This window comes from Ruegeria sp. HKCCA5929 (assembly GCF_013034525.1).
GTDB lineage: Bacteria > Pseudomonadota > Alphaproteobacteria > Rhodobacterales > Rhodobacteraceae > Ruegeria.
On sequence record NZ_WQGE01000007.1, the window covers coordinates 1 to 230686 of the forward strand.

Annotated in this window: 197 protein-coding genes and 2 pseudogenes (1 of these 199 cut by a window edge); 76 read left to right on the top strand and 123 right to left on the bottom strand. The window is 56.6% G+C overall.

Features of this window, described 5'->3' with window-relative positions:
- The 5 genes from GOV90_RS16155 to rfbA all read left to right on the top strand — a co-directional run.
- A partial coding sequence (locus GOV90_RS16155) for a hypothetical protein (protein WP_216602346.1) occupies positions 1–533 on the top strand: 533 nt, incomplete at its 5' end.
- Between the two features lie 320 nt (positions 534–853).
- Positions 854–1423, top strand: coding sequence for a dTDP-4-dehydrorhamnose 3,5-epimerase (gene rfbC, locus GOV90_RS16160; protein WP_171094973.1), 570 nt, complete (start codon positions 854–856; stop codon positions 1421–1423).
- Positions 1420–2460, top strand: a complete 1041-nt coding sequence (gene rfbB, locus GOV90_RS16165) for a dTDP-glucose 4,6-dehydratase (RefSeq protein ID WP_171094975.1) — start codon at positions 1420–1422, stop codon at positions 2458–2460. Before rfbC ends, rfbB begins: the two co-directional genes overlap by 4 nt.
- A complete protein-coding gene (rfbD, locus tag GOV90_RS16170; RefSeq protein ID WP_171094977.1) occupies positions 2457–3320 on the top strand; it encodes a dTDP-4-dehydrorhamnose reductase in 864 nt (287 codons plus the stop codon). The genes rfbB and rfbD overlap by 4 nt, the downstream gene beginning before the upstream one ends.
- A gap of 18 nt (positions 3321–3338) precedes the next feature.
- Entirely contained in the window at positions 3339–4205 is an 867-nt protein-coding gene (gene rfbA, locus GOV90_RS16175) for a glucose-1-phosphate thymidylyltransferase RfbA (protein WP_171094979.1), read from the top strand.
- A gap of 132 nt (positions 4206–4337) precedes the next feature.
- Here the strand turns inward: rfbA and GOV90_RS16180 are convergent, their stop codons facing one another.
- Together GOV90_RS16180 and GOV90_RS16185 are read right to left on the bottom strand one after the other, a co-directional pair.
- Positions 4338–5222 (bottom strand): glycosyltransferase family 2 protein, encoded by an 885-nt coding sequence (locus GOV90_RS16180; protein ID WP_371808854.1) that lies wholly within the window; start codon positions 5220–5222, stop codon positions 4338–4340.
- Positions 5223–5445: 223 nt separating this feature from the next.
- Positions 5446–5806: pseudogene (locus GOV90_RS16185) on the bottom strand (hypothetical protein).
- 176 nt (positions 5807–5982) lie between these two features.
- Between GOV90_RS16185 and GOV90_RS21385 the strand changes: the two are divergent.
- From GOV90_RS21385 to GOV90_RS16200, 3 genes are all read left to right on the top strand, one after another.
- Positions 5983–6351, top strand: a complete 369-nt coding sequence (locus GOV90_RS21385; protein WP_371732513.1) for a glycoside hydrolase family 99-like domain-containing protein — start codon at positions 5983–5985, stop codon at positions 6349–6351.
- Positions 6352–6522: 171 nt separating this feature from the next.
- Entirely contained in the window at positions 6523–6942 is a 420-nt protein-coding gene (locus GOV90_RS21390) for a glycoside hydrolase family 99-like domain-containing protein (protein ID WP_171094983.1), read from the top strand.
- A 164-nt stretch (positions 6943–7106) separates the two neighbouring features.
- A complete protein-coding gene (locus tag GOV90_RS16200; protein ID WP_171094985.1) occupies positions 7107–8384 on the top strand; it encodes a glycoside hydrolase family 99-like domain-containing protein in 1278 nt (425 codons plus the stop codon).
- A gap of 135 nt (positions 8385–8519) precedes the next feature.
- Here the strand turns inward: GOV90_RS16200 and GOV90_RS16205 are convergent, their stop codons facing one another.
- Positions 8520–9527, bottom strand: coding sequence for a dockerin type I domain-containing protein (locus GOV90_RS16205; protein WP_254429075.1), 1008 nt, complete (start codon positions 9525–9527; stop codon positions 8520–8522).
- Here GOV90_RS16205 and GOV90_RS16210 point away from each other — a divergent pair.
- A complete protein-coding gene (locus GOV90_RS16210; RefSeq protein ID WP_254429076.1) occupies positions 9516–9980 on the top strand; it encodes an HlyD family efflux transporter periplasmic adaptor subunit in 465 nt (154 codons plus the stop codon). The genes GOV90_RS16205 and GOV90_RS16210 overlap by 12 nt on opposite strands.
- Before the next feature lie 96 nt (positions 9981–10076).
- Here the strand turns inward: GOV90_RS16210 and GOV90_RS16215 are convergent, their stop codons facing one another.
- The 5 genes from GOV90_RS16215 to GOV90_RS16235 form a co-directional block, all read right to left on the bottom strand.
- Positions 10077–10778, bottom strand: a complete 702-nt coding sequence (locus GOV90_RS16215) for a response regulator transcription factor (protein WP_171094989.1) — start codon at positions 10776–10778, stop codon at positions 10077–10079.
- Complete coding sequence (locus GOV90_RS16220; RefSeq protein WP_171094991.1) at positions 10778–12673, bottom strand: PAS-domain containing protein; 1896 nt, start codon at positions 12671–12673, stop codon at positions 10778–10780. The genes GOV90_RS16215 and GOV90_RS16220 overlap by 1 nt, the downstream gene beginning before the upstream one ends.
- 82 nt (positions 12674–12755) lie before the next feature.
- Complete coding sequence (locus GOV90_RS16225; protein WP_171094993.1) at positions 12756–14378, bottom strand: bifunctional aspartate transaminase/aspartate 4-decarboxylase; 1623 nt, start codon at positions 14376–14378, stop codon at positions 12756–12758.
- Between the two features lie 18 nt (positions 14379–14396).
- A complete protein-coding gene (gene aspT, locus GOV90_RS16230; protein ID WP_171094995.1) occupies positions 14397–16082 on the bottom strand; it encodes an aspartate-alanine antiporter in 1686 nt (561 codons plus the stop codon).
- A gap of 221 nt (positions 16083–16303) precedes the next feature.
- Positions 16304–17836, bottom strand: coding sequence for an alkaline phosphatase family protein (locus GOV90_RS16235; RefSeq protein ID WP_171094997.1), 1533 nt, complete (start codon positions 17834–17836; stop codon positions 16304–16306).
- A gap of 230 nt (positions 17837–18066) precedes the next feature.
- Here GOV90_RS16235 and GOV90_RS16240 point away from each other — a divergent pair, with 230 nt between their 5' ends.
- From GOV90_RS16240 to GOV90_RS16255, 4 genes are read left to right on the top strand one after another with little or no spacing between them, the layout of a single operon-like run.
- Positions 18067–19191, top strand: a complete 1125-nt coding sequence (locus tag GOV90_RS16240; protein ID WP_171094999.1) for an MlaE family lipid ABC transporter permease subunit — start codon at positions 18067–18069, stop codon at positions 19189–19191.
- Between the two features lies 1 nt (position 19192).
- Positions 19193–20008 carry an ABC transporter ATP-binding protein gene (locus tag GOV90_RS16245; protein WP_171095001.1) on the top strand — a complete coding sequence of 272 codons (816 nt, stop codon included), beginning with the start codon at positions 19193–19195 and terminating at the stop codon, positions 20006–20008.
- A gap of 5 nt (positions 20009–20013) precedes the next feature.
- Positions 20014–21330, top strand: a complete 1317-nt coding sequence (locus tag GOV90_RS16250) for an MlaD family protein (protein WP_171095003.1) — start codon at positions 20014–20016, stop codon at positions 21328–21330.
- Positions 21327–21983 (top strand): ABC-type transport auxiliary lipoprotein family protein, encoded by a 657-nt coding sequence (locus tag GOV90_RS16255; protein ID WP_171095005.1) that lies wholly within the window; start codon positions 21327–21329, stop codon positions 21981–21983. The genes GOV90_RS16250 and GOV90_RS16255 overlap by 4 nt, the downstream gene beginning before the upstream one ends.
- A 119-nt stretch (positions 21984–22102) precedes the next feature.
- On the opposite strand, the gene GOV90_RS16260 is transcribed toward GOV90_RS16255, so the two are convergent.
- From GOV90_RS16260 to GOV90_RS16285, 6 genes are read right to left on the bottom strand one after another with little or no spacing between them, the layout of a single operon-like run.
- A complete protein-coding gene (locus tag GOV90_RS16260; protein WP_171095007.1) occupies positions 22103–23626 on the bottom strand; it encodes a DHA2 family efflux MFS transporter permease subunit in 1524 nt (507 codons plus the stop codon).
- Positions 23623–24606 (bottom strand): HlyD family secretion protein, encoded by a 984-nt coding sequence (locus tag GOV90_RS16265; RefSeq protein ID WP_171095009.1) that lies wholly within the window; start codon positions 24604–24606, stop codon positions 23623–23625. Before GOV90_RS16265 ends, GOV90_RS16260 begins: the two co-directional genes overlap by 4 nt.
- Positions 24607–24638: 32 nt before the next feature.
- Entirely contained in the window at positions 24639–24965 is a 327-nt protein-coding gene (locus GOV90_RS16270) for a cytochrome o ubiquinol/quinol oxidase subunit IV (protein WP_253284775.1), read from the bottom strand.
- The gene (locus tag GOV90_RS16275) at positions 24958–25590 is read right to left on the bottom strand and encodes a cytochrome c oxidase subunit 3 (protein WP_171095011.1); all 633 of its coding nucleotides are present in this window, start codon (positions 25588–25590) and stop codon (positions 24958–24960) included. Before GOV90_RS16275 ends, GOV90_RS16270 begins: the two co-directional genes overlap by 8 nt.
- Positions 25587–27677: a cbb3-type cytochrome c oxidase subunit I gene (locus tag GOV90_RS16280; protein WP_171095013.1), complete on the bottom strand. Its 2091-nt coding sequence runs from the start codon at positions 27675–27677 to the stop codon at positions 25587–25589. Before GOV90_RS16280 ends, GOV90_RS16275 begins: the two co-directional genes overlap by 4 nt.
- Complete coding sequence (locus GOV90_RS16285) at positions 27674–28633, bottom strand: cytochrome ubiquinol oxidase subunit II (RefSeq protein ID WP_171095015.1); 960 nt, start codon at positions 28631–28633, stop codon at positions 27674–27676. The genes GOV90_RS16280 and GOV90_RS16285 overlap by 4 nt, the downstream gene beginning before the upstream one ends.
- A 159-nt stretch (positions 28634–28792) precedes the next feature.
- Here GOV90_RS16285 and GOV90_RS16290 point away from each other — a divergent pair, with 159 nt between their 5' ends.
- The 5 genes from GOV90_RS16290 (at position 28793) to GOV90_RS16310 (ending at position 36234) form a co-directional block, all read left to right on the top strand.
- Complete coding sequence (locus GOV90_RS16290) at positions 28793–30040, top strand: lytic murein transglycosylase (RefSeq protein ID WP_253284776.1); 1248 nt, start codon at positions 28793–28795, stop codon at positions 30038–30040.
- 684 nt (positions 30041–30724) lie between these two features.
- On the top strand, positions 30725–31618 hold the full coding sequence (galU, locus tag GOV90_RS16295) for a UTP--glucose-1-phosphate uridylyltransferase GalU (RefSeq protein WP_171095017.1): 894 nt from the start codon (positions 30725–30727) through the stop codon (positions 31616–31618).
- A 68-nt stretch (positions 31619–31686) separates the two neighbouring features.
- Complete coding sequence (locus GOV90_RS16300; RefSeq protein WP_171095019.1) at positions 31687–33126, top strand: mannose-1-phosphate guanylyltransferase/mannose-6-phosphate isomerase; 1440 nt, start codon at positions 31687–31689, stop codon at positions 33124–33126.
- Between the two features lie 170 nt (positions 33127–33296).
- A complete protein-coding gene (locus GOV90_RS16305; RefSeq protein WP_171095021.1) occupies positions 33297–34367 on the top strand; it encodes a DUF2793 domain-containing protein in 1071 nt (356 codons plus the stop codon).
- Positions 34368–34929: 562 nt separating this feature from the next.
- Positions 34930–36234 carry a UDP-glucose/GDP-mannose dehydrogenase family protein gene (locus GOV90_RS16310; RefSeq protein ID WP_171095023.1) on the top strand — a complete coding sequence of 435 codons (1305 nt, stop codon included), beginning with the start codon at positions 34930–34932 and terminating at the stop codon, positions 36232–36234.
- 152 nt (positions 36235–36386) lie between these two features.
- Here GOV90_RS16310 and GOV90_RS16315 read toward each other — a convergent pair whose 3' ends face one another.
- Entirely contained in the window at positions 36387–37388 is a 1002-nt protein-coding gene (locus GOV90_RS16315; protein ID WP_171095025.1) for a sterol desaturase family protein, read from the bottom strand.
- Between the two features lie 107 nt (positions 37389–37495).
- Between GOV90_RS16315 and GOV90_RS16320 the strand changes: the two genes are divergently transcribed.
- A complete protein-coding gene (locus tag GOV90_RS16320; RefSeq protein ID WP_171095026.1) occupies positions 37496–38386 on the top strand; it encodes a LysR family transcriptional regulator in 891 nt (296 codons plus the stop codon).
- Here the strand turns inward: GOV90_RS16320 and GOV90_RS16325 are convergent.
- The 3 genes from GOV90_RS16325 to GOV90_RS16335 are packed head-to-tail and all read right to left on the bottom strand — an operon-like array spanning position 38359 to position 40751.
- A complete protein-coding gene (locus GOV90_RS16325; RefSeq protein ID WP_171095028.1) occupies positions 38359–39435 on the bottom strand; it encodes a helix-turn-helix domain-containing protein in 1077 nt (358 codons plus the stop codon). The genes GOV90_RS16320 and GOV90_RS16325 overlap by 28 nt on opposite strands.
- 57 nt (positions 39436–39492) lie before the next feature.
- Positions 39493–40230: a hypothetical protein gene (locus GOV90_RS16330; protein WP_171095030.1), complete on the bottom strand. Its 738-nt coding sequence runs from the start codon at positions 40228–40230 to the stop codon at positions 39493–39495.
- Positions 40227–40751 (bottom strand): RNA polymerase sigma factor, encoded by a 525-nt coding sequence (locus GOV90_RS16335; RefSeq protein ID WP_253284777.1) that lies wholly within the window; start codon positions 40749–40751, stop codon positions 40227–40229. The genes GOV90_RS16330 and GOV90_RS16335 overlap by 4 nt, the downstream gene beginning before the upstream one ends.
- Positions 40752–40847: 96 nt before the next feature.
- On the opposite strand from GOV90_RS16335, the gene GOV90_RS16340 reads away from it, so the two are divergent.
- Together GOV90_RS16340 and GOV90_RS16345 are read left to right on the top strand one after the other, a co-directional pair.
- A complete protein-coding gene (locus tag GOV90_RS16340; protein WP_171095032.1) occupies positions 40848–41786 on the top strand; it encodes a cytochrome c family protein in 939 nt (312 codons plus the stop codon).
- A 290-nt stretch (positions 41787–42076) separates the two neighbouring features.
- Positions 42077–43861, top strand: coding sequence for an ABC transporter ATP-binding protein (locus GOV90_RS16345; RefSeq protein WP_171095033.1), 1785 nt, complete (start codon positions 42077–42079; stop codon positions 43859–43861).
- A 54-nt stretch (positions 43862–43915) separates the two neighbouring features.
- On the opposite strand, the gene GOV90_RS16350 is transcribed toward GOV90_RS16345, so the two are convergent.
- The 13 genes from GOV90_RS16350 to GOV90_RS16410 all read right to left on the bottom strand — a co-directional run bounded on the left by GOV90_RS16350 (position 43916) and on the right by GOV90_RS16410 (position 58068).
- Positions 43916–45856 (bottom strand): vWA domain-containing protein, encoded by a 1941-nt coding sequence (locus GOV90_RS16350; protein WP_171095035.1) that lies wholly within the window; start codon positions 45854–45856, stop codon positions 43916–43918.
- 13 nt (positions 45857–45869) lie between these two features.
- Positions 45870–47201, bottom strand: a complete 1332-nt coding sequence (locus tag GOV90_RS16355; protein ID WP_171095037.1) for a serine/threonine-protein kinase — start codon at positions 47199–47201, stop codon at positions 45870–45872.
- Between the two features lie 8 nt (positions 47202–47209).
- A complete protein-coding gene (locus GOV90_RS16360) occupies positions 47210–47470 on the bottom strand; it encodes a hypothetical protein (RefSeq protein WP_171095038.1) in 261 nt (86 codons plus the stop codon).
- A gap of 17 nt (positions 47471–47487) precedes the next feature.
- Entirely contained in the window at positions 47488–49119 is a 1632-nt protein-coding gene (locus GOV90_RS16365; RefSeq protein WP_171095040.1) for an SUMF1/EgtB/PvdO family nonheme iron enzyme, read from the bottom strand.
- Positions 49112–50302: an ABC transporter permease gene (locus GOV90_RS16370; RefSeq protein ID WP_253284778.1), complete on the bottom strand. Its 1191-nt coding sequence runs from the start codon at positions 50300–50302 to the stop codon at positions 49112–49114. Before GOV90_RS16370 ends, GOV90_RS16365 begins: the two co-directional genes overlap by 8 nt.
- A complete protein-coding gene (locus tag GOV90_RS16375) occupies positions 50302–51033 on the bottom strand; it encodes an ATP-binding cassette domain-containing protein (protein WP_171095043.1) in 732 nt (243 codons plus the stop codon). The genes GOV90_RS16370 and GOV90_RS16375 overlap by 1 nt, the downstream gene beginning before the upstream one ends.
- On the bottom strand, positions 51014–52270 hold the full coding sequence (locus GOV90_RS16380; RefSeq protein ID WP_171095045.1) for a trypsin-like peptidase domain-containing protein: 1257 nt from the start codon (positions 52268–52270) through the stop codon (positions 51014–51016). The genes GOV90_RS16375 and GOV90_RS16380 overlap by 20 nt, the downstream gene beginning before the upstream one ends.
- 5 nt (positions 52271–52275) lie before the next feature.
- Positions 52276–53370 carry a serine/threonine-protein kinase gene (locus tag GOV90_RS16385; protein ID WP_171095047.1) on the bottom strand — a complete coding sequence of 365 codons (1095 nt, stop codon included), beginning with the start codon at positions 53368–53370 and terminating at the stop codon, positions 52276–52278.
- An 8-nt stretch (positions 53371–53378) separates the two neighbouring features.
- Positions 53379–54587 (bottom strand): protein phosphatase 2C domain-containing protein, encoded by a 1209-nt coding sequence (locus GOV90_RS16390; protein ID WP_171095060.1) that lies wholly within the window; start codon positions 54585–54587, stop codon positions 53379–53381.
- Between the two features lie 5 nt (positions 54588–54592).
- On the bottom strand, positions 54593–55207 hold the full coding sequence (locus GOV90_RS16395) for an FHA domain-containing protein (RefSeq protein ID WP_171095062.1): 615 nt from the start codon (positions 55205–55207) through the stop codon (positions 54593–54595).
- 35 nt (positions 55208–55242) lie between these two features.
- On the bottom strand, positions 55243–56760 hold the full coding sequence (locus GOV90_RS16400) for an FHA domain-containing protein (RefSeq protein ID WP_171095064.1): 1518 nt from the start codon (positions 56758–56760) through the stop codon (positions 55243–55245).
- Positions 56761–56836: 76 nt separating this feature from the next.
- The gene (locus GOV90_RS16405; RefSeq protein WP_171095067.1) at positions 56837–57304 is read right to left on the bottom strand and encodes a hypothetical protein; all 468 of its coding nucleotides are present in this window, start codon (positions 57302–57304) and stop codon (positions 56837–56839) included.
- Between the two features lie 59 nt (positions 57305–57363).
- Positions 57364–58068, bottom strand: coding sequence for a hypothetical protein (locus GOV90_RS16410; RefSeq protein ID WP_171095069.1), 705 nt, complete (start codon positions 58066–58068; stop codon positions 57364–57366).
- A 161-nt stretch (positions 58069–58229) separates the two neighbouring features.
- Here GOV90_RS16410 and GOV90_RS16415 point away from each other — a divergent pair, with 161 nt between their 5' ends.
- Both GOV90_RS16415 and GOV90_RS16420 read left to right on the top strand, forming a co-directional pair.
- Positions 58230–58781 carry a hypothetical protein gene (locus GOV90_RS16415; RefSeq protein ID WP_171095070.1) on the top strand — a complete coding sequence of 184 codons (552 nt, stop codon included), beginning with the start codon at positions 58230–58232 and terminating at the stop codon, positions 58779–58781.
- Positions 58778–59521, top strand: coding sequence for an FHA domain-containing protein (locus GOV90_RS16420; RefSeq protein ID WP_171095071.1), 744 nt, complete (start codon positions 58778–58780; stop codon positions 59519–59521). The genes GOV90_RS16415 and GOV90_RS16420 overlap by 4 nt, the downstream gene beginning before the upstream one ends.
- Positions 59522–59654: 133 nt before the next feature.
- Here the strand turns inward: GOV90_RS16420 and katG are convergent, their stop codons facing one another.
- A complete protein-coding gene (katG, locus tag GOV90_RS16425; protein WP_171095072.1) occupies positions 59655–61835 on the bottom strand; it encodes a catalase/peroxidase HPI in 2181 nt (726 codons plus the stop codon).
- Positions 61836–61942: 107 nt separating this feature from the next.
- Between katG and GOV90_RS16430 the strand changes: the two genes are divergently transcribed.
- The gene (locus GOV90_RS16430) at positions 61943–62875 is read left to right on the top strand and encodes a hydrogen peroxide-inducible genes activator (RefSeq protein WP_171095073.1); all 933 of its coding nucleotides are present in this window, start codon (positions 61943–61945) and stop codon (positions 62873–62875) included.
- 52 nt (positions 62876–62927) lie between these two features.
- Here GOV90_RS16430 and GOV90_RS16435 read toward each other — a convergent pair whose 3' ends face one another.
- The 3 genes from GOV90_RS16435 to GOV90_RS16445 are packed head-to-tail and all read right to left on the bottom strand — an operon-like array spanning position 62928 to position 64782.
- Positions 62928–63263, bottom strand: coding sequence for a carboxymuconolactone decarboxylase family protein (locus tag GOV90_RS16435; protein ID WP_171095074.1), 336 nt, complete (start codon positions 63261–63263; stop codon positions 62928–62930).
- A gap of 11 nt (positions 63264–63274) precedes the next feature.
- Positions 63275–64033 (bottom strand): amino acid ABC transporter permease, encoded by a 759-nt coding sequence (locus tag GOV90_RS16440; RefSeq protein ID WP_171095075.1) that lies wholly within the window; start codon positions 64031–64033, stop codon positions 63275–63277.
- A gap of 8 nt (positions 64034–64041) precedes the next feature.
- Positions 64042–64782 carry an amino acid ABC transporter ATP-binding protein gene (locus GOV90_RS16445; protein ID WP_171095076.1) on the bottom strand — a complete coding sequence of 247 codons (741 nt, stop codon included), beginning with the start codon at positions 64780–64782 and terminating at the stop codon, positions 64042–64044.
- Positions 64783–64903: 121 nt separating this feature from the next.
- Between GOV90_RS16445 and GOV90_RS16450 the strand changes: the two genes are divergently transcribed.
- Positions 64904–65674: a transporter substrate-binding domain-containing protein gene (locus GOV90_RS16450; RefSeq protein ID WP_171095077.1), complete on the top strand. Its 771-nt coding sequence runs from the start codon at positions 64904–64906 to the stop codon at positions 65672–65674.
- Between the two features lie 103 nt (positions 65675–65777).
- Here GOV90_RS16450 and GOV90_RS16455 read toward each other — a convergent pair whose 3' ends face one another.
- The gene (locus tag GOV90_RS16455; protein ID WP_171095078.1) at positions 65778–66488 is read right to left on the bottom strand and encodes an aspartate/glutamate racemase family protein; all 711 of its coding nucleotides are present in this window, start codon (positions 66486–66488) and stop codon (positions 65778–65780) included.
- Complete coding sequence (locus GOV90_RS16460; RefSeq protein WP_171095079.1) at positions 66485–67189, bottom strand: GntR family transcriptional regulator; 705 nt, start codon at positions 67187–67189, stop codon at positions 66485–66487. Before GOV90_RS16460 ends, GOV90_RS16455 begins: the two co-directional genes overlap by 4 nt.
- Before the next feature lie 111 nt (positions 67190–67300).
- Between GOV90_RS16460 and GOV90_RS16465 the strand changes: the two genes are divergently transcribed.
- Positions 67301–68995, top strand: a complete 1695-nt coding sequence (locus GOV90_RS16465; protein ID WP_171095080.1) for a thiamine pyrophosphate-binding protein — start codon at positions 67301–67303, stop codon at positions 68993–68995.
- On the opposite strand, the gene GOV90_RS16470 is transcribed toward GOV90_RS16465, so the two are convergent.
- Positions 68956–69876, bottom strand: a complete 921-nt coding sequence (locus tag GOV90_RS16470) for a LysR family transcriptional regulator (RefSeq protein ID WP_171095081.1) — start codon at positions 69874–69876, stop codon at positions 68956–68958. The two genes, GOV90_RS16465 and GOV90_RS16470, sit on opposite strands and share 40 nt — an antisense overlap.
- Positions 69877–69973: 97 nt before the next feature.
- Here GOV90_RS16470 and GOV90_RS16475 point away from each other — a divergent pair, with 97 nt between their 5' ends.
- From GOV90_RS16475 to GOV90_RS16500, 6 genes are all read left to right on the top strand, one after another.
- On the top strand, positions 69974–71107 hold the full coding sequence (locus tag GOV90_RS16475) for an enolase C-terminal domain-like protein (RefSeq protein ID WP_171095083.1): 1134 nt from the start codon (positions 69974–69976) through the stop codon (positions 71105–71107).
- Complete coding sequence (locus GOV90_RS16480; RefSeq protein ID WP_171095085.1) at positions 71104–72396, top strand: FAD-binding oxidoreductase; 1293 nt, start codon at positions 71104–71106, stop codon at positions 72394–72396. The genes GOV90_RS16475 and GOV90_RS16480 overlap by 4 nt, the downstream gene beginning before the upstream one ends.
- 10 nt (positions 72397–72406) lie before the next feature.
- Positions 72407–73384 (top strand): TRAP transporter substrate-binding protein, encoded by a 978-nt coding sequence (locus GOV90_RS16485; RefSeq protein ID WP_171095086.1) that lies wholly within the window; start codon positions 72407–72409, stop codon positions 73382–73384.
- 69 nt (positions 73385–73453) lie between these two features.
- Positions 73454–73987, top strand: a complete 534-nt coding sequence (locus GOV90_RS16490; RefSeq protein ID WP_171095088.1) for a TRAP transporter small permease — start codon at positions 73454–73456, stop codon at positions 73985–73987.
- Positions 73988–73990: 3 nt separating this feature from the next.
- On the top strand, positions 73991–75304 hold the full coding sequence (locus tag GOV90_RS16495) for a TRAP transporter large permease (RefSeq protein WP_171095090.1): 1314 nt from the start codon (positions 73991–73993) through the stop codon (positions 75302–75304).
- Between the two features lie 7 nt (positions 75305–75311).
- Complete coding sequence (locus GOV90_RS16500; RefSeq protein WP_171095092.1) at positions 75312–76253, top strand: hypothetical protein; 942 nt, start codon at positions 75312–75314, stop codon at positions 76251–76253.
- A gap of 184 nt (positions 76254–76437) precedes the next feature.
- Here the strand turns inward: GOV90_RS16500 and GOV90_RS16505 are convergent, their stop codons facing one another.
- The 6 genes from GOV90_RS16505 to GOV90_RS16530 are packed head-to-tail and all read right to left on the bottom strand — an operon-like array spanning position 76438 to position 87119.
- On the bottom strand, positions 76438–78108 hold the full coding sequence (locus tag GOV90_RS16505) for a thiamine pyrophosphate-binding protein (RefSeq protein WP_171095094.1): 1671 nt from the start codon (positions 78106–78108) through the stop codon (positions 76438–76440).
- A gap of 2 nt (positions 78109–78110) precedes the next feature.
- Positions 78111–79478, bottom strand: a complete 1368-nt coding sequence (locus GOV90_RS16510) for an amidase (protein ID WP_171095095.1) — start codon at positions 79476–79478, stop codon at positions 78111–78113.
- Positions 79479–79481: 3 nt separating this feature from the next.
- Positions 79482–81893 carry an FAD-dependent oxidoreductase gene (locus GOV90_RS16515; protein WP_171095097.1) on the bottom strand — a complete coding sequence of 804 codons (2412 nt, stop codon included), beginning with the start codon at positions 81891–81893 and terminating at the stop codon, positions 79482–79484.
- Positions 81890–84289 carry an FAD-dependent oxidoreductase gene (locus GOV90_RS16520; RefSeq protein ID WP_171095099.1) on the bottom strand — a complete coding sequence of 800 codons (2400 nt, stop codon included), beginning with the start codon at positions 84287–84289 and terminating at the stop codon, positions 81890–81892. Before GOV90_RS16520 ends, GOV90_RS16515 begins: the two co-directional genes overlap by 4 nt.
- Positions 84286–85578 carry an aspartate aminotransferase family protein gene (locus tag GOV90_RS16525; protein WP_171095101.1) on the bottom strand — a complete coding sequence of 431 codons (1293 nt, stop codon included), beginning with the start codon at positions 85576–85578 and terminating at the stop codon, positions 84286–84288. Before GOV90_RS16525 ends, GOV90_RS16520 begins: the two co-directional genes overlap by 4 nt.
- Positions 85575–87119, bottom strand: coding sequence for a trimethylamine methyltransferase family protein (locus tag GOV90_RS16530; protein ID WP_171095103.1), 1545 nt, complete (start codon positions 87117–87119; stop codon positions 85575–85577). Before GOV90_RS16530 ends, GOV90_RS16525 begins: the two co-directional genes overlap by 4 nt.
- A 107-nt stretch (positions 87120–87226) precedes the next feature.
- Between GOV90_RS16530 and GOV90_RS16535 the strand changes: the two genes are divergently transcribed.
- Positions 87227–88105: a LysR family transcriptional regulator gene (locus GOV90_RS16535; RefSeq protein ID WP_171095105.1), complete on the top strand. Its 879-nt coding sequence runs from the start codon at positions 87227–87229 to the stop codon at positions 88103–88105.
- Positions 88106–88217: 112 nt separating this feature from the next.
- On the opposite strand, the gene GOV90_RS16540 is transcribed toward GOV90_RS16535, so the two are convergent.
- The 3 genes from GOV90_RS16540 to GOV90_RS16550 form a co-directional block, all read right to left on the bottom strand.
- Positions 88218–90635, bottom strand: a complete 2418-nt coding sequence (locus GOV90_RS16540; RefSeq protein WP_171095107.1) for an FAD-dependent oxidoreductase — start codon at positions 90633–90635, stop codon at positions 88218–88220.
- Positions 90636–90663: 28 nt separating this feature from the next.
- Complete coding sequence (locus tag GOV90_RS16545; protein WP_171095109.1) at positions 90664–91914, bottom strand: aminotransferase class V-fold PLP-dependent enzyme; 1251 nt, start codon at positions 91912–91914, stop codon at positions 90664–90666.
- Between the two features lie 180 nt (positions 91915–92094).
- Complete coding sequence (locus tag GOV90_RS16550; protein WP_171095111.1) at positions 92095–92991, bottom strand: LysR substrate-binding domain-containing protein; 897 nt, start codon at positions 92989–92991, stop codon at positions 92095–92097.
- A gap of 223 nt (positions 92992–93214) precedes the next feature.
- Between GOV90_RS16550 and GOV90_RS16555 the strand changes: the two genes are divergently transcribed.
- The 7 genes from GOV90_RS16555 to GOV90_RS16585 are packed head-to-tail and all read left to right on the top strand — an operon-like array spanning position 93215 to position 101970.
- Positions 93215–94567, top strand: coding sequence for an MmgE/PrpD family protein (locus GOV90_RS16555; RefSeq protein WP_256367936.1), 1353 nt, complete (start codon positions 93215–93217; stop codon positions 94565–94567).
- A gap of 15 nt (positions 94568–94582) precedes the next feature.
- A complete protein-coding gene (locus GOV90_RS16560) occupies positions 94583–95824 on the top strand; it encodes an FAD-dependent oxidoreductase (protein ID WP_171095116.1) in 1242 nt (413 codons plus the stop codon).
- Position 95825: 1 nt separating this feature from the next.
- Positions 95826–96086, top strand: a complete 261-nt coding sequence (locus GOV90_RS16565; protein ID WP_171095118.1) for a sarcosine oxidase subunit delta — start codon at positions 95826–95828, stop codon at positions 96084–96086.
- On the top strand, positions 96083–98905 hold the full coding sequence (locus GOV90_RS21345; RefSeq protein WP_171095119.1) for a 2Fe-2S iron-sulfur cluster-binding protein: 2823 nt from the start codon (positions 96083–96085) through the stop codon (positions 98903–98905). The genes GOV90_RS16565 and GOV90_RS21345 overlap by 4 nt, the downstream gene beginning before the upstream one ends.
- Before the next feature lie 2 nt (positions 98906–98907).
- Positions 98908–99459, top strand: coding sequence for a hypothetical protein (locus GOV90_RS16575; RefSeq protein WP_171095121.1), 552 nt, complete (start codon positions 98908–98910; stop codon positions 99457–99459).
- Complete coding sequence (locus GOV90_RS21395) at positions 99456–100421, top strand: D-2-hydroxyacid dehydrogenase (RefSeq protein WP_171095123.1); 966 nt, start codon at positions 99456–99458, stop codon at positions 100419–100421. Before GOV90_RS16575 ends, GOV90_RS21395 begins: the two co-directional genes overlap by 4 nt.
- A 1-nt stretch (position 100422) precedes the next feature.
- A complete protein-coding gene (locus GOV90_RS16585; RefSeq protein WP_171095125.1) occupies positions 100423–101970 on the top strand; it encodes a trimethylamine methyltransferase family protein in 1548 nt (515 codons plus the stop codon).
- A 32-nt stretch (positions 101971–102002) separates the two neighbouring features.
- On the opposite strand, the gene GOV90_RS16590 is transcribed toward GOV90_RS16585, so the two are convergent.
- The 22 genes from GOV90_RS16590 to GOV90_RS16695 all read right to left on the bottom strand — a co-directional run bounded on the left by GOV90_RS16590 (position 102003) and on the right by GOV90_RS16695 (position 128214).
- Positions 102003–102743: an Asp/Glu racemase gene (locus GOV90_RS16590; RefSeq protein WP_171095128.1), complete on the bottom strand. Its 741-nt coding sequence runs from the start codon at positions 102741–102743 to the stop codon at positions 102003–102005.
- Positions 102740–103807, bottom strand: coding sequence for a histidinol-phosphate transaminase (locus tag GOV90_RS16595; RefSeq protein ID WP_171095130.1), 1068 nt, complete (start codon positions 103805–103807; stop codon positions 102740–102742). Before GOV90_RS16595 ends, GOV90_RS16590 begins: the two co-directional genes overlap by 4 nt.
- Positions 103804–105456 (bottom strand): hydantoinase B/oxoprolinase family protein, encoded by a 1653-nt coding sequence (locus GOV90_RS16600; protein WP_171095131.1) that lies wholly within the window; start codon positions 105454–105456, stop codon positions 103804–103806. Before GOV90_RS16600 ends, GOV90_RS16595 begins: the two co-directional genes overlap by 4 nt.
- Positions 105453–107549 carry a hydantoinase/oxoprolinase family protein gene (locus GOV90_RS16605; RefSeq protein WP_171095133.1) on the bottom strand — a complete coding sequence of 699 codons (2097 nt, stop codon included), beginning with the start codon at positions 107547–107549 and terminating at the stop codon, positions 105453–105455. The genes GOV90_RS16600 and GOV90_RS16605 overlap by 4 nt, the downstream gene beginning before the upstream one ends.
- 222 nt (positions 107550–107771) lie before the next feature.
- Positions 107772–108293, bottom strand: a complete 522-nt coding sequence (locus GOV90_RS16610; protein ID WP_171095136.1) for a helix-turn-helix transcriptional regulator — start codon at positions 108291–108293, stop codon at positions 107772–107774.
- 56 nt (positions 108294–108349) lie between these two features.
- Positions 108350–108625 carry a PepSY domain-containing protein gene (locus GOV90_RS16615; RefSeq protein WP_171095138.1) on the bottom strand — a complete coding sequence of 92 codons (276 nt, stop codon included), beginning with the start codon at positions 108623–108625 and terminating at the stop codon, positions 108350–108352.
- 132 nt (positions 108626–108757) lie between these two features.
- Positions 108758–110398 carry a N,N-dimethylformamidase beta subunit family domain-containing protein gene (locus tag GOV90_RS16620; protein ID WP_171105465.1) on the bottom strand — a complete coding sequence of 547 codons (1641 nt, stop codon included), beginning with the start codon at positions 110396–110398 and terminating at the stop codon, positions 108758–108760.
- 9 nt (positions 110399–110407) lie between these two features.
- On the bottom strand, positions 110408–112882 hold the full coding sequence (locus tag GOV90_RS16625) for a CoA transferase (RefSeq protein WP_171095141.1): 2475 nt from the start codon (positions 112880–112882) through the stop codon (positions 110408–110410).
- Between the two features lie 269 nt (positions 112883–113151).
- Positions 113152–113913, bottom strand: coding sequence for a Phenylacetic acid catabolic protein (locus GOV90_RS16630; protein WP_171095143.1), 762 nt, complete (start codon positions 113911–113913; stop codon positions 113152–113154).
- 13 nt (positions 113914–113926) lie between these two features.
- Positions 113927–115000 (bottom strand): 2Fe-2S iron-sulfur cluster-binding protein, encoded by a 1074-nt coding sequence (locus GOV90_RS16635; RefSeq protein WP_171095145.1) that lies wholly within the window; start codon positions 114998–115000, stop codon positions 113927–113929.
- A gap of 13 nt (positions 115001–115013) precedes the next feature.
- Positions 115014–115472, bottom strand: a complete 459-nt coding sequence (gene paaD / locus GOV90_RS16640; protein WP_171095147.1) for a 1,2-phenylacetyl-CoA epoxidase subunit PaaD — start codon at positions 115470–115472, stop codon at positions 115014–115016.
- Positions 115473–115478: 6 nt separating this feature from the next.
- Entirely contained in the window at positions 115479–116246 is a 768-nt protein-coding gene (gene paaC, locus GOV90_RS16645; protein WP_171095149.1) for a 1,2-phenylacetyl-CoA epoxidase subunit PaaC, read from the bottom strand.
- Positions 116246–116530, bottom strand: coding sequence for a 1,2-phenylacetyl-CoA epoxidase subunit PaaB (gene paaB / locus GOV90_RS16650; protein ID WP_170404692.1), 285 nt, complete (start codon positions 116528–116530; stop codon positions 116246–116248). Before paaB ends, paaC begins: the two co-directional genes overlap by 1 nt.
- A gap of 18 nt (positions 116531–116548) precedes the next feature.
- Positions 116549–117526: a 1,2-phenylacetyl-CoA epoxidase subunit PaaA gene (paaA, locus tag GOV90_RS16655; RefSeq protein ID WP_171095151.1), complete on the bottom strand. Its 978-nt coding sequence runs from the start codon at positions 117524–117526 to the stop codon at positions 116549–116551.
- A 15-nt stretch (positions 117527–117541) separates the two neighbouring features.
- Positions 117542–118744, bottom strand: a complete 1203-nt coding sequence (gene pcaF / locus GOV90_RS16660) for a 3-oxoadipyl-CoA thiolase (protein ID WP_171095153.1) — start codon at positions 118742–118744, stop codon at positions 117542–117544.
- Positions 118745–118965: 221 nt separating this feature from the next.
- On the bottom strand, positions 118966–119781 hold the full coding sequence (locus tag GOV90_RS16665) for a PaaX family transcriptional regulator C-terminal domain-containing protein (protein ID WP_171095155.1): 816 nt from the start codon (positions 119779–119781) through the stop codon (positions 118966–118968).
- A 61-nt stretch (positions 119782–119842) separates the two neighbouring features.
- Entirely contained in the window at positions 119843–121873 is a 2031-nt protein-coding gene (paaZ, locus tag GOV90_RS16670) for a phenylacetic acid degradation bifunctional protein PaaZ (RefSeq protein WP_171095156.1), read from the bottom strand.
- A 117-nt stretch (positions 121874–121990) separates the two neighbouring features.
- Positions 121991–123178, bottom strand: coding sequence for a cytochrome P450 (locus GOV90_RS16675; protein ID WP_171095158.1), 1188 nt, complete (start codon positions 123176–123178; stop codon positions 121991–121993).
- On the bottom strand, positions 123178–124530 hold the full coding sequence (locus tag GOV90_RS16680; RefSeq protein WP_171095159.1) for a TRAP transporter large permease: 1353 nt from the start codon (positions 124528–124530) through the stop codon (positions 123178–123180). Before GOV90_RS16680 ends, GOV90_RS16675 begins: the two co-directional genes overlap by 1 nt.
- Positions 124530–125033 (bottom strand): TRAP transporter small permease, encoded by a 504-nt coding sequence (locus tag GOV90_RS16685; protein ID WP_171095161.1) that lies wholly within the window; start codon positions 125031–125033, stop codon positions 124530–124532. The genes GOV90_RS16680 and GOV90_RS16685 overlap by 1 nt, the downstream gene beginning before the upstream one ends.
- 57 nt (positions 125034–125090) lie before the next feature.
- Positions 125091–126110 (bottom strand): TRAP transporter substrate-binding protein, encoded by a 1020-nt coding sequence (locus tag GOV90_RS16690; protein ID WP_171095163.1) that lies wholly within the window; start codon positions 126108–126110, stop codon positions 125091–125093.
- Positions 126111–126180: 70 nt separating this feature from the next.
- A complete protein-coding gene (locus GOV90_RS16695; protein ID WP_171095165.1) occupies positions 126181–128214 on the bottom strand; it encodes an FAD-dependent oxidoreductase in 2034 nt (677 codons plus the stop codon).
- 103 nt (positions 128215–128317) lie between these two features.
- Here GOV90_RS16695 and paaG point away from each other — a divergent pair, with 103 nt between their 5' ends.
- Genes paaG through GOV90_RS16715 form a run of 4 tightly spaced genes read left to right on the top strand, consistent with a single transcriptional unit; the run spans position 128318 to position 131466 of the window.
- Positions 128318–129103, top strand: a complete 786-nt coding sequence (gene paaG, locus GOV90_RS16700) for a 2-(1,2-epoxy-1,2-dihydrophenyl)acetyl-CoA isomerase PaaG (protein ID WP_171095166.1) — start codon at positions 128318–128320, stop codon at positions 129101–129103.
- Between the two features lie 2 nt (positions 129104–129105).
- Positions 129106–129531: a hydroxyphenylacetyl-CoA thioesterase PaaI gene (paaI, locus tag GOV90_RS16705; protein WP_171095168.1), complete on the top strand. Its 426-nt coding sequence runs from the start codon at positions 129106–129108 to the stop codon at positions 129529–129531.
- Between the two features lie 24 nt (positions 129532–129555).
- A complete protein-coding gene (gene paaK, locus GOV90_RS16710; RefSeq protein WP_171095170.1) occupies positions 129556–130866 on the top strand; it encodes a phenylacetate--CoA ligase PaaK in 1311 nt (436 codons plus the stop codon).
- A gap of 3 nt (positions 130867–130869) precedes the next feature.
- Positions 130870–131466, top strand: a complete 597-nt coding sequence (locus tag GOV90_RS16715; RefSeq protein ID WP_171095172.1) for a TetR/AcrR family transcriptional regulator — start codon at positions 130870–130872, stop codon at positions 131464–131466.
- 24 nt (positions 131467–131490) lie between these two features.
- Here GOV90_RS16715 and GOV90_RS16720 read toward each other — a convergent pair whose 3' ends face one another.
- The 8 genes from GOV90_RS16720 to GOV90_RS16755 form a co-directional block, all read right to left on the bottom strand.
- Complete coding sequence (locus GOV90_RS16720) at positions 131491–132081, bottom strand: hypothetical protein (RefSeq protein ID WP_171095174.1); 591 nt, start codon at positions 132079–132081, stop codon at positions 131491–131493.
- Positions 132082–132333: 252 nt separating this feature from the next.
- Positions 132334–133389, bottom strand: coding sequence for an aldolase/citrate lyase family protein (locus GOV90_RS16725; protein ID WP_171095176.1), 1056 nt, complete (start codon positions 133387–133389; stop codon positions 132334–132336).
- 11 nt (positions 133390–133400) lie between these two features.
- Complete coding sequence (gene hpaH, locus GOV90_RS16730) at positions 133401–134201, bottom strand: 2-oxo-hept-4-ene-1,7-dioate hydratase (protein ID WP_171095178.1); 801 nt, start codon at positions 134199–134201, stop codon at positions 133401–133403.
- A complete protein-coding gene (locus tag GOV90_RS16735) occupies positions 134198–135052 on the bottom strand; it encodes a fumarylacetoacetate hydrolase family protein (RefSeq protein WP_171095180.1) in 855 nt (284 codons plus the stop codon). The genes hpaH and GOV90_RS16735 overlap by 4 nt, the downstream gene beginning before the upstream one ends.
- Positions 135049–136446 (bottom strand): pyridoxal-dependent decarboxylase, encoded by a 1398-nt coding sequence (locus GOV90_RS16740; RefSeq protein WP_171095182.1) that lies wholly within the window; start codon positions 136444–136446, stop codon positions 135049–135051. Before GOV90_RS16740 ends, GOV90_RS16735 begins: the two co-directional genes overlap by 4 nt.
- Before the next feature lie 111 nt (positions 136447–136557).
- Positions 136558–137400 (bottom strand): 3,4-dihydroxyphenylacetate 2,3-dioxygenase, encoded by an 843-nt coding sequence (hpaD, locus tag GOV90_RS16745; protein WP_171095184.1) that lies wholly within the window; start codon positions 137398–137400, stop codon positions 136558–136560.
- Positions 137401–137454: 54 nt separating this feature from the next.
- Positions 137455–138963 (bottom strand): 5-carboxymethyl-2-hydroxymuconate semialdehyde dehydrogenase, encoded by a 1509-nt coding sequence (gene hpaE, locus GOV90_RS16750; RefSeq protein ID WP_171095186.1) that lies wholly within the window; start codon positions 138961–138963, stop codon positions 137455–137457.
- 3 nt (positions 138964–138966) lie between these two features.
- On the bottom strand, positions 138967–139365 hold the full coding sequence (locus GOV90_RS16755; RefSeq protein WP_171095188.1) for a 5-carboxymethyl-2-hydroxymuconate Delta-isomerase: 399 nt from the start codon (positions 139363–139365) through the stop codon (positions 138967–138969).
- A 105-nt stretch (positions 139366–139470) separates the two neighbouring features.
- On the opposite strand from GOV90_RS16755, the gene hpaR reads away from it, so the two are divergent.
- A complete protein-coding gene (gene hpaR, locus GOV90_RS16760; protein WP_171095190.1) occupies positions 139471–139911 on the top strand; it encodes a homoprotocatechuate degradation operon regulator HpaR in 441 nt (146 codons plus the stop codon).
- A 33-nt stretch (positions 139912–139944) separates the two neighbouring features.
- On the opposite strand, the gene GOV90_RS16765 is transcribed toward hpaR, so the two are convergent.
- Complete coding sequence (locus GOV90_RS16765; protein ID WP_171095192.1) at positions 139945–141297, bottom strand: aminotransferase class III-fold pyridoxal phosphate-dependent enzyme; 1353 nt, start codon at positions 141295–141297, stop codon at positions 139945–139947.
- 34 nt (positions 141298–141331) lie between these two features.
- The gene (locus GOV90_RS16770) at positions 141332–142111 is read right to left on the bottom strand and encodes an IclR family transcriptional regulator (protein WP_171095194.1); all 780 of its coding nucleotides are present in this window, start codon (positions 142109–142111) and stop codon (positions 141332–141334) included.
- A 108-nt stretch (positions 142112–142219) separates the two neighbouring features.
- Between GOV90_RS16770 and GOV90_RS16775 the strand changes: the two genes are divergently transcribed.
- From GOV90_RS16775 to GOV90_RS16810, 8 genes are all read left to right on the top strand, one after another.
- Positions 142220–143149 carry a tripartite tricarboxylate transporter substrate binding protein gene (locus GOV90_RS16775; protein WP_171095196.1) on the top strand — a complete coding sequence of 310 codons (930 nt, stop codon included), beginning with the start codon at positions 142220–142222 and terminating at the stop codon, positions 143147–143149.
- Positions 143150–143211: 62 nt separating this feature from the next.
- Positions 143212–143748, top strand: coding sequence for a tripartite tricarboxylate transporter TctB family protein (locus tag GOV90_RS16780; RefSeq protein WP_171095198.1), 537 nt, complete (start codon positions 143212–143214; stop codon positions 143746–143748).
- 7 nt (positions 143749–143755) lie between these two features.
- Positions 143756–145276 carry a tripartite tricarboxylate transporter permease gene (locus GOV90_RS16785; RefSeq protein ID WP_171095200.1) on the top strand — a complete coding sequence of 507 codons (1521 nt, stop codon included), beginning with the start codon at positions 143756–143758 and terminating at the stop codon, positions 145274–145276.
- A gap of 6 nt (positions 145277–145282) precedes the next feature.
- Entirely contained in the window at positions 145283–146767 is a 1485-nt protein-coding gene (locus GOV90_RS16790) for an aldehyde dehydrogenase family protein (protein WP_171095202.1), read from the top strand.
- Positions 146768–146792: 25 nt separating this feature from the next.
- Complete coding sequence (locus tag GOV90_RS16795) at positions 146793–148037, top strand: Tm-1-like ATP-binding domain-containing protein (protein ID WP_171095204.1); 1245 nt, start codon at positions 146793–146795, stop codon at positions 148035–148037.
- A 176-nt stretch (positions 148038–148213) separates the two neighbouring features.
- Positions 148214–149710: a trimethylamine methyltransferase family protein gene (locus GOV90_RS16800; protein WP_256367935.1), complete on the top strand. Its 1497-nt coding sequence runs from the start codon at positions 148214–148216 to the stop codon at positions 149708–149710.
- A 4-nt stretch (positions 149711–149714) separates the two neighbouring features.
- Positions 149715–152132, top strand: a complete 2418-nt coding sequence (locus tag GOV90_RS16805) for an FAD-dependent oxidoreductase (protein WP_171095208.1) — start codon at positions 149715–149717, stop codon at positions 152130–152132.
- Between the two features lie 5 nt (positions 152133–152137).
- Positions 152138–154552: an FAD-dependent oxidoreductase gene (locus GOV90_RS16810; protein WP_171095210.1), complete on the top strand. Its 2415-nt coding sequence runs from the start codon at positions 152138–152140 to the stop codon at positions 154550–154552.
- Positions 154553–154620: 68 nt separating this feature from the next.
- Here GOV90_RS16810 and GOV90_RS16815 read toward each other — a convergent pair whose 3' ends face one another.
- The 6 genes from GOV90_RS16815 to GOV90_RS16840 form a co-directional block, all read right to left on the bottom strand.
- Positions 154621–155613 (bottom strand): GlxA family transcriptional regulator, encoded by a 993-nt coding sequence (locus GOV90_RS16815; RefSeq protein WP_171095212.1) that lies wholly within the window; start codon positions 155611–155613, stop codon positions 154621–154623.
- A 53-nt stretch (positions 155614–155666) separates the two neighbouring features.
- A complete protein-coding gene (locus tag GOV90_RS16820; RefSeq protein ID WP_171095214.1) occupies positions 155667–156923 on the bottom strand; it encodes an aminotransferase class V-fold PLP-dependent enzyme in 1257 nt (418 codons plus the stop codon).
- Between the two features lie 19 nt (positions 156924–156942).
- Positions 156943–157956 (bottom strand): glutamate cyclase domain-containing protein, encoded by a 1014-nt coding sequence (locus tag GOV90_RS16825; protein ID WP_171095216.1) that lies wholly within the window; start codon positions 157954–157956, stop codon positions 156943–156945.
- Positions 157957–159219 (bottom strand): selenocysteine synthase, encoded by a 1263-nt coding sequence (locus GOV90_RS16830; RefSeq protein ID WP_171095217.1) that lies wholly within the window; start codon positions 159217–159219, stop codon positions 157957–157959.
- Positions 159216–160700 (bottom strand): aldehyde dehydrogenase family protein, encoded by a 1485-nt coding sequence (locus GOV90_RS16835; RefSeq protein WP_171095219.1) that lies wholly within the window; start codon positions 160698–160700, stop codon positions 159216–159218. Before GOV90_RS16835 ends, GOV90_RS16830 begins: the two co-directional genes overlap by 4 nt.
- Positions 160701–160814: 114 nt before the next feature.
- Positions 160815–162191 (bottom strand): aminotransferase, encoded by a 1377-nt coding sequence (locus GOV90_RS16840; RefSeq protein ID WP_171095221.1) that lies wholly within the window; start codon positions 162189–162191, stop codon positions 160815–160817.
- A 106-nt stretch (positions 162192–162297) separates the two neighbouring features.
- On the opposite strand from GOV90_RS16840, the gene GOV90_RS16845 reads away from it, so the two are divergent.
- Positions 162298–163224: a LysR family transcriptional regulator gene (locus GOV90_RS16845; RefSeq protein ID WP_171095223.1), complete on the top strand. Its 927-nt coding sequence runs from the start codon at positions 162298–162300 to the stop codon at positions 163222–163224.
- Positions 163225–163255: 31 nt separating this feature from the next.
- Here the strand turns inward: GOV90_RS16845 and GOV90_RS16850 are convergent, their stop codons facing one another.
- The 4 genes from GOV90_RS16850 to GOV90_RS16865 all read right to left on the bottom strand — a co-directional run bounded on the left by GOV90_RS16850 (position 163256) and on the right by GOV90_RS16865 (position 168430).
- The gene (locus tag GOV90_RS16850; RefSeq protein WP_171095225.1) at positions 163256–164362 is read right to left on the bottom strand and encodes a Hint domain-containing protein; all 1107 of its coding nucleotides are present in this window, start codon (positions 164360–164362) and stop codon (positions 163256–163258) included.
- 140 nt (positions 164363–164502) lie between these two features.
- On the bottom strand, positions 164503–166296 hold the full coding sequence (locus GOV90_RS16855; protein WP_171095227.1) for a cobalamin-dependent protein: 1794 nt from the start codon (positions 166294–166296) through the stop codon (positions 164503–164505).
- An 86-nt stretch (positions 166297–166382) separates the two neighbouring features.
- Entirely contained in the window at positions 166383–167642 is a 1260-nt protein-coding gene (locus GOV90_RS16860) for a Xaa-Pro peptidase family protein (protein WP_171095229.1), read from the bottom strand.
- The gene (locus tag GOV90_RS16865) at positions 167639–168430 is read right to left on the bottom strand and encodes a 2OG-Fe(II) oxygenase (RefSeq protein ID WP_171095231.1); all 792 of its coding nucleotides are present in this window, start codon (positions 168428–168430) and stop codon (positions 167639–167641) included. Before GOV90_RS16865 ends, GOV90_RS16860 begins: the two co-directional genes overlap by 4 nt.
- 79 nt (positions 168431–168509) lie before the next feature.
- On the opposite strand from GOV90_RS16865, the gene GOV90_RS16870 reads away from it, so the two are divergent.
- The gene (locus GOV90_RS16870) at positions 168510–169418 is read left to right on the top strand and encodes a LysR family transcriptional regulator (protein ID WP_171095233.1); all 909 of its coding nucleotides are present in this window, start codon (positions 168510–168512) and stop codon (positions 169416–169418) included.
- Positions 169419–170040: 622 nt separating this feature from the next.
- Entirely contained in the window at positions 170041–170814 is a 774-nt protein-coding gene (locus GOV90_RS16875) for a hypothetical protein (protein ID WP_171095235.1), read from the top strand.
- Positions 170815–171001: 187 nt separating this feature from the next.
- On the opposite strand, the gene GOV90_RS16880 is transcribed toward GOV90_RS16875, so the two are convergent.
- Positions 171002–172243: a Xaa-Pro peptidase family protein gene (locus GOV90_RS16880; protein WP_216602348.1), complete on the bottom strand. Its 1242-nt coding sequence runs from the start codon at positions 172241–172243 to the stop codon at positions 171002–171004.
- 590 nt (positions 172244–172833) lie between these two features.
- On the opposite strand from GOV90_RS16880, the pseudogene GOV90_RS21400 reads away from it, so the two are divergent.
- From GOV90_RS21400 to GOV90_RS16895, 3 genes and pseudogenes are all read left to right on the top strand, one after another.
- Positions 172834–174015: pseudogene (locus tag GOV90_RS21400) on the top strand (mandelate racemase/muconate lactonizing enzyme family protein).
- Between the two features lie 23 nt (positions 174016–174038).
- Positions 174039–175046, top strand: coding sequence for an Ldh family oxidoreductase (locus GOV90_RS16890; protein ID WP_171095237.1), 1008 nt, complete (start codon positions 174039–174041; stop codon positions 175044–175046).
- A 549-nt stretch (positions 175047–175595) separates the two neighbouring features.
- Positions 175596–176924, top strand: a complete 1329-nt coding sequence (locus GOV90_RS16895; protein WP_171095241.1) for an MATE family efflux transporter — start codon at positions 175596–175598, stop codon at positions 176922–176924.
- A 28-nt stretch (positions 176925–176952) separates the two neighbouring features.
- Here the strand turns inward: GOV90_RS16895 and GOV90_RS16900 are convergent, their stop codons facing one another.
- Positions 176953–177768 (bottom strand): IclR family transcriptional regulator, encoded by an 816-nt coding sequence (locus GOV90_RS16900; protein WP_171095243.1) that lies wholly within the window; start codon positions 177766–177768, stop codon positions 176953–176955.
- Positions 177769–177978: 210 nt separating this feature from the next.
- On the opposite strand from GOV90_RS16900, the gene bhcA reads away from it, so the two are divergent.
- The 4 genes from bhcA to bhcD all read left to right on the top strand — a co-directional run bounded on the left by bhcA (position 177979) and on the right by bhcD (position 182398).
- Positions 177979–179169 (top strand): L-aspartate--glyoxylate aminotransferase BhcA, encoded by a 1191-nt coding sequence (gene bhcA, locus GOV90_RS16905; RefSeq protein ID WP_171095245.1) that lies wholly within the window; start codon positions 177979–177981, stop codon positions 179167–179169.
- A 10-nt stretch (positions 179170–179179) separates the two neighbouring features.
- Complete coding sequence (bhcB, locus tag GOV90_RS16910; RefSeq protein ID WP_171095247.1) at positions 179180–180154, top strand: beta-hydroxyaspartate dehydratase BhcB; 975 nt, start codon at positions 179180–179182, stop codon at positions 180152–180154.
- A gap of 10 nt (positions 180155–180164) precedes the next feature.
- Positions 180165–181328: a 3-hydroxy-D-aspartate aldolase BhcC gene (bhcC, locus tag GOV90_RS16915; protein ID WP_171095249.1), complete on the top strand. Its 1164-nt coding sequence runs from the start codon at positions 180165–180167 to the stop codon at positions 181326–181328.
- Between the two features lie 89 nt (positions 181329–181417).
- A complete protein-coding gene (bhcD, locus tag GOV90_RS16920) occupies positions 181418–182398 on the top strand; it encodes an iminosuccinate reductase BhcD (protein ID WP_216602352.1) in 981 nt (326 codons plus the stop codon).
- Between the two features lie 110 nt (positions 182399–182508).
- Here the strand turns inward: bhcD and GOV90_RS16925 are convergent, their stop codons facing one another.
- The 8 genes from GOV90_RS16925 to GOV90_RS16960 all read right to left on the bottom strand — a co-directional run bounded on the left by GOV90_RS16925 (position 182509) and on the right by GOV90_RS16960 (position 190786).
- Positions 182509–183621 (bottom strand): mandelate racemase/muconate lactonizing enzyme family protein, encoded by a 1113-nt coding sequence (locus GOV90_RS16925; protein ID WP_171095253.1) that lies wholly within the window; start codon positions 183619–183621, stop codon positions 182509–182511.
- A gap of 209 nt (positions 183622–183830) precedes the next feature.
- Entirely contained in the window at positions 183831–184514 is a 684-nt protein-coding gene (locus GOV90_RS16930; RefSeq protein WP_171095254.1) for a GntR family transcriptional regulator, read from the bottom strand.
- Between the two features lie 128 nt (positions 184515–184642).
- Positions 184643–185668, bottom strand: a complete 1026-nt coding sequence (locus tag GOV90_RS16935) for a proline racemase family protein (protein ID WP_171095256.1) — start codon at positions 185666–185668, stop codon at positions 184643–184645.
- A 78-nt stretch (positions 185669–185746) separates the two neighbouring features.
- Entirely contained in the window at positions 185747–186997 is a 1251-nt protein-coding gene (locus GOV90_RS16940; RefSeq protein ID WP_171095258.1) for an FAD-binding oxidoreductase, read from the bottom strand.
- Positions 186998–187062: 65 nt separating this feature from the next.
- Complete coding sequence (locus GOV90_RS16945) at positions 187063–187995, bottom strand: proline racemase family protein (RefSeq protein ID WP_171095259.1); 933 nt, start codon at positions 187993–187995, stop codon at positions 187063–187065.
- Positions 187986–188945, bottom strand: coding sequence for a dihydrodipicolinate synthase family protein (locus tag GOV90_RS16950; RefSeq protein WP_171095261.1), 960 nt, complete (start codon positions 188943–188945; stop codon positions 187986–187988). Before GOV90_RS16950 ends, GOV90_RS16945 begins: the two co-directional genes overlap by 10 nt.
- Before the next feature lie 291 nt (positions 188946–189236).
- On the bottom strand, positions 189237–189770 hold the full coding sequence (locus GOV90_RS16955) for a 2'-5' RNA ligase family protein (RefSeq protein WP_171095263.1): 534 nt from the start codon (positions 189768–189770) through the stop codon (positions 189237–189239).
- Between the two features lie 2 nt (positions 189771–189772).
- Positions 189773–190786 carry a LacI family DNA-binding transcriptional regulator gene (locus GOV90_RS16960; protein WP_171095265.1) on the bottom strand — a complete coding sequence of 338 codons (1014 nt, stop codon included), beginning with the start codon at positions 190784–190786 and terminating at the stop codon, positions 189773–189775.
- Positions 190787–190929: 143 nt separating this feature from the next.
- On the opposite strand from GOV90_RS16960, the gene GOV90_RS16965 reads away from it, so the two are divergent.
- From GOV90_RS16965 to GOV90_RS16990, 6 genes are all read left to right on the top strand, one after another.
- Complete coding sequence (locus GOV90_RS16965; protein WP_171095267.1) at positions 190930–192102, top strand: ABC transporter ATP-binding protein; 1173 nt, start codon at positions 190930–190932, stop codon at positions 192100–192102.
- Between the two features lie 17 nt (positions 192103–192119).
- The gene (locus GOV90_RS16970; protein WP_171095269.1) at positions 192120–193262 is read left to right on the top strand and encodes an extracellular solute-binding protein; all 1143 of its coding nucleotides are present in this window, start codon (positions 192120–192122) and stop codon (positions 193260–193262) included.
- A gap of 74 nt (positions 193263–193336) precedes the next feature.
- Positions 193337–194173 (top strand): ABC transporter permease, encoded by an 837-nt coding sequence (locus GOV90_RS16975; RefSeq protein ID WP_171095270.1) that lies wholly within the window; start codon positions 193337–193339, stop codon positions 194171–194173.
- Positions 194170–194973: an ABC transporter permease gene (locus tag GOV90_RS16980; RefSeq protein WP_171095272.1), complete on the top strand. Its 804-nt coding sequence runs from the start codon at positions 194170–194172 to the stop codon at positions 194971–194973. The genes GOV90_RS16975 and GOV90_RS16980 overlap by 4 nt, the downstream gene beginning before the upstream one ends.
- Before the next feature lies 1 nt (position 194974).
- Positions 194975–195763 carry an inositol monophosphatase family protein gene (locus GOV90_RS16985; RefSeq protein ID WP_171095274.1) on the top strand — a complete coding sequence of 263 codons (789 nt, stop codon included), beginning with the start codon at positions 194975–194977 and terminating at the stop codon, positions 195761–195763.
- Positions 195764–195964: 201 nt separating this feature from the next.
- Positions 195965–197092 carry an aminotransferase gene (locus GOV90_RS16990; protein WP_171095276.1) on the top strand — a complete coding sequence of 376 codons (1128 nt, stop codon included), beginning with the start codon at positions 195965–195967 and terminating at the stop codon, positions 197090–197092.
- A 194-nt stretch (positions 197093–197286) separates the two neighbouring features.
- On the opposite strand, the gene GOV90_RS16995 is transcribed toward GOV90_RS16990, so the two are convergent.
- The 14 genes from GOV90_RS16995 to GOV90_RS17060 form a co-directional block, all read right to left on the bottom strand.
- Positions 197287–197982 carry an RraA family protein gene (locus GOV90_RS16995; protein WP_171095278.1) on the bottom strand — a complete coding sequence of 232 codons (696 nt, stop codon included), beginning with the start codon at positions 197980–197982 and terminating at the stop codon, positions 197287–197289.
- Positions 197979–198674, bottom strand: coding sequence for an alpha/beta fold hydrolase (locus GOV90_RS17000; RefSeq protein ID WP_171172872.1), 696 nt, complete (start codon positions 198672–198674; stop codon positions 197979–197981). The genes GOV90_RS16995 and GOV90_RS17000 overlap by 4 nt, the downstream gene beginning before the upstream one ends.
- The gene (locus GOV90_RS17005; RefSeq protein WP_171095282.1) at positions 198671–199798 is read right to left on the bottom strand and encodes a cobalamin-independent methionine synthase II family protein; all 1128 of its coding nucleotides are present in this window, start codon (positions 199796–199798) and stop codon (positions 198671–198673) included. The genes GOV90_RS17000 and GOV90_RS17005 overlap by 4 nt, the downstream gene beginning before the upstream one ends.
- Positions 199799–199816: 18 nt before the next feature.
- Positions 199817–200779: a cupin gene (locus GOV90_RS17010; protein ID WP_171095283.1), complete on the bottom strand. Its 963-nt coding sequence runs from the start codon at positions 200777–200779 to the stop codon at positions 199817–199819.
- Between the two features lie 155 nt (positions 200780–200934).
- Positions 200935–201924, bottom strand: coding sequence for an ester cyclase (locus GOV90_RS17015; RefSeq protein ID WP_171095285.1), 990 nt, complete (start codon positions 201922–201924; stop codon positions 200935–200937).
- Positions 201921–202940: a LacI family DNA-binding transcriptional regulator gene (locus tag GOV90_RS17020; RefSeq protein WP_171095287.1), complete on the bottom strand. Its 1020-nt coding sequence runs from the start codon at positions 202938–202940 to the stop codon at positions 201921–201923. Before GOV90_RS17020 ends, GOV90_RS17015 begins: the two co-directional genes overlap by 4 nt.
- On the bottom strand, positions 202940–203707 hold the full coding sequence (locus GOV90_RS17025) for an SDR family NAD(P)-dependent oxidoreductase (RefSeq protein WP_171095289.1): 768 nt from the start codon (positions 203705–203707) through the stop codon (positions 202940–202942). Before GOV90_RS17025 ends, GOV90_RS17020 begins: the two co-directional genes overlap by 1 nt.
- A gap of 1 nt (position 203708) precedes the next feature.
- Entirely contained in the window at positions 203709–204761 is a 1053-nt protein-coding gene (locus tag GOV90_RS17030; RefSeq protein WP_171095292.1) for an ester cyclase, read from the bottom strand.
- Positions 204758–206089 carry a histidinol dehydrogenase gene (gene hisD / locus GOV90_RS17035; protein WP_171095294.1) on the bottom strand — a complete coding sequence of 444 codons (1332 nt, stop codon included), beginning with the start codon at positions 206087–206089 and terminating at the stop codon, positions 204758–204760. Before hisD ends, GOV90_RS17030 begins: the two co-directional genes overlap by 4 nt.
- Before the next feature lie 13 nt (positions 206090–206102).
- Positions 206103–206633: an ester cyclase gene (locus GOV90_RS17040; protein ID WP_171095296.1), complete on the bottom strand. Its 531-nt coding sequence runs from the start codon at positions 206631–206633 to the stop codon at positions 206103–206105.
- Positions 206634–206770: 137 nt separating this feature from the next.
- On the bottom strand, positions 206771–207652 hold the full coding sequence (locus GOV90_RS17045) for a carbohydrate ABC transporter permease (RefSeq protein ID WP_171095298.1): 882 nt from the start codon (positions 207650–207652) through the stop codon (positions 206771–206773).
- A gap of 10 nt (positions 207653–207662) precedes the next feature.
- Positions 207663–208694 (bottom strand): carbohydrate ABC transporter permease, encoded by a 1032-nt coding sequence (locus GOV90_RS17050; RefSeq protein WP_171095300.1) that lies wholly within the window; start codon positions 208692–208694, stop codon positions 207663–207665.
- Between the two features lie 69 nt (positions 208695–208763).
- Positions 208764–210008, bottom strand: a complete 1245-nt coding sequence (locus GOV90_RS17055) for an ABC transporter substrate-binding protein (RefSeq protein WP_171095302.1) — start codon at positions 210006–210008, stop codon at positions 208764–208766.
- Positions 210009–210102: 94 nt separating this feature from the next.
- The gene (locus tag GOV90_RS17060; RefSeq protein WP_171095304.1) at positions 210103–211149 is read right to left on the bottom strand and encodes an ABC transporter ATP-binding protein; all 1047 of its coding nucleotides are present in this window, start codon (positions 211147–211149) and stop codon (positions 210103–210105) included.
- 113 nt (positions 211150–211262) lie between these two features.
- Between GOV90_RS17060 and GOV90_RS17065 the strand changes: the two genes are divergently transcribed.
- Both GOV90_RS17065 and GOV90_RS17070 read left to right on the top strand, forming a co-directional pair.
- Positions 211263–212267: an ester cyclase gene (locus tag GOV90_RS17065; RefSeq protein ID WP_171095306.1), complete on the top strand. Its 1005-nt coding sequence runs from the start codon at positions 211263–211265 to the stop codon at positions 212265–212267.
- Positions 212264–213139 carry an amidohydrolase gene (locus GOV90_RS17070; protein ID WP_171095308.1) on the top strand — a complete coding sequence of 292 codons (876 nt, stop codon included), beginning with the start codon at positions 212264–212266 and terminating at the stop codon, positions 213137–213139. The genes GOV90_RS17065 and GOV90_RS17070 overlap by 4 nt, the downstream gene beginning before the upstream one ends.
- Positions 213140–213159: 20 nt before the next feature.
- Here GOV90_RS17070 and GOV90_RS17075 read toward each other — a convergent pair whose 3' ends face one another.
- The 4 genes from GOV90_RS17075 to GOV90_RS17090 are packed head-to-tail and all read right to left on the bottom strand — an operon-like array spanning position 213160 to position 217433.
- Complete coding sequence (locus tag GOV90_RS17075) at positions 213160–214023, bottom strand: CoA ester lyase (protein ID WP_171095310.1); 864 nt, start codon at positions 214021–214023, stop codon at positions 213160–213162.
- Positions 214020–215438, bottom strand: a complete 1419-nt coding sequence (locus GOV90_RS17080; RefSeq protein ID WP_171095312.1) for an MmgE/PrpD family protein — start codon at positions 215436–215438, stop codon at positions 214020–214022. The genes GOV90_RS17075 and GOV90_RS17080 overlap by 4 nt, the downstream gene beginning before the upstream one ends.
- Before the next feature lie 11 nt (positions 215439–215449).
- Positions 215450–216283 carry a MaoC family dehydratase N-terminal domain-containing protein gene (locus GOV90_RS17085; protein WP_171095314.1) on the bottom strand — a complete coding sequence of 278 codons (834 nt, stop codon included), beginning with the start codon at positions 216281–216283 and terminating at the stop codon, positions 215450–215452.
- A 22-nt stretch (positions 216284–216305) separates the two neighbouring features.
- The gene (locus tag GOV90_RS17090; RefSeq protein WP_171095317.1) at positions 216306–217433 is read right to left on the bottom strand and encodes a CaiB/BaiF CoA-transferase family protein; all 1128 of its coding nucleotides are present in this window, start codon (positions 217431–217433) and stop codon (positions 216306–216308) included.
- A 101-nt stretch (positions 217434–217534) separates the two neighbouring features.
- Here GOV90_RS17090 and GOV90_RS17095 point away from each other — a divergent pair, with 101 nt between their 5' ends.
- Positions 217535–218422: a LysR substrate-binding domain-containing protein gene (locus GOV90_RS17095; RefSeq protein ID WP_171095319.1), complete on the top strand. Its 888-nt coding sequence runs from the start codon at positions 217535–217537 to the stop codon at positions 218420–218422.
- A gap of 48 nt (positions 218423–218470) precedes the next feature.
- Here GOV90_RS17095 and GOV90_RS17100 read toward each other — a convergent pair whose 3' ends face one another.
- The 6 genes from GOV90_RS17100 to GOV90_RS17125 form a co-directional block, all read right to left on the bottom strand.
- On the bottom strand, positions 218471–219493 hold the full coding sequence (locus GOV90_RS17100; RefSeq protein WP_171095321.1) for a GlxA family transcriptional regulator: 1023 nt from the start codon (positions 219491–219493) through the stop codon (positions 218471–218473).
- A gap of 18 nt (positions 219494–219511) precedes the next feature.
- The gene (locus GOV90_RS17105) at positions 219512–220726 is read right to left on the bottom strand and encodes an NAD(P)/FAD-dependent oxidoreductase (RefSeq protein ID WP_171095323.1); all 1215 of its coding nucleotides are present in this window, start codon (positions 220724–220726) and stop codon (positions 219512–219514) included.
- 24 nt (positions 220727–220750) lie between these two features.
- Entirely contained in the window at positions 220751–222112 is a 1362-nt protein-coding gene (locus GOV90_RS17110; RefSeq protein ID WP_171095325.1) for an aminotransferase class III-fold pyridoxal phosphate-dependent enzyme, read from the bottom strand.
- Between the two features lie 30 nt (positions 222113–222142).
- A complete protein-coding gene (locus GOV90_RS17115; protein ID WP_171095327.1) occupies positions 222143–223246 on the bottom strand; it encodes an enolase C-terminal domain-like protein in 1104 nt (367 codons plus the stop codon).
- Positions 223247–223322: 76 nt separating this feature from the next.
- Positions 223323–224417 carry an alcohol dehydrogenase family protein gene (locus GOV90_RS17120; RefSeq protein ID WP_171095328.1) on the bottom strand — a complete coding sequence of 365 codons (1095 nt, stop codon included), beginning with the start codon at positions 224415–224417 and terminating at the stop codon, positions 223323–223325.
- Positions 224418–224490: 73 nt separating this feature from the next.
- Positions 224491–226968 (bottom strand): FAD-dependent oxidoreductase, encoded by a 2478-nt coding sequence (locus GOV90_RS17125; protein ID WP_171095330.1) that lies wholly within the window; start codon positions 226966–226968, stop codon positions 224491–224493.
- 106 nt (positions 226969–227074) lie between these two features.
- Between GOV90_RS17125 and GOV90_RS17130 the strand changes: the two genes are divergently transcribed.
- From GOV90_RS17130 to GOV90_RS17145, 4 genes are all read left to right on the top strand, one after another.
- Complete coding sequence (locus GOV90_RS17130) at positions 227075–227962, top strand: MurR/RpiR family transcriptional regulator (RefSeq protein ID WP_171095332.1); 888 nt, start codon at positions 227075–227077, stop codon at positions 227960–227962.
- Positions 227959–229047 (top strand): SRPBCC family protein, encoded by a 1089-nt coding sequence (locus GOV90_RS17135; protein WP_171095334.1) that lies wholly within the window; start codon positions 227959–227961, stop codon positions 229045–229047. The genes GOV90_RS17130 and GOV90_RS17135 overlap by 4 nt, the downstream gene beginning before the upstream one ends.
- Before the next feature lie 74 nt (positions 229048–229121).
- The gene (locus GOV90_RS17140) at positions 229122–230576 is read left to right on the top strand and encodes an aldehyde dehydrogenase family protein (protein WP_171172873.1); all 1455 of its coding nucleotides are present in this window, start codon (positions 229122–229124) and stop codon (positions 230574–230576) included.
- A gap of 34 nt (positions 230577–230610) precedes the next feature.
- Positions 230611–230686, top strand: the beginning of a protein-coding gene (locus tag GOV90_RS17145) for a BCCT family transporter (protein ID WP_171095338.1). Its footprint extends 1598 nt past the window's final position; 76 of the gene's 1674 nt are visible here — the first part of the coding sequence; the start codon lies at positions 230611–230613; the stop codon falls past the right edge of the window.

Here is a 230686-nt window from a genome sequence, read left to right on the forward strand (position 1 = left end):
CACTCAACGGGGCAAACGCTGGTCCCAACAGTTACCCCGGATGGCAGGCCATACACGCCGAAGCCGACGGCAGTGGTTTCCGAGTACTTTGGAAGAAATCCGACGGCAGCTATAGCGAATGGGTAGTTGATGGGAACGGCGCCTTTATCAGCGGCAGAGTCGTTCCAGACGTTATAGATGTTGAAGCCTTTTATGGGTACGATATCGATGGAAGCGGTACTGTCGGCTATGAGTTGCCAAAGCTAGCACCGCCATCATCACCTGAACCAAAGTTGGCATCCGACGACGAAGCTTTGGATTTGTCCGACTGGGATGAAACCACCGATCTCCTGAAGTTTGTGCCTGACATGAGTGTCAACGAAGTTGAGAACAATCTCACACCGGTCGAAATGCTCAATGCCAGGGCATCAGGAATTCCTGGTGTGAGCGATCAGAGTGAAATCACTTGGTTTAATCTGCCTAGAGCCGAAGACAAGGAAGATTTAGATCCACTGATTGCAACTCTGCTGGAACAAGACGGCTTCCTTCTGTAAGCGATTCGCCGATCAGGAAATTGCTGAGCTACTCGTGGCTCTGCTTTTTCAGTTTTGTTGGCTTTTTCAGACAACTCGAGCCCGGGAGAAACTTGAAATCGTTGTCTTGGGGGCCAGCGGCGACTTTCAACGCCGCTAACACTTAATCTTACCTTCTAACTGGGCAAGTAGCAGCGATAACTTGCAGAAGGTCAAAATTTTTTAGCTAAGGTTACAGCTAAAAATTGCCGATTATTGAATATGGCATGTGGCGAAGCCAGGCCACATGTGACATAGCTCTTGAGACCTAAAGGCTACTTAAAGAGAAGAAATTAGTAACGATGGAAATAGTTGCGCTTTCCATTCCGGACGTGAAGTTAATAACCCCAAGGCGCTTTGGCGATCATCGCGGGTTCTTCGAAGAAACCTACAATGCTGACAGCTTTGCCGCTGCTGAGATAAGCACCCAGTTTGTTCAGGACAATCACTCGCTCTCCAGCGCAGTGAACACTGTGCGGGGGCTGCATTTCCAGGCCCCACCCCGTGCCCAGGCCAAGTTGGTGCGCTGCGGGCGCGGTCGGCTGTTCGACGTTGCCGTGGACATTCGAAAAGGGTCTCCAACCTTTGGTAAATGGGTTGGTGAGGAGTTGAGCTTTGAAAACGGGCGGATGTTGTTGGTTCCCGCAGGTTTCGCACATGGTTTCGTGACCTTGGAGCCGGATACCGAGATCGTTTACAAATGTTCAGACACCTACGCACCAGAAACGGAAGGTGCCCTTCTGTGGAATGATCCCGATGTGGGCATAGATTGGCCGAGCAGTAGCTCAGCTCCCCAACTCTCCGAAAAAGACAAGGTTGCCCCTTGTCTTCGTGATTTGGACTCCCCTTTTGTGTTTGAGGCTGGGCAATGAAAATACTTGTTACGGGTGGCGCCGGATTTATTGGCTCTGCCGTTATTCGCCGCGCTGTTTCAGATGGGCATTCCGTCATTAATGTCGATGCTCTGACTTATGCTGCATGCCTGGAAAATGTTGCCTCAGTTGCGGATTCTCCGGCCTATGCATTTGAGCACGCTGACATTCGGGATGCCGAGGCGATGTCTGCCATTCTGGACAAGCACCGTCCCGATGCGATCATGCATTTGGCTGCAGAAAGCCATGTGGACCGTTCGATTGATGGTCCTGCGGCCTTTATCGACACAAATCTTACCGGCACATATGTTTTGCTGGAGGCCGCGCGCGCCTATTGGCAGAGCGCAGGGCGACCAGAAAGTTTCAGGTTCCACCACATTTCAACGGATGAAGTGTTCGGGTCATTGGGGGCGACCGGTTTTTTCACTGAGGACAGCCCATACCAGCCAAATTCACCTTATTCTGCTTCGAAAGCAGGGTCAGATCATCTGGTCCGCGCTTGGAGGGAAACTTATGGCCTGCCGGTGGTTCTGACCAATTGCTCAAACAATTATGGGCCATTCCAGTTCCCGGAAAAGCTGATACCCGTGGTCATCCTGAACGCTTTGTCCGGGCAGCCGATCCCAATTTACGGGAAAGGCGACAACATTCGTGACTGGCTGCATGTCGAGGATCATGCCGAAGCGTTGTTGCTGGTGCTGGAAAAAGGCGAACTTGGTCGCAGCTATAATATCGGCGGCGAAAACGAGATGACCAATCTCGACCTCGTCAGGATGCTGTGCAAAATCCTGGATCGGCTGAAACCGGGCTCTGCGCCCTACAGCGATCTGATCACGTTTGTTACGGATCGCCCAGGCCATGATCGTCGTTATGCCATCGACCCGGCCCGTATCCGCGAGGAACTGAACTGGCGCCCGTCATACACCCCGGAAACCGGCCTTGAGCAAACTGTGCAGTGGTATCTGGACAACACAGACTGGCTGAACGCTTTGCAAGCACGCAGCGGTGTAGGAGAACGCTTGGGGACTGGCAAATGAAGGCGCTGATATTCGGCCATAGTGGCCAAGTGGCGACCGAACTGCGCCGCCGCGCAGACAGCCATGGTATAGGGGTTGAAGCGCTGGATCGCACCAAGGCGGACTTGTCGAACCCTTCGCAATGTGCGGAGGCTATCCAAGGCACTGATGCCGACGTCATTATCAATGCAGCGGCATACACAGCAGTGGACAAGGCCGAAGAAGACCTCGATCTTGCGCAACTTGTTAACGCAGACTCGCCCGGAGCAATGGCGCGCGCAGCCACGGCGCGTGGCCTGCCCTTTCTGCATGTCTCAACGGATTACGTATTCGACGGATCTGGTACAACCCCTTGGACAACCGATCACCCAACAGCACCTTTAGGCGCTTACGGCAAAACCAAGTTGGACGGAGAACGCCAGATCGCTCAAGCGGGAGGATGGCACGCCATTCTGCGAACCAGTTGGGTTTTTTCGGCCCATGGGAATAATTTTGTCAAAACCATTCTCAGACTTGCTGAGACCCGCGACAGATTGACAATTGTTGCCGACCAGATCGGCGGACCAACACCCGCAGCTGATATTGCCGATGCTCTTCTTGTTATGGCGAAAAGCAACGCGGGTACTGAAGGCGGGCTATTTCATTTTTCCGGCGCTCCTGATGCCAGCTGGGCGGACTTCGCACGCGAAATTACTGTGCAGTCAGGCTTGACAACTCAGATCGAGGACATCCCTTCGACGGACTACCCTACCCCGGCCCCAAGACCACTGAATTCGCGTTTGAACTGTGATCGCCTGAACGCTGTGTTTGGGATCGGTAGACCGGAGTGGAAAACCGGTCTGAGCGACGTTTTGCGCGAGCTGAATTCAGCGACTGGCTGATCCCTGAAAGGAAAGAGCATGCAACGTAAAGGCATTATTCTTGCCGGAGGGTCCGGCACCCGGCTTTATCCGATCACCATGGCGGTTTCCAAGCAACTGCTGCCGATCTATGACAAGCCGATGATTTTTTACCCTCTGAGTGTTCTGATGCTCGCGCAAATCCGCGAGATTGCGATCATCACCACACCTCAGGATCAGGATCAGTTCCAACGCATGTTGGGCGATGGCAGCCAGTACGGGTTGTCCATCACTTGGATTGTCCAGCCATCCCCTGATGGGCTGGCACAGGCATATACTCTGGCCGAGGACTTTCTGGCCGGCGCCCCATCTGCCCTGATTTTGGGCGACAACATATTCTATGGTCACGGTCTGCCGAGTATTCTTATGCAAGCAGACCAGTTAAAGCACGGCGGGACTGTTTTCGCGTATCGCGTGGCTGATCCCGAACGCTATGGGGTGGTGGATTTTGAAGGCACCAAAGCTCGCGCGATCATCGAAAAACCCGAAGTTCCTCCATCAAACTATGCGGTGACGGGGCTTTATTTTCTTGACGGGGATGCTCCGGCACGGGCGCACGAAGTTCAGCCTTCAGAACGTGGTGAACTGGAGATTACATCGTTGCTGGAGATGTACCTGCAAGAAGGTTTGCTGGATGTGCAGACCATGGGGCGTGGTTTTGCCTGGCTGGATACCGGCACGCACGGCTCTTTGCTGGACGCGGGCAACTTTGTTCGAACCATCGAGGCACGTCAGGGAATGCAGACCGGAAGCCTCGACGAAATAGCCTGGGCCAATGGCTGGATTGACGATGCAGCATTGGAAGAACGTGCGCGACTGTTCGCCAAATCCACCTATGGAGCATATCTTAAGAAGTTGCTCGACTAGAAAGGAAACCCCAACGCGCCTTGAAAGAGCCAAAGCTACAGGCTTGGGTGATTGCGCGTTGGATTGCCTGTCTGGTGCGGGCAATTAGAGAGACTTATCTCCAAAGGACAAACGTATTTTCGCGGCGTATTTTCACACTGGTGGAGACTTAAAGGGGGCCGGATGAACGTTCCGACTCTGCCATACTCCACGTAAAAATGCTCTTTGCTTTGAACGCTTTCTGGCCGAAAACAGGACGACCGGGGACAGCATCTGCAAAAGAGCAGAGGAAAGCGCCCGAGTGAAGGCAAAAGGAACCTTGTGTTTCCGGGCCGCGTAAACTCTGGACTGCCCCATAAACACTCCCTTCAACCCGGCAACCGCAGCGCTGCTGGGCGAAGATGTGCCCTGAACATGCGTCACCTGCGCGTCGTGAATGTAATACAAGGGTCCACAAACCGCCTTGAGCCGAAGGCTTAGGTCATCGTCTTCGTGGTACAGGAAAATTTCCGGATCAAACCCGCCAACGGCCTCAAAAGCAGAACGGCGAACCAACAACGCTGCACCAAGAAGAACTGGAAGTTCCAGATCACCTTCAGCTTTTTTCGAACGCAGCGTTTCACTGCGTGGTGTAATCACGCTGGAACGGCGGAAACTTGGTTTTCCGGATTTGCTCAGGATCCTTGGGTTAAAGGCCGATGCGGAAGGGTAACGATCCGCGCCCGCCTGCATCGCTTCCAGCGCGCCGGGCAATAGCTTTGAATCCGGGTTCAAAAACAAAAGCAGATCGGTCTGCGCGCGTTCAGCACCCAAATTGCAGGCCGAACCAAACCCCTTGTTTTCTTTGTTTCTGAGCAGAATTGCCCCGTGCGTTTCGGCCAGTTCTTGTACCGCTTCAACATCATCCGAAGCATTATCCACCAATATCGTGGGTACGCCATCCGGAATGGAGTTCAGCATTTCAGGCAAAACACCGCTGCTGTTAAAGCAAACACTTATTATCGTGATCTGTGACAAACTTACCTGCCGCGAAAACAAGAGGAGGGTGATCAGTTCATCGTCTCTATCATTGTCAGCGTCAACCCCCGCTGCAGTCAGACGATTTCGTGGCTCCGGCACCAACACGCATGGAAAAAGTTGGTTTGCGTCGGTCATTCCTAAACAACTCTACTTAACGTTGTGACGGGCTAGTCCCTGGACTCATTAAGTTTCAAAGCCAGTGGATGATGAAGGCTGCGAAAGCGATTGCTGACAGAAAGACCTAAGGGCACCTGTCATAGCGGGTCGCCACACAACGCCAGTCCTTAAACCTACCCAACATAATCTCGATCCGATTGCGCCGTTTGCAGCGGCGCTTGTCCTAATTTACGGTCTTCTTGAGTTTTTTCGCCATGCCCGGCCGCCAGACCTGCTGTCTTCCGAGCAAAAATGCACTTGTCGTTCCAACGTTTCCAGGGGTGGTAGAGCGTTTTGTGTGGTCCGCCAGCGCAAGCCATTGCGATCGATGAAAACATTTCCGCTCAACATACATCGATCATCGGCGCGTAGCTTACTATAGGATAAGAAAAATAGGGCTCGAGATGCGTCATTGGAGCGTCGCTCAGCCGCAAAAGTTCAGACATGTTAACCGCTCGTTTTTTTGACTCTTGAATCATAACGCCAAGCGGAAAACAACGGGTCTAGACCCTCGGCCACTACCAGCCTCATTTCCTCAGCGATTTAGAAGACGATGCTCTGCGGGTTCAAGAAACTTGGCAGGAGCAAGTTGATTCACCAAAGCCGGTGGGGTTGATGGGTTCTGTATCACTACTGCTGCTTATCCCATATGCGCCTTCTTGAACGTTTGATCGGCGAAACGCTTGCGGAGCCGGAAAGCGGTACGCCCTTATGCCTGTTTAGGGCGAACGTAATCCAAACACGCCGCTGGGACGCTTCTGATCAACAAATTCTCATTAAATACAACTGCAAACCCGAGGATGATCTGGAGTCTATCAAGTCGATTGCACCCAAATTTCACGATCCACGTTACATCACGAAACACAGAGCTCCGATCCTGACCGTAAATCGCCTTCACCAACTGATAGTTGCGCGCGAATCCGCGCAGATTTGGCGTGGTTGTTGCGCGTCTAATGGGATGCCTAAGACTCAGCTGACATGCGCTAACTAACCGACATTGGGATTACACCTCATTCGGATTTGCTTCCGGTTACAAATTCTCCCCAAATGTGCTTAACGCACTCAACCTGGCATCAAAGGTGGATTCACACCAAAACTTCCGATTGTTATGCGTAGAATTCGTGACGAAATCCGAACAGATTATTAGCCACGAGTATGGACCGTGTTCAATGGTCGATTTTTCCGTCGTGGGACAACACAGCCTGGCGCATCGAAACGCGACGGTTCGTCGAACGGCATTCCTGGAAACTACGAGTATTTGTCTTCAAGTGCGTTGCGGCAAACCGCTCTGGACTTCCCCAACCAAGAACGTTTTGTTTATGTGAACGCATGGAAGGAGGGGGCGGAAGGTTGTCATTTTGAACCCGAGCGTGAATATGGGCATGCCATTGAGGAAGCCACTCTGGCGGCGCTTCGTGGATCAGAGCTGACGTGTTGGTCACATGTGGGTGTGTCTGAAAAGCCGCGCCGTAACAAAACCACCAAGGGGTCCGCAAAGCCCACTTGTTACGGCGCAAGTAAACCATTGCCTAAAGAGCATTTCGCCTTTTGCGGAAACCGGTCAGCTGCAGGTTTCTTTTAGACTGGTAGGCGGAGGTCCGAACAAAGTAAGTCAAACGGGAGATCAATCATTGAAAACCAAAGACCGTGTGCGAGTACCTGAGAGCGCCTCAATAGCATTAACCCGACGAGTTTAAGGCGGTCTCATTCACAATCGGTTTAAGACGCTCTAATACGAGAATTTCCATGCACATCAAAGATACCCTTCTGTTCTATCTGCTTTCTGCGGCCTCAAGACTCAGCCATCCGCTTTCGCCACGCACAGCCCGGCGATTTCGGAACTCGGCGAAGAAAAGAAACCCCAAACGAACAGCCGGAAACAACCAGCAGCTTGACCGACAAGGATTTGACGGTTCAGGTCGAGCTGATGAGTTTGTTCCATTCGATCCACAGCCAAAACCTAAACTTGCTGTGCGGGCAATTGCGCATTACTTGCCCCAGTTCCATCCCTTCAAAGAAAATGATGAATGGTGGGGTAAAGGTTTCACGGAATGGTCCAACGTTGGGAAGGCAGTCCCGAACTTTCCGGGTCACTACCAGCCGCATTGCCCAATTCATTTGGGATATTACGACCTGCGAGTGCCTGAGGTCATGGTCGAACAGGCCCGAATAGCGAAAGCATACGGGATCGGTGGCTTTTCATATTACTATTATTGGTTTGCCGGGAAAACTCTGATGGAAGACCCATTAGAGCATATGTTGGGCAATCCTGATGTTGACATGCCCTTCTGTTTGACTTGGGCCAACGAGAACTGGACCCGACGTTGGGACGGGCGCGAGCATGACGTACTGATTGGGCAAAAGCACTCCATAGAAGATTCCGTGAACCTTCTTCGGCATATCCGCAAGTATATTGAGGATCCAAGGTATATCCGGATAGACGGAAAGCCTGTGTTCATTGTGTATCGGGCGAACATTATTCCGGACATCCAGGAAACAACAAAAGCCTGGCGGCAAGAAGCGCAACGTTGGGGTGAAAACGACCTCTATCTCATCGCGGCACAAACCTTTGACATCGGAAACCCCGAGGACTTAGGCTTTGATGCTGCTATGGAGTTCCCCCCACAACAGGTTAAGCGCACAGACATCACTGACGAAATGGGCGTTTATAATCCTGAGTTTACTGGTGCGATCTTAGACTATGAAGCTGTAGTGGAAGCCGAGCTTGCCAAAAGCGAACCGGAGTACAAACGGTTTCGGTCTTCCACCCTTTCATGGGACAATACTGCCCGTAATCAGGACGCTCCGCGCATAATGGGCAAGTTCTCGATTGAGGCCTACAGACGCTGGACAGCCCATTTGGGTAATCAAGTTATGGCGCAAGAAAAATACAGCGCTGACGAGAAGATCGTTTTCATAAATGCTTGGAATGAATGGGCAGAAGGAACGCACTTAGAACCCGATCGGAAATACGGGTTTGCATATCTCCAAGCGACGTACGACGCATTACCTAAAAAGCATTAAAGCTGTTAAGTCCCCTCTTCGAGCTTAAATATCAATTCACAGCACCCTTGTCCCCGGGATTCAAAGCCCAATGGTGTCAATCGACGTGGCGGCAGAGGCATCCGAAGCTTGCAGCTCGTTGCCTCAGTTCGCATTTCACGCGGCTTCTAGATTGCCCAGCAATATAGACGTCATATCCACTTCAATTACTCCATCTACCGCAGTGACATTGGTGCCCGTCTCGTAGTCGACGTTGTCTTTGGTGATGCCGGACAGATCGGAATCCTCGTCCAGGAATACCCATTGCAGATCGGGTGCCGAAGGCTGCCCAACGACCACCTGAAGGATTTCAAGCGCGTCCAGAGCGTTGACATTACCATCTTGGTTGACGTCAGCAGCAATCAGGTCCTCTGCCGTAGCCGGCCCCCAAGTCGGGTCTAAACCCACGGAAATGCGCAGAACCTGCAAGGAATCCAACGCATCGATTTCGTTGCTGGCCGTGGAATAGTATTTGATAACGTCTAAAGAGCCGGAATAGGTGCCATCCGGCAAATCCAGATCAAAATTTCCCTGCTCATCAGCCGTCGTCGTAACTGTGCCTCCGCCGTCAGGAGTAAACCTAATCTCGGCGTCGCTCAGACCGGGGTTCGACGTTTCGCTGTCTACCGTTATTTGTCCTGCCACCCCGTCAGAGCTGTCCGGTGTCAAACCGCCGAAATTGCCGAAATCTACCGGGATGTGATCCGGGCCCTCGAAACCCGCACCGAAAATATCAGTGCCTGATAGTGGTCCGCCGGAGGCTGAATGCACCTCCACCACTTCCCCCCGGTATTCGATTCGAGCACTATTTGCGGTACTGGTAACAGTCAACTGCTGCGGTGAACGCAATAGCAGGTAATCAAACATGTCCAAACGATCCATACCGGGTTGGAAATCCGAAATGGTCGTCACGCCACTGCCGGACTGCATCACAAATATGTCTGACCCAGCACCACCCGACATGGTGGTTGCCCCTGCGCCTGCGATCAAAATATCATCCCCACCCCCGCCAATTAGGGTCGTATCCAGAATACTACCGCTGAGAATGTCGTCTGATGCAGTCCCGGTTACAGTAGCAAAACCCGTTTTTACACTGCCCAAATCGTCAGGGCTATGCGCGCGCAAGTCCGCTCTCCGGTGCGGGGCATCGTCAACCGCATTCACCAGACAACCATCGGGGGGCATACAAGAAGTGGCGAGGAGCTTGTCGAGATCGTGCCTCTGGACGACACGTTGCTTGTTGAGGCTTACGTGAAACCCGAGGACATCGCATTTCTGCGCGCCGGGCAGCCTGTGAAAGTCAAGATCACAGCCTATGACTTTGCCCGATATGGCGCCTTAGATGGTGAAATCATACGCATTGGTGCCGATACAATCACGCGATCGGAACGCAATGAAGAAGAAGTATTCGTCGTAGAAATCCGAACGAACAACACCATGTTGGACGGGAACGGCATTGCGGTCGAGATTATTCCAGGCATGATCGCAGAAGTGGACATTCTTTCCGGTCGCAAATCTGTTCTGGACTACATTCTGCAACCCGTCGTGAAGATCAAGGATCAGGCGCTAAGAGAGTAAACCGATCAAACAAGGTGGCTGTATGCCTGATTTTGGCATGAAAGTATGACCGGCGTAGGGGCTGAGAGCCTCAACCTCAGTTGATCAATATTGCTGTTACTTCCAGGCGACATCGCCCAGAAAGATGTATCCAGCACCATAAATCGTTTTGATAAGGCGCGGGTTCTTGGGGTCTTCACCAAGTTTGGTTCGAAGCCTGGAAATCCGAACATCCATGGCCCGGTCAAAGCTGTCACCTGCTGCACCGCCCAGCGATTCCTGCATTTGTCCCCGACTGATCAGGCGCTTGGGGCTCTCCAGAAACAACCTCAGAACTTCGCCTTCCGCATGGCTGAAGGGGGTTTCTGTACCCGCCCCGTCCTCAAGTACATAACGGTCAAAATGCGCTGTCCACCCATTGAACACAGCCGTATCCGAGTTTGACGTTGGGCCGCGCGGGGTACGCAACCTAGCCCTTATCCGAGCCACAACTTCTGCCGGATCAAAGGGTTTCGTTATATAGTCATCAGCACCAAGCTCTAAACCCGTCACGCGATCTTGCACTTGTGCACGACCGGATATGATAATCACCGCCGCGCCTTGCTCCAAGGCAAGGCGGTGAACCAGAGCCAACCCATCCGTGTCCGGCAAGGAAAGATCAACCAGGCAAACATCTGGCGTCACGCGGTTCAGCGCCGCCTCAAATTCCCGCGCGCGAGAAAAACTTTGCGTTCGGAACCCTGCGTCTTCCAACGCATCCGTCAGGATGCGGCGTATCTCGGGCTCATCATCGAGAATAGTCACCAGCGGTTGCGTCATCAGGCTGCCTCGGTTTGGATCAGCGCAGACAATTGCGCTTGTGAAAACGGTTTTTGCAACACCGGTGCTAAAGCGAGTGCCTGTTGGTGCAATGGATCTGAATTGGGTAGGGACGTCATTAGGATGCACGGAAACCCCGGCTTAATCTTTTCCATTAGCTCCAGCCCCGTTGCCCCTCCTTCGAGGCGGATATCGGACAAGACCATCGAGATGTCTTCGACGCTGGAAAGCAGCGCCACCGCTTCATCGACAGAGTTGGCTTCAATTACGGACAAACCCAATTCCACCAACATGTCGCGAAACTGACCGCGCAATTCATCACTATCTTCCACCAACAATACAAGGCCGCCTCGGGCCGGTGGAGCCGGTCGGTAGGGTAACCGCAGGACGACGGATGCTCCGGACGGGGTATTCTTTAGGTTCAGATCGCCCCCTGTCAGTTTTACGGTGTCATAAACCATAGGCAGGCCCAGCCCGGACCCATCACTGCCCTTGGTTGTAAAGAAAGGATTTAGCGCTTTATCCAACGCCTCCGCTGAAAATCCCGGACCGGTGTCAGACACGGTGATCTCGACCCAAATGTTACCGATGGCGTGTGCGCTTATGGTAATCTGTCCCGAGCTTCCACATGCATCCCGTGCGTTCAAAATCAGGTTCAGCAGCGCATCCTGCACCATTCCCGGATCAAGCATCAAATCCTGATCCGGTAGTGTGTTGACAACAGAAAGCCCCATGCCACGCGGCAGGGACGGGGTGGCCAGTATCCGCAGATCTTCCAGCAAACCGCGCATATCCGTGGCCTGGGGCTGAGGCGTTCTGTTCCCGGTCATATCCGCAATCCGGTTCAGCAATTGCCCGCCCCTGCGCGCCGTTTGTTGAGTGGCAACGACAAGCTCTTGCGCTTCATCCGGCAAGTGCATCTTGTCCAGTCGGGACTGCATACCAAGGATAATCGTGAGCAGGTTTGAAAAGTCATGCGCAAGGCCACTTGTCATTTGCGCTGCCATCGCTCTGCGACGTGTCTGCTGCAAGGCAACCCGCGCTTGTGTTTCCTCGGTAATGTCCACAGACATGACATAGACCCCCCCTGCCCCATCCGGTGTGAATGAAACACGGATGCGGCGAGAATCCTGATCTTCGGTGAACTCAAAAACCGATTGCTCACCGTCGTAAGCCTTTTGCAGATGGCTTTCGACACGTGCAAAAGCCACAGCACCAAGGGCCTCGGAGATATGGAGCCCCAGAATATCAGAGGGACGGCCAGGCATGACCGCGCTCAGACGTCGGTTGGAGTAGTCGTAGAGCCCGTCGCTGTCCAAATGCGCGATATGGGCCGGCATCATCTCAGTCACCAGGCGTGTCCGGGCCTCAATTTCGGTCAGCTCCCGTTTGGCTTCTTCTAACGCAGCGATCGTGGCCGCAAGCTTGCGGTTGGTGGCCGACAATTCTTCGGCATGACCCAGCAACTGTTCCGACAGTTCCTCGGACCGTGCCCGTAGCAGGTTCTCGGCCCGCCGCGTACCTGTGATGTCAGTATAGACCGCGACCCATCCCCCTTGCGGCAAGGGCGCGCCTTCGATTGAAACAACTTGCCCGTTCGGACGCACCCGTTCCATGTAATGCGGCTCAAACGCCAAAGCCTGCTCGACGCGCAAGTTGACCATGTCCTCCACACTCTCGTCGTGGCCATATTCTCCTCGACTGGCCAGAAAGTGGATGGTGTCTCGAAACAAGGCTCCACGCTGGACCAGTTCGTCCGGCAACCCGAACATTTCCTGAAAACGGCGATTGCTGAGCACCAATTGCAACTTGCTGTCATAGATGGAAAGAGCCTGACCAATCAGGTTCAGCCCTGCGGTGGTCATAGCTTTGATGCGCTTTTCTGTTATGTTCAAGCTTGCCGCCTCCACAGCCTCTGCCTAGCACCAGTTACCAGGCGCGGATAGTGGAATCATGTTTGATGCCTCGCGCGTTGGGTCAGGACCCGCCGTGTAAGGGCATAGCATTTGCAGCGCGGTATGCCTCGACATATCCTCTGGCGACAGACCTTACAGCGCGACCTATCTGGGCATAGGCTTCGTCCGGCAGGTTGGCAAAGGACACGCGCGCAGACCAACCCGGCGCATCGAACCCGCTGCCATTCAACAGAACAATCCCGTGATCCTCGGCAAGTTTGAAGGCAATATCGAGTGGATGCACGTTCTTCTTGATCCAAGCCACAACGTCGTCGCCAACATATTTGCGCAACCAATATTCGAAGTCGATGATCCCATAATAGGCGTCGTAGTTTTCGCCTGCATCGACCTCGATCCCCATCGCTTCGGTCAATAGTTTGAACCGCCGATGTACAAGTTCCATACAGGCGGTTTGATAGTCTTTCTTGGTGTCCACCAGTTCAACAAGCGAAAACAGGGTCATCATGACTTGTTGAGGTAAGGAGAGACCAGCGGTGTGGTTCAGGGCAACGTCCCGGCTGTCTGCAACCAGGCGATCAACGAAGCGGATATCCCGAGGCGTAAGGCTTAGTGTGCCATACCGTTTGTCTAGCGTCTGCTTAATCTCTTCGCTGTGTTCTGCCAGTTTGAGGTCAAAGATATTGTCTTGTGCAACGGCAATGACACCCAAACGCCAGCCCGTGCAGCCAAAATATTTGGAATAGGAATAAACGCCAATTGTGTTGCGTGGCATGTACCCCATGACCGATGTGAAATCATGCACGAAGGTTCCATAGACATCATCTGTCAGAACGATGAGGTCGGGACGATGGTTCTCGACCACATCTGCCAGCTTCTCCAAAGATGCCTTGTTCAGCGCAACTGACGAAGGATTGCCCGGATTGACCAGAAAGAAGGCTTTTACTTTAGGATCCTTCAGTGTCTCGACCGCTGCATCGGTCAGTTGGAAACCGTCTTCTTCATCCGTTTCCACATGAACGGATTCGAGGCTGTAATCCTCCAACTCGGGCATTTCGAGATACGGCGTGAAGATCGGGGTACACAGCGCAATCGTGTCCCCTGCGTTCAGCAAACGGTTGGCCTTGAGTGACTTGAAGATGTAACACATCGCCGCCGTGCCGCCTTCGACAGCAAACAGGTCGAAGCGTGCATCTGGCTGTCGACCAGAACACATGGCCCACATCAAATATTCATGCGCGATAATTTCATTGTGGTGCAGGATGCGGTCCGGCACCGGGTAGTTGTCTCCAATAATCGAATCCGTCAGTTCATGGACAAACGCATCAGCATCAAAGTCGAAAGCAAAAATGGCGTGTTTGACCACAGTCAACAAGGTATCGGTACCCGGCATATCGGCATTGGCCTCAGCCCAACGCAAAAAGCGATCATGGCACCCTTTGATGGCTGGCATCCCACCCAAACCCGCCGGATGGTCCATAACGCGTTTGGCTTCGGTTATGGCAAACTGACCAAGCGCAAAGAATGCTTCACGCGGGCGTGTCGCGATCCAGTTGGGGTTGCCGCGCCCAGCGTTCAGAAACGCACTGTTGGACTTTCGCGCCTCATCCGAGGCCAGTTTGATCAGCTCATCCTTGATCTGAAAAGGGCTGAGCGCTTCGTAATCGTGCAGTTTCAGACGGTCCATACCCCATACCTTTCCAAATCAACTGAGGATCAAAACAACGACCATGCCAAAGATGGTCAGTAACGTATTCCCGATCGCATAGGGCATCCCATACCCCAACGCTGGTATTCGGCTTTGAGCGGCTTCCTGGATCATCCCCAGCGCAGCTGTTGTGGTTCGCGCACCCGCGCAGGCCCCGAACAAAATGGCCGGATGAAACTTGAAAACGTAGTGGCCGACATAGACAGAAAAGATCATGGGCAATGAGGTGGCGACAATGCCCCAAAGAAGCAATGCGACACCGGCCTGTTGAAGCCCTGCGACGAAACCGGGGCCCGCACTGATCCCAATCACTGCAATAAATACGTTCAGGCCAAGGGTATTCATCAACCACAATGATGGGCCGGGTATACGTCCGAAAGTTGGATGAACCGTTCGCAACCAGCCAAGCAGCAACCCTGACAATAGGGCCCCACCTGTTGTCGAAAGGCTGATTGGGAAACCCCCCATGGTAATCGCTAGGGTCCCGACCAAACCGCCAAGAAAGATCCCCCATCCGACAAACGCAAGGTCCGTCGTGTCCACCGGACGATCTGCATACCCTATCTGGGCGATTGCAGCTTCAACATGGCGCTTTGACCCAAGAACCGTCAGGATGTCACCGCGATGCACGACAGTTCCCGGCAACAGCGGCAGTTCGACCATGTTACGCATCAGCTTCGAGACATAGACGCCACGGGCCAGCGAGAGCTTGCTCAGGTCCTCCAGCGTTTTTCCGTGAACCTCTTTGCTTGTAATCAGAACATCCAGCTTCTCAGTTGGCGTGTTTAGCAATTCTGGGGCGTCTGCCTCTTTCATACGCCCCTCAAGAAGGCCGACCAAATCCGCGCGCCGCCCGGAAAACATAACGATGTCGCCCGCCTGTAGTTCCGTGCTGTCCTCAACCTCGATAATTTCATCGCCACGCTTGATCCGTTCCGCGTAGATCCGCACTCCGGGCATCAAGTCCTTGACCGGTTGGCCTATCAAGCCACTGTCGTGTGGTATTTCAAACGCCCGTGCTTCGATCATGCGATAGGCTGATACGATACCGTCACCTGCCTCAACTGCCGCGCCGCCACCCAGCTGAGCTTCGTATTCCTTACAGGCAGCAACCAAATCCACACCAATCAGACGTGGGCCTATCTTGGCCAGAATGATGGCAGAGCCGATTGTGCCGTAAATATAGGTCACAGCGTAGGCGATCGGGATTTGATTGGCGTAGGTCTGCGCCTGCTCTGTCGACAGGCCCAATTGATTAATCTGATCTGTTGCGACGCCAATTGCGGCCGAAATGGTCTGCGACCCCGCGTACAGGCCCGCCGCAAACCCAAGCTCTAGGCCCGCGACCATTGCGGATATGACCGGCACAATCAGGCACAAGGCCAGAACACTGAGCGCAAAGAAGACTTCACGCGCACCGTCTGCTTTGAGGCCGCGAATGAACTGTGGACCGACCCCATACCCAACCGCAAAGATGAACATGATGAAAAAGGTCGATTTGACCGCCGAGTCGATTTGGATATGTGTTTGCCCAATGATCACAGCTGCAAGCAGTGTCGCCGTGACCGTTCCCAGACTGAACCCAAAAAGCTTTTTGGGACCGATCCAGAACCCCACCCCTATCGACAGAAAAACCGCCAGTTCGGGATAGCTGCGCAGCACATTCACAAACCAATCGCCCATCACCATCCTCCTCAGAGCACCCTGCAAGCGCAAAGGTGTGTTTGGAACATTGAAATCGCTGACAGGCCGATCCGAACAATTCAATCAGTAACAAAAAACGAAAGCACCGACACTGTAGGCCGTCAGAGCGAAATTAGAAGCGTATTTCTCAAGGACGATACCGTAAGATATGAATTTGTCTATAAATTTTCGCCAACAGGCTCCAACCACCAAAGAGATGTCTAGTAGCGAGAGCGGGATTTTGCACCTTCCGTTGTAATGGAATGCAATGACAACGTATGGTCCATGTTTCGCATGCGATGCCGCAACATCTGGCGGCCCATCCGGGCTAGATCAGGCGCAAACTCGGGCTTGTTTGCCACATTCTCGAACTCGCCTTTGCCTTGGTGGTCAAACAGAATGGGCGGCAGATCGGCGGCAAATTCGATCAGGGTAAATCGATCATCTCGCAAAATCCCCAGACAAGAGTCGCTGTTTCCCGTTCCCAGTCGCTGTTGCCAAAGGGTCGGGTTTTCAGGTTCCGAGAAGTCCAGTTCACTGAACGAATAATTGCGCCAGTCTTTGGGAACCTCGCCATGCAACAATGGCATCAAGGACCGACCATCCATCGCGTTCGGAGCCGTTTGCCCGATCCAGTCAAGGATTGTCGGCGTTACATCTACTGACTCCGTCGGCACTGTAATTTGACTACCCGCGTGGGCCTCATTCCCCGGCAAACGGATCATCAACGGTGTATGATAGGCTGCATCATATACCGTCATTTTTCCCCAGCTGTGGCGATCCCCCAGCATTTCGCCATGGTCTGCGGTTATAACCACCATCGTATCGTCATATTGCTCGCTGTCCTTCAGGTATTGCACCACGCGACCGATATGGTGGTCTACTTCTGTCGCCAATCCTAAATAGACCGCGCGCAATGTACGAATGTTGGCGTCTGTTGGTTCAACTTCGTCGAAGCCGTGAACAAATTCTTTTGCTGTATAGACATCCAGTTTCGGGCCAAAGAACGGGTGCAGCTCTTTCTCGGCTTCCGCGCTGTGCAACCGTTGCGGCAGGGGAATATCTGCCGGGTTGTACATGTCATTGTACGGCCCAGGTGCGACCAGAGGCGGATGTGGACGGATATAGGTCAGATGGGCAAACCAGCCCTTTCCTCGATGGGGCGCGATGCCGTCAAGGAATGCATCGGTGAGGAATGCCGTATCGCTGTCTTCCGCCCGATACAGTGCCGGATCGTTCAATTTAGGGGGCTGACCGTTCATTGAGACGGGTTTGTAGACATCCCAATACTGATCGAACTCATACCCTTTCTTCATCAGATGGGCTTGCCAGGGATACGATTCTTCAAGGCGCATTTCGACGACTTCCAGAAATCCGTTCATGGATTCCTCGTAAGACTTAAGCACCGGGTCGTTTGCGTCATGAACCCGTGGGTCAGCAGAGGTGTCTGTGTAACCAAACAGCATCGGCGTATATCCCGCTTTGCGCATTTCTGTCGCTATGTTCGGGGTGTCGTGGCGCAACGGGGTTCCATTCCTGACAGACCGATGGTTCATCGCATATTGACCGGTCAGCAACGAAGCACGCGAAGGGCCGCAAGGGTTAGTAACCGAGAAGTGCCGTGTGAAAGTCACGGCGTCATCCATGAACGCCCTGAGGTGAGGGAGATCCACGTAATCCGCCAATGCACCGTTCAGGCAATCAGCCCGAAGCTGATCGATGATGATGAACAATACGTTTTTGGCCCCAGGCATACGAACTCTCCGGCTCCGAACTTGATTCCCACGCGAAATGTGTCTGGCTTCTTGTGCTCAAGCAACTGATAAAATGAAGACATCGCCGCTTGCTAAAGCCGTCAGAGATTACAAAACGTGACTCTACCAAATAAGGTCAGGCGTGACGCGCGCGCCATCCTGCTCCACAAAAACCCTGCCTTTCGAAACAAAGACTTGCGGGCCAAAGGGGTTTTACTTCACATGACGATATGACGAAGCCAGCGATATCAGCCGAGCGCGACACCGACGGTACTCATGTCCGTATATCGGGTGAATTGCTGACCCAATTGCTGCATTCGGTAGAACAGGACTTTGCGGCTATCCAACCTGCACCTGACAGGGTCGTTTTTGATTTGTCCCGCATTGAAGCGCTGGACACTGGCGGTGCGTGGCTGATCGCTGACCTTGGTCGGCGGTGCACCTCGAACGGCGCGACGATAGAAATCCAAGGGGCAAAGCCTGCGCACGCCAAGCTGATCGATACTGTAACGCATAGTATACCGGACAACCCGGGCAAACTCGAAGACCCCCGCAGCTTTACGGACTGGGTTGCCGATGTTGGCCGCAGCACGTTCGGGGCCTGGAAAGATACGCTGTCTATGCTGGAGTTTCTGGGGCTTACGTTGCACCGGCTGTTTAGAACCGCTGTGATGCCCTGGCGGCTGCGCACAGCAGCGTTGGTTACGCATATGGAGGAGACCGGCGTCAAAGCCCTGCCGATTGTCGCCTTGATGGGCTTTCTGATCGGCGTTGTTCTGGCCTTTCAGGGCGCAACGCAGCTCAAGCAGTTTGGCGCAGAGATCTTTGTGGTCGAATTGATCTCAATCTCGGTTCTGCGCGAATTGGGAATTTTGCTGACCGCCATCATTGTTGCAGGCCGCTCGGGTTCGGCGTTCACGGCTTCCATTGGTTCGATGAAAGTGCAGGAAGAGATCGACGCCATGCGGACCCTTGGACTGGATCCGATAGAGGTACTGGTCATTCCCCGTGTCCTCGCTCTTTTGATCATGCTGCCCATTCTGGGTTTTGTGGCAGACATAGCGGGCTTATTCGGTGGCGCCTTGATGAGCTGGATTGACCTTGGCGTGAGCCCAGGAATGTTTCTGACACGGCTGAAGGAAAACACAGATGTCTGGCAACTTGCGGTGGGTTTGATCAAAGCGCCTTTTTTTGCTTTGGTCATCGGCGTGATCTCTTGTTGGCAGGCCATGCAGGTCAGAGGGTCAGCGCAAAGTGTGGGTCAGCGCACGACGGCTTCCGTTGTGCAGTCCATCTTCATGGTCATTGTGATTGACGCCCTGTTCTCGATTTTCTTCTCAGAGGTCGGAATTTGACATGATCAGCGAAACACAACAGGCACCGACTTTGACAGAAACGCAGCAAGAGGCCGTGATCCGTGTGCGTGGCCTTCGAAACCAGTTCGGAACGCAGGTTGTGCATGACAACCTCGACCTCGATGTCTGGCGTGGTGAGGTTCTGGGAATTGTCGGCGGGTCCGGGACAGGCAAGTCCGTTTTGCTCAGAACAATTGTTGGACTGAACAAACCCGCTGCAGGAAGTATCGAGGTTCTGGGTGTCGATGTCTTGAACGGCCCCGAGGAAGATCGGCGCCGCATCGAACGCCATTGGGGTGTGGCATTTCAGGATGGCGCGCTGTTTTCTTCTTTGACCGTGTTGCAGAATGTAATGGCCCCGCTGCGCGAGCACACTGACCTCAGCGAGAAATTGATGGAGTCCCTCGGCGCGCTGAAAATCAGCTTGGTGGGTTTGCCGCAACTGAGCTGCGGCAAGTTTCCATCCGAGCTGTCTGGCGGTATGCGCAAGCGTGCGGCGCTGGCACGGGCATTGGCGCTGGACCCTGAGATCGTTTTTCTGGATGAGCCAACCGCCGGATTGGACCCGATCGGTGCGGCGGCTTATGATGAGTTGATTGGCGAATTGCAGCGGGCCCTTGGGTTGACGGTGTTCATGGTTACCCATGATCTGGACAGTCTTTATGCCATCTGCGACCGGATTGCCGTACTTGCAGAACAGCGCGTACTGGTTGAAGGTCCGATAGAAGACATGACCAAGGTCGATCATCCTTGGGTGCAGGAATACTTTACAGGCCCCCGCGCCCGCGCAGCACAACAGAAGGGCCAAAACAGGTAGAGGCAATGGAAACCCGAGCGAATTATATCCTGATTGGCGCGTTTACCCTTGCAGGGCTTTTAGGCGCGTTCGGTTTTTTCCTGTGGCTTGCGAAATTTGAGGTCTCGCGCCAATACGCATACTATGACGTTTTATTTGACAATGTCTCAGGTCTTTCCGCCGCGGGAGGTGTAAGCTTTAACGGCCTTCCCGTGGGGCAGGTCATTTCGTTGAATCTGGATGACGACGACCCCTCGAAAGTCAGGGTGCGCATCGAAGTAGATGCAGACATTCCAATCACTGACGAAACCGTGGCGCAGTTGCAATCACTGGGTGTGACCGGTGTCGGTTATGTAGAGCTGACGGGTGGGTCGCCAGATTCACAGCGATTGGCACAGGACAGTGTGATCAAAAGCAAGCGGAGCACGATTCAGTCCTTGTTCGAAGGCGCGCCTAAGGTTCTGGACGAGGCTGTCACGCTTTTGGAAAGTCTGAACAAAGTCGTTGACGACAAGAACCGCGAGGCCGTGAGCAACATACTGGACAACCTTGCGTCAGCCACAGGGCGGTTGGACAAAACACTGACCAGCTTTGAGTCTGTCGCTAGCGACATCGGCAGTGCGGCCAAGGATATTGGCGAGTTTTCCAAACGCCTGGATCCTTTGGTCGAAACAGCGGAAACAACACTTAATGCCGGTACAGATACACTGAATTCAGTCAAATCCGCGTCCGAATCCGCAAAAGCCGCGCTGGACGAGGCAAAAACCACGATCCAGACGGCAGACCGCATCCTACAGCAGGATATTCAACCCTTCATTGAACGCGGCTCGCGACTGGCTGAACGTTTAACCCTGTTGTCGGACGAAGGCAGCGTCACGCTTGGAATTGTCAACGAAACCGTCCTGAACGCCAATACAACGCTGGGCTCGATCACTTCAGCCATGGATACAGCAAAAGGGGCATTGTCCTCGGCAGAGACAGCGTTCAACTCCGCCAACCGCGTTATGGAAGAAGAAGTCGCGCCTGTTGCAGCCGACATCCGCAAGGCCGCCAACCAAGTGACCGAAACAGTATCAAACATCACTGAGAAGATCGATCAAATCTCGGACGATGTTCTCAGCGCGTCCAACTCTGCGTCCGAATTGCTGGGCACAATCGACGGCATCGTTCAGTCGAACCGTCGCCAAGTGTCGGACTTCCTGCGCGTTGGCCTTCCGCAATTTGTCCGTTTCGTCGAAGAAGCCCAACGCCTTGTCATCAGTGTAGACCGCCTTGTGGACAAGGTTGAACGAGACCCTGCGCGTTTCCTATTAGGCACCCAAGCATCGGAGTTCCGTCAATGATCAAGCCTGCTCTCGCTATGCTGGTGGTTGCCCTGATCGGCGGCTGTGCCGGTCTGGGAACGTTGCAACAAGCGGCCAAACCCAATGATCTGTACCTGTTGACGCCCAAAAGCACGTTCTCGTCTGCGTTGCCCAGAATACAAAAGCAGATCGTTGTTCAGGAACCCACGGCCACTGCAGCGGTGAATACCGATCAAATCGCCATTCAGCCAACACCCTATCAGGTGCAGTACCTGCCGCGGGCACGCTGGGTGGATCGCGCGCCTCTGATCGTTCAGACCCTGTTGGTGGAAAGCTACGAAAACTCCGGAAAAGTTGCCGCGGTTGGTCGTTCTACAGTTGGCCTGAGAGCTGACTATGTAATCGCTCCAGACCTGCGCGAATTTCAGGGCATCGTGGTCGAAGATACTGAGACCGGCAAAAAAGTCCGTATTGAAGTCCGTATGAACATAAAGGTCATTGACGAATACGAAGACAAGATCATCGCCTCCAGCTCGTTTCAGGAAAATGTTGTAGCTGCCAGTGATCAAACACCGGATTTGGTCAAAGCATTTGATCTTGCCTTGGGTCGTGCCATGCGAGATGCCGTTGAATGGAGTATTCGCAGGATCAACACGCATGTAGCAAACAACCCAAGATCTAATCCCAGCTAGGAATTGAAGCTTAGACTACGGCGAACTGGACCGGCGTATTCGCTGTTTATTGCGAAAATCGGTTTACTCAGGTGGTTGGCACAGCTCTCATCGCCTGCGTCTAAGCACACGTGCCTAGGTTAGTGCACATGGGCTGTCGATTGGGTTCCCGGCTTAGGGGCGCGGCAAAAGAACAACAGCGGAATTGTCGCCAAGGCCAGCAAACCGAGATTGTTGAAAACGGTCAGGTATGAGATCAATTCCGCTTGTCGCGCAATTTCCTGCCCCAGAATCGCAGCGCCCTCAGCACTGTCAGGTGTCAGACCAAGCGGGCTCAGATAAGCCTGTGCTGCCGGGTTGTACGGTGTCACATTCTGGCTGAGCACTGCAGTATTGGTCTGAAGCCCGCGTACGATCCATGTGCCGACCAGCGAAATTCCAACCGATGACCCCAATTGCCGGGTCACGTTGAACAAGCCAGATGCTTCGTCTTGCCGGTTTTTGCTGATGCTCTCAAACGCAAGGATAGACATTGGAACGAAGACCAACCCCATCCCTAACCCGCTGATGGCTCCGGGCCATGCCAGTTCCCAAAATCCGGCGTTGAGGTTGAGCGCCCCCATCATGAAATTCCCAATCGCAGTCACCAACAGCCCGGCACCTGTCAACACACGTGGATCGAAATGATGAACCAGTACCGCACCTGTCAAAACCATCGATAACCCGGCGGTTATACCGCGCGGGATAAACAGGTGGCCCGAAGCGATCACCGGGAAGTCGAGCAGGTTTTGTACAAGCGTTGGCAATATTGCGATACCGCCAAACAGTGAAACCGCGAAACCGGCGATGATCAGGTTGCACAGGGCAAAATTCCGGTCCGCAAAAAGACGCAGGTCTACGACTGTATCTCTGGAAACCAGCGCGTGAACAACAAATCCAATCGCTCCCAGAATTGACGCTACAACAGCCACCTGGATTACGCGGGACGACATCCAATCCATGGTTTCGCCCTGGTCCAGAACAAACTGCAGGCACCCGATACCAAGCGCCAACAAGGCCAAACCTTTCCAATCGATTTTAACATCTTCGGTTTTATCTTCGGGCAATTCTCCGGCTAGCAAAAGAAGGGCAAGAGCCGCCACAGGCAAATTGACAAAGAACACCATACGCCACGAGAAATACTCGGTCAGGATCGCGCCAACCGTCGGCCCAAGGACCGGCGCTACCACAACACCCAACCCGAAGATCGCCATCGCCTTCCCACGGTCTTCCCTTGGGAAGGCATCGAACAGGATCGATTGTGACAGTGGGATCAAAAACGCCCCAAACATACCTTGGGCCAATCGAAAGGCGACGATGACCTCTAAGCTCCAAGACAGGCCACACATCACCGACATCAGGGCAAATCCGCTGACCGCCGTCAGGATCAGCCGCCGCCGACCCACACGGCGCGCTACGAAACCAGTCAGGGGCATAATGACCACGGCTGACACGATGTAGCTGGTCAAGATCCAAGTCGCTTGATCAGTGGTCGCCCCAAACGCCGCCTGAATGTGGGGCAACGCGACATTGACGATCGTGCTGTCCAGCACTTCCAGTATGGCGCTGAGGACAACAGCAACCACGATCACCCGGTTTACATGACCGGACGTCGCCGAGGTCATTTGCCGTCCGCCGGACCTGTTGTGTCTACAACAACTTTACTGCTGCCACCGACACGCAAAGGGGCATCTGTTGGATCCAATTCGATCCTAACCGGAAAACGACGCGTGACCTTGACCCAATTGCCACTGGCATTCTCAGAGGGCAGCAATGAAAACGTGTCTCCTGATCCGCGTCCAATGGAAGCCACTTTTCCGCTCAGTTTCACACCGGGCAGCATGTCGACCTGAACCGTGACCGATTGGCCGGGTCGGATGCGTGGCAAAGACGTTTCTTTGAAGTTCGCATCCACCCACCAGTCCGATGACTCGACAATCGAAAACTGCGGAGCGTTGGCCGAGACCGATGACCCCGGCCGCAAAGTCAGATTTGCGACCCAGCCGTCCGCCGCAGCAAAAACCTTGGTCCAGGCAAGATTTGTTTCGGTGATCTCAAGCTGTGCTTGCGATGACAGGATGTCGTCCTGCTTTGCCTCCAACCCGCTTTGCAGTGCCAACAGGCTGGATTGGCTGGTCGTCAGTCGCGCTGAGGCTTGTGCGAATTCCGATGTGGTCTGATCCAGTGAAGCTTGTGCCACATCCCCCGAGGCAAACAGCGCCTTCGCTCTTTCGAGGCTTTTGTTCGCCGTGTCATAAGCGGATTGGGCACTTTCAACAGCTGCTTCGGCTGCGGTTATCTGAGTGGAGTAAGACTTGGCCTGTTGCACTGCACTGTCCAAATCGGCCTTTGCCGCATCGACCGACGCTTTGAACTGGGTTTCGTCAATTGAAAACAGAAGGTCGCCAGTCTTGACCGGTTGATTGTCCGAAATATGAACCTCGGCGACCTGGCCAGTTACCTGAGCCGCCACATAGATAATATTGGCTCCGATATATGCATCCTTGGTGGATGGATACCTTTCTTCATGCCGCCAGAACAGTAACAATCCAACCCCAATGGCGACCAACATTACGGCGATTGCTGTGGTTTTGAGAGGTTTCATCGTCACTTCCCCTGGCTCGCAGTCTGAGCCACTTACATTGCGTGCATATGCATGCGTATCGCCAGATTGCCCAGGACCCAAACAGTACCAAGGATCATGATCAGCAGAACCATGGTGGAAAACAGGACCAGATGAAGATCTTCCCGGCTGCTGCGTCGGCGGTCGATATGCAGGAAATACACAAGTTGCAAAACAAGTTGAGCCAGACCCAACAAGCCGATCGTCAGATAGACGCCAACCGTTTCGATGCCGAACACATACGCCACCCCGAACATGGCGAGTGTAAGGATCAGCGACCCGCTATAACCGATGACATAGCGCCGTCTTTCGCGCCGGTGCATTTCGGACCTGTTATCCATAGGTCAGCCCTCCAAAATACACGATGGTGATAATGCCGATCCAGATCAGGTCGAGAAAGTGCCAGAACAACGCCAAGCGTACGACCCGAGAAATGATTACATCCGTCATTCCCTTGACCCGCAGTTGGATGCCCAGAACGATCAGCCACAGACATCCGGCTGCAACGTGCAAGCCATGTAACGGAACCAAACCAAAGAATGCCGAAAGGAACCCACTGCGTTGCGGGACACCGCCCTTTTCAGCCATAGCCATGAAATCACGCAGTTCGAGCACCAAAAAGCTAAGCCCCAGCAACAGCGTGACACCAAACCACAAAATGATGCGCCCGCGCGGTAAATTGTATTTCAGCGCCAGCATGGCAAGACCGACCGTCAGGCTGCTGGTCAATAGGATCAGGGTCTGAGCAAAGACGCTTTTCAGGTCGAACAACTCGTGCGGACCGGGGCCGCCCGCCTGCGCATCGATCATGGTTATGTAGATCGCGAACATCAGCCCAAAATAGACCAGATCGCTCATCAGGAAGACCCAGAACCCAAAAGTAACAACTTCGGCTGCTTTGTGGGCGCTTGCGTGGCGCTCTCCAAGGTTGATGCCGGGGTAACTATGTGTTGGTACGCGTTTCACGTGACCGCCTCCAGATCAGGGCGGGCAAGGCCGCGGTTTTCCGGAGAGGTCTCATAGTCACGATCCACCGCCTTTTCGTTGTAAACCAACGAAAGCCACGCTTCGTGATCTCTGCGCACTTCTTCTGCGGGGATGGTAAATTCGGTGCTGTCGTCGAACGTCCAAATGATCACCGCGAGGATCATCAACACGGTCATCAGCACCGCCAGCCACCAGATCCACCACACTAGTGCAAACATCCAAATGCCGCTAAATACGCACAAGATAAAGCCAATCCCGGTGTTGCGAGGCAGCTCGATATCCTCATAAGCGTCCGGCGTTGGGTACGCGGCACCCCTTTCTTTGGCCGCCGCAAAGTCATCCCGGTCAGTCACTTGTGGAATGATCGCGAAGTTGTAGGGCGGCGGGGGCGACGGGATTGACCATTCCAACGTGCGGCCATCCCATGGATCCCCCACCGGAACGCGTGTTTTTTCGCGGTCGCGGATGCTGACCCACAATTGGATAAGGACCGAGAACAAAGCGCACGTAATCACCAGCGCCCCAATAATGGCGACGATCATGAAAGGCTGGAAGGTTGGATCATCGTAGCTGAACGAACGTCGCGGCATTCCCATCAACCCAACAAAATAGAGCGGCATGAACGTCAACAAAAACCCTATGGTCCAGAGAGCGACTGTTATGCGGCCCCAGAACTCGTTCAGGCGGAAACCAAACGCTTTGGGGAACCAATAGTTATAGGCCGCCAATAGGCCGAACAGCACGCCCGGCAACAGAACGTTGTGGAAATGCGCCACCAGAAACAGCGTGTTGTGCACCTGATAGTCTACCGTTGGATTTGCCAGGATCACCCCGCTGAGGCCACCAATCACAAATAGCATCAGAAATGCCAGCCCATACAACATCGGCACCGAAAACCGGATTCGTCCTCGCCACAAGGTTGCCATCCAGTCATAGACTTTCACACCGGTCGGAATCGCGATCAGCATGGTTGCAATGCCAAACACGGCGTTGATCAACGCGCTTTGACCCATGGTGAAAAAGTGATGCAACCAGACCGTGAAGGACAGCACCGCAATAGACATTGTCGCAATAACAAGCGAGTTGTAGCCATAGAGCCGCTTGGCCGAGAAGGTCGCGAAAACTTCGGAGTAGATGCCATAGGCAGGTAGCACCAGCAGGTAGACCTCGGGATGACCAAACAGCCAGAATAGGTTGGCATAATTCATCATGTTGCCGCCGAGGTCGTTGGTGAAGAAATGGAAATCCAAGTAGCGGTCCGCGGCCAGCATCAACGCGGCAACCCCCAAGGGCGGCATGGCAAAGACAATCAGGATAGAACTGCAGATAATCGTCCAACAATACATCGGCAGACGCATAAAGGTCATACCCGGCGCACGCATCTTGTAGATCGTTACTGCAAAGTTGATGCCTGTGAGCGTGGTCCCAATACCCGACACGACGATGGCCCAAATCCAGTAGTCCGGGCCGACGCCCGGGTTGAAGGCGGCACCGGTATATGGTGGATAGGCCGTCCAGCCACCGGTTGAGAACCGCCCGACCACCAGCGACACCATCAACATCATGCCTGACGAAACCGTCAGGCCCAGACTAATCTGGTTCAGCCGCGGAAAGGCAACGTCGCGCGCGCCAATCATCAGCGGAATGACATAATTTGCGATGCCAAAGACAAAGGGCACAGCCACAAAAAAAATCATGATTGTGCCATGGGTGCTGAACAGCTCGGCAAAGTGTTCAGCCTCCAGAAAACCGTCACCTGGCCCAGCCGCCTGCTGCGCGCGCATGACGACGCCTTCCAATACGCCGCGCGCCAACATCACGATGGCAAACACGACATACATGATGCCAATCTTCTTGTGATCGACACTGGTCAGCCAATCGCGCCACAGCGGCGTCCACAGTCGAAACCAGCTGAGCAATCCGACCACGGCAATAACGCCGACAATTACGATTCCAGCGGCCGCATTTGCCACGATCTCATTGGCATTGGGATCTTGAAGCAACCCGGCGATAGGAAGCGCATCCCAGCTGAGTCGGCCAAAAAATCCTGTCTCTGGAGATGTCATTCTTGCGCCTCCTGCCCGAAGGATGCCGTGCCCGGTTGTTGATCGGCAGGCAAAGCCTCGCCGCTGTGATACCGGTGCAGAATGCTGTGGAACACATCCTCTTCCAGCGTGAAATACAGTGCATCATCAGGCATCTGTGCCGTCCCCAAAGCCGCTTGAACTTCATCCCTGTCGGTTCGCATCGCAAGCGTCTGATAGGTGGCCGCGTTCAGCGGGATGCCGTCGGTGCGCACTTTGTCGACCCACGTATCAAAGGCACCTTGCTCCATCGAAACTGTGCGGAACTTCTGTTTGGTAAAACCGCGTCCGTTATACTGCGTGTTTTCGCCTTGCATGACCTCTGGCGTATCCGCGACCAGATGCAATTGCGTTGTCATACCGGGCATCGCGTAAATCTGACCGGCAAGAGCGGGGATCATGAAAGACTGCATCACCGTGTCGGTGGTCAACGTCATGGCCACTTGTCGTTTGGTTGGGATTCCAAACTCGCCCACGCTGGCAATGCCCAGATCGGGATAAAGAAACAGCCATTTCCAATCCAATCCCACCACCTGAACCCGCACAGCGGGCTCCTCACCAAAAGCAGCCGAATAGGGATCAAGCCTGTGTGTTGCCTTCCAAAGATAGAATGACAGGAGTGCCACGATTAAAACAGGCACGCCCCACATTACAAATTCCAGCTTTGCTGAAAAATCCCAGTCGGGACGATAGGCTGCCGCACCACCCTTTCGGCGTCGATACCGAAACGCAATCAACGGCACCAAAACCAAAACGGGAATAACGGCCACCATTATCAGCGCAGTGGCTCGTAAAAGATGGGTTTTCTGAATTGCTGCAATCGGACCTTGCGGGTCCATGAAGCTATCGCTGGCAAAGGCCATCGGTGGTGTCACCGTCAAAAGGATCAAAGCAGCCATCACAAGCGAGGACGGGTTGGACAATCTGCCTTTGGCCATAACGCACAGCCCTCTCATGATCCAAATTCCGCTCAACTATCGGCAAATGCAAAAGATTTCTCAAGACCTTTCCAAACCCCAGATTGCCGGGCTACAACTTCTTTCAACCTTGGGTCACAACGGGCGTTACGCGTTGAGACCCCAACGGAGCAGAGACGCATGTTTTCTTCGATGCGCAAAATACTTGTCGCCACTGGTCTGATCCTGCTCGCACACGCCGCTGTGGCGCAGGATCATGCTGAAGTTGAACGTCAGTTCCAGGCTTGGCTACAGGACGAAGTTTGGCCAAAGGCACGAGCCAAAGGGGTTTCAAAGCAAACCATGGATCAGGCGTTCTCTGGTGTGACTTTGAACTGGAAACTGCCTGATCTGGTTCCCCCCGGGCAAAAAAACAAAGTGCCGAAAGCGCAAAAACAGGCCGAGTTCGGTTCGCCCGGTCGCTATTTCAACGCGCGATCAGTTCAGGGCGCCTCATCTGTCGGGCGCAAAATGGCGCAGCGTCACGCGAAGACGCTCGCCTCGGTCGAAAATGAAACAGGCGTTCCCGCACGGATTATCCTTGCAATCTGGGGCCGAGAAAGCGGGTACGGACAGGTGCCGATCCGCCATGACGCATTCCAGGTTCTGTCAACCAAAGCCTTCATGAGCACCAGAGCTGAGTATTTCACGGGCGAGTTGATCGCTGCTCTGCAAATCGCTGAAAATGGACATTTGTCCGCGCGAAAGATGAAAAGCAGTTGGGCGGGCGCGTTGGGCCAGCCGCAATTCATGCCGTCTAACTATTTAACCTATGCAAAAGACGGCGATGGGGATGGACATGCTGACATCTGGGGCTCGCCCGCCGATACTATCGCATCAATCGGCCACTACCTCGACCAACATGGCTGGGTTAACAATCGGGATTGGGGTTTTGAGGTGTCTGTTCCTGAAACCGTGCCATGTTCTCTGGAAGGGCCTGATCAGGGTCGCCCCATTCACAAATGGGAAGAAATGGGGATAGCTCGCGTCTCAGGCAGGCCCTTCCCAGCCCATGAGCGTGATGGCGAAGGATATCTGATGATGCCAGCCGGACGGCATGGGCCGGCCTTTATTGTCACGCCGAACTTCTACGTGCTCAAGGAATACAACAAAAGCGATCTTTACGCTTTGTTTGTTGGCCATGTTGGGGACCGTATTCAATATGGCGTAGGGGATTTTGTCGGACGGTGGAGAAAGGTCGGTGGGCTGTACCGGTCCGACATCGCGGAAATGCAGCGTGCCCTTGAACAAATGGGTCATGATGTGGGTGGGGCAGATGGGTTGCCTGGGTTCAAAACGCGCCGCTCGATTGGACGTTGGCAACAGACCGTGGGCTTTGCGCCAACTTGCTTTCCGGAACCTGCTATGAAAGCTAAACTCTTACCTTGAATAAGGACGATTGTCTGGATCCCTAGTCTGGGTAGAGATCCAGGCACACCCGACCGTTTGGCCACGCTGCGGTAAAAGACACTAAGTTCCGTTGTATTCGCGTCCATTGGGGGGAATTTTGCGCGATTGTCGCCAAATTTGGAACAGAGCAGCCGGTTTGGCATCCCAGTTTTCACGTTGTTGTTATTGAAAAACGCACCTCCATCAGCAGAACATTTTCTCAGTTTTGGCTTCTCGGATAAAGTTGGAATCCAAGCCCTTGCACAACGCTAAAATTACCACACTGCAAGGTCACTGAAGCCGAAAACGTCTGCACAAAAAGCTCTGTATTTTGAACAAGATACATCCTGGAAAACTGATATTTCTTCTGCCCATTCAACGAAAACCCAAGTGCTGTGAGAGGACGATAGATCGGCTTCAAAATGTGTGGAGTTCGCGCGCAACCTATTCGCGGAATATTAGCAGCGAACAATCTCATAGGGCTGCGTAAGACGTCGCTTTTTCGGCTCCACTCGGCATTACATAAAGAGAGCTCTCTTTTGACACCGGCCCGACAAGGTGGCACGATTTGACCAATTGCCGCCTGTACCATCGGGTATCATTGATTGATCAGGTTCCGCAGCCTAAGAGAACATGTCGGACAAAGCCCCCTTTTCCGGCTGAATATTTAAATTGAGAGGCATCATGACACGCAAGGTCACCAAAGCAGTTTTTCCTGTTGCAGGCATGGGAACGCGGTTTTTGCCGGCCACCAAGTCGGTACCCAAAGAAATCATGACCTTGGTAGATCGGCCTTTGGTGCAGTACGCTATCGACGAAGCCCGCGCGGCAGGTATCAAGGAATTTATTTTCGTCACCTCGCGCGGGAAATCTGCGCTTGAGGACTATTTCGACCACAACCTTGTACTAGAGCAGGAATTGAAGGCGAAAAAGAAAGATAAACTGCTTGAAATCCTGAATGAAACGAACATGGAAAGCGGCGCGATTGCCTATATTCGTCAGCACAAAGCTCTGGGTCTTGGACATGCTGTTTGGTGCGCCCGTCGCCTGATTGGGGACGAACCTTTCGCCGTCATGCTGCCCGATGACGTCATCGCAGCAGACAAACCCTGCCTTCAACAAATGATCGAAGCTTATGAAGAGACCGGAGGGAACATGGTCGCGGCCATGGAAGTTGCACCGGAAAAAACCAGCTCTTACGGAGTGTTGGATGTTGGAGACAGTATCGGTCCGGTCGTTCCGGCGCGCGGCATGGTTGAAAAACCTGAACCGACCGAGGCGCCGTCAAATCTGGCAGTTATCGGCCGCTATGTTCTGCGCCCATCCGTGCTGAATAACCTGAACGCAATGAAAACTGGAAGTGGTGGGGAAATCCAGCTGACTGATGCCATCGCCGAAGACATTGCTGATGGTGTTCCGGTATTTGGCTACAAATTTGATGGACAGCGTTTTGACTGCGGGTCAAAATCGGGTTTTCTGCAAGCCACCGTAGCCTTTGCACTTGCTCGTGACGATCTTCGCGAGGATCTGAGCCAATACTTGAACGACGTTGTCGCAACCGGGAAAGCCGCCCAGTAGTTAGAAGCCGTTTCATTGAGTATGAGTAAAGAAAAACCTTCTTTGATTACCAGTTCGAAGGCATACACATGACGAATACAATTCATCCCGTCATTCTTTGCGGAGGATCAGGGACACGTTTATGGCCTCTGTCTCGCAAAAGTTACCCCAAGCAATTTGTTCCTTTGGTGGGTGAAGCCACCCTCTTGCAGGATTGCGCTGACCGAATGCTTGGTCCGTCAGATATGCCTTACGCAAAGCCGCTGGTTCTGACAAATGAAGCGTTTCGTTTTATCGTGCCCGAACAATTGGCCGAAGTTGGCATCGACCCCGGCCCCATCCTGATTGAACCAGAAGGGCGCAACACCGCTCCTGCTGTTCTGGCAGCAGCACTTTACCTGGCATCCCGAAACCCTGACGCCATCATGCTTGTGGCCCCGTCAGATCACGTGATTCCGAACAAGTCCGCCTTCCATGCAGCCGTGGCCGAAGGCGCGCGCGCGATAAGAGAACGCGGTGATCTGGTGACTTTTGGTATCACGCCTACACGACCAGAAACCGGGTATGGATACCTCAAACTCAACCACGCGCCGGATTCAACGGAAGGTGCCGTCCCGCTGGATCGGTTTGTTGAGAAACCGGATGAAGAAACAGCGCAATCCATGTTGGCTGATGGAAGCTACCTGTGGAATTCAGGCATCTTCCTGTTCGCGGTTCGTGACATCGTAGCTGCATTCGAACAACATGCAGGAAGTTTGATAGCACCCGTCCAAAAGGCAGTTAACGAGGCAAAAACTGATTTGGGCTTCCTGCGATTAGACCCTACCGCATGGGCCGACGCGGCTGACATCTCAATAGACTATGCGATCATGGAAAAGGCACCGAACCTGAGTGTTGTTCCTTACTCTGCTGGTTGGTCCGACGTCGGCAGCTGGACAGCGGTACAGGAACTTTCCGATTTGAGCGAGGACGGCGTCGCGACAGATGGCGAGGTTACCGCCATAGAATGCCGCAACGTTCTGATACGATCAGAATCACCAACGCAGGAAGTAGTGGCCATGGGACTGGAGAACGTGATCGCAGTTGCGATGCCCGATGCAGTTCTGGTGGCCAGCATGGACAAGGCGCAGGATGTGAAACAGGCCGTCACAGCGCTTAGAGAAAAGGGGGCTAAGCAAGCAGAGGCCCTGCCTGTGGATCACCGCCCATGGGGTTGGTTCGAAAGCCTGGTGATCGGCGACAGGTTTCAAGTCAAACGGATACATGTCCACCCGGGCGCGGCACTTAGCTTGCAATCTCATCACCATCGATCCGAGCATTGGATCGTCGTTAAAGGGACGGCCAAAGTCACGATCGACGACAAAGAACAGTTGGTGTGTGAAAACCAATCCGTTTACATCCCCCTAGGTGCCAAGCACCGGATGGAAAACCCGGGCAAGGTTCCAATGGTTCTGATCGAAGTCCAAACCGGAGCTTACTTGGGAGAAGACGACATTATTCGCTACGAAGACATTTATGCCCGCGAATAACTCCCCCAAAAAAAACCTTAGACTTAATCCTGCCAGTTGAGCCCAGCTAACGGTTCAATGGTTAGCAGAAGATTTCCTGGGCGGTCGGCCCGGTCACAGAGGATTGACGCGCTATACTGCACTGTGGCGCGCAACCGATGTTTCGGGCCGACAGCCACAGGAGGATCCTCGTGTCACAAACCTCACCCCGATTGAACCTTCCGTTTTTGCAACCCTCACAGGCGCAAAAGCACGTCACACATAACGAAGCTCTGCGACAACTTGATCTGATCGTGCAACTGACGGTCCGCTCAACGCACACCGACACGCCACCCGTGGTTCCCGAACAGGGCGAAGTTTACGCGGTTGGATCGTCTCCAACAGGGGATTGGGTCGGGCATTCCGGGGACCTCGCCGCTTGGCTGGACAACGCGTGGCATTTCGTGGCGCCCTCTCCCGGTTGGCGCGCTTGGGACGAAACCGCTGGGGATCTCAGATTCTGGGACGGCACAGCATGGGTCCCAATGCCCGTCGACACGCAAAACTTGGATAGTGTCGGTATTGCGGCAACCGCCGATGCAACCAACCGCCTGACTGTTCGAAGCCCAGCGACTCTGCTAACCCACGACGGCGGCGGGCATCAGCTTAAAATCAACAAAGCCAGCGCTGATGATACCGCGTCGCTCTTGTTCCAATCGAACTGGACGGGCCATGCCGAGATGGGGTTGTCTGGCAGTTCAGGTTTTTCAATCAAAGTGTCCCCCGATGGCACAAACTGGACCCAAGCGCTGAGCTTTGACCCGACCACCGGCGCAGCAACAGGAGCAGCTGTGCAAAGCGATGCGTCCGACACCAGCACTGGCCGACTAATGCGAGCGGACTATGGCTATGGGCCGGGTAATCTATTGGGATCCGTTTCAGAAAGCGCGGGCAGTCCAACCGGTGCCGTCATCGAACGTGGCCAAAACTCAAACGGAGAGTTTGTGCGGTTTGCCGACGGGACGCAGATTTGCACCGCTACCCTACCCGCAGTTGATTGCTCTAGCGCTGAGGGTGCTCTATTTGCGAGCTCCACATTCACTTGGGACTTTCCCACGCCTTTTGCCGCGCCGCCAAGCGTCACTGGCAGCGGAGGCGCTGTCGACCGGTTTGTCGGCTTGGATACGCCCGGCACAACGCGAGTTGACGGCAAGGTGCTGTCGGCGCTGTCGGATTCTTCCACGTTATCACCGTCCGTAACCGCAATCGGGCGCTGGTACTAAGCCAATAGGCCGTCCGGCTTTTGCACCGGGCGGCTATTTTTTACAGCTTCAGTGAACCGTTCTTAAGAGGCCGCTAGTAGATCGTGAAAACAACCTCAGTTAACACGCCCCCGACCTTTCAACAAAGCGCTATATTCGGGCTGATTGGTTCGAAAATTCTCACTTCAGAAAACAAGCCCTGAACACCCATCTTGGCAAAGTAACTAGCTGTCGCTTGGCTTTAGTCGGTTTACAATGTAGCGGCAAACTTTGAACGTCAAATAGTGCGCTTTGTTGATGCGCTGGAAAGGGCAAAATGGAGCAACATGTTTGTTCCAATGGACATTCTGGTCCTTACCCAGAAAAAATTGGTGACGTAAACTCCGTTCAAACTGGGTGTAAATTGGACAAACCTGTGTTGCACGTTGAGAGACGTTGCAAAAGTTTACGCACCCTTATTGCTTCAAAAACAGGTAGAACCTATGGGGTACTGTTTACGGGCGCAGTGAACCATTGAATTTACCCCTGGTTTCTTTGATTGTTCGCGCGTTGTCGGCAGGTATTGGTAAGAAGGACTTTTGAGATGCGTATTGCGATGATCGGCACCGGTTACGTCGGCCTTGTGTCTGGTGTGTGCTTTTCGGATTTCGGTCATGATGTGATTTGCGTAGACAAGGCGGACCAGAAGATCGACATGCTCAAAGCCGGACAGGTTCCAATTTACGAACCCGGCCTCGATGTGTTGATGGCCAAAAACGTGGCTGCCGGTCGCCTGAGCTTTACCACCGATTTGGCGGCTGCCGTGGACGGAGCAGACGCGGTCTTTATTGCGGTTGGTACACCGACCCGACGCGGTGATGGCCATGCAGACCTGACCTATGTGATGGCGGCTGCAGAAGAAATCGCACAGGCCGTCACCGGGTATACCGTGATCGTCACAAAATCGACTGTGCCCGTAGGCACCAACAGACAAGTACAAGCGGTGGTCGCCGCCGCCAACCCCAACGCAGAATTCGATGTCGCTTCGAACCCTGAATTTCTGCGCGAAGGGGCTGCGATTGATGATTTCATGCGCCCTGACCGCGTTGTCGTTGGGGTGGAAAGCGACCGCGCTGCCGAAGTGATGGCCGAGATTTACCGCCCACTCTACCTGCGCGATTTTCCGATCCTGACCACCGATCTGGAAAGCGCCGAGATGATCAAATACGCCGCCAACGCGTTTCTGGCGACTAAAATCACGTTCATCAACGAAATCGCGGGCTTATGCGAGAAGGTCGGCGCAGATGTAAAAGAGGTGTCTCGCGGCATGGGGCTGGACGGGCGGATCGGCAACAAATTCCTGCACGCAGGGCCCGGCTATGGCGGCTCGTGCTTTCCCAAAGACACTGCGGCACTGGCGCGGATTGGCCAGGATCACGCGCATCCGATGCAGATTACTGAAACCGTCATTCGCGTGAATGACGAAGTCAAAAAGCGTATGATCGAAAAGATCCGCGAGGCCTGTGACGATCACTTCAACGGCAAAACCGTTGCGGTACTGGGGGTCACTTTCAAACCCAATACAGATGACATGCGCGATGCGCCTTCTTTGTCCATTGTCCCGGCCCTGATCGGCGGAGGCGCGAAAGTGCGCGTTGTGGATCCACAAGGGAAATCCGAAGGCGAAACTTTACTGCCGGGCGTCGAATGGTGCGATGATCCTTATGTTGCCGCGCAAGGGGCTGACGTTCTGGTTCTGCTGACGGAATGGAACGAGTTCCGCGCGCTTAACCTCGGCGATCTGGCCCAGGCCATGAGCACCCCCCGAATGGTCGATCTCCGTAATGTTTATTCAGAAAGCAAGACCCTGAAGGCTGGCTTTGAAACTTATGTCGGGGTGGGGCGCTGAGCTTTTCCGGTCTGGTTGTCAGGTGTTGCCCGCAACCTTCCAGCTTGGCCACCTTACCCTGAAGCTTCGTAGCAGAGTGAGAAGCTAGGTCCGGATGTAAATCCCAGTCCTTTGCAGGGTCGTTTCAGGCTCGACAAAGGACTAGTGCGGCTTTAATCGCCCGCCCAGATCTTGCGCCTGCGTTCTTTGACCATTTCGTTGCCCTCGTCTGTGCCGTCGTGGAACGTGTTGAACCACTCATCCCAAGGCGTTTCCCACGTGCCGTAGTTGCAATCGAAGAACCTGTGGTGCAGTTGATGGAAAAAGTCCCCGACCTGAAACTTGGCCTTGTTGCCGAATTTAACGTGTTCGAAACCGGCATGAGAGGTCGGTGCACCAATTCCGTGATGAAACAGCAGAAATATCGCGTGGATTGGATGGGACGGCAGCAGAAAGAAAATCATCGTGTCGAACATCAAAAAGAAACTTTCGACAGGATGCATGGCTAGGCCAGACCATGGACCGGTGTTGATGTTGCGATGATGCCAAGCGTGCACTTTGGTATAGAACGGGCCGACATGCAGCAGACGGTGTAGCCAGTAGAAATGAAATCCCGCCCAGATCGGAACAAAGATTACAACCGCGATGAACCATATCGGATTGCTGTCGAAGGTGATCATGGTGATCCACCCATTGGCATAGGAATACAGGATCATGCATTCCCAAAATGTCCAAAAGGTTAGCGCCGGGCCTAAGGTCCAGAACATGTTGTCCCAGACCTGGTTCTTGAAGGTGAAAACCTTTGCGCCCTTCATCATCGGACGCATGTCATAGCGGTATTCATCCTGTTGTGTGCGGAACTTCCACAGTGCCAGATGCAAGCCACCTGCAACCACCATCAGAATACAGAAATTCCGAAGCCAGATCTCGGCCACCCAATCCCAGCTAAACGTCTGGATCCGGACGAGTGACGGGGTCAGGTAATTCCAGGTGATGATGGCAAAAACCAGCAGCAGCGCGCGCAGCGCCAACGGGTTCCAGCTTTTCAGAAGGTAACGCAGCGCAGCCAACGGTTTCATCGGCCAATCCCAGAACGGAGCCGTCTGAATTGGCAATTGCGGTGTAAAGTTCCAGATTTTGCGCTTGGGTCGCGGAGGCAGAGCTGGATCGGTCATGGCTGGGCTCATTCATTTAGTTCGCTGCCAACACGCTAACGCGTCTTGAGCAAGGTTCAGCACGGTTTGTCTTGCAGGTCAGGATAAGTTTTGCTTAGCCTGTTAAAATGTCGTCTCGCATCCCCTCTCTCAACTGGTTACGTGTGTTCGAAGCGGCCGCGCGAACCGAAAGCTTTGCCCGTGCGGCGGTGCAGCTGAACATGTCCGCCGCGGCCGTCAGCCAACAGGTGAAAGCGCTGGAAACCCGGCTGGGCACCCCTCTGTTCCACCGCCATGCCCATGCCGTTACTCTGACCGAGGCAGGGCGGGCGTATTTGCCATCGGTGCAGCAATCCCTGCTGATGCTGGAAACTGCCACCACAGGTCTGTTTGGCGAAACGCGAGAGCAGCGTCTCTACGTGCAGTCTGTATTGCTTTTCGCCCATGGAATCCTGGCCAAGGGCCTTTCAGCATTTCAAGCCCGGCACCCTGATATCAACCTGTCACTGTCCACCGGAAACATCGTTTCTGATTTTGCCAATCGATTTACCGACTTGCAGATTGTTTTTGGTAACCCTGCCCTGTTTGGCACCGAAGGTGATGAGTTAATTCGAGAAGTTCTTTACCCTGTTGCACCGCCCGCTATCGCTGCACAGATCAAAACCCCGCAAGACTTGCTTAGTTACACTCTGATCGAGGTCTCAACACATCGCGCAAGTTGGCCGCATTGGTTCGAAACCCTGCGCTTGCCTGCAGGACAGGCTCAGTACTTCTTCGCGGACAACTCGATCATGGCTGCAGAATTGTCAGCAAGCGGGTTGGGTATCGCCCTCGCCCGCGCGCCTGCTTCGGATCGGATCATGGGAATGTCGGGTCTCGTCCCATGTCTGCCGGAGGCTAAAGTTGCCGGACAAGAAGCATACCACCTGATCTACCCATCGCTGACGACCATGCGAACACCCGCCCGTATGTTTCGTGACTGGCTGCTGGACTACAGCGCTGCTGTCCAAACGCGATAACGCCCTTGCCCTGTGACCTCGCGCACCAAATCTCGACGGCTGAACAAATCGAAATTGCGCTGAACTGCCGCGCGGGACGCTTCGGTCAAATCTTCGGCCAAAGGGGCTGACACCATGGGCCACGAAGTCAGCGCCTCAATCAGGCGCGGTGGCGTGCGCCCGCTCAGATCTTGCGTGACGTCCCGCGCTTTGGCCTCCCAGGCGCTGACCCGGTCGAGATGCAACAACCCCGCAAGGGCCGCCTGCCCGGCCCCTCGTATCCAGGCCCCGAGTTTTTCGGTCGGCTCACCCGCACCGCGCAACGCGCCCGGACCAGACAATGCAAGCGGCATGAATACGGCACCACCACGCCCCATGGTCGCTGCATGCCGCGCGGCAATCACTGCAGCTTCTGTATCCTGACCAACACCCTGCGCAATCGCGCGCCAAGCATGAAACGCGATGGCGGATTGCGTGACCGGATGCAAACCTTCTACGCCTCGCATAACTTCTGCCAGATCCACAATTGCATCCGGGGCTGCATCGGACCCTTGCGCCAGACGGTCCAGAAATGCAGTCAGTCCGGTTTCCCATCCCCCTTCTGCAGGAGCAGCCCCCGAGCTCAGTCGGCGCACGGCCCATCCGGCGCGGAACAATGCCTGCACGTCATCATGGGTTGCTCCGATGCGCAGACCGGTCCACAAAGCCAATCGGTCAACACTGACGCGATCGCCAGTCCACCAGCCCAAGTCAGACGTCTCCATCAGGGCCAAACGATGCGTCCACCCCTTGGGGCCTGCGCGCAATCGTTCATCCAACGCACCGAAGGTCAGCGCAAGATCTGCAAGCTCCGACGACAACTCAGACTGCGCCGCCCGCCAATCGCGTGGGTCAAACAGCAAACGTTGATCCGATCGCGGACCGGGAAGGAAGTAATCCTTTTCTTCGACCTCATCGGGGGGCAGAAACCAAAGATCTTCTTCCTCAGACGGATCGCCATCAAAAATACTGGCCGGGCCGAGATCATCGACCTCTTCCTCAGGAAGGGGTAAGGGTTTCTTCGATTTCATGCCGGTATTCTTCGGGCATTTGCCACTGTTCACAAGAGGCTTTGCAAGAGTTTCTGATCAACCTGCAAAAGTACGGGTCAGAACGTCCAGCTCACTTTGTAAATCTGTCTGCGGAGAACTTCCCAACAACATGTACCCATAGCCGTCCTGAGCCCAGGTGGCCGTCGCCAAACCGCTCAGCACCGCTTGCTTGATCTCAGCGGGCGGTGCGTCAGGTCCCTGACGAATTATGCAGAACGCAAATGGCTGACCCTGTTCATCTGCAAAGACAACCTGGATCAAAGGCTTGCCTTTGAAAGACAGAACCTGCGCCCGCTTAAGCTCCAGACCTGGCAAGGATTCCAGCGTTTCACGGTTCAAAGACCGTCCAAGCTCGGCCTCGGCCATTTCAAATTGCTTGTTCAGTGACGCTTCGGAACTGTCCAGAGAGGCAATTGTCTCGGGCACATAAAGCGACTGATAGATCGCCGCTTGCTGCGCCCAGCCCAAATCTGCTGGACGTGTGGCCCAAAACGTCAGGGCAACGGCCGCAACTCCGACGCTCGCAGCCACAGCAAAAAGGCGCAATATCCCACCGCCTGTGGCTTGCTCCACGGATTCGGGTAATTCTATCTTCGGCGCTTCGGCAGGCAGTGTTTCGAAAACTTTCTGAATCACTGGCGCGAACGGGTCCAACGCCATTAGGCGGCGTTCAAGTTCAGAATCTTCTTCAACCGCGGCCTCGATGGCGCGGCTCTGAGTCTCGTCCAGTGTGCCTTCCAGATACGCCAACAGCGTCTCGTCGGAAAACGTCATTTGCCACTCCGTCGCGCGGCGTCAGCCGCATCAAGCTGCATTACGGTTTTCAGTTTCTGCCGGGCGTTCGATAGCCGGCTCATGATCGTACCGATGGGAACTTCCAGCATGGCAGCGGCTTCGCGGTAGCTGTACCCTTCAACGAATACAAGCATAACCGTTTCCCGCTGCGCTTCTGGCAGCTGCATCACTTGTGTAAACACTTCAGTCGCGAAAATATTCGTTTCTGAATCCGGTCCGCTGGCCACAAGGTCAGCTTCTGGCGTCACCGACAAGGCCTGTGCCCGCCGAACCGAGCGCGACCGGACCTCGTTCAACCAGATTGAGCGGCAAATCGTCATCAACCAGCTGTCCAGACGGTTGTGCGAGGTGACCTGATGATGGCGTTCCAGCGCGCGCAGGCACGTGGCCTGCAGAAGATCGTCCGCCACGTCCGATGCCCCTGACAAAGCCAGCGCAAACCGCCAGACGCGTTTCGAATGCGTCTGCACCGCGTCGCGGACGGCCTGTTCAGAAGTCATTTCGGCACTCATCGAATAAATCGCGACCTGTGTGTGTTTGTCTCTCACGGACCACGCCCGCCGGGGCAAAAGTGTCACAAACCTTGGAGGATTGAAATGAAACTTCTGTTGAAAGCAGTCACGATTGCGTCGACGATTGTTGCAACGCCTGTTCTGGCAGACAATTGGACGCTGGACAGCGACAACTCACATCTGGCTTACGGAAGCATCAAGAAAAACTCTGTTGGCGAGGTTAACAGCTTCACCAAACTCAGCGGGCATGTGACCCAAAACGGCCGTGCAGAAATCGAAATCGACCTGTCAACGGTCGAGACAAATATCGACATTCGAAACGAACGGATGATTGAATTTGTCTTTCGCAAAGCGGGCACCGCAACTCTGAAGGCAGATTTTGACATGGCCGAGGTGTCTGGGCTGGCCGTCGGAGAAACCACGACGGTGGATGCCGCATCAGTCCTAACGCTGGCCGGAACAGAGGTTGCCTTTGACACCGAGATGTTTGTCGCCCGGTTGTCTGAAACATCTGTATTGGTCTCGACCAATGACATGGTTTTCCTCAACACTGAGGACGCCGGTGTCAATGCGGGCGTCGACAAACTGATGGACCTGGCCAACCTTCCTGGCATCACCCGAACAGTACCCATCACGGCGCGGCTGGTGTTTCATTCAGACGGCAAACAGGCCGCATCACAGCCCACGACACCAACAGCGGTTAGCGCAACATCAGTGTCAGGGGACGCCAAAGCCGGAAAAAAGGTTTTTCGCAAATGCAGCGCTTGTCACAAGCTAGACGAAGGACGTAACGGCGTCGGTCCGTCCCTGCACGCTATTTTCGGAAAGTCCGCAGGTCAGGTGGAAGGATTCAGGTATTCCGAAGCGCTACAGAACGCCGACATTGTGTGGACGCCAGAGAGTTTGACTGCGTTTCTTGCCGATCCAAAGGCATTTCTGCCCGGCAATCGGATGCAGTTTCCCGGTTTGAAAAAAGAAGACGATATATTGAACCTGATGGCGTATCTGCAGCAAGAGGGCTAAGCTCTTCCAAGCGCCGACTTCGCGACAAGTTTCGTAGCACCGTCGCGCAACAACGGTTCAGTTCCCATTTCGTTTTTTGCAACGAGTCCAACTCGTTCTGCTCTAAAATAGGGAAATCGGCGATAATTGGCGCATTGCACTTGTTTGATACCATTGCAATCCCCATCTACGGCTGCGCACGAAAGGCAGCTAACATGGGCCGCACTGACGCAGCCCGGTATCTGCCCTTTTGGCCCGGGAAGAATTAGGGTATCTGAACGTGCGCACCGTTTCACGATTTGGAGAACGCAATGATAACGCGCGCCTGGAAAAAATGGCGATCAGGCTACATGGGCCGCCTTGTAGGCGAAAGCTTTTACGAGCAAGGCCCACTGTATGGTATTGCGATTTTGGCGATGATCATGGTGGCTGTCACCACTGCTGGATCGGCTTATATGATGGAGTACATCGTTGATGCCATGACCAGCCCAGAACTGCGGGGATGGGCGCAAGTCATCGCACTGGCCGTTGTATTGCTGTTTCTGACTAAAGCGATTGCCTCTTATATTCAGGCAAACTACCTCGCGCGCGCAGGCAATCGAATCGTCGCGCAACAGCAGGAAAAAGTTTACCGAAAACTGCTTCGCCATGGCGTTTCTTTCTTTACTGCAAATGAATCGTCAGACCTGCTGATGCGTACAACAAACGGTGCACAATCTGCCCGCGGCTTGATCGATGTACTTGTTACCGGTTTTGTCCGCGACGCCCTGACTTTGGTCGGGCTTGTTGCGGTCATGGTTTATCAGCAGCCCGTTCTTTCGGTGATGTTCTTTGTTGTGGGTCCTGTTGCTTTGCTGGGGGTCCGGTATCTTCTGAAAAGCGTGCGCAAAATCATGCAGGCTGAGTTTAAATCGCTGGCCGAAATCATTCGCGTCCTTCAAGAAACATCGGCTGGCATCAAGGTCATCAAGGTCTTTTCGCTGGAAGATCGAATGATCGACCGGATGGAGACAGCCATCCGCAAAGTTGAGCAACGCTCGAACGACATTGCCAGACTGCAGGCAATCGCCAGCCCGCTTATGGAGTTTCTGGCAGGCCTTGCCGTTGCTGGCGTGCTTATTGTCAGCACAATGGGCATCGCGGGTACCGAACAGCCGACAGCCGGGCAGTTGATGTCCTTTATCACCGCTTTGTTGATGGCCTACGAACCCGCGAAACGCCTGTCGCGTATGCGTGTCCAGATTGAAGCCAATATGGTGGGTGTCAGCATGTTGTTTGGTCTGTTGGACCAAGAAGACACGATGACCGAAAGCCCCGACGCCCGCGACCTAACCGAGGGGCCGGGTCATATTGCCCTGCGCAACGTGACCTTTGGGTATCAAGGTGCGGTGCCTGTGATCGAAGATATGAACGTCTCGTTCGAAGCAGGTAAGACAACAGCCCTTGTTGGCCAGTCCGGCGGTGGTAAATCCACCTTGTTCGGATTGATCATGCGGTTTTATGATCCCGATGAAGGCGTTGTTGAGATCGACGGGCAAGATCTGAGGGAAGTTAGCTTTGCCTCCTTGCGCCGAAAGATCTCATACGTAGGTCAGGACACATTCCTGTTTTCGGCGTCAATCATGGACAATCTGCGTTGTTCGGCTCCGGAAGCGTCCGATGAAGAAGTATTTGAAGCCGCCAAAGCAGCCCATGCGCATGATTTCATCATGGATTTGCCTGACGGATACGACACTCAGGTGGGTGAAAATGGAACCTTCCTGTCAGGAGGCCAAAAACAGAGGATCGCCATTGCGCGTGCCATACTGCGCAACGCCGAAATTCTCTTGTTGGACGAAGCCACAAGCGCCTTGGATGCTGAATCGGAGTCTCTGGTCAAGAAGGCTCTGGATGCCTTGACGCAGAACGTCACAGTCATCGTAATCGCACACCGTCTTTCGACAGTGCTTGAGGCAGACAAAATCATCGTGGTTCAGGATGGAGCAATCGTAGAGCAGGGCAATCTGGATCAGTTGATGAAGAAAAGCGGTAGTTTCCGAACACTGTTTGATCAACAATTCAAAAAACACATTCCCGCTCCAGAAGTCGCGGAATAACCGCGACTTCAACCGTGTATTCTGAACTCATGTCCCGAGACTAAGTGCCCGGGGCTATGGCAGATCATCCAACAGCATCGGGTAAAGCAGATTGCCTGCCTGCGGGCCTGCGCCAAGATAATCAACCCATTGATCGGTGGATTCATTGTATCGGCGGTACCGCTCAATCTTGTCATAAAGCCCGTTGACGATGGTCTGTTGTTCAGAAATCGGAAGGCGAACCCAATCGTCTTCGGTGATGGCCATAATCTGAGATTTGTAAGGCAAGTCCGCTAGGTATTCGTCCAAAGCCACAGCTTCCGCAAGGCTGGGGTCCGACTGCCGCGACACCTGATCAGGTCTCCGGCTCATATCCGCAGCCACGCCCAGAACCTGCGCAAAAAACTGATCGGGATTGACCACGTTGCGTTCCGCCTGGTCCACGATGATCCGCAGCGCTTCTTCCAGGTTGCTCAGATCGGCTTTGGAAATCAGCAACCGGATCGACAACGGCTTTAAGCCGGTGCGGTCAAAGTCGCGATCCGCCACATAAGCTTCGAACAAATCCGGTGCACGCGCGCCTTCTGTCTTGCCAAGATACGCCAACTGCATGGTCCGACCGGCAGTACTGAGCCCCGAAAACCGACCGTCGCCCTCATCGCTGACGGCATCTTCGTCCAAAATCTCATCCCCACCACTCCGTCGATAGGAAGATGTTTGCTGAGCAACGATTGCACCCAACGTACGGGCAGTTTCCCGGTAAACCTCAGGATCACCGTTTTGGATAGGGAAGTATAACGGTGCCGAATTCGGAAACGCCGTCAGCTGTTTGTAAGCTGCTTCGGCCGACGGATGGTCTTTCGCCCCACGGTCAGTACGTAGATGCATAACCGCCATCGCGCCGCCGATCCGTTCACGGATAATCCTGTTCAGACTTTCCGCGCTGAGACCTGTAGACGAGTATTGATCATCGAACTCACGGGGGCCTGCATCCGTCACCAATACGATGAAACGCGCTCCGAAGCCGCTCCAATCCATATCTTCCAGTGCATGCTCGATCCCGTGATAGCTGTCTTCGCGAAAGTTCTTACTGCTGGAATCCGCTTCTTGCATCTGGTCGATACCATTCAGGAAATTGTCAACGTTCAGCCCTTCCTGAAGGTCGACAAAAGTCCGAACGTCATAGCCAAGACCCGGCGCGGCCTCGAGGCTGTCGCGATAACCCACCAGCCCAAAGCTGACGGCGTCTGCCGCTGCGGATCCGGCAGCTTCACGATAAACCTCTTGCAGGGCATCGCGGGTTGCCCGGATGTAGGGCTCCATCGAAATCGTGGTGTCCACAACAAAAACCACTGCCGTTTTCAAGTCACCTGCACCCGCGTCATCTGATGGCAAGGGCGTGTTCGGCGCGTTGGCGCTGGCTACAGCGACTTGCAACAGATTGACAAAGGGGCCGATGTCAAACACGGCCTCTTCGGTGGAAAGGATCGGCATGACGTAAAGGTTTTGCCGCTGATCAATCGTTTCTCGCGGACCAAGCGCGATAACGGTTTCCGACGGTTCCCCGCCTTGTTCCGCAGCTAAGGCTTCATCCCTTGCATCCTTGGCCAAACCAGCCGGATTTTCACTTTCGATGATGTCGTAAATCGGGTCGATATCATTGAAAAACAAAACCCTCCCGACATTGTCGCTGCCTTCCAGTGTGGCGACAATATTCTGGTTCCAGGGGATGGAGGCCGCTGCCGGGATCCACATCAGGTCGTCGCCCTGATCGCTGGCCCCGATCTGCATCCAGTCACCGTCGCGGTCGTAGACAAAAAACACCTGTAGCGGAGACAACGCCGCAGCGGTGCCGTCACTGTCAGGCGCAGGTTTGGCTTCGATCCGCTCGCGGATCAGCACCCTTTGGAACAGGCTTGTTTTGCCTTCGATCGGTAGCGGAGATTTAGATTGCGCCAATGCTGGCACAGCCAACGCAGCCAGCAGGGCCGTCAAGGGTAGTATCCGTCTCAACATCTTAACCGTCTCCTCACTCACCCAATCGATCCAAAGCTTCCCGTGCCGGGTCTGAACCCAGGTCAGCGGCCCGCTGATAATAGCGTCGCGCAGCAGACGTATCGGGACGCGGGAAAGGCGACGTCACTGTGCTGTGCGTCTTTGGATCATACATTTCCGCAATAAGAATATTGGCCGAGGCGCGATCCTGTTGCGAAATCTCCTGATCGTTGCTGATTGCAATTAACGCCCCAAGAGCCGCATCCAGATTCTGAGCGCCGCCAGCGGCCAGTAGATCACGCGCCGCGGTCAAAGGATTGTCCGCTGCAACCGCCTCTTGCGCGATCTCAACAGATTCATTGACCTTTGCAGATGATCCACCTGCACCCGACAGAGAATACCATGCCGCGCCTGCAATCGCGATCAGTCCGACGACCCCGGCTGCGATCAAAGGAAGCTTGTTACCACCAGATGCTTCTTCCTCCGCCGCCGGTTTGCGCGCGGCAGCAGCAGGTGCAGGTGTCGGGGAATTTCCACTGAGCGCGGTATGGAACAATCCCGGCAGGTCAGTTGGGCGATCCTTGGGATCGGCTTTCAGCAGATGCTCCAGAACCGATTTTAGGGCAGGAGCAACTTTTGGGTCAGTGATTTTCACATCCACTTTGCGGTCTTCGACCGCTGCGAACCCTTTGCCTTCGCCCGGCAATTCCAATCCTGCAGTTCGCATCAGGACCAAACCCAAAGCATAGGCATCTGTCGCCGCAGAGACCTTATTTCCAAACAACCCCAGCTGTTCAGGCGCACAATAGCGCAGCTTTCCTGCGAAACTGTCACCAATAATCGACTTGTCTGTTCCAACACTGTCCGAAGCAAGGCCGAAGTCGATGAATTTTGCCTGATTGATATCCTCATGCGAAATCATGACGTTATCGGGGGCTACGTCACGGTGCACGATACCCAGTTTGTGAATCGCTTCCAAACCTTCGGCCAATCGCAAACCCAGTTTCAAAACATCGTCAGATGACAACCGGGCGCCTTTCTTGAGGTAATGTGCCAGCGGGTGCCCCGGAACAAATTCCATCACCAGAAACAGGCGGCCATCCTTGTCCAGCATCGAGGTTTCAAACCGAACCACCGCATCGCTGCGAACGGTACGCAACAGGTTCGCCTCGCGCCGGAACAGGTCCACCGCTTTTTGGTTCTTGGCGAAGCTGGGCGTCATCACCTTGATCGCCACCTCATGCCCGCTGGCCCGGTTCAGCCCACGGAATGTGGCGCCCATGCCGCCTTCGCCTAAAAGCGATTTGATCTCATAGGTGTCTTGCAGGACGCTGCCGGGTTTCAGACCCAGTACCGAGTGTTCCATGACCCCCCTTACCTCCGGTTCTTCAGGCTAATGGCGCTGTGTTTGGTGAAGGTGCGAATGTCCATGATCTGAAAACAGATGCCAGCAAACACCAAAGACGAGGTGATCCCAAAAACAACAGTCAAAAATGCTGCAATGATCGTAGTCGTATCCGGACCCAACGGAGACAGGCGCAGCATCGCTATGGCCGTAAAACAGAAAAACACAATGGACAGTCCGGCTGTAATCCAGACCAACACCTCAAGCGATTTGCTTAATACATCCCGCATCGTTCAACCTTTCCAATTCATTCTTCGACAAACGACAGGGCCACCGCCTGAAAATCGTCTGCAATCTGATCCAAGTCCGAATACCCAGCCACCGAGCGCGCACCGATATGGTCCTGCACCATCGCCAGACAGGTCGCACGCTCGCGGCCCCGTTCGGCTTCGGTCGGGTAGATAAAATCAATCTGCTTACGCAGCAAAACAGGCGAATATTGATCGACCAGACCTTCAATCAGGTTGGCGTACTCAACAATATCGGCCTTTGCCTTGGCTTCCAGCTCGGCCAGTTTTGCAGCGGCTTCTTCTTTCGCGATCAAAACTTCTTCCAGAAACGCCTGGTCGCCGCTTTGACGAGCTTCGTTTTCAAGCGCGTCCAGCTCGGGCTGAATGGTCAGCGATGAGATCAACGCATTCAGATACCGCCGGATACCTTGCCCACACACCAACACGCCCGAGGTCAGGATCAGGCGGATCGACTGATCTCGTTGCGCGTTACGTTCCACGCGCCCGCGGTTCAGAGTGTCCTTGATCACGGCTAACTGGGTTTTGGTCCGATCCGAGAGTGTCTCACTCGAAATTTCGTCCAGCAGGTCCATTGCCTCCTGCTCACTTGCGGCCACTGCCAAACCTTCATCAGGGCGCGCCAACTGGTCCAGACCGTCCTTGAGCGCCTGATCCTGATCGGCAGAGGTAATCGCCAAGCCTTGCAACACCAGACGCGTGCCTGTGAACCTGTCGGCAGAGGCCGTGTTGGACAAGATATCAAACGGGGGCACCTCGAACCGGGTCGACGAGGTAATGTCCGCCAATGGTGTCCGGGCATCCCCTCCTCGCTTCACAAACCCGCCTGCCTGACCGTGCAAACGCCCATGCCGCACCAGAGCAAACGGATCACCGACAATCTCGGCGGCATTGCCCAACATGTCGTGCAAACCCAACGGATTTGGGCGCAGCGATCCCATCACCTGCAATTTACCGCCAGCCGAGGCGGTACCTCCGTGCGCAATGAACTCATCCTGCGGCGTACCATCGGGGACGGGCGGCAGCGGCGCGCGAAACAGCGCCTGATCCACGGCCAAACCGCCGCGCGCCGAATACTCCCATTCTTCTTCGGTCGGAAGCCGCAGATAGGCGCGCGTCTCACCAACGCGGGGCAAACTGTCCGGCGCATTCTGCATCAGCCAAAGCGTGTAGGTTTCGGCAAACCGCTGATAGTCCAGCTTGGTTTGACCGACGGCAGGCACAAAGGCACGACGGCGGGGTTCTTTGTCGGGGCAACCGACCATGACAACGTCCCACTGCGCTTGCGCAAGCTCATATTTGGCCATGTAGAAATAGCCCTTGGCCACCCCATCGTCATCCGCAAACGCACCCGAAACAAAAGCGCGGCGCAGACCGTTCAAATAGGGCTGATCGCTTCCCTCCTGCCCAAGCACAACTGAAACGTCACCGATTACCCCATCCGTGTTTGGTGTCGCTACCTTGCGGAACGTCATAGCGCCCCCACAGGGCATAGGCAGGGTCAGATCCCCTTCTGCAGGCTGCGGGTTAAAGTACTTTTCCTTCCAGGTGATGTCCTGCGCCTGTGCTGCAGCGGAACAACCAAGCAAACAAGTCAACGCAGCCACTTTGGAAAAAGACGGTTTAAGCATGGGTCAGAACCTCCTGTGGTTCGACATTGCGAACGGCAAACACGGCCCAGATTGCTGCAGTCACAGCGGTTACCGCCCCCAAAACCAGCGTTGCCAGAATGTCGCCGGGGTACAGGCGCGCGACGGATTCTCCGGGCGCGGTTTCGAACGTGGCGTTGATGGCCAAAAGAAACGGAAGGATAAGGACCAGGGTCGCGACAACACCCCCCAGAACCAGTGTCAAACTTTGGACCACCGGAACAACACAACGTTGACGGTCTGGCATGGTCAGCATCGAGAACAGACTGAAAATTACCCGTTGACGTTCGACCATACCGCGAAGGTTGGCCGACATTGCGGCCCAGAACCCAAACATCGCCAAGGCGGCAATTGCCGTGAAGAGAAGGTTCAAATTCCGGCGAAACGACAACAAAAGTGCTGCGTTTTCGGCCCGCGGACGCGTTTGCAAGCCAAGATCGGTAAGATGCGCTGACAAAGTCGCAATGTCCTCTAACGTTCGGGCATACAGGCGATAACTCGCATAGCTGTCAGGATCTGACACCGGATCCGTCCAGTTCCCCGGTGTCACCGACAGGTCGTCCCGAAACCTTTCAACGGCTAACAGATCGGGCACAGACAGAAAAATCGCTGAACGAGGCCAGATTTCTGCCGGAACGACACCGATGACCGTCAGATCCCGCCGTGCATTCTCGCGTTGCCCATCAACTTCGCGACCAATGATCATGTCCAAAGTGTCCCCTGCCGTCACCGACAGGTCTTGGGCCAACTTGTCGGAAACCCAGACAGTGCCGGGCGAAACAGCTTCACCGTCAATCAAAGGATCCCCGGCAGCTGACGGGATCAGAGGAACTGCCCGTTCCAATTTTCGCTGCGCTTCATTTCGCACAGCATTGGCAGACGTGTTGATCGAGCGGGTCGCAGGCACAATAAACCCAACGTCTTGACGTGCCCCCAAGGCGGCAAAAAAAGCTGCATCATGCTGTCCCGCCCCGATCGCCAGGATTTCACGGTTTGAAGGGTCCTCGATCAAGCGCCCGACCATGGTGCCTATGACACCGTTCTTCAGGGCCAGAATGATCAACAACGGGCCAAGCACACCTGCCAAGGCGGCCACGAAGCACAGGGCCGACTGCCAATCGTGCCGCAGTTCCCGTAGAGCCAGTTTCGCAGGAATCTTCAGCATCACGCCACCCGCGCCGCGACGCGGCCTGCCGTAGAAAAGATGGAATAGGATTGGCCCTGATGGTCAATCAGCCGGTGGTCCGCGCGGGGTGCGTTTGCGAAGTCCCCGGTCTGGGCCTGATGGCTGGCCAAGACAACGGCCGATCCAGCCTCGGCCGCCAGATGCACGATCAGCCCTTCGACCTCGGCCACATTGGCAGGGTCCAGTGCTGAGACCGGTTCATCCAACAACAGTAGCGCGGGTCGACCCAGCAAAGCCCGCGCAACTGACACGCGCTGCCGCTGACCAACCGATAACTGACCGGGTTTGCGTGCTTTGTAATCGCCCAGCCCCAGTGCCCGGATCAGGTGATCCTTCCACTCGGCATCCGGTGCCTGCCCGGCCACCCGTACGGGAAGTTCGATGTTTTCCAGCAAGTTCAGATATGGAACCAAGGTGTTGGTTTGCAAAACAAAGCCAAGCCGGTCGGGTCCGGCAAATGCAGCACGCGGCGTGTCAGGCGCGACCTGCACGCCAGCGATTTCATGCCGCATGTCCGGCAAATCCACCAACGGCAACGCCCCGGCGATCAAACCCAAGGCCGTGCTTTTGCCGGCACCACTGACTGCATCTAAGACGATGGTCTCGCCCGCTTTCAAATCCAGCTCTTCGATCACAACAAAGAACCCCGGCGCCCGTTCGATGCCAAGGTTTCGGATCGACAAAACGGTGTCAGGGTCGTTTGAGGACAAGAGCGATCCCTCCCAATTCGACCTTGGACTTCGTGTTAATTTGCACCGGCTCATTTGGTTTCAGCCGACGCCCATCGACCTTGGTGCCGTTGGACGATCCCAGATCCGTCAGCATCATCTTGCGCCCCTGCAACGAAAGACTTGCATGACGACGGCTTAGGTTGCGGTCGGTGACTGTCAGCGTGTTTTCACTCGCCCGACCTATGGTCACACCGGATTGCAGTTGTGCCGCACTGAACTGCGCGGATCGTCCGGCCATTGTGACCGCTAGAATGGACCGCCCGCGTGGCTTGACGACAGCGGCACCGCGGCTGGGCGTGTCTTCGGCATCGTCCCGCTTTCTCGAAGCTACCAAATACATTCCGCCGATCACCAAAGCGCCGCCACCGCACAGGACCGAGAGAATGATTAAAAGAGTGCTGTCCGATTCCCCGCCGCCCGACACAATAGTCGGATTGTCAGGATCACAGCCAGCCTTGTGGCGCGTGAAAGGTACGTTACTGTCTTGCAAAAATCCAACTATTGAGTTGGCAGACGGCGCAAAGAAGGTACCGTTGGCCGGTGTCTCGCCATCGGAATTCAACACCACTCCAGCCGTATTGATCCCCAGAACCGAGCCACAGAAATCGATCATCGGCCCGCCCGAGTTGCCGGGGTTGATTGCGGCGGTATGCTGCACAATCTCTTGCGTGCCACGGTTGCGCTGTGTTTTGCCTGGCGACACTTTACTGACAGCTCCTTGCGTCAGCGTGGTTTCGAAAAACGCCAATTCGTTGCCACTGTCATTCGACACGTCCGACGTGCCCGGAAACCCAACGGCAGCGACCTGTTCGCCTTTGTTGATGGTGCCGACACGCACTGCCAGAATGTTTGGCGTGTGCCCAAAGCTTTCCTGCGGCGTGATTTTCAGGATCGCCATGTCCTTTTCGAACGATGCATAGGCAACCTGAACGTCGTATTTGTAGATCCGGTTTCCTTCTTTGAACCCAACAAAGGCCCCCGTGCCACCGTCGATGACATGGTGGTTGGTTAAAAAGTAATACCCGTCGTCGTCGGGCAGTGGCGCAAGAACAAATCCCGAGCCGGTGCCCCATCCGCCATCATATTGCACAACCACACGACCAACAGCTGCATCGGCCACAGCAACCACTTCTGATTGGATTTGGGACCAAGCGAACGAGGCTCCAAAGCATACCGAACACAGAACGGAATACACAAAAACTCGAAGAACAATCATTACATTCACATCAAGGTTCCATAAGCAATCACGGCCAGAGCGACGACCAGAATGAAAAACAACACCAGCAAAGACGCCTTGTGCCCACCCGACCGGCCACGCTTTTGCCGGGTTTTGCGCATCTCTGGTTTTCGTGTGACGTTAGGCTCTGGCTGTTGCGATTTGATCTGGGGCACGTCCAGATCAATCTCTGCGACCCTTGCATAGTCACGCGCGGTTCGAATGCGATCTCGCGGTAAAAGCTTGCACCCCAAGTCAATCGCATTCAGCAGGGCGTCATCATAAGTGTCCTGCACCCTGTTGCGGACCAGATTTTGACGCACGGGAACATACGGGTCACGCCCGGAAGAACGCACATCCTGCCAACGCTCTTCCGCATTGGGCGGCAAACTTTGGGATACCATTTCGTACAGGATCACCGACAACGCGAATAGATCGCTCCACGGTCCTTCATGTACGCCGCCAGCCAATCCCGTCTTTTCGGGGGGGAACTGTTCAATCGCTGCGTATTTCCGCGTGAACATTGACGCCAGCCCGCTGGATTTTCCCATTAAACGCGCGGCCCCAAAGTCGATCAGGATAGGCTGACCATCTTTTCGGATCATGACATTTGCTGGCTTCATATCCCGATGCACAACACCCACCTTGTGCACTGCATCCAAAGCCCCGAGCATAGACCGCAGAAAAGTCTTTACCAGTTCCTGCGGCACCGATCCGCGTGCATCGATCATACGCGCCATCATCCGGTCGAGCGGGTCGCCATGGATGTACTCCATCACACAATAGGCCGTACCGTGTTTGCGGAAAGCGGCGCGCACGCGCATCAGGCCCTGCTGCTGTGGCAAATCACGCAGCAAATTGGCCTCCTGCAGAAACGCCTCCAGCCCCATGTGAAACAGCTGCCGCCCCTCTGACGTCGGAGCAACTGCATTGTTGGGCCCTCGGTTCGCATAGTCTGCCGGAAAATACTCCTTGATCGCGAACCTTTCACCGGTTTCCCGATTTCGCGACTGATAGGTGATGCCAAAGCCCCCTTGCCCCAGCACGTCCCCCAGGACGTAGCCGGCAAAGGTTTCTCCCTTTGGCAAGTGAACGGACACGGGCGGGGCTACTCCTGATCTATTCCACCTGAGGACGGTTGCTCGTCCTGATTGGTCACTTCGTCCGGCGTTTGATCCTCAGCGGGTTCAGATGATTCAGCTGGTGCATTGCTTTCATCCGTATCACTTTCGTCTGTCGCATCCGGCTCAACTTCAGGCACCTGAGTGTCAGCCTCGTCAGACGGCGCGATCTGTTCCCCATCCGATGTGTCATCTGACGGTTCCGGATCGGTCGTAACCGAACGATCGCCTATGCTACGCTCTTCCTGAGACGGTGCCGCCGTCTCTTGCGCGGGATCAGGCTCGGACTCGACCACTTCTTCGCCTTTGAAGGTGAGCGCGCCAACAGCGGCCCCAATCGCCAAAGCGCCAAGGCCAATTGCAGCATATTTCAACGTTTTCTTATTGTTTTCTGCACCGTTGAAAGCCCATTGGCTGCCGCGCAGCATACTGCTCATGCCATCTTGAACATGAGCATAAACAACAACGGTTGTATTATCCTGCTTGGGCTTGCCTTTCGCTTCGACCGCGTTCAGCAAGTCCGAGGCAACGCCACGCATATCTCTGCTTTTGCCGTTTTGCAGAACGCTAGCGATTTCGGCTTGGGGCAAAGTGTCCAGCCCGTCCGAACACGCCAATACCACGTCACCGGGCTTGAGGCTTATTGCATTGACGTCCGTCAACGAGATCCGATCGCCCATGAGCGCAGACCGCAGCGCGTTGCGGCGTGGATGATTGTCCGCCTCTTCTTGCGTGATCTGGCCTGCGGCCACCATTTGCAGCAATTCGCCATAAAGCGAATGATCTGCGTTCAGCTTTTTCAACCTCCCGTCGCGTAGCAAAAACAGACTGCTGTCTCCTACGGAAACCCAAACCAGACGATCCCCCAGTTTGAGTGCAGCAACCAGCGTGCAACCCATACCCTTGAGGTCGGGCTGGCTGGCGATCTTCTGACGCAGTGCTTCATTCGCTGCGGTCAACGAATCCTGCAGTCGTTCACGCGGGCGCGGTGCAACCGAACCTTCGATGAAATGAGATTTAAAGACCGACAGCGCCAGATTTGCCGCCACCTCGCCCCCGGCATGGCCGCCCATTCCATCGGCGACCAGCATGAGGATATCGGATTTTGGGTCGCGCTCGTTTTGAAAAACGATGTCGAACGTGTCTTCCTGGTTCTCTCGCTGACCTAGGCTCTGTTTGCCGCTGATGATTGTCATCTGGATCAGTCGTCAGAGCTTTCGGCCAGTTCAGACCAGTCAAAATCCTCGTTACAGAAGGCCACAAAGCGCACATGCGTCTGTTTCGACAACTCGATCAGCGCGTAATTCTCCAGCGGCATGGTCGTTGCAACGATCTGGCCGTTGATCCGGCTGATGTTCCGCCCGGTCCCCGGCGCCGCGAAGAACACTCGGTTTGCGTCATCGAAGATAACCCTCAGATGGTCCTTGCCGGAAATCATCTTGTCGCCGAAATCCAGGGCCACACGCTCATCACCATCCCGGCCCAAAGTGTTCATGCCAGAGCCCAGATTGACCGATTGGCCAAGGCCGGGACCTTTGACCACGACCAGCCATCCGGTGATGGGATCGACCATAGGATCGAACTCGGCCTTTCCCGAAAACTCTTTGGACATCCCGCCATGATAAATCTGAGTTTTCTCGGATTCGACGTATTCGGTTGGAGCTTCGCTGAACGACGACCCGCCAATCGCGTGTGTCGGCTCGTTGTCGGACGGAGAAATGCTCTCGGTAAACCCTTCATCCGAGCCGAAATCCACGTCGCTCAGCTCTTCTTCGTCCTTGTCGAACAGCCAGCTGGTTTTGTTGTCATTTCCCATTATTTTCACCTTTCCTGTTCAGTTGATCCCGCGGCCTATGCCCGGACCAGTTTCAGGCGTACGGACCCAAGGCCCACAGTGTCACCTACATTAATCTTCTGCGCGCCTTTGATTTTGCGGTCATTCACAAGCGTGCCGTTCAGACTGTCTAGATCGCTGAGCGTAAACCGCCCGTCCTGAGTTCCGCTCAGCTCGGCATGGACACGCGACACGCCACCGTCAGGGATGACCACTGCGTTAGTGCTGCTGCGCCCCAGTGTCGAACGGCCGGCCGGAACCGGGAAGCGATGCCCGTTATCGACACGCACCAGATAAGCTACCGGAGGTGGTGCATATGCTGCGGTCGGTGCGCTGTCTTGCGCAGGCATTTCCGTTACATCCTGCAGATCATCCGGACCAAGATCGTCCAGATCATCCTCTTCTTCGGTGCCACCCCGGCGCATAAGCAAAACCGCCAGCAAAAGGGCCAGCAGGGCAATAACACCAGCGCCAATATAGACATAAAGCGCAGGCAGGCCAAAAATCAGCGGTTCTTCCTCAGCGGGTTCGGCTGGTTCCTCCGGTTCTACCGCTGCAACGTTTACGGGCTGGAATTCAGCCGAGTAGCTTTTGGTCTGGGTTTGACCAGGCTGCCCAACCACCGGTTCAATCATGTCAATTGTGATCCGTGCCGGGGCCGGATCACCAACCGGCACAATCAGCCCAGAGCCTTTGACAGCGTTTCCGTAGCTGCGGATAAAACTGGAAACAACAGTGTTTGCCGTCTGCTGGTTCTGCAGGAAAACTTCTTCCATCAACCCGTTTTGTGGGTCGGTCAGACGTTTCAAAACATCTATGCCGCGGGTGGTGCGCGCATTGCCTTGCGCGCGCCAGAACATCCCCAAAGCAGAGACCGACACGCCAGCCTTTTCCGCCGCTTCCGAAATTTCTTCGACCGTGGCCAGACCTTCTTCGTCGCCATCAGTGATCAGGATCAGGTTCTTTAGAAGAACATCGTCCTGCTCGCTCAGCAGTTCTATCGCCCGCGTGGAATTCGCCACCAAACGCGTGTTCTGTTCTTTGATTTCCAGCCCATCGATTACGTCTTCGGCCCGAGACCGACTGGTGGAGAACGGCGAAAGCTCGACAATATCGTTGCCAAAGCCGTAGATCGCCACTTTCTCATCCGGTGGCAGGTTGGCTACCACGCGTGAAATGAGGTCGCGCTCTCGGGTCCAACTACGTACGCGACCGCTGCGATCCCCGACCGACAGGTCAATCAGAACCATCGTGGCGGACAGAGTCAGGTTTCCGGGGATTTCATCAACGTCTTTCACGAACTCAAAATCGGCTTGGCTGTCGCCCAACGACCGAAAGCTCATGCCACCCCGTTCGTTGCCCGAAGGGACGCGCACCAGGCAACTGTCTTCTGGCGCGGGCTTTGCAGGAGCGCAATCGAGAATGGCAAGACCCGTCGCTGGCGCGCGTGTCTTACCGTCTTGCGCGGTGGCCGCGCCTGCAAAAAACATTGCAGCCGCAACCGCAATAAATGTGCGAGAAATTCCGTAGGTCACGATCCCAAGACCCCCCTCAGGCAAGACGTCCCGGTCGTCGCATGCGTCGACAAGCGCCGACCTGACGTGTTTCGTATCAGATTGACAGCGCGCGGTAGGCTGACTTGATCCGGCTCAACTCCGAACGCACCACAGATGGGCTGGCCCCTGCGGCAACATCCCGTTCAACAGCGTTGAGCTGGCTGTCCAGCGCCTGCACTTGTTGCAGTTTGGCCGGATCCGATGCCGACGCGGCACGCGCCTTGGCCCCTTGCGCCTTTACATCGGCAATCTGCTGCCGCAGCGCATTAATCTCGCTTTGGTTGGCGTCACGCTGTGCTGCCAACTGTGCGTTACGCTGTTCAGCCGCTTTGTTCTGGGCCAGGATAGCGTCCGCCTGCGCTTTGTTCTGCGCGATCTGGCGGTCGTATTCACCCGAGTTCAAGTTTGCGATGTTGTCGAAAAGTGTTGCCGTAGTCGGGTCAGTCGACCCTGTACATCCCGCTACTGTGATGACGGAAACCAGTACAAGCGGTTTCGAGAAACGAAAAAGATCAGAGTTCATTTTACACACTTATGATTAGAAAACCCGCGCCTGTCGCCAGGCGCGGGTCAAAGAAATTCTTAAAGAAGATTGATGGACGCACGTGTGCGCGCAAGGCGATTCTTATTGCTGACTGCCGCGTTGGTTGCGCCACCCAGACCGGGTTGCCCCTTGCTGGATGCGGTGCGCAACTCGGAAATCGTTTTGTCCATATTCTGTTCACTGCGCTTCAGCTCGTTCGACACAACCTGACGGTTCGATTTGATCGCGTTGACGCGCTTGTTGTAAGCGGACTGTGACAGTTGCCCACCGTCCAGCTGCCGACGCAGAGACTTCAACTCGGCGTTTTGCGACGCCAGAACCGAACGCAGGTTTGACTGAACCGAATTCAGCTGATTGCTCACGTTGGACAGATTTGCCAGTACGGCCTTGCTGTTGACGATATCAACATTCTTGGCTGCAGCTTTCTTACCAACCTGGTTGCCGCCGACACCACCGATCAAGCCGCCTGCCGCTGCACCAGCGGCACAATCACTTGCACCGCCGCCAAGCAGCAAGGCCACACCACAGCCCACTGCGGCACCGGCCAGTGCGCCCTGCACCGTATTGTTCACGATGATATCCTTTGAAACCTGATCAAGGCTGCGCACCTGTTTCTCAAGTTGCTTTTCCTGCTGCGTCTTACCCGCAACTGCCGACGATGTGGCAGATTGAATTGTTTCTTCAGTACAGGCTGACAGTAGCAATGAAAAAGCGGCAAAAATGGAAATAGCGACTGAACGCATCAAGTAACTCCGTACACATAAATTATTCTTCGTAGTTGATTATGAACTCACATACTTTTTATTTTCAATCAACGATTCGCGTGTTCGCGTGATTAACAAAAATCGATGAAGTTTGGTGCGGCTTATATTATGGACACTTTCTCTCTAAGCTTGGTTACAATATGAAATTACCCTTTGAAGTCAGAGACAAAATCTCTCTTGCAAATGATGTTTTTTCTTTTCTTGGCAACATTGGCGCCGGAATTGGCGCATTGTTGGCATTTCTCGGAATTACCTCCAATTTAGCAAACAATACCACAAGTGTCGTATTTAATGTTCAGGTTTCTTCACTCTCGCTACCGGTGCGACTCACTCTTCTGCTTTTGATTGCAGCAGCCCTTGGATGGGGGATTGGGGCCTTGGTTGGAAAGCTTGGTCGCACCAGAAATGACTCGCTGAGTTTCATAGCATATGTTGTTGCTCTGCTTTGGGGGGGCTTGATGGTCGGGGCGGCTGACTGGCTTGCAATTGCTCCTCGCCATCAGGTGTTGTCCGAGACCTTGTTGTTCACCGTGGCCGGAACCGGACTGGCCCTTTGGATCGCCGGATTTCATTTCCAGAGCGCGTCCTCAAGAAGCAAGCGCATACTGCGTGTTCAATGCGATGCGTTGCTTTTGTTTTCGATTGGTTCAGCCTTGTTCTTGGCACTGACACTGTTGGGAGCAGGCACATGAAGCTTGGTGGTCCACTAGATTCCAAGAGCGCGGCGCGCTTGCTGAGCGCGGCCGCAATCCTGGACTTCATGTTTCTTGGCTTTGTTCTGGCAACCATAGAACCTGTCCTGCGTCAGGAATTGGGATTGCGTCACGTTGGCCTGGCCTTGCCGATCGGGCTCTATGTGGCTCTTGTACTGATCTATTGGCTGATCTGCGAAGGGTTCCTAGGTGGGCTGAGTCTTGGGCGCTACGCCATGCGCCTGAACATGCGGGACAAGCAAGGTAAACCCATTTCACCTGTGCGGCGATCCACCCGCGCCGTCAAAAAGATCATGTCTCTGGGCCTTACAGGAATGAACCCCAATGCCGTTTCGGGATATGACCGAGCGGCTGAGGTGACATGGTACAGTCCCATGGCACCGCGCCCCCTAGCCTATTGGCAGCTTGCCGTAATGGATGGCCCGGATCGCGGCAAGGTCATCGAGTTTCGGAAGGTGGCGGGCTTGCAGAAATCCCATCAAATCAAGATTGGCCGCGATCCAAACTGGGCAGACCTGGCACTGTCCCGCAGCGAAAAAGCTTCGGGCCAACACTGTGTGTTAAGGGTTGAAAAGAAGGGTGTTCTGTACATCCGGGACATGAACTCTTCCAACGGCACCTGGACAGGTGGTCGCCGGGTTGGACCCGAAAAATGGATGCCTCTGGCACCAGACGGTCGGTTCCGTGTTGGGAATATAACGGTCGCTGTGCTGCGGTGATGCGATCATAAACCTCTGTTTCAAGGACCAAACGCTCCAGCTTAGTTTCGCTGGCTGGGAACCACCTTGAACCAGTTAAACGACTTTCAACAGAAAACCAGGCGAGGGAATCCTCGCCTGGATTTTTCATACTTTAGGCGACCAGATCAAACCGGTCGTTGTTCATGACCTTAGTCCAGGCCGCAACGAAGTCGCGCGCGAACTTCTCGGCGTTGTCATCCTGAGCATAGACCTCGGCATAGCCACGCAGGATCGAGTTAGAGCCGAAGACCAGATCAGCACTGGTGGCAGTGAACTTAACCTCACCGGATGCGCGATCACGCAACTCGTAAGTGCCACCCTCGACCGGATGCCAGCTGAGCGACATATCCGTCAGGTTGACGAAGAAGTCAGTGGTCAGCTGTCCGACACGGTCGGTAAAGACACCATGCGCCGATCCGCCATGATTGGCACCCAGAACACGCAGGCCGCCGACCAGAACGGTCATCTCAGATGCCGTCAGGCCCAGCAATTGCGCTCGGTCTAGCATCATCGCTTCGGGCGACACGGCGTATTCTTTCAGCTGCCAGTTTCGGAACCCGTCAGCCAGCGGCTCGAGCACCGAGAAGCTGTCTGTATCGGTCTGTTCGTCTGTCGCGTCGCCGCGACCAGCCGAGAAGGGAACCGTGACATTAAAGCCTGCGGCCTTGATCGACTGTTCCAGACCGACATTACCTGCCAGAACGATCACATCAGCGACCGACGCTCCGGTTTCAGCAGCGATTGGCTCCAGCACGCCCAGCACTTTTGCCAGACGCTCAGGCTCGTTGCCCGCCCAGTCTTTCTGCGGTGCCAGACGGATGCGCGCACCATTTGCGCCGCCGCGTTTGTCAGACCCACGGAAGGTGCGGGCGCTGTCCCAGGCGGTGGTGATCATCTCGACCGCTGTCAGGCCACTGTCCGCAATCTTTGCCTTGACCGCATCAACGTCATATCCGGTCGAACCTGCAGGGATCGGATCCTGCCAGATCAACTCTTCTGCCGGAACGTCCGGACCATAGTAGTTAACACGTGGGCCCATATCGCGGTGGGTCAGCTTGAACCAAGCACGGGCGAAGGTGTCCGCAAAATAGTCCGGATCGGCCATAAATTTCTGACAGATCGCGTTGTAGGCCGGATCAACTTTCATCGCCATATCCGCATCGGTCATCATCGGCATCCGGCGGACAGAAGAGTCGGTCGGGTCGACCGGCTTTTCATCTTCCGGCATGTCGATGGGCTGCCACTGATGCGCGCCAGCGGGCGATTTGCCCAGTTCCCATTCGTAACCGAACAGATAGTCGAAATAGCCCATATCGAACTTCAGCGGCTCTTTCGTCCAGGCGCCCTCAATGCCTGATGTGAACGCGTTGGTCGCCTTGCCGTTCTGATCAGGATTGTTCCAACCCAAGCCCTGGCCAGACACAGGGCAGGCTTCGGGCTCGGCACCGATGTTGTCGCCTGCCATCGCGCCGTGCGCCTTACCGACCGTGTGACCACCGCATGTCAGCGCTGCAGTCTCTTCGTCATCCATAGCCATACGAGCAAAGGTTTCACGGATATGCAAAGCGGTACGTGCCGGATCAGGATTACCGTTCACACCTTCGGGGTTCACATAGATCAGACCCATATGTACTGCGCCCAGCGGGTTTTCCAGCGTGCTGGGTGTTTCCAGATCGCCATAGCGGCTCTCGGACGGGGCCAGCCATTGGTTTTCCGAACCCCAGTACACGTCTTTTTCCGGGCCCCAGATGTCTTCGCGGCCAAAACCGAAACCAAAGGTTTTCAGGCCCATCGATTCATACGCAACAGTGCCCGACAGGACGATCAGGTCAGCCCAAGACAGTGCGTTGCCGTATTTCTTTTTCACGCGCCAAAGCAAACGGCGCGCTTTATCCAGACTGGCGTTGTCTGGCCACGAGTTCAGCGGAGCAAATCGGATGTTGCCCGAACCCGCGCCGCCGCGACCGTCACCCAGGCGATAAGAGCCGGCCGAGTGCCACGCCAAACGGATCATCAGGCCGCCATAGTGGCCCCAGTCCGCCGGCCACCAGTCTTGGCTATCGGTCAGCAATGCTTCGACATCGGCGCGAACGGCTTTGAAATCCAGACCTTTGACCGCTTCACGGTGGTTGTAATCCGCATCCATCGGGTTGGTGCGCGTGTCGTGCTGGCTTAGAATGTCCAGGTTCAGCGCATCCGGCCACCATTTGGTGACAGAATTGCCCGTTCCTGTGTTCCCGCCATGCATTACAGGGCAGCCGCCGGATTGGTGATTGTGAGGGTTACCGTCCATTGTAAATCTCCTGAGTATTTACCTAGGGGTTCAGATAGGTTGACTCGTACCCGACCCAATCGATAAATGGAAATTTGTAATTTCTATCATTGTGATTAGTTTTTCAAATGAAAGCACTGACACTCAAGCACCTGCGTTACTTCGAGGCCCTTGCCACTCATGGTCACTTCGGCAAAGCCGCGGCGGCCAGTGCAATCTCGCAACCTGCCCTTTCCATTCAGATTAAAGAGCTGGAGGCTATAATGGGCGGTCCGCTGGTAGAACGCGCCGCGCGTGAGACCCGGCTGACGGCACTTGGAGAAGACGTTCTGAGCCACGGCCGAGAAATCCTGATGCGGGTCGAAGATTTGGGCAATCTGGTACAATCACCGTCCGGCCCATTGTCAGGCCGTTTGCGTATAGGCGTTATCCCAACAGTGGCGCCTTACCTGCTGCCGTCGATCATCAAGGCTTTGTCGCAGCGATTCCCACAGCTGACAATCGAACCCAAAGAGACCATCACAGAGTCGGTGATCCGGGAAATTCTCGACTCGCGGCTGGATGTCGGCGTTGTCGCCCTACCTGTTTCCGAGCCCAGCCTTCGGGAGTTTTCGCTGTTCAACGAAGACTTCTTACTGGTCCGCCCGGCACAAGACGCCAGCCTTCCCATGCCCAGTTCGTCGCAGCTCAGAACAATGCGGTTGTTGTTGCTGGAGGAAGGCCATTGTTTCCGTGACCAGGCCCTGTCTTTTTGTTCGATCCGCAATATCGAACCGCAGCAGATCATGGAGGGAAGTTCGCTTTCCACACTCGTGCAGATGGTTGGGGCCGGGATTGGCGTGACGCTGATACCGGAAATGGCAGTCGGCTTGGAAACCCGTTCCGCCGACGTTTCAATCGCCCGGTTCCAGGACACACCGCCTGCCCGGACGATTGGATTGGTCTGGCGCAAAACAAACCCGCTCAGCGAAAACCTTCTCAAGATCGGTGCAATTGTGCGCAAAACCGCGGAAGAGAATATTCTGCACGCGGGGCAAAATGGCCAAGCGATCGCTGATTGAGCGTGAGGCGAGGTCAGCCAAGCCTTTCAGCGCTCATCTGGCTGTCTGACGCTCACGCAGAAAAAACATCATAAGCTTTGAGAGCCTTTGCACTGTAAGCATAGGACGGCCCGCCGCCCATGTAGGTCGCCATGGCCAACGCCTCGCACATCTCTTCGCGCGTGGCCCCCAGACGAACAAGCGACTTCACATGAAACCCGATGCAGCTGTCACAACGGGTCGCGACAGCGATGCCCAACGCGATGAATTCCTTAGTCTTTTCGTTCAATACACCGTCGGACTTGGCGGCCTTGCCCATGATGCCAAAGCCACGCACCGTTTCGGGAACCTCTTTCGAGAAGGTGCCGATGTTGGCCTCGGTCTCGGCCATGAAATCTTTCCAGTCCATAAATAAGCTCCTTATCCGCGCTCATCTGCGCCCATGCGGCGTTCCAACCAGCGCACACCAGCACTGATGATCAGTACGAGGATCAAATATTCAAAGATCAGCAGTGTGTAGATTTCCAGCGGGCGGTATTCCGTCACCACCAATTCATTCGCGCGGCGAGTCAATTCCTGCATCCCGATAACGCTGGCAAAGGCGCTCATCTTGACGATGTAAATGAACTGGTTTGCCAATGGAGGCAGAATACGCCGGATCGCCTGAGGCAGGATCACGTAACGCATGGTCTGTACATAGTTCAGACCTATGGTTTGCGCCGCTTCACGCTGACCGCGCGCGATGGATTGAATACCCGCACGATAGATCTCGGCGGTAAAGGCACTGTCCGAAATCGCAAGGGTGATGATCGCGCCCCAGAATGGATCGATTGGCACGTTCATTCCCATCGACTGGAACACGATAGGCAATCCATAAAAGACCCAAAACAGCATCGGCAGCAGTGGAATGGCGCGGATGAATTCCACATAAACCCTGTTGACCAGCCGCCAGCCGCGTTTCTCGGACAGGCCCGGCAATGCCACCATCAATCCGATGACAATCGACAGAACTGCGGCAATAAGAGAGATCTGTATCGTCGCCCACATGCCAGAAATCAGGAATTTAACATTGGTCCAGCCCGATGCCGTGGTAGGGTCGATCACATACCAGCCCCAAGTCTGGGACGAGGAACAACCCGCAAGCAAAAGCAGGGGCGCTATCAGAAGAAGTTTTTTCATAGCCCCTCTCAGTGCTGCAATATCTGCGACAGGAATTTACGACACCGCTCGGATTGCGGATTGGTGAAGAAATGTTCGGGCTTGCCTTCTTCGACGATTTCACCCGCGTCCATGAAGATCATCTTGTCGGCCACCTTGCGCGCAAACCCCATCTCATGGGTCACAACCACCATGGTCATGCCCTCGTTCGCCAACTCGACCATGACATCCAACACTTCCGAGATCATCTCGGGGTCCAACGCCGAGGTCGGCTCATCAAACAACAGAACACGCGGCTCCATGCACAGGGACCGCGCAATGGCAACGCGTTGTTGTTGACCACCGGACAACTGAATGGGTTTTTTGTCCGCCTGATCAGGGATGTGTACGCGCTCCAGATAGAGACGTGCCTTTTCCTCGGCCTCCTTACGGCTCAGACCCCGCGCTTTGATCGGGCCCAGAGTCAGGTTTTCCAACACGGTCAGATGCGGAAACAGGTTGAATTGCTGAAACACCATTCCAACCTCGGACCGGATCGTCGCCGCAGATTTTGCATCATCCGTAAGTTCGACCCCATCCACACGGATGGTTCCGTTCTGGTGTTTTTCCAACTGGTTGATACACCGAACGACGGTTGATTTACCTGACCCCGAGGGCCCGCATATCACCACCTTCTCGCCGCTGTTGACCGTCAGGTTTATATCCTTGAGTACGTGAAACGTGTCGAACCACTTGTTCACGCCCACAAGTTCAATTGCGGCGTCTGGCATAAGCTGGTCTGCCCTTGTTTTGGTCAAGTTGTAATATTTTCTTGAGGTTATCTTTCTCTTTCGGGTTAAATCAATGATGAACACGGCGGCAAGACATAAACATCACCAACGGGAGAAAGCGATGAACACTTTTTTGAAAGCAGCGGCAGCAGCCGCGCTGGGTCTGGTATTGTCAGGTGCCGCACAGGCGCAATCCGCACTGAACGAGATTCTGGATTCCGGCGTGCTTAAAGTGGGCACCACCGGTGACTGGAACCCCATGTCGCTGCGCGATCCGGCCACCAACAGCTACAAAGGCTATGACATCGACATCATGAACGAGTTGGCCGCCGATCTGGGGGTTGAGGTCGAATATGTGCCGACCGATTGGAAAACGCTGGTCAACGGCGTGGTGGCGGGCAAGTACCACCTGACCGGTTCGGCCTCGATCTCTCCGCCGCGCATGAAGGTCGCCGGTTTCTCAGACAGCTACATCGCGGTGGAATTGTTCCCGTACACGACCAAGGACAAGGCGGACAAATTTGACGGCTATGACTCCATCAACCAACCGGGTGTGACGGTCGCCACCACGCTGGGCACGACGTTTGAAAAGCGTGTGCGTGAATGGTTCCCGAACGCCGAGATTAAAGTTGTCGAAGCCCCGGCCCGTGGTTTTCAGGAAGTGATCGCTGGACGCGCAGATGTGTTCATCACGTCGAACATCGAAGGATCGACACTTGAGGAGAAGTTCCCTGTGGTCCGTGTCAAGAATGCGGGTCCCCGGTCGCCATCGCCCATCGCGATGATCCTGCCGCAAGGCGATCAGGTCTGGATCAACTATGTGAACAACTGGATCGAAGTGAAAAAAGCGCAGGGCTTTTTCGAAGCTAACCGCGAGAAATGGGGTCTCTGATCCATTTTCAGACAGAACCTGCACTTTAACGCCCGGCCTTCAGGATCGGGCGTTTTCTATTTTGACGTGACTGGGCAAAGTGCTTTGCGCACTAATTTTTCGATCAATATGTCCGCGGAACCAGACCGGCCTGAAACCATTGAATAAAAGAGACGATAGAAAACACGGGCAACCCAGTAGCCTGTTGGATATCGCGTGCATAGGGGCACATATTTGTGCATTCCAGCACGATTGCACCCAAGTCAGGGTTGCCCGCAACCAAGGTACGCGCCGCCTGTACATTGTCTTCGCGCGCTTTCTGAACATCCAGCCTTAGCTCATTCCCAAGGATCGCGCGGGTAAACTCCTGCCCGCCTTCGGTTGTGCCAATCGGGGTATCCAACGGTACGTTGGCCGCCCGCAGATGATCTTTCGTCAGGGTCGAGGCTGAAATGGTCAAAACCCCTGCGCGCTTGCCCGCAGGCAGGATGCGGTTCACCATTTCTACCTGCATCAAGGACGATGTTGCCACCGGAACCGGGACGGCTTGGGCCAGTTCTTTCTGGAACAAGGACAGGAAACCGCAATTGGTGGTTATGCCATCCACACCATCCCTTACCAGATCTCGCGCCGCGTCGATGAACACACCCAGCATCCCCTCGGCCCGGTGCCGAACCACCCGATCCGGTGAGGCATCGCGGACAATGCGATAGAGCACCGGAAACGGCCAAGTCAGCGCGTTGCCCATGTCACCCGGGATTCTCGGGAACTGGGCATCCAGCATCAGAATACCGACGGATGCGCCGTAGATGGATTTTCCCCCCTGCGCAATCATCCCTCGACCTCCTCGATTATCCGGGCCGAGATTTCTTCGGACCCTTCCATATAAATGCTGCTAATCCCGTGACGCACAGCGTCCTGCACCTGATCCATGCGCTTGGTGATATGAGCACCCAGAACACGTGCGGCCTCTTCCGCATCCCGTTCAATCAACGCTTGCATAACTCGCTTATGCTCGTCTTTTGAACGTTGCACCCGGTCCATGCTCATGGAAATCCAACGTATATAGCGAATGCGCTCATTGATCCGCGTCAGGGTTTGCAAAAGTTCCATATTGCCCGACAGTTTGGCTATCCCAAGGTGAAACGCCTCATCCCGGCTGACGGCTTCTTCGACGGTCAGGCCGGTGATATCGATGCCCGTTGAGTAAAGCTCATCCCGCAGATTCTGCAGGTCTTTGTCAGAGGCCTTGGAACACGCCGCACGAGCGGCGGCAGTTTCGATGATCTGGCGCAGCTCGAAAAGGTCAAACACGCTTTGCGCATCCAACGGGCGGCAGAAAAACCCTTGCCCGGGGCGAAAGTCAAAAAGCCGCTCGGCAACCAGCCGGTTCAACGCCTCGCGCAGTGGCGTTCGGCTGACGCCCAGATCCTTGGATAGTGCGACTTCATTCAGACGATCCCCGGGGCGCAGGCGGAACGAAACCGCCATCGCCTTAACCTGATCATAGATGTCGCCGACCCTTGGACCCGCCATTAACCTACCCTTCCTCTTGTTTGCCACAGGTGCCACAGGCAGAACTTGAAATCAATATACAAAACTGTATACAGTTCTGCGTACAGATAGGAATCGAGAGGCTCGCAGATCATGACAGGGACGAATTATCTGACCGGAGCAGAGGCTATGGTGCGTATGCTCGAGGCACATGGCGTGAAGCACATGTTCGGTCTGTGCGGCGATACCACCTTGCCGTTCTATGACGCTCTGGCCCGCATGGATCACGGTATTCAGCACATTTTGACACGGGATGAACGGCACGCGGCCTATATGGCGGATGGTTACGCGCGTGTGACTGGGAAGCCCGGTGTCTGCGAAGGTCCCTCGGGCGGTGGCGCAACTTACATTCTGCCCGGCGTTGTCGAAGCCAACGAAAGCTCGGTTCCGATTCTGGCGATTACCTCGGACGTCGCGACAACCAGCCGGGGCAAATACCCATTGACCGAACTGGATCAGCCCGCCCTTTTCAAACCTTTAGCCAAGTGGAATACCTCGCTGGACGACGCCGCGCGGCTTCCAGCCATGGTGCGGGCGGCCTTTCGAGCAATGACGACAGGCACGCCGGGCGCCACGCATCTGGCTTTGCCCTTCGACACGCAAAAAGCGCAGGTGGATGAGGCCGAAATCTGGGCGGATGATAGGCATCGCAGCTATCCTGCCGAGCGCGCTGCTCCGGACATGGATGCGATCGAAGCCGCGGCGGATATACTAGCACGGGCCAATTCCGCTGTTGCGGTCTGTGGCGGGGGGCCAGTTCTGTCAGGTGCAACCGACGCACTGCGACAGGTCGCAAATTTGTTGGACATGCCCGTTGCTACAACCGTTTCCGGCCAGGGTTCCATCGCCGAAACCGACCCGCTGGCCTTGGGCGTTGTCGGGTCTAACGGAGGTGTGCCCGCGACACGTGCCGTCGTGGATCAGGCGGATGTTGTTCTGTTCATTGGCTGCCGCGCCGGCTCGGTCACAACTGAAAGGTGGAGAAGCCCAGGGCGCGATGCCACGATCATTCACATCGACAGCGATCCCATGGTGATTGGCGCAAACTACCAGACCGAAGTGGCAATCTGCGCCGATGCCCGACTGGCGCTCGAGGCTCTGGCCCGCGCACTAGAAGATCGGCAGGATCTAAACGCACAAGGCGGGGCGGATAAAGCCCGTGCCGCGTGGGATGCCAAGCTGGCCGCTTTCGCGCCGCTGGCCGCAAGTCGAGAAATGCCGATCCGGCCCGAAGCTGTCATGGCTGCGTTGATGGATATTCTGGATGACGACGCAATTGTTGTGGCGGATCCAGGCACCCCCTGCCCCTATTTCAGCGCGCATTATCGTTGGCGGACATCGGGACGGCAGTTCATCACTAACCGGGCGCATGGCGCTCTGGGCTATTCATTAGGTGCAGCTATGGGGGCACATGTCGGGCGTCCGTCGGTAAAGACCCTGGCCGTCATGGGCGATGGCTCGTTCGGCTTCACATGTGGCGAGTTTGAAACGATGGTGCGGCACAAAATGCCCATCACATCGATTGTCTTCTCAAACGCGGTCTTCGGCTGGATCAAAGCAGGTCAAGATGCGGGCTTTGGTCAAAGGTTCTACAACGTTGACTTCAACCGCACGGATCATGCCGCAGTGGCGTCAGCCTTTGGCGTGAAATCATGGACGGTTAAAGACCCCGAAGACCTGCCAAAAATCCTGAAACAGGCCATCGCGCATGACGGTCCCACGCTGGTCGACATCCATTCGCAACAGCTTCACGAAGCTGCTGCGCCAGTATCCGAATGGGTAGCGTAAGAGGCGATCGACGGGATCAGCTGATCCAGAAACTCCTGAGCGATCCTGGATAAGGGGCGACCTTTTGCTGTGATGATTGCAAGCTCCAACATGACTGCAGGTTTGAAAGGGCGGGTTTGATATCCGCTCTCTTCATCAAAGTTAACGGTAAAGGGGTCGATCATGGCGACCCCCATGCCTTGCTTCACGAAGCTCAGCAGGTTTTCGGACAAATGCGTGTGAATCTGCGTGCGCCATGTGCGCCCGGCACCTTGAAAGATGTCGCGGGTTTTACGATGCGTCTGATGTTCCGGCCCCATGACAATAAAAGGCTCATTTTCCAGAATTTCTGGCGTCAGAACGTCATGCGCTGACAAAGGACTGTCTTCCGGGAAAGTGGCCAGCGTTTCGAACTGAAACACCTGATAGTTCAGCGTGTCATGCAAAATGGGCATCTCGACAATGCCGATCTCAAACAGGCCAGACGTCACCCATTCTTGAATCTTCGACGAATATTGCGATTGAAAGCTGACGGACAGGTTCGGGCGACTTTCGGCAAACCGCGCGATCTCACGTGGCATGAAACCAAATGAAAGCAGGTGTGGCGCAGCAACCTGTAACTGACCGGGATGCTTGTTTTGCAAATCCGTTACTGCCTGCGCAACATGGTCCAACCCACGCACAACAGTGTCGACTTCGCGGTACAACAACTCGGCTTCGGGCGTAGGCAACAGACGCCCCTTGTTGCGTTCGAACAGAGGTAACCGCGCCTCGCGCTCCAGTTGCGCCAAAAGGTTGCTGATGCCGGGTTGCGAGATGCCAAGAACCGATGCTGCGCCGGTCACGGTTCCGGTTTCCATGATGGCGTGAAAGGCTTGAAGCTGACGAAAGCGCAATGACATCGGTATAGTATCATTTTTTTTGATGAACTGTCGAAGATATAGTATTTGAAATGATATGCCGGTCAAGGCAGGCTTCCGCACATCTATAGGGGGCCGAATGAGCGATCTGTCACAAAAAATCACGGGCTATGACCTATGGCACCTCAAGCTGCCAGTGACCTCGCGGCGGGATCACGGCATTGGATCCGTCGAGGGCGTTTGCGAAATTGTTATCCTACGGCTGACATCCGAGGACGGCTCTCAAGGGTATGGCGAAGCATCGCCCTGGTCAGTATTCACCGGCACGCCAGAGGCAACCTTTGCTGCGCTCGATCGGTATCTGCGCCCACTTGTTTTGGGCGCAAAAGTCAGCGACAGATCCGCGATCATGGCGCGCGCCGCTTATGCTGTGGCGCATTGCACCGAGGCCAAAGCCGCACTGGAAACCGCGCTGCTGGATCTTACAGGCCGGATCAGTAACGTGCCCGTTTGGTCTTTGTTGGGCGGGAAATGCCGGGACGCAATCCCGCTGAGTTGTTCCATCGCCAACCCTGATTTCTCGCAAGACGTCGACCTGTTGGCACGGTTGCAAGACGATGGTGTCCGGATTGTCAAACTCAAGACCGGGTTCAAGGATCACGCCTTTGACATCATGCGGCTGGAATACCTGGCCCAGAACTGCCCCGAGTTTTCGGTGCGCGTGGATTATAACCAAGGACTCAGTATCGAGCATGCCCCGGCACAGGTCCGCGACGTCGCCCGGTTCGATCCCGATTTCATCGAACAGCCCGTGCGCGCTCATCACTTCGGCATGATGGCCAAGCTGCGCCAAATGACAGATGTGCCTTTGCTGGCAGACGAAAGCGTGTTTGGCCCCGAAGACATGGAGCGTGCAGCCCGCGAAGGCATTTGCGACGGTGTTTCCGTCAAGATCATGAAATCCGGCGGCCTGACACGCGGTCAGACTGTTGCGCGTATTGCGGCGGCTCACGGCCTGACAGCCTATGGTGGCGACATGTTCGAGGCTGGCCTGGCCCATTTGGCCGGCACGCACATGATTGCCGCGACACCAGAAATCACTCTGGGCTGTGAGTTCTATCAGGCGTCGTATTTCCTGAAAAAGGACATATTGGAAGAACCGTTCCAGATCAGGAACGGACAGGTGTGCGTGCCGGATGGTCCTGGGCTAGGCGGCAAACCAGACCTGGACAAACTGAACCACTACGCAGTTTCAAAGGCGGTGGCGGCGTGAGCGAGAAGAAGACCATAGCCATCATCGGGGCTGGAATTGTCGGAGTCTCCGCGGCTATCTGGCTGCAGCGCGACGGTCACGATGTGATTTTGATCGATAAGGCCGGGCCTGGCGAAGGAACCTCGCATGGCAATGGCGGCGTGCTTGCGTCATGCTCTATCGTGCCTGTGACGGTTCCGGGACTGCTCGGCAAAGCGCCGAAGATGCTGTTAAGCCCCTCTCAGCCACTGTTCCTGAAATGGAGGTACTTACCGAAGCTGTTGCCATGGCTAAGGCAGTATTTAAGCCATGCAAACGCCACAGACGTGGAGCGGATCGCAGCAGCCCTGACGCCCATCGTGGGCGACAGCCTGAACGACCACAAAGCGCTGGCCGCCGGAACTGGCGCTGACAAATGGATCGTCCCCAGCGATTATCTGTTCCTTTATGAAAACCGGGCCCATTTCGAAGGCGATGCCTTTGGTTGGGGCATTCGGCGTAAGCATGGCTTTGCGTGGGACGAATTGGAGGGCAAGGCTTTCCACGATTACGATCCCGTGTTCAGTCAGGATATTGGGTTTGCGGCCAAGCTGTCAGACCATGGCCACATCACCGATCCGGGGCGATATGTCAAAGACCTAGCTGCACATGTTGAAGCGCAAGGAGGTCGGATCATCCAAGCCAATGTCGAAGACGTCACGCGCGAAGGCGGAAGCGTCACTGGCGTTCGCACGAGCGGTGAAACCATTGCGTGCGACACAGCTATCGTGACGGCAGGCGTCTGGTCAGGACCTTTGGCCAAGCGCCTGGGGGTTTCGGTCCCACTGGAAAGCGAACGCGGGTATCATCTTGAATTGGTGGAACCTTCTGCCATGCCGCGCAGCCCGGTCATGGTTGCATCGGGTAAGTTTGTTGCAACACCCATGGATGGGCGCATACGCTTGGCAGGCATTGTAGAGTTCGGAGGGCTGGATGCACCGCCCTCTCGCGCGCCGTTTGAATTGATGCGCAAGAATGCCCGGACAGCTTTCCCGGGCATAACATGGAAGGAGGAAGTGGAATGGATGGGGCACAGGCCCGCCCCGGCTGACTCGATCCCGATCATTGGCGACGTGCCCGGCATCAAGGGGGCCTATATGGGCTTTGGGCACCATCACATCGGCCTGACAGGCGGGCCAAAAACCGGACGCCTTTTGGCCCAGATGATCGCGGGCAGAACTCCAAACGCGGATGTGAGCGTCTACGCGCCGTCACGCTACGCAACAAAAGAACAAGCTGATGAAAAACATCGGCGTTTCAAAATTCAATAGGGAGAAAACGATGAAAAAACTGACAAATCTTCTGGCAGCGACCGCTTTGACTGCAGCTGCAGCCGCACCGGCCATGGCGGAGAAATGGGACATGCCGATGGCTTATTCGGCGTCAAACTTCCACTCGGCCACAGGCGCGGAGTTCGCTAAATGCGTGACCACAGGCACTGGTGGTGAGATCGAGATCGTCACACACCCTTCCGGTTCACTGTTCAAGGGTGCCGATATCAAACGCGCAATCCAGACAGGGCAGGCCCCGATTGGTGAACGTCTTCTATCCGGCCACCAAAACGAAAACGCGCTGTTTGGCTTTGACTCGATCCCCTTCCTCGCAACCTCGTTCGACGACAGCGCCAAGCTTTGGGAGGCCGCCAAGCCATCTATTGAAAAAGTACTGGCCGAACAGAACCTGACGTTGCTTTACGCTGTGCCGTGGCCGCCTCAGGGTCTGTATTTCAAGAACGAGGTAAACTCGGTCGCTGACATGAAGGGCATCAAGTTCCGCTCATACAACAATGCGACCTCGCGACTAGCCGAGCTGACCGGGATGCTACCGGTGACGATTGAAGCGGCGGAAATCAGTCAGGCCTTTGCAACGGGTGTGGCGGATTCGATGGTGTCGTCTGGATCGACCGGTTATGACCGCAAAGTCTGGGAAAGCCTGAACTATTTCTACGAAGTCGATGCGTGGTTGCCGCGTAATTACGTGATGGTCAATTCTGATGTCTGGTCTGGTGTGTCTGATGCCAACAAGAACGTCATCAAGGGCTGTGCAGAGCTGGCAGAGTACGCAGGCAACTGGCGCGCTAAGGAATATACCGGGTTCACACTGCAGGGTTTGCGGGATGGCGGTATGACTGTTGGTCCGGCCTCTGAACAGATGACCAACGAACTGAAAGAGATCGGCGTGACCATGACCAACGAATGGCTGGAAGCTGCCGGTGACGAAGGCAAAGCCATCGTCGACGCCTTCAACGCGTCTCAGTAACCTTTCGATTTGGGCGGCGGTTCATCCGGCCGCCCTTTTCGCATCCAATCAAAAAACAGCGGGGACAGCATGGCGGTTTTGCGAGGGCTTCGGTCCGTACTCGACTTCATCTATCTGGCGGCAGGGGTTTTAGCGGCACTCAGCCTGATCGCCATTCTGTTGCTGATCGTCGTGCAGATGCTTGCCCGCTGGACCGGTGAAGTGTTTCCCGGAGCACCCGACTATGCGGGTTACGCGATGGCCGCAGCATCCTTTCTGGCCTTTGCCAATGCACTGAACCGGGGCAGTCATATCCGGGTTTCCATCCTTCTGAACGCCGTTCCGGATGGGGTAAGGCGTATTCTGGAGGTCTGGTGCTTCGCCATCGGCACCGCTGTCATGTGGTATTTTTGCTGGTACGCATATCGCTTTGTCTATTGGAGCTGGAAGTTCAACGACATTAGCCAAGGCCAGGACCGAACTGCCCTTTGGATCCCACAATCCGCGATGCTGTTAGGCGCAGTCATTCTGGCCATTGCACTGACTGATCATTTAATCCACGTGCTTTTCAAGGGCGAACACCGCATCGTCCGCGATCTCGCCGATCAGAGCCACGGAGAGTAACTCATGGAAAACCTCTCTGTCATCATCCTCTTTCTCTTTGTTCTTTTCACTTTGCTGGGCACCGGCGTCTGGGTCGGGTTGGCCCTGATGGGCGTTGCCTGGGTCGGGATGGAACTGTTCACCACCCGCCCCGTCGGGGACGTGATGATCACCACCATCTGGTCGGCGTCGTCGTCGTGGACCCTGACCGCACTGCCCATGTTCATCTGGATGGGTGAAATCCTGTATCGAACGCGATTATCGGAAGACATGTTCAAGGGCCTGTCCCCGTGGATGGCCCCTTTGCCAGGCGGGCTGGTACACACCAATATAGTTGGTTGCACGGTTTTTGCAGCCGTCTCGGGCTCTTCAGCAGCCACGCTGACAACTGTTGGAAAGATGTCGATCCCCGAACTGCGCAAGCGCAATTATCCCGAACGCATGATCATCGGAACATTGACCGGCGCGGCGACACTCGGGCTGATGATCCCGCCCTCGCTGACCCTGATCGTCTACGGTGTGACAATCAATGAATCCATCACCAAGCTGTTCTTTGCCGGGATCCTTCCCGGTCTGGTTCTGGCGGCGATGTTCATGGGATACGTGGCGATCTATTCCAAACTCGGCAAAGACTGGAGCCCCAATACCGAAGCCAAGCTGAGTTTCTCAGAAAAGATCAAGAACTCTCGCTTCCTGCTGCCTGTAATCCTTTTGATCATGGTGGTGATTGGGTCGATGTATCTTGGATATGCCACCGCAACCGAGGCCGCGGCCTTTGGGGTCATCGGCGGGCTGCTGTTGGCGGCAGGTCAGGGATCTTTGAGTTGGAAAACCTTTACCGAAAGTCTGATGGGGGCCACGCGCACCAGCGCGATGATTGCGCTCATTCTGGCGGGCGCGGCGTTCCTTTCGCTGTCCATGGGCTTTACAGGCTTGCCGCGTGGTCTGGCCGATTTGATTGCCGGTTGGGAACTGACCCGGTTCGAACTGCTCATGGTGCTGCTGGTTTTCTACATTATTCTGGGTTGTTTTCTGGACGGCATCTCTTCGGTCGTACTGACAATGGCGGTGGTCGAGCCCATGATCCGCGACGCCGGGATTGACCTGATCTGGTTCGGCATCTTCATTGTAGTCGTCGTCGAGATGGCGCAGATCACGCCTCCGATCGGGTTCAACCTGTTCGTCATGCAGGGCATGACCAACCACGAGATGAGCTATATCGCGCGGGCCGCCATTCCGATGTTCCTGATCATGGTTCTGATGGTCTTCATCCTGATCTGGTTCCCTGATCTCGCGACTTGGCTGCCTGAAAACCTAAGACAAAGCCCGGGCGGATAAGGCGGCTTTGAACCCGCTTCATCTGGCCGCGCGCCATGGACCTTATGTTCTGATCGGTGGATTGGCAGCAGGTCTTCTGTTGCCATCTCTGGCGGAACCAATGCGAGACCTGCTGGCCCCTTTGGTCATCCTGTTGCTTTTCGTGACTTTGCTGAGGATGGACCCCAAAGCCGTCGTTGGGTCATTGAGTGACCTGCCCAACGTCGCGCTAACTGTTGTCGGATTTCAGCTGGTGACGCCGATGATCGTCATAGCATTTGGATATGCCTGTGGGTGGATCGGAGCGCCGGTGCTTCTATGCCTGCTGATCATGACGGCGGCTCCGTCCATTTTAGGCAGCCCGAATATGTGCATGATGATGGGTCACGCACCGGAACACGCGATGCGACTGATGGTTGTCGGCACGGCTCTGTTGCCTTTTACCGCACTGCCCATTTTCCTGCTCATGCCCGAGCTTGGCGATATTCAGTCGGTTTTAGGGGCTGGCTTGCGCCTGTTACTGACAATTTTAGGCACAACCGGTGCCGCCATGTTCGTACGAAAGACGGTCCTGCGCGCGCCTTCGCAATTCACATTGCTAAATCTTGAAGGATTGGGAACGCTTACGCTGGCTATATTTGTCATTGGCCTGATGCCGTCGGTCAGCGCAACAGCGCTGGAGGATCCGGCTTTGGCTGCATTTTGGATCGCATTTGCCTGTCTGGCCAACTTTGGCGCACAGATTGTCATGTTTCATTTGACGCAAAGCAGGCTTCCCGCGGCGCGGGCAACGGCAGTTTCGTTGATCGCTGGTAACCGAAACATCGCGATCTTTTTTGTAGCCCTGCCGCCCGAGGTGACTGCGCCAATCATGGCCTTCATCGGTGCTTATCAGATACCCATGTACCTCACGCCCATGATCATGCGGCGCCTTTACGGTCGTGGGACCCCTGATGGCCGTTCGACGTAAAGTCTGATCAAACGCGCGGAAGCAAAAAATCGTCCCGGCAAACACCCCGATCCGATTCAAAAAGAACGATTTGAAGGTCAACACAGACAAGCGCGTCGCTTCCGGTGCTTTGCCAGAACCTGCGCTAACCTTCCATGCCGGGGTAACAGCCAAGACTAAACCGCATAGATCGATCGGGGAGAGCTCAGTCCTTTTGCGGTGCCTTGAACAGGTCTTTGCGCAAGGTCATCAACGCACTTGGGTCGATTTTGGCCTGAATAACCGTTGTTTCATTCGACGCGATAGCCTTTTGCAACGCCGGGCCCATGCCACCGGGCCCATCGACCCATATACCTTTCCCACCACATAGTTCGGCAAATTTGTCGAAACGGGGCGATTGGATTTCTGCACCCAGCAAACGGCCTCCGTAAAACTCTTGCTGATAAGCCTTTTCCGCTCCCCAAGCCTGATTGTCCAAAACAACGATGGTGATTTGCAGATTGTGCTGAATGGCAGTCTGAATCTCGATCATCGTATAGCCGACGGCGCCATCACCCATCACAGCCACGACAGGGCGATCTGGCGTAGCAGCCTTGGCTCCGATTGCGGCAGCGAGACCAAAACCAACAAGACCAAAATCCAAAGGTGTGATCAGAGACATCGGTGCATAGTGGGCCAGCCGGTCTGCGGCTTGCAGGCAAGTGTTGCCCGTGTCCAGCGTTACGATGGCGTTTTCGGGCAAGGTCGCGCGGATTTCGGCCAGAGCACGGCGCGGGTGCATAGGCAAGCTGTCCAGCTCTGCCTCAGCCGCGCGCACGGCTTCGAGGTCGGACATGCCAGACCGAAACGCTTCGCGCCACGGATCGCAATCCGGGCGCGTTGCAGTATCTATCAAAGCTTCGGCAGTCAGACGGGCGTCGCCCTGTGCGGCGATCTCGGCGGGGAAATAACGGCCAACCGCTGCGCCTTCGATATCGACATGGCCAATCCGGGTATCAGCCCCGACATAGTCGTTGGAATGAAAGGTCGAGTTGAACCCAAGCCGGGCTCCGAGAACCACCATGACATCCGCCTCGCGCGTCAACCTGCTGGCGACCACATTGCCACGTGGCCCGGCTTGCCCTGCAAACCACGGGTGGCCGTGGGGCATGACATCGGCATGGCCGGTAGATGCGACGACCGGAACCTCAAGCTTTTCAGCCAACGCCGTCAAAGCGTCGCGCCCGTCCCCCCATTTGAAGCCCCCACCGGCAAAGATCACCGGCCTTTCGGCCCCAGATAGCAGCTTGGCAATGGCGGCGACGTCCGACGGTGCGGCCGGTCCGGGGCGCGCGATGTTCACCCGGGTCGGCTCAAAAGCCGGAATTTCAGCGGCAAACAAGTCACGCGGGACATGCAGCACCACTGGCCCGCGCCGACCTGTGTTGGCCAACCGGATGGCGTCTTCCAGCATCGGTGCCAGCCGCGCCGGATCTGTCACCATGACCGAACGCTTGGAAATAGGTGCAAACAACGCGACCTGATCTATTTCCTGAAACGTATCCTTGCATTGATCGGCACGGGTGATCGCTCCGGCAATCACCACAAGTGGGGAATAGGCCAGTTGCGCCTCGGCCACTGCTGTCACGATGTTGACTACGCCGGGCCCTGCCTGCGCCCCCAAAACCACACCGGGTTTGCCCGTCATCCGCGCCCAGGCATCAGCCATGTGGCCCGCAGCACGTTCGTCCCGCGCTCCGACATAGGCGATCTGACCGCCTTTATACATGGCATCGTAGAGTTCCAGCATCGAGCCGCCCAGCAGGCCGAAAACGGTATCGATGCCGTTGGCTTTCAGAACGCGATAGACGGCTTCTCCGCCGTTGATGGTGGTCATGTTCAGTCTCCGGAAATTTGGCGTTCAATCTGTCGGGCAAAGCGCAGCAGCCGTGCGTCCGATCCTTTCGGGCCGGTGATGTGAAGACCCACGGGCATACCGTCCGAGGACTGACCCATGGGGATGGAAATCGAGGGAAGCTCTAACGTCGGTGTCAGAGTTACTGTACGCCAGTCCTCGGTGATTTCCCCGTCTCGCAGGTCTGCGCTGAACGGTAATCCAGTGGCGGTGGGCCAAAGGGCAAAATCATAGTGGGCGAAGAATGTAGCAACAGAGTCCCAGACATGACGGCGTGTCTTCTGATAGGCAATCAGATCGGCAAAGCTTTGCCCTTCGCCCTGTGCGCAGGCCGTGCGATAGCTGTCTGTGGCCTGTGTCATGTCGGGATCGAGCGCCGCGCGAATTTGCAGAGCGCATTGGCCCCGAATGATGTCGCCATGTGCAAGCAGCGGGGCAAGGTCCGGGGCCGTATCTTCATCGACACGCCAGCCCAAATCTCGGCAAACATCTGCGATTGGTGCCAAGGCCGCCTGAACCGATGGCTCAACACCTGCCCCGAAGGGCGAAAGGCTCAACGCCACGCGGCCCGCAGTCAGCGGGGTATCAATCTCAACCGGGTCCGGGTAAGCGCCGGTGTATGCCAAAGGCTGGTTGGGCGTCGGGCCTTGCATCACACTCAGCATCAAAGCGAGGTCCGAGACGGTACGCGCCATCGGGCAAGGCACGGACAAACCGTCGAAAGGGGCCGGGTTCGGGTCCATGGGAACCAATCCCGATGTTGGCCGCATGCCGACGACGCCACACCATGCGGCAGGTGTGCGTGCGCTGCCGCCAAGATCCGAGCCATCAGCAAGGGCAACCATGTTGGCCGCCAACGCGGCCGCGGCGCCACCAGAACTGCCCGCAACCGTCTTTTCGGGGTTCAATGGATTGCGCGTCGTGCCCGATACAAAGTTCGTGGTCTGGCCAGAAAATGTGAACTCGGGCGTGTTTGTCTTGCCAACGATCACGGCACCTGCCGCCCTCAGACGCGCGACGTGTAGCGCGTCACTGGACGGGACATGATCAGAAAAGCTTCTTGATCCATGCGTTGTGCGCAGACCGGCGGTATCAAAACAGTCTTTGATCGCGACCGGCAACCCGTGCAGTGGCCCTGCGAACTGCCCCCGCGCGGCCATCCTGTCCAGTTCATCAGCACGGGCGCTGGCAGCGTCCCAATCCAGCGTGACAAAGGCGTTCACACCGGCTGTATCGCCTTCGATACACGCGCGATAGGCTGCCAAAACCTCCGAGCTGCTCAGGGTTCCTTTACGCAGGTCTCCCGCAAGCTCGATGGCCGACTTCTGAGTGATATCTATCGGTTGCAGCAAGAGTTATTCCTCGGATCGGGGTCGCAAATTCTGCGGATCGAAGAGCGCATCTTGATGTACCGTAACCGGGATGTCACGATTTAGAATCCGGACGCTGAGACCCGTTTGCGGGGTGCCCTTGCGAACAAACAACCACCCCAGGGACTTGCCGATCGTATAGCCATACCCACCCGATGTGGTCAGGCCCACAGGCTGATCGTTCAGCAACACCGGCTCGCCACCATGAATGTCGATGTCTTCTGAGTGCAGCTCTGCATAGAATAGCTGCCATTCCGGATCGCGGCTGAGCAGCGCATCGCGGCCCTGAAAATCGCGTCCTTCGCTCACGACAAAGCGTTCGAGGCCGACGTCAAGCGGGCCAACATCCGTGGTCAGTTCCCCGCTGGCGCGATAAGCCTTTTCCATTCGCATCCCGTTGAACGCGTAAGAACCCAGATCGGTCAGACCATGTTTGGACCCGGCTTCAAAAAGCGCGTCGTAGATTGCGCCAATCTGATCCAGCGGCGCGTGCAATTCCCAGCCCAATTCGCCGACAAACGAAACGCGCAGTGCATAGCAAGGAATTCCTGCGACGCGGATTTCCTGCCCAGATAACCAAGGGAAAGCGCGATTGGACAGATCAACGTCTGTCAGTTCAGACAGGATACGGCGGGTCGCGGGGCCTGACAGTGCCAGCATCCCCCAATCTGCCGAGCGGTTGATCATCGTCACATCCTCGCCGGGTCGGATGTGGGACTTGATCCAATCGAAATCCGGTGTGGCGCGGGCAATGGGGGAACCTGTGAAGAACCGGTCTTCGGCCATGCGCCAGATCGTGATTTCTGTCTCGAACCTTCCCTGCGCCGTCAGCAAATGGTTCAGGCTCATCCGCCCGACTTTCGAAGGTATTCGGTTGGCCGACAGCCGGTCCAGCAAAGCGCCCGCATCCTTGCCCGAGATCTCGAACTGGGCAAAAGCGCAGAGATCGATGACACCGGCGGCATTGCGCGTCGCTTTTGCCTCGGCCGTCGCGTTTGCATGCCACGGCTGATGACCCCAGCCGATCTGTTCTGATTCGCCTACTCCACCGAAATAGCGCGGACGCTCCCAACCGGCGACTTCTCCGAAAACTGCACCCTTGGCGGCAAGGCGGTGATACAGTGGGTGTTTTTTCAGCGGCCGAAGGCTGTGGAACTGCTTACCCGGGCAAGGCGTGTCATGGCGGCGCATGAACTCGTCCTTGGTGCGCTCGACAATGAAATTATCCGAGGCGAAATCTCCGTATCGGCGCGGGTCGAAACCGCGGGTGTTGATTTCGGCTTCACCATGCACCATCCAATCGGCCAGCACTTTGCCCGCGCCGCCGCCCCAGGCCAGCCCGATGGACGAGCCGCAGGACAACCAGACGTTCGGCGCACCCGATGGCCCGACCAGCATTCCGCCATCAGGTGTGTGCGTGATTGCCCCACGCACGACGCGCTTGATGCCAAGATCAGCCAGAATTGGCATTTTGTCGAAAGCCACCATCAGGAAATCGCCAATCGAGTCGTAATCGGCCTGGAACAGCTCATTTTCGGCAGCCCAAGGCGCGCCTTCGGGCATTTCCCAGACCGTCGGGCAGACATGGCCTTCGTAAATTCCGATCAAGCCGGATTTCTGCTCCTGCCGGATGTAACCCCCAAAGGCATTGTCCCGCATCACGGGCATTTCCGGACGGTCGGCGAACTGTGATACGGTGTCCGTCACAAGATAGTGGTGAAGGCACGACACCGAAGGGATATTAAGCCCGAACCACTCCCCCACCTGATTGGCGTAAGACCCAGCGGCAATCACCACATGTTCGGCCAGCACATCGCCTTTTTCGGTGCGCAACAGCCACATATCGCCTTTGCGTGACGCCCCGATCACCCGGTTGTGCCGTTCAATCCGGGCGCCGCGCGACCGGGTTGCAGCAGCCAGCGCCATGGTCACGCTTGAGGGGTCGATATGACCATCCTCGTAAGTGCGCACCGCAGCTTTAACGTCGTCGACTTTGTAGAAGGGATTAACCTGCGCCACCTCTTCCGGGCCGATCAGATCCATTGGCAGATCCAACAGCTTGCCCACGCCCATAATCGACTTCATCCAATCGACTTCGTCGTCGGTGGTGGCAATCCGGATGCCGCCGACTTCGTGCCAACCTGTGCTCTGTCCGGTTTCGGCCTCGACCCGTTTATAGGTTTCGATGGAGGTTTTGTTGATCCACCCCATCAGGCGACTGCCTACCGCATGGGCAATCTGTCCGGCCGCGTGCCAAGTGGAACCGCTGGTCAATTCGGCCTTTTCAAAAAGGATCGTGTCAGTCCAACCGTTCTCGGCCAGTTGAAACTGCGCGGCCACGCCCATGATACCGCCGCCAATGATCGCCACTTGGGTGGATTGGATCGTGTCGCTCATGCAAAAGCTACCTTTGCGGGTTTGAGAGAAGCTTTGACCGTGTAACGGGCGCAAGCGATTTCGACTTCGAACCCGTCCAAAACGTCTTGGGTTTCAAGCAGGTCCAAAGGCGCGTTGATCAGGCCAAGCGCCACGGAACGACCAAACCGGTAGCTCCATGCGGCTGAGGTGATCTGCCCCACGACCTTGCCGTCAAAGTAAATGGGTTCATCATGCAGCGGGATCGCTGCGGGATCGTCGAACAGAATCGAAACGATGCGCCGTTCGGGCTTGTGATCCCGCAAGGCGTTTTCGCCCACAAAACCCGTGCCCATGGCGCAAAACGCACCTAGCCCGGCTTCAAGCGGCGTGGTGCCCGGTGTGAGTTCGTGACCGAATGCCCGAAAACCGCTTTCAATGCGCAAAGATCCACTTGCGTAAAGACCCGCATGGCTTGCGCCTGCGGCGACCAGCGCCTCATAGGCAGCCATGGCCATGTCGGCAGGGATGTAAAGCTCAAAGCCTTCTTCCCCGGTAAAGCTCAGCCGACCTGCCCAACCTCGGGCCAAACCAATCTCGACGGGTGCAAAGTAGAACCGCTTGAGGTCCGGGACAGCCGCGTTTGTCGTGGCCTGCAACACGTCTCGGGCCTGTGCACCAGCAAGGCCCAGAATGGCATACCCGCTGGTAACATCCGTGAACTCCGCACGGTAATCGCCTCTTGTGTCCCGCATCCGCTGCATCACACGAACGGTTTCATTGGCCCCGACGATCAGCAGATAAGTTTCGGGCCCATGCCGCTGAACGGTCAGATCGCTTTCCACGCCGCCCTTCGCATTCAGGATCTGGGTATACGTAATGCGCCCCTCGGGCACGTCCATCTGCGCGGCGCAGAGCCGGTTCAAAAAGGCGCTGGCATCCGGCCCCTGCACCATGATTTTACCAAAGGCGCTTTGATCCAGAATGGCCGCGCCCGATCGGCAGGTTTCGACCTCTTGCCCGACCTGTTCGCGCCATGCAGGCGCGCCGAAGGTCAGTGGCAGATGGGCAGCTTCGCCCCCGAAATGCACGGCACGTTCCCAGCCGCCCCGCGCTTCGAACCGCGCCCCGGCGGCGACGAGACCGGCATGGATTGGCGAACGACGCTGACCCCTTGCGGTCTCCATCGCGCGACCGGGAAACGGATTGTCATAGTGGCGTCCAAGAACTTCAGGAATACGGGCTTCCAGTGCGCCCAGAACGTTCATCTCGGGGCTGAAGCGGTGAATGTCGGCCTCGTTCAACTCCATCGTGGGTTCTCCGGCGATGATCCATTCCGCCATGGCCTTACCTGCCCCACCTGCCAGAGCAATTCCGGTCGAATTCATCCCTCCCATCAGAAAAAGCCCCGGCACTTCGGGGCTTTCACCCAGCATGAATTGGCTGTCGAGCGTGAAGCTTTCCGGGCCGTTCAGCAACATCCGAACCTCGGCCTTTTCCAGTGCCGGAATGCGGCGTAGTGCGTTTTCCATCATCGGCATGAAATGGTCCCAATCCTCGTCCAGCAGATCGAACGAGAAATCGGCGGGCAACCGATCCAGCGGCAGGCCTTTGGCATGGGGTTCGAACGAGCCAACCAACAGCCCTTCGACATCGTCGCGGGCATAGAGAAACGCATCCTGATCGTTCAGCGTTGGTAGATGCACGCCTTTGCCAAGGGCCTGAACCTCGGGCAACGGCTTGGTCAGAATGTAGAAATGTTCACAGGCATAAAGCGGCATGTGCGCCCCGGCCATGGCCGCTACCTCACGCGACCAAAGCCCACAGGCGATCACAACCTCGTCGGCCTCGATTACGTGGTCACCGACCTCAACGCCCGATATCCGCCCGCCTTTCTTTTGCAAGCCAGTCACGCGGGTATCTTCAAAGATCTGAACCCCTCGTGCCCGTGCGCCCTTTGACAGCGCAAGGGCCACGTCGGAGGGGTTGACCCGTCCGTCCGACGGCGACCAAATCGCGCCGATCACGTCATCGACCTCGATCAGCGGCCACAAGTCCTTGGCACGGGACGCATCCACAACCTCGGCCTCAAGCCCAAAGGCGCGGCCAAGCGAGACCTGACGTTTGATATTCGTCAGCCTGTCCTGGTTGGTGGCCAGCGTCAGCGAGCCGGTTTGGGTCCATCCCGTGGCTTGCCCGGTTTCGCGTTCCAGTTCGCCATAAAGGTCGATGGAATAGTTGATCAGCTTGGTCAGTGTCGCCGACGGGCGCAAACGCCGCACCAGACCAGCCGCATGCCACGTCGTGCCGCTGGTCAGTTTCGAACGCTCCAGAACAACGATATCTTTGCGACCTTCGCGGGCCAAATGATAGGCAATCGAACAGCCGATGACGCCGCCACCAATGATGACGGTGCGGGCATGGGTGGGCAATGTCATGACAGCACTCCGTCGCGGACCATATCCGAAATAGTGTCGCGGAAAAGTGCGACCGCCTCGTCAATCAGGCCGGGTGTATGCGGCAGGCCAGTCACGCAGGAGGTGAAAGACATGAAATCCACGCCTCTCTCTAGCAACCCGTCACGCAAGCCTTTGACGACGGCAGGTGGGGTTTTTCGGATTGCCACCGCATCCAGCCCTTCAATGGATCGTCCACCGAAATAGAGGTGGCAGGTCGAGCTGTCGCCATAGGCCAGTGCCTGCACGTCCAGTTCAATGAAGGCTGCGTTGATGCCATCCCGCAGACGCGCGGCCATTGCATCGGCATGGGACTGAACGTCGCCGGTCGAAAGGATTTCCATCGCCTTAACCGCCCCCGCAGCCACCAAGGGGGCCGCGTTGAAAGTGCCTTTGTGTCCGACCGGAGGCGATAGCCCTTCACGGGTCTCGCCGGGGCTGAGCAGATCCATGACGTGAGCCCGACCAACAACCGCCCCGCCCGGCAGACCACCAGTGACGATCTTGGCCAATGTTGTCAGATCCGGCGTCACCCCATCTCGCGCCTGACGGCCGCCCGGCGACCAGCGTAGACCCGTGATCACCTCATCAAAAACAAGCACATGGCCCGTTCTTTCGGTCAAGGTTCGCACCCCCTGCAAAAAACCGTCCGGCAGAGGGACCGATCCATAATTTGCGCCGGAGGCTTCGACAAAGACGGTTCCGATCTGTGGATCGCTGTCCAGCAGGTCGGCGACGGCGTCCAGATCCGGCGGGGATACCACCGTCAGGTCGGTCACAGCCTGCGGTATACCCAGACTTGGCGCTGTGTTGGTGCCGGGTTTGGCACCTTTCATCAACATGTCATGCCAGCCGTGGAAATGGCCGTCGATACGCAGCACTTTATCACGACCCGAGTACGCCCGACCCAGCCGCAGAGCAAGCATTGTAGACTCTGTACCAGACCCGGTGAACCGCACCCGTTCGGCAGAGGGGAACAGGCGGGCCAGCCATTCGGCCCATTCGACCTCAATCGGATGACAGTCTGCGGTGTAAGGCATCCTCTCCATCTGACGGGCCACTGCTTCAGCAATCTCAGGGTGGGCATGTCCCAGAATCTGACTGGCCGCACCCAGCTTGAAATCGATGTAGCGCTTGCCGTCCACATCCCATTTCTCGGCCCCATTGGCGCGGTCGAAATAGATCGGATACGGGGTTTTGTAACGCAACTCGTGACTGACGCCACCAGGCATAACCGTACGGGCGCGGGCGCTTAGGTTTTGACTTTTCATGAGGATCTGCCGGTTTGCTGTCGTGTCAGACGGATGTCGAAACGTGTGCGCAACGCGCGGTCAACGTCGTCGGGAATGTGCTGCGGGAAGTGAACGGACAAAATCTCGCGCGCTTTTTCCCGAGCAACGTCACCGACAGGCTGAGAGCCGTCTTCCTGCCATTCCCGCGGCGTCCTGCGGTCACCGATTTCAGGATAGAAATAGTCTGATTTCATCCTGTTGAATGTATGCTGTTCGCCCAAATAATGCCCCTCGCCCCGGCAAACATCGGCAATTACGTCGGCGGCGATGTTTTCAGGCGTGGCTTCGATCCCGCGCAAAGTGCGTAGGATATTGCCCAGCATGTCATTGTCACTGACATAAGCCGCATGGCTGACACCCAGTAAGCTGGCCTGCATCCCGGCCGCCTGGGTGACAATGTTCGAACCCGCGTGTGCAGCCATGGTCACGGCCAGCGATTTCTCGGCCCCGTATTGCGCATCCAAACACTTGGCATCGGTAATACCCGCAATAGAAGAGGTTGGCAGGTCGAAATGCCGCCCCATCTGTGCAGCGCCCGCCATGAGGATCGCCTGCTCCCCTCCGCCGCCGCACATAGAGCCGGTGCGCAGGTCCGCAACCAACGGTTTCGGTGCAAAGATCGCCTTTACCTCTGGGTTGACAAGACGGGCGAACACCAGCCCTGCCAGCGTTTCCGCAACGGCCTGAACCAATGAACCGGCAATGGTTGCCGGGCTGGTAGCACCGGCCTGTCCAGCGCTGATCAATTGAACCGGAAACCCGGCCAGAATTGCAGCTTCGAGAACTTCACATGCTTCTTCGGCAAAGCGCATGGGTGGCACGACGTGGCACACCATCACAGTCAGGAAAGGACGCGCGCGAAAGGCCTCTTCACTGCCGGCAATGGCATAACACAGCTGTGCGATCGCGGGCACATTGTCGGGCTCGGTGATCGAGATCGACACATGCTTGGACGTCCCCGCCAGACAGGCATAAGCGGTGTTGAGATCCATCACCGCATTGTCTTCGATATCCCGGGCAACAACCGAACGGCTGAAATGGTGAATATTGTCCATCTGGTCGACAATGCGGGCCGCGTCATACAGGTCAGCCAGTGTCGAGTCCCGATAGACGCCCGTGTCCAGATCAAAAACACCGGGGGCCGCGCCGCCACTGGACATGTGCGCGCGGGCCTGACTGATATCTAGATCATGTTCAGGAACTTGACCGCAAAGGCTAAAATCACGGTTTGCTTCGCTGATCGCCTGACGCACCAAAGCGCGGGGGAACTGCAAACGGTGGTCATCTGTCAAGGACCCACCCGCCGCAACCACCTTTTCGATCATCGAAGGTATAGCCTGACTCAGGCCAAGCGTTTCCAGAAGGGTCAGCGCCGTTTCTTCAACCAGCGCGACCTCTTGGGGAGAAAGCGGCTTGAAACGCCCGCCACAGATACCTGGCCAAACAGGCGGGTTCGACTCGGGTTCTGTTGTTTGGGTGAGGCGCTGTTTGCGGCCACGCCTGCGCGCTGTAGTGGTCATTTTACATGAGTCCAGATTACCTACTTGCCATGATTACAGCCCAAACAGCAGTTTACAAATGGTCTTTCCTCAGCGACTAGTAAGTTTCACTCATCATTAGGACGGTTATGCTCCCCTCTCTTTCCGCACTACGCGCTTTCGATGCAGCCGCGAAAACCGGCAGTTTTCGCGCCGCCGCCGAGCATCTTGTGGTGACGCCAACGGCCATCAGCCACCACATCCGTGGACTGGAAGATCAACTGGGCACCCTATTGTTTGAACGCGTGGGGCGCGAGGTCAGGCTAACGGAGGATGGAACACGGCTGGCCGAAACGACGGGACGGGCGTTTGGAATGCTGGAAGACACGGTTGGAGCTTTGCGCAGAACATCACGCAAGGTTGTGCGATTGGCCGCCGGACCCATCTTAACGGCCCGGTGGCTGATGCCACGCATCAGCGACCTTTGGCAGAGTTTCCCCGAGGTCGAGCTTGAGGTCGTACCTTCGTATCGTCCACGCATGATGGACCAGACTCACGCAGATATTGTTCTGAGCTGGCATCGACTGGCGGACATGCCACGCGGCTCACTCAAACTGCTGGAACTTCGACCTGTCGCCATAGCAAGCGCGCAGTACATTGACCAATATGGGCCCCTCGATGCGCCTGAAGATCTATTGAACAAACCCATCCTGCACCAACGCAATCATTGGGGCTGGCTGGACTGGTTTGCCGCGATGAACGTGCAGCCCGGGTCCCCCCTGATGGGCGTCGTGTTTGAAGATGCAAATATTTTGTTACGCGGGGCTGCCGAAGGACAAGGCGCAGTGGTGGGCTGGCTGCCACTGATTGATCAAGATCTCAGGGAGGGGCGGATTTTGCGCCTGTTCGACGAAGATATCAAACCCACACACGGCTATTTTGTCGAGGCACAGGACGGAAGCCGGGACAAGCGTGAAGTCCGGGACGTTATTGAGTGGTTGAGGTCCCAGAGCTGCGAACCTGGCTAAAAACATTGGCCATTGAACGCAAAAGCGCGCCGCTGAAGGCAGCGCGCTTAATTTGTCTCGTCGGACACAGATCGGTTTTGACCTGGCGCGTCCTTCTAAGCCTATGTAAGGCTTAGCTTCGCAGTCTGCTGCCCATGGGGTCAAACGGCGCCTCTGACAGAACACGCCCTTTGTGCGCCTTGCCAATCACCTGAATCACCACCTCATCTCCGGGTTGCGCCACTTCGGGGTTGCGGAAGCCAATGGCCAGTGATTTCCCGACCGAATAGCCATACGCCCCGGATGTGACCCGGCCAACAGGCGTGCCGTCGGGTGTAAAAATCGGCTCACTGCCGGTGGCATCTGCGTCCTCGGTCACGTCCAGTTCGAAGACCGTCAGAACTTCTCGTGGGGCGTTGTCCTTTACGGAAAGGTAGGCGTCCTTGTGGAGGAAATCCTTGTCGAGCTTGATCAGACCGGTCAGCCCAACCTCTTGCGGCCAGTATTCCTGGCTGTATTCCCGACCCCAGGATCCATAGCCCTTTTCGATGCGCAACGACCCCAGCGCACGTCCGCCAACGGGGCCGCCGCCGCAGTCTTTGGCGGCCTCAAGCAATGCGGTGTAAAGCGCGACCTGATCTGCCTCGGCGCAGTGCAGCTCCCAACCCAGATCACCTGTAAAACTGACGCGGATGGCCACACAGTCCACACCTGCAACGGTGATTTTCTGGGATCGCATGAAACGGAATGCTTCGTTGGATAGATCGGCATTGGTCAGACGTGCCAAAGCCTCACGCGATTTCGGACCTGCGACGTTGAACCCGGAAATACGGTCTGTCGCGACCTCCAAAGTGGTGCCTTCGGGCATCTCGACCATTTGGAAAAAGCGTTGATGATAGCGCTCGGCCATACCCGATCCGATCATCATGTATTCGTCTTCGGCCAGCTTGGTAATGGTGAAGTCCCCAGCTACGCCACCGCGAACCGAGATCAGAGGCGTCAGGCAACTGCGCCCGACTTCGGTTGGCACACGGTTGGCCACTAGACGGTCCAGCCAGTCGTAAGCACCCGGTCCCTTGATCACGTAGTTCGCAAAGTTCGAGATGTCGATAACGCCCACGCTTTCACGCAGCATCTGCACCTCGCGACCAACCGGATCGAACCAATTTTGGCGGGTAAAACCGGTTGTCTCTTCGGTGCCGGGTTCATCCGCGAACCACAGCGGGTGTTCCCAACCGCAGTTCAGACCAAAGACACAGCCCATCTGTTTTTGCATCTCAAAGGCCGGGCGCACACGGGCCGGACGGCCAGCGCTGCGTTCTTCATTGGGGAAGTGGATCTTGAAACGGTGCGTATAGGCGTCTTCCACCCGCGCTTTGGTGAATTTCTTGTCGGCCCAGTCACCAAACCGTGCCAGATCCCAAGCGAACATGTCATATTGCGGCTCGCCCTCGATCATCCACTGCGCTGCCAGCAAGCCCAACCCACCTGATTGCGAAAAGCCCGGGATCAGACCGCCACAGAGGAAATAATTCTTCAACTCTGGCACAGGCCCCCACAGCATGTTGGCATCGGGCGACCAGATCATCGGCCCGTTGATCACCCGCTTGACCCCGGCTGTTGCTGCAACCGGCACGCGTTCGGTCGCGCGGATCACGTTTTCCATGATCCGGTCCAAATCGTCAGGGAACAGATCGTGGGCAAAATCCAACGGTGTGCCCTCTTCGGCCCAGAACTTCATATCCTTTTCATAGGCACCAATAAGAAGCCCGTTGCCTTCCTGCCGGAAGTAATACTCGCCGTCCCGGTCGGCGATCGAAGGTAAGCGACGGCCCAGATTGGCGACTTCATCGATGGTTTCGGTCACGAAATACTGATGTTCGGTCGGTTGCAGCGGCAGCGTCAACCCTGCCAGAGCCGCCACTTCGCGCCCCCAAAGACCAGATGCATTAACCACCCATTGTGTGTGGATATCGCCTTTTGGTGTCCGAACAATCCAGCTTCCGTCCGGTTGCTGCTCGGTCCCTGTTACGGGGCAGAAACGTTCGATTGTTGCGCCCATGGCACGCGCCCCGGCAGCATAAGCATGGGGCACGCCCGAAGGGTCCACATTGCCGCCATCGGGTTCGTACATGATGCAACGGATGTCATCGAACTGTGCCAGCGGGTGAAGCTCTTTCGCTTCTTCGCGGCTGACCTCGTGAAAGTTCAGGCCGTAAAAACGCGCTTTGGCCTCTTGCAGGCGCAATTGCTGCTCGCGTTCTTCGGTTTGCGCCAAGTACAGCGAGCCCGGCTGGAACACGCCGCAGCTTTGGCCGGTTTCCTTCTCCAGCTCTTTATACAGGTTCATCGTATAGTGCTGGATTCGCGTGATGTTGTTGTTGTCGTGCAGCCCGTGAATATTGGCCGCCGCGTGCCAGGTCGAGCCACTGGTCAGTTCATCGCGCTCCAGCAGGATCGAGTCCGTCCAGCCGAGTTTGGCAAGGTGATACAAAATCGACGTACCGGCGAGACCGCCACCGATGACAACAGCTTGTGCGTGGGTTTTCATGGATCTGTTTCCCTAGATATGACGCGGCTCAGGCGGCGATTTCTTTCATAGCGGCAAGGAATTGAGCGACCTCGCCAGTTGAGTTGTAGTGACACATCGAGACCCGCACGCACGAGTCGTAGCCCAACGGGGTGAGAATATTCCCTGAATAGTGATCTGCTTTGCGCAGATGGGTACGAATGCCCTGATCGTTCAGTCGTTTCACCACATCGACAGAGGCCACGCCCTCAACACGCAGCGAGACCAAGCCTTCGCGCGCCGGGTTGTCGACCCCACCCAGAATGGTGACTTTCTCCATCTCGGCCAGGCCGCTCAGGTTGCCAGTGCCTTGGATCATCGCATCGGTCAGCGCTTTCTCCTGCGCATGGATGGCATCACCCGCCGCCAGGAACTTGCCACGCCGGTCGCTGGCATCGCTGACCTGACCACCCAACCACTCAAAATAAGACACAACATCGGACATGGTGGCATAAGCCCCGGTGTCGCGGGTCCCCATTTCCCAATTTTCCGCAGGGCCATCCAAAAGAGCGTTGTGGTCCAACGCGGTCAATCGGTCGGATATCCAGGCAACACCATATCCATGACGCGAAAACACCTTATAGGGTGAGATAACGTATCCATCGACGTCATATGCGGTCAGGTCGATCCGACCATGCGCCGCGTGCTGGATGCCATCGACGATAATGAAACAGTCGGGTGCTACGGCACGGATAACCTTAGATACGGCGGCCACATCCACGCCCATCCCTGTCACCGGCGACGTGTGCAGAATCGTTGCCACTTTGGTGTTTGGGGTGACGGCTGCTGCATAGGCATCGGCCGTCACAAGCCCCGTCTCATCATCATGCGGTATCAACACATGTTCCTGCCCGGCAATACGTGCCCAGCGATCGCAAGCCGAACGCGTGGCAGGATGTTCCAGCGTCGATCCCAGTACGACACCTGAACCTGTGCCCAGACAGGCGTTCATGATCAACCGAAACAGCAATTCAGTGCCGCTTTCCCCAACAAAGAACTGCCCGCCGGGTGCATTCATGAAATCTCGCATATCGGCTTTTGCGGCATTGATGGTATCAACAAGCGCATGCGACCCCGGGTTGTCGCGCCCCTGATTATCCGGGATCGCCGCGTAACGCACAGAACTGTCCAGAACCGAATTCAGGGTCAGCGCGCCGCCTGCATTTTCGAAAAAAATGCGCTCACCCTGTTCGGGGCAATGGTCGATCTGGGCAAACTGGTTGCGGATCTGCTCTAGCAGGCTTTCTGATATCTGGCTCATGACATGCGATGCTTTGTGTTGATGGTGCACTGTATGTCGCGGACCCTATGACGGTTCCACCTGCAGGACATGCAAAAAAAACGGATGCAATGCAGTCGAATTTTCTGCACCAAAGGCAAACACCGATTGGCTGGCTGGGGTGCGGTCGGGGAATCGAACGCACAGCAAGGAATGGACAGATTAACCAATCTGACCCTCCGTTTCAGCCGCGACTTTCAATAACCAGTTTTGAAACAGTCGAACTGCTGGCGTGGCATTCGCCTCGCGCAGATTGGCATAATACGCCCATGGGCTGTCGAGGTTCAGGGCAAATGGCTCGATCAGAAGCCCGCGTTCGACATAAGGCCGCGCCAGCGATTTCGGCAAAGCCACACATCCCAGGGATTTTGCCGCCAGTTCCAGCGCCAGGTTCGAACTGTTGCTTCTTGGGCCTTCTTTCTGGTCCAGATCCTCTAGCCCAAAATTTGCAGCCACTTTTTCCCAATACGCCGAGCGACCCAGAATATGGATCAGTTGCGCGTCGTGTAATTGCTGTGGGTCGGTCAAAGGTTGATCACCGACGGTATAGCCCGGCGCACAGACCACCGTCAGCTTTTCCGCCCACAAACGCGTCAGGCTTTCAGATGCATCATCCCTATGATTGATCGTGATCGAAATGTCCGAAACGTTGGGGTCCACATCCGTCCAGATGGTCCCGTGGACAGTCACGGAAATATCCGGGTGATTTTCGGAAAATCCTCGAATGACGTCGGGCAGCCAGTTTGCGGCGAGGCTAACAGGACAGGAGACGACCACAGTTCGGGTATGCGGTCTAAGTACAAGTGACTGAGTGGCTACGTCAATTTCCTGCAACGCATGGCGCACTGAAGGCAGATACGCTTTGCCCACATCGGTGAGTGACAGAGACCGTGGGTGGCGCACAAAGAGCGGTCGTTTGAGAAACTCCTCAAGCGACCGGACGTGATTGCTGACGGCGGATTGCGTGCAGTTCAACTCTTCTGCAGCACTTGTAAAGCTCAGATGGCGGGCAGCAGCCTCGAAGGAGCGCAGAAAAGACAGGTGCGGCAGGTTCATCATGTGCAGTGATCCGGTGCGGTATATATGTCGAGTATGGCGTGACCGGCACCTCCTCTTGTTCTTTTGCGACATAAACACTGTTACGCAAGCGACATGGCCGCCAGCGGACCCACAAAAATTCCGGTGCCATAGCCCAAAGATTGTTTTCGTGCCGCCGGACACAATTAAGCCTACCATGCGAGCTGAGACCGGTATCCAGACTTCAAACGCAAGCAGGCAGCCCGTGGCAGACAGATTTCACAAAATAGCAAGCTTTACCCTTGAAACGACTGCCGGAGATATCCCGGACTCGACGCTGAGCGCCGCAGCCAGAATGACGTTGGACACGCTGGGCATCACAATCGGCTCAGGCCCCATGACAGCAGGGGTGATCGCGCGCGAAAGCGCACTTGCCTTGTACGGCGCCGGTGACGAAACATTCAGCGCACGTATGATGTTTGATGGGCGTCGGGTCAGCGCCGCTGGGGCGGCTTTTGCCGCTGCTACACAAACTGACAACCTGGACGGGCATGACGGCTACAACCCGACCAAAGGCCATATCGGGGTGGCGGTCGTTCCCGCGCTGGCAGCAGTCGCGGAAACGATAGGGGAAATTCCTGGCCCCGAGGCACTCAGCGCCGTGACCATCGGCTACGAAGTTGCAGGGCGCGCCGGTATTTCACTGCACAACACTGTCAGCGACTACCATACCTCAGGCGCTTGGAACGCGTTGGGGGTGGTGGCTGTCGCGGCGCGGTTGCGTGGAATGAACCAAGATCAGATGCGGCAGGCCATGGGGATCGCCGAGTATCACGGACCCCGCAGCCAGATGATGCGCGAAATCGCCAATCCCACAATGCTGCATGACGGCTCGGGCTGGGGTGCGTTGGTCGGGCTCTCGTCGACCCTACTGGCCGAAAAAGGATTTACTGGCGCCCCTGCCATCACCGTCGAAGCTGACGAGGTCGCGCCATATTGGCAGGATTTGGGTCAGTTCTGGCAGATGGAGCATCAATACGTGAAGCCTTATCCGATCTGCCGCTGGGCGCACGCTGCAATCGACGCCACACGCGCCCTGATGCGGGATCATGACATTACGCACAAGGACATCGCATCAATCCGCGTCAACACGTTCCGCGAAAGTGCTTGTTTGTTTCAGGGAATGCCGGACGACACGTCAAAGGCGCAATACTCCCTGCCGTTTGCGGTCGCCACCATGGCCGCGTATGGGCGGATAGGGGTCGAACATATAACAGGGTCCGGATTGTCAGACCCTCTTGTTGCGTCGATTGTAGACCGCGTTTCCGTTTTTGAAACCGAACGCCATTCGGCGCGCTTCCCGAAAAGCCGCATTGCTGATGTTTCCATAACGTTGAAAGACGGCCGCATTCTGGACTCTGGCGACGTTCACGCCCGGGGTGGGCCCGAGGCGCCGATGAATGACGCGGAAGTGGACGAAAAATTCATGGAGTTTGCGGCCCCCTCGCTGGGAGACACCCGCGCCGCTGCCATCCGCGATGCCGTATGGGGGCTGTGCCAGCCGGGTTCCAGGTTCTCGGACCTTTCAGCGCTGCTCTATGACGCGCCAAAAGCGTAGGCGGGGCTTTCTGGAATGCCATTTACGCTCCTGAAATACGGGTTGTCATCGACCTATCCCGTGACCGGTGACATCCCGGCGACGCCCGATCTAAAGCCCAACTATGACGTGGTGATCGTGGGCGGCGGGGGCCACGGTTTGGCCTGCGCACACTACCTGTCCAAGTATCACGGCATCTCAAACGTCGCCGTTCTAGAAAAAGGCTATCTGGCCGGTGGCAATACCGCCCGGAACACCACAACAATCCGCTCGAACTATATCACCAAAGAGGGCATCGCATTCTACAAGGAAGGCGTTCAGCTTTATGAGGAGATGAGCGAAGAGCTGGACTTCAACGTGATGTTCAGCCAGCGCGGTCAGCTGACTTTGGCCCATACCGAAGCCACCTTGCGCAGTTTCCACCTGCGCGCCGAGATGGGCAAGCACGCGGGCACCAATATCGAAGTGGTGGATGCGCAAACCGTAAAAGAACTCAGCCCGCATCTGAACATGGACCAAGGCGGCCCGCTTGAGATCATGGGCGGGCTATGGCACGCCGATGGCGGCACAGCGCGGCATGACGCGGTGGCTTGGGGCTATGCGGCGCAGGCCAGCCGTCGGGGCGTGGAAATCCACCAGCGCACCGAGGTCGAAGGCTTCGACATCGACGGCGGCAAGATCACCAAGGTCCGCACCAACCGGGGGAACATCTCTGCCGGTCAGGTGATGATTGCCGTGGGCGGTATGAATTACGATATGGCCCTGAAGGCAGGCGTTGAGCTGCCGATCCGCTGTTTTCCCTTGCAGGCCATGGTGACACAGCCGCTGAAACCCTGGCTGCACACGCTGGTCAGCTCGGTCAGCCTGCACACCTATCTGGTGCAATCTTCGCGCGGTGAGATCGTGATTGGCGGCGGCTCGGACCCGTATCAGATGTATTCCACCCGCTCGACGCTGGATATGAAAGAGCATCTGGCCGAAGGCGCAGTGCATCTGTTCCCCTTCCTGCAAGGTGTGCGTCTGCTGCGGCAATGGGCCGGGATCACCGATATGACGCCCGATTATTCGCCCATCATGGGGGCCAGCCCGCTGGCGAACCTTTGGCTGGATTGCGGCTGGGGCACGTGGGGGTTCAAGGCGACGCCCGTGGCCGGGAAGTACATGGCCCAGACAATCGCCAACCAAAAGGTCGCGCCGATCCTCGAACCCTTCACCATGGAACGCTTCGCTACATTCGATCTGCTCAACGAAATGGGCGCAACCGCCGCGAGTCACTGACATGAAGATTCTGACCTGCCCGATGAACGGCCCCCGCAATATCAACGAATTCCAGTGCTTTGGCCCTGTGAAATCCGACCCCGATCCCGCCACAACCTCGGACCAGGATTGGGCGCGGCATTTGTTCCGTGCAGACAATACAACCGGAGTGATCACCGAGTGGTGGCGGCACGTACCGTCCAACTATTTCTTTCTGGCCGAGCGCAACGCGACGACCAACGAGGTGATCCGCACATTCGACGCATCGGAGATCGCTCAATGACCCGCCTGCCCGAACCTTATGGCACGCGCATTCGGCGCGACACCCCGGTGCGGTTTACCTTTGAAGGCCAAAGCTTTAGCGGGTTTGATGGCGACGTGATCGCTTCGGCGCTGGCCGTGAACGGCCAGTGGATGCTGTCGCGCAGTTTCAAGTACCACCGCCCGCGCGGTTTGATGTCAATGGCCGGATCAGAGGCGGACACGCTTGTGCAGTTGCCCTCGGACCCCAACGTGCAGGCGGACCGCCACCCGATCACCGAAGGGCTGACGGTCACGGCACAAAACGTTAATGGCTCGCTCGCGCGGGACCGGGATGCGTTTCTCGACAAGCTGGGCCGTTTCATGCCCGTGGGCTTCTATTACCGCACCTTCATGGGCCCCACGCGTAATAGTTGGTTAAAGCTCTGGGAGCCATTGATCCGCAAGAAGGCGGGTCTGGGTGTGCTCGACACAAACGCCGAACATAAGGACTTCGAAAAAGCAAACCTGTTCTGCGACCTGCTGGTCGTGGGTGGCGGTCTGGCGGGACTGACTGCAGCGATTGAAGCCGCTGAGGCAGGCGCGGATGTGATCCTGGCCGAGATGGAGCCGGATCTGGGTGGTGCGTTAACTTACCGCCGCGACGGCGCGGACCGGCTGGCAGACCTGACAGAGCGCGCAGATAAATTGGCCAACCTCCGGATCATGACCTCAACGATTGTGAATGGCTGGTACGAGGATAACTGGTTGCCGTTGATCCGAGGCAACAAACTGTTCAAAACCCGCGCGCGAGAGGTCATTCTGGCAACCGGCTGCATCGAACAGCCCGCTGTGTTCCGCAACAATGACCTGCCCGGCATCATTCTGGGTTCAGCCGCGCAACGCCTTATGCGGCACTATGCGGTCAAACCCGGTCAGCGTGCGGTGGTTCTGGCCGCCAATCCCGAAGGCTATCGCGTCGCGCAGGACTTGCGGGACGCGGGGGTCGAACTGGCCGCAATTGTTGACCCGCGCGATGGCGGCTCGGGCAAAGCGTTACAGGGCGTCCAGACCATTGCAGGCGATATCACTGAGGCGCAAGGTAAAACCCATGTCACCGGCATCACAGTCGCCGGTCAGCGGATCGACTGCGATCTGGTGGTGGTCTCGGTCGGGTCAGCGCCCAGTTGGCAGTTGCCTTGTCAGGCTGGCGCAAAACTCAGCTACGATGACGCGATCGCCCGCTTCTCTCTGGCTTTGCCCAATGGCCCACTGGGAACCGCAGGCAGCATCAACGGACCGGTCGCTGCGGATGTGGTGATCAATGATGCCCGCATCGCGAGCCATGCGGCGCTGGCTCGGCTGGGTCTGCCGCATGAAAAGATAGCCCAGATCGCCGACCCTGAAGCTGAATTGGCCAATTTCGAGCCCAACATCACCCCGCACCCCAAAGGCAAGGATTTCATCGACCGTGACGAGGATATTCAAGTCAAAGACCTGCAAAATGCTGCGAAAGAGGGCTATCGCGAGTTGGAGCTGATCAAGCGGTTTACCACGGTGGGCATGGGGCCATCACAGGGCCGCCATTCCGCTGTGGCAACGGCGCGGGTTGTGGCCGACGCCACCAGTCGCAGTATTGCCGAGACCGGCGTGACCACGGCGCGGCCCCCTTTTGCGCCGGAAACGCTGGGGGTATTGTCCGGGCATCACCATCCCGCGCAGCGGCGCAGCGCGTTGCATCAGGAGCACCTTCGCCTTAACGCTGATATGCGACCGGTCGGCGCGTGGTGGCGGCCCTATTTCTACGGGCCTAAAGCCGATGCCAACCGGCTGATCGAAGAAGAAGTCAAAGCGGTGCGCGAAGGTGTCGGCATGCTGGATGTCTCGACCCTTGGCGGGTTGGAAGTGCGCGGCCCGGATGCGGGCGAATTCCTCAACCGTATCTATACGATGGCCTATAAAAAACAGCCCGTCGGAAGATGCCGGTATTGTCTAATGACAAATGAAATGGGCACCGTGATAGATGATGGCGTCGCCTATCGTCTGGCTGAAGACATGTACTATGTCACAGCCACCACCGGTGCTGTGGCCCGCGTCTATACGGATATGCTGTTCTGGAACGCGCAATGGCGGCTGGATGTGGACGTGCTGAATGTCACTTCTGCTTTCTCCGGGTTCAACATCACCGGGCCAAAGGCGCGTCAGGTGGTCGAAGCACTGGACAGCGACATCGACTTCTCGCGCGACGGGTTTGCCTATCTCGACGGGCGCTCGGGTTCGGTGTCGAGCATACCGGTATGTGCCATGCGGATCGGCTTTACCGGCGAGCTGAGCTATGAGCTTCACTGCCCTTCAAGCTACGCCAAAACCCTATGGGATGCGATTTTGGCGGCGGGCGAACCCGTTGGTCTGCGCCCTTACGGCCTTGAGGCAAGCCGGATCTTACGCCTGGAAAAAGGGCATATTCTGATTGGGCAGGATACAGACGCGCTGACCTCGCCGGACGAGCTGGGCTTTGACTGGGCCGTGTCCAAGACCAAACCGTTCTTCGTCGGCAAACGCTCCATCGAGATGCGCCGGAACAAGGGGCTGTCCCGCAAGCTGGTGGGCCTCAGCTTTGAAGGGGGCGATGTTCCGCACGAAAGCTGTCTGGTTCTGCGCGACGAAGTGCCGGTGGGGCATGTAACCTCGGTTCTGTGGTCCCCTACCCTGCGTAAACATATCGCGTTGGCCTATGTGGACGGGCGCGACGCCGAGATCGGCTCTCCTGTCACGGTGAAGTGTCGCAATGGCAATCGGGTTCAGGTGCCGGTCGAAGGTCATGCCTTCTTTGACCCGGACAACACGCGGCAGGAGGTGTAAGGATGCAGATCTATCCGTTGCAACCGGGCGGGGCCGCCGAGGGTGTGGCCCTTGCGTCAGGACCAGTCACGTTGTCTGACATGACCGCTCTGCCGCGCTTTGGCCTGAAGGGCCGCGGCAGCGCCGACTGGCTTGCCGCCCAAGGGTATAATCTGCCCGAGATCAATCGATTGAGCGATGGTGTTCTACGCCTTGGCGGCAATGATCTTGTTGTCATCGAAGGGGTCGACGACCTGCGCGCCGCATGGCAGGCAGCAGACGCGCCCAAAGGTTATAATGCATGGCGCGAAGAAACATGGGCCTGGATGCATCTGTCCGGCCCGCGGCTTGATGATCTGATGGCCAAGATTTGCCCCGTAGACCTGCGTGCAAACACATTCACCGAAGGCCAGATCTCCCAAACTCGCGTCGGTTACACAGAAGCGGTTGTGTGGCGCGCGCATCATAAGGGGTTGGACGGATTCTGCGTTCTGTTCGACATCTCCGCCACTGCCTTTTTCGCCCAAGCCATTGAAACCGCCGCTCAGGAGTTCAAGAAAGAGGCTGTACTGTGAATTCCCCTGTCACCATCCTTCACACAGACAACCCCGCTGCATCCAAGGCCGTGCTGGCCCAGCGGCACCCGGATTTGGAAATCCACACCTGCGACAGCTACAAGGCTTTGCCGCAGATGATCGCGGATACCAAAGCTGAGGTGGTCTATTCCGTTCGCTTTGCAGGCACTCCCGGCTTTCCCCGCCAGGCACTGATTGATGCGCCCAGCGTCAAATGGGTGTCGGTTGGCGGGTCGGGCACCGACCATATGAATCCTTGGGACCCTGAAACCCTTACCGTGACCAACGCCGCCGGGGTGGCCGCTGACATGATGGCGCAATATGTGCTGGGGGCAATGTTCCACTTTACGTTGGACCTGCCTGGGTTTCGCGCGGCTCAAACCCGTCGCGAATGGGTGTCGGGCACAGTTGAACCAATTGACGGCAAAACGGTACTGATCCTCGGCCTCGGCCAGACGGGTATGGCCGTCGCCGCGCGGTGCAAGGCGATGGGTTTGACCACGGTCGGTGTACGGGCCCGTCCAAAACAGACCCCAAACGTAGATGAAGTGTATGGCATGGACGATCTGCACGACCTTTGGGCGCGTGCGGATTTCATCGTCGTCTGTGTCCCGCTGCTGGACAGTACCAAAGGTCTGGTCAATGCCCGCGCATTTGCCGGCATGAAGCCCGGCGCCGTGATCATCGACGTCTCGCGCGGCGGTGTGATAAATGAAGCCCCTCTGGTTTACGCGCTGGAAACCGGCGCGTTGAAAGGCGCGGCGCTTGATGTCTTTACCATCGAGCCACTGCCTTCGGACCATGTGCTTTGGGGCTTCGAAAATGTGATCATCACCCCACATTGCTCATCGGTTTATGAAGGTTGGGACCTGAAATCGGTCGAGATGTTTTCTGACAACCTCTGGCGCTATCGCAAGGGTGAAGCGCTGACCAATATCGTTAACCCCGAACGAGGATACTGACATGGCACGAGAAAGACGTAGCACCCGGGGTGGCGGGCGACGCGGCAAAAGCGATCGCGGTAGCGCAGCCATCCGGCAGTTGCCCTGGCAGGATGTGATCAACACGTCCCCCAAGATGGAATTGCTGAGCGAAGAGCAACTGGATCAGCTTCACGCCACGTCGATGCGTATCCTGTCTGAAGCAGGTATTCGTGTCATGGGCGACAACGTGATGAACCTGTTTGAACAGGCCGGAGCCCTGGTGGACCGCGACACCAAGACGATCCGCATCGACGAAAGCATCGTCAATGAGGCTCTGAAAACCGTTCCGAAGACCTTTACGCTGACAGGCCGCAACCCGGACAAACGGATTACGTTGGGTGGCGACCACGTCAATTTCGGTCTCGTGGCCGGTCCGCCGAATGTGCATGATTGCATCAACGGGCGACGTTCGGGCAATTATGAAGACTATTGCAACTTCATCAAGCTGGCGCATCACTTCAACGCCATCCACCTGATCGGCAATCAGGTGACCGCGCCGCAGGAAATGCCGGCCAATAATCGGCATCTGGATACCTACAACGCGAACCTCAGCTATAGCGACCTCAGTTTTCACGCCACAGCGATTGGCCGAGGGCGGGCGATGGATGGCATCAATATGATGGCCATCGCTCGGGGTATCTCATTGGATCAGATGCGCGCCGACCCTGGGCTGATTACGATCATTTCCGTGAACTCGCCCCGCCTGTTTGACGACGCGATGGGCGACGGGTTGATTGCCATGGCCGAACATGGCCAGCCGGTCACGATCACGCCCTTCACCCTGATGGGCGCTATGACCCCTGTCACCCTTCCCGCCGCTTTGGCCCAGCAAAATGCTGAAGCGCTGTTTGGTGTGACCCTGACCCAATTGGTCAATCCCGGCACGCCGGTGATGTACGGGGCGTTCACGTCGAACGTGGACATGCGCTCGGGGGCGCCCGCCTTTGGAACGCCAGAAAACACCAAGGCCAATATGATCAGCGGTCAGCTGACCCGCCGTTATGGCATTCCCTACCGAACTTCGAACGCCAACGCCTCGAACGTGGTCGATTTACAGGCAGCCTATGAGACGATGATGGCAACTTGGGGCGCTGTGCTGGGTGGGGCCAATCTGGTCTATCACGCAGCCGGTTGGCTCGAAGGTGGGCTGACGGCGTCTTATGAGAAGCTCGTCATGGATGTGGAAATCCTGCAAAACATGATGGAGTATCTGAAACCACTGAAGTTCGACGAAAGCGAACTGGCGCTGGACGCGATCAAAGACGTGCCCACTGGTGGCCATTTCTTTGGCGCTGAACACACGATGGAGCGCTATGAAACTGCGTTTTATGCCCCCATGCTGTCCGACTGGCAAAACCATGGCGCATGGGAAGCCGCGGGGTCCAAGACAGCGCTGAACCGGGCTACCGAAATCTGGCAGCAGGCGCTGCGCGAATACGAAGAACCGGTAATGGACCCAGCGATCCGCGAGGAGTTGGACGCTTATATTACCAAGCGCAAAGAAGAAATCGGTTCCGACGAGCCCTAAAGAAAAGGCCAGGTTATCAGCCCGGCCTTTGTTTACAACAGATCGAACAAGCGCCCCGGGACGTTTCCTTGTCGGGGCAAGCCCAAAGCCCGCATCAGCGCAAACATCATGGCCTGATTGGACGTCACCACGGGTTTGCCCAGCGTGGCTTCGATCCGGTCTACGGCCTCGACCGCGCGCATGTCGGTACAGCTGAGCACGATGGCTTCGGCTTCGGGATGATCGGCCTGACAGGCCAGATCGAACACCTCATCAGGGGTTAGTTCACCCTGCCCGTAATTCCCAAGCTCACGACCAATATCAGCGCATTTGACTGTTGTGATCTGGTTTTGCGCCAGAAAATCAACCGCCTGCGTGTTGATCTCGCCCAGATAGGGTGACGAGAACCCCACTTTGGTCACGCCCAAAGACTTGATTGCTTGGATCAATGATCCGGCGGCGGTAAAAGATAGTGCACCGGACCCTGCCTTGATGTCCTGCGCCAATTGCTCATCAAATGACGGGCCGTGTGTCAGGGTGGCGGACGTGCAGCCATAGAGCACCGCATCAGGCCGCACGCCTGCTATCATCTTCAGATCATGGCTGATGTCCGAGGCGCCGAGTCCAGCCATCTGGTCCGAACCTGGAATCTCATCCACATCATATCCACCCATGCGCTGAAAATGCACCGTCGTGTCCGGGCAGCGCATCAGCATCATGTCTGCCTCAAGATTGGTGTTGGTGAACGGCACCAGCACACCGATCTTGGCCCGTGTTCGGGTTTCGTGGGTCATGACGTCACCTCTTTCAAAACGGTCAGGCACCGATCCATTACGGGTTCTTCACAAATGGTGGCGCGCAGACAATCGCCCAATCCATAGCCCCCCATCCCGCGCATCAGTAACCCTTGGGCACGCAGGGCATCATCTGCTTTTTGCGCCATCTCCAGGTCCGCAAAACGGATCAACACGAAATTCGTATGGCTGGACGCGACCGTCAGCCCCAGAGCGCGGCATCCATCGGCGAACCGATCTCGAATGGCAGCGGTTTTGGAAACCGTATCCAGCATGTGAGCCTGATCCCGCATCGCTGCGGTCGCCATTGCCTGCGAGGGGATCGAGACGTTGTTCGGATTCAACAGCTTCCGCACCTCACCGGCAATAGCGTCGGGGAACAGACCCCAACCCACGCGCGCGCCCGCCAATCCATAGGCCTTGGAAAAGGTTCGCATGACCACAGTGTCGCCGCGATCTACCAGCGCGAAGACTTCGTCCGGTTTTTGATCCCGATCGGCGAACTCGGCATAGGCCTGGTCGACCACCAACAACACGTCCGCCGGTAACGCATTGCGCAGGCGGACAATTTCGGCATTCGGAATCAGAGTCCCGGTGGGGTTGCCCGGGTTACAGACAAAAGCAATCCGCGTTTGAGGCGTGATAGCGGCCAATATGTCATCGACCGAAACGGTCAAATCCACCTCACGTGCTTTCACGTAGTCGGCCTGCACTTGCGCCGTTGCAGAAGCAACGTAAGCATAGCCATAATCCGTGCCCAGCACCCGGTCGCCCGGCCCGGCGAATGCCCGGATCAGGCATCCGATCAACTCCATCGAGCCCGCACCGCACAGGATATTCCCGGCCGCGACACCATGGGTTTCGGCAATTGCAGCGCGAAGCTCTGGCCAATCGGGATCGGGGTAAAGTGGCATTTGATCCAACGCCGCCTGCCCTGCCGCAACCGCCGCTGGACTGGCTGGAAAGGCGCTTTCGTTTTGGGCCAGAGACACGGTTTCGGGCCCACCCAGATCCGCCAGCGCGTAAGCTGCCATCAGGCGGACATGCTCGACTGCGCGGATCATGACGTCCCTCCATATGCTTTCGCGCCTGCTTCGGTCACGAGACCACGTTTGAGGTCCAGCGCCAGGGCCTTTGGATCCCGTTCTGACGGATCGCCAAAGCCTCCACCGCCCGGCGTGTCGAAGATCAGGTAATCATCGCCTTCCACTCGCAGTTCTCCTTTGCCGGGAATGTCACCGTTGCCATCGCGGAACCGGATGCGCCCCGGGGCACCGGGCTGGCCGCCCATTCGGCCCAAGGCTGGGAACTTCAGACGCTCGACCGAAAGGAAAACGATGAAAGGCGCGTTGTTGGACGAGGTCATTTCGATCCTTTGTCCCAACCCTCCGCGATATTTACCTGCTCCTCCTGAATCCGGCAACAGTTCGCGCCGCCACATCACGACTGGTGCGACGCTTTCTGTGATCTCGACCTGCGATCCAAACACGCCCGAGGGGTAGGCGGTTGCAGACAATCCGTCTGCGTGGGGTCGCGCGCCGGTGCCACCATTGTGGACTGGTTCGATCGCAAATTCCCGCCCGCCATTGGCCGCAACTTCTGGCGCGTGGCGCATGGGCAAATCGAACATGCACGATGCACCCTCGGCAGGAACCTGATCCGGCAGCGCCTGATGCAGGCATCCCAAGACCAGATCCGGGGTCACTTGTCCCAGCGTATGGCGCATGGCGACCGGCACAGGGCGTTGTGCATTCAGAATACAGCCCTTGGGGCCATCCACCGTGAACGGCTCCAGCGAGCCTGCATTGTTCGGAATGTCCGGGCCAACGATGCAGCGCAAGGCAAACACCGTATAGGCCGTTGCATAGTTCAACGGGACGTTGATACCTTTTTTCGAACAACCCGATGTGCCGGTAAAATCCACATGCATCCCGACCTTGGTGACAGTCAGCGTGGCGTGCAACTCCAGCTCATTCTCATATCCGTCCATGCGCAGCACGTTCTTGTAAACGCCTTCTGGCACCTCGGCGATGGCCTCCAGCGCGCCCTTGCGCGAGGTTTCGATGATATAGCTGCCCAACGTGTCCAGATCGTCGATCCCGAACTCTTCCATCATCGCCACCAGACGGTTCACGCCCGCCTCGCAACAGGCGATCAGAGCGTAGATGTCGCCTTCGTTGGCAATCGGCTCGCGCGAATTGGCGCGGATGATGTCCATCAGCAGCGCGCTGGGCGTGCCTTCCTCAACCAGTTTGCAGGGTGGGATCAGCAGGCCTTCGTCGTAGATGTCTGACCCCTCTGGCCCCATCCCCAGACCACCCAGATCGACCAGATGCGAGGTGCACGAGGTAAAACCAACAACTTTGCCATCCTTGAACGCGGGCATCATCAGCAGGAAGTCGTTCAGGTGCCCCGAGGCCAGCCACGGATCATTGGTCATGTAGATGTCGCCGGGTTTCATGTCCTGCAGCGCAAATCGCTCTCGCAAGTGCAGAACAGCTTCGGCCATTGTGTTGATATGGCCGGGCGTGCCGGTCACGGCCTGGGCCAGCATCCGACCATTGACGTCAAAGATACCGGCGGAAATATCTCCACATTCACGTACAATGGGAGAAAAAGCCGCGCGGATCAGGGTTTGGCCCTGCTCTTCTACCACGGCCAGCAGGCGGTTCCACATCACTTGCAAACGGGCGGGGGAAAGTTCAGCAGTCATTTAGCGCCTCCTTTCTGGTCTTGGACCAGGACAAGGTTGCCAATGGCATCCATGTGCGCCGAGAAATCGGCAGATACGAGCGTGGTGGTTTGCGGTTCATGGATCAGCGCCGGGCCGCGTACATGGTCACCGGGTTTCAGGTCGGTACGGGCCACAAAGGCCGCGTTTTTCGCAGCACCATCCACATCGCAAGTGATGGGCCGCGTATCAGTGACGTCAAACGCCGTGAGGTCCGGTGTTTGAGGCACCGGCGGCACAGAACTGTCCGGCGTTGCGACCCGAACCGCCCAATTGAGAATCTCAATCTCCATCCCCGGCACGGGGCGCGAGAATTGCTTTTTGTATTCCTCTTCAAAGGCGGCGGTCAGCGGCGCAATATCGTCGCGCGTCAGGGCACGATCCGGTAGCTGGATCTCGATCTCGTGGCCCTGCCCGTTATATCGCATAAAGGCAGTGCGCTGGCTTTCGGTCGGTGCATCGCCTGCCCCTTTGGCAACAACCTCTTTTGCTTCGGCAATCATTGTATCGAAAAGGGCGTTCACCCCATCCATATCCATACTGTCGAGCAAGGAATAGCGTGAGCGGACGATTTCGAACGACACCGGCGCAAACAGGAAGCCAACCGCCGAACCGACACCCGGATTGGGTGGGATCACGATACACGACACCCCGGCTGAGCGTGCAACGCGGCTTGCATGCAACGGCCCGTTGCCGCCAAAGGCTATCATCGTGCGCGGCCCCAGATCCTTACCGCTTTCAACGGCATGCATACGCCCGGCGCTGGCCATGCTTTCATCCACGATCCGGCTGACGCCGTCCGCCGATCCGACCGCATCCAAGTCCAGTTGCTCGCCAATCACGCGCGTCAGTGCGGCCTTTGAGCCTTCGGGGTCCAGTTGAATATGCCCCTCGGCAAACGTATCTGGCACGATATAGCCAAGCGTGATGTCGCTGTCGGTCACGGTTGGATCCGTGCCGCCGCGCATGAAAGCCACCGGCCCGGGCTCTGACCCGGCAGATTTCGGGCCAACGGTCAGACGGCCCAGACGGTCAACACCTGCTATCGAGCCACCACCAGCGCCGATTTCAATCATCTCAATCACCGGGATACGCACCGGCATGCCCGAGCCTTTGATGAACCGTGCCGCACGTGCAATTTCAAAGGATCTGGAGGTCTGAGGACGCGCGTTGTCGATCAGGCAAAGCTTGGCTGTGGTGCCACCGACATCAAATGACAGGACCTGATCCAGCCCAGACCGCGCCGCAATCCGTGCAGCCAGAATGGCACCGCCCGCAGGGCCGGATTCAACCAGACGGATTGGAAACCGTGCAGCAGTTTCCACGGTGCACATCCCACCACCCGCAGTCATCATCAGGATCGGACAAGTTACACCCTCGGCCGCGAACTGTTCGACGAACCGGGACAGATAAGATTCCATCAACGGTTGAATGTAGGCGTTTGCGACGGTGGTGCAGAGCCGGTCAAACTCACGCGCTTCGGGACTGACGTCGGACGAGATCGAAACCGTTAAATCGGGACGGTGTTCAGCCAGAAGATCGCGCAAGCGTTGTTCGTGGGTGGGGTTGGCGTAAGAGTGCATAAGGCAGATCGCCACCGCCTCGGCACCGCTGGCATCGAGCTCGATCAGCAGGTGCTCAATCTGCGCCTCATCCAAATCGATCAGAACCCCGCCTTCGGCCGACATACGTTCGCGAATGACGAAGGATCGTTCACGCGGCACCAGAAGGTCCGGCTTTTCAAGATTAATGTCGTATTGCGAATAGCGCCGCTCGTACCCGATATCGAGGATGTCTCGGAACCCTTCGGTGCAGATCGTTGCCACAACCGCCCCACGCCGTTCAATCAGCGCGTTGGTCGCAAGCGTAGTACCATGAATAAACCCGGTAACTTCCATTAGCGACCGACCGGTCTGCGTCATGACGCGCTGAGCGCCTTCCATAGCGCCTTCGGCTGGGTTTTTATGCGTGGTCAGGGTTTTCGTCGACGCCAGTATCGTCTCATCCCCCGAGACCAAAACTGTGTCGGTAAAGGTGCCACCAATATCGATGGCAAGGCGTAGCGCGGTAGTCATTTGGTATTCCGTTGTCGTCTGAAAGCATGCAGGTAGTTCGCCCCGCAGGGCGGCTACCGGCGCGGTGTCACCAGATCACAACCGGTTGCACGGCGGTCCAGACGATTGGGGATACACAAACGAGTCATACCGTTTTTTGGCCCGTTGACCAAAATCCCACTAGCGAGTTTGCGACATTACTGTCCTCAAGCGACACAATGTTGTCCACCTCGCCAATAGACTTCAGGTCAAACCCACTTTGCCTGTTTGATGAGTGGGGACAGAGACCAGATCATCCGCAAGCAGGTCATCAACAAAAAGACTTAAAAGTTGCAATCGACCCGATACTCCGGCCTTTCGGTAAATTGACGCACATTGCGCTTTGATCGTGCCCTGTTTTGTCGCCCGAATTTCAGCGATTTCAGCGATCGCGTATCCTTTTATCGCCAGAATGGCGACGTCCCGTTCGGCCTGAGTCAACGACCATGCCTGGAACCGCGCTTCAAGCACCTCGCCAAATGCGCCAGAGGCGACTTTCATCTGATCCTCAAGCTTGGCCTGACGGCTCAGCATTTTGCGCAGCTCGACCGTGGTGAACGCCAACCCACTAATCAGCGCAACCGTGACGAACAATTCGACAAGATCACTTTCCGCCAGAAAAAACGTGGAGTTGGGCCAAAAGTCCAAAACAATGTCCAACAGGAAGTAAGCGCTACAGCTAGCCTGCACTGCAAATAAGGACCATAAAACTGTGGCACGCGTCATGATTTTGCTTTCGGTCAGTCCGGGGTGCGTCCGGAGCTGGACACACCCCATTAATATCAGCTGTCGTCCTCGTCGTCTTCCAGCTCAATTTCCAGAACGGCGCCGGTTTCAGGTGAAACTTCGATCTCATAGGTCTTGCCGTCGAGTGACGCATAAACTTCAATCTCGTCCTCTTCGACTTCGAACTTTGTGATGGAATAGCCCTTGGCTTCTAATGCCGCGCGAATTGCACCCTCAGAGGATCCCAGCACATCATTCACGTTGATTTGCGCCAACGCCAAGCCGGGTGTCACAAAAGCCGCCAGCACTGCCAGTTTGCCAATTTTGTTCATTTGCATTCCTTTCAAGGATATCAGTCACCGCGAGATTGCGGTTGTCCTGAACTGTGCGGCTTGCTGGCTCAACAAAATTGGACTTTTGGCAGAATTCAACCGGCTTAGGCCAAAGGTTTATGCAGAAAAATGTTAGAGCGGCTGACAGTTTCCAAACCTATTCAGTACATTGCGCGTGATCTGTTCGACCTGACGATCTTGGCGAACAAGGCCCATCACCCATTCACACGTGCCTGCGGTAAAGACCTCTCCAAGCCCACGTTGCCAATAGATGACCGCCCCGTTGCCCCGGCTGCTGCGATCCAGTGTCTCGTCCGTGCAAACCCCAAACATGCTTTCGGCTTTAAACACCGCATCTGAGTTTCCGATATACAAGGTCTCGCCCCAGATTTCGTGGTCAGGCTCGATATTGGTCGCCAGACCGAGTGCGAGGATCTGTACGCCCAAATCCGCGCCATCCAAGCCGGTGGGAAAGGGCAGCCCGTCGTCCATTCTGTAATCCAGACCGTCGACTTCATACCCGAAGACACGCGCTCCTGCGCCCAATTGGTCACCATATCCCAGTTGTGCGCCTTCAAACGCCCAGTGGTCGGGTCGATAGACCGTAAATCCGCCACTTCCCTGCCCGACACATCGGCCCAGACCTGCATAGACGCCCTTCAAGCCGTTAACCCCAAAGGTCCGGGCACCAGGCCAGTTAGCGGGAAAGACCTCCCACGCCGATGTCACGAGATGTTCGCGGTCGCTCGCCACCAAAGGGTCAAGATCTGCGGTGTATTTATAGCAAACCTGGGTTCGGCCCTGATCTTCGATCCGGGTTTGCCACAGGAAGTTTCCAGCAAATCGGGCGACACGCCCGCCACCTTCCGTAAAGCTGTCGACAGCGTGGCGCATATTGGCTGACCAATATTCGTCGTGGCCCACAAAAACAGCGCATTGATAGTCCTTCAACAGGTCCGGGTCAGCCTCAAGATCATGCTGGGTCGCGAAATCGAACTCGTACCCTTCCGCTTCGGCCCAGCGCGCAAAATGACGCTCGTAGCTGGCCCATCCCGCCGAGGCGTATTTCTTGGAATATCCATAGGAATAGGCCCATTCCATATAGGGGTAGCGCACCATATCTCCTGGTTTATGCGGTGTATCCGGCACAGCACGCGGGGCACCTGCAGGAAGCTTACAAAATCCCCGTGACCACGGCCGTTGTGTCGACACCACCGGAGAGAACGACTTGCCCTCGGGTCCGGTGATGCCTTCGTAGTGATTGGACCCTCCCCAGCAATTGTAGGCCAGCCATGTCCCAGTGGCGCAGATCAGTACAAAAGGTGCTGCTGGTTTTTCAGGCGCGCGCCGCAGCAGGAACAAGTGATGCTCTTCCACCCGATCCCCATCTTGTTCGGCACGCAATGTCACCAGGTAGCCGCCTTCACGCCAGTCGTCCGGTATCCTGAACTCGTAAGTCACCTCCCACCCGCATCCGGTGACCGAGCAATCTTTGGGCGTCCTCTGATGCACACCTTTCAAGCCGCTCTCGCGATGCATCACCTCGTAAGTTGCACCATCGCGCCCGATCTCCAGATCCCACTCCCGAGCGGTGGTAGAAACGCGCAGAGCCAACAGTTCGCCCGGCGCATAAGTCATACGCTCTGTGTACCCCCATATCTCAAGAACCGACGCGTCACGGGACGGCCCGATGTAGTAGTGGTCGAGAATATGTCGCGCCTTGGCGCGGGTTCTTGGGGTGATGGCAGGGCCTTGGTCCTCAGAACGCGTCATGGGTTGGTGTCACTCCGGCAGGTAGCGGTCTGACCAGCTTTCACCTGCCGAACCGCTGGCGATCATTGCGTCAATTTCCGCGTCAGAAAACCCGACTTCGCTCAGGATTGATCGTGTGTCCGCGCCGTACTTTGGCATCGGTCCAGGGATTGCGATCCTAGCTCGTTCAGGCCGAACTGCGTTCGGAGCAACAAGATCACACCAACGACCCATAGGGTGCAAATCATGCCGGATGACCCTGAACGTATTCTGCGTCAGATCAACCTGACCAGAGCTTTCGAGATGCAAAACAGCATCACGTGTGTCGTGCAGCGAACCCAGAGGCATAACAGTTGAAGACGTGCCCGTGAAAGCTTGCTGCCAAAATACGGCGGGTTGCGTGGCAATCCGATCTGCCAGAGCTTTGGCCATCTGCGGTTCCGGCATGTCAGCAATATCTGCCAGTTCGTCAACGTGGCGCAAGGCGTCTCGTTGATCTTTTGGTGCCGCGAAGAAAAGCCAGCCGTCAGCGGCACGGTAACAGTGGTAATACGGGCCCCATCCCAACGCCGAACGCCCTGCGGGTTCGTCAAAATGGGCGCGGGTTTCAAAATCATACATCAGCTGTGCTTGAATGAGGTTCCCTGCCCCAGCCAGCGCCGCGCGGGCGATTCCGCCTTTGCCGGTTTTCTGCAGCCTCAGAAGGGCCGCGCCCAGCGCAACACAGGCGCAATATCCGGTCAGAACGTCGATCGTGCCGAAATGCGCGTGTTCTTCCGGTGTCTCCATCCCTCCGCCAAAGCGCACCATCACCCCGGTCGCGGCTTGTGCCAGATCATCATAGCCCAAATGGTCCGATTTGGGGCCGCGTGCAGGACCCCCGAAAGCATCCAGTTGAACCAAAATGAGCCGTGGGTTGATCGCGGCCAGCTGCTCTGGTCCAAGGCCCAAGGCGTCGCGCTGTTCGTCCGTGCCGTTCATCGTTATGACGTCTGACGCTTCGATGAGCCGTCGCAAAGCGCGCTGTCCCTGCTCTGAACCGAGGTTCAGCAACACGCTGCGTTTGCCACGATGGGCGTGCAAACCAAATACAACCGTGTTCCACGGGTCGACCGACGGCTCTACCGGCTGAACCGAGGTAACCTGAGCCCCGTAGCGCGCCAACGTAGAGCCTATGGTTGGACCAGCGATGACATTGGTCAGGTCCAGGACTTTAAGCCCCTCAAGCCAGCCGCTTTCTTCCACACCCGCCACCCCGTTGCGCGGTGACTCGGCCAGGATAGCGGAAATGGGCGCATTGTCCGGGTCCGGTCCCGGCTGTTTGCCAAGCGCCCCGGCGTCATCGGCAAGCCAAGCCACATTGCCCATTTGTTTCATGTCGCCGTGACGCGGGTCTTGCACCTGAACCACCAGCCCCGAAGCCAAAGCGTGCGGATCTGCCAGCCATTCCTTGGTGAATCGCTGTGCCGTGGCAGGAGCTTTGGCGGCACCGAACAAGGCTTCCCATTCATGAGAAGGCTTGGTTCGAAACGCCTGTTTCATTGCAGCAGATACCCGTGTCCGGTCTCTGGCGCCGACCGGGTAATTTCGCAAAGACCATTCATCGGGCCAGTCTGCTGTGTCCAAGTAGGCATCAAAATCCGGCAATTCGTCTGCCAACGCCCCTAAACCCAGAACCTCCAGCACGCGCAGGGGGTGTGTTTTCACACTGCCTGCGACCACATAAAATCCTCGACCATCAGCGCAGGTATAGGTTCGGTAGAATGGATCCAGAAACTCTTCCAGTTCTGCAAAGCTCAGGTCCATTGGCAAACCTTCGGCCGTGCGTCGGTCCAGCTCCACCTCTCGAGGGGATTTGTAGCGTTCGGGATAATCCTCAATCTGCTCGCAATTATAAACCAACCCTTCCAGCAAGGCCGAGGCCAAAGGAACTTCGATGTGATCCCCCCCATTCCGGTCGCGCGCCGTTAGGGCAAATTGCACCGCCATTGCCCCAAAGGCTGCTCCGTAAGCCGATGCCAGGGTGAGCGGCGTAAAGGACGGGTTGATCCCCATCAAACGCCGGTTCAACCCCATATCCGTAAACTGCCCTGTGCGCGCAGCGATCACCGCCTCCCACGCCGGTACATTCGCAAGAGCCGGGTCGTTCGAGGCGAACCCCGGCAATGAGACAGACACGATGCGCGGATTGATATCACGCAGCGCCTGCGGGCCAAGTCCCAAGCGGCTCATCACGCCGGGGCGGAAATTTTCGATCACGACGTCGGCTCTTGCCACCAGATCGCGCGCTAATTTCAAACCCTCATCCGACTTGAGGTCGATGGTAATGGCCGACTTGCCCCGCGACAGCATGTCGGTGGCCGGATCCTTTAAGCGCGGTCCGCCGGGCGGATCGATACGGATCACCTCGGCCCCCATGTCGGCCAGCATCATGCCAACCAAAGGACCAGCCAGATACTGGCCAAAGTCGAGAACGCGGATATGGTCGAGAGGTCTTGATGTCATGCGCGGCACTTTTGTTTCAGGCTGATATGAGAAAACACACCGCAGGAAGACAGAGGCACATCTGAGTGATCAGGGTTTGGTTGCACCGCATTGTGTCCTCCCACGCGCGTTAGCACCATCTTGGGCGCGAATGAGCGGAGGAGGTTGTTTGAATCGACCAGCCAATGTCGCAATTTGACCGCTTTAAACGCAGCAAAAAGGTCTTTGGTGCAGCGCGGCGCTTGGAAGAGCCTTTCATTGCAGAAAGGCGAAACGGGGAAATTAGGAAGTTATTCGGGTGTGGTCAGACCCAACTGCCCAAGAGCGGCCTGTGCCGATTGGCTCCAACGTTCTTTCAAAGCGCTGTTTCGGTTGTGACGCAAACCGATTGAAGTCAGGAAAGCGAACCGTTTCGGATCATCTCCACCAAAGGACAGCGCGACGCGGGGCCACCAATAGTCCACGGCATGTTGCATCTGCTCTGTTTCTCCGCCTTCTGCCAGCTTCACTGCGCCTTCCAGGGCAAGTGCGCCATGATGTGCTTCGACAGGGGCGATCTGTCGGAAGGCTTCAGCCAGCGGTTGGTAGGAAACCGTCGAAAACTCAGCCAGTTGCTCGGCCACCGCGCGGCTCATCAACAGGTTCATGATCACAGCGTCGGTCCAGCCCGAGATCGGATAATTGAACACAGCAAGGCGCATGTCATGTGCGCTGCGCGTTGCGCCGATATCGTCATCGCGATCCAGTCGCGCAGTCCATGGATGGTGCGTGGCGTATCGTTCGGTATCCGCGCCAAACTCGCCCATTATTTTAAGAACACGGTCTGCATGATCGGTTTTCTCAAGCACTATTTTTGCTGCCGCGATCCGTTCCTTGATGCCCGGTCCCTGATTGATGATATCCGCAAAACCCGCGGCGCCTGCCAATTCGCTGTCCACAAAGGTGGCCATCAGCTTCATCAATTCGGCGCGGTAGCGTGGTGGCACGTTTGTCGGATTGGTCAGTACACCGCCTGCGGCCAGGTAGCTGTCGAGTGTCATGGCTTCGGTCATTGATCCTCTCCCTTTACTGGTCGTAGTCCACGACCACACAGTCGGTCACCGGATAAGCCTGACAGCTCAGCACATAGCCTTTTTCGACCTCGTAATCCTCGAGCGCGTGATTGGCGAGCATTTCGACTTCGCCTTCCAGAATGCGACAGCGACAGGTGGAACAAACTCCGGCCTTGCACGCGTATGGCGCGTCCATAGCGTTTTCCAAGGCTGCGTCCAAAATGGATTGATCCTTGGGCAGGGTTACTGTCTGGGTCGAGCCGTCCAGAGTGATTGAAGCGCTAGTCTGGTTCGCCTGCGTGCCCGCCTCTGCTGCATTTGTCTTGCGCTTGGCCCGCCCAGGTTGGGCGCTGGCAAATAGCTCGAACTTGATCTGGCTGTCCTCAAGCCCGTGATCTCGCAGAGCGGCGGCGATCCCCAGCATCATTGGCTCTGGTCCACAAATAAAGGCCGTATCCACGTTTTTGATGTTGATCCAGTGTTCGAACAGCTCACCGCATTTTTCCTGCGTCACAAGCCCCGTGAACAAGTCGATCTCCTGCGCGTCGGTCTCAAGAATATGGATCACGTTCAGGCGACCCATATAGAGGTTTTTCAGGTCCTCCAGCTCCTCTCGGAACATGATCGTGTTGATGCCTTTGTTGGCGTAGATCAGCGTGAAGCGGGACTTGGGTTCACGCGCCAGCGTTGTTTTCAGGATCGAAAGGACGGGTGTAATCCCCGATCCGCCAGCAAAGCCGAGGTATTGTTTTTCCGCGTCCGCTTCGATTGGCACATGAAAGCTGCCCATTGGCGGCATCGCTTGAACAACGTCACCAACGCTCAACTCTGCATTGGCCCAGCTTGAGAAAGCGCCCCCTTCGACGCGTTTAATGCCAACTTGAAGAACGCCGTCATCCTTTCCCGCGCAGATCGAATACGAGCGGCGAAGTTCTTCGCCTTCAAAATCACGCCGGAAGGTCAGGTATTGACCCGCGGTGAAATCGAACTGTTCCGCTGCGCCATTCACAGGCTCAAGCGTCACGACAACCGCATCGCGGATGGTTTTGTGGATGTCGGTGACTTTCAGGTCATGAAAACGTGCCATCCGGTGCTCCTCCTCAGATGCACTTGAAATAGTCAAAGGGTTCCAGACAGTCGGTACAGCGCCAATGGGCCTTGCATGGGGTCGAGCCGAACTGGCTGACTTTTTCAACAGCCTTGCTGCCGCAATGGGGGCACCGTTCTGGCCCACCTGCCGGTTGCGGTGGCGCAATGCCATAGTCTTCCAGCTTGGCGCGGCCTTTTTCGCTCAGCCAATCGGTGGTCCAGGCGGGCGAAATGCTGGTTTCGATCCGCACCTCGGTAATCCCGTGATCTCGCAGCGCGGTTTCGATATCCATGCTGATAACAGACGTTGCTGGGCAACCTGAGTACGTTGGCGTGACGGTCACAACCAGCGTTCCGGCGTCCCAACGCACATCGCGAACGATGCCCAGATCCACGACCGAGATCACCGGGATCTCGGGATCGGGCACCGTATCCAGCCAGTTCCAGATCTGATCAGTCGAGGATTGCATCCGCTCTCACCACTTGGCTCCGGGATAGGCGCGTTGCAGCCATTGCATCTGCGTCAGCAGATGACCCAGATGCTCGGTATGCATGCGCCCGTCACGCCCGCCCTTATGGGCAAACTGGCTTTCTGGAATGCGCAGTGTTGCCTGGGTCAGGATCCTTCCGACCAAAGCGTCATATTCTTCACGCAAGTCTGTCGGATTGGGTGCGATACCTGCAGCGGCCATCTGGACGTCGACCTCGTCGCTGGTGAACATCTCACCGACATAGGGCCACAGATAATCAAGGGCTTCCTGCATTCGGGCATGGCTTTCCTCGGTCCCGTCGCCCAGCCCCACAACCGTGTCGCCTGAGCGTTCGAGGTGATAGGCAACCTCTTTGCTGGCTTTGGCAGCAATTGCAGCGACACGTTCGTCCGAGGAAGTCATCAAGCGCCCCAGCATGATCGAATGCCATGCGTCGAACAGAAACTGACGCATCAGTGTACGACCGAAATCGCCGTTGGGAACCTCGACAAGCAGTACATTGCGGAAATCCCAAGCGTCGCGCAGAAAGGCCAGATCGTCAGCGCTTTTGCCACCATCAATCTCGCCCGCAAGACCAAGCCACATCTGGGTCTGTCCGATCAGATCCAACGCAGTGTTGGCCAGCGCGATGTCTTCCTCCAGAACCGGCGCGTGCCCGCACCACTCGCTGACCCGGTGGCCAAGGATCAGCGTATTGTCCCCCATCCGCAGCAGGAATTGATGCAAAGCGTCGTTGGAAACAGAAACACTCATTACATCGCCCCCACTTCTTCGGGGATGTCAAAGAAAGTCGGGTGGCGATACACCTTGCTTTCGCTGGGCTCATACAGAGGGCCTTTATCACTGGGCGATGAGGCCGAGATGTTGTTTGCCTCGACAACCCAGATCGAAACGCCTTCGTTACGGCGCGTGTAGACGTCGCGCGCGTTCTTGATTGCCATTTCTGCGTCCGGGGCGTGCAGCGATCCAACATGTCGGTGGCTCATACCGTGTTGGCCGCGGATAAAGATTTCCCACAGGGGCCATTCGTTATTCATCGGGTTTCCTCCTTGGGTTCACTCTGCTGCCAGATTGCCGGATTGCTTCTTACGGGCGTGCGCCAAAAGACCGTCCCGCACCCATTTCCCGTCGTCCCAGGCCTTGTTGCGTGCAGCGAGACGATCCACGTTGCATGGGCCATTGCCCTTGATCACGTCGAAAAATTCCGACCAGTCGGGCTCTGAAAAATCGTAGTGCCCGCGTTCTTCGTTCCATTTCAGGTCTGGGTCGGGAATGGTCAGGCCCAAATACTCGGCCTGCGGCACGGTCTGGTCGACAAACTTTTGACGCAGCTCATCGTTGGTATTGATCTTGATTTTCCACGCCATCGACTGCGCGGAATGGACCGAGTCCTTGTCGGACGGGCCGAACATCATCAGTGACGGATACCAGAAGCGGTTCATCGCATCCTGAGCCATCTTGCGCTGCTCGGGCGTGCCTTCGGCCATTTTGCGGATCGCGTCGTAACCTTGCCGCTGATGGAAGCTCTCTTCCTTGCAGATACGGATCATCGCGCGTGAATAAGGCCCGTAAGACGTGCGTTGCAGCGGCACTTGATTCATGATCGCCGCACCGTCAACCAGCCATCCAACAGCACCAATATCGGCCCAGTTCAACGTCGGATAGTTGAAGATCGACGAGTATTTCATACGCCCGTCAAGCAGCATCTCGGTGATCTCGTCCCGGCTGACATCCAGCGTCTCAGCTGCGCAGTAGAGGTAAAGCCCATGCCCGGCTTCATCCTGCACCTTGGCCAACAAGATCGCTTTGCGCTCCAGCGTCGGTGCGCGGGTAATCCAGTTGCCTTCGGGCAATTGCCCCACGATCTCAGAGTGCGCATGCTGACCGATCTGACGGATCAGGGTCTTACGATAAGCCTGAGGCATCCAGTCCTTGGGCTCGATCTTGATATCGGCATCAATCCGCGCCTGAAACTCTGCCAGTTTCTCCGGATCTTCGTTTGATGCTTCGGATTTAACCATCTGAGCATACATGTCCCGTCTCCTCCGTTACACGCGTTCAAGAATAAGGGCCGCGCCCTGCCCGACGCCCACACACATGGTGCAGAGCGCATAGCGACCCCCGGTTCGCTTCAATTGATAGGCTGCGGTCAGCACCAGACGCGCGCCGCTCATGCCCAGTGGGTGGCCCAAAGCGATGGCCCCTCCATTGGGGTTCACGTGGGGCGCATCGTCCGGCAGGCCCAACTCGCGCAATGTTGCCAAACCCTGAGAGGCAAATGCCTCATTCAATTCGATCACATCCATCTGTTCGATGCTCAGCCCTGCACGGGCCAGAACCTTGCGGCTGGCAGGCACCGGGCCGATGCCCATCACACGCGGTGGAACACCCGCAACCGACATCCCCACCACACGGGCCATCGGGGTCAGACCGTTCTTGGCCGCTGCCGCCTCATTCGCCATCAGAATGGCTGCCGCGCCATCATTTACACCCGAAGCATTGCCCGCTGTGACGGTCTTTTCCGATCCGTTCACCCCTTTGAGACCTGACAGTTTTTCTGCTGTGGTTCCCGGACGCGGGTGTTCATCCGTATCCACAATGAACGGGTCGCCCTTTCGCTGTGGTACCGAAACCGGAGTGATTTCATCGCCGAAAACACCCGCCGCATGAGCGGCCGCCCACCGGGCCTGGCTGCGTGCAGCAAAGGCATCCTGATCTTCACGACTGATGCCATAGTCTTCGGCCACATTGTCAGCAGTCTGCGGCATGGAATCCACGCCGTAGTCCTGCTTCATCTTCGGGTTCACGAAACGCCAGCCGATCGTGGTGTCGTATACCGCGTTGTTGCGAGTGAACGCCGAAGTTGCCTTGGGCATCACAAATGGTGCGCGGGACATGCTTTCCACGCCCCCCGCAATGGCCAGATCGTAATCGCCTGCCTTGATGCCGCGGGCTACCATTCCAACGGCATCCATACCGCTGGCGCAAAGACGGTTTACCGTTGTGCCCGGAACGTCGATCGGCAGCCCGGCCAACAAGGCCGCCATGCGTGCAACGTTCCTGTTGCTCTCTCCGGCCTGATTGGCATCACCATAGATCACATCGTCGACGCTGGCCCAATCGACCTGAGGGTTGCGTTCTTTCAACGCCGCTAGTGGTAAAGCCGCAAGATCATCCGTGCGAACCGAAGACAGCGCTCCGCCATACCGCCCAATCGGTGTACGCGTCGCGTCGCAAATGAATGCGTCCATGTCCGAGGCCTCCTGTTCGCGTTAGTATTCATTAACCGTCTGGTCGGTTTTTATTAAAGCAACCGATTCGAGGCAAGCTTTATGTTACCTTTTTTTGACCGTGCTCACCATTTTTGTAACATATAAAGTCAGAACTTTATCGTTGCGATATTCGGGGCCGATTAGGGCGGTGATCCAAACAACATTAAGCTGACCGGGCGACACTCACGTCCCGCTCGGTCTCAATCCCCCAATACGGCTTCCAGTGACGCAAGGCTCGGGCGAGGCAACCTGTCTAACAGCTGCGCCACGGACTGTCGGCACTCCGCACCTTTCCAGTCTTCTGGCAGAAAGGCAGGTGGCAAAGGGGGATGGCGCAGGATAAGCCGCCGCCACCCATGAACGATCAGAACACGCAGAACGGCAGTTTGCAGGAGGTCGTCCATCCCCTTGGCGGGCAAATGCTGTTCGACGAACTGAAGTGTGGTCCAGAACTGACTGTAAGCGTCTTTCAGAGGTTCAGGTCCACATAGATCCCGCATCCAATCGGGCACTGATACAGCACTGCTTTCAATCGCCAGCAGGTCTTCCAGCCCATCAGGGGCCGAGCCCGGCGCCATGGCCGTAGAGGCATTGACAGAGATATAATCACCAATGAGCATCAGATCTGACAGTTCTTTGCGGGAACTTTCAGAACCGCTGGCGATCAGAACATGCCAGATGTCGGGCTTTTCGGTCTCGCGGGAATAGATACGCGGCGCGGCGGCGGCACTTTGGCTGCGACCAAAATCCGTCAAGCGGTGCACGCTGGTGCGCCCCACCCGCGTACTTTCGATCCAACCTTCTTTCCGCAGCCGATGCAATGCAACACGCGTCGCCTCAGACTTGATTCCGGCCAGACTGGTGAGCGCCGTGATCAAGCTGCCACTGACTTGGTCCGATCCGCTGGGCGCCAAATCTCCAAATATCGTAACCAGCACTGACCACACCCGCTGTGTGCCGGTGTTGGTCAGTTGACTGACACAGGTTTCGAACCAATCAGGGCTGATGTCTTTCATACACGAAGTATAATCGGGCCGAAGGGAAATACCATCCGGCCCATCGCACGCATCCAAGTAGCTAGTAAGCAACCATCGTCAACAGCTCATATTCTGCGACCTGTTCGTCATCTTGCTGGATCAGCGTGACGTGCCAACGAACTTCGCCATATTCGTCATTGCGTTTGGTTTTGGCCTTGACCGTCAGGCGCACTTTGATGCTGTCACCGGCTTCAACCGGCTTCATAAAGCGCAACCCGTCCAGACCGGTATTGGCCAGCACCGGCCCTTCATTTGGTTCGACAAACAATCCAGCGGCAAATGACAGCAACAAATAGCCATGGGCGACGCGACCCGGAAAGAACGGGTTTCGTTCCGCCGCAGCCTGATCCATGTGGGCATAGAAGGTATCGCCCGTGAAAGTGGCGAAGTGTTCGATATCTTCCATGGTGATGGTGCGGGGTTCCGTGTAAATCGTCTCGCCAATTGCAAGGTCATGAAACCTGCGCGTAAAGGGATGGGCAGAGCCTTTGACCTCCGTCGCGCCGGGCACCCATCTGTTTCCAATCGCGGTCAGTAGGTCAGGTGAGCCCTGAATGGCTGTCCTTTGCATATAGTGCTTAACACCACGCACGCCGCCCATCTCTTCGCCGCCGCCGGCGCGCCCGGGGCCGCCATGCACCATATGAGGCAAAGGTGAACCGTGACCGGTAGATTCTTTCATCGAGTCACGGTTGTTGAAGTACAAACGCCCATGATAGGCCCCTGCCCCAATGGCGACCTGACGCGCCACGTCAGGGTCATGCGTAATGACCGATGCCACCAAAGATCCTTGCCCCCGGTTTGCCAGTTCAATCGCATGGTCGAGATCGCGATAGCCCATGACCGTGCTGACCGGCCCAAAAGCTTCGGTATCATGCACACGCTGCGCCGCGTCAGGGTTGGCACAATGGTAAAGCATGGGCGGCAGAAACGCTCCTTTTTCGGGATCTGCTCCATCGACCGCAAAATCATCCGGGTTGCCGAAGACACGCTCGGCCTCTTGGCCAATGATCGCCGCCTTTTCCAGAACGTCACGTTTCTGACCATTCGAGACCAACGCGCCCATGCGGGTGGTTTCCAGCCTTGGGTCGCCGATAACGGTTTTGGCCAGCCGCGCGGACAACGCCTCGATCACGGCTTGCACCTGCACCTCCGGCGCGATGATCCGACGGATTGCGGTACATTTCTGACCAGCCTTCGCCGTCATCTCGCGCTGGACCTCTTTGACGAAAAGGTCAAACTCAGGCGTACCCGGTACGGCATCAGGGCCAAGAATCGAACAGTTCAGGCTGTCCTGTTCGGCGACGAACCGTACGGAGTTTTCCAGGATCACGGGGTTGGATCGCAGTTTCAGCGCCGTATCCGCCGAGCCGGTAAAGCTGACCACATCCTGCAGGGTCAAACGGTCCAGCATGTCGCCCAAACCGCCCGACACCAACTGAAGCGCCCCGGCGGGCAAAATACCGGATTCCAACATCAACCGCACACACAGCTCGGTCACGTAGCAAGAATTCGTCGCCGGTTTAACGATGGCCGGAACACCGGCCAACAGAGTTGGCGCCAGTTTCTCCAACATACCCCAGACCGGAAAGTTGAACGCATTTATGTGAACCGCCACGCCGTGTAACGGGGTGCAGACGTGCTGGCCCAGAAACGTCCCGTTGCGCGATAGTTGCTCAACATCACCGTCCAGATAGACATGCCCGTCCGGCATTTCCCGGCGTCCTTTCGAGGCAAAGACAAACATTGTGCCAATGCCGCCGTCGATGTCGATCATGTGGTCCGACTGCGTCGCGCCTGTGTTGAAAGACAGATCATAGAGCGCCTGCTTGTGCCGACCCAAATGCAGCGACACCGCCTTGAGCATTTTGGCCCGCTCATGAAAGGTCATCTTGCGCAGGGCCGGCCCGCCGACGTCGCGCGCATAGTCCAGCATTCCTTGCACATCCAGTGCCGCGTTGCCCGCAGTTGCAAACACCTTGCCCGTTACGGCGCTGGAAATAGTGCGCGCCCCGGCACCAGGCGGCACCCATGCACCGGCGGCAAAGCTGGATATCTGTTGGATGGTCATGAGCGTCTCCTCATCAGTGTCTGGATCCTCACATCACCAAGTCGAACGTGTGAGGTCATATCTTTAACCGTACGGTCGGTCGTTATTTTTGCACAGCAACACCACAAACCGTACCCTTCAAACCTGCGCGGGCAATCGCGCGAAACCCCGAAACCGGATACGGCCACCGCGTTCAGCACCATCGGCGATACAGTAATCCGAGAAGCGGGCCAGAAACCGCCCAACCGCCACGCGGCCCTCCATACGGGCCAAAGTCAGGCCAACGCAGGTGTGTGGCCCACCAGCAAAGGCATGGTGTTTGTTGGGGCGCCGGTCCAACATCACTTCATCGGGCTGCTCAAACTGTCGCGGGTCGCGGTTGGCGGCTCCGATGCAAAGATGGATATCTGTTCCGGCGGGAATGGTTTGGCCGTGGAAAACGATATCCTCGGTGGTCATACGGTTGCCGAATTGGTTGGGGCTTTCCATTCTCAGAAACTCGTCCACGGCTGTGTTTATGAGCTCCGGGTCGGCCAGCAACTCGGCACGCTTGTCACGGTGCCGGTCCAGCAGCTCCAGCGCGTTGCCGATCAGATTGGTCGTGGTCTCATGCCCAGCATTCAGGATGAAAATGCAGTTCTGGTACAGCTCGACCTCGGTCAACCCGCCATCGGTGTCATCCTGCATCAATCGTGTCAGCACGTCCGTTGATGGGTCACCTGGATTGGCGCGACGATCATCTATGATGTGGCGCAGGAATGCCTTGAAGTCAGACACCGCGCGATTGCCCCAGTCTTCTTGTTCCTGAGTCAGCTGAGGCTCCAAAGCGCCCAAAATGGCCAGAGACCAATCCCGCAGGGGTCCGCGCTCGGATCGGGGAATGCCCAGTAAGTTGCCGATGATTTCAATCGGGATGGCCCCGGCAAAATCCTCGATCAACTCAACAGAGCCCTTGGTCTGCATCTGGTCCAGCAAGCTGTCGACCAGCTGCACCAGACCCGGCTCCATCTGCGCCAGCGCGCGCGGGTTCATCGCACCGACCATCACCTTACGAACACGGGTGTGCAAAGGCGGATCATTGAACACCAAACTGGTCGTGTGATGTTCGAATAAAGGGCTGTCGACCCCGTATTTCGGCCCAAAAACCGCCTTCTTGTCCGAAATGAAACGTTTTGTGTCCCGATACACCAGATCCAGATCGTCATAGCGCGAAAGGATGACAGACCCATCGGCTTGAAAGCAGACGGGCGTGTCTTCGCGCAGCGCAGAATAGGCCGGATAAGGGTCTGCGTGAAAACCGGTTGGAAGTGCGGTCAGCGAGAACATCAGTGACCCATCGCCCCCATATGTTCAGGCAGAACCAGAACCAGCCATGGCACCAGAACAATCAGCGCCAAACGAAAGATATCTGCCACCCAAAACGGAGTGACGCCCTTGAAGATGGTCCCGGTCGAGACATCCCCCACCACACCTTTAAGAATGAACACGTTCAAACCGACTGGGGGAGTGATCAGGCTGATCTCAGTCACGACAACGACAACGATGCCAAACCAGATCGGATCATATCCCAGCGATGTCACCAGCGGGAAGAAGATCGGCACTGTCAGCAGCAGCATCGACAGTGATTCAAAGACACAGCCCAGAATGATGTAGATCCCGAGTATCATCAGGATCACCACAAACGGCTCCACCTCATAGGCCGTGACCAATGCGATCAAAGCTTCGGGCAGACCGGCCAAGTTGATGAAGTTCGAAAAGATCTGCGCCCCGATCAGAACCGAGAACAATGCCGCAGCAGTGAAACTGGTCTCTTTCAACACTTCAAAGGTGGAACCAAGGGTTAGCCCACCCCGAGACAACGCGATCAGGAAGGCACCCATTGCGCCCATGCCAGCTGCCTCGGTCGGGCTGAAGGTCAGGTTCAGCGGATAGAAGTCAAACACCCCGTACAACCCGCCGATCACAAGGAAGAACAGCAGCAGCACGGCCCAGACCGAGCGCAGCGCCGAAAGGCGTTCGCCCCAGCCGTGCCGCTCTCCTGCTGGTCCGGCGTCGGGTCTGCGCCAAACGGTCCAACGCACCGCCAGCAGGTAAAACAGAATGCCCAACACACCGGGGATGATGCCCGCAACGAAAAGCTTGCCAATCGAGGTTTCGGTCAAAAGGCCATAGATCACCAGAATGACCGATGGCGGGATCAGAATGCCCAGTGTTCCACCGGCAGCAATCGACGCCGTCGACAGCTCATCCGAATAACCATAGCGACGCATTTCCGGCATTGCGACTTTGGACATCGTTGCGGCCGTGGCCAGCGACGAGCCACAAATGGCAGAAAACCCACCACAGGCCGCAACCGTTGCCATGGCGATGCCGCCGCGGAAATGGCCCAGGAAGGCATTCGATACCGCATAAAGTTCGCGCGCAAGGCCGCCCTTGTTGACGAACAGACCCATCAGGATGAACAGTGGCACAACAGACAGCCCGTAATCCTGCGCCGTATCAGTGATCTGGCGGCCCACCATGGACATCGCGGCCTTCAATCCACGTTCGGACAGGATGCTGCCTCCGCGTTCATATGCAAAGCCAAGCGTCCCAACGAGCCCCATCGCAAACACAATGGGCAGGCGCAGCAGCACAAGAACAAGGACAAGGGCGAAACCGATCAAAGCGGCAGTCATCAGGAGTGCTCCGACAAGGCTTGGGGGGCAAAAATGTGCAAAATCCCGGTGATGATCATCGCGACAGCAGTGATCGCGGTGAAGGCGGCGATGAACCAGCCCACATAGAAGACAGGAATCGACAAGTATTCGGTGACATCGCCGTAATCCCGCGCCCGCTCTGCCAGCACCCACACGCGCTGAATTGGCCAGATCAGCATGATACCGGATACCAGATATACAATCGCGTCACGCGCTCGGCTTAACCGCATACGTGCGAAAATTCCATCTGTCAGGTCCACAGCGATCTGTCCGCGTCCGGCCGAGATTATCGGTAGGACCGAAAAGACAAGGATCGCCATCAGAATCCGCGTCAGCTCGGTTGCAGCCTCGATTGGCGCGTTGAAGACAGAGCGCAGGATGACGTCAAAAAAGGTCATCACCATCAGTATGAATAGCGCCACGCAGGCCAGCAGCGTCGGAACGACACTGATGCGTCGCGCAAAGGTCACGAGTGAGTGCATGATTGGTCCCCGGCGGGTGAAAAGGGCTGGCGGGTCACGCCCGCCAGCCGGGCTGCATTACTGCGAAGCCATTTCACTTACGATCATGTCATAAGCGGCCTGAGCGTCGATACCCGCGCCGTTGACTTCGTCAATGACCTTGGCGCGTACATCGACGGCAATCGTGTTGAATTTCTCAAGATCTTCAACAGAGGCCGCGTTGATCGCGTTGCCTTCGGTGGTTTCGGTTGCTTCGCGACCGATAGCGTCGATCTCGTCCCAGATCTTGCCAATCTCACGGCTCAGCGGTTCACCAAAGACGTTCTCTTCCAGCGCGGCCTGCAGATCGGCGGGCAGATCGGCAAAAGTGTCTTCGTTCATGATGAAGGCAAACGATCCGCGATATAGACCACCCGGAACTTCGTAAACATTTTGCGCCACTTCGGTCAGCTTGAACCCTTTGCGGGATTCAAAGGGCATCACAACCCCATCCGCAGCTTTCGAGGCCAGGGTTTCATAGACTTTCGGCGCAGGCACCTGAATGCCGGTCGCACCCAGAGCCGTGCCGACGTCCCCGCCAACGCCACCCGGGATACGCACTTTGAGACCCGAGACCTCATCCAGAGAGGTCACAGGGCTGCTGGAATGCAACTGGGCAGGGCCATGCGTGTGCAGAGCGATCACCTTCACGCCGCGATGTTCGTCTGCCTCTTTGAGAAACTTGTCATAGGTGCGCCAATAAGCGACCGAGGCGTCCTCGGCCGAACCCTCGTATCCGGGCAGTTCGATCATCTTGGTGGTGACAAAGCGACCCGGCTGGTAACCATGGAAGATGATCGACGCATCTGCCGCGCCATCCATAATCAGGTCCATCTGTGCCGGTGGCGGCGCAATGCCCAACTTGAGTTCGGCCGTGACCTGACCGTCTGTCGCCTCTTCAACCATCTCCACGAATTTCGGCCACATCTTGGCATTGATGCCATGGGTCGGCGGCGCCCAGCTGGAAATGGTCAGCGTGTAATCTGCCGCCAGTGCCACTGTGCCCGTAACGGCCAGCGCAGCCGATGCCAGTAAGGTGCTTAGCTTGGTGAATTTCATGGTTCTGTCTCCTCCCAGTGAAACATGAGTCAAGAATGCGTTAATGGTCGCTTTTGTAACCATCAACATGTTAATGGTTCCCTCCACGGTCCGCGATGCGCCACGACCCAGGGTTTTCGTTTGCAACTGTCAGCATCATTGCGTGAGACACGTCGATACCGATCTCTTTGCTGTAGTGCATTGGCCCTCCACGCCAACGCGGGAAACCGTATCCATGGATTTGTACCATATCGACAGCATCCGCGTTCTCTGCGATACCCTCTTGGATGATCAAAGCCCCCTCGTTGGCCAGAACCGCCAGAATACGCGAGGAAATATCCTGCTCGGTAAAGTTTCGGCGGGTGATGCCCTGTTCAGCCGAGTAGTCTTCGATCAACGCCTCAACCTCAGGGTCGCGGATCGGTGTGCGGTCGCCATCCGAGTAACGATACCAACCCTTGCTCGCACGCTGACCAAAACGCTCCATCTCACACAGTTGATCCGGGATGGGCACATAGCGTTCGTTTGGCTCCCGAATTGCGGCATTGCGCTTGCGGTTGGCCCAGGCGATTTGAAGACCGGTCAGATCCTGCAGCTCATAAGGTCCCATGGGCATCCCAAACGCGCGCATCGCTTGATCCACCTGATAAGGCAGCGCCCCATCAGCCAGCAAATAGTCAGCCTCGCGCCGATACGCCGCCAGCATGCGGTTGCCTATGAACCCATCGCAGACACCCGAAAGAACCGACACTTTCCGCAGCTTTCTGCCCAAGGCGAAACCTGTGGCCAAAACTTCAGGCGACGTATAAGGCGTATGTACGATCTCAAGCAGCTTCATCACATGGGCCGGGCTGAAGAAATGCAGACCAATGCAGCGGGTTTGGTTTTCAACACCTGCAAAAATATCCACCGGGTTCAGGTAGGATGTATTCGTGGCCAGGATGGCATCGTGGTTCATGTATCTAGCCAGTTCCGCAAACACCGCCTGCTTGACGGGCAAGCTTTCGAACACGGCTTCGATAGCCAACTCGGCATCCGCAGCTGCGGCATAGCTATGGGCAGCCTTGAATTTGGACAGGTGGTCTCGCAGCTGCGCCTCGGACATCCTGCCCCGTTTAACAGCCCCTTGAAGCAGAGATTCAACCCGCCCCTTCGCCGCCAATGCTGCCTCGGCGTTTTGCTCGATCACAGTGACCGACAATCCACCATTCAGGGCGGCCGTAGCAATGCCTGCGCCCATCAGCCCGCCGCCCACAACGGCAATTCGGGAAATGTCGCGCGCAGTAGCGCCCTTGATCAACGCAGGTCTGGATACGGTGCGTTCAGCAAAGAATGCGTGGCGCAACGCCCGGCTTTCAGCGCTTTGGCGCAGGGCCAGATGGCGGGCGCGTTCTTTCGGTTGCCCCTTAGCGAATGGCTCAACGGACCAGCCGAGAGCGCTCAGGTTTTCCAGTGGCGACTGTTGCCCTTTGGCGCGTTTCTGCAACGCCAGACGGCTTGTTTCAAACAGATCGGGCGCAAAGTCCGGTACAGTGCGCTGACTGACAGGCAGTGGACGTTCGGGCAAATCGGCAACAAATTCCGAAACTGCATCCAATAGGTCGTCGGCGATCTCATCAATGCCCCCGAGTTCCGCCAATGCTTCAGCTTTCATGATCTTGCCGGAACACGCCATCTCAATTGCAGCTTGCATCCCCACAAGACGCGGCAAACGTTGAGTGCCCCCTGCCCCGGGGATCAACCCCACATTGACCTCGGGCAAACCAAAACCGGTATCCCGCGCTGCGATCCGCCACGCACAGGCCATGGCAATTTCGAACCCGCCGCCCAGCACATTGCCGTGCATACAGGCGACAAACGGCACTTTGCTGTCTTCGATCTTCTGAACAACATCCGGTAAATGCGGCTCGACTGGCGGTGCATCAAACTCGGACATGTCACCGCCCGCAATGAAGGTCCTGCCCGCGCAATATAGAATCGCCACGCGCGCACCTTGAACCGCATCAACTGCGTCGGACAGCCCCCGCCGCACTGCGGTAGAGGTCGCGTTCACTGGCGGGTTGTTGACCGTGACCCAAGCCACGTCACCCTTGAATTCAACGCTCACCAGCGACGACTGCAACATCGACAACCCTTTTAATCGGACCAGATTCGGTACTGGTTTATATATTGACCAACCGTTCGGTTAATGCAATGATTAAGTTGAAATGAGGCCAGAAGAGACAGTCATGAGCGATACGATACTTGCACAAGACCACGGGAACTGGGTTGAAATTACCCTGAACCGCCCAGACAAGTTGAACGCGTTCAATGAAGACATGCACGTCGCCCTGCAAGACGCGTTGAAGACCGCGCGCGACAACGGGGGCCGCGCGATATTGCTGACCGGTGCCGGGCGCGGGTTCTGCGCAGGTCAAGACCTGGGCGATCGCGATCCATCCAAAATGGATGGCCCTCCGGATCTGAGCAAAACGGTACGAACGTTTTACGCTCCTCTGGTCCGGTTGATCCGGTCCCTGGAGTTCCCGGTCATCTGCGCCGTAAACGGGGTCGCCGCAGGTGCAGGTGCGAATCTGGCGTTGGCCTGTGACATGGTTCTGGCCGGGGAAAATGCCAAATTCATTCAGAGCTTTTCCAAGGTCGGCCTGATACCGGATACGGGTGGCAGTTGGCACTTGCCGCGCCTGTTGGGTGAGGCACGCGCTAAGGGGTTGGCGCTAACCGCTCAACCTCTTTCAGCCAAACAGGCAGAGGATTGGGGACTGATCTGGAAAGCACTGCCCGACGATCAACTGATGAGCGAGGCGCGCACGCTTGCCGCGCAATTGGCCAACGGCCCCACGCTCGGGCTGGGCTTGACTAAACAATGCATTCAAGCCGCGGCCACCACATCCCTATCAGATCAGCTTGAAATTGAAGCTGACGCAATGAAAACTTGCGGGGAAAGCGCGGACTACGCAGAAGGCGTATCCAGCTTCCTCGAAAAACGCGCACCGCATTTTCAGGGACGTTGAGGATGACCCCAAAAGAACGCGCCGAAAAATCCGCTGCTGCAATGTGGGCAAATGACGAGGCAAGCAAATGGTTCGGCATGGAACTTGTCGAGATTGACGAAGGCCACGCAGTTCTGACACTGACCGTCGCCAACCATCACTGCAATGGTCATGGCACATGCCATGGGGGCGTCACCCACGCTCTGGCCGACAGCGCCTTCGCCTTTGCCTGCAATAGCCGAAACAAGGCAACCGTCGCGCAACACACAATGATCAGCTTCCTCGCCCCCGGAAGCAAAGGCGACCGTCTGACAGCCACCGCGAAAGAGGTCACTGTGTCCGGACGCAGCGGTATCTATGACGTTCGCGTCACCAACCAAAACAACACTCTGATCGCCGAGTTTCGCGGCATGTCCCGCGCAGTGGGCGGTCAGAATTTTCAAGAATAGCTTCGCGACTGGAGGAGTGACGCGATGGAAGACCTATCCCCGAACAAAGCGGATCTTGACCCGATCGAGATCGCCTCGATCGATGAAATTCGCGCCACACAGCTTGAACGGCTCAAGTGGTCCGTACGCCACGCATACAACAACGTTGCGATGTACAAACAGCGGTTTGACGAGGCCGGAGTGCATCCCGACGATCTACAGCAACTGTCCGACCTTTCGAAGTTTCCGTTCACATACAAAAACGATCTGCGTGACAATTACCCGTTTGGTTTGTTCGCAGTTCCGCGCAGCGAGATCATTCGTCTTCACGCGTCCTCGGGCACGACTGGTAAACCGACCGTGGTGGGTTACACCAAGAATGACATCGACAACTGGGCGGATTTGGGCGCGCGTTCCTTACGTGCTTCGGGACTGCGCAAAGGCGACATGGTCCACAATGCTTATGGTTATGGGCTGTTCACCGGCGGGCTGGGTGCCCACTATGGGATTGAACGCCTTGGCGCGACCGTTGTTCCCATGTCCGGGGGGCAAACCGAAAAGCAGGTTAACCTGATCAACGACTTCCGGCCCGACGGGATCATGGTGACGCCGTCCTATATGCTCAATATCCTTGAGCAGTTCCACAAGGCCGGTCTCGACCCCCGCGAAAGCTCATTGAAGGTTGGAGTGTTTGGTGCTGAACCCTGGACAGACGCCATGCGAGCCGAAGTCGAAGCCGCGTTTGATATGCATGCGGTCGATATCTATGGCCTGTCCGAGATCATGGGTCCTGGGGTGGCCAATGAATGCGTTGAAACCAAAGACGGCCCGGTGATCTGGGAGGATCATTTCCTGCCGGAAATCATCGACCCCGTGTCTGGTGAGGTTTTGCCCGACGGCGAAACCGGCGAATTGGTGTTCACAACCCTGACCAAGGAAGGGTTGCCGATGATCCGTTATCGCACGCGCGACCTGACGTGCCTGCTGCCGGGAACAGCACGGTCCATGCGCCGGATGGCAAAGATCACAGGTCGCAGCGACGACATGATGATCCTGCGCGGCGTCAACGTCTTCCCCAGCCAGATCGAAGAACAGGTCATGGCGACGGGGGGTCTTGCCCCGTATTATCAGATCGAATTGTATAAGTCGGGCCGCATGGACGCGATGCGGGTCTTTGTTGAATCCTCAACCGATTCCACCGACGAACTCTCCAAAACTGCGGCGGCCCGCATGCTGACCAAGCGGATCAAGGACGTCGTTGGCGTTTCAACGGAAATTGTTGTAGGTGACCCCGGCGACGTCGAACGCTCTCAGGGCAAGGCGAAGCGTGTCGTCGACAATCGCGATAAGGAATAAACCGTGGCCCGAACAATCGCTAAAGACCACGACCAAAAGCGGGAACAGATCCTGAAAATGGCGGCCAAAGTGTTTGCCGATCAGGGGTTTGATCGCGCGTCGATGACACTGCTCGCCAAAGAGTGCGGGATCTCGAAGGCCAACATCTACCACTACTACGACAGCAAGGATGCCATCCTGTATGACATCCTTGAAACCTATCTGCGCGAGCTAAGGGATCGGATTTGCAACGTGGATCTGAGCGGTTTGAACCCCGAGCAGAAGCTGCGCACAGCGGTGCGCGAAATCCTGTTTGCCTATCAGGGCGCGGATGACGAACACCGTGTACAAATCAGCGGCATGAGCGCGCTGACGGACGATCAGCAGAAACTTCTGCGAGGCTATCAGCTTGATTTGGTGAATTTTGTACGCGACATCCTCAAAGAGTTGTCTCCCGAGGCTTTCGACGATGCCAAAGATAAATTGCGCGGTGCCACGATGTCGGTCTTTGGGATGCTGAACTGGTATTACATGTGGAACACCGGCGCGGGCCCCAAAGCCCGCGAAGACTATGCCGATCTGGTCAGCACGCTGACAGTGCATGGCGTGCAAAAGCTGTAGGCGCGCGGCGCGGCTCACAATACGCTATGTCGAAGCTTTGAACCTCTTTAGGTAGGCTTGTTTTGCGACCATAACATCCTCGTCCGACATATTTGATCGGTTCAGATCAAGAAAGTGTTCTGCAGCCCCAACTGGCTGAACATTCAGGTTGTTGACGGGCTTCAGATCGTCCGACCGTACATTCAAAATCGAAAGCACCTTGGTGACAGGAAACAGACGATCGCTTAAACCCGAGGTGTTCAAAGAGATAACGTCCGCTCGTGAAGACATCTGATCCGAGACCCGAGCCACAACGCCATCGAGCTCCGCGCCCGGGTTCAGCAGTTCAATGTATTCGCACAGGTCTTCTTGAATTCTGTTTCCGCGAATGTTCTGCCAATACACACTTTTGATCCAATCCGCGGTATCTCTGGTCGTGTAAAAGAATGTGATCCGCGCCTTGTTGTCTGTGAGTCTGTTGATTTCCTCCCAGATAACTTCGGCAAGGATGTGCGCTTGGCCATAGGACCACACACCCTTGCGCCCCGGGATCATGCCTGCAAACTCTTCGCTGCTGATCAGCAACGGCAATTCAGAGTGGCCATCCAACGACAGCAGAACCTGACGGAATTTCATACGAAATTTTTCAAGCGTTCTTTCTTCCGGTACCACTGAAAAACGGCGCGCGGCAACACCAGCGTCTTTCAAATTCCGTGGCACCAAAACATTGACTCGGGTCTTTAACCGGAAACGGTTCCTGTACAGCATCGTTTGCAGGGTTCTGGTTCCGGTTTTGTGAAACCCTTGATGGACAACAACCTTCAGCATCGACCCTTTTGAACTAACCCACGCCTCACATCAGCATTTAGGGTTACCGCATCAAAAACATCAAGCTGTCCAGTCGATGCTCAGGTCTTCTCGAAATGCAAAGCGGATCAAATGCGTCTCGATAACCTGTTTCCAACGACGCAGATCGCCACGCGGGCCGGTTGTGGCGGTCACCGTCAAAGTGGTTGCATCTGCTGTCAATGTCACCCGATCGCCGTCAGGGAAAGATACGCTGCCCTGCGTTCCATCAAAGGAGATCTCGGCCTTGTGCGACCAGTGTTTGCAGAGCTGCTGCAGGTATTTTGAGGCCGCGCTCGTTTGCGCAATGCCTGTCGCGGTCTGATCAGGCAGCAGGCTCAGACCCGCGACAGCGGCAGACCGGATTGCTTTGGCAAACAAGGTCACGTCGATACTGGTGGCCACGAAAGTTGCGCCAAGATCCAGGCACTTGCGTTGAAGACTCGGGTCCAGTGTCAAAATCCCGGCGGCCTTGCCTGCCATCACGATCCGATGGATTGCATCCAACACTGCGGCAACCACCTCAGGGTGGTTCGCATCCCCAAGATGACCCATATCGGCGGCCAGGTCGGCGGGTCCGATGAATACCCCGTCCACATCAGTCGCCAGAATATCATCCAGCGCGTCCATGCCATTGTTGTTCTCGACCTGCACAAGCAGGCAAATCTGTTCGTCGGCGGTTTTCAAATAGTCCGGGATCGCAGCAAAGCGTGACGCCCGCGCCAACGATGATCCAACACCTCGAACACCATGCGGTGGATACTGAACGGCCCGCACCAGTTCGCGCGCTTGGTCGCCGCTTTCGACCATCGGCACCAGAATATTCTGAACACCGGCGTCCAGATATTGCTTGATCATCCAGGTTTCGCCGATCGGCAAGCGTGCAACCGGCACACTGCCGGACCCCTCAATCACGCGCACCTGTTCCAGGATCGATTGCAGGTCGTTAGGCGCATGTTCCCCATCAACCAGCAACCAATCGAACTCCGCTGTGGCGGCAATCTCGGCCGCATAGGCATTGGCCAAACCAACCCAGCATCCGATCTGTGGAGAGCCGGCCTTTAACGCAGCCTTGAATGCATTTTGTGGCGCAGGCATTGGTATTCCTTTCAGGCGAAATTGATATCGACCGAGCCGAACGGCCCGAAATCCGCGTGAATTTTGGCGCCCGAGGGGCATTCGACGGGGCGGATGAAACTGCCGGACAAAATAATCTGCCCCGGTTCGATGCTCTGACCATATTGCGCCATGCGACGCGCCAACCAGACCACGCTTTCAACAGGGTCGTTCAACACACCAGCACCCAGACCGGTTTCTTCGATCTCACCATTACGGAAGGTAAGCGCCCCAACCCAACGCAGATCAAAGGCATCAACTGCGTGGCGTTCGGCACCCAAAACGATGCCTGCATTGGCGGCGTTGTCGCTGATCGTGTCAAAGACAGTGCGCGCCTTGCCGGTCTCGGAATCCACTCTTTGTATGCGAGTGTCCAGAATTTCCAGTGCAGGGGCGACGTAATCCGTGGCCGCGATGATGTCGTCGCGTGATACGTTTTCGCCACCGACGGCGGACTTCATAACAAAGGCGATCTCGGCCTCAATCCGGGGCTGAATGAAACGGCCTGCCGGAACGGTCGCGCCATTGTGAAACGCCATGTCGTCAAACAAAATTCCACTGTCGGGAATGTCGATGTTCAAGGCGTATTGCATCGCCTTCGAAGTCAACCCAATCTTCCACCCGATCACTTTGCGCCCTTCGGCCAGTTTCTGGCGATAGATGGCGTTCTGAATCTCATAAGCGTCATCCATACCCATCTCAGGGTGGCGCAGACTAAGCAGGCCGATCTGTTCGCGCCTGCGTTCGGCCTGCAGCAGTTCGGCGGCGGCTCGGGCGTGGTCTTCGGGCGTCATACCTGTTCGTCCTCCACCGTGTTGCGCAGGGTTCCGATACCTTCGACGGACACCTCGACCACATCTCCCGGCACCAGGTATTTCGGCGGGTCGAACCGTGCCCCTGCCCCGGTTGGTGTACCAGTGACAACAATGTCGCCCGGCTGAAGCGTCATGAAGGTCGAGATGTATTCAATCTCGCGCCGGATCGGGAACATCATGCGGTTCAGAGTATCGTCCTGTCGAAGCTCACCGTTCACGCGGGTCTGGATGCGGGCATCATCCAGTTGGGCCGCGTCAGTGAACGGCACCAGCCATGGACCAATGGCCCCCGAATTGTCCCAGTTCTTACCTTGCGTGACATTGAACTTTGCGTGCCGCACCCAGTCGCGAATGGTGCCTTCATTGCACAAGGTCAGCGCGGCAATGTGATTGTATGCATCGTCCTTTGAAATGCGCCGACCAGCCTTGCCAATCACGATGGCCACTTCGCCTTCATAGTCCAGAGTGTGGTTTTCCGGTGGGCGGACCAGAGGGCGGTCATGACCGGTGAACCCGCTGGCAAAGCGCGGGAACAGCGACATGTACTTGGGCTGTTCGCTGCCATCTTTGTATTCGGCATTCCGGTCAGGGAAGTTTACGCCGACACACAGGATGCGGCGCGCATCTGGCATGACCATGTCATAGGTGAATTCGGTATGCGTGACGGCTTTGCCCTCAGCGGCCTCTGCAAGTTGCTCGAACGCCCCCGCGACAATCACCTCGTAAAGGCTGTCGTGATCGGGGAACGCTTGGTTCAATGCAATCGCACCGTCGTCAGTGATTGCTCCGAAAAACCGTTCCTCACCCGCTAAGAAAGTTGCAAACTTCATTCAAGTGTCTCCCACACGTCCCTGATCACTTCGGCTGCAATCAGCACGTCATCTCGGGTTGTATCGAATTGCCCGACCTGAAAGCGGATGATCTTGCGGCCGTCGAACATGCCTTGGGTGAGATAAATCCGGCCATCATCGTTCAACGCGTCGACCAACCGCTGCTGCATTGCATCGTCTCCCGGACACCGGAACGAAAACAGGCTTAGAATCGGGCCGGTCGTGATCTCGAACCCCTCCATCGCGCCGATCTGATCAGCGAGTTCCTGCGCCCAAGTCACATGATTGCGGATGCGTTCGCGCAGTCCTTCCAATCCGTATGAGCGCAATAGAAACCAGATCTTCAACGCCCGGAACCTGCGCCCCAGTGGGATCGTCCACTCCGAGTAATTCGTCACCTCTGCTCCGGTTGTCTTGAGGTATTCCGGCTCGATCTTTAGCGTGTTGAGCTGCGGCGCGGCGTCCCGCAAGAACTGGATGGCGCAATCAAATTGCGCGCCCATCCATTTATGCGGGTTGAAAACAATGCTGTCATAGCGGTCGGCACCCTGCCACAGGGCTTCGCGAAATTCAGGGCAGATCATGGCCGATCCGGCCCAGGCTGCGTCCAGGTGGGTGTAAAGGTCGTGTTTCTGCGCGATATCTGCAACCGCCACCAAGTCATCACAGGCCCCAACACCGGTTCCGCCCGTGATGGCAATGATACCAGCAGGGACATGCCCGGCGGCTAGATCGCGTTGAATGGCAGCTTCAAGCTCGGAGGCGTCAATTGAAAAGCTGGTCCCCTGCGTGGGCAGCTTGACCAGATTGTCCTGTCCAATCCCCGCGACCCAGCAAGCCCTGTCGATGGACGAATGCACTTGATCGGAACAATAAATTCGCAGCGCGCCCTTGGTGTTCAATCCTTCGCGGTTGCCGGTAAAGCCCGTGGCCCGTTCCCGCATCGTCAGAACCGCCGACAAAGTGGCGGATGAGGCGCTGTCCTGAATAACTCCGGTCATACCTTCGGGCAGTCCAAGTGCCTGCCGCAACCAGTCGACCATGACGCCCTCGACCTCAGTCGCGGCTGGTGAGGTTTGCCACAACATGCATTGCGCCGCGATTGTCGTGACCAGCATCTCGGCCAGCATCGACGGGGGCGCGGCATTGGCTGGAAAATAGGCAAAGAAGCGTGGGTGTTGCCAATGGGTGATGCCTGGCATCACGATCCGTTCAAAATCAGCCATGATGGCATCCATCGGTTCACCCGCATCGGGTGGGGTTGCCACAAGCTGGGCTGCGATTTCCCCCGGTGCGGTCTGCGCGCGCACGGGGCGTTCCGCAAGTGTCTTATGGTAATCGGCCGCCCATTTTGAAATGTGCTGGCCCCAATGCGAAAACGTGTCCCAATCCATGCGTTAGCCTTTTGTTGTCGCAGAAAACTCATCCCGAGCGACCCTGCGAGATAAGCGGTCGTAACAAACCGATACGTTTTGATCTAATGAAGCAATCCCTGATGCCTGATGTCAGACCGAAAAGCTGACATTTGCCTGACCCGTGCCAGAGCTGCCAAAGTATGGGGTATAGATGTCAATCTTACCCTTGTAGCTGCCCCAGCCCAGCGCCCCGAACAACAAGGCGGTGTCGTTCATTGCACACTCTCCGGTGCATTTTTTGGCATAGTCGGGCAGCATTTCAAGGAACTCTTCAAAACGGCCCTGCTCCCACAATTCCAACACCCGCATATCCATCTGGCGATTGAACTCACCATTCACCGCGTTCAACCCTTCGACCGATCGTTCATTCGGGGTGAAATCATGGCTGAGAGACCCTGATGCCAGAACAGACACATTGCGGTCAGAACGCCGGATGCCTTCGGCAATGGCCTCACCCCAAACCCGGTTTTCCGCAATTGAAGAGAATTGATTGACAGCCACGGGCAAGACCCGCGCATTCACCCCTTCGTTGATGAAATGCATGGGCAACAGAGTTCCGTATTCCATACCCATATCTGGGTGCGAATGGCCGAGCGCGCGCTCTCCACGCTCGCGCAGAACATCAAGGATCGTTTCCCCGAGTTCATGATCGCCACGATAGTCGAACTCCATATCAGCCAACATATGCGGCAGTTCGTGACTGATGAAGCGACCCTTATGGTGCTCCTTAGTGTTCAGGTGAAAGCCCTGATTGGTGATCCAATGGGTATCGAACACAATGAACGTCTCGACTTCGCGGTCTATCGCGTCCTGACGCAGGCGGGCATACCCATCGATGGCAGATTGCCGGATACCTTTATATTTTGGCATCGTGTGGGACATCCAGATGCTGGGCACATGCGTTATTTTCGCGGCCTGTACGATCTTTCCCATGACGGTTCCTCCTAATGCGTTCTGGTGATCCCGGATCAGGATCTCCTGAGGGGTTTATTTCCCCAATTGCATGATCTTGTGCTGACCGGTGGCAAAACCGATATGCTTTTGTTCCATATAGAACTCAAAGCTCCAATCCCCGCCGTCGCGCCCGATTCCAGACGCTTTGACCCCGCCAAAGGGCGTAGGCAGGTGACGCACGTTTTCTGAATTCACCCAAATCATCCCAGCCTCCAGCTTGTCTGTAAAGCGCAGGGCACGGGTCAGGTCGTTGGTCCAGACATAGCCTGTCAGGCCATAAGGCGTGTCGTTGGCAATCTGAAGCGCCTCCTCCTCGGTCGCAAAGGGGATCGAGGTCAGAACAGGGCCAAAGATCTCCTCGCGTGCGATGCGCATCTGGTTGGTGGCATCGGTGAACAAGGTCGGACGGACAAAATAGCCTTCATCGCCCACCTTGACCCCACCGGCAGCAACGGTTGCACCGTCCTGTTTGGCAATGTCGAAGTAGCCGGTGACTTTGTTGTAGTGCTCTTCGGTCACCAGTGGCCCAATCTCGGTCGCCGGGTCCAACGGGTGGCCAACCTTGATGTTGTTCACACGCTCGACCAGCTTCGCCTCGAACTCTTCTTTGATCGTATCCTGCACCAGCAACCGCGAAGATGAGGTACAACGCTCGCCGTTGATCGAATAGATCATGAAAATCACCGCATCCAGCGCACGATCCAGATCGGCGTCATCAAAAACGATCACAGGGTTTTTTCCACCCAGCTCCAGATGGTTGCGCTTATGCGTGTCCGCGCCCTGCTTGACGATAAGGCTGCCAGTGCGGCTTTCGCCGACAAAAGCAATCGCCTTGATCAGTTTATGTTCGCACAGGGCTTTGCCTGCATCGGGGCCAAACCCATTGACCGTGTTCAGCACGCCTTTGGGCAACCCGGCCTCTTCGGCGATTTCCACCAGCAGGCGGGCCGTCAGGGGAGAATCCTCTGCGGGCTTATGTACCACCGTGCAGCCCGCAGCCAATGCAGGGGCGATTTTCCAGGTCGACAGCATGAACGGTGTGTTCCATGGGGTAATCACGCCAACTGGTCCAATTGGAACGCGCGTGGTCACGTTCATCAGCGTCGGGGATTTCAAATGTTGCCCGTCTCGCGCCTGAACCACCTGATCGGCAAAATACCGAAAATTCTCCGCCCCGCGCAACGCGGCCTTGGACATAAAGCGCAGCGTCTGGCCCGTGTCCCAGCATTCACACAGCGCGATTTCCTCGGCCCGCGCTTCGATGGCATCAGCAACGCGCAACAAGATGCGGCGGCGTTCGGTGGCAGACATGTCGCGCCATTCAGCAAAGGCGGCATGGGCGGCCTTTGCCGCCGCATCAATATCATCAGCCGAGCCATGTGCAACGTCGCAGATCACAGATTTGTCGACAGGCGAAGTGGATTGGAATACACCGCCAGACCCGTCCCGGTCTTCGCCAGCGATACGATTGAGAATGCCGGTTTCCCTGAACCGGGCCAGAAAGCTCGTCAGTTTTTCAATATTCGTCTCCAGCGCACTCATGTTTCAGGTCTCCTGCGAAGTCGCGGCCAGATGGTCGCGGATCGTGCCGGTTTTAGGCGAAAGGTTGGGGTCGATGTCGCGCATCTCAAGCGACAGAGCGATGGAATTTTGCGAAAGGGCGGACGCCAGATAGGCTTTGACCGCGTCAAATATACGCCGCGTCGCGTCCTGCTTGACGTCTTCCGACCGCCCTGCACGCAGACGGATCGAGATATCAACAAATCCATGCGCCGGATTTCCATCCGCAATGGCATAGTGGTCCACACGCGTTGCGCGCACGCGAATGCCCGGCATCGGAAAGGTGTCGATCCCGGCAGCTGTTGCCCTTATGCATTCGCACAGGCCACCCATATCGATCTTGTCTTCCAGGTTTCCGGAATATTCGACGTGGAAATGCGGCATGATTCCTCCTTTATTACTTAACATGTTTAGTATTTAATGTGCCCCACGTCAAGAGATTGCTTTGTTAATCTTTGCAATTTCCGAACTACCGCTCTAGAAGGCCGCATGACCACTCAAAGCCACACCAAGAGCACCGCCCGGTCCCTTCCTATCGCGCTGTTGCGTGCCCGTGAAACTGTCATGGCCCCGATCCGGGACATGCTGCAAGGCATCCAGATAACCGAACAGAAATGGCGCATCCTGCGCGTGCTGGATGAACTGGGCGAAGTGGAACAAAGCACCATTGCACACGAGGCTTGTCTGCTGCTTCCAAGCGTGACCCGCATCGTGCGCACAATGGAGGCTGATGGCCAGATCACTCGTCGCCAGGACAGTGACGACAAGCGCCGCACCATGGTCACGATCACGGATGCAGGCCGGTCCATCCTTAAGGAAAACCTGGCCACGTCACTTGCGATCTCCAGCAATATCGAGTCTCAGATGGGTCGTGAAAAGCTGGACCAATTGCTGGATCTTCTGGAAGAACTACAGGCCGTTAAAGTTTGACCTCGCCTTGAGCAGACGAGGCCGATTGAACGCTCAAAGAGTCGACAGACCCGTATCCAACGCTGACAGGATCTTGGTCACATCATCTGACGTGATAATCAGCGGGGGCGACAGAATGATGTTGTTGCCGGAAACGCGCACCATTACGCCATCTTCGTAAGCCGCTTTCTGAATCTGCAACGGCAGGTGTTTGGCAATTGGGACTTTGGTCGCCCGATCAGAAACGAGTTCGAGCGCGCACATCAAGCCCTCGCCACCGCGCACGTCGCCGATGACGTCATGCTTTTCGGCCAGCTTCTGCAACCCGGCAAATAATTCATCCCCGCGCGCCGCTGCATTTTCCCAAACCCGCAGCCTGTTGATCTCGGACAAAGCAGCCAGCGCCGCTGCTGCTCCAACCGGATGACCAGAGTAAGTGTAGCCCTGATCGACCGATGCAAGACCCGTGGTGTCCTTTTCGAAGACTTCAGCAACCGCGCCCGAAATCATTGCCGCGCCAAACGGAAAGTACCCGTTGGTGATCGCTTTTGCTGTTGTCATGATGTCCGGCTGAACGCCCCAATGCCGTGCTCCACTTTCGCTGCCGGTGCGGCCAAATGCGGTAATGATCTCGTCAGAGATCAAAAGAATACCGTGTTTGGAACACACCTCGCGCACCATGGGCATAAAGCTTTTGTGCGGAGGGATCACTCCCCCGGCGCCAAGAACCGGCTCCATGATAAACGCCGCAACCGTGTTTGCCCCCTGAAACGCGATCTCAGCTTCCAACGCCTTGACGCAAAGTTGCGCCAGACGCTCGGGGTCCGTCTCGTCAAACGGGTTGCGATAGGTCCAGGGTGCGGGCACGTGGAAACAACCCGGCATCATCGGCTCATAGACCGCGCGAAACTTTTGATTGCCGTTGACGGATGCAGCCGCGAAGTGGGTGCCGTGATAGCCCTGCTTGAGGCTGATGAACTTGGTGCGACCAGCATCGCCCCTGACCTTGTGGTATTGCCGTGCAAGCTTCAGCGCAATTTCGACAGAGTCCGATCCACCCGACGTAAAGAACGCGCGGGTCAAACCGTCAGGTGCGAAAAACTGCGCCAGCTCATAAGACAGTTCAATGGCTTTGTCATTGCTGGTTCCGCGAAAGGTCGAGTAATAAGGCAACGCGTTCAGCTGATCGGCAATGGCCTGTTTCACCGGTTCGCAGGAATAGCCCAAATTGACGTTCCACAGCCCCCCCACGGCATCCAGCGCTTTGTGACCATCAACATCGATAATGCTGACACCTTCACCGCCATTCAAAATGGTCGGCGGGTTCTTTTGACTGTCGGCAGGATGTGCCATCGGGTGCCAGAAATAACGGGCGTTGTTTTCCTTCAGAAAGTTCGAGTCTTTCATGGTGCGGGCCTCCGGAAGTATCGTTCACCCTCGGTCATGGGTGGAATTCAGTGGGAAAAGTGTCGGGTAACTGACCGCCAAAATCGGCGGTCAGGTCCGTCGAAAGAGTGTGCAATGCAGACAGAATGGATGGCAGGCGGTCGTCGGTGGCGCGGCCTTCTGGCACAGCAATTGCAATGGTCCCCAGAGCGACTTGATCAATACCAAAAATCGGCGCGGCGTACCCAAAGACGCCCTCTTCATAGCTGCCGTTGCTGTTGGCCCAGCCTGAGGCGCTGATCCGCGCAACCCGTTCTTTGATGATTTCAGGATCAATGAGCGTGGCGTCCGTGAAGCGCGCTTGCTCTTTGTGATCCAAATCTTCCATCAGACTGGGTGGGCCAAAACTGAGCATACAAAGACCCGAGGCCGTTGCATTGATCGGCAGGATCTCACTGGGGTCAAGGCTGACGCGCACGCTGTGCCGCGTTGTTTCAACCACCAATGCGGTTTGCAGCCCGGTCTTTTCTAACAGCGACAAATGCAGGCTTTCGCCAACGCGCTGCATCGCCATTTGCATTTTCTGGCGCGCACTTTCGATGCCTGGCCGCGCGATTTCACGCAGCGCTGCCAGGCGCAAGGCCGCCGGTCCGATAGCATAAGACTTGGTCATAGGATTCTGTTCGATCAGACCGTATTCCTCAAGCGCACGCAGGTGGCGCAGCGCGGTTGCCTTGTTCAATCCGGACAGTCGCGCAAAATGACTCAGCCCGATTTCCGGTCGCGCGCTTGAAAAGTAATCCAGCATTTTTAAGGCGTTAAGGGCTGTGCCCATGTGTTTCGCTTCCTCTTACTCAGGGAATACTTGACAGAACTAACTTAACAAAGCAACATTATTATTGTTAACGCGGATCAAATAATGAACCACGTATGGGAGGAGTCAATGAAGAAATTTCTTACAGCTGCGGCTTTAGTGGCATCAGCTACCGCTGCACTGGCCGAGTACCCCGAAAAGCCGGTCAGCTTTGTGGTGCCGTGGCCTCCGGGCGATCTGGAAGATGTTCTGACGCGGATGATCGCCGATGAATTTCAAACCATGTACGGCGTACCAGCCGCCGTCGTGAACAAACCCGGCGGTGGCGGTGGTCCGTTCCCGGGTGCCGTCGAGGTGGCAACCGCCCCTGCAGACGGCTACACCATCGGGTCTTTTGTCATCGGCGTGCCGGTCATTGGTCCCGAAATCGGCATCCCCGAGCTCAACCCCAACCCGTTTGATCCCATCGGGATCTTCCTGACCTATCCCTTCGTGATCGCAGCCAGCAAGGATGCGCCTTTCTCAAGCTGGGAAGAGCTGGCGGAACACGGCAAGGAAAACGACGTCGCACTTGGCCATTTCGGTTCCGTTTTACCACCGACCCAGGTGACCTTTGCCGCAGCCGTCAGCAGCGGGTTCGACTTTGCCAGCGAAGCGGCGTTTGACGCGCTGGACTGCAACACTCTGGCATCGGGCGACGTCGACGTGATCAACACCACCCTTCAGCTTATCCTGCCCTGTCTGGATCAGGTGAACGTCCTTGCCAGCATCGGCGGCGAGCGGATTTCGCTGGTGCCCGATACACCAACAGTCGTGGAACTAAACCCGGATCTGCCTTTGGCCCTGTGGAACGGATTGTTTGTCCACAAGGACACCCCAGCGGACGCCCGCGAAAAAATTTCGGCGGCGGCTCAAAAGGCGCTGAGTTCTGACAAGGCAAAACAATTGGCCGAGGAAACCGGTGCCCTGATTTATTGGCAGGATCCGGATGCCTCCAACGCTCAGATCGAGCAGGACAAAGCCTCGTTCGCCAAGATCGAAGAGATCCTGGGCGAATAAACCGGAACGGGCCCGGCACGTTTTACAATGCCGGGCCTATTTCCATCCAACAGGAGGCCACGATGATTGCAAAGACCTTGCAAGACATGTTCCGGCGCTATCGACGCCCCGGTGACATCGTGTTTGCCACGATGTTCTTCGTGTTCTCGCTGTTACTTCTCAGCCAGCTTGGAAGCGAAACTCAGGTCGTCAAACGGACAAAGTGGTTTGCGCAGCCTGCTTTGTGGCCAACTATCGCGATCTGGGGCATGGTTGTGTTCAGCGGTCTGCATTTGCTGAGCTCATTCCTGTCACCACGTATTCCAGGCCGTTTGCGAGAGATCACGTTTTGGCTGAAATCGCTCGAATACGTTGTCTATTTTCTGATTTACGTTGTTGCTGTTCCATGGCTTGGATACTTGCCCTCGACCATGCTGTTTGCAGCCCTTTTAACTGTCCGTCTGGGGTTTCGCTTGCCCGGGGCCTTTTGCATCGCCCTTGTCTTTGGCGCGGTAGTCGCAATCGTCTTTCGGGCGCTACTGCAGGTGAACATCCCCGCTGGTCGCGTTTATGAATACCTGCCCGACGGGCTGCGCGCCTTTGCGCTGACCTATCTATGAGGCGGCAATGGACAATCTGATTTCCGGCTTTGCAATTCTGGCCCAGTGGCAAGTCATGGTGGCGCTGATCATCGGCTCTGTCGGGGGTGTTATCATTGGCGCCTTGCCCGGCGTGGGCGCCGCCGTGGCCATCGCGATCCTGCTGCCTGCTACATTTGCTTTCGAGCCTATCGTTGGGCTGACCCTTCTGCTGGGCATCTACGGGTCATCCATGTACGGTGGGGCAATCCCGGCCATTCTGATCAACACCCCAGGCACGGCCGTGAACGCCCTTACCACCTATGACGGCTATCCCATGACCAAACGCGGCGAAGGCCATCGGGCTTTGTCGCTGGCCTATTCAGCTTCGTTCTTTGGGGGTATTTTCTCGATCCTTTGCCTGATCGTTCTTTCGCCCGTTCTGGCATGGGTCGCCCCGCATTTCGGCAGTCGCGAGATTTTTCTGGCCGCTTTCATGGGTATTTTACTCGTGATCCTGGCTCATCGCGGGCAGACTTTTTCCGCCGCCATGCTGGCGTTTTTTGGGATTTTTCTGAACACGGTGGGGCTGGAGCCTGTCAAATACACGCGGCGTTTCACCTTTGAACAAACCTGGCTGTCGTCGGGCGTCGATCTGATCGTTGTTGTATTGGGCCTGTTTGCCATCAGCCAAGCGCTGCTTTTGCTGGTCGATAAGGAACACGCTCCTGGCGAAGCCCATGTTCGCGGCAATATATTTACCGGCCTGAAAGAGCTTCTGGGCCTGAAGCGCATCGCCACCGTATCGTCATCACTGGGTGTTCTCATGGGTATGGTGCCGGGCACCGGCGAATTCACGTCTCAGTTCCTGTCTTACACCTACGCTCAGAAGAGCTCGAAAGATCTCGACGCTTTTGGCAAAGGATCGCCCGAAGGTCTGGTGGCGTCTGAGGCCGCCAACAACGCTGTTCCGGGGGCCGCAATGATCCCGCTTTTGGCGCTGGGCATTCCGGGTGAGGCTCTGACCGCGATGATGCTGTCGGTTTTCTACGTCCACAACGTGATCCCCGGCCCGCAACTGTTTGCGGAACAGATGGACTTTGTCATGGCTCTGTATATGGCGTTGATCCTTCTGAACGTGGTTGTTCTGATCTTTTTGCTGTTTTCGACCAATCTGCTGCTGAAACTCATTCAGATCCCAACCCGATTTTTGGGCATCATGATCCTGACCCTTTCTTTTGTGGGCGTGTACAGCCTGCGAAACTCGATCACCGATTGCGCGATTGCGGCCGGGTTCGGCGTTTTTGGCCTGATCCTGAAACGCCTGAACCTGCCGATCGTGCCCATCATTTTGGGTATGGTTTTGGGTGGCATCATGGAGGTCAAACTGCGCAGCGCCATGGCCCGTGTGAAATCACCGCTTGATTTCATCGACCGGCCCATCGCGGCAATCCTGTTTGTGATGATCCTGGGGATCATCCTGTTGCACATTCGATCTCTGATCCAGGAACACAAGGACCGCGTCAAACCGCAACCGGTTCTCGACGAAGACACGACACAGCAAGGATAATGCCACATGGATCAGTCCTCGATTGACGCGCTGCGCACTCAGGCAATCGCTCCGCGCGGACATTTCATAAACGGCCGCTTTCAGGATGGTGAAACCGGTGCTCAGCATCAAGTGCATTCCCCAATCAACGGTCAGCCGCTGGCGGTGATCGCCGAAGGCAGTGCCGCAGATGTCGACGCCGCCGTCCGTGCGGCGCGGGTATCGTTTGAAGATGGGCGGTGGTCACGACTGGCCCCTGCGGGCCGTAAGAAAGTGCTGCTGAAGCTTGCTGATCTAATCGAATCCCAAGCGCTGGAGATCGCTGTTCTGGGCGTTCGCGACAACGGGACCGAGATCAATATGGCCTATAAGGCCGAGGCGCTCTCGGCTGCGGCAACGTTCCGGTATTATGCCGAAGCCATCGACAAGCTGTACGGCCAGATCGCCCCCACGGGTGACGACGTTCTGGGTCTGATACATCACGCACCCGTTGGCGTTGTCGGCGCGGTTGTGCCATGGAACTTTCCGCTGATGATCGGTAGCTGGAAAATCGCCCCGGCGTTGGCGGCAGGCAACTCCGTGGTCTTGAAACCAGCAGAAAGCGCTTCGCTCAGCCTGTTGAAAATCGCCGAACTGGCAGCTGAGGCCGGGGTGCCAGACGGCGTGTTCAACGTCGTGACCGGTCGCGGTTCGGTTGTGGGTGAGGCGCTGGCGCTATCGATGGATGTCGACATCCTTGTCTTCACCGGGTCAGGCGCGACAGGGCGGCGGCTTTTGGAATATTCCGCGCGGTCCAACCTAAAGCGCTGCTATCTGGAACTGGGCGGCAAATCGCCGAACATCGTCTTTGCCGATGCCCCGGACCTTGCCGAGGCGGCCAAGGTTTCAGCCGCTGGCATTTTCCGTAATTCGGGCCAGGTCTGTGTCGCCGGATCGCGCCTGTTGGTCCAACAGGAGATTTACGAGGACTTCGTCTCTGAGATCACCCGCCACGCCTCAGCCTTTCGCGTTGGCGATCCGTTGGACCTGAACAGCCAGATCGGCGCGGTTCACAGCCTGTCCGAACTGGAGTCCAATCTGGATTTCGTGAGCACAGCCGAAGCGGAAGGCGCTGAGCGCCGCACAGGTGGCGCCCGTATTCTGACCGAGACTGGTGGTTATTACATGGCACCGACCGTCATGGCCGGGGTGAAAGAGACCGACAGTCTGTTCCAAAACGAAGTCTTTGGCCCTGTTCTGGCCGTCACGCCCTTCACGGACGAAGAAGACGCGATCCGTCTGGCAAACGCGACCGTTTACGGGTTGGCAGGCGGGGTCTGGACCTCGAACCTAGGCCGCGCACATCGCATGGTCGCAGGCATTCGTGCCGGGGTTGTCCATGTGAACACCTATGGCGGCGCAGACCTGTCCGTTCCCCTTGGTGGCGTTCGTCAGTCGGGCAACGGGCATGACAAGTCGCTGCATACAATGGAAAAGTACTTCGATCTGAAAACCGCTTGGATCAAACTCTGACCGCCGAGAAGCAAGAGAGGCACAAATGACCAATAACACAATCCTGTTGATCGGCACCTACGACACCAAAGAACCCGAAATGCGGTTTATCGAAGAAACAATTCAAGCGCAGGGTGCCAATGTATTGACGATGGATGTGTCTGTTTTGGGTGATCCCTCTGCACCAACTGACATCTCAAAGCATGACGTGGCCGCGGCTGGTGGCATGACAATTGATGAGGTCATCGCCCAAGGAGACGAAAATAAAGCCTTCCGCATCATGTCTGCCGGGGCCGCCAAAGTGGTTGCACGGGCCTATGCCGACGGACGGTTTGACGGGATGCTGGCCACCGGCGGTACAATGGGCACCGACCTTGCGCTGGATTGTGCGCAGGCGCTGCCGATGGGCGTGCCGAAATACATTGTCTCAACCGTCAGCTTTTCACCGCTTATCCCGCCACACCGGCTGGCCCCCGATATTCAGATGATCCTTTGGGCTGGCGGGCTCTATGGCATGAATTCGATCTGCCAATCATCGCTCAGTCAGGCGGCTGGGGCGGTGGTCGGCGCGACAAAGGCCGCCATTGCACCGGACCGTAGCAAGCCACTGGTTGGCATGACCAGCCTGGGATCATCCTGCCTTCGGTACATGAAGACCCTCAAACCAGCACTGGAAGAGCGCGGGTTTGAAGTGGCCGTGTTTCATTCCACAGGGATGGGTGGCATGGCCTACGAAAAACTGGCCAGCGAAGGCGCGTTCGCCTGCGTGATGGATTTCTGTATGCAGGAATTCGGAAACCTCATGGCGGGCTCTGTCGTTTCAAGCGGCGAGGACCGGGTCACCAATGCCGGGCGCATGGGTATCCCGCAGATGGTCGCCCCCGGCGCGCTGGATTTGATGGATTTTGCAGGCTGGCAGGAGATCCCCGAACACTATGCCGACCGGCCTTTCCACGAACACAACCGGCTGATCAAAAGTTCGGTCTTCAACGGAGCCGAACGGCGCGCCTGGATTCGGGAACTTGCCAATCGATTGGGTGCAGCAAAAGGACCAACGCATTTCTTTCTACCACTGCAAGGCATCGAGGCCTGGGACAAGGAAGGTGAAGAGGCGCATGACCCACAAGCACTAGCCGAAATGATCGACGAAGCCCGCCGGGTGATGCCTGATCAGGTGCCAATGACCGAACTGGACGCCCATATCAACGATACCGCGTTCTGCGACGCCGTTCTAACGCTTTTCGACGATTGGGTCGAACGTGGCGTGGTTACGTCAACGCCACAAAGTTGACTTTTCACGGGGCAGTATCGCCCTCATTGAAACATGAAGACTTCGGTGCGTAAGTTTACAGGTTACGCCGTGTATTTGAATGAACTGCATTCACAAAAATCAGCTAATAATGGAATTGAGCTAAAACTACACCCTTCCTAAGATGCGCGGGAAAACACCTCATCAAGGACGCGCTCATGCGGCGAACACGATCAAGACGGGCTTCTGGTTCCGCGACGCCACAGATGACTTTACCGCCCCTTGGCGGTCGATTTATGCCGCTGGATAACAGCAAACTGGCGCATATCACCGATACCGCCTTCGACATTTTGGAAAAAATTGGTGTCTCAGAGGCACCTGAAGATATTCGCACACTGGCGTTAGAGAATGGGGCGACGGAACGGGCTGATGGCCGCATCACCTTTTCACGCACCTTGGTCGAGGACATAATCGCAGGCGCGTGTAAACGCGTAGAACTGCCCGGTTTCAATCGGGATCGCGGGATCGAGGTTGGCGGCGGTCGCGTCCATATCGGTACCGGTGGCGCAGCGGTGCAAGTGCTTGACGCCGCCACAAATACGTTCCGCGACAGCACGTTACAAGACTTGTACAGCCTGATGCGCATCGTGGATGCCTGCGACAGCATTCACTATTCCCTGCGTCCCGTTGTGGCCCGGGATCTGGAAGACCCGCTGACCCTGGATATCAACACGGCATTTGCCGCGATGAAGGCGACCTCGAAACCCATTGGCACAAGCTTTTTCGAGCCCGCCAGTGTAACCCCCGTGGTTGAAATGTTCGACGCGGCTTTAGGCGGCAACGGCGCGTTCAAGGCGCAGCCCTTCTGTTTCGCATCCGTTTGTCACGTGGTGCCACCGCTGACGCTGGCCGAAGAGGCCTGCGGGGTGATGCGTGAATGCGTCCGATTGGGGATACCGCTGCAGATTTGCTCAGCGGCGCAGGCGGGGGCAACAAGTCCGGCCGCGCTGGCTGGCGCATTGGCACAGGGTTTGGCCGAGTCTCTGGCCGGTCTGGTTCTGGTCAACATGATGCAGCCTGGCTTTCCATGTATTCTAGCGTTCCTGCCGTTCATTTCCGACCTGCGGACTGGCGCTATGACCGGCGGTTCTGGCGAAGCTGCTGTGGCCAATGCTGCCGCTGCGCAACTGCTTTTGAACCTCGGCCTGCCTTCAACCGTTTCAGCGGGCATGACCGATGCCAAGACGGCGGACGCGCAGTCGGGCTATGAAAAGGGTTATACAATTGCGCTGGCCGCACAGGGCGGCGCTGACATGATAAACTTGTCCGTGGGTATGCTGGGCTCGATCATGGCAGCCAGCAAAGAAGCTCTGGTGATCGACAACGACATGTGCGGTGCCATCCTGCGTTCAGTGCGCGGCGTTGAAATGTTCGAAGGCTCGATTGATCTGGACATGATCGAACAGGTCGTGACCGGCGAAGGGCACTTCCTCGGCACGGCTCAGACCCTGGATCTGATGACCAAGGAATACGTCTATCCGTCTCTGGGCGATCGCCAGAGCGTCAATGACTGGCTTGAAAGCGGTGCGCAAACCGTCTGGGACAAAGCCATAGCCCGCGTTGCCGAGATCGAAGCGCAGCCTGCGCCTTCCCACCTGCCGGCCGATATCGAGGCCGCCCTGCGCGCTCGCCTGCCCATCCATCTGAAAGATTAAACACATGAAAAGCCAAACCAAAGTTGTGATCATCGGGGGCGGCGCGGTTGGTGTCTCGACCCTTTATCATCTTGCCAAAGCCGGGGTGACCGACACACTGCTGATCGAAAAGAACGAATTGACCAGCGGATCGACCTGGCACGCAGCAGGTAACATCCCCACCTATGCCAACAGCTGGGGCGGCATGCGCGCGGGCAACTACGCCTGGCAACTGTATAAGGAACTGGCGGAAGAGGTCAACTATCCGATCACCTACCGCCACACCGGTGCGTTCTGGCCCGCCCACACGCCCGAACGCATGGACCTGTTCCGTCATCTTGTCGGCATCTCGAAAGGCTTGGGCTATGACATGGCGATGCTCACCCCGTCCGAAATGGACGACATGCATCCCTATTTCAGCTCGGGTGACAGCATCATCGGCGGGATTTTCGACCCGTATGAGGGTGACGTGGACCCAAGCCAACTGACTCAGGCACTGGCCAAAGGCGCGCGGGATCAGGGCGCGGCGATCGCGCGGTTCACCACAGTCACCGGCATTAGTCGCCGCGTGTCCGGCGAGTGGGAGGTTCAGACCGACAAGGGCAATGTTGTCTGTGACATCGTGATCAACGCCGGGGGCTATTACGGTCGTCAGGTCGGTGAGATGGTCGGCCAGAAACTGCCCGTTGTCACGCTGGAACATCAGTATCTGGTCACCGAAAGCCTGCCGGAACTTGAAGCCAATCCGGAAAACTTCCCGCTCGTCCGCGACCCAGACATCATGTACTACCTACGGCGTGAGCGGAACGGGCTGCTGCTGGGCTCATACGGTCACGAAGGCCGGCCCGCATGGCTGGACGGGATGCCCGATTGCTTTGCCAATCAGCTTTATCCCGACAGCGTCGACGACATCGCCGAAATCCTCGAAGCCGCATTGGAACATGTTCCGCTGCTGGGTGAGGCCGGGGTCAGCCGCTTCGTGAATGGTCCGATCCCCTACAGCCCCGATGGCGCGCCGCTTTGCGGTCCGGCGTTTGGTCTGCCGAACTTCTACCATGCCTGCTGTTTCCCGGTGGGTATCACCCACTCAGCAGCAGCAGCGAAAACCCTGACCGAGTGGATCACCGAAGGCGAAACCGAATGGGACATGTCCTTCTGGGACCCGCGCCGCTTTGGCGAGGAGTGGGCGACGTTCGACTATACTGTCAAACGATCAAGTGAGTTGTATGAGCACCAATACGCGATCCCCTACCCGCATCGCTTGTGGAAATCGGGCCGACCAGTTCAGACAACGCCGCTTTACGAGACGCTCAAAGACAAAGGCGCAGTGTTTGGGCAGGTTGCAGGATGGGAACGCGCCTTCTGGTTTGAAACGGACCAAATCAAGGATGATAGCCAGCTGAGCTTCCATCACGAGGTCTGGCACGATGCGGTCAAAGCTGAGTGCGAAGGCGTACGCGACCGGGTTGGCGTTATGGATCACGGCGGCTTCACCCGGTATGAGGTTGAAGGACCAAAGGCCACCGAGTTCCTCAATTGTGTCTTCTGCGGCGCAATGCCCGCCGTGGGCCGGGTCAAGCTGTCCTATATGCTGACCACCAAGGGGAAGATTTGGTCCGAGGCCACGATTGCGCGGCTGGATGAGAACAAATACCTGCTCTGCGGCCCCACTCTGGCCGATCAGCGCGATCACGACTGGATGTCGAAATTCCTACCGGACGAGGGCGTGACCCTGACCCGAGGCTCTGATTTTGACGCTGCTCTGATGGTCATGGGACCAAAATCGCGCGAGGTGCTGCAACCGTTGACCGAGGATGATCTGTCCAAAGAAAACGCCCCTTGGATGTCGGTGCGCGAGATCACCATTGCAGGTGCACCGGTCATCGCGCTGCGGGTGTCTTATGTCGGTGAATTGGGCTGGGAACTGCACATGCGCAGCGCGGATCTGGTCCGCGTCTACACCACTATCATGGAGCAAGGCGCAGTTCACGGTATTGTCGAGTTCGGCTCTTACGGGCTGAACGCCATGCGGCTTGAGAAAGGCTATCACGGCTGGGGCGCTGATTTCGGCATCGAATATACTGCCTTTGACGCCGGTCTGGATCGCTTTGTCAGCAAGAAGAAAAGCAGCTTTGTCGGGCGCGACGCGTTTCTGGCGCAGGCTGAGCAGCCGAAGGACTATCACTTCACCGCCTTCGTACTCGACGGCCACGGCGCCGACGCGCTGTCTTCCGACCCCATCTGCCGGGATGGAAAGCCGGTGGGCTATGTCAGCTCGGGCGGCACCGGCTTCCGCATCGGCCAGCGGATCGCTCTGGGCTATCTGACAGAGGCCGCGAAGCCCGGTGATGTGTACCAGATCGAAGTGCTGGGTGTTCCGGTCAACGCAACCGTGTCGAGCGTGCCCTTCTACGATCCCGAAAACGACCGGTTGCGGGGATAAGACCCATGGCGAAATCTCTTCCGACGGACGTTCAGGTCGCTATCATCGGCGGCGGCATTGTCGGCTGCGCGACCGCTTATCACCTCGCCAAGGCAGGCTGGTCGGTCGCCCTGTTCGAGCGCAAGAAACTGACCAGCGGAACGACATGGCATGCCGCTGGCTTGGTCAGCGAAACACAAGGCGTGCCGGTCATGTCTGCGCTTGCGAAATACGGCCTCGACCTGATGGAAAACCTCGAGGACGAGACAGGGCAGAATACCGGGTTCAAGCGCAACGGCTCGATGACTGTGGCTCTGACCGAGGCGCGCATGGAGGAGCTGCGGCGCAAGGTCGACTATGCCCATGGATGCGGGTTGCGCGCAGAAGAGATCAGCCTAAAAGAGGCACAGGAGCGCTGGCCTCTGCTATCCGTCGACGGTGCAAAGGGCGCGTTCTGGTTTCCCGGCGACGGCTATACCAACCCCATCGACACGACGATGGCTCTGGCCAAGGGCGCGCGGATGAACGGCGCGCAGGTTTTTGAAGATACCAAGGTCACCCGCGTTGTGATCGAAGGCGGGCGCGCTGTCGGCGTTGAAACCGCCGAAGGTCTGGTCCGCGCCGAGCATGTGGTCAACGCCACCGGCATGTGGGCGCGCGAGTTTGGCTTGACTCATGGGGTGCAGATCCCGCTGCATTACACCAACCACTATTACGTGGTCACCGACCCGATTGAGGGTGTGACCGGAGACCTGCCTGTCCTGCGGGTGATGGATGAATACGCCTATTACAAAGAGGATGCGGGCAAGCTTCTGATCGGCTGTTCCGAACCTAACGCGACCCCTTGGCTGCCCAAGGATGGCCTGCCCGAGGCCTTCGAATTCGACGAACTGCCCTGCGACGAAGAACACCTCTACCCCATCCTCGAAGCGGCTATGGTGCGTGTTCCCACGCTGGCGGAGTCGGGTATTCGCAAGTTCTTCAACGGGCCTGAGTGTTTTACCCCGGACGCCAAACACTATCTGGGGCCGGTCCCGGATGTGAAAGGCTATTGGGTCGCCGCAGGTTTCAACTCAACCGGGATCCAGAACGGCCCCGGCGCGGGCAAAGCTCTGGCCGAGTGGGTCATGGCCGGTCACATGACCATGGACCTCGCCGATGTGGACAGCCGCCGCATCGTGCCTGGCTTGAACGCGCGCAGCTACACTGCGACCAAGGCTGCCGAAACGCTTGGGCACGCCTATGCGATGCACTGGCCTTATCTTCGCAAAACACAGGCGCGCGGCCTGCGTCGGACACCCTACTATTCGCATCTCCGCGACGCGGGCGCACAGTTTGGCAGTGCCAATGGCTGGGAACGTCCGCTCTACTATGGGCGCGAGATGACGGATGGGTTCGGACGCGAGCCGTGGTTCGACGATTGGCAGGCCGAACATCAGGCTCTGCGCACCGATCTGGGTTGCATCGACCTGACCTTTGGCCGGTTTATCGTGGATGGGCAGGATGCCGAGTCACAGATGCAACGGCTTTGCGGGGCCAATATGGCAGTTGCGCCGGGTGCTTTGATCTATACCCACATGTTCAACCCACAAGGCGGGATCGAAGCGGATGTAACCGTCGCGCGGCTTAGCACATCCCGCTATTTGGTCATGGCGTCTGCCGGGGCTGAACCGCAAACGGAATATTGGCTGAAAACGCAACTGACAGGCACCTCGGTTTCAGTTGTCAACGTCACCTCATCCGAGGCGACGCTGGCCCTGATGGGCCCGCGAGCGCGGGACTTCCTGGCCGGGCTGACGGACGCGGATCTGTCGAATGACGCCTTCCCCTTTGGATCTTGGCAATCCCTGCATGTTGGTCACGCGCCAGTTCGCGCCCAGCGGATCACCTATGTCGGCGAGTTAGGTTGGGAATTGCACATCCCGGCCGAGTTCGCGCAGCAGGTTTTCGAGACCATCATGGCCGCCCCTGACGCGCCGCGCCTGTGCGGTGGCATGTCAGTAGACAGCTGCCGGATCGAAAAAGGCTTCCGCCACTGGGGCCACGACATCGGCCCGCATGACAGCCCGGTAGACAGCGGCCTGACTTTTGCATGTGACTTCACAACTGACTTTACGGGTAAAGAGGCCATTTTTGCCCGCAAATCGGCAGGCCCCGAAAACCGTTTGCTGTCACTGCGGCTCGACGATCCAGACGCCCTGATCTTTGGAAAAGAACCCATCCTGTGCGATGGGGAAATCGTTGGGCGTTTGACCTCGGCCAGCTATGGCTGGAGCGTCGTTGGGGCCATTGGCATGGGATATGTTTCGCGGCCCGAAGGCATGACGATGAAAGCTCTTGCGGCACGCAGCTATCAGGTGAAGGTGGCAGGGCGGACTGTAACGGCACAAGCCAGCCTGCGCCCGCTCTACGATCCGGATAATGCCCGGATGCGCGGTTAAGCAAATCGGGAGAGGTGTTCGGATCAAATCTTGGTCCGAAAGCCTCTGCCAACCATTAGATGTTGGCCCTAAGGCGCGCTCTGCTCGATATGAGGTGAGATTCCGAATTGCCTGCGATACAGCTTTGAAAAATGACCGGCAGAGGAAAAGCCGCATGCGACGGCGACGTCGATCACGCTCATATGGGTCTGTTGCAACAGCACGCGTGCTCTGTCCAACCGCAGGTTCGTCATATAGGTTTTAGGCGTACATCCCAGATAACGTCCAAACAAACGCTCTAGCTGGCGCGTAGATATACCGACTTTCTGTGCAAGCATGGATGTAGGGAGAGGATCTTCCAGACTGTCTTGGATCACCGCGACCGCCCTTGAGAGTTTTTCGTTCCTATGCTGCAATCGGCAACGGTCAGTCATAGTTTGACGGCTATCGCCCGGTCGCACCGACGCGCATAGCAGGTCGTCCGCAACACGGTTCGAAATCGCCGTACCCGCTGTTTGCCGAATTAAGGCTAGAAACAGATCAAGCGTGGCAGCCCCACCGGCGCTGGACAGGAAATTGGCTTCCTCTTCATAGATTGTGCAGACAGGGTCCAGTTTCAGGAAGGTTTCCTCAAAAACCGGCTGCAAGCGCCAATGCGCGCAGATCTTGCCTTTTTGCGCCAACCCTATGAGGGCCAGGTAAAGTGCTCCCCCACCTAAGCCGCAAAGCCGAGCCCCCTGCCGTGTGGCCTTGCGAAGCCAAGCATTGATCCTTTCCGATGTTGGCGTTTTCTGGGTGTCGATGGAGGCGCATACGACAATGCAATCGCCGTTTTGGACCGCTGGCAATGCGCCCTCAACCGCGATGTTCATACCCGCTGATGACACCACTGGTGCGCCGTCTTCGCTGACAATCTGCCAACGGAAAAAAATTTGCTCTGCCGCTTTGTTGGCGGCCGCCAATGCGTCAACGCCAGAGCCCAGATCAAGGGCCGAAAACCCCGGCATTGCAAGGAAGATGAAGCGTTTCAGTTCAACCGGGCAACCCCGGCTTACTTTGAACTCTGAATCGAAGTGCCCCATCCTGATCATCCTGCCTTGCGGAAACGTTTCAGTTCCGTTGATGTGCGGGACCGTCAGTCGCCACCCAGCTCTTTTACTGCCGCCAGAAGACGGGCAATTTCCTGCTCTGTGTTGTAGTGGCAAAACGAAATGCGGATACAGTCCGGCAGACCCAACGGTGTCAGGACATTGCCCGAATAGTGGTCCGCTTTGCGGGTGTGAGTGCGGATACCTTGCTGGTTCAGCACTTCAACCACGTCTTCCGAGGCTTTGTCTTTCACCACGATAGAAACCAACCCCTCGCGCGCCGGGTTTTCTGCCCCCGCCAAAATGGTCACGTGATCCATATCGCGCAGTCCCGGCAGGTTGCCTGTGCCGTTAATAGCGGTGTTGGTCAGATGCGTTTCATAGGCGTGAATAGCGTGACCTGCGGCCTCGATCCGCTTGCGAGGGTCGCTTTCATCCGAAACTTCGCCACCCAGCCAATCGAAATACGAAACCACGTCCGATACTGTCGCGTAAGACCCGGTGTCGCGGGTACCGAACTCCCACCCTGTGGCGGGTGCGTCGATCAGAATATCATGCGGCAGGGCGCTTAGCTTGTCAGAGATCCAGGCAATGCCATAGCCATGGCGCGAGAAAACTTTGTAGGGCGAGATCGCGTAGCCATCGACATTATAAGCGTCCAGGTCCAGTTGTCCGTGTGCCGCGTGCTGGATGCCATCAACAACAATCAAACAGTCCGGCGCAACCGCCCGAATGGCCGCAGAAATTGCAGCGACATCCATACCCATGCCCGTAACGGGTGACGCATGCAGGATCGTCGCCACGGCCACATCCGGAGTCATAAGTGCGGCATAGTCCTGAGGTGTTACCAGACCTGTTCCATTGTCATGAGGCACATTCACATAGTCCAGACCTGCGATCTCAGCCCAACGTCGCGCGGCACTGCGGGTGGCGGGGTGTTCGATGGACGACCCGATTACCTTGGACCCTTTTGGCGCGGCCAGGCAGGCCGTGCGGATCATGCGGAACAACAGTTCCGTCCCGCTTTCCCCGGCAAAGAACTGACCAGACGAGGCGTTCATGAACACGGCCAGATCTTGCTTGGCCTTGTTGATGACGCCCTGGGTGCCCTGCCCCGCTGGGTTGGTACGGCCCGGATTGTCCGGGATCGCTGCATAAAAGGCCGAGGTTTCCGCGACTGATTTCAGCGTCAACGCACCACCTGCGTTCTCGAAAAAGATCCGTTCACCTTGAAACGGGCAGGAATCGACATGCGCGAACCGGTTACGGATTGCTTCGATGAGGGCGGGATTGTCTTGGATCATTGTTCAGTCCTGTAAGTTTTCAGAGCGCGCGGCTCACGATCGTGCGGCAAAGCTCGGCCACCGCGATATGGCTTTGGCGTGGGAAACCGTCGACACTGTCATCGACGATCCCGTGAGTTGAGTTGATCAGGCCGCTGGCGACCATCGTATCTAGCAATAGGGCCTCTCGGTCTGGTGTGTGCAGCAGTTTCGCGTCACCCGCACGAGCGGCCATTGCTGCGGCAATTGCAGTGCAGCCCCAGTTTGAACAAGCGGCTGTCACCAGCACATCACAGCTGGTCACTGCCCCAATGCCACCGCCGCATCCGCATTGGCATTTATCTCCGTACGGTACGTGTGCCTTTACGTGGTCGGCGACTTTGCCCATGCCAATCTCGTTGCCGCCATCTCCGACTGCGACAACAGGAATACCGCGCTCCAAAGCCAGATCGAACAGGAAATCAACACGCGCACGACCCATGCCATAGTCGATACCGCGCATGGAATGATAAACACCGAATTCATTGCGCCCCACCCGTTCTGTCGAGAACAGAAGATCGGGGTTCAGGTCTGCCAGCAGCGTTTCTGCCTGCGCCTGCCCGCCCGCGTCATCGGTCGCGTATGGCAACATGACAATCGTGGCGAGGCTTTTGTCGGCCTTGGCAATTGCCGCCTGGTCCAACGTCACCGGAAACAACCCCGCTGCCTGACAGGTGTTGCGAATTGCGGGCAGCAGAGTTTCTTCGCACAACATCACGCAGGTCACGTTCCGCGCCAGCACCAAAGCCCTTGCAATCGCCGCCGCACCCGAGGGGCCATCGTTTTCGCCCAAATCCGGCGTGATCCAAGCGCGCGAGACCGAACCGGTGGTCAACACAACCGTCCCACCCTCGGGCACCGCCATCAGTGCATCCGCTGCCGCACCGATCAACGAGCGACCTTCCAGCGCACGTGCAGCCTCGAACAGGTGCTCGACGCCACGCTCGCCCATGTCGATGTTCACCAACTGGTCCAGCCGGTCGTCCAGTCGTGTGATCAGAGTCGTATCGGCCATTCACGTGTCTCCAAACAGCGTTGCCGCGAACCATGTTTTGTCGTTCAAATTCTGCGCCGTCTGGCGCATTGCCGACATCAAACAGTCAGCCACCGCCACTGCGCCTCCGGCGCGGGCCACGGCACCGGATGTTGGTTTCAACCGGATCGAAACACGCCCGCCGGGTTGACCATGTGTATTGACCGTCACAATGCCTTTGTCACGCAACATCAACATACCAATCACGGCCGTAACTTCGGCTGGGGCGACATCGGCCTTTTCGAATCCAGCCATGCCAAGAACGATTTCCATCGCGTCTTGTTCGTCAATTTTCGGGCCCAGCGCTGATCGCGTTACCTGACCTTTCCCCAATGCGGCTTCCAACGCATCGGCCAGGTCTTGCCCATCCTGTGCCTCTTGCAGCAACAGGTCTGGAGTGAACCCCTGTAAGCTGCGCATCGCACCGACGGCAACGGGCGCGCGGGCCTCCATCCCTAATTCGCTGGCTTTGGCCTGCACGGGGACCAACACAACCGGGTCGCCACAAAGAACTCCGGCACGCGGACCGGACAAACCTGCCTTGTCCGCATTAGTGATGACCAGATCGGCCCCAAAGGAAAGCGACGCCCCACCGCCATGCAGAACAGGGCGGAACCGCGCCCCGTAAGCGTCGTCAAGGAACGTGACGCAGCCCGCATTTTTGCCTGCCGCCACCGCGTCGCGGATCAGGTCATCGCTCAGCATGGACAGCTCTGAAGTGACAGGCGTGATCACAAACAACGCAGGGCTGTCCTCGGCTAACGCCTGTTGGACAGACTCCAGATCGTGAACTTCACGGACCTGCACATTGGCCAGCCGCGCTCCGCGCAGAACCGAGGCATGGCTCCGGTCACCTTTTGCAACCAACGACAACACCGGCTTGCCTGCGGAATGGGCCAATACAGTAGCAACGATCCCGGCGCTTGTACGGTTCACCACCGCTGCAACTTCGTGCCCCTGCCCACCCATATGCGCGATTGCGGCTTGGCGCAGTTCTTCGCCAAAAAGGCCGGGACCAATCCATTCTTCGCACAGCAGGCTCAGATCGTCCGGCGTCGCTGGGTAGAACCGCAGGTTCCCGGTACAAATGGCGATCTTGTCGATACCTTCGCGTGCCACGAAATCTGCAGCAACGCGACCCGCCTGCGTCAGCCTGCGCACCTCATCCGCTGAACCTTGCAACAGCGAACCCCGGGCATATCCCACACCCGGATCAATGGTATTGTCGAAGCGATCCGTGCTCACGCGCCACCCTCGATGTTGATGGTGACACATTTGCGGTAAGTGTAGGCCTCAAGTGCGCCTTCGATCGAGTATTCGCTGCCCATGCCCGATTGCTTGGTGCCGCCATAAGACATACCGGGGATTTGCCCGCCGCCCTGATTGACCTGTATCCAACCCGCATCGATGGCACGCGTCAGGCGCGTGATGCGGCTGACATCATGGGTAAACAGAAACGCGGCCAGCCCGTAATGGGTGTAATTGGCCATGGCGATGACTTCTTCTTCCGTCTCGAAGGGGATGGCGACCATGACCGGACCGAACACCTCTTCCCGCGCGATGCGCCAATTGTTGTCGACACCGGTGATGATGGTCGGGTTGGGACAGAAGCCAGCCGGGTCCTCAGCCGGAGTTTCCCCGATCAGGAAAGTGGCCCCTTCGGCTTCGGCTTCGGCCACATAGGCACGGATCTCGCCGTAGCGTTCAGCGTTCACGACCGCGCCCATATCTACATCCGGGTCCAGCGCGTCGCCCACATTCAATGCAGCCGATTTCTCGGCAACCTTGGGCATCAGCTCGTCCCAGATATCCTTGTGCACAAACAGCCGTGAACCCGCGGTGCAGCTTTGACCCTGACGGGCAAAGCGCATGGCATTCGCCACCTGCTGCGCTGTGCTGTCCAGACGACCATCGGCAATGGCGTCTGGGAAGACGATTGTGGGGGATTTACCGCCCAGTTCCAGAGTCAGCTTTGCGATGCGATCAGCCGTGGCCTTGCCGATCAGTTTGCCGACCTCGCTTGAGCCGGTAAAGGACACCTTGTCGATACCCGGGTGCGAAGCAAGCGCTGCACCTGCTTCTTCACCCAGCCCCGTCACAACATTGAAGACCCCCGGCGGAAACAGACCATCCGCAAGTTCAGCCAGCTTTAGGATCGCCAGCGGTGCGTCTTCGGCCGGTTTCAGCACCAGACAATTCCCGGTTGCCAATGCCATCGAAATCTTCACCGCCCCCAACTGCAAAGGAGAGTTCCAGGGGATGATCGACCCGACAACCCCATGCGGTTCGCGTGTGGAATAACTCAGTAATCCAGGCCCAAGCGGCAGAGTCTCGCCTTTCTGTTCAACCGCCACGCCGCCGTAATATTTGAGAACACCAGCAGCACCCATCGCCTCGCCCCGCGATTGCGTCTTGATGGCGTTACCGGACTCTGCCGCCAAGACACGGGCCAACTCTTCAGCGTTTTCTTCCAGGCGACGTCCGAGTTCGGTGAGCAATTTGCCACGCTCACTCGCTGCCAAGGCGCGCCACGCTGGCAACGCAGCACGGGCGGCTTCGACTGCCAAGTCGACCTCGACCGACGTGCCGCGACCGACTTCGCAAATCGGCGCACGGCGCGAGGGGTTTTCGATCTCGAGCCGCCCTTCAGGCCAATGCCAAGCCCCGTTGATATAGTTTCCAGCCAAACCCGCATCGGGCAGTTTCGGTTCCAGCGGTGTTGTCATCCCTGTTCTCCTTGGCAGGCTGGGGCAATTCAAAATAAGGCGCGCCGCCGAAAGTTGGGAGAGCCGGCGGCGCAGAGATCAGGCGAGAGCAAATGCCCAACCTCAATAACGTAATCAGATTTTGGCGCGCACCACAGCCCAGGCATCGTCCAATGCGCCTTTGAACCGCTCTGTTGCGATGTCGATCTCGTCTTCATTGATGATCAGCGGCGGCATAAAGCTCATCCGGTCACCGATCGCACGCAGGTACAAGCCCCGATCATGCGCAAAGTTCTGCACAAGCTCGCCAACTTTCCAAGAGGGATCAAACGGCTCGCGGGTTTTTGCGTCCTTCATCAGCTCAAAGCCGCAGAACAGACCAACACCGCGCACTTCGGCCACCAGAGGGTGGTCGGCCATGGCGTGGCACTTTTCAAGGAACCGGGTCGAGACCTTGCGAACGTGGCCCACCAGATCAATCTCATCATAGATGTCAAGTGCCTCAAGCCCAACAGCCGCCCCAACAGGGTGGCCTGCGTAGGTGTAGCCATGCCCGAAGGTGCCGACCTCATCCGAGTTTTTCATCATGTCGGCATACATCTCGTCCTTGAACATCAAAGCAGAGATTGGGAAAAACGCTGCCGAAAGCGCCTTGGCGCAAGAGATCATGTCAGGCTCCAGCCCCCAGGTCTGAGAACCCCACATATTGCCGGTTCGACCAAAACCGCAGACCACCTCGTCAGCCAGGAACTTGATGTCATACTTGCGCAGAACCGCCTGCATTTCCTTCCAATAGCCTTCAGGTGGCATCAGCGCGCCGCCACCGGAAATGGCGGGCTCGGCGAAGAAAGCTGCAACAGTTTCAGGGCCTTCCGCCAATATCAGTTCTTCGAATTTTGCAGCCATCCGGGCCGAGAACTCCTCTTCGCTCTCACCGTCTATGTGGAAGCGGTAATAGTTCGGCAGCTCGGTATGTTTGAATTCGGGCAGCGGCAGACCGAACTTGGCGTGCATATGTGGCTGACCCGACAGCGAAACCGTGGCGATTGTATTGCCGTGGTAACCCCGCACCCGCCCTATGATCTTGCGGCGGTTCGGCTCGCCTTTGGCGGTGTTGGTGTACCACAACAGTTTGATTGCGGTGTCATTCGCCTCGGACCCCGAACACTGGAACATCACCCGGTCCATATCAACCGGCGCCATTCCAATCAGACGCTCACCCAACTCCGCAACCCGTGGATGTGAACGATTGTAGAATGTGGGCGCAAAAGGCAGCACATCCATTTGCCGCTTTGCCGCGTTTGACAGACGTTCGTTGTGGTAACCCAGCGACACGCACCCCAGCCCGGAAAAACCATCGATGATCTCGCGCCCTTCGCTGTCATAGATGAAAACCCCCTTACCATGAGTGATCATCGTCGGGCCGTTCTCGGCATGTTGGCGCAGATTCGACTGAGGATGGACGTGATGGGCCTTGTCCTGTTCGATCGCGCGTCGGGCGTCAACGTTCATGGGGGATGCTCCAAGAGAAAACCTGGCGGGACTTCACCTTGTTATTGACTGAATTTCAATTTCGAAGTTTTTTGGTTTTCGTGAATTTTTTTCAGGCTAGAAACACATGAAACCGCTGCTTGACCTGCGCCACCTGCAACTGATCCAAGCCATCAACGAAACGGGTCGGATCACCGATGCCGCCAAGAAACTGGGGGTGACGCCATCGGCCCTTTCGCACCGTCTGCGCGAGGCCGAGCGCCGCCTTGACGTGCCCCTTTTCACCCGAATGCACAAGAAACTGCGTCGCACACCGGCGGCGGACTATATGGCTATCGTGGCCGAACGCATCCTGACCGACCTTAGCCGTGCAGAAGAAGACGTGCGGCGCATGAACGCCAACGTCCAGCATGTGGTGCGTCTGTCTGTCGAAGCTTACAGCAACTATCGCTGGTTGCCCTCTTTCATCAAATTTATGAAATCGCGCACCGACGGGATCGATATCCAGATCATGGCGGGCGCACGTAGCGATCCGCTGACCGGTCTTTTGAACCGGCATCTGGACATTGCGATTACTTCGGGCACGGTTTCGCAAGCAGGACTCAGCAGCATCAAACTGTTCGATGATCCCCTGCTTTACATCATGCCACCGTCGCACCGACTGGCCGAGCGTGCATATGTCGAAGGCTCAGATATCGTAGGAGAGCCCTTTATCACTTATACAAAGATCCCAGAACCCGACCGGGAATTTGCATTGCTGTTCCGCCCGACGGACAGTTACCCGAAATGGGCTGCAACCGTTGAACTGCCCGAGGCAATTGTCGAGTTGGTCGCATCGGATCTGGGCACAAGCGTGCTGTCCAACTGGGCGCTGCAATCCGCGCTGAAAGAAGGTCGCATCGTTGGCGCGCAGGTCACTCAAGATGGCATCACTGTTCCCTGGCATGCCGTTTTGCGCTCGGAGGACTTGGAGGAAGGTGATCCGATTCATCAGATCGCAGAATTGTTGTCTGAATGGTGTGGCTTACCGGGCTGTGGGTTTCACATAACCTGAACCCTAAGGTCAAAGTCTGGCTAAACCGCAGCTACAGGATTGTTCCAGGCGCAGACATGAGAGGTTTTTCGTTTTTCAGGTGGCGGTCTATCAGTTTCCGCTGTTGCTTGCCCGTAGGTATGAACCCGGCAGGCTCTGGCAACACGTCTGTCTGCGTCAGTTCCGGGAACAGCGCGATGATCTCTTCCCGTGCCGCGTCACTGACCGCTTTCAGCGCTTCGGGTCCGGTAAACAAACTCTCGGACGGTGTGCCTTCCGCGAAGACAATCTCGTGTCGATCAAACAGTAAATGGAAATACTCGACCTCCCGAACCGACGTGTCCACGTAAATCCCCGGAAGGCTTGTCAACTTGATTGCCGGGACAAGAACCTCTGAGACACCAAACATGCGGCTGGCAATGGTCGAGCAAACCAGCATTCGGTGTTGCCGGGACACCAACAAATCCCGCTGCGGAAACCCATTTCCAAGCGAACCGGCAAGAATTCGAACCGGGTAAAGTTTGGAATTGGTCCGAAGCTCTGCCTCTTCAACACGCCGCCTGCCGATCCACCGTAACGGCTGTGGGCCATTGTCCCGCGTTAGAACAAAGTCCGACAATGTGATCTGTTCGATTTGCTTTGGTCCGGTTGTCGTTGCGATCCACGTGGACCGGGTAAAGCACGGCACAAGTGTGTTTTCGTTGATCGGCGGGCGGCCCCCAGATCCCGGGCCTTCTGCTGCCGAAATAACCTCAAGCGGTACCCCGCGCGGTGGGAAAGAGCCGACAAAAGCCACGCCTTCGGTGGTTCCGAACGAAGGAGACGAGCTAACAATGTTGACACCAAGTACCTGATAGGTTTGACCGGTACTGTTGTCGCGCAGCGTAATGACGTATTCGGCCTCAATACGCGTTCCATCGGAATAGGTGGTGCCATCAAAAACCTGATCACCGTTTAAACGCTGGTTCCCGTCGTTGTCGTCAAAATTGACGTCTGAACCACCGTCTGACACGTTCAGATCGGTCAATGGGCCAGTGCCGATCGTAATAAACTCGCCGACAAGGTTGGACCCATCACCCTGGCTGAAGCCACTCAGGCTTTCACCCCCGGTGATCGAAACCTGGCTGGCACCCAATGCATGTACGATATAATCGGCCATGTGCCTGCTATTCCTGTTCAGCCCTCGTACACAGGCTAATGGATATGCGGACCCTTGCAAACATATCCACAGGGCAATCCTTAACGAGTGTTACCTATTGGTCGTTGTTTCGCCTGACGCCGAGAGGAACGCGGTGATCATTACGCCTGATCTGACCTGCTGCTGGCCAGCACAGTGCGCAGCGCTTCGGCGGCGGCCTCCAGATCAGCGCAGACTATGACACCGATTTTGGTCAATCGGTCAGAGACATCCACTGGCAGGCTTGTATTGCTGCCGTCGGGTATTTCATTCAACCGGCCACCAATTAAAACCGGCACGTCAAGCCCGGCTTCTTTCAGCTTGTGCAGCAGGGATTTGGAATAGCGCAGCGCCACGCCATTATAAGTGCTGAGCGCGATGGCGTCGGCAGAGCTTTGCCTGACCAATGCCACTACATCATCCGGGTCGCTGGAGACGCCGCCATCTTCAACATCAAAACCTGCTTTGGTGAACACCAGATCCAGAAGCATTTTTCCATGTTCGTGCACATCGGTGGTAGCCGTCAGAATGCGGGCGGGAGATTCAGCCAGACGGGTCATTGCCTGACCCGCGTCAGATGCCAGAAAGCGCGCGGCTTCTTCCTCTAGTTCGCGATATGTTGTGGCACTTACGATGGGAATTCTGCGCCGCGGTGCATCAGGCCTTTGCGCGCCTCCGCCAAAGGTCCGTTCCAAGGCACGCCCACCGATACGGCGCAGAGCCAACAGCATCTGGAACGGATCGTTAGTGTCGATGCCACCTTGCGACAATCCCGCAAGAACCCGATCTGCAAAACGATGACCCTCTCGCAAGAGCGTGTCGCTGATCCGGTCAATCTCGGCCGTGTCAAACAGCGGCAGATACCCCTCTGCCAACTCGGTCAATCTGTGCAGATGACATTGCGCGTCGCAGATCTCGGTCACGTCGGGGATGCGTTCATTCTCACTCACCGGAACCGGATTCAAAGCGTGCCCGCTTGGACGCAGCCGCTGCGCCACAATGTCGGGCAAAAGATATGAGGACAGCCCCGCATAGTTTTCTGCATGTGTGCCTTTGTACAGCACCGTTGCACCGTAAATCTGCGATCCCGGCACTCCATCACTGATCTGTGCCAAAGCGCGTTGAAAGGCCATCCGCGTCAAAGGTTCAGTGAAATGGTGGCCGTAACACACTGCATAAGGCGCACCGATCAGCCCCGCCACAATGCGTTTTTCAAGCAACGCCTGACCCAGAACCGACGTCAGATCCTCGAAAACCGCAGCATACCCGTCGTCCAGATTGGAGTGCACCAATACCGGCACCGGCTGAGCGGCAATCAGACCAAGCGCCTGAACCGTCGCTTGTGTGGTCTCTACGTCATTATCGTATTCCGGCAAACGAAACGTGAAATATTGCCCCAGATTGCCGATCGTCGTGGCCCCGGCCGCCAGCGCGGCGCATGTGTTTTCAAGGGCTGCCGGAAAGCCCAGCATGAAATCACCAAAGTGCATTGCCGCTGGGCTGGCCTGTGTCAGACGTGCAAAGGCCTCTGCGTCATTCAAAATGACCCCGGTTCCGCGCGTTTTTTCCGTTCGTTGATGTCTTGGAAATCCCATCGACCAATCCAGGCACATGCCGAACCGATCGACCCGCGCACCGCGTCTGAGGCAACTGTCGTAAACCCTTTGGATGGCATCGACGCTATGTGCCAAATCGCGAAACCCCAGATGTGCGTGCTGCATCACTTGCCCGGATTGGATCATCGCCTTTTTATAGTCAATTTCGTTACTATAGCCGGTCGACGCCTGAAACGCGCTTGTGCCGACTTTCCAGTCCGACACCATTTTTTTGCCAGCGTTCAACAGATCTGCACCACTGATCAAACCCTGCTCTGGAAGCAGCGTTGCTCTGTCGATTCTCAGGTTTGGTTCGCTCATTTCGCCACAATGGCCAATCCAAGGCTACAGGCAAGGCCATTTCAAACGTTAATCCAAGCGTGTCCTGGTTTGGATTGGGAACACGCCTAGACACTTTCCCAAGGGAAACTGTCGAGCCGCTCAATCCCAGTTTCGGTCACCAGAACTTGCGTTTCCAGTTTCACGCTTTCCGACCCGTTTTCGCCGACAAGGCTTTCGACACAAACGACCATCCCCGGTTCAATAAATCCAGACATGGCCGTCTCATCGAAATCTATATGCAAAGGGATCACGGGCCATTCATCCGCCATGCCCACGCCATGCACAGCAAGCGAATACCGATAATCGACATGCCGATCCGGGATACGCCAGCTTTTTTCGTTGAACTCAGCATAGCTCACACCCGGCTTTAGCACGTCAAGGTTATGGTTGATCTGCTCTAAAGCCGTCGCATAGATCCGCCGCTGCGTATCCGTCATGGGGGTGTACCCGCAAGTCCAGCTGCGGCTGAGGTCCGCGCAATAGCCATAAGGACCGACCATATCCGTATCGAACGAGATCATTTCCCCCGATTGGCAAGCCCGATCCGAACACTCCTTGTACCAAGGGTTGGTATTCGGCCCACAGGTCAAAAGCTTGGTTTCAAGCCAATCACCGCCCGAACGCGCGTTTTCAAAATGCAGGTGACCCCAAAGCTCGCGCTCGGTCACGCCCGGCACCGAATGATCATATATGCGCGCCATTCCGGCTTCGCAGACCCGAATGGTCCAGCGCATCAACTCGATTTCCTCAGGGGATTTGATCGACCGGGCGCGTTCCGTCAATTCGGCCCCTTCGACATAGGTTAACCCTCGCTCCTGCAACGCGTGCAATCCTGGGCCGTCCAGCTTATCTGCCGCAAAGCGCTTGTTGCCACCCCCATGCTGACCGAGCACATCGGCTATTTCATCGGCCCAGGTTTCGACCCCGGCGGAGGCTTTGTCGCCCTTGGTCATAAACATCCACGACACGGCAGTACGAATTTCGTCTATTCCCGGCAGGCCATCGTTCAAATGCTCGCAGCCTTTGAACTCCCACAGGATCGAAGGACCGCCTGCCAGGATCATCGCATATCGCACCGGATTGTGGCTGGTCCATACCTGCATATTCGAGCTGTCTAACGCATACCGAATGTTGATCGGGTCATAAAGCAACAAGCCTGCCACATCATGCTCTGCCATTTGCTCGCGCAACCGTGTCAACCGATAGGCGCGGGCCTTGTCCAACGTGGTTTGTGATACAGGGCTGATCAGCGGCTTGTCCGCCCCGTCGCTGTTCAAATATGTCAGCTTGCGGTCATCTTTGAAGGCGTTGCGCGCCCGCGTCATGACACGGATCGACCATAAAAACCGATTTGTTCCTCAGCCGAGAAAGTGACGCCTGGTGTCTCGTAGAAGGAAAAAATCGCAATCACGCGTTCCGTGTCGCCTTTTACCGGCACCACGCGGTGCGGTGTGTTCACCCCGCGAAAAACGTTCAGCGCACCCGGCGCAGGCATGATCCGTTTGATTTCCGGATCCTTGCCAGCCAGAACAGCGGCCACGCCTTCATAGTTCTGGTCATCCGGTGTGCGCAGATCCTTGCGATACTCAAGTTCACCACCCACCTCAGGTGCCTGAAGCAGGATCGTGGTGGTAAATTCTGAGCGGTCGAAATGCCAGTTCAACCCCTCGCCGTCCCGCGTCGCCTGTACGTTCACTCGGGCCATCGGGTCGTCCATTTGATAAAGCCGTTCCTTGCCCATAGTTTCGGCCAGAAAGTCCGCGAAGGGCTGCCATTCATACACTTCGATCACGGGGTTACCCTCTAGCTGATCGGCGCAGAGCGTGTGATTGACCGTCTGCGATTTGATCATCGCGGGGTGATTGTCATCGATACCGGGCATTTCGTCTTTGAAATAGACATTGTGTTTGCGCGCATGCCGGAATGAGGCCGTTTCCATAGCAGGTTTCGCCTTGTCTGCCGCCTGCTGCGCAACCCCGGCTCTGAAAAACCCCGGCAGATTAAACATGCCATCAGAAGCCAGATCTGCCCGGCACTTATCTACCAACTTCGCGTATTCTGGACCGTCAGGTCGATCCAACGGGTAAGTTTCAAGATCAAGCAGATGATTCATGGCGTCCTCCTTTACGGCATTGAAATTCAATCTATGACAAAGACAACCAGAAAAATTATTGGGTATCATAAGATTTACTATGGGCTACAGTGACTCCCTTCCGCCTCTGACAGCATTGCGGGCCTTCGAAGCCGCCGCACGATGCGGCAGCTTCGTGTTGGCCGGGAAAGAACTGGGCGTCAGTTCGGCCGCCGTCAGCCTGCAGATCAAAACGCTCGAGGATCACCTGGGCAAAAGACTGTTTGTCAGAAAGGGCAATCGGATTTCACTGACGGATGCAGGTGAAATGATGTATCCCAAACTCGCCCGCGCTTTTGAGGAAATGTCTGACGCAGCCCGTATTGTGCAAAACGCGACACGTCCCAGACAATTAGTGATCAGCGTGCTACCGGCATTGGCAGAGCTTTGGTTTCTACCCAAGGCAGTCACATTTTCCGAAGAAACCGGAATACCGCTGGATATCCGCGTGCAGGAAGACCCAATCGATTTTGAACGTGAAGCCATCGACATTCGCCTGACCTATGGCTCGACGCTCTATCCAGGCTACCGGGAAGCAAGCCTGTTTTGGGATGTTGCGATACCGGTCTGCGCCCCTTCGTTCCAAGAGGCATATCCGAACATGGATGAATCCTTGTCACATATCCCCGACAGCAAGCTCATTCACAACAAATGGGGCCCCAGTTATGCCAGCGAACCACTCTGGTCGGATTGGAGACAGCAGGCCAGATCTGATGCGACACAGTTTTCCCATGCAGGTTTAACGATCAACGATCTGACGCTTGCCATCTCTGCCGCAAAAAGAGGAGCTGGCATCGCCCTGGTTCCATCCGTTTTGGCAAAAACCGATCTCGCATCCGGATTGCTCGTGACGCCTTCGCAGCATGCCCTGAAAATGAAAAAGGACTACGTTTGCGTGATGCCGCATGCTCGATCCGAAACCTCTGCCATCCGCCAATTCAGTGCGCACCTCGCACTTGATTGGGATTGAGAGAACAACCGACCGCAACGAAACACCCGAAAACACAGCGCCGCAGCGTTCTTGCGACTGGATGGACGGCGAGACGCTTTGCAGGGTGCCGTACTCGTAATTTCTTTTGATGCGAGACAACAGGACCCTGCTAATCTGTCCAAAATCGCCCTGTCGCAGATCTCTGTCTATTTTGGGGAAATGGCGAATGAAGTACTGACACTTTCAGATTAGAGGCGAACTTTATTGATTTATCTGGACGGTTTGCGGAAAGTGGTCGAGGAGTAAGTTGATGCGTGTAGGTCATCCCAATAGCCACAGTCAAACTTTGGGACGGAAACCCGCGCCCTTTTTGCGGGCCATCATCATTCTTTCACTCTTTTGTTTTGGTTTTTTCGGGTCTCGTTCAGCGTTGGCCTGCCAAGTTTGCGTCACCTTGCCTGAGGCTTCTCTGGCGGATCATTTGATTACCGCCGACGTCGTCGTTCTGGCCGCACCCGCGCCGGGTAATCCGTTCAAATTCGTGCCAAAGCGACAGATAAAAGGGGCACAGACCGTCCTTGAAAGAACTCCTGACATCCCTTTCCTTGTAGATAGCAGGACACGCGCCGCCTTCCGCGCAAATCCCTCGATGACGGTCCTGATGACGTTCGGAACCGTTACCAAGGATGGCGCAGGGCGCGGCGTTTCACGCAAATGGACGCGGATTTTCAATCTGACCCCAGAGCGTGAAGAATTTTTGAATGCCCTTTGGGCGGAGAAAAATCTTTGGCCGGGTGGAAAGTCCGCATCCGGCGCGCGCGTTGCGTTTTTTGCACGATACCTTTCACACAAGGATCAGGTGTTAAGAAACACCGCCCTGATAGAAATCGACCGGGTGCCGTACAGCAGCATCCAGATATTGCGAAATACGGTCGCCGCAGACAATCTGTTGCGTGAGTTTGACAGCCTCGGTCGGTTGAGCTTCGTTCCGGTTGCGATCCGACTATTGGGTTTGCAGCCCAACGATGAAAAGGCCAAACGCATTGTTCGGTCTCGATACCCCGGGTCTATTCTTCGAAGCTCTGGCTATGCGTATGATTGGGCGCTGGCTGGCATAGCCATAGATGGGCCAACAGCAGTAGACGCCATTGGCTCGGCTTTGCAGGCCGCAAACGTCAAACAAGACCACAAAGAATCCCTCATTCGCGCTTTGACAGATTCTGGTACTGTGTCGCCTGGCCTAAGGGATCAGATCATTCCAATCTTCTCTCGCGAACTTGCCCGGGACAACCTAACGGCCATGGAGATTGCAATTGCCATGCGCAATTGGGATGAGACACGCTTGGACGCCCAGCTCGGCAAATTGCTTCACATGGAAGACATTGATCCGGTCACGCAGTTCGTCATCCAAACTAAACTTTCTTCAAAGAACTGAAGTTCATCACAGCTGACGGATTGGGTCCTCTGATCGGTTCTGCGTTTTGTGCTTAGGCGGTGCACGCCGCTTGATTTTACCGGAAGCCAACACATCTACGCGCCAATTTCAATGCAGTTGGTCGAAGACGTTTTTCCACCTCTCACGTCTCCCTTCGCGACGCCTTCTACACCAATACAGATATGGTTTAATCGAGCAACTCTTCCTCGAAAGGATAACTGGAAAGCAGCTCAAAACCATTGTCGGTTATGAGTACCTGTTCTTCCAGCTTGACCCCATCACGCTCGCCCACGGCCCCTACGTAGCTTTCAACAGTCAGCACCATGCCAGCCTCGACCACGCCGTCATACGGGTTCAGTCCCGAGTGATAGGGAATGATCTTCGGGTATTCGTCACACATACCCACCCCGTGGTAGATACAGGGGTAGGCTTGTTTCTGAAAGGGTTCCGGGATTTCAAACGACTGCTTTTGCAATTCGTGAAAGGTTATCCCGGGACGCAAGAGCGCCATATTGTGCTGCACCTCGTCATAGGCAATCTGATAGATTTCCTTCTGCCGGGCGGTGGGCTTGGCGGGTCCGCAATGGAACGTGCGCGAGACGTCACAGAAGTAGCCCATCGGACCAACCATATCGGTGTCAAATCCAACCAGATCCCCGGATTCAATCACCCGCTGGGTCGCCTCTTGCAGCCAAGGGTTGGTGCGCGGGCCAGAACACAGCATCCGCCCGTCATGCCATCCGCCCTGGTTTGCCAGATTTGTGTAATTCAAAATGCCCCAAAGCTGGGTTTCGGTCACGCCAGGACGCAAAGCCTCCTTCATCTTCGCCATTCCCAGCTCTGCCACCGCCACTGACCACTTGATACATTCAATCTCGTCAGGAGATTTTATCAATCGGGCGCTTTCAGTCAGAGACACACCGTCAACCACCTCGAGACCGCGTTGCAAGCAGGCTTGAGTAACAGACGGGTTCAAATATTCAATCGCAACGCGCCGACTGTCAGAGCCGATTTCTTCGAGGTAACCGTGCAGACGATCAGCCAACCTGCGTGCATTATCCGCCAGGTTGGGGCCCGCATCAAAAAACGCGATAAAGTCCGCCGGTTCCTCTCGGTCTATCAGACGACTGTTACCATAACCTCCGAACACAATGGTCGGCCCGTCCTGCGCCATGAAGAGATAGGTTGTGGGGACTCGTGACTGATACAGCTGATAGGAATCGTAATTCGCGGCGTATTGCATACTAAGCGGGTTCACGATGACCAGCGCTGCCACGTCCTGCAGCTTCATCTGTTCCCGAATCCGACCTGTTCGGTACTCAAGAAGCCGCTCCAAATCGATGTCTGGCAGCTCGCGGACCTGACGCAGATCGCTCCAGCTGTCATCCAGAACCATCGTGTCCGGGCATTGTGGCACAATATTTTGCATTGGTGAGGGTCTCATCACTAAAAGCACGTCGCGCAGGCAGAATTGAGCTAGGTTTTTCAAAAAACTATCAATTCTGCGCCAAAATTTATGTCGCGTTCGCCTTCAACCAACGCTCGATTTTCTAAAGAGGTTTGTCCTTCTCGGTCATTCCACTTGAGGACAAAACCCAGCACTTCTTGTTCGAGGAGACAGCCGTTCCTTAGTTGTAGCAAATAAATCCCGCGGCCGCCCTGCTTGTGACTGATGTAAACAAGCAGAAATTCGGCCAACGCGTTCGACAGGTTTTGTTGTCTTTCAACCAACAACGATTGGGCCGCCGCGCAGACAAACCCGCATATGCGTGAAGTTGAGGACGGCGTCGAATGCTTGGAAGATTCCGTCCAAGCATCAAGCTAGCCGGCACTATGGCATCGGACACCGAAGCGTGGAAAGAACTCACGAGACATTCCACAGACGCGGTTTGGGACCGCAAGCTTCGCCCATTGCGTGAAATGCAACTTATAAAGGTTTGGTTAAACAGTTGACCTTCACTTTCCCGCCGCGCTCATATCGGTGCGACAGGAATCCGAAATAAAGTTATGTCTTGAACCATGAAGATAAAATCGTTGCGTGCCACACCGATTCTGGTGCCGCTTGAGGCGCCATACATCTGGTCTTATGGAACTCTTGATGCCTTCACCAAGTGTGTAGTCGAAGTTGAAACGACCGATGGTGTGATCGGCATTGGCGAAGCACCATCATATATCGCGGCCCCTATCATCAAGGACTGGGCCGAGCTTTTGGTGGGGCGTGATCCACTGGATATTGTTGCGCTGGAACGTCTGGTCCTGCCATCCCAACCCTTCAATCATTCGGTAACCGACTTTGCCAAACGCGGCGCTTGGGGCGGTGTGGAAATCGCCCTATGGGACCTGCGGGGCAAGCTGTGGGGCCAACCCGTTGCCAACCTTTTGGGCGGCATTCAACGCCGGGAGATTCCTTTTACTGACTACTTTTCCTATCGCCTGCCGAATGGCGACGTTAAAGGAGAGACGAACATCGCAGAAGTTGTGGACTATTGTCTTTCTTTGCGCGAGCAATTCGGCACAACATGGTTCGAAGGCAAAGTGTCGAACCCTGACCTGCGGGCCAACATTGATCTGATGCAAGCACTGAGGGATGCCCTTGGTCCCGACACTATGCTACGGATCGATAGCAACCAGGCCTTTAGCCTGCCGTCGGCACTTTACCTTGCGCCTGCGTTCTCCGAGATCGGGTTGCGGAACTGGTAGGACCCGACACCCGAATGGCGTCAAATGCGCAAATTGCGGCAGCATTGCTCGATCCCGTTTTCCGGTCACAATCTGGACCTAGGAAAAGCTGTCGCATACGGCGTTCCCGATGCTTTGGTCTCGGACGTTGCCGGTATGGGCGGCTTTTCCGCAATGATGCGTTTCGTTTCTGCCTGTGAAGGCGCAGGGATAGACTTTTGGTGCTACTCAGGTGACAGCGGGTTGGGCACTGCGGCCTACTTGCACGCATGCGCTGCCCACCCGCATATCCGCGAGCCCAACCAATCCCTCCTGCGCCAGCAGCCCAATGACGTGATCGTCGAGGGGCCATTCAGCCCTCGGGGCAACCACCTGATGCTTCCTAATGGACCAGGTCTGGGTGTCACATTGGATCGGGACCGATTGGCTTATTGCGCAAACTTGCTGTGCGAAAATGGATTGCCAAACAAATTTTTCGACCCGGATTTCCCAGGCACGATGCGGCGGCTGCCGCTGATCTGAATGAACAAACGCAGAGACCAAAGATGACAAAGACGATTTCTCTGGAACAGGTTGAAAACATTGCTTTCGCCGCCTTGTGCAACTCTGGCGCCAGTGCAGAACAGTCGGCCCCCGTTGCCTGGTCGATCCGCGCGGCCGAAGCGGAAGGGACACGCGGCATTGGGCTGGGCTTTTTGCCCTACTACTGCAACCATTTGCGTGTCGGAAAGATCAGGGGCGAGGCCGTCCCCGTCGTCACACAATTGCTGCCCGGCACCGTCGCGGTAGACGCTGCGGATGGCTTCGCGCATCCTGCCTTTGAGGCTGCCGAAAACCTTCTGGTGGAGACGACCCAGACTCAAGGTATAGCGGTGCTTGGAATATCCAACGCTTACGCGTGCGGCGTCCTTGGGTACTTCACAGATAGGCTGGCGCGGCGAGGGCTGATCAGCCTGATGGCAGCAAATGCGTCTTCGACCATGGCGCCGTGGGGTGGCAAGACGCCATTCTTTGGCACCAATCCCTGGGCCTTCGGAGCCCCACGAGAAGGCGACCCTTTGGTTATCGACAGCTCATCTTCGGCGACAGCCTTTGTCAATCTGGCCAATGCGGCGGCCACTGGGGAACCTATTCCTGCGCACTGGGCATTGGACACGGAAGGCCAACCGACAACCGACCCGACTGCGGCTATGGCTGGTTCCATTGCGCCGGCGGGCGGGCACAAAGGTGGAGCTTTGGCGCTTATGGTCGAAGTCCTGTCTGCTGGTCTGAGTGGTGCGCATTGGTCGTTCGAGGCTTCTTCTCTGGGCGACGATATTGGCGGGCCGCCTCGTCTGGGCCAAACCATTATTGCGATCCGGCCTGACGGGCTTGGCGCAGTGGGTTTTACAAGATCGTTGGAGGGGATGCTTGCCGCCATGGTTCAGGATGAAGGCGTCCGGATCCCAGGGGATCGGCGACACAAGAACCGCCAACACGCTGTGACCGAAGGTGTTAAGTTGTCTGAAACCGAGGTAACTGCATTGATGGAATTGTCAAAGTTGGAACTGTGAGGCGCTAAGCTTAGAACTTACGCGTTTGAACACGGCCCTAGTTTCAACAGGGCAATCGGCACAGACGCATCAGGACCGCAACGCGTGGTCCGTAGAAAGAAAAATACCTTTCTTCTACAGGTTCTAATCATTGGCAATTCGTCGTTCTGCACATGCGATTCAGAAAAAAGGACGCTTCCGAGTTCTAACGCAACGCGTGCGAGAGCACCTAGTTTCAATGCTTGGTGCAATTGCACAATTCCGCACGTTTAAAGACGTCATGCTCGACGGCTTAAAGGTAGAAGTTTTCCTCCCGTCTGATGAACACAGTGCTGCATTTTTCGAAGCCTTTTCCGGTCAGTGACACAGTTGTAACCAGCGCGTCTGGATACCAGACTTCAACCCTCTGGACGCGGTTCAACTTATCCCATAGAACCACTTGCAACGCATCGTCCAGAAAAGGACCAAATTCATGATTCATCCGTCGCTGGGCTGAACGCCCCAAATCATCCAGAGCAAAAACGCTCAATCTTGCGACTTTGAGGCCGGACCGAGTCCGGTGTTTGAATCATGACAGACCATATCCTTGTGTCCCAGGCGCAAACGCGCGCTGAATTGTTGCCGCTGATCAAGTTAGCCGTTCCTTTGATGGTGGGACTTGCCGCAGCGCTTTTGATCGGTGTGGTCGATACTGCGATGATCTCACCCCTCGGAACTGTGCCTTTGGCGGCAGCTGGAGTGACCACTGCGGTTTTGATCATTCTGATCTCTGCCCTTTGGGGCGTCGTAACAGCGCTTTCAGTTCAGATCAGTCAGGCAGAGGGTGCCCGGGACCCTAAAAAGGTCGCCCTCGCATTACGTGGCGGGCTTTTGCTTTGTTTGCTGGGCGGTGGGCTTGCGGCCCTTCTCATGATGGCTCTTTACCCTCTTTTAGGTCTTTTGGGTCAACCAACGGAAGTTCTTGAGATCCTTTTGCCCTATTGGATGTCAATGGCGGTCTGGATCATCCCATTCACCTTGTTCTTTGGCCTCAAGGCCCTTTTCGATGCGGTGGGACGGCCCTGGACCGCAGTGGGCCTGTCCTATCTCGGCGTGCTCATCAACGTACCCGCCAACTACACCCTGATCCATATTCTGAACCTCGGGATTCTGGGCGCAGGTCTGGCCAGTATTCTTTCACAATGCGTGTCTCTGATTGCTGCTCTTGTTGTTCTTAAACGGGCCCCGGGATTGGCTGCGTTTCGTCAACGGGTTCAGGTTGTCTGGGCCGATGCTTGGGCGCAGGCCAAAGACGCCCTTCCGCTTTGTCTTGGTTATGCAGGCGAAGGAGGCGCATACGCCGTGGTTGGTCTGATGATGGGGTGGCTTGGTGCCGAAGCCCTTGCGGCACATCAGATTGTCAACGCACTGGCAGGACTGGCTTACATGATTCCGCTTGGAATGGCTGGCGCGGCCTCCATCCGTGTGGGCCTTGCAGTGGGGGCTTGCGATACCTCACGGCTGCGACCAATCCTGAAAGCTTCGTTTGTCATGGTGACCCTCTGGCAGGCGATTGCAGCAATCGTGTTCATAACCGCTGGTCGAATGATGGCAGAATCCATGTCCGACGATCCTGCGGTGGTCGATCTTGCCGTCACTCTGTTCTTTATCGTCGCGCTATTGCAGGTCGCCGATGGTGTTCAGGGTACTGCGCTTGGTGCGTTAAGGGGCATGTCTGACATGAACTTGCCTACTGTCATCACACTGACCGCGTATTGGCCACTTGCCCTGCCAGCAAGCTATGCCCTCGGCTTCGTTTTTGACTATGGCGCCATGGGTGTTTGGATAGGGTATACGATCGGTTTGGTCGTCGCGGCGGTTGCGTTGCCCATTCGATTTTGGTCGCTGACCAAAGCGTGACAATCGGATACCCAACGTTGTGTAGCCTTCAGTGTGGTGACCCTCCGATTGCGATAGTTATTTCCCGTGCTGCATCCAGGACCATTTCGCCGAAATAGGCGACGTTGGCTTTGTTGATCCTTGCTGTTGGGCCCGAGACGGAAATACCTGCACAAGGAATGCCGAACTGGTTCAGGATAGCCGCACCTGTGCATGACATGCCTGCATAGCGCTCTTCATCATCAAAGGACCAGCCGCGTTGCCGGACCAGCGTCAGATCCTCTAACAACGATATGGTTGATCGATGAGTGCGGTCAGTAAAGGCTTCGTAAGCGACATCTGACAGCAGAGCTTGAACCGTATTCGTGCTCATTTCGGCCAGCAATGCCTTTCCGGTCCCGGACGCGTACATGGGCGTCCGCGCGCCCGGAGGAAAGAAAGCGCGAATTGGATTTCCGGTTTCGACCTGACTGACGAATACGACGTGGCTGCCGTCAGGCATAGCCATGTTCGCGGTCTCACCAGTATCGCGCATGAGACGGCGCAGGATGGGTCGGCCGATTTCAACCACACTGTTGCGATTGAGGTAGGAGACCCCTGTTCGATAGGCCTCGATACCGACCATCCATTCCTGGCGTTGCTCGTCGAAACTGACATAGCCGCGGTTGGACAGCGTCGTCAGTATGCGATGCGTCGTCGCCGTTGGAACGCCGGTTTCCCGACTGAGGTCGCTGAGCGTAGAGCGTTCCAGGGCAGCGAGCGTTGTCAGTGTTTCCAACGCGCGGTCGAGGGATTGCAATGTCCCGGCCGAGCTTTCCTTGAAGATTGATTTGGGCCGTCCACGCGGTTTTTTGTGATTCTGCACCGGTTTTTTCCTGTGTGGTTAGGACCTTGATTTTAAGCGTCGCAGCGTATTTTTCAAAACCGGCATTTTCTTTCGCTAATATTGAAAAACTGTCTCTTTCATTTCTTTCAGTACGTTATGATATTTTTCCGTATAGTGAAAAACTTTTTCGAGAAAATTGCAAAACGCGCGTCTTGGTAAGATAATTTTACCAAACCGGAGGATTTTCATATGTCCACACAGAACCCAGTTTTCATTCCCGGCCCGACCAACATCCCGGATCGCTTGCGTTTGGCAATGCAGGTTCAGACCCAGGACCACCGCGCGCCGGATTTTGTAGAGACATTTGCGCCCGTGCTTGAAGACACCAAGCGGGTGTTTGGCTCCAGCGCGGGTCAGATCATCACCTTCCCGGCCAGCGGGACGGGCGGATGGGAAGCGTCGATCACCAACACACTCAGCCCCGGTGATACGGTTCTGGTGGCGCGCTATGGCATGTTCAGCCATCGCTGGATCGACCTGTGTCAGCGTCACGGGCTGGATGTTCGGATCATCGAATGCGCGTGGGGCAGCGGTGCGCCGGCAGACAAGTTTGCCGAGGCTCTGGCAGCCGACAAGGCCCATGAGATCAAGGCGGTTCTGGTCACCCATAATGAGACGGCCACCGGCGTACGTTCGGATATTGCGGCGGTGCGTAAGGCGATGGATGCCAGTGCTCACCCGGCGATGCTGTTTGTGGATTGCGTCAGCTCGCTGGCCTCGATGCCGTTCGAGTTCGATGACTGGGGCGTTGATATCGCGGTCTCGGGCTCGCAGAAGGGCTTCATGCTGGCGACCGGCATGGCGATCCTGTGCGTCAGCCCCAAGGCGCTGGCGGCAATGGAGACGGCACAACTGCCGCGCACCTTCTTTGACTTCCGCGACATGATGAACGCCAACGCATCGGGCGGCTTTCCCTATACCCCGCCGCTGCAGCTGATCTATGGCATGGGTGAGAGCCTGAAGATGCTGTTCGAGGAAGGCTTGGACAATGTCTATGCCCGCCACTTCCGTCTAGCCGAAGGCGTGCGCAAGGCCACCTCGGCCTGGGGGTTGGAGCTGGTGGCGCAGTCGCCGGATCTCTACTCGGACACCGTCAGCGCGATCTATGTACCCGACGGCTTCGACAGCAATGCCCTGACGGATCACGCCTTCAACGCCTATGGCGTCAGCTTTGGCATCGGGTTGGGCGAAATGAACGGCAAGGCCTTCCGCATCGGCCATCTGGGCAGCCTGACGGACGTGATGGTTCTGTCCGGTCTGGCCACGATCGAAATGGCCATGGCCGATCTGGACTATCCGATCGAGTTGGGCAGCGGTGTGTCCGCAGCGCAGGAATACTTCCGCGCGGGCCGTGCCACACCCATGCAATCTGCAGCGTAAGGAGGCCCTGATGTTGGATGCAATGACCACAGCCGATTGCCTGACCATCGCCGATATGCGCGAGGCGCATGAGCGGATCAAACCCCATATCAACCGCACCCCCGTGTTGCGGTCGGAGTATCTGGACGATCTGACCGGCGCGCAGCTGTTCTTCAAATGCGAGAACTTCCAGGAGGCGGGCGCTTTCAAAGTGCGCGGGGCCTGCAATGCGGTCTTTGGCCTGAATGACGAGGCCGCCGAGCGCGGCGTCTGCACGCATTCTTCCGGCAACCATGCGCTCAGCCTGTCTTATGCGGCGGGCCGCCGGGGCATTCCCTGCAACGTGGTGATGCCGCGCACGGCACCGCAGGCCAAGAAGGACGCGGTGCGCCGCTATGGCGGGATCATCACCGAATGCGAGCCCTCGACCACTTCGCGCGAGGCGGAATTTGCCGAGGTGCAGGCGCGCACCGGCGGTGAGTTCGTGCACCCCTATAACGACCCGCGCGTGATTGCGGGGCAGGCGACCTGTTCGGCGGAGCTGCTGGAACAGACCGACGGGCTGGACGCGGTGGTTGCGCCCATCGGCGGCGGTGGCATGATCTCGGGCACCTGCCTGACCCTGTCGAACCTGGCGCCTGAGGTGCAGATCTATGCCTCGGAACCGGAACAGGCCGACGATGCCTATCGCAGCTTCAAGGCCGGTCACATCATCGCTGATGACGCCCCGGTCACCATTGCCGATGGGCTGAAAGTGCCGCTGAAGGAAAACACCTGGCACTTTGTGTCGAACTTCGTGCGCGACATTCACACCGCCAGCGAAGACGAGATCATCGCCGCGATGAAGACCACCTGGAAATACCTGCGCATCGTGATGGAGCCCAGCTGCGCCGTGCCGCTGGCCACCATTCTGAAGCACCCCGAAGCCTTCAAAGGCAAACGCGTCGGCGTGATCATCACCGGCGGCAATGTGGATCTGGACAAACTGCCCTGGACCCGGGGCTGAGGAGGACATCATGAACAAGCCCGTAAACATCGAGCAACTCGAAGTCGGCTACGACATTCCCGCCGCCATCGGCATGGACGCATCCGAGATTCAGACCCCGGCGCTGGTGCTGGATCTGGACGCGCTGGAACGCAACATCCAGAAGATGGGCGATTACGCCAAGGCCCACGGCATGCGCCACCGGGTGCATGGCAAGATGCACAAATCCGTCGACGTGGCGCAGCTGCAGGTCGAGCTGGGCGGCGCCTGTGGCATCTGCTGCCAAAAGGTCTCGGAGGCCGAGGTGTTTGCCCGTGGCGGTATCAAGGATGTTCTGGTCTCCAACCAGGTGCGTGACCCGGCCAAGATTGATCGGCTGGCGCGGATGCCCATGCTGGGTGCGCGCACGATCTGCTGTGTGGATGACATCGACAATGTCAGCGATCTGTCCGAAGCGGCTGAGCGCCACGGCACCCAGATCGAATGTCTGGTCGAGATCGACTGCGGCGCGGGTCGCTGCGGCGTGACCACCACGCCCGAGGTCATCGCCATCGCCAAGGCCATCGACGCGGCCCCGGGGCTGAAGTTTGCCGGTATCCAGGCCTATCAGGGCGCGATGCAGCACATGGATCTGTATGAGGATCGCAAAGCCAAGATCGACATCGCCGTGGCGCAGGTCAAAGACGCCGTGGACGGGCTGGCCGCCGAAGGGCTGGACTGTGACATCGTCGGCGGTGGCGGCACCGGGTCGTATTACTTCGAGAGTACCTCGGGCGTGTACAATGAACTGCAATGCGGCTCTTACGCCTTCATGGACGCCGATTATGGCCGCATCCTTGATGAAAACGGCAACCGCATCGACCGGGGAGAGTGGGAGAACGCCTTCTTCATCCTCACCAGCGTCATGAGCCATGCCAAGGCCGACAAGGCCATCGTGGATGCCGGTCTCAAGGCCCAATCCGTGGACAGTGGCCTGCCGGTGATCTTCGGGCGCACGGATGTGGAATACGTCAAATGCTCGGACGAGCACGGCGTGGTCGCCGACCCCGACGGTGTTCTCAAGGTCAATGACAAGCTGCATCTGGTGCCCGGTCACTGTGACCCGACCGCCAATGTGCATGATTGGTATGTGGGTGTTCGGAACGGCAAAGTTGAAGCGCTTTGGCCGGTCTCCGCGCGCGGCAAGGCTTACTAGCCGCCGCACATGCGTCCCGGGCGGCAGTTATCCCTTCCCCTGCCGCCCGGACCTGCACCCCAAAGCTCAAGGAAAAGGTCATGAAAGATATGACAGACAAACCCCTGCTGATCGTTGGAGAAGACCTCTGCCAGCAACTGGTCGGACGCCGCGAGGCCTTCGATGCGGTTCAGGACGTCTTCGCTGCCATGGCGCGTGGCGACGCCTATAACTTCCCGGTCATTCGTGAGGCCATCGGCTATGCCGATGCGCTTTATGGCTTCAAATCCGGCTTTGACCGCGCCGGTCAGGTGCTGGGTGTCAAATCCGGCGGCTACTGGCCCGGCAACATGGACAAGGGCCTGACCAATCACCAGTCCACCGTCTTTCTGTTCGACCCCGATACCGGGCGGCTCTCGGCATTGGTGGGCGGCAATAACCTGACCGCCGTGCGCACCGCTGCATCCTCGGCCGTGTCGATTGCCCATCTGGCGCGCAAGGATGCCAAGGTGCTGGGCATGGTCGGTGCAGGCCACCAATCCGCCTTCCAGCTACGCGCCGCTGCCGAGCAGCGCGATTTTGAAAAAGTCGTCGCCTGGAACCCACACCCCGAGATGCTGCCTCGCCTTGGTGCGGTCGCAACCGAGCTGGGTCTGGAGTTCGAGGCCGTCAGCCAAGAAGATCTGGGTGCACAGGCGGATGTCATCATCACCATCACCTCGGCCTTCGAGCCGCTGCTGATGAAAGACTGGATCAAACCCGGCACCCACCTGGCCTGCATGGGCACCGACACCAAAGGCAAGCAAGAGGTCGACGCCGCGCTGGTCGCAGCCGCCACCGTCTTTACCGACGAGGTCGCACAATCCACCACCATCGGCGAGGCCCAGCACGCCATCGCGGGCGGCACCCTGACCGAGAACCAAATCACCCCCATCGGCGCCGTCATCAACAGCGACCACAAGGGCCGCACCAGCGCCGAAGAAATCACCCTCTTCGACGGAACAGGCGTCGGACTACAAGACCTCGCCGTCGCATCAGTCGCCGCAAAACTCGCCCAAGACAGCGGGCTGGCCGAACACGTCACGCTGTGATCATCTACGCGAAAGAGTGAACGGATGCTCGCCCAGAGCGGTTCGTTCCGGGCCGTTCCAAGACTAAGGCGACAGCGTCCATCCCGGACGCTTTCGCACACAAATCAACGTTATGCACTGAAAGAAAAGGGCTCGCCCAAGGTATCAGGGTCGACCTCAACCCCCAGACCTGCTCCTTTCGGCACGTGCAGCAATCCGTCAGTGCAGGGCGGCATACCGGTCGCATTCTGTACCGTCACCCAATTCATGAAATCCACCGTGTGAGCTGCAAGCCGCACTGGGATTCTTGCCATCATCTGAGCTGTGGCGGCCGTGTTGATGGTGCTTCCGCCAGTATCTTCAATGGTCACCTTCAACCCCAGCTGCACGGCCACATCACTGAGCAGCCGGGTTGGGCCAACCCCACCGATCCGGGCTATTTTAAGCGTTACCCCCGAAACCATCCCATCGGCATGAGCGACTAGCATAGGCTCGAGACCCGTGATGCTTTCATCCAAAATGAACGGATGAGGACAAGATCGCGCAACACGCCGGTTTTCGGCCATCGACATACAAGGCTGTTCAAGCCAATAGTCCAGATCGCCCACCCCCCGCAAAAAGCGAAGCGCATCTTCGACCAGCCACCCGCCATTGGCATCCGCATAGAGCGCAACATCAGAAGGAACAGCACTTCGGACCGCGCGCAAACGTTCAATATCTTCCAACGGGTCCTGTCCAACTTTGACCTGTAGACGCCGGTAGCCTTGCTTTAGATAGGACAGCGCGCTCTGCGCCATCTCATCTGGGGCAGCCTGACTGATCGAGCGATAGAGCGTAACGGATCGAGTGGCACCCCCGCCTAGAAAGGAACAAAGCGGCATCCCTGCCCGGCGCGCCGTCAAATCCCACGCGGCCATGTCAATTGCGGATTTCACGCTGGGCTGGCCCAGCATGGCCGCGTTCAGCGCCTCGGCCAATTGAGCTGGCGCGTCAGAAGGTCGACCAATCACCTCTGGTAACAACCGCGCTGTGCCTTCCGCCATCTCTTCGGGAAATGCCTCGGCATAAAACGCCCCAAGGGGCGCCGCCTCTCCCCAGCCGATGGTGCCGTCAGCCGCTTCAAGCGCGACGATCACTGCGTGAAAGCCATGTTCGGTCTGCCCGCGGCACACATACTTTCCTGCGGCAAAGGGTTGGTATTGCCGCCAGGCTCGGGCCGAAACGATGGGAGCAGGTTGGATCATGTGACCCCCTTCGACCGCCGAAGCACATCAGTCGGAACATCATCCAGATTCAGCGTTGCACCCTCATTTGCCTCTGTCAAACCTTCAACTCTCTTATTCAATTCTTCGGGCGGTTCGTGCCGCAGTAAATGGTCGTCATGCCAATCCGAGGCGTTCTGAACATGTGCTACCGCCTTAATACGAAAAGAGGATCCCGACCCGACAATTTGTCAAGTCGCCTCTTCAGCCGCGCGTTTCGCGGCGATCATGCCCAGCAGCTGTTCTTTGGTGCGCCGGATATGGTTGGCCAAGACGTTGCAAGCCTCTTCAACTTTACGCTCTTGCGCCAGCCGCAACAGGTCGCGATGGTCTTTCTTTGCCGGTTCACGCTGCTTCATCACACTCAGATGCATACGCACGTACCGATCCGATTGCAGACTGATGCGATCCAGCAATTCGTTGGTGAGTTTCCGCTGCGAGGCGGCGTAAAGCGCTGAATGATATTCGTAGTTCAGGACGCCCCACTTCCCCACATCGTTTTCGTCATAGGATCTCTCCATCTGGGTTAGAATCTCTTCGCACCGTGCAAAGTCAGCGAATGTCATATTTGGGATAGAGTGGTGGAACAGATCCACTTCGATCAGGATGCGCAAATCGAAAATTTCACCAATTTCTCTGAGGGAATGTTTGGTGACAGAGCCGCCTCGATTGTTGGCCCATTGCACAAGACCCTCGGCGTTCAAGCGTTTGAGCGCTTCACGGACCGGCATTCGAGAAACATCATATTCTGCAGCCAGAGCCTCTTGCCGAATGGTTTCGCCCTCGGCCAGTTCACCGCTCAGAATACGTTCCCGCAGATCATTTGCGATGACCTCCGGCAAGCTCTGCTTGGTGATCGCTCGTTTTCCTGCCATTTCAAGTCTAGCCCTGCAGCATTTTAGTTAGGGGTACCGAGTTTTCGCAATTTCTCAATGCCGAACCAATGATTTCGCGCCGGCAGAATGCTTCCACCAACCCGAGCGTGGGGTATGGGTATACGCGGTCAAACACCCCAGGTATCCGACAGACGATAGCCGCCGGGCCAAGGATCGTCAGGGTCAAGCATATGCTGGTGAATACCAGTGATCCATCCTCGGCCACTGATCTCGGGTATGATCGCCGCGCGACCGCCCACCTGCGCCACGTCAACGATCCGGCCCGTAAAGCTCGACCCGATGATTGAGGTGGCTTCAAACGTCTGACCAGTCGTCATCAATCCTTTTGCGATCATCAACGCCATGCGTGCGGATACTGCTGTTCCGGTGGGCGAGCGGTCGACCTTACCCGGTTGGATTGCGACAGCGGACTTACCGGTCAGCCCTGTTTCGGTCTCAGTCAACGGACCACAGAAGGCACAGAACGAGATATGATCCCACTCGGGATTTTCAGGATGCGAGAACCCAAGCTGCTCATTGGCTGCGTTTGTGATCTTTACGCCCAAACCGGCGATGTCGCGGGCTTCATGTTCGGCAATTTCGAAGCCCAGTGCCTTGGCATCGACCACAACAAAACTGTCGCCGCCATAGGCCGTATCCACGTTGATCGTGCCCAACCCCAGCACCTCAAGCGGGACCGACAGCTTATCGGCGAAACTGGGCAGGTTCTGTACAAAAATACGCCGCGCCTTGCCATTGCTGCACTCAGCCCTGACCCGAACCAGCCCGCCCGGGGCCTCTAGCACCATATGGGTTTCGGGTTCCTGCATCGGAATGATCCCGCCATCCAGCAGCACGGTCGAGACACAGATCGAATTTGACCCTGACATTGGTGGTGTGTCTTCCGGCTCCATTATAATCCAGGCTGCGTCGGCCTCGGGGTGTTTCGGGGGCACCAGCAGATTGACATGGCGGAACACACCGCCGCGGGGTTCGTTCAGGACAAAGTTTCGCAAGGTCTGGTCTTGCGCGATGAAATTGCGCTGCGCCCAAACCGTTTCGCCGGGTGGTGGGCTAACACCTCCAACTATAACATCGCCCACCTCGCCTTCAGCATGCGCCGAAATCACGTGTATCGTCTTGCTGCTACGCATTTGGCTCCTCAATCATGTTGCGCGAAAGGCGCTGGTTACCGCGAATGCCGAAGTGATTTTCATCGCGCATCCTCGGGCTCAAAACCGTGTGGATGCGTAAGGCGTCAAGTCAAGCACGGGTTTGGCGCCCGTGGCCAGATCAGCGATAAGCTCAGCGGTACCTGCGGATTGGGTAAGGCCCAGATGGCCGTGGCCAAAGGCATATAGAACCTGAGGCGCTCGGGCAGAGCGGTCAATGACCGGCAGGCTGTCTGGCAGCGATGGGCGGAAACCCATCCATTGCGTCCCACCTTCAAGGTTCAAGGCAGGCAGGAACTGCCCAGCCTTGGCCAACAGCGTATCGGCACGCTTGTAATTTGGGGCCAGCTTCAACCCACCCAGTTCAACCGCGCCTCCAACGCGGACACCATCGTTGATCCGCGTCATCACGAACCCGTGCCCGCCAAAGGTCAGGTGCGTGCGCAGATCAAAAGCGCCTGCTGGCAGGGTGGTGTTGTACCCGCGCTCGGTCTCAAGCGGAATGTGGTCATCCAAGGTTGCAGCCAATTGGTGCGACCATGCCCCGGCAGCCACAATCACCTGACCGGCCGGAACGTCACCATCTGTCGTTGAAAGAGTCACGCCCGCATCGGACCGGGTCAACGCCTCAACACCCGCGCGTTCAACACGACCTCCGCGCGCCGTGAATTGCGCGGCCAGATGGCTGGTCCAGAGGGCCGGATCAACCGTGTTCATCCAAGTTGGTGTAAAGCCCGCATGGGTAAATCGGCGGTTCAAACCGGGCTGAACCTCGGCAATCTGTTCTGGGCTATCCAACAGATCAAATGGAATGCCATGCTCCCTGCGCAAGTCCCAAGTGGGCAGGCTGGCACGAAACTCAGCTTCGCTTTCGAACAGCTGTAACTGGCCCTCGCGCCGTATCAGCGTCTCGCCATCCACCTCTTTGATTTGACGTTCCAGCGCCGCGCGGCAGTGGTTCATCAGAACGGCTTGCGCTGACAGCGATGCTGCATAGCGATCACGCCAACTGGCCCGCCAGAACCGCAGCATCCAAGGCGCGATGTTCAACGCATATGCGGGAGGAATCGACAACGGGCCCAACGGATCAAGCAGCCAACCCGGCGCTTTGCGCATGATCCCGGGCGTGGCAAGCGGCACAATGTCGGTAAAGGCAAACGCACCGGCATTGCCTTTCGAAGCCCCTGACCCGATACCTTCACGGTCCAGAACCAGAACCTGCTTGCCGCGCTTTTGCAACTCTAACGCCGCGCTGATACCAACGACACCAGCGCCGATCACAACGATTTCTGTTGGGTTGCTTTGCTGCATCGCTGGAAAATCTCAATCTGTAGTTCAAGCTCAGAGGCCGATCACGCCGCACCCTGAAATCTAAGTCAAAGGAAGATCCCGTCGCGAAAAGGATCGTTTTGCGCGAAAACCAATTTGCCTTCCCCCATGATATACGCCCGGCCGGTCAGCGTTGGGATCACGCCCCCGTTCGGCCCGGCTTGAAAACTCAGGCGATACGAGCTGCCGATCACACTTTCCTGAGTGATTTCTTCACCGGGGGCCAGCACTCCATCCGCAGCCAAACACGCCAGTCGCGCCGAACTGCCCGTGCCGCAAGGGGACCTGTCATATTGATCATCTGGGCACAGCACGAAATTGCGGCTGTGAATGCCCTTTGTGGGCGACGAGCCCTGCAGGATCACATGGTCGACCGGTTGTCCGTTTTCACCACATACCTTCTGAGAGATACAAGCTTCGCGGATGGCAATGGATAAGTCAGTCAAAGCGCGAATGTTCACTGGTTCCACAGCAATTGGGCTGGGGTCGACAATAAAGAACCAGTTACCGCCATACGCCAAGTCACCTTTCACCTGACCATGGCCTGCAACCTCAATCACAACCGACGTCTTTACCCGGCGGCTTTCGATATTGGTGACACGCACGGTATTTGCGTCCAGCAGATCGACCGCGATCTGACCGGCTGGCGTTTCAATCTTGTGCGTACCCGGCGCGATCCGGCCCAGATGCGCCAACGTCACCGCCAGACCAATCGTGCCATGCCCGCACATTCCCAGAACCGCGTCGGCATCGAAATAGATCACACCTGTTTCACAACTCGGGTCTTCTGGCGGTACAAGAAGCGCGGCCACCATGCCGGGCTGCCCGCGCGGTTCCAGCAAAACAGACTTGTAAAATGCCTCATGCTCTGTGGCCAGAAGGCGGGCCCTTTCAGCCAATGAGCCTGATCCCAAATCGGGTGCCCCATCCAGAATCACCCGCGTGGGCATCCCGCCCGTATGGCTGTCGATCACATGCATTCAGCTATCACTCCGCCCTGCTTCGACCAGTCGGCAAACCACGCGCAGAACAGGGTGTATTGCTGTTCGCAATACTTGCGTTGCGCATCCGTCAATTCGTCGGTCTCAACAAAATGCAGTCGGTATTCCGTTTCACCGTTCAGAACCAACAGATGCTTGTAATACAGCACCAGATCGGTGCCTTCGTCAAAGCTTGCCAACACACCAAAGGCTTCCTCCAGCTCACGCGCGCGCAAGCGCGCTTCAGCATGACCAGCCGCCGCCTTTTGGCACAAGGCCGCAAGCAGCAACGCCTCTTTCGGCAGTGCCGTTCCAATCCCGGTGATCGCGCCGGTTGCTCCGCAATTGACAAAACCATGATAAACTTCGGTGTCTACGCCCACCATCAGCGTAACCTGATCGTCTTGTGAGGTGATATGCTCTGCCGCATAGCGCAGATCGTCCTTGCCGCCGAATTCCTTGAACCCCACAAGATTTGGGTGCTCGGCCCGCAAGGCAAAGAACAACTCGGCCCGGGTCGCAAAGCCATAGACCGGGCTGTTGTAAATAATGGCCGGAACGTCGGGTGCGGCGGACAGGATTGCTTTGAAATGGTTGCGCTGTGCTGCGACCGAGGACCCGCGAGACAAAACGCGCGGGATAACCATAAGCCCTGCTGCGCCCACCTTTTGCGCATGCGCCGCCAGCGCGACCGCTGATTTCGAGTTGATTGCACCCGTACCGACGACAACAGGCAAACCTGCTGAAACCAAACGCTCGACACCTTCCATCCGTTCGGCATCCGACAACAGCGGCCAGTCACCCATCGAACCACAATACACAACCGCAGACATACCGGCCGCGATCATTTCCTTGCCCTTTTTGACCAGGGCATCGAAATCGGGTGTCCGATCGTCTTTGCAGGGGGTCATTAGGGCGGGCATGATGCCGGTAAAGACATTCTTGAACATGAAGGTATCCTTCCTCAATGCGTCAGGGGCCAAAGTGCTTTGGGCGCGTTGGCCGAAACTTTACAGGTCGCCCAGTCGTTCTCCGGACGCTTCAGTGGCTCAAACGAACCGCGATACGTGACACTGGCCTCTGTGATTCACCTACTATCGCCTCAATATGGGATTTTGGATCCAAAATCCATAATTGATTGATACGTCCTCATAGACCTAGTTGGCAATGACCAGTGAGCCATGCGCAGCAATGTGTTTTCTCGGTAACGAATGTAACCTAAGAGACCAGATCCGAGAGCCCTAGATAGATGCAAGATCAAAAGACTGCAGAATGTTCCAGTCTTCGACAGGCACGTTCTGACTCGACCTTACCAAATGTAAGCGCCGGAAACTGATCTGCGTTCCAATCATGTCTTCATAAACATGGGCTTCCGCAGATTTGATTTCCGGGGCAATCGGACCGTAAGCCACACTTACATGAGGTAGAAAGTCCCTGGGACGCTGGGATGCCGGCAAGGCACTGGCCAACTTTTCCTGCTCGCGCACCAAATCCGCCGTAGGTGCAAGATCCAGATAAAGCGATTTAAAAAACACGTTTTCAGCACCAATCCCGGTCACGGTCAGGTTGCAGCTGGAAAGACCCGCTGAGAATTTGCCCAGAGTCGCCTTCAGTTCTGCCTCTTCCCCCGCGATGTCACCCACCAGAGTTACATGTGGGATAAACGAGGGCGTGCCGTTTGCATCAGCAAATCGCTTGATCCTTTTACTCAAGTCAGTCAGCAGAGGTTCTTCTGGCAGCATCCAGATTGAAAAACTTGCAACATTAGCCTTCATATTCAATGCGTTCCTCGAGAAATAAATTCCGGTTCGATGAGAATGGTTTCGCTGGGCTTTTCAGGTTGATCCAAGCGTTCAGTGAGCAGCCGCAATATCTGTGAAACAGTCTGATCCATATCGTTTCTGATGGTCGACAACTGAAAATTGGGCCATTGGGCAATCGCGATGTCATCAAATCCGACAACGGATAGGTCAGAAGGGATAGACATGCCAAACTGTTGCCGGGCCGCAGCAATCGCACCCAACGCCATAGCGTCATTTGCACAGAACAGCCCGTCCAACTCGACCTCACTGCTCATAATTTCAGTCAGGGACTCGTATCCGCCCTCGTAGCTGAAGTCAGAGTGTTTCACGGCCGCTGGTTTCAGACCTGCCTTGGCAAGAGCTTTCTCAAAGCCTGCCTTCCGTTCCTGATCGGACGACAAATGCGCCAATCCGCCTAGATAGCCCAACCGGGTTTTACCCTGGGCGATCAGCCGCGCCACCGCCAGTTCCGCCCCGCGCGCGTTGTCGCAACAGACACAATCCACTCTGTCGGCGTCCATAACACGGCCAGACACGATCAGGGGAATGTTCAACTTGGCGCAATGGATCGCTACTGATTCGTCCACACTGCCCCCTCGCAGAATCAGGGCATCCAGCGGATACGCCAGCACTTCGAGAACTTCGGCTTCGGATGTTTCGGCAGAGCCTCCCAGTACAACGGGCCACTTGCCCATTGCATGTAATCCCCGCATCAGTTTTGCCAGAATTTCGCTGTCGTAGTGATTGACAAGATCACCTGTAACAATGGCGACAAGGTTAGATCGACCCCTGCTTTGCAACCCAGCCGCAAGCGCGTTGGGACGGTAGCCAAGCTGTTCAGAAACCTGAAGAATTTTCTTCTTTTTGTCCTCATCCAAAGGCGATCCCGGCGTGAATGCACGCGATACTGCTGACCGCGAAACGCCTGCGGCCTCGGCGACCTGTTTTGCCGTTACACGGCGAGGCTTGATTTCTTTACCAGTATTCATGTGTCAGTCGGGGCTCATCTCGAAGGACCGGAACTTCTTTTCCGAATATCTGAAATTTAGGGTTGCGTCATAAAGGTGTCATTTCTTACCGTTACATGAACACGTGTTCACTACGTTTGTAGCAGAATTATGAAAGATGCAAAATGAACCTTGCTCCGGTCGACTACGAATCTTCTTCTTCCACGCTTGGGGCCGAGATCAAGCTGCGCAACCTTCGGGTGGGATACGCCGAGCAGGATGTGCTTTCCAATATCGACCTTGACGTAAAGGCCGGTGAGTTCATTGCCCTGCTCGGGGCGTCGGGCTGTGGCAAGACAACGTTGCTGCGGGCCCTTGCTGGTTTTGTTCCAGTGCGCGGTGGGTCGATTTCTGTCGATGGGCAGGATATGAGCCACACCACCCCCGAGAACCGCGGCATGGCGATGATGTTCCAATCCTATGCACTGTGGCCGCACATGAATGTGGCGCAAAACATCGGATACGGGCTGAGGCTTCGCAAGAAAAGCAAAGCTCAGGTTGCATCCCGCGTACAGGAAATGGCCGCGCTAGTCGGGTTGGGTGATCTGATCCATCGCAAGATCGGCGCGTTGTCGGGTGGTCAGCGGCAACGTGTGGCGCTTGCCCGTGCTTTGGCCATAGACCCACCGGTTTTGCTGCTGGATGAACCGTTGTCCAACCTTGATGCAGGCATCCGCGCGAATATGCGGCACGAAATCCGGAGCCTGCAACAGCGACTTGGTCTTACAACAGTTCTGGTCACCCACGACCGCGAAGAAGCTATGTCGATGGCAGACCGCGTTGTGATCCTGAACCAAGGACGGATCGCGCAGGTCGGCACCCCGGAAGACGTCTTTCACACGCCCGCCAATCCATATGTCGCCCGGTTCATGGGTGCGGGAAATACATTGCATGGTGTCGCCGAGGTTGGCCCTTCATCCATTGATCTGAAATTGGATGGCGAAACCCATCGCCTTCCGGTGCCCGGTCAGGATCGTTCTGGCGTCCATTTCCCCGAAAGCCAAAGCGGCCCAGTAGAAATTCTGTTTCACAGCGATGCTGCCCGATTGGGTGGCGCGTCTGATGATTGTTTGTCACTGCCCGGAACGGTCCTTCAGCATTCCTATCTGGGATCGGTTTATCGCCACGAAATCCAGGTCGGCGAAGCCCGGATCATGGCGGACAATCCCCACAAAATGCCCATCGGCGCAGTTGTCGATGTAAGCGTACCGGCCACGGCCTTAAGTCTGTTTCCTGCAAAGTCCCAGACAGCCGTGACCGGACATGAGGCGGCGACCCCGGCCGCACAACACCTCTGAGACCCTGGAGAAACACCATGACTTCCAAAATTGCAAACCTTTTTGCCTCAGCGGCCATAGTCGTCGCTGTCGCAGGCACAGCGCAGGCCGAAAACGTGCTCAACGTGGCCTCTGGCGGCAGTCAGAACATGGTTGATTACGTAACCGATTATCTCGGCCCGCTGTTCGAGGAACAGAACCCGGGCTGGGAAGTGAACGTTGTCGGCACAGGCCCAGGCAACGCAGGCAGCCAGGCAATTCTTGAAAAAATCAAGGCACAGGCCGGAAACGAAGCTTGGGATACAGATGTCGTTGTCATGACCCAGCTGAAATCTGGTGAGATGGTGACAGAAGGTCTCTTGCAGAAATACGTAGGTGACATCGATACCGGTCAGCTTGCCACGCGCGACACGTCCAAGACCGCTCTGGGCACCGATGTCGAGGGCTATGTCATGCCCATGTTCCACAGCCAGACCGCGATTGCCTACAACCCCGATCTGGTCCAAAACCCACCTGCAAGCTTTGACGAGCTGAAAACCTGGACAGCAGAAAACAAAGGCGCGTTCGGCTATAACGGCATCAAAAACGGAATGTCGGGCGTCGCATTCACCGCAGCGTGGATGTATGCTTATGCTGGCAACACCGATCAGTTGATGAACGGCCCCTACGATCCGGAGTTGAAAAACAGCTGGGACCAGGCCCTGAACGACCTGAAAGCTTTCAACGAAAACGTCACCTTTACCCCCGGCAACGCGGGCACTCTGGATATGATGAACCGGGGTGAGATCGTGATGGGACCGGTTTGGGTTGACATGTTCTACACATGGCAAGCCGACGGCCGCCTGAATCCGAACCTCAAACTGTTGCTGCCCGAGCCCGGCATGCCGGGTCAGCCCTATTACTACGCGATCCCGGCCAAAGCAGAGAACGCTGAAGCGGCGCGCAAGTTCATCGCCCTGGCCACCAGCCCCGAAGTTCAGGCCGAAGGCATCGTCAAGCGCTTCAACTGGTATCCTGGCATCGACGCTCAGCATGTCGAAAGCGCGTTGGATCAGGAAACCTGGAACAAGCTGTTCACCGATGTCACGCCGGAAGATCTGGCTGCCAAAGGCAAACCCTTCCCGCTGGGTCCGTTCTTTGACGATATCCGCGAAGCCTACGAGCAAAAGGTTTCCAACTAAATCCCCCTCATGGAAACCAATGTGCGGGCCTTCCCCCATGGGGCCCGCACTCAAAATTCTTGGACTGACCCCCGATGATCACCCGAAAAGCCTCATTAATCCTGATTGCTCCGGCAATCGTATTGCTTGCCTGCCTGTTTCTATACCCTCTGGGCTACTCCCTGTTGTGGGCGTTCCGTGATGAGGAGCTTGGCGGTTGGGGTCTGCAGAACTTCACAAAGGCCTTTGCTTTGTATTCCAACGATGTCCTGTTCACCCTGATCATCGTCAGTATCTCAACCGTGATTATCGGCCTGCTTTCTGTTGCCATCGGTGGCTATCTGACCTTGGGCGAAAACCGCGTGGCCCTTGCCGTGCTGCGCTGGCTCTATCGCTGGCCATTGTTCATTCCGTTTGTTGTTGCCGCACAGCTGATGCGAACCTTCCTAGCCAAGAACGGCATGATGAATAATATCATTGTCTCAACCGGTTTGATGGAACCCTTGCAAGCCGTCAGCTACCTGGACTGGCGCGGCATCGTGATTACCTTTGTGTGGAAACAAACACCCTTCGTGGCCTTGCTGGTTGCAGGCGCGATGGCGTCTTTGGATCGTTCGACGATCGAAGCCGCGCGCAATCTGGGCGCATCCCGACTTAGAATTCTGTTTGAAATTGTGGTGCCGCAAGTGGGCACAACACTCATGGTCGGGCTGATCCTGTCGTACGTCGTGATGATGTCCGTTTTGTCCGTGCCGCTAATGATCAACGCACAGACGCCCACGATGATCACGGTGGACATGGCATGGCGCATCAACGCCTATTCCGACTATGGCGTGGCAAACGCGTTGGGCTTTATTTCATACGCAATGACGGCCGTGATTGCCTGGGTCTACCTGCGTCAAGGCGTCCGTGAAGGAGGGAAGCCCGCATGACCATTCTTCGCACAACCCTCACAGCCGTGCTGTTGGCCCTGCTGGCCTTTGCCATCTTTGGACCGATCACCAACATGCTGATCTGGTCCGTCGCCGAGACGTGGTATTTTCCGGCGAAACTCCCGCAAAGCTACGGCTTTTCCTTCTGGGAACGTGTGTTCCGTCCTCAGGGCAACGCAATGGAATCGCTCTATAGCTCGGTTCTGATCGCTCTGTTTACTGTGCTGGCGTCTCTGGTGGTTGCTATCCCGGCGGGGCTGGCGTTGGGGCGCGGCAGCCTGCCATGGCGGACATTCTTCCTGTTGTTGTTCCTGTTGCCACAAGCCTTTCCATCCATCGCCGTACACATGAACATCGCGCGCATATTCTATGGGCTGGGCCTGAATGGCACTTATGTCGGCGTGGTTCTGGTTCATACGATCCAAGGGCTGGTGTTTTCGGTTTGGATCGCCACCGCTGCGTTTGCCGCCGTGGATCGAGAGCTTGAGGAAGCCGCTGCAAATATGGGGGCGTCACCCTTCACGGTGTTCCGCACTGTCACCTTACCGCTTGCCCTTCCCGGACTGATGGCCAGTGCAATCTTCGTATTCCTGATCTCGCTGGACGAGTTCACCGGAACGTACTTTGTTGGCGTGCCGGACATTACGACGATGCCCTTGCTGTTGTTCACAGCATCAATGGAGGGGAACTATCAAATCGCCTCAATCACTGCGCTCATTCTGTTGGTCCCATCGGTTGGATTCATGTTGTTCATCGAACGGTTTCTGAAATCGGACGTTTTGGCCAAGGTGGGAAGCTGACATGACCGATGTCGAGAACCGGCTGGCCTTCGCCAAGTCTTTGGCCCAAGACGCCGCTGCGCTGGCTGTGCGTCTTCGCGACGAGCGCGGTGCTGAATTCATCGCCGAGAAAGGCCCACAGGATTTTGTCACCTTCGCGGATCGCGCGGTCGAAGACCTGATACGTCAACGCATCGCGGAAAGCTGGCCAGACGACGCCATGTTGGGTGAAGAGGACGGCGTATCCGGGTCGGGCAATGCGTTTTGGGTTGTGGACCCGATTGACGGGACCGCCAATTTCATGCGCGGGCATCGTGACTGGGGCGTTTGCATAGCGTTTTATGACGGCCAAAACATACCGCTTGGTGTCATCTGCGCGCCAGACCTGAACATGTTGGCCTGGGCGTCTGTCGGGGGTGGTGCGTGGCTGAACGAAAAACGCCTGAGTGTTTCCACTTGCGCTGAACCAACCCGTTCTCAATTGATGTTGGGCTGGTCGACCCGCCGACCATTTACAGAACATACTCAGTTGATCGAGGCTTTGCTGGGTGCAGGTATAGAATACCGCCGCAACGGCTCTGCTGCGATCAGCTTGCTGGCCGTGGCCACCGGTCAGGCTGAAGGTTACTATGAGGCCCATTTGAACCCCTGGGATGCTTTTGCCGCCATTCCGATGATCCAGGAGGCCGGAGGGCAGATCGACTGCGAACCCCTGGACGAGTTTTTAACGCAAGGCAGCCAAATTTTGGCGAGCGGTAAGGGCATGCACCTTTTGTTTCGCGAAAAAGTCAGCGGGCATTGTCAAACTTAATCCCGACAGCTCTGTTTTGAATTCTTGAGCCGACGGCTTGTTCATCTGAAAGGTCAATTCTGTCGGCTTGGTGTCTCAGAGACGAAGCCGAGCAAAAATCTTGTGTTCCTACTTTCCATTGACCCGAGTCTGGAAGATACCATGGTGGCACGCGCCATCAATGTCGCGGCTTCGGCTTTACTGAGACGATAGGAGAGACCCATGGATATCAGGCCTTTCGGTGTCGAAATGTGGATGAACGAGTTCGAAACCAAGTGCGAACTAAATCTGGCTGAAACCTGCGTCGAGTCTATTACACTGGGTGAGCTCTTTGAGATGGCGGGCCAACACAACAGCATTCTGAACGATCTGTCCGCCATGAAGATGACCTATGGCGCAATCGAAGGTTCGGACCGTTTGCGCGATGCCATCAGTGGGCTGTACGAAAACCAGACTCGTGAAAATATCCTGACGACCCATGGAACCATCGGTGCCAACTCTTTGGTGCATCAAACGCTGGTTGCGGGCGGGGATCACGTGATTTCGGTGATCCCGACCTATCAGCAGCATTACTCGATCCCCGAAAGCATCGGAGCGGAAGTAGAGCTGTTGCATCTGAACCCAGAAAACGCGTTTCTGCCCGATCTCGACAAGTTGCGCGCGATGGTTCGACCCAACACGCGGTTGATTGCGATCAACAATCCGAACAACCCGACCGGCGCTTTGATGGACCGTGCCTTGCTGGAACAAATCGTCGAAATCGCGCGCAGCGTTGATGCATGGCTTTTGTGCGATGAAGTCTATCGCGGCACCGACCAGACCGGTGATGGCTTTACGGCGGCCGTGGCCGATCTTTACGAAAAAGGGATCAGCACGGCGGGTATGTCCAAAGCATATTCGTTGGCCGGGTTGCGAGTCGGCTGGATCGCGGGGCCCAAAGACATGCTTCATGATGTGATGATCCACCGTGACTACAACACCATTTCGGTCGGTCAGGTTGACGAAATGCTCGCGGCCATTGCGCTTGAAAACCGCGATAAAATTTTGGCGCGCGCACAACGGATCACGCGAGAGAACCTGAAGATCGTCGAAGACTGGATGGCAAATGAACCACTGCTGAGCTGGGTGCCGCCAAAATCAGGCACCACGGCATTGCTAAAGTATGATTTGCCTATATCGTCACGTGATCTTTGCGTGATGCTTTTGAAAGAAGAAGGCGTGATGCTGACACCAGGCAGCGCGATGGACATGGAGGGCTGGCTTCGCCTTGGCTATACCAATCCGACATCGGATCTTAAAGCCGGGCTGAAAAAGCTGTCGGGCTTTTTGGCGCGCCACAGTGTAGCGTAAAATACGGGTTAGAAATCGCTCGATACCCTGCGCACTCAGACATGTTGTCCCTCTGGCGATAAGAGACGAACCGCATTGCGGTTTTGGACTGTTCAACGAAGTTGTGACGGCCGGATTGTAATCTATCGACCGGCAACCACAATTTTATGCTGGAACCAGAATCCGCAGGCTCGATCCAGTTGAGTCACACGTCTTCAGGTGCGAGCTTTCTCGAACTCAGACCAAGCGACCGAGAAGGCATCAAAATCAAATCCCGGCTGCGCGGCAGCGTCCAGGACGATACGTTCCGTGGTCAGCAGTTTCTGGATTGCGACCTCAAGTTGGTCAACGACGTCTTCGGGAACCACCAACGCACCGTGCCGATCCGCATGGATCAAGTCACCGGGATTGACCGTTAGGCTAAAAGTCGTGACAGGCGTGTCAATCTCGCGGACATGGACAAAGCCGTGGCTTGGGCCAACAGACCCAGCAACAACGGGGAATCCTTCGGGCACGTCCCCCAGATCCCGCATCACGCCGTTGGTCAATGCCCCCGACATGCCAAATCCCTTGTGGACCGTAGTGTTGATCTCTCCCCAATAGGCACCGATGCAGTCGGGGAAATCCAAATCCTCAACCACTGCGACCGAAGGCGCGGGCCCTTCGGCCATGTACTTGTAATAGGCCATTCGGCGCGCCTTGATGACATCGGCGGGTTCGGTTGGCGGATTGACCGCTGCAATCTTGGCTGTGCGGGCATAGCCGACAATGGCTGGTTCGTCCGGAGCCGAGCACAGCATGGTGCCGCGGGTAAAGCCGTTGAACCCGCGCTTGCCTTGCGCCACCTCAATGGCGTTGCAGACAGTGGGCGTATCCACTTTGCGGAGCAGTGACAAAAGTGACGGTGTCATGTGTCCTCCAACCAGCGGATCAACGCCGCCGTGGTTTTGTTTGGTTGTTCCAATGTGGGCAAATGCCCGGCTTCTTCGATGATCTCAAACACGCTGTTTGGCAGCAGATCATGCATCAACTGATGCCGCTCGACCGGGCAAAGACCATCTTCCCTGCCGCAGAGAACCAGAGTTTTTCCGGAATAGGCAGATAGGGTCTGGCGTTGGTCCGGGCGGTTCATCAAAGCGTGGGACTGGCGCAGAAATGCCTCGGGCCCCTGATCAGTGGCCATTGCCATGCACAGGTCAAGTATCGCCCCCTGATGAGGGCCATCTGCCAAATAATTCGGCTTCATCTCGTCCCGCATCACGTTTCGCAGCTTACCATTCTTTACGGCCTCGATCTGAGGGGCACGGCGGGCTTTGACCTCGGGCGTTTCCGCCAAGGGGTTGGTGTCCATAAGCGCCAGCTTTTGGGTGCGCGCAGGCGCTTGTCGCAACACTTCCATCGCCACGATCCCGCCCATCGACAGCCCGGCAAGCGCAAAGGCGGGCGGTGCGTGGGCCAGAATTTCAGCAGCCAGGGCCTCGACGCTGTCATGCTGATGCAGCGGAAAGGTCATGACCGGCATCTTACCCGACAACGCCTCGATTTGGGGACCAAAGAGCCGGGCATCGCACATCATGCCCGGTAAAAGGATCAATGGTGTCATGCCGAAGCCAGCTTAGCCCCTTCGGACAGCGAAGCCAGTTTGGCGTAGGCGATCTGAGGGTCCACGGCCCCAAAACCGGCAAAGGTGCCAAAGCCGCAGTCACTGCCGGCAATCACACGATCTGCCCCCACGATGTCCGTGAAACGCTCAATCCGCTGGGCCACCAATTCGGGATGCTCGACGAAATTGGTGGTGGTGTCGACGACACCGGGCACCAGAACCTTGTCGTCCGGGATCTCAGCCTTGCGGTCGCGGAACACGGTCCATTCGTGGGCGTGACGCGGGTTTGAGGTCTCGAACAAAATATAGCGGGCTTTGGTTGCCATTAGTGTGGTGAACACCTTGTCCATTCCGATATCGCAACAATGCGGCCCTTCGTAGTTGCCCCAGCAAATATGCACGCGCACGCGATCCTGCGGTACGTTTTGCAAGGCATGGTTCAGAGCCTCTACATGCATATCGGCGATCTTGAGGAACTCGTCATCGGACAGATCGGTGAACAGCATGTGGCGCGACAAGGCCAGATCGGGGCAGTCCAATTGCAGGTCCAGACCAGAGGCCACGATGGTTTCGTATTCTTCTTTCATCGCATCCGCCAGCGCCGCAAGATAAGCTTCACGCTTGGGATAGAAGTCGTTTTGAAGGAACAAGGAAATCACACCGGGTGAGGCTGCGTTCATGAACCCGCGCTCAGCACCATGTTGAGCCATGGCAGCTTTGAGGTTGGCAATATCTTTCTCAAGCTCGCCCTGACCTTTCGAGCGGACCTCGCCCGTACACATGGGTCTTGCATATTGCGGCGTACCACCGTCATTAGCGAGGCGTTCCAAAAAACTGGGAAACATTTTCAGATCAGCTGGCGCGTTACGCGGGCTGTCACCGGAAAACCCCGTGTAGCGGTCCTTGACGTAGGTGGCATAGGAAATCTTTGAGGTTTCGCCATCACTGACAATATCGACGCCAGCCTCAACCTGCTTACGCACGGTTTCGGAAACCGCTTCTGTCATGCAAGCGTCAAAAGCAGCGGCGTCGTAAGCCTCGTTGTTCTCGCGCGCGAAGATAAAGTCCACAACGTCCTGAGTTCGGGGCAGAGACCCCACATGTGAAGTAAGAATTTTGGTCATGCGGGGTCTCCGTCTGTGTTAGTTACCAGTCCAGGTTGCACCCGCCGGATCATCGGTTGCGGTGATACGGTAGAGCCCGGCCTGACCGGTCATCGAGGGTTGAGCGCTGTAGCTTTCGCCCGGCATTACCACTGCGGTATCGCCGTTGGACAATGTGGTCACAACATCGTTGATCTCGATCCGCCAATGGCCACTTGCGGGCATCAGAACCACCGGTTTTTCTGCTTTGACACGATCGTTCACAGCTGAGCCACGGGTCAGGAAATCAACCTCGAAGCCCGGCTTGTCCTTGATCAGGCCGTTTTCACCGATCACAACAGCAGGCTTGTTTGCCGACAGCGCCATCAGGTCCCAATAGCGGGCAACGTATTTACCGACCACATCCTGAACCGGAACCTCGGGATAGGCTTTCAGTTCCACTTCGGTCAGCAAGGGCATGGGCTGCACATTGTGCGGCAGCTCTTCACCCTTCTTGCTGTCATAAAGCACGCCATTGTTGCCCAGCATCAGGCCATGGGCTTGAGCGTCTTCAATAACCTGAGGTGCCCATGTCACGCCACCACCCGCGTCGTCACCACCAAGGATCGACATGATCATGCCGTAGTCCTGACCAACGTTTTCGAAGCCGCGGAAGATGCCGGTGGGGATGTTGAAGATGTCACCCTCTTCAGCGATGAACTCACCAGCAGTACCATACCGGCCCCAGAAGAAACGCCAGCGACCTTTGGCAACAAAGAACACCTCGGCCGTGGTGTGGCTGTGCAAAGAGTTGCGGCATTTCGGCGGTTGCCCCGCCGCGCCAATGTTGAACCCGATCTTGTCGGTGATGTGGACGTGCTGGTCCGGGCTTTCCGAGACACCACCGCCGACGATGGTAAAGTTCTCTTTCTGGTCCGACCCGGGTGTGTGGGCATCGATGAAAGCGGTTTTGCAGGGTTGCAGCTCTCCGTAACGGACGATGCGGCTTTGAATGGTACTCATATCTGTATTCCTTTGCTTGGGTTGAGGTTTGAACGGATCAAACCCCAAACCCCGGCGGGCGGTTGTTCAGCCGCCGGGCGCGCAGGCTGGCACGATGGGCGTGGTACCGCCGCATCGCCTGCCCCGCATCCAGATTTGAGATACGGCGACACATGTTACTTGCCGCCGGTCTGCAACAGGATCTGTTTCCAGACCGATGTTTCGTCAAACAGGGTGTATTCGCGGCGCAACTGCAGCTGGCCGCTGATCAACTGGCCAAACTCACCGTGGCTGATGCCCAGCACATACACCTCAGCCCCGGTCGGAACGCCGAACACGCCCCAGCCGTCATGCTTGCCATGCAGGCTCCACCGCACAGCCGCGCGCGGGGCCATGTTGGGATCGTCTCGCCCGATCTGGTGTTCGATCTTGAACTCGGCATTGGGGAAGCTGGCGCGCAGGCCCATCCAGAACCGATCCACCGAGTCCCAGCCGTGGCCGGTGACGCCGCCCACATATTCGGATTGTACAGCGCGGTCATATTCGGCCTCGATCACGCCCATATCGGCGCTCATGATCCGGGTCAGGATGTCAGCATAGCGCTGACCCCATTCATTGTCGTTGCCTTTGCCCTTGTAGGGGCCGGGCTGGTCCGTCGCAGGCGTCAGCGGTTTGACGCAATTTTCCGGCCCGCCCTCACGCGCGATCAGATCAGCAGCATATTCCTTGGGATCCCAGCCCATTTGGCGCACGATGGCACCTTGGTCGCGGATCAGCCATTCATCGTTGATCTGATTGTCGATGGCATGGCAGTCGGCCAGAATCCGATAGCGCAGTTGCTTGCCTGTCGCCTTGCCATAGACACCATCGGCCAGATGCGTCGCGGTCGAGATGATGCGGTGCGAGCTCAGCATCCCCTCTTCCGAAGTACCGGACCAGATCACATCCTCGCCCAGCAACTGCCGGTCGGGGAATTCGGCCAGAGTTGCCATCGTTGCCCCTATGACGTTCTGGTTACCCAGCACCACCGAAGCGGGCGAGCGTACAACGATGTCCGGCGAGTAGTAGTGATGCAGCGTTGCAATGCCGCGATCTTCCCAGATTTCCTTTGTGATCCCGATGATATAGTCGGGGAAATCTTTGAATTTGGGATCAAATCCCTTCATGTCTTCCATCCTTCAGGTATGCGGGCCGAGCCGCGAACAATCAAAGGCCCATCAATCTCTAACCGGCGCGGACCAACATCCGGGTCATCGATTTTGCTGAGCAGAATTTCCACCGTTTCGCTCACCATACGATTGGCTGGCTGGCGTACGGTTGTCAGGTCGTAAGTTGGCCAAGCGGCCACCGAGACATCGTCATATCCAACGACAGATACGTCGTCTGGCACCTTGACGCCCAATTCAAAGCGCAGCGTATCCATCACCGCAATCGCCATGTGATCATTGGCCACAAACAGCGCATCGGGCGGATCCGAGGCGAACATGCGCCGCGTCGCTGCCTGCGCCTGTTCGGTTACAAAGTTACCAATCTCGCGCGCATGCAGTTCGACACCTGCGTCACGCAACGCCCGGACAAAACCTGCCTCGCGGTCACGTTGGGTCGAAGTACCTTCCCAACCTGCGATGTAGCCGATTTTCTTATGGCCCGCAGCCAGCAGGAACTCAGCCACCTTGCGCCCACCTGCAATGTTATCTGACGTGACTGCAGACATGGCCGGGTCGTCCTGCGCCCGGTTGAACAGCACCATTGGCACCCCCGCCGCGCGGCACCGATCTGATAATTCAGAGGACAGAGTGACCGAGGCCGCAATGATACCATCAACCTGAAAGTCCAGTATTTCAGACACCACCTTGTCGACGTTGACTGTCGCTTGCGGTGCCATGAAGATCATCACGTGATAGCCACGTTCCTGTAGTAGATTGGTCAGCTTTTCCAAAGCTTCGGGATAAAACTGGTTGTCCAGATACGAGACCACAAGGCCGATGATCCGGCTTTTGCCAGAGACCACCGCACGCGCCAGAACATTCGGACGATACCCAAGCTCATCCGCGGCCTTGCGCACCTTGGCGATGGTCTTTTCCGAGGCCGACGCACCGGGCGTAAACACACGGCTGACAGCGGATTGGCTTACCCCTGCCCGCCGTGCCACGTCCAATGATGTGACCTTCTGAGTTCCCATCAGTCCGCTGTCCAGCCTCCATCCACCAACATCGAAGTGCCTGTTACCAGTGCTGAAGCATCCGAGGCCAGATAGACCACCGCGCCCATGATATCTTCAATCTCACCAGGGCGGCCTAACTTGATCTTGTCCAGAATCCAAGCGCGCTTATCCGGGTCGTCGAAGGTCGAACGTGTCAGATCGGTCAGAATAAATGTCGGGCATATAGTGTTGACCCGGATTTTTGCGGAACCGAATTCAAGCGCCATGGCCTTGGTGAAGCCTTCAACTGCAAATTTTGAGGCACAATAGACAGCACGTTCGCGCCCGCCCACATGCCCCATCTGACTTGAGATATTGATCAACGAGCCAGGGCGCCCTGCGTCGAGCAACCCCTTTGCCACGGCCTGAGTCAGGAAATAGGCACCGCGTACATTGACATTCATCACCGCATCGAAATCCGGTGCCGACGTGTCAATCGCCTTGCCATGACGGGCCAGCCCGGCCGAGTTCAAAAGGATCTCGAACGGACCGTTTTCCGCCACGGCTGCAGCGGTGGCATCAACATCGGATACATCCAGTTCCAGCACCTTGGCCGACCAGCCGCGCGCAGACATCTCGGACGCGATCTCTTGCAGCGCGCCCGTCCGACGCGCTGCAAGAGTAACCTCAGCCCCATGTTCCGCCAGCGCCACGGCACAAGCCATGCCGATGCCGGACGATGCCCCCGCAACCAAAGCGCGCTTGCCGCCGAGGTTGAAGCTGGGCGTACTGGGGAGTTGCGCCATATCAGACATCCCCGACCGGGAACGAGATCGACCCAGGAACCCGCGCTTTGTTGAACTCGCGCAGACGGGCAAACACGTCGACACCCAGTTGCCTGTAGGCATCCAGAATATCGACGGTGACCCAGTTTTCGCGGATCTTGCCGTTCTCAAGACGCCAGAAGTCCAAGCTGCGCATGGAGATCCGTTTGCCTGACGGCGCAATGCCCATCCAACCATCATGAGTTACAGTCTGGATCATATCGGGCCAACCGGTCACAGCTGCATATTCACCGTCACCGAAGAAGTGATACTGAATCTCGTCGAGATACTGACCACGATCCGGCATTCCGTTCAGAAACGGAATTTGGTGCCAGTTGCGGAACCCGGAAATTCCCCGCCCCGTACCGATTGCGGCTGGCCCGTACCAATTCATGCGCTCGTGCCAGAACTTTGGCATCTCCATCACTTCCGGACCACCCTGAGTGGGGTGCTTCTTGAGATGTGCCAGCATTGTCACGATGTGCTCACAGGACGCCTGCGACTTCGCCTCGTCCCAGGGCCCCGGCACAAGGCCGTCATGTGTCGCAGGGCCCGGAATACAGAATTCAAGCCCAAGCGACGGTGCCATCGGCCAGGCATTGGCCTGAATCATGACTTCTGGAATATCCCAGATCGTCTGGATCTCGACCACCTTGCCATCTTCAAATCGGTAGAATTCGTGGTACCGCATATGAGTCAGATGGCCTGTTGGCGGAATATCCAGCCAAGGTGCTACGAAGGTGCCATAGTAATGGCCGCCGCAACCGATCCAGTCACCGCCATGCTCGGTACGCCCTCCCATGACGATCCAGTCACGCCGCTCCAAATCCGGCATCGAGGCCAGCAGCGGTGCGTAGCATTGATCATACAACTCGACCGGGCCAGTCAGGTCACCAAAGGGGTGGCACATATGCACCACCGCATCCGGGGAAATCAGCGCTTCCAGCGCTGCGCGTACCCCGGTTTCTTCAAAGTCATACATCGCCGCCCGAAGCGGCTCGATCAGCGCTTTGTTTGCTGAATGTACGTCGCTCATTCCGCGGCCTCCCGGTACGGCGCACCCTCACCGTAAGGAACATTGATGCCGCCATAGCGACGCACACGGATATTGCATTGCTCGGCATGGCCGACAAAGCCTTCAAGCATGCACAGACGCGAGCCATATTCGCCGATCATCGTTGCGGCCTCATCCGTCAGAACTTTCTGATAGCTGTGTGTTTTCAGGAACTTGCCAACCCACAGACCGCCGGTATAGCGACCGGCCTTTTTGGTGGGCAACGTGTGGTTGGTCCCGATCACCTTGTCGCCATTGGCCACATTTGTACGCGGACCCAGGAACAGCGCGCCATAACAAGTCATATTCTCAAGGAACCAGTCGTCGCGGTCGGTCATGACCTGAACGTGTTCCGAGGCGATATCGTCAGCAACCTGCAGCATCTCGTCATAGGTGTCGCAGACTATCACTTCGCCGTATTCATCCCAGCTGACCCGCGCGGTGCCCGAAGTCGGCAGAATGCCCAGAATGCGCTCGATCTCGGTCAAGGTATCCTCGGCCAGTTTACGCGAGTTGGTCAGCAAAACGCAGGGGCTGTTATAACCGTGCTCGGCCTGACCCAGCAGGTCAGTGGCGCACAGTTCGGCGTCAGCCGCGGATTCATCTGCAATGACCATGGTCTCGGTCGGACCAGCGAACAGATCGATACCAACACGGCCAAACAACTGGCGTTTGGCTTCGGCGACAAAAGCATTGCCGGGACCGACAAGCATATGAACCGGGTCGATGGTTTCGGTGCCGATGGCCATAGCGCCCACGGCCTGAATACCGCCCATCACATAAATCTCATGCGCGCCACCCAGATGCATCGCCGCGATCACAGCAGCGTTGGGCGCGCCATTGAACGGAGGTGTGCAGGCGATGATGCGCGGTACACCCGCCACTTTCGCTGTTGCCACCGACATATGCGCCGAGGCCACCATCGGGAACTTGCCGCCGGGCACATAACAACCCACCGACTGAACCGGTATGTTCTTGTGGCCCAGGATCACGCCGGGCATCGTCTCGACCTCGATGTCCAGCATGGAGTCGCGCTGCGCTTGGGCGAAATTTGTCACTTGTTCCTGTGCGAACTTGATATCGGCCAGCTCGCGATCCGACAGCGAAGCAATCAGATCATCGATCTGCTGCTGGCTCAGCCGATAGCTTTCGGGTGAGTAATTGTCGAACTTCTCAGAAAGTTCACGCACGGCCGCATCGCCGCGCGCTTCGATGTCCTTCAAGGTCGCCTCAACGACAGCGCGGGTCTTGGCGTCATCCTCGGCCCTGTCAGCCTCGGGCTTGCCACGTTTCAGGTATTCGATAGCCATTTTGTCCTAATCCTCAGTTTGCGGGCCGAGGCGGAGTTTTCTCGCCCCGGTCAAATGCTTCCCATCCGTTCCCCTGGAACAGATCGACGCCGAGCTGCGCTGCAACATGGGCGAAGTCGACATTTACCCAGTTGTCGACGATTTTGCCGTCAACCACTTTCCAGAAATCCATGTACCGAATCTCGACCCGCTTGCCGGTGGCGGGAATGCCCAGAAACTCACCCGAATGGGTGGCTTCCTGACGACCAAAGGCCGCAGCCCATTCACCCATGTAAAGGCGCGCCTCATCAATGCAGGTCTTGTCGGAAAACGCCGCCTGAAACGGGCGTTGCCAATTGTCCTGGAATTCATTCAGTCCGGTCTTGGTGCCGCAGCCCTGGTTGCCCATCCAGCGGAAACCCTGCGCGAAAAACTCACCGATGTCATCGATGCGGTGGTCATTCAGCCCGTCAACCATCCCTTCGATGACGGCGCGCGTTTCTTCGGTTTTGCTCATATCCGTGTCTTTGGTCAGCACGGCTTGTTCGGGGCGTGAACCCTTCATGTTTTCAGTCCTTTAATCGTATTCAAATGAGATGATCTGTTTGGCAGAGGGACGTCAGCCGCGCGTCAGAAAATCTCTTGGCATCCGGTTGAGCGCCGGGTGGCGCGCAACCGCGTTATGTCTTGCAGATGCACTCATCAGCCTTTGACCGCACCGGCTGTCAGACCACTGACAATCTGGCGCTGGAAGAACAGGATCAGGACGAACAGCGGCCCAGTGGTCGAAACCACGGCAGCAACCGCGTACATGATCTTACCTTCGACCTGTGTGGTGCCCATGAAGCTGTTGATGGCGGGAATGATGGTCTCATTGTCTTCGCTCAGCAACATCGCAGCCACAGTAAAGTCGTTATACGCCAGCAGGAAGCTGAACAGTCCGGTGGTGATCACGCCGGGCCACATGACCGGTACGATCACATGCCAGAAAGCCTGGAAACGTGTGCAGCCATCGACCATGGCGCTTTCGTCCATGTCCTTGGGGATGTTCTTGAAGAAAGAATGCAGCATCCACAGCGTGAACGGCTGGTTGATCGCCACAAGCACGATGATCGTTGTGGGCAGAATACCCCAGACATTCCACTCGAAAAACGGCAGCAGATAGCCCGAGACCAGCGTGATATGCGGCATCGCGCGGAACACCAGCGCCGCCATAAGGATCCAGAAAGCATAACGGAAACCAGATCGGGCCAAAGCGTAACCGCCCAACGTACCGAAGGTCAGCGAGATGACCACGGTAAAGAACACAACGATGCCGGTGTTCCTGAAGTTGAACCAGAAATCTTCCAGTACCCAGGCACCGTAATAGCCCGCACCGGTAAAGGCGCTGCCGGTTTGTTCGATTGTATTGGTCCCGGTCAGGGCGTTCATCCAGTCGGCCTTTGACAAGAAGTCGGCCTGCACCTTGAAACTGCCCCAAAAGGTCCAGAAGAACGGGAACGCCGCAATGATCAGCCACAATGCCACGAAAGCATATGAGAACAGCTTGAGCGGGGTCATGCGAGATTGTGCTTTGGTCGCCATGTCGTGTCCTCTAGTGAGATTTACGGGTGAAGTCGCGCCAGGTACGGATCAGCACCGGCGTCATGAGGATGACCACCAGAATAATGGTAATCAGCGAGGTCGCACCGGCAGAACCATAAAGCGGATTGCCGCTTTCGCGCAGGTCGTTGAAGATAATCCAGCTAAGCGACTGGGCATGCGCCTCGGCCTTGAAGCTGACGATCGGTTCGAAGACGCGGAAGTTGTCCATGATCATCATCAGGGTCACAAAGGACACCAGCGGGGCCAGATGGGGAACGATAACGTGGATCATCCGTTGCCATTTCGTGGCGCCATCGATCTGCGCAGCCTCCATCGTATCCTCGGGCACGGTCTGTAATCCGGCATAAAAGGTGATGAAGCTAAACGGCAGTGTGTGCCAAACCCCGTAGAACATAAGCATGATCCAGGTCAGACCAGTTGATGCTTTCAGACTGAGGGATGGATCGTTGAATATTCGTTGAATCGTGGCCCCAATCACACCATCACTGTCGACCATCCAGAACAGGATCAACGAGCCGACAAGCGGTGTAACGAGGAAGGGCAACAGCGAGATGAAGATCGCCAACCCCTTCAGCATATTGGGCAGGTTGTTCACCCCAACAGCAATCGCCATCCCCAGAATCAGAACCAGTGGGGTCACAATCGCCGTGTAGACCAGCGTAAAGGTCAGCGCGCTATAGAACGGAAGGTTGTAGACCTTCGAAAAAAACTCACCCATCGAAGCCGAGCTTGCCCAAGCCTCGCCTACTTCTGCAAAAGCCAGATGCGAGCGGTTGGTGTAAGTTCCTAAACCATTGAACTGACCCAGCGGCCGTTCCTCTTGCAGCTTGGCCGTTGCTTCAAGGTCTACCGACGTTGTCGGCGTACAACCGAACGGGCCGCAGCTTTCAGACACGACCAGAACTTGTTCGTGCGCAACAAACAGCGACTGAATAAAGACCGAGACGATAGGCAGGGCGATGAACAAAATCATCGCGGAAAGCGTCGGCAGAATGAACCAGAAAAAGGTGCGGTGCTTCATGGCGTTCGTCCCGATCTGAAGTCCGAGTTGTGTGAGGGGGCCTGAACAGCCCCCTCGGTTCCGGCAGAATTACTGGAGGAAACCAGCTTCTTTTGCGGATGTTCTGTAGGCGGCCTCTACATCGGCCAGCGCTTGTTCTGCGCTTTCGTCACCCTTCAGGAAGTCCGCCAGTTCCGCGCCCAGCGCTGCGTGCAGCAGGCCCATCTGCGGGATCATCGGATAGGGCTTGGCACCACCCTGAGCGGTTTGCGCAACACCTGCCGCAGCCGGTCCGGGCTGGAAGCCATCCAGCAGCCAAACGGCGTCGTCATTGTTGGCTGCAACCATGTCCGGTGTCAGGGCACTGACCAGAGCCGCAAAGGTGGCTTCGGCTTCTTCATCCGATACGTTGGACGAGATCGCGATGCCATCCCACCACAGCGTGGCCGAAGGGATCGAGCCACCACCAACGGTCGGCGCCGCAGACAGAACCGTGTTCGATGTCACTTCTTCGGTCGAACCTTCATCGTCCAGGATTGGCGAACCGCGCGAACCCCACATGACACCCAGTGCCGCCTGACCGGATTCCCACAGGCCCTGCGTCTCGTTCGAGGCGTGGGTCAGGTGGTCAGGATGGGCATACTCGGCCAGCGATTTCATGACTTCCAGAGCAGCAAGGCCCTTTTCGTTGTTGACCGCCGGTTCCGCCGAACCGGGCTCGAAGAACTCACCGCCATGACCCAGATAGATCATGTTGAACACCTCACCGACGTTCCAGCCGGTTTGCAGGTTCATCACAATCGGGTGCTCCATGATACCCGCTTCGCGGATCATGGCTGCGGCTTCCAGAACCTCTTCGTACGTGGCAGGGATGCCTTCGAAACCTGCCTGCTCAAGAATGTCCTTGCGCGAGAACAGGTGTTGCGAGTTGGCCATGAACGCTACGGCCATGACGTTGCCGTCGATGGTGATCAGCAGGTTGGGCGAGATGTTTTCGCCGTATTTCTCAACCAGATCGTTCAGCGGGCGGACCAGACCGTCATTCATCAGCTGAGTCAGCGTCGCGTTTGCCAAAATCACCGAGGAATACTCAGCCGGGTTCGGCGTCAGGGCCGCGTTCATGATCTGACGGGCTTCGGTCGTGTGGTTGGTGGAAAACTCAGACGCACCGGCGGCACAGTTGCTCTCGGCAGTACCTGCGACAGCGTGGATGGCCGGGAAGTCACTGGCCAGAATGCGAATGGATTGACCTTCGGGACCACAGTTGGCCGCATAGGCAGCCGTACCCATCAGACCCACAAAGGCGGTTGCGGTAGCTAGATTTTTCAGAAACATCTCATCTCCCTGTTTCTTTGAAAAGTGATGCGCGCCCCTTACGCGCATGGGTTAGATTCCCGGGGTTGCTCCCGGTGGTTTGGCGGGGCTTTCTTCAGATCCGTTGTCCAGACGTGCCATCAAACAGGTGGCAAATTTCGGTGGGAACCGAAATGGAAACCATATCGTCGATCTCTGCCCGGAAGTTCTTGTCTGCCTTCACGGATACCAATGCGCCTCCGACACGAACCGAAATCATCGTCGCATCGCCCAGCAGTTCCTGCGTGTAGATCGGAGCGTTGATCTGCCCCTGCCCTTCCGCCGCCAGCGTCGCATCTTCAGCGCGGAACCCAAGTGTCAGGGGACCATCAGGCGCAGTGATATTCGGAATCTCCACGTGGTCGGCGACAAACGTGCCGTTGCGGACTTGGCCTTCCATCAGGTTCATGGCCGGGTTGCCGATAAAGCTGGCCACAAATGTATTGGCCGGGGTGTCGTAGATTTCGGTCGGGCTGCCGACCTGCTGAACGACACCGCTTTTCATCACCACAACGCGATCTGCCAGCGTCATTGCCTCGATCTGGTCGTGTGTCACGTAGATGGTTGTCACTGCCAGTTCATGGCTGAGGTTCTTGATCTGCGCCCGAGTTGAAACCCGCAGTTTCGCGTCAAGGTTGGACAGTGGTTCGTCCATCAAAAAGACGTTCGGCTCACGCACAATGGCGCGCGCCAAAGCAACGCGCTGGCGCTGCCCGCCCGACAGTTCCGCTGGTTTGCGATGCAGGAAGTCGTCCAGTTCGACCATTGCCGAGGCACGGCGCACCTTATCATCATGCGTTGCAGGATCGATACCGCGTACCCGTAGCGGGAAGCGGATGTTCTCGTACACGTTCATGTTCGGATAGAGCGCGTAAGACTGGAACACCATCGCCACATCGCGGTCTTTCGGCTCCATTTCGTTGACGCGCACGCCGTCGATCATGATGTCGCCTTCACTGGCATCTTCCAGGCCCGCGATCATCCGCATCGTTGTGGTTTTGCCGCAGCCTGAGGGACCCAGCAGAACCAGGAACTCCTTGTCAGCTATGGTCAGATCGAAATTGTCGACGCCGACAAACGAACCCCATCGCTTGCCAACATTGCGCAATTGAATCTCGGCCATCCGCTTCTCCCGTTGGATTGGAAATTTTTTGCATACGCTTGCAAATACGGTAGACTTAACTGCGTCATTTTGGCAAGGTTTTTTTGCAATCGTATGCAGAAAGGCGTTACTCGATGTCCGGGTTCTCGGCAGAAAAGCAAGTAATCAAAGAGTTTTATGAGCAACTGGACCGCTCCGAAACAGGAGCGGAACACAAGGTTCTGTCAGAGTACTACAGCTCGAATCACATCTGGCGCGGGTTTCATCCGTTTGACGAGATACGCGGGCCTCAGGCCGTTGCAGATACCTTCTGGACGCCCCTGCGCGCATCGCTGACGCAATTACAAAGGCGGCAGGATGTCTTCATGGCAGGCGCCAACGAAATGGACGATTTCTCGTCTGTTTGGGTGGTGTCGATGGGACATCTGATGGGCTTGTTCGATACACCTTGGTTGGGTATCGCGCCAACCGGCAAGTTGTCTTTCTTTCGCTATTGCGAATTCAACCGTGTGGAAGACGGCAAGATCACCGAAACAGCGATGTATTTCGATATTCCACATCTGATGCTGCAAGCCGGGCTGCAACCCTTCCCGCCGCAAACCGCTGCGCAACTGGTACAGCCCGGACCGATGACTCATGACGGGCTGATGTTTGATCCCCAACCCCCAGAGGAAGGCGAACAGACTCTGGCGGCGATCAACGCGATGATCTCGGATCTGGGTCAGTGGAACAGCGGGCTGAGCCTTGAGGATGAACTGCGTCGCACATGGTGCGAAGATATGTTGTGGTGGGGACCCACAGGGATCGGCGCGACCTACACGATTGAGCGCTACGCCAAGCAACATGCAGGGCCGTTCCGCGCCGGTTTCACCGACCGGTCAAAGACCAAACATCTCTGCCGCATGGCCGAGGGGCATTATGGTGGCTTCTTCGGCTGGCCCAATTTCACCGCCCGCCCTACCGGAGGCTTCATGGGGATGCCCGCCGCAGACAAGGCCGGAGAATTCAGGGTGATAGACATTTACCGCCGCGCGGGTGACAAGCTGGCTGAAAACTGGATTTTCATTGACTTGCTGCATTTCTGGAAACAGCAAGGCGTAGACATTCTGGGACGTATGCAACAGGTACCGCGCACATGACTGGCTGGATAGACGCGCATCATCACCTTTGGGATCTAAACGCCGTTCACTACCCGTGGCTGATGGCCAAAGGCGTTGAGCGGTTTTTTGGAGACCCGTCTCCCATTCAGCGGAACTACCTTTTGAGCGAGTTCAGCGCAGATGCCCAAGCTCAGGGCATTCGCGCATCGGTCCATATTCAGGTGGGGGCCGAAGACGGGATGGCCGAAGCTAGGTGGGTTCAATCGGTGGCGGACGCCAACCCCAACTGGCCCATGGCACAAGTGGTCTTTTGCGACCTGACCGCGCCGGATCTGATGGACCAATTGGATACGTTCCAGCACCTCAGCACAGTACGTGGCGTGCGCCAGATCGTTGGCCGCGCGCCTGGAGAGGATGCGCAAACCGGCACCAACGCCCTGTTGGACGACCCCCGCTTTCTGACCGGTTTGCAAGAGGCCGGGCGACGAGGGTTAAGCTTTGACTTGCAACTGATCCCCGAACTCTACGAGAAAACCGCTCGTGTGTTGGCCAAAGCGCCGGACACGCAAGTTGCGCTTTGCCACGCTGGATCACCCCATGACCGCAGCTCTGAGGGGTTAAGTGAGTGGGCCAAAAATCTGCGAACACTGTCAGATTTGCCGCACGTGGCCTGTAAACTCTCGGGTCTGGGCATGTTTGACCATCATTGGTCAACCCAAAGCATCCGCCCGATTGTCGAGACATGCCTTGACCAATTCGGCGCGCACCGAACCATGTATGGTTCGAATTTTCCGGTCGACAGTCTGTACAGCGACTACGCAACCCTCATGAAGGCATATGCAGAATTAATCCCGCAAGAGGCCAAGTCGGCAGTGTTTCGTGAAACAGCAAAGCGGTTTTATCAGCTCTGACACCGAAGAACTGCATAAGTTCATGCGAAACGGTCAGAAAACCGAGATCCCGCCTCAAGGACGCGCCAAGCTTTTTCAACGATCGGCAAATCGATCATCTTGTTGTCGAGCGAAACGGCACCACGACCTTCAGCCAGGGATTTTTCGTATGCGGCGACAATCTTCCGCGCCTGAGCAACAGCGTTTTCCGACGGGGTAAACGCAGCATTCAAAGGTGACACTTGCGAAGGGTGGATTGCAAAACCGCCCTCAAACCCCAATTTGGCAGATCTTTCCACTGTCGTGCTGAAGGCGGGAATGTCGTGATACTGCGCGATGCTGCCAGCATAGCCCAAAGGGATTTTGCCGGTCGCCCGTGCTGCTGTCACGATCTGTTGGCTCGGATAAAGCAGACCGTCCCATTCGGGCTCCATGCCCATCTCCAGGCAAAAGTCTTCCGTCCCGAGACTCAACGCGATCAATCGCTCATGTGCTGCAGCAATCATCGACGCATTGAGTAACCCCACCGGGCTTTCGATCAACCCTATCAGGGACACATCATCACACCCCTCGGAACGAACGAAATCGGCAACTTTTTGAACAAATTCAGGATTTTCGACTTTTGGCAGTATCAAGTAATCGATCCCCGCCGCAATCGCTGCGGACAGGTCATCCTCGAGCAGCGCGTCGTCGTTGTTTATCCTGACCGCTACCGATTTGCCTTTATTCCGCAATACGGTCGTCGCACCGCGAAGCCTTTGTCGCCCATTCTCCTTTTCGGACTGCGGCACTGCATCTTCAAGATCAAGGATTATAACATCAGCTTCCGTCCTTGCAGCTTTGGGGACGAGGGCTTCAACATGCCCGGGGATATAGAGAAGCGACCTGAGAGAGCTGTTTTTCATCCCGCGCGCGCCATCATTGGGGGCGCCACCTGACCAAGCAATCCGGTGTCCAACAAAGGCGTATCGCCATGTGCCGCCAGATATGCCTGTGCCAATTCGACCGAGCAGCCGCAGGCACGCACCTTTTGCATTAAGTCGGCTTTGGTCATGGGCATGGACGCACCGCCAGGAACAAAAGTCATTTCATGGCTGATCACTTGACCGTCTTTGAGTTCGACTGTGATCGTTTCCGGGGTTGTCGGACCGATGTCACCAGTGTCACCTTTCGGCAGATCGTACAGATCCAGCTTGATCGAAGCTGTCAGTTCCCGGCGCTGAGGATCGTTGAATCCGTCTGGCTCAAAGTCGCCGGGGACAACACGGCCTTCCAGCAAACCAACGGCGATGCAGTACCGCACCGAAAAGCGGGCCTCGGCGTCGTTGTCCGGCACACCAAAGCCTGCAACGCGATGGAACGGCGCGGGCATGCGGATTTTGACAGAAGCGATTTCGCTTGGGTGTTTGACCTGCCGGCTCAGCTCAATCGCACCGTAAATTGGGCGCTGTGTATAGGCGCAGCTCGGCCACAGCTTTCGGATAACCGGGTACTGTTGAACAGCCTGGCCCAGTTCCATCGTCTTCATCATTTCACGAAAACCAATGGATTCCGGCGTACCGTAAACCTTTGTAAACCCAAACTCGGAATCCCACAGATTACAGTTTCCAGTTGCGTCTGCGCGACCCAAAAGCGCCGCCCGCAGCCCAGCTTCCGCCGCCAATCCGGTATGAAGCGCTTTGGCGTCATAGCCGATCTGTGTCAGCAACCCGGAAGAAGACGACACCGCAAGCGCCATTGCATTAGACATTTGCCGCGCCGACAGCCCAAGTGCCTTGGACACTGCGGCAGCTGTCCCGATCGGGCCCAATGTGGATGTCGAGTGCCACCCGATGTCGTAGTGACCATATCCCAGCGCTTTGCCCATCCAGATGATGGTCTCATACCCCACGATCCAGGCGTCATTCATTTCGTCAATTGTCATCGGCACCTTGTGCGCAAGGCTCAGCAAAGCACTCAGAACCGGCGCGCTTGCGTGACTGGACCCGGATAGTTCGTAGTCATCGAAGTCCAGCGCCGCTGCACGTGCGCCATTGGCCAGCGCCGCACCGGTTATCGACAGCATCTCACCGCCACCAACCGGCGGAACTGACCCCTGTCTCAGGCCAAAAAGCATTGCATCCGATGCCGCAATGGCCTGACGCTCTGTCGCGCCCAAAACCATACAGGACAATGTGTCGATCAGCGTGAAACGCGCCTGTTCTCTCACCTCGGCGTCAACGCAAAGGTCGGACTGCGTTGCCCAGTCCGCAAGGCGCTCCGAGAAGTTCAGCACATTTGGTTTTGCCATGGATTGATCTGCGTCGAGTTTCAATTGCATTGGCCTGAACCTTAGATAGTGGCTGTTGCTTGCATGGCTTTGGCCCCGTCATGGCGGCGCGCCCACAGCTGCATCGTGTTGTTTTCGCGAACACCTTCGATATGGAAGGGATTCATCCCTGCCAGAGGTGCAGTCCCGCGAAACTCAAAGGTCTTCGGGGCTTTTCCCATGGTGCGCTGGGCAAGGTCGACCAACAAGGTTGCCGTGAGCGGCCCATGAAAGACCAGACCGTCATACCCTTCAGCCGAACGGGCATAATCCACGTCATAGTGAACCCGGTGCCCGTTAAAGGTCAGGGCCGAATAGCGGAACAGCATAACCTGTGTGGGCGAGATCACCTCGGACACTTCGGCGTTGTCAGGCGCTTGGGCTGGCACAGGTTTTGGGGCGTCAGGGTGCGGATCTTCGCGGTACACGATGTCATGCTCTTCGGTCAGAGCAAGCGTACCGTCGCCCAGGAAAACCTCATGCAGAACGGTCACGAAACATAATGAGCCGCTGCGCCCGTTCTTTTCCGCAATATGCTTGATCGTAGACCGCTTTTTGACCTGATCGCCGATCGGAACGGGTGCCAGAAATTCAAACCTGCCACCGGCCCACATCCGACGGGGCAGCGCGACAGGAGGGAGAAACCCCCCTTTTTTTGGATGGCCGTCCCTGCCCAACTCATCAGCTGGTTTCGCTTCAAGAAAGTACAGCCAATGCCACAGGGGCGGCAAAACATCGCCGTTTTGCAATGTTGGTTCGCGACCAATCGTGGCCTGCATGAAACGGGCGGGCTCGGCGCGCAAACTGTCCTCGTGCGTCTGCGAACGTCCGATCCAGGAGTCTACGGCTTGCGACATCATGTTGACCTTTCTGCTTTGGTCAGGCGAATTCAGCGCGCAGCGCCGGGCCATGCTGATTGATTGCAGGAGAAGACGACAACGGGCTGACCTCTTCAACATCCACCCAACGAATGGGCGCTGCGGGTATCGCGATCGTTTTATTTCCTTCAGTTGTCACTTCGCGACGGCGCAGGGCTGGGTGGTTGCCCAGCGCTTCAACACTGTTGACCGCGCCGTACGCGATGTTCGCTGCAGCCAACCGAGCCCGGAACTCTTGCAAGGTCAGCTCTCGCGACACCTTGGAAATCAGGTCCTCCAGCGCGTCACGATTGGCAACCCGGTCATTGTTGGACGCAAATCTGGAGTCTGAGCCTGCGGTGTTCGAGCGCAAGACCTCTTGGCAAAACTGCTGCCACTCACGTTCATTTTGAATTGCGATCAACGTCAATGCGCCTTCGCTCGTTTCGAACGCACCATAGGGGGCCATACTTGGATGGCGCAAACCCACGCGTTGCGGTGCACCTTTCCCGTATTCGCTGTGCATTAGCGGGACACTCATCCAGTCTGCTGCAACGTCGAACAACGAAACGGCCAAAGCTGCGCCTTCGCCCGTCATTTCACGGCGCATCAGGGCTTCTAAAACGGCCGCGTGGCAGGTCATGCCTGCACCAATATCACAAATCGATACGCCGATGCGTCCCATTTCGTTAATACCACCGCTGATACCAGTGAGACCGGATTCAGCCTGTATCAGAAAGTCATAGGCCTTCAGATGCTTGACCGCGTCGCTTGCTCCATAGCCGGTAATGTCAACGGTAATGAGATGCGGGTGCATTTCGCGCAACTGTGCTGACCCAAACCCGGCGCGTGCCATGGCACCCGGAGCAAGATTTTGAACAAAAACATCAGCCTGAGCGATAATCCGATGCAGCAAGGCCGCGTCTTCTTCAGTGCGGAAGTCAAGCGCCAGCGACTCCTTGCCTTGGTTGGTCCAGGCAAAATACGAACTTGTGCCTTTAGCCGCACGATCATAGCCACGCGCAAAATCCCCTTCCGCGCGTTCGACCTTGATGACACGTGCCCCGGCTTCGGCCAGTCGCGCAGTGCACAGCGGTGCCGCCAGTGCCTGTTCGACCGAGACCACGAGAATGTCTTTCAACGGCTTCATTTCGGCATCCTTGCTGCGATCAATTTTAAGCAGGATAAATGCGGCTCACTTGAAAGAAAATTCATTGCTTTTGTATTTTCTGTTTAGTTATTTTTAACAAAATGACGACTCACAAACTCCCTCCCCTTCACGCGTTGCATGTGTTTGAAACCGTCGCCCGTCTGGGCGGTGTCCGGGCAGCCGCAGCCGAGTTGAACGTAACCCCCCCAGCCGTCAGCCATCAGCTGGACAAATTGGAAGGGTTTCTTGGCGCGCCCTTGTTCATTCGCCGAGGGCGCAATCTGGTTCTCACCGAAGGCGCGCATGATTACCTAACAGAAGTCCGCCCCGGCCTAGAAGCGATAGGGCGTGCGACATCGGTTGCAACCCAGCAATCTCAACGTGAAGTTCTGACAATTGCAGCCCCGCCTACGCTGACAGCAATGTGGCTGATGCCCAAGCTGCACGGGTTCTCGGAACTGTATCCCGACTATGACATTCGTCTTCTCGATCGGATGACATTCAACCCCGAAGAACGAGGCATTGATATTGCCATTGAATACAGGTTCGAGGCCGACCCGGATTTGGTGTCACTACAGTTTTTACCGGACGAACTCGTTGCGTTGACCAGTACAGACTATGCTAAGGCGAACGCATTGCGGGCTTTGGATGACCTGAAAGGCGCGACACTGATAGAAACTGAAAGGCGACTGACATCGTGGAAAAAAGTACTGGCAGGGCGATCCTGGCTGCGTCGTCAACGTTTCTTTTCGGTCAGCTACTCTTTGCACGCATTCGAGGCAGCAGCCCGAGGGATCGGCGTGGCTTTGGGCAATCGGGCCAATGCCGAAAGGATGCTGGCCGAAGGGCGACTGTGCATTCCCTTTGAACTGCCTTCCGAAACCGTGCCTCCTGCCCCGCGCTATTTCCTGAGCGCGGTTTCCCACCGCCAACGTCAGCCAAGGGTTCGCGCCTTCTGGGACTGGCTGGTCGCAGAGGCCGCGATGTAGTCTGCCTGTACAATTGACGCTTGCGACCGCCTTCAGATAGCCGCGTGATTACGCGGCTGATCGGTCGGCTGTTGGGCGCTCGCCAAATCTCGTTTTGTAGGCTTTCGAGAAATTAACGATACTGGCGAACCCTGTTGCGACGGCAACATCAATGATGGACAGGTCGGTACCGCGCAGCAACACCCGCGCCCGATCAAGACGCAAATTGCGATAGTAACGGGACGGGCTTGTCTTGAGGTGTTTGTTGAACAAACGTTCGATCTGCCGCCTCGAGATTTTTTCGTCTTCGATGAGTTCATCAACCGGGATCGGGTCCTGCAGTGAGTCCTCCATTTTCTTGAGGATACTCAGAAATGCAGGGTTCCGGGACCCGGCCATCTTCGACATGGCCTGGCGTTGCGACCGGTTGCTGTGGCAGTCGAAGTCGTGGACACAATAATCCGCCACTCTTTGTGCAGTGCCGTTGTCGAAATCCGACTCGATGATGGACAGGGTCAAATCCAGACCCGCAGTGCCACCGGCGCTTGAGGCCACACCGTCATCCGCCACAACCCGCGACGGCAAACAGTCCAGTTTCGGGAACATTTCTTCAAAGACCGGGGCCAGTGACCAGTGTAACGTCAATTGCGCTTCGTTTGCCAGGCCGGCCCGCGCCAATGTAAACGCGCCGGTTCCAATCGCGGCAACCCGACCGCCGAACCTGGCATGTCTACGCAACCATTGCAGGGTTTCGGGACGGGCTTCCAAGTACCCGGCATTCCCAGAGCATACAATCACGTAATCCGAATGCCGCGTTGTACACAGGCCTGTCTGCGCAGGGATTTCGATTCCGTTCGAACACGTTACATGCGCGCCGGTCTCGGTCATGATCGACCAGGTGTAATCTGTTTCCCCCGTAACGGAATTGGCGGCCCGCAGCGGTTCGATCCCAGCCGCAAAATCCAGCATGTTGGAACCGGGAAGCAGCAGAAAATAAAAATGGCGCTTCTGCGCAACGCCCGCAGAATGCCCGGCAGCGCTTGGGTGCTCGCCCTCCCGGCACCGGGTGATGGGTTTTGACTCAAGATACATGCGCTGCCCTGCCTTTCCTCAGACTTTAAGAAGTGATTTGAGATCAGTAGCTGTATCCGCAACCATCTGGGGATGCGGGGATTTTCCGGATTCGATCAGCCGTTTCGCAACCATGTAGGCGCGCGGGTCGTTCATCGCGTCCGCGGCGATAAGCTGGGCATCGCGGTAGTACCAAACTGAAGTCGACCCATCCTCATCTTCACGAGAAACGACCTGATCGTAGCCGGTATTCAGACCAGCAATCTGAAGCTTGACATGGTACTGATCAGACCAAAACCAGGGTTTTGCTTCGTAAGGCTTGGTTGCACCCATGATGTTCTCAGCAACCGCTTCGGCCTGATCAATGGCGTTGCCGACGCTTTCCAGGCGGATCTGTGCGTCACCATGCGGAAAAGTCGCACAGTCTCCTGCCGCCCAGATACAAGGATGCGAGGTGCGGCCCCATGTGTCTGTCTTGATGCCGTTTTCAACGTCTACACCGGCGGCTTCGGCAAGGGCCGTGTTTGGCGTGATGCCGATACCGAAAACAACAAAATCGGCCGGGATCACCACACCATTGGCAAGCTCCACCCCGTCTGCGCGCTCTACTCCGGTAACGCGTGCAATCTTGGTATCTTCAAGAATGCATACGTTGTTGGCATCGTGCAGTTCGCGGAAGTACTGAGCGGTTTCCGGGGCCGCAACCCGCTGCAAAATGCGCGGAGCAGCTTCAATCAGTGTAACTTCAAGATCAAGCTTTGCAGCAACGGCAGCAACTTCCAGGCCAATATAGCCCCCGCCAATGATGACGATCTTTCGCCCTTGCTTGAACTCGGGCGCAATTGCATCGATGTCGGCGATGCCACGGATTGTATAGGTCCCGGGCAGAGTGCCACCGATGCTCTCGGGCAGGCGGTTGGGGGTCGAGCCGGTTGCCAGGACCAGATGCTCAAACGCCAGCGTTTGGTCGCCACAAACAAGTGTCTGGTTGTCTGAGGATATCTCGGTGACTTGCTGGTTCAGGTGCAGGTCGATCTGATGCTCGTCAAAGAAGCTTTCGGGCCTCAGGAAAAGACGGTCACGCGGCAGCTCGCCCAGAAGATAAGCTTTGGAAAGAGGCGGCCGCTGATAGGGCGGGTGCGCCTCTTCACCGATCAGGGCAATTGGCTTGTCATAACCAAGATTGCGCAGTTTGACTGCGGCGGAGCAACCAGCTTGCCCCGCCCCCACAATGATGACACCGTAATTGGTCATTTCATCGGCCTCTCAAAGTCACGCTCAAACACACTCGCGATCAGCGATGTCGAGGGTACGATCCAGAATCTCCAGACCGGTCATCAGATCCTCTTCGCTGATGTTCAGCGGCGGGGTGAGGCGAACGACGTTCGAGTAGAACGACAGGTACAGCCCTTCGTTCATCGCAAAGCTCATCATGTCGGACATCGGCTTGGCATCCGCGCCCTTGGCGGCAAACGGAACCAGTGGCTCACGCGTGTCGCGGTTCTTGACCAGTTCGATACCGTTGAACATGCCCTTTCCGCGAATGTCGCCGATGCTGGGATGCTTTTCGGCCATCTTGCCCAGTTCGGCGCGCATCTTCTCGCCCATCGCTGTGGCGTTTTCCAGCGAACCTTCGTCCTGCATGGCGCGAATTGCGGCAATGCCCGACGCACAGGCCAGCGGGTGACCGGCATAGGTCAGACCGCCCGGCATCGGAGTGTCGCGCAGCCAGTTGTGCAACTCGGTCGAGACCGACATGGTGCCCAGCGGCACATAGCCCGAGTTGATGCCCTTGGCGCTGGTGATGATGTCGGGCTGCACGCCCCAGTGATCGACGGCGAACCATTTACCGGTACGACCAAACCCGGCCATGACCTCATCCGCGATCAGCAGGATGCCGTGTTTTTCGCAGGTTTCTTTGATCGATTGCAGGTAGCCATCGGGGGGCACGATGATGCCGTTGGTGCCCACGATCGGCTCCAAAATGACAGCCGCCACCGTGTTGGGGTTTTCGTACATCAGGATCTCTTCCAGATGCGGACCACCCTGCGCCACCGGGCATTTCGCCGGGTCGGTGTGACCAGTCGGCAGGCGATAGACATACGGGTCCAGCATCCGCACCACGCCCGGCATATCGGCCCGGGTCAGGTGATGGCGCGGGTCGCCTGTCAGGGACAGCGTGCCGCCGGTGGCCCCGTGATACGAGCGATAGCGCGCAATGATCTTTGTGCGCCCGGTATAGTGCCGTGCCAGACGGATCGCGGTTTCGTTCGCTGCCGAGCCGCCGGTTGTGAAGAAGGTCGAAGTGATGTTCGCGGGCGTGATCTCATTCATGATCGCCGCCATTTCCGAACGTACATCCGAACCCATGGCGGGGCCGATATAGCACAACTTATCGGCCTGATCCTTGATCGCCTGAACGATCTTAGGGTGCTGGTGGCCCATATTGGCGTTCACCAACTGGCTTTGGAAATCGAGATAGCGTTTGCCATCGCTGTCCCAGAACCAGCTGCCCTGCGCGCCGGTAATAACGCGCGGGCGGCTGCCTTGTTTCGACCAGCTTTGCAGATAGTGATCTGCGTGCATGTCTTTGACCCATTCAGGATCATGTGAGGGGTAGGCGTTGCTGAAATCTTCCATAACAGGTCTCTCGGCAGGCTGGGATTGGGATCAATCGATAATGGTGACAGGCTGGCCCAAAGCGTCGGCGTCGGGCGTGACGCCCAGACCGGGCCCTTCGGGCGGGGTAATTCGGCCGCTTTCACGCACCGGACCATCGGGGGCCAGACGTGGGCCGACATAGTGGCTCAGGTCGCAGGTGTTCATGATTCCGCGCGCAGGGGTCGAAGCGGCCAGATGCAGCAGCGCGGCGGTGGTGATGTCGCTGCCCCAGGTATCCTCGATACACATCTGAGTACCCAGCGTCAGACAGACATCGCGAACCTGCCGCATGGCGGACAAGCCGCTCATCTTGGACAGCTTCAATGCAACAGCCTGCATACAACCGGCCTGATGCGCTGCGATGACCGAGGCGACGTCATAAGCGTTTTCGTCGATTTTCATCGGCAGGCCAGTGACCCGCTGCACATGGGCGCATTCCTCGAGCGTCGCGCAAGGTTGCTCGAGCATGACATCCAGATGAGCGACGGCGCGACCGACACGGATCGCGTTCAGCGCATCGCTGCCACAGTTCCAGTCGCCATAGACCAATGGGCCCGGACCAACGGTCTCGCGCACTTTCGCCAGTCGCTCAACATCCGTCTGCCAGTCGCCATCAGCCCCCAGCTTGACCTGAAACTGGCGCATGCCCTTGTCAAACGCATCTTGCGCCATGCGGGCCATTTCGTCCGGGGCCACGCAGGTGATTGAGTGATAGAGCGGCATGTCCTTGACCTGCCGACCCCCCAGAAGGCGGTGAACAGGTAGACCCGCGGCTTGCCCTGTCAGATCCCAGAGCGCAGTATCCAGCGCGGACTTCGCGTATACATGACCCTGTAGAAACCGGTTCACCTGCTCCATTACGGTTTCCGGCCCCACCGGGTCGGTGCCGATCAGAACCGGGGCCAGCTCTGTGATGGCGGGGATCACGCCCTTGGCATAGGCAGGCAGGTAATGCGGGATCGGGCAGACCTCACCCCAGCCAGACAAGCCCGTATCGGTGTCGAGACGCAGCACAACCGAGGTTGTGGTGTCGCAGGTTTTCCCATCTGCCATGTAGTAGGTGTCATGGCTGGTCAGCGGAACTTCCCAAGCTGCAATGCGGATGATCTTCACGTCAGTTTTCCTTAGATTGGCCCGCCAAACCAAAGACTGGTTTTGCCGTTTTTCTTAAAAAGGGGCGTGGCGCGCGTTAGGGTGTCACCACGATATTTCCAACATGCGTTTTCTGAACGAACGCCTCTTGCGCCTTCGCGAGATCTTCCAGCGGATAGATCGCCGCCAACAGAGGCTTCAAAGCGCCGGTTTCGATCATGCCAACCACACGCTGCATTGTGCCCGCCGGGCAGATGGTTGCACCGGTCAGCTGCAGGTCCTTGTAGACCAGCTGACGCAGGTCGAATTCGGCCATTTGACCAGCGATGCACCCTGATGTGGAGTAACGCCCACCCTGACGTAAAGCGTTGATCAGCGCCATGAACATCGGTGATCCGACCACATCCAACGCGATGTCCACCGGCCCGCCTGCGGCGTCGCGAATAGCGGCTTCTAGATCAACGGTGTTACGGTCGATGACATGGGCTGCGCCCAGTTCATGCAGCATTTCGGCCTTCGAGAGGCTAGCAATCGCGATCACCTTACAACCGCGCAGGCGGCATAGCTGAATAGCGGCCGAGCCCACGCCACCTGACGCGCCTGTGATCACCACGACCTCACCCGGACGCGGAGCAGTGCGCTGAACCAGATTTTCCGCAGTCGTATAGGCGCAAGGGAAAGTGGCCAGTTCCGCATCGCTCAGGCTGCTGTTAACGGGCACTGCATTGGCCGCGCGCACCTTGGTGTATTCGGCATAGCCCCCATCCGCCTCGGACCCGAAATAGCCCGAGTTTTCAGGGTTCAGCCAATCCCCATGGCTCAGCAACCAGGGGTCGATCATCACTCGTTCGCCGACGCGTGCGGGATCAACGCCTTCGCCAACGGCAACGATTTCACCAGACACGTCGGCACCCTGAATGACGGGGAAGTTCAACGACCCGCTGCCCCAGGTGCCGTCATCGCCGCTGGCTTCGTCAAAACCATCCGCCGCGCCGCTGCCCAGAACGGCATCCACTTTCTTGGAATACCAGGCTGTGCGCGTGTTGATATCAGTATTGTTCAGACCACAGGCCCCGACCTTGATCAGCACCTCACCCTTTTCGGGCGTCGGCGTGGGTATGTCGCGGTATTCCAGCATATCCAATCCGCCGTGACCATTCAGCACAACGGCTTTCATCGTTTCCGGGATCATCTGGTCCATGTCCTGAATTAAGTTCTTTGGCCTAACGCGGCGGGCACCTGTGTTGGTGCCCGCCGGTCTTGTCTTATGCGGGAACCGCAGCCGGTGCGTCGGTGCGCGGCAGCTTGCTTTGCGGATCATAAGCAGCTTCGCCCAGAATGCGGCCCTTGCGCGGCTCACCTGCAACGATCACCTCGATCTCCTGACCCGGTACGTTGGCGTGCGGCTTGATATAGGCAAAGGCCAAGATCTTGCCGACCGTGTGGCCGTAAGCAACAGATGCTGTCGCACCAACAATCTCGCCGTTTACCTTGATCGCCTCGCCACCGTGTCCGTCCTCGATCCCGTCGGGCTCGATTTCCAGATAGGCGCAGACCCAGGGCATTTCGCCTTTCTCGGCCTGCTCGGCGCTGACGCGTGTGGCTTCGACACCCAGATACTCTTTGTCCAGCTTGAAGAAGCGACTCACATTGGCCTCGGGCAGCGTGACCTCATTGGTCAACTCGCCCGCACCTGGGAACGCTTTTTCCATCCGCATCGCGTTCATCGCGAAAGAACCGTAGTTGACGATGCCATGCGGCTCGCCTGCAGCCCACAGGGCCGTGTAGACATCCACACAGGCCGCGTCCGGCATGTGGAATTCCCAACCCAGCTCGCCGGCATAGGACATGCGGAACGCCCAGACCTTGTGACCGGCTACGGTGATTTCCTGAGCCGACAGCCAGCGGAAACCGGCATTTGACAGGTCCGCATCGGTGCACTGTGCCAGAACATCGCGCGATTTCGGACCGTTCAGCGACAGGGCCGACCAGCCAGCGGACAGAGGCGTGATGGTCACGTTCTCATCCGCACGGTTGTGGTTCAGGTGATCCAGCAGCCGCTGTTCAAAGAAGGCCGCGCAAACCAGATAGAAGCGGTCATCCGCCATCCGGACCAGCGTGGTCTCCAGTTCGATCCGACCGCGACGGTTCAGCATATGGGTCAGTGTGATCGAGCCGGTCTTCTGCGGCATCTTGTTTGCGGTTAGACGGTCCAGCAGCGTATAGGCGTCCGGGCCCGAGACCTCGACCTTGGTGAACGCGGTCACATCCATGATGCCGACGCTTTCGCGGACAGCTTTGACCTCGGCCCCGACCACATCATGCACCACGTTGCGGCGGAAGCTGTAGTGATCGCGCTGCTCGACACCTTCGGTTGCAAACCAACGGGGACGTTCAAAACCATAGACTTCTTCGTAAACCGCGCCTTTGTCCTTGAGGATTTCATACAGCGGCGACGGCTTGATCGGGCGGCCTTCCAGACGGTTAAAGTGCGGGAAGGGGATTTCGTGGCGCAATTTGTAGTCTTCGTGCGCTTTGATGACCTGCCAGTCTTTCTTGGCATAGGCGCCAAAGCGGCGCGGGTCGTAGTCGCGCATCGAGATGTCAGCGGCCCCGTGAACCATCCACTTGGCCAGTTCGCGGGTCAGGCCAGGGCCCCAACCGATACCGATCTGTGTACCACAGCAGCACCAGTAGTTCTTGACGCCCGGAGCCGGGCCAACCATCGGGTTGCCATCCGGCGGATGGCTGATCGCGCCATGCACTTCGCGGGTGATGCCCAATTCGGCGAATATCGGCATCCGCTCCAGCGAGTTTTCCAGCCAGGGCATCACGCGGTCATAATCGGCCTCGAACAGCCAGTTCTCGTATTCCCATGGGCATTCGTCATGCCAGACCGAGTTCGAGTTTTCTTTTTCGTAAATCCCGATCAGGCCCTTTTTCTGCTCCATCCGGATGTAGCCCGAGACCATTTTGTCGTCGCGGATCACAGGCAGCTCAACGTCCAGATCCTGAAACTCAGGTACGTTCTCGGTCACGAAATAGTGGTGCGTCATCGAGGTCATGGGCAGTTGTAGACCCGACCATTCACCCATCTGGCGGGCATAAGTGCCGCCCGCGTTGACTACGTGTTCGCAGACAATCGTGCCTTTTTCGGTCTCGACCACCCATTCGCCCGCATCGTTCTGCGTGATGTTGGTGGCTCGGCAGTGGCGGAAGATTTTCACGCCTTTTTGGCGGGCACCAGTGGCCATCGCCATAGTCACGTTCGACGGATCCACGTGGCCGTCATCCGGGGTGTAAAGCGCGCCCAGAACGCCATCCAGATTGTAGAACGGGTGCTTCTCGGCGATGAAATCAGGGCCTACCAGTTCGATATTAAAGCCCAGCGAACGACCCACAGACAGGGTGTGGCGCAGCCAGTCCATTTCGTCTTCGGTATACGCCAGACGGAACGAGCCACAACCATGCCAGGTGACGGCCTGCCCGGTCTCTTCTTCCAGAGTCTTCGAATACAGGCCAATGTTGTAGTCCACCATGCGACCCAACCCGTATGAGCTGGTTGAATGGGTGATCTGACCCGCCGCGTGCCAGGTCGATCCGCTGGTCAATTCGGCCTTTTCCAGCAAGACGGTTTCTTCGCCCCAGCCTTCATGGCCAAGGTGGTAAGCAAGGCCGCACCCCATGACACCGCCACCGACGATGACAACCTTGGCGCGTTCGGGCAGTTCTTTTTTGGACATCGCAAAAATTCCTGTTCGAGAGTCGCATATTTCTGTGGACTTCCTATTGCCACATATGTACCAGTGTCAACGTAAAACGGCACAAATGTACATACCGAGATACGCAATGAATGGTACAGATGTTTCAAGCGAGGTTCTGGGACGCCTGTCACAAGAATTGTCGCTCTTGACCCCCGAAGCACAGAAAGCCGCGCGGTATGTTCTGGAAAACCCCAGAGAAGTTGGCGTCTCCACCGTCCGCGAGATTGCCGAAGCCGCCAGTGTCAAACCAAACACCGTGGTGCGAATGGCCAGACAAATCGGCTTTGAGGGCTATGGAGATTTTCGGGAACCATTTCGTGATGAGATTCGCCGAAGCGACGTCTCATTCCCCGACCGCGCACGTTGGTTGCAGGGAATCAGCCGTTCTGGCGACCTGGGTGAGCTTTATGCAGACTTGCTGGGCTCAGCCATTCGAAACATCGAAGAAACTTTCGCCGAGATTGATGCCCGTCGCCTTCAGTCAGCTGCAGAGGCTATTTGGTCGGCTCGATCCATCTACACTCTCGGTGTTGGAATAAACAATTCGAACGCGTCCAACTTCACGTATCTCGCCCGCACCGGTATGACAGATTTCCATGCGATCCCCCGGCCCGGATCAACAGCGATTGATGATCTGGCATGGGCGGACGAGCAGGATGTCCTGATCGCCATCACGTGCCACCCATATCGCACAGAAGTCGTCGAGGCGGTACAGACCGCGCGAAAGCAAGGTGTAACCGTAATCGGAATATCCGACTCGCCAGCCAGCCCCGTAATCTTGTCTGCTGAACACGGTTTTGTTGTGTCAGTAGATACCCCTCAATTCTTCCCTTCCTCCGTGTCTACAATTGCTCTGTTAGAAACACTGCTCAGTTTTGTGATAGCAGTGTCCAGCGATGAGATCGTCGAGCGGGTCGAAAAGTTTCATATACGCCGTCATCAGCTTGGCCTTTACCAGGAGGAACACACATGAATGCCCCGCTGACCCATTCGCTGGACGCCAGCTATTACACCGACCCGGCAGTCTTTGAAAAAGAGATGAATGGTCTTCTGATGCGCACCTGGCAGTATGCTGGCCACGCCAACGACATCCCTAATGTCGGCGACTATTTCGCGTTTGAAATTGCCGGTCAGAACCTGTTTGCCATCCGCGGGCGCGACAACGTCATCCGCACATTCTATAACGTGTGCCAGCACCGTGCGCATGAGATGGTCACTGGAACCGGCAACACGCGGGTTGTGGTTTGCCCCTACCATCAGTGGTCCTACGAGCTGACCGGCGGATTGCGCGCGGGGCCCAACGTCAAGAACGTTCCCGGATTCCAGCGCGAAAAGATTTGCCTGACAGAGGTTCGGACCGAGGACTTCCTGGGCTTCATCTTCGTCAACCTCGACAAAGATGCCGCGCCTATGGACGAATGGTATCCGGGTGTGCGCGAAGAGATTGCGGAATACGTGCCTGGCATAAACGACCTGGCACCGCTGGAATGGGTCGAGATTCCGGAAAACTGCAATTGGAAAGTTTCTATCGAAAACTACTCCGAATGCTATCACTGCCCCTCGAACCACCCCACTTTTGCGGAAGGTGTTGTAAAGCCTGAAACTTACGACATTCAACCCGATGCGGGCGGCGGTTACGTGTTGCGTCACACCACGGAATGTCAGGCGTTGGATAAGATGACCTATCCAATCGATATGTCAGTTCCGCATGCAGGCGACTATCAGTCGTGGTTCCTGTGGCCCATGTTCTCGTTCCAGTGCTATCCGGGCAACGTGCTGAACACCTATCACTGGCGTGCCAACACTGTGGACACCTGTACGGTATGGCGCGGCTGGTATACCGAAGGCGGTCATGAAAGCGACGTAATCCGGGGGCTTGCCGTACAAGACCGCCAGACCACAGTCGAAGAAGACATCCGCCTCGTCGAATCCGTTCACCGCGGGCTGAAATCAAAAGGGTACGTCCCAGGCCCGCTGGTTCTGGACCCCGCCTGCGGTGTCATGAGTGAACATTCCATCGCCAAGCTCCAGCAATGGATGCGTGAGGCGGTGGAATAAAACCAAACAAAGTCAAAGAAACTTGCGCTTCGGAGGGTAATTCATTGCCCTCCGAAGTTTTGGAGATGCGCGACATGCAAGATGTTAAGCCGTATTGGCAAAATTATGTGGACGGCACCTGGATCGACGGTGGTGCAGGTCGGATCGATGTTTTCAACCCGGGAACTGGCGAAAAACTAACTGAACAGGCGCTGGCCGATGCCGGTGACGTGGATCGTGCGGTCATGGCGGCCCGCCGCGTGCATCTTTCAGGTGCGCTCAGCGATCTGCGACCTGTGGAACGTGGCCGCATGGTACAGGCTATGGGCCGCTACCTGCTGGACAACACTGACGAGATTGCTCGGGTTCTGACCCTTGAGCAGGGCAAACCGCTTTGGGAAGCACGCGTCGAAATCAAAGGAGCGGCACGCTATTTCGAATACTATGGCAATCAGGCTGAAACCGTCGAAGGCCGGTCCATTCCACTAGGAGCGAGCTACTTCGATTTCACCACGTACGAGCCGTTTGGTGTTTCCGCACAAATCATCCCATGGAACTATCCTGTCGAGATGACCGCGCGGTCGCTGTCGGCGGCTTTGGCCACAGGCAATACTGTTGTCATCAAAACCCCGGAATTGACACCTTTGACCAATGCCTGGTTTGCGCATGCTGCCGAGGCGGTTGGCCTACCGAAAGGCGCTGTAAACATCCTTTGCGGCTTGGGTCACGAGGCAGGAGCCGCGCTTTCGGCGCATCCACATGTCAATCAGATCGTCTTTACCGGCTCGGTGCCAACCGGCATCGCAATTGCCAGTGCAGCCGCACGCAACGTTGTGCCCTGCGTCCTGGAGCTTGGCGGAAAATCTGCAGCCATCGTGCATGATGACGCGGACCTGGAAGCCTTCGAAAACGACGTACGCTGGGGGATCTTTTTCAACGCCGGTCAGGTGTGTTCAGCGATGAGCCGCGTGATCGTGCATGAAAGCCGCCACGACGAACTGATCGAACGCATCTCGAACGTGGCAAGCAACCTGTCCGTCGGTCCGGGTATCGAACGGGGAGAGTTTGGCCCGAATATGGGGCCGATGGTCAGTGAAGCGCAGCGTGACCGCGCGGCTGGCATGGTGTCTGGCGCAATCGCAGCTGGCGCGACTGCAGCCACCGGCGGACGTAAGATGAACATTCCCGGTGCATTTCTGGAACCAACCATTCTGACCAACGTCACCCCTGACATGAACATCGCGAATGAAGAAGCTTTTGCACCGGTTCTTTCGGTTTTGAAGTTCCGTGACGACGCTCAAGCAATCAAGATTGCAAACGGAACACCCTACGGGCTGGTCGGCGGAGTCTTCACGCGCGACATCGATCGCGCGACACAGGCGGCCCGGCAGATCCGCGCCGGTCAGGTCTTTGTCAACGAATGGTACGCCGGCGGCGTAGAGACGCCATTCGGTGGATATGGGAAATCCGGTTACGGGCGGGAAAAGGGACGCGAAGCACTGTGGAATTACGTCCAGACCAAAAACGTGGCTATTCGGCTGCGCAGCTAATCCACCAACTCAAGAACAATAGGGAGGACACCCAATGCCAATAAAACCACCCGTTACCGACCTACCCATCAAAACCGCCGACAGCGGGTTCTACCGTGGTTTCACAAAAG

What these genes read in the sequence shown, in the direction of transcription:
- rfbC (WP_171094973.1), top strand. Translation starts at nt 854, where the DNA reads ATGGAAATAGTTGCGCTTTCCATTCCGGACGTGAAGTTAATAACCCCA.
- rfbB (WP_171094975.1), top strand. Translation starts at nt 1,420, where the DNA reads ATGAAAATACTTGTTACGGGTGGCGCCGGATTTATTGGCTCTGCCGTT.
- rfbD (WP_171094977.1), top strand. Translation starts at nt 2,457, where the DNA reads ATGAAGGCGCTGATATTCGGCCATAGTGGCCAAGTGGCGACCGAACTG.
- rfbA (WP_171094979.1), top strand. Translation starts at nt 3,339, where the DNA reads ATGCAACGTAAAGGCATTATTCTTGCCGGAGGGTCCGGCACCCGGCTT.
- GOV90_RS16200 (WP_171094985.1), top strand. Translation starts at nt 7,107, where the DNA reads ATGCACATCAAAGATACCCTTCTGTTCTATCTGCTTTCTGCGGCCTCA.
- GOV90_RS16210 (WP_254429076.1), top strand. Translation starts at nt 9,516, where the DNA reads ATGCGCGCGCAAGTCCGCTCTCCGGTGCGGGGCATCGTCAACCGCATT.
- GOV90_RS16215 (WP_171094989.1), bottom strand. Translation starts at nt 10,778, where the DNA reads ATGACGCAACCGCTGGTGACTATTCTCGATGATGAGCCCGAGATACGC.
- GOV90_RS16225 (WP_171094993.1), bottom strand. Translation starts at nt 14,378, where the DNA reads ATGGACCGTCTGAAACTGCACGATTACGAAGCGCTCAGCCCTTTTCAG.
- aspT (WP_171094995.1), bottom strand. Translation starts at nt 16,082, where the DNA reads ATGGGCGATTGGTTTGTGAATGTGCTGCGCAGCTATCCCGAACTGGCG.
- GOV90_RS16235 (WP_171094997.1), bottom strand. Translation starts at nt 17,836, where the DNA reads ATGCCTGGGGCCAAAAACGTATTGTTCATCATCATCGATCAGCTTCGG.
- GOV90_RS16240 (WP_171094999.1), top strand. Translation starts at nt 18,067, where the DNA reads ATGACGAAGCCAGCGATATCAGCCGAGCGCGACACCGACGGTACTCAT.
- GOV90_RS16245 (WP_171095001.1), top strand. Translation starts at nt 19,193, where the DNA reads ATGATCAGCGAAACACAACAGGCACCGACTTTGACAGAAACGCAGCAA.
- GOV90_RS16250 (WP_171095003.1), top strand. Translation starts at nt 20,014, where the DNA reads ATGGAAACCCGAGCGAATTATATCCTGATTGGCGCGTTTACCCTTGCA.
- GOV90_RS16255 (WP_171095005.1), top strand. Translation starts at nt 21,327, where the DNA reads ATGATCAAGCCTGCTCTCGCTATGCTGGTGGTTGCCCTGATCGGCGGC.
- GOV90_RS16260 (WP_171095007.1), bottom strand. Translation starts at nt 23,626, where the DNA reads ATGACCTCGGCGACGTCCGGTCATGTAAACCGGGTGATCGTGGTTGCT.
- GOV90_RS16265 (WP_171095009.1), bottom strand. Translation starts at nt 24,606, where the DNA reads ATGAAACCTCTCAAAACCACAGCAATCGCCGTAATGTTGGTCGCCATT.
- GOV90_RS16270 (WP_253284775.1), bottom strand. Translation starts at nt 24,965, where the DNA reads ATGGATAACAGGTCCGAAATGCACCGGCGCGAAAGACGGCGCTATGTC.
- GOV90_RS16280 (WP_171095013.1), bottom strand. Translation starts at nt 27,677, where the DNA reads ATGACATCTCCAGAGACAGGATTTTTTGGCCGACTCAGCTGGGATGCG.
- GOV90_RS16285 (WP_171095015.1), bottom strand. Translation starts at nt 28,633, where the DNA reads ATGGCCAAAGGCAGATTGTCCAACCCGTCCTCGCTTGTGATGGCTGCT.
- GOV90_RS16290 (WP_253284776.1), top strand. Translation starts at nt 28,793, where the DNA reads ATGTTTTCTTCGATGCGCAAAATACTTGTCGCCACTGGTCTGATCCTG.
- galU (WP_171095017.1), top strand. Translation starts at nt 30,725, where the DNA reads ATGACACGCAAGGTCACCAAAGCAGTTTTTCCTGTTGCAGGCATGGGA.
- GOV90_RS16300 (WP_171095019.1), top strand. Translation starts at nt 31,687, where the DNA reads ATGACGAATACAATTCATCCCGTCATTCTTTGCGGAGGATCAGGGACA.
- GOV90_RS16310 (WP_171095023.1), top strand. Translation starts at nt 34,930, where the DNA reads ATGCGTATTGCGATGATCGGCACCGGTTACGTCGGCCTTGTGTCTGGT.
- GOV90_RS16315 (WP_171095025.1), bottom strand. Translation starts at nt 37,388, where the DNA reads ATGACCGATCCAGCTCTGCCTCCGCGACCCAAGCGCAAAATCTGGAAC.
- GOV90_RS16320 (WP_171095026.1), top strand. Translation starts at nt 37,496, where the DNA reads ATGTCGTCTCGCATCCCCTCTCTCAACTGGTTACGTGTGTTCGAAGCG.
- GOV90_RS16325 (WP_171095028.1), bottom strand. Translation starts at nt 39,435, where the DNA reads ATGAAATCGAAGAAACCCTTACCCCTTCCTGAGGAAGAGGTCGATGAT.
- GOV90_RS16330 (WP_171095030.1), bottom strand. Translation starts at nt 40,230, where the DNA reads ATGACGTTTTCCGACGAGACGCTGTTGGCGTATCTGGAAGGCACACTG.
- GOV90_RS16335 (WP_253284777.1), bottom strand. Translation starts at nt 40,751, where the DNA reads ATGACTTCTGAACAGGCCGTCCGCGACGCGGTGCAGACGCATTCGAAA.
- GOV90_RS16340 (WP_171095032.1), top strand. Translation starts at nt 40,848, where the DNA reads ATGAAACTTCTGTTGAAAGCAGTCACGATTGCGTCGACGATTGTTGCA.
- GOV90_RS16345 (WP_171095033.1), top strand. Translation starts at nt 42,077, where the DNA reads ATGATAACGCGCGCCTGGAAAAAATGGCGATCAGGCTACATGGGCCGC.
- GOV90_RS16350 (WP_171095035.1), bottom strand. Translation starts at nt 45,856, where the DNA reads ATGTTGAGACGGATACTACCCTTGACGGCCCTGCTGGCTGCGTTGGCT.
- GOV90_RS16355 (WP_171095037.1), bottom strand. Translation starts at nt 47,201, where the DNA reads ATGGAACACTCGGTACTGGGTCTGAAACCCGGCAGCGTCCTGCAAGAC.
- GOV90_RS16360 (WP_171095038.1), bottom strand. Translation starts at nt 47,470, where the DNA reads ATGCGGGATGTATTAAGCAAATCGCTTGAGGTGTTGGTCTGGATTACA.
- GOV90_RS16365 (WP_171095040.1), bottom strand. Translation starts at nt 49,119, where the DNA reads ATGCTTAAACCGTCTTTTTCCAAAGTGGCTGCGTTGACTTGTTTGCTT.
- GOV90_RS16370 (WP_253284778.1), bottom strand. Translation starts at nt 50,302, where the DNA reads ATGCTGAAGATTCCTGCGAAACTGGCTCTACGGGAACTGCGGCACGAT.
- GOV90_RS16380 (WP_171095045.1), bottom strand. Translation starts at nt 52,270, where the DNA reads ATGATTGTTCTTCGAGTTTTTGTGTATTCCGTTCTGTGTTCGGTATGC.
- GOV90_RS16390 (WP_171095060.1), bottom strand. Translation starts at nt 54,587, where the DNA reads ATGACAATCATCAGCGGCAAACAGAGCCTAGGTCAGCGAGAGAACCAG.
- GOV90_RS16395 (WP_171095062.1), bottom strand. Translation starts at nt 55,207, where the DNA reads ATGGGAAATGACAACAAAACCAGCTGGCTGTTCGACAAGGACGAAGAA.
- GOV90_RS16405 (WP_171095067.1), bottom strand. Translation starts at nt 57,304, where the DNA reads ATGAACTCTGATCTTTTTCGTTTCTCGAAACCGCTTGTACTGGTTTCC.
- GOV90_RS16410 (WP_171095069.1), bottom strand. Translation starts at nt 58,068, where the DNA reads ATGCGTTCAGTCGCTATTTCCATTTTTGCCGCTTTTTCATTGCTACTG.
- GOV90_RS16415 (WP_171095070.1), top strand. Translation starts at nt 58,230, where the DNA reads ATGAAATTACCCTTTGAAGTCAGAGACAAAATCTCTCTTGCAAATGAT.
- GOV90_RS16420 (WP_171095071.1), top strand. Translation starts at nt 58,778, where the DNA reads ATGAAGCTTGGTGGTCCACTAGATTCCAAGAGCGCGGCGCGCTTGCTG.
- katG (WP_171095072.1), bottom strand. Translation starts at nt 61,835, where the DNA reads ATGGACGGTAACCCTCACAATCACCAATCCGGCGGCTGCCCTGTAATG.
- GOV90_RS16430 (WP_171095073.1), top strand. Translation starts at nt 61,943, where the DNA reads ATGAAAGCACTGACACTCAAGCACCTGCGTTACTTCGAGGCCCTTGCC.
- GOV90_RS16435 (WP_171095074.1), bottom strand. Translation starts at nt 63,263, where the DNA reads ATGGACTGGAAAGATTTCATGGCCGAGACCGAGGCCAACATCGGCACC.
- GOV90_RS16440 (WP_171095075.1), bottom strand. Translation starts at nt 64,033, where the DNA reads ATGAAAAAACTTCTTCTGATAGCGCCCCTGCTTTTGCTTGCGGGTTGT.
- GOV90_RS16445 (WP_171095076.1), bottom strand. Translation starts at nt 64,782, where the DNA reads ATGCCAGACGCCGCAATTGAACTTGTGGGCGTGAACAAGTGGTTCGAC.
- GOV90_RS16450 (WP_171095077.1), top strand. Translation starts at nt 64,904, where the DNA reads ATGAACACTTTTTTGAAAGCAGCGGCAGCAGCCGCGCTGGGTCTGGTA.
- GOV90_RS16455 (WP_171095078.1), bottom strand. Translation starts at nt 66,488, where the DNA reads ATGATTGCGCAGGGGGGAAAATCCATCTACGGCGCATCCGTCGGTATT.
- GOV90_RS16460 (WP_171095079.1), bottom strand. Translation starts at nt 67,189, where the DNA reads ATGGCGGGTCCAAGGGTCGGCGACATCTATGATCAGGTTAAGGCGATG.
- GOV90_RS16465 (WP_171095080.1), top strand. Translation starts at nt 67,301, where the DNA reads ATGACAGGGACGAATTATCTGACCGGAGCAGAGGCTATGGTGCGTATG.
- GOV90_RS16470 (WP_171095081.1), bottom strand. Translation starts at nt 69,876, where the DNA reads ATGTCATTGCGCTTTCGTCAGCTTCAAGCCTTTCACGCCATCATGGAA.
- GOV90_RS16475 (WP_171095083.1), top strand. Translation starts at nt 69,974, where the DNA reads ATGAGCGATCTGTCACAAAAAATCACGGGCTATGACCTATGGCACCTC.
- GOV90_RS16485 (WP_171095086.1), top strand. Translation starts at nt 72,407, where the DNA reads ATGAAAAAACTGACAAATCTTCTGGCAGCGACCGCTTTGACTGCAGCT.
- GOV90_RS16490 (WP_171095088.1), top strand. Translation starts at nt 73,454, where the DNA reads ATGGCGGTTTTGCGAGGGCTTCGGTCCGTACTCGACTTCATCTATCTG.
- GOV90_RS16495 (WP_171095090.1), top strand. Translation starts at nt 73,991, where the DNA reads ATGGAAAACCTCTCTGTCATCATCCTCTTTCTCTTTGTTCTTTTCACT.
- GOV90_RS16505 (WP_171095094.1), bottom strand. Translation starts at nt 78,108, where the DNA reads ATGACCACCATCAACGGCGGAGAAGCCGTCTATCGCGTTCTGAAAGCC.
- GOV90_RS16515 (WP_171095097.1), bottom strand. Translation starts at nt 81,893, where the DNA reads ATGAGCGACACGATCCAATCCACCCAAGTGGCGATCATTGGCGGCGGT.
- GOV90_RS16520 (WP_171095099.1), bottom strand. Translation starts at nt 84,289, where the DNA reads ATGACATTGCCCACCCATGCCCGCACCGTCATCATTGGTGGCGGCGTC.
- GOV90_RS16525 (WP_171095101.1), bottom strand. Translation starts at nt 85,578, where the DNA reads ATGAAAAGTCAAAACCTAAGCGCCCGCGCCCGTACGGTTATGCCTGGT.
- GOV90_RS16530 (WP_171095103.1), bottom strand. Translation starts at nt 87,119, where the DNA reads ATGACCACTACAGCGCGCAGGCGTGGCCGCAAACAGCGCCTCACCCAA.
- GOV90_RS16535 (WP_171095105.1), top strand. Translation starts at nt 87,227, where the DNA reads ATGCTCCCCTCTCTTTCCGCACTACGCGCTTTCGATGCAGCCGCGAAA.
- GOV90_RS16540 (WP_171095107.1), bottom strand. Translation starts at nt 90,635, where the DNA reads ATGAAAACCCACGCACAAGCTGTTGTCATCGGTGGCGGTCTCGCCGGT.
- GOV90_RS16545 (WP_171095109.1), bottom strand. Translation starts at nt 91,914, where the DNA reads ATGAGCCAGATATCAGAAAGCCTGCTAGAGCAGATCCGCAACCAGTTT.
- GOV90_RS16550 (WP_171095111.1), bottom strand. Translation starts at nt 92,991, where the DNA reads ATGATGAACCTGCCGCACCTGTCTTTTCTGCGCTCCTTCGAGGCTGCT.
- GOV90_RS16560 (WP_171095116.1), top strand. Translation starts at nt 94,583, where the DNA reads ATGCCATTTACGCTCCTGAAATACGGGTTGTCATCGACCTATCCCGTG.
- GOV90_RS16565 (WP_171095118.1), top strand. Translation starts at nt 95,826, where the DNA reads ATGAAGATTCTGACCTGCCCGATGAACGGCCCCCGCAATATCAACGAA.
- GOV90_RS21345 (WP_171095119.1), top strand. Translation starts at nt 96,083, where the DNA reads ATGACCCGCCTGCCCGAACCTTATGGCACGCGCATTCGGCGCGACACC.
- GOV90_RS16575 (WP_171095121.1), top strand. Translation starts at nt 98,908, where the DNA reads ATGCAGATCTATCCGTTGCAACCGGGCGGGGCCGCCGAGGGTGTGGCC.
- GOV90_RS16585 (WP_171095125.1), top strand. Translation starts at nt 100,423, where the DNA reads ATGGCACGAGAAAGACGTAGCACCCGGGGTGGCGGGCGACGCGGCAAA.
- GOV90_RS16590 (WP_171095128.1), bottom strand. Translation starts at nt 102,743, where the DNA reads ATGACCCACGAAACCCGAACACGGGCCAAGATCGGTGTGCTGGTGCCG.
- GOV90_RS16595 (WP_171095130.1), bottom strand. Translation starts at nt 103,807, where the DNA reads ATGATCCGCGCAGTCGAGCATGTCCGCCTGATGGCAGCTTACGCGCTG.
- GOV90_RS16600 (WP_171095131.1), bottom strand. Translation starts at nt 105,456, where the DNA reads ATGACTGCTGAACTTTCCCCCGCCCGTTTGCAAGTGATGTGGAACCGC.
- GOV90_RS16605 (WP_171095133.1), bottom strand. Translation starts at nt 107,549, where the DNA reads ATGACTACCGCGCTACGCCTTGCCATCGATATTGGTGGCACCTTTACC.
- GOV90_RS16610 (WP_171095136.1), bottom strand. Translation starts at nt 108,293, where the DNA reads ATGACGCGTGCCACAGTTTTATGGTCCTTATTTGCAGTGCAGGCTAGC.
- GOV90_RS16615 (WP_171095138.1), bottom strand. Translation starts at nt 108,625, where the DNA reads ATGAACAAAATTGGCAAACTGGCAGTGCTGGCGGCTTTTGTGACACCC.
- GOV90_RS16620 (WP_171105465.1), bottom strand. Translation starts at nt 110,398, where the DNA reads ATGACGCGTTCTGAGGACCAAGGCCCTGCCATCACCCCAAGAACCCGC.
- GOV90_RS16625 (WP_171095141.1), bottom strand. Translation starts at nt 112,882, where the DNA reads ATGACATCAAGACCTCTCGACCATATCCGCGTTCTCGACTTTGGCCAG.
- GOV90_RS16630 (WP_171095143.1), bottom strand. Translation starts at nt 113,913, where the DNA reads ATGACCGAAGCCATGACACTCGACAGCTACCTGGCCGCAGGCGGTGTA.
- GOV90_RS16635 (WP_171095145.1), bottom strand. Translation starts at nt 115,000, where the DNA reads ATGGCACGTTTTCATGACCTGAAAGTCACCGACATCCACAAAACCATC.
- paaD (WP_171095147.1), bottom strand. Translation starts at nt 115,472, where the DNA reads ATGCAATCCTCGACTGATCAGATCTGGAACTGGCTGGATACGGTGCCC.
- paaC (WP_171095149.1), bottom strand. Translation starts at nt 116,246, where the DNA reads ATGAGTGTTTCTGTTTCCAACGACGCTTTGCATCAATTCCTGCTGCGG.
- paaB (WP_170404692.1), bottom strand. Translation starts at nt 116,530, where the DNA reads ATGAATAACGAATGGCCCCTGTGGGAAATCTTTATCCGCGGCCAACAC.
- paaA (WP_171095151.1), bottom strand. Translation starts at nt 117,526, where the DNA reads ATGTATGCTCAGATGGTTAAATCCGAAGCATCAAACGAAGATCCGGAG.
- pcaF (WP_171095153.1), bottom strand. Translation starts at nt 118,744, where the DNA reads ATGGACGCATTCATTTGCGACGCGACGCGTACACCGATTGGGCGGTAT.
- GOV90_RS16665 (WP_171095155.1), bottom strand. Translation starts at nt 119,781, where the DNA reads ATGAAAGACATCAGCCCTGATTGGTTCGAAACCTGTGTCAGTCAACTG.
- paaZ (WP_171095156.1), bottom strand. Translation starts at nt 121,873, where the DNA reads ATGACCATCCAACAGATATCCAGCTTTGCCGCCGGTGCATGGGTGCCG.
- GOV90_RS16675 (WP_171095158.1), bottom strand. Translation starts at nt 123,178, where the DNA reads ATGTTCTCGCTGACCGCACTTCCAACCGGTTTTCACGCAGACCCTTAT.
- GOV90_RS16680 (WP_171095159.1), bottom strand. Translation starts at nt 124,530, where the DNA reads ATGACTGCCGCTTTGATCGGTTTCGCCCTTGTCCTTGTTCTTGTGCTG.
- GOV90_RS16685 (WP_171095161.1), bottom strand. Translation starts at nt 125,033, where the DNA reads ATGCACTCACTCGTGACCTTTGCGCGACGCATCAGTGTCGTTCCGACG.
- GOV90_RS16690 (WP_171095163.1), bottom strand. Translation starts at nt 126,110, where the DNA reads ATGAAATTCACCAAGCTAAGCACCTTACTGGCATCGGCTGCGCTGGCC.
- GOV90_RS16695 (WP_171095165.1), bottom strand. Translation starts at nt 128,214, where the DNA reads ATGTTGCAGTCGTCGCTGGTGAGCGTTGAATTCAAGGGTGACGTGGCT.
- paaG (WP_171095166.1), top strand. Translation starts at nt 128,318, where the DNA reads ATGAGCGATACGATACTTGCACAAGACCACGGGAACTGGGTTGAAATT.
- paaI (WP_171095168.1), top strand. Translation starts at nt 129,106, where the DNA reads ATGACCCCAAAAGAACGCGCCGAAAAATCCGCTGCTGCAATGTGGGCA.
- paaK (WP_171095170.1), top strand. Translation starts at nt 129,556, where the DNA reads ATGGAAGACCTATCCCCGAACAAAGCGGATCTTGACCCGATCGAGATC.
- GOV90_RS16720 (WP_171095174.1), bottom strand. Translation starts at nt 132,081, where the DNA reads ATGAAATTCCGTCAGGTTCTGCTGTCGTTGGATGGCCACTCTGAATTG.
- GOV90_RS16725 (WP_171095176.1), bottom strand. Translation starts at nt 133,389, where the DNA reads ATGCCTGCGCCACAAAATGCATTCAAGGCTGCGTTAAAGGCCGGCTCT.
- hpaH (WP_171095178.1), bottom strand. Translation starts at nt 134,201, where the DNA reads ATGACGCCCGAAGACCACGCCCGAGCCGCCGCCGAACTGCTGCAGGCC.
- GOV90_RS16735 (WP_171095180.1), bottom strand. Translation starts at nt 135,052, where the DNA reads ATGAAGTTTGCAACTTTCTTAGCGGGTGAGGAACGGTTTTTCGGAGCA.
- GOV90_RS16740 (WP_171095182.1), bottom strand. Translation starts at nt 136,446, where the DNA reads ATGGATTGGGACACGTTTTCGCATTGGGGCCAGCACATTTCAAAATGG.
- hpaD (WP_171095184.1), bottom strand. Translation starts at nt 137,400, where the DNA reads ATGGGAAAGATCGTACAGGCCGCGAAAATAACGCATGTGCCCAGCATC.
- hpaE (WP_171095186.1), bottom strand. Translation starts at nt 138,963, where the DNA reads ATGAGTGCGCTGGAGACGAATATTGAAAAACTGACGAGCTTTCTGGCC.
- GOV90_RS16755 (WP_171095188.1), bottom strand. Translation starts at nt 139,365, where the DNA reads ATGCCGCATTTCCACGTCGAATATTCCGGAAACCTGGAAGACAAGATC.
- hpaR (WP_171095190.1), top strand. Translation starts at nt 139,471, where the DNA reads ATGACCACTCAAAGCCACACCAAGAGCACCGCCCGGTCCCTTCCTATC.
- GOV90_RS16765 (WP_171095192.1), bottom strand. Translation starts at nt 141,297, where the DNA reads ATGAAAGACTCGAACTTTCTGAAGGAAAACAACGCCCGTTATTTCTGG.
- GOV90_RS16770 (WP_171095194.1), bottom strand. Translation starts at nt 142,111, where the DNA reads ATGGGCACAGCCCTTAACGCCTTAAAAATGCTGGATTACTTTTCAAGC.
- GOV90_RS16775 (WP_171095196.1), top strand. Translation starts at nt 142,220, where the DNA reads ATGAAGAAATTTCTTACAGCTGCGGCTTTAGTGGCATCAGCTACCGCT.
- GOV90_RS16780 (WP_171095198.1), top strand. Translation starts at nt 143,212, where the DNA reads ATGATTGCAAAGACCTTGCAAGACATGTTCCGGCGCTATCGACGCCCC.
- GOV90_RS16785 (WP_171095200.1), top strand. Translation starts at nt 143,756, where the DNA reads ATGGACAATCTGATTTCCGGCTTTGCAATTCTGGCCCAGTGGCAAGTC.
- GOV90_RS16790 (WP_171095202.1), top strand. Translation starts at nt 145,283, where the DNA reads ATGGATCAGTCCTCGATTGACGCGCTGCGCACTCAGGCAATCGCTCCG.
- GOV90_RS16795 (WP_171095204.1), top strand. Translation starts at nt 146,793, where the DNA reads ATGACCAATAACACAATCCTGTTGATCGGCACCTACGACACCAAAGAA.
- GOV90_RS16800 (WP_256367935.1), top strand. Translation starts at nt 148,214, where the DNA reads ATGCGGCGAACACGATCAAGACGGGCTTCTGGTTCCGCGACGCCACAG.
- GOV90_RS16805 (WP_171095208.1), top strand. Translation starts at nt 149,715, where the DNA reads ATGAAAAGCCAAACCAAAGTTGTGATCATCGGGGGCGGCGCGGTTGGT.
- GOV90_RS16810 (WP_171095210.1), top strand. Translation starts at nt 152,138, where the DNA reads ATGGCGAAATCTCTTCCGACGGACGTTCAGGTCGCTATCATCGGCGGC.
- GOV90_RS16815 (WP_171095212.1), bottom strand. Translation starts at nt 155,613, where the DNA reads ATGGGGCACTTCGATTCAGAGTTCAAAGTAAGCCGGGGTTGCCCGGTT.
- GOV90_RS16820 (WP_171095214.1), bottom strand. Translation starts at nt 156,923, where the DNA reads ATGATCCAAGACAATCCCGCCCTCATCGAAGCAATCCGTAACCGGTTC.
- GOV90_RS16825 (WP_171095216.1), bottom strand. Translation starts at nt 157,956, where the DNA reads ATGGCCGATACGACTCTGATCACACGACTGGACGACCGGCTGGACCAG.
- GOV90_RS16835 (WP_171095219.1), bottom strand. Translation starts at nt 160,700, where the DNA reads ATGACAACACCGCTGGAACCGAAACTGCCCGATGCGGGTTTGGCTGGA.
- GOV90_RS16840 (WP_171095221.1), bottom strand. Translation starts at nt 162,191, where the DNA reads ATGAACGTTGACGCCCGACGCGCGATCGAACAGGACAAGGCCCATCAC.
- GOV90_RS16845 (WP_171095223.1), top strand. Translation starts at nt 162,298, where the DNA reads ATGAAACCGCTGCTTGACCTGCGCCACCTGCAACTGATCCAAGCCATC.
- GOV90_RS16850 (WP_171095225.1), bottom strand. Translation starts at nt 164,362, where the DNA reads ATGGCCGATTATATCGTACATGCATTGGGTGCCAGCCAGGTTTCGATC.
- GOV90_RS16855 (WP_171095227.1), bottom strand. Translation starts at nt 166,296, where the DNA reads ATGAGCGAACCAAACCTGAGAATCGACAGAGCAACGCTGCTTCCAGAG.
- GOV90_RS16860 (WP_171095229.1), bottom strand. Translation starts at nt 167,642, where the DNA reads ATGACGCGGGCGCGCAACGCCTTCAAAGATGACCGCAAGCTGACATAT.
- GOV90_RS16865 (WP_171095231.1), bottom strand. Translation starts at nt 168,430, where the DNA reads ATGAATCATCTGCTTGATCTTGAAACTTACCCGTTGGATCGACCTGAC.
- GOV90_RS16870 (WP_171095233.1), top strand. Translation starts at nt 168,510, where the DNA reads ATGGGCTACAGTGACTCCCTTCCGCCTCTGACAGCATTGCGGGCCTTC.
- GOV90_RS16875 (WP_171095235.1), top strand. Translation starts at nt 170,041, where the DNA reads ATGACGTTCGGAACCGTTACCAAGGATGGCGCAGGGCGCGGCGTTTCA.
- GOV90_RS16880 (WP_216602348.1), bottom strand. Translation starts at nt 172,243, where the DNA reads ATGCAAAATATTGTGCCACAATGCCCGGACACGATGGTTCTGGATGAC.
- GOV90_RS16890 (WP_171095237.1), top strand. Translation starts at nt 174,039, where the DNA reads ATGACAAAGACGATTTCTCTGGAACAGGTTGAAAACATTGCTTTCGCC.
- GOV90_RS16895 (WP_171095241.1), top strand. Translation starts at nt 175,596, where the DNA reads ATGACAGACCATATCCTTGTGTCCCAGGCGCAAACGCGCGCTGAATTG.
- bhcA (WP_171095245.1), top strand. Translation starts at nt 177,979, where the DNA reads ATGTCCACACAGAACCCAGTTTTCATTCCCGGCCCGACCAACATCCCG.
- bhcB (WP_171095247.1), top strand. Translation starts at nt 179,180, where the DNA reads ATGTTGGATGCAATGACCACAGCCGATTGCCTGACCATCGCCGATATG.
- bhcC (WP_171095249.1), top strand. Translation starts at nt 180,165, where the DNA reads ATGAACAAGCCCGTAAACATCGAGCAACTCGAAGTCGGCTACGACATT.
- bhcD (WP_216602352.1), top strand. Translation starts at nt 181,418, where the DNA reads ATGACAGACAAACCCCTGCTGATCGTTGGAGAAGACCTCTGCCAGCAA.
- GOV90_RS16925 (WP_171095253.1), bottom strand. Translation starts at nt 183,621, where the DNA reads ATGATCCAACCTGCTCCCATCGTTTCGGCCCGAGCCTGGCGGCAATAC.
- GOV90_RS16930 (WP_171095254.1), bottom strand. Translation starts at nt 184,514, where the DNA reads ATGGCAGGAAAACGAGCGATCACCAAGCAGAGCTTGCCGGAGGTCATC.
- GOV90_RS16935 (WP_171095256.1), bottom strand. Translation starts at nt 185,668, where the DNA reads ATGCGTAGCAGCAAGACGATACACGTGATTTCGGCGCATGCTGAAGGC.
- GOV90_RS16940 (WP_171095258.1), bottom strand. Translation starts at nt 186,997, where the DNA reads ATGCAGCAAAGCAACCCAACAGAAATCGTTGTGATCGGCGCTGGTGTC.
- GOV90_RS16945 (WP_171095259.1), bottom strand. Translation starts at nt 187,995, where the DNA reads ATGCATGTGATCGACAGCCATACGGGCGGGATGCCCACGCGGGTGATT.
- GOV90_RS16950 (WP_171095261.1), bottom strand. Translation starts at nt 188,945, where the DNA reads ATGTTCAAGAATGTCTTTACCGGCATCATGCCCGCCCTAATGACCCCC.
- GOV90_RS16955 (WP_171095263.1), bottom strand. Translation starts at nt 189,770, where the DNA reads ATGAAGGCTAATGTTGCAAGTTTTTCAATCTGGATGCTGCCAGAAGAA.
- GOV90_RS16960 (WP_171095265.1), bottom strand. Translation starts at nt 190,786, where the DNA reads ATGAATACTGGTAAAGAAATCAAGCCTCGCCGTGTAACGGCAAAACAG.
- GOV90_RS16965 (WP_171095267.1), top strand. Translation starts at nt 190,930, where the DNA reads ATGAACCTTGCTCCGGTCGACTACGAATCTTCTTCTTCCACGCTTGGG.
- GOV90_RS16970 (WP_171095269.1), top strand. Translation starts at nt 192,120, where the DNA reads ATGACTTCCAAAATTGCAAACCTTTTTGCCTCAGCGGCCATAGTCGTC.
- GOV90_RS16975 (WP_171095270.1), top strand. Translation starts at nt 193,337, where the DNA reads ATGATCACCCGAAAAGCCTCATTAATCCTGATTGCTCCGGCAATCGTA.
- GOV90_RS16980 (WP_171095272.1), top strand. Translation starts at nt 194,170, where the DNA reads ATGACCATTCTTCGCACAACCCTCACAGCCGTGCTGTTGGCCCTGCTG.
- GOV90_RS16985 (WP_171095274.1), top strand. Translation starts at nt 194,975, where the DNA reads ATGACCGATGTCGAGAACCGGCTGGCCTTCGCCAAGTCTTTGGCCCAA.
- GOV90_RS16990 (WP_171095276.1), top strand. Translation starts at nt 195,965, where the DNA reads ATGGATATCAGGCCTTTCGGTGTCGAAATGTGGATGAACGAGTTCGAA.
- GOV90_RS16995 (WP_171095278.1), bottom strand. Translation starts at nt 197,982, where the DNA reads ATGACACCGTCACTTTTGTCACTGCTCCGCAAAGTGGATACGCCCACT.
- GOV90_RS17000 (WP_171172872.1), bottom strand. Translation starts at nt 198,674, where the DNA reads ATGACACCATTGATCCTTTTACCGGGCATGATGTGCGATGCCCGGCTC.
- GOV90_RS17005 (WP_171095282.1), bottom strand. Translation starts at nt 199,798, where the DNA reads ATGACCAAAATTCTTACTTCACATGTGGGGTCTCTGCCCCGAACTCAG.
- GOV90_RS17010 (WP_171095283.1), bottom strand. Translation starts at nt 200,779, where the DNA reads ATGAGTACCATTCAAAGCCGCATCGTCCGTTACGGAGAGCTGCAACCC.
- GOV90_RS17015 (WP_171095285.1), bottom strand. Translation starts at nt 201,924, where the DNA reads ATGAAGGGATTTGATCCCAAATTCAAAGATTTCCCCGACTATATCATC.
- GOV90_RS17020 (WP_171095287.1), bottom strand. Translation starts at nt 202,940, where the DNA reads ATGGGAACTCAGAAGGTCACATCATTGGACGTGGCACGGCGGGCAGGG.
- GOV90_RS17025 (WP_171095289.1), bottom strand. Translation starts at nt 203,707, where the DNA reads ATGGCGCAACTCCCCAGTACGCCCAGCTTCAACCTCGGCGGCAAGCGC.
- GOV90_RS17030 (WP_171095292.1), bottom strand. Translation starts at nt 204,761, where the DNA reads ATGAGCGACGTACATTCAGCAAACAAAGCGCTGATCGAGCCGCTTCGG.
- hisD (WP_171095294.1), bottom strand. Translation starts at nt 206,089, where the DNA reads ATGGCTATCGAATACCTGAAACGTGGCAAGCCCGAGGCTGACAGGGCC.
- GOV90_RS17040 (WP_171095296.1), bottom strand. Translation starts at nt 206,633, where the DNA reads ATGAAGGGTTCACGCCCCGAACAAGCCGTGCTGACCAAAGACACGGAT.
- GOV90_RS17045 (WP_171095298.1), bottom strand. Translation starts at nt 207,652, where the DNA reads ATGGCGACCAAAGCACAATCTCGCATGACCCCGCTCAAGCTGTTCTCA.
- GOV90_RS17050 (WP_171095300.1), bottom strand. Translation starts at nt 208,694, where the DNA reads ATGAAGCACCGCACCTTTTTCTGGTTCATTCTGCCGACGCTTTCCGCG.
- GOV90_RS17055 (WP_171095302.1), bottom strand. Translation starts at nt 210,008, where the DNA reads ATGTTTCTGAAAAATCTAGCTACCGCAACCGCCTTTGTGGGTCTGATG.
- GOV90_RS17060 (WP_171095304.1), bottom strand. Translation starts at nt 211,149, where the DNA reads ATGGCCGAGATTCAATTGCGCAATGTTGGCAAGCGATGGGGTTCGTTT.
- GOV90_RS17065 (WP_171095306.1), top strand. Translation starts at nt 211,263, where the DNA reads ATGTCCGGGTTCTCGGCAGAAAAGCAAGTAATCAAAGAGTTTTATGAG.
- GOV90_RS17070 (WP_171095308.1), top strand. Translation starts at nt 212,264, where the DNA reads ATGACTGGCTGGATAGACGCGCATCATCACCTTTGGGATCTAAACGCC.
- GOV90_RS17075 (WP_171095310.1), bottom strand. Translation starts at nt 214,023, where the DNA reads ATGAAAAACAGCTCTCTCAGGTCGCTTCTCTATATCCCCGGGCATGTT.
- GOV90_RS17080 (WP_171095312.1), bottom strand. Translation starts at nt 215,438, where the DNA reads ATGCAATTGAAACTCGACGCAGATCAATCCATGGCAAAACCAAATGTG.
- GOV90_RS17085 (WP_171095314.1), bottom strand. Translation starts at nt 216,283, where the DNA reads ATGTCGCAAGCCGTAGACTCCTGGATCGGACGTTCGCAGACGCACGAG.
- GOV90_RS17090 (WP_171095317.1), bottom strand. Translation starts at nt 217,433, where the DNA reads ATGAAGCCGTTGAAAGACATTCTCGTGGTCTCGGTCGAACAGGCACTG.
- GOV90_RS17095 (WP_171095319.1), top strand. Translation starts at nt 217,535, where the DNA reads ATGACGACTCACAAACTCCCTCCCCTTCACGCGTTGCATGTGTTTGAA.
- GOV90_RS17100 (WP_171095321.1), bottom strand. Translation starts at nt 219,493, where the DNA reads ATGTATCTTGAGTCAAAACCCATCACCCGGTGCCGGGAGGGCGAGCAC.
- GOV90_RS17105 (WP_171095323.1), bottom strand. Translation starts at nt 220,726, where the DNA reads ATGACCAATTACGGTGTCATCATTGTGGGGGCGGGGCAAGCTGGTTGC.
- GOV90_RS17110 (WP_171095325.1), bottom strand. Translation starts at nt 222,112, where the DNA reads ATGGAAGATTTCAGCAACGCCTACCCCTCACATGATCCTGAATGGGTC.
- GOV90_RS17120 (WP_171095328.1), bottom strand. Translation starts at nt 224,417, where the DNA reads ATGATCCCGGAAACGATGAAAGCCGTTGTGCTGAATGGTCACGGCGGA.
- GOV90_RS17125 (WP_171095330.1), bottom strand. Translation starts at nt 226,968, where the DNA reads ATGTCCAAAAAAGAACTGCCCGAACGCGCCAAGGTTGTCATCGTCGGT.
- GOV90_RS17130 (WP_171095332.1), top strand. Translation starts at nt 227,075, where the DNA reads ATGAATGGTACAGATGTTTCAAGCGAGGTTCTGGGACGCCTGTCACAA.
- GOV90_RS17135 (WP_171095334.1), top strand. Translation starts at nt 227,959, where the DNA reads ATGAATGCCCCGCTGACCCATTCGCTGGACGCCAGCTATTACACCGAC.
- GOV90_RS17140 (WP_171172873.1), top strand. Translation starts at nt 229,122, where the DNA reads ATGCAAGATGTTAAGCCGTATTGGCAAAATTATGTGGACGGCACCTGG.